Source organism: Sphingobium sp. (assembly GCA_023266575.1).
Taxonomy (GTDB): domain Bacteria; phylum Pseudomonadota; class Alphaproteobacteria; order Sphingomonadales; family Sphingomonadaceae; genus Sphingobium.
The window spans coordinates 281,255-472,490 of sequence record JAHFPV010000002.1; the positions used below are offsets into that span (position 1 = coordinate 281,255).

General features: G+C 63.6%; 193 protein-coding genes and 2 tRNA genes (1 of these 195 only partly in view). 92 read left to right on the forward strand and 103 right to left on the reverse strand.

Translation table 11 applies throughout. The annotated features are described in order from the left end of the window. The 5 genes from rplM to Q0D44_RS03825 form a co-directional block, all read right to left on the reverse strand. Positions 1 to 315, reverse strand: the 5' portion of a protein-coding gene (rplM, locus tag Q0D44_RS03805; RefSeq protein ID WP_217671740.1) for a 50S ribosomal protein L13. The gene continues 165 nt to the left of window position 1, outside the view; 315 of the gene's 480 nt are visible here — the first part of the coding sequence; the start codon lies at positions 313 to 315; its stop codon lies beyond the left edge, outside the window. Positions 316 to 450: 135 nt separating this feature from the next. Further along, positions 451 to 1,212, reverse strand: a complete 762-nt coding sequence (locus tag Q0D44_RS03810) for a hypothetical protein (protein ID WP_294133204.1) — start codon at positions 1,210 to 1,212, stop codon at positions 451 to 453. A 32-nt stretch (positions 1,213 to 1,244) separates the two neighbouring features. Further along, positions 1,245 to 2,267, reverse strand: coding sequence for a COX15/CtaA family protein (locus Q0D44_RS03815; RefSeq protein ID WP_294132614.1), 1,023 nt, complete (start codon positions 2,265 to 2,267; stop codon positions 1,245 to 1,247). A 66-nt stretch (positions 2,268 to 2,333) separates the two neighbouring features. Continuing rightward, complete coding sequence (locus Q0D44_RS03820) at positions 2,334 to 2,963, reverse strand: 2-dehydro-3-deoxy-6-phosphogalactonate aldolase (protein ID WP_294132617.1); 630 nt, start codon at positions 2,961 to 2,963, stop codon at positions 2,334 to 2,336. Then, positions 2,960 to 3,865 (reverse strand): 2-dehydro-3-deoxygalactonokinase, encoded by a 906-nt coding sequence (locus Q0D44_RS03825; RefSeq protein ID WP_294132620.1) that lies wholly within the window; start codon positions 3,863 to 3,865, stop codon positions 2,960 to 2,962. Before Q0D44_RS03825 ends, Q0D44_RS03820 begins: the two co-directional genes overlap by 4 nt. A gap of 137 nt (positions 3,866 to 4,002) precedes the next feature. Between Q0D44_RS03825 and Q0D44_RS03830 the strand changes: the two genes are divergently transcribed. The 9 genes from Q0D44_RS03830 (at position 4,003) to Q0D44_RS03870 (ending at position 12,749) form a co-directional block, all read left to right on the forward strand. After that, the gene (locus Q0D44_RS03830) at positions 4,003 to 5,805 is read left to right on the forward strand and encodes an IlvD/Edd family dehydratase (RefSeq protein ID WP_294132623.1); all 1,803 of its coding nucleotides are present in this window, start codon (positions 4,003 to 4,005) and stop codon (positions 5,803 to 5,805) included. 145 nt (positions 5,806 to 5,950) lie between these two features. After that, on the forward strand, positions 5,951 to 7,543 hold the full coding sequence (locus Q0D44_RS03835; protein WP_294132626.1) for an aldehyde dehydrogenase (NADP(+)): 1,593 nt from the start codon (positions 5,951 to 5,953) through the stop codon (positions 7,541 to 7,543). After that, positions 7,540 to 8,463 carry a Gfo/Idh/MocA family oxidoreductase gene (locus Q0D44_RS03840; protein WP_294132628.1) on the forward strand — a complete coding sequence of 308 codons (924 nt, stop codon included), beginning with the start codon at positions 7,540 to 7,542 and terminating at the stop codon, positions 8,461 to 8,463. Before Q0D44_RS03835 ends, Q0D44_RS03840 begins: the two co-directional genes overlap by 4 nt. A gap of 16 nt (positions 8,464 to 8,479) precedes the next feature. Beyond that, positions 8,480 to 9,220: an FCD domain-containing protein gene (locus tag Q0D44_RS03845; protein WP_294132631.1), complete on the forward strand. Its 741-nt coding sequence runs from the start codon at positions 8,480 to 8,482 to the stop codon at positions 9,218 to 9,220. Between the two features lie 119 nt (positions 9,221 to 9,339). After that, a complete protein-coding gene (locus tag Q0D44_RS03850) occupies positions 9,340 to 9,984 on the forward strand; it encodes a PepSY-associated TM helix domain-containing protein (RefSeq protein ID WP_294132634.1) in 645 nt (214 codons plus the stop codon). A gap of 12 nt (positions 9,985 to 9,996) precedes the next feature. Next, a complete protein-coding gene (locus Q0D44_RS03855) occupies positions 9,997 to 10,521 on the forward strand; it encodes a DUF2271 domain-containing protein (RefSeq protein ID WP_294132637.1) in 525 nt (174 codons plus the stop codon). Positions 10,522 to 10,533: 12 nt separating this feature from the next. Then, positions 10,534 to 11,430 carry a DUF4198 domain-containing protein gene (locus tag Q0D44_RS03860; protein WP_294133206.1) on the forward strand — a complete coding sequence of 299 codons (897 nt, stop codon included), beginning with the start codon at positions 10,534 to 10,536 and terminating at the stop codon, positions 11,428 to 11,430. Positions 11,431 to 11,528: 98 nt separating this feature from the next. Next, the gene (locus Q0D44_RS03865) at positions 11,529 to 12,398 is read left to right on the forward strand and encodes an FAD:protein FMN transferase (protein WP_294133208.1); all 870 of its coding nucleotides are present in this window, start codon (positions 11,529 to 11,531) and stop codon (positions 12,396 to 12,398) included. A gap of 39 nt (positions 12,399 to 12,437) precedes the next feature. Further along, positions 12,438 to 12,749 (forward strand): hypothetical protein, encoded by a 312-nt coding sequence (locus Q0D44_RS03870; protein ID WP_294132639.1) that lies wholly within the window; start codon positions 12,438 to 12,440, stop codon positions 12,747 to 12,749. Positions 12,750 to 12,811: 62 nt separating this feature from the next. Here the strand turns inward: Q0D44_RS03870 and Q0D44_RS03875 are convergent, their stop codons facing one another. The 8 genes from Q0D44_RS03875 to Q0D44_RS03910 all read right to left on the reverse strand — a co-directional run bounded on the left by Q0D44_RS03875 (position 12,812) and on the right by Q0D44_RS03910 (position 21,604). Continuing rightward, a complete protein-coding gene (locus Q0D44_RS03875; protein ID WP_294132642.1) occupies positions 12,812 to 13,495 on the reverse strand; it encodes a Fe2+-dependent dioxygenase in 684 nt (227 codons plus the stop codon). A gap of 15 nt (positions 13,496 to 13,510) precedes the next feature. After that, positions 13,511 to 14,278 carry an energy transducer TonB gene (locus Q0D44_RS03880; protein WP_294132644.1) on the reverse strand — a complete coding sequence of 256 codons (768 nt, stop codon included), beginning with the start codon at positions 14,276 to 14,278 and terminating at the stop codon, positions 13,511 to 13,513. 177 nt (positions 14,279 to 14,455) lie between these two features. Beyond that, positions 14,456 to 16,756 (reverse strand): TonB-dependent siderophore receptor, encoded by a 2,301-nt coding sequence (locus Q0D44_RS03885; RefSeq protein WP_294132647.1) that lies wholly within the window; start codon positions 16,754 to 16,756, stop codon positions 14,456 to 14,458. A gap of 62 nt (positions 16,757 to 16,818) precedes the next feature. Beyond that, entirely contained in the window at positions 16,819 to 17,115 is a 297-nt protein-coding gene (locus Q0D44_RS03890) for a ribbon-helix-helix domain-containing protein (RefSeq protein ID WP_294132650.1), read from the reverse strand. After that, a complete protein-coding gene (gene phbB, locus Q0D44_RS03895; protein WP_217671721.1) occupies positions 17,115 to 17,837 on the reverse strand; it encodes an acetoacetyl-CoA reductase in 723 nt (240 codons plus the stop codon). The genes Q0D44_RS03890 and phbB overlap by 1 nt, the downstream gene beginning before the upstream one ends. A gap of 19 nt (positions 17,838 to 17,856) precedes the next feature. Further along, complete coding sequence (gene hemH / locus Q0D44_RS03900) at positions 17,857 to 18,867, reverse strand: ferrochelatase (protein WP_294132653.1); 1,011 nt, start codon at positions 18,865 to 18,867, stop codon at positions 17,857 to 17,859. Further along, entirely contained in the window at positions 18,864 to 21,131 is a 2,268-nt protein-coding gene (locus Q0D44_RS03905; RefSeq protein ID WP_294132660.1) for a molybdopterin cofactor-binding domain-containing protein, read from the reverse strand. Before Q0D44_RS03905 ends, hemH begins: the two co-directional genes overlap by 4 nt. A gap of 38 nt (positions 21,132 to 21,169) precedes the next feature. Further along, a complete protein-coding gene (locus tag Q0D44_RS03910) occupies positions 21,170 to 21,604 on the reverse strand; it encodes a CoA-binding protein (RefSeq protein WP_294132663.1) in 435 nt (144 codons plus the stop codon). A 74-nt stretch (positions 21,605 to 21,678) separates the two neighbouring features. Between Q0D44_RS03910 and Q0D44_RS03915 the strand changes: the two genes are divergently transcribed. Continuing rightward, entirely contained in the window at positions 21,679 to 22,137 is a 459-nt protein-coding gene (locus Q0D44_RS03915; protein ID WP_294132666.1) for a GNAT family N-acetyltransferase, read from the forward strand. Here the strand turns inward: Q0D44_RS03915 and Q0D44_RS03920 are convergent, their stop codons facing one another. Continuing rightward, entirely contained in the window at positions 22,138 to 23,106 is a 969-nt protein-coding gene (locus Q0D44_RS03920) for an Mrp/NBP35 family ATP-binding protein (protein ID WP_294132669.1), read from the reverse strand. Positions 23,107 to 23,179: 73 nt separating this feature from the next. On the opposite strand from Q0D44_RS03920, the gene hflK reads away from it, so the two are divergent. The 7 genes from hflK to Q0D44_RS03955 all read left to right on the forward strand — a co-directional run bounded on the left by hflK (position 23,180) and on the right by Q0D44_RS03955 (position 32,266). Next, positions 23,180 to 24,301 (forward strand): FtsH protease activity modulator HflK, encoded by a 1,122-nt coding sequence (hflK, locus tag Q0D44_RS03925; protein WP_294132673.1) that lies wholly within the window; start codon positions 23,180 to 23,182, stop codon positions 24,299 to 24,301. Then, complete coding sequence (locus Q0D44_RS03930; RefSeq protein WP_294132680.1) at positions 24,301 to 25,149, forward strand: protease modulator HflC; 849 nt, start codon at positions 24,301 to 24,303, stop codon at positions 25,147 to 25,149. The genes hflK and Q0D44_RS03930 overlap by 1 nt, the downstream gene beginning before the upstream one ends. A 133-nt stretch (positions 25,150 to 25,282) precedes the next feature. Beyond that, entirely contained in the window at positions 25,283 to 26,791 is a 1,509-nt protein-coding gene (locus tag Q0D44_RS03935) for a Do family serine endopeptidase (protein ID WP_217671709.1), read from the forward strand. A gap of 163 nt (positions 26,792 to 26,954) precedes the next feature. Continuing rightward, the gene (locus tag Q0D44_RS03940) at positions 26,955 to 28,586 is read left to right on the forward strand and encodes a helicase HerA-like domain-containing protein (RefSeq protein WP_294132683.1); all 1,632 of its coding nucleotides are present in this window, start codon (positions 26,955 to 26,957) and stop codon (positions 28,584 to 28,586) included. A gap of 90 nt (positions 28,587 to 28,676) precedes the next feature. Beyond that, entirely contained in the window at positions 28,677 to 29,981 is a 1,305-nt protein-coding gene (locus Q0D44_RS03945) for an MFS transporter (RefSeq protein ID WP_294132685.1), read from the forward strand. Then, a complete protein-coding gene (gene cysK, locus Q0D44_RS03950) occupies positions 29,978 to 30,907 on the forward strand; it encodes a cysteine synthase A (protein ID WP_294132687.1) in 930 nt (309 codons plus the stop codon). The genes Q0D44_RS03945 and cysK overlap by 4 nt, the downstream gene beginning before the upstream one ends. Positions 30,908 to 30,928: 21 nt before the next feature. Beyond that, on the forward strand, positions 30,929 to 32,266 hold the full coding sequence (locus tag Q0D44_RS03955) for a cell wall hydrolase (RefSeq protein ID WP_294132689.1): 1,338 nt from the start codon (positions 30,929 to 30,931) through the stop codon (positions 32,264 to 32,266). An 8-nt stretch (positions 32,267 to 32,274) separates the two neighbouring features. Here the strand turns inward: Q0D44_RS03955 and Q0D44_RS03960 are convergent, their stop codons facing one another. From Q0D44_RS03960 to Q0D44_RS03970, 3 genes are all read right to left on the reverse strand, one after another. Next, positions 32,275 to 32,484: a hypothetical protein gene (locus tag Q0D44_RS03960; protein ID WP_006950609.1), complete on the reverse strand. Its 210-nt coding sequence runs from the start codon at positions 32,482 to 32,484 to the stop codon at positions 32,275 to 32,277. 68 nt (positions 32,485 to 32,552) lie between these two features. Beyond that, positions 32,553 to 32,693 (reverse strand): hypothetical protein, encoded by a 141-nt coding sequence (locus Q0D44_RS03965; protein ID WP_294132692.1) that lies wholly within the window; start codon positions 32,691 to 32,693, stop codon positions 32,553 to 32,555. 115 nt (positions 32,694 to 32,808) lie between these two features. Continuing rightward, entirely contained in the window at positions 32,809 to 33,147 is a 339-nt protein-coding gene (locus Q0D44_RS03970) for a DUF6481 family protein (protein ID WP_294132694.1), read from the reverse strand. A 526-nt stretch (positions 33,148 to 33,673) separates the two neighbouring features. Here Q0D44_RS03970 and rpoB point away from each other — a divergent pair. From rpoB to Q0D44_RS03985, 3 genes are all read left to right on the forward strand, one after another. Then, the gene (gene rpoB / locus Q0D44_RS03975; protein WP_294132700.1) at positions 33,674 to 37,837 is read left to right on the forward strand and encodes a DNA-directed RNA polymerase subunit beta; all 4,164 of its coding nucleotides are present in this window, start codon (positions 33,674 to 33,676) and stop codon (positions 37,835 to 37,837) included. A gap of 82 nt (positions 37,838 to 37,919) precedes the next feature. Further along, complete coding sequence (rpoC, locus tag Q0D44_RS03980; protein WP_119745667.1) at positions 37,920 to 42,176, forward strand: DNA-directed RNA polymerase subunit beta'; 4,257 nt, start codon at positions 37,920 to 37,922, stop codon at positions 42,174 to 42,176. A gap of 207 nt (positions 42,177 to 42,383) precedes the next feature. Beyond that, positions 42,384 to 42,457, forward strand: a tRNA-Gln gene (locus Q0D44_RS03985). Between the two features lie 1,044 nt (positions 42,458 to 43,501). On the opposite strand, the gene Q0D44_RS03990 is transcribed toward Q0D44_RS03985, so the two are convergent. Then, positions 43,502 to 45,847: a caspase family protein gene (locus Q0D44_RS03990; protein ID WP_294132711.1), complete on the reverse strand. Its 2,346-nt coding sequence runs from the start codon at positions 45,845 to 45,847 to the stop codon at positions 43,502 to 43,504. 452 nt (positions 45,848 to 46,299) lie between these two features. On the opposite strand from Q0D44_RS03990, the gene Q0D44_RS03995 reads away from it, so the two are divergent. Beyond that, positions 46,300 to 47,364, forward strand: a complete 1,065-nt coding sequence (locus Q0D44_RS03995) for an autotransporter outer membrane beta-barrel domain-containing protein (RefSeq protein WP_294132714.1) — start codon at positions 46,300 to 46,302, stop codon at positions 47,362 to 47,364. A 179-nt stretch (positions 47,365 to 47,543) separates the two neighbouring features. Here the strand turns inward: Q0D44_RS03995 and Q0D44_RS04000 are convergent, their stop codons facing one another. The 5 genes from Q0D44_RS04000 to Q0D44_RS04020 all read right to left on the reverse strand — a co-directional run bounded on the left by Q0D44_RS04000 (position 47,544) and on the right by Q0D44_RS04020 (position 53,701). Beyond that, on the reverse strand, positions 47,544 to 47,831 hold the full coding sequence (locus Q0D44_RS04000; protein ID WP_294132721.1) for a HigA family addiction module antitoxin: 288 nt from the start codon (positions 47,829 to 47,831) through the stop codon (positions 47,544 to 47,546). Between the two features lie 295 nt (positions 47,832 to 48,126). Then, a complete protein-coding gene (locus Q0D44_RS04005) occupies positions 48,127 to 49,746 on the reverse strand; it encodes an NAD(P)/FAD-dependent oxidoreductase (RefSeq protein WP_294132724.1) in 1,620 nt (539 codons plus the stop codon). Between the two features lie 157 nt (positions 49,747 to 49,903). Continuing rightward, complete coding sequence (locus Q0D44_RS04010) at positions 49,904 to 51,172, reverse strand: PepSY domain-containing protein (RefSeq protein ID WP_294132726.1); 1,269 nt, start codon at positions 51,170 to 51,172, stop codon at positions 49,904 to 49,906. Positions 51,173 to 51,188: 16 nt separating this feature from the next. Beyond that, positions 51,189 to 53,228 carry a TonB-dependent receptor gene (locus tag Q0D44_RS04015; RefSeq protein ID WP_294132728.1) on the reverse strand — a complete coding sequence of 680 codons (2,040 nt, stop codon included), beginning with the start codon at positions 53,226 to 53,228 and terminating at the stop codon, positions 51,189 to 51,191. Positions 53,229 to 53,290: 62 nt separating this feature from the next. After that, positions 53,291 to 53,701, reverse strand: coding sequence for a DUF2946 family protein (locus tag Q0D44_RS04020; protein ID WP_294132731.1), 411 nt, complete (start codon positions 53,699 to 53,701; stop codon positions 53,291 to 53,293). A 112-nt stretch (positions 53,702 to 53,813) separates the two neighbouring features. On the opposite strand from Q0D44_RS04020, the gene Q0D44_RS04025 reads away from it, so the two are divergent. Together Q0D44_RS04025 and Q0D44_RS04030 are read left to right on the forward strand one after the other, a co-directional pair. Continuing rightward, on the forward strand, positions 53,814 to 54,224 hold the full coding sequence (locus Q0D44_RS04025; RefSeq protein ID WP_294132734.1) for a MerR family DNA-binding transcriptional regulator: 411 nt from the start codon (positions 53,814 to 53,816) through the stop codon (positions 54,222 to 54,224). A gap of 38 nt (positions 54,225 to 54,262) precedes the next feature. Beyond that, entirely contained in the window at positions 54,263 to 56,065 is a 1,803-nt protein-coding gene (locus tag Q0D44_RS04030) for an acyl-CoA dehydrogenase C-terminal domain-containing protein (RefSeq protein WP_294132736.1), read from the forward strand. 75 nt (positions 56,066 to 56,140) lie between these two features. On the opposite strand, the gene Q0D44_RS04035 is transcribed toward Q0D44_RS04030, so the two are convergent. Then, entirely contained in the window at positions 56,141 to 56,431 is a 291-nt protein-coding gene (locus tag Q0D44_RS04035; protein ID WP_119745676.1) for a hypothetical protein, read from the reverse strand. Between the two features lie 146 nt (positions 56,432 to 56,577). Here Q0D44_RS04035 and Q0D44_RS04040 point away from each other — a divergent pair, with 146 nt between their 5' ends. Continuing rightward, the gene (locus tag Q0D44_RS04040) at positions 56,578 to 57,876 is read left to right on the forward strand and encodes an amino acid permease (RefSeq protein WP_294132742.1); all 1,299 of its coding nucleotides are present in this window, start codon (positions 56,578 to 56,580) and stop codon (positions 57,874 to 57,876) included. 92 nt (positions 57,877 to 57,968) lie between these two features. Here Q0D44_RS04040 and dnaJ read toward each other — a convergent pair whose 3' ends face one another. Continuing rightward, on the reverse strand, positions 57,969 to 59,105 hold the full coding sequence (dnaJ, locus tag Q0D44_RS04045; RefSeq protein WP_294132744.1) for a molecular chaperone DnaJ: 1,137 nt from the start codon (positions 59,103 to 59,105) through the stop codon (positions 57,969 to 57,971). A 67-nt stretch (positions 59,106 to 59,172) separates the two neighbouring features. Next, on the reverse strand, positions 59,173 to 61,071 hold the full coding sequence (gene dnaK, locus Q0D44_RS04050; RefSeq protein WP_294132746.1) for a molecular chaperone DnaK: 1,899 nt from the start codon (positions 61,069 to 61,071) through the stop codon (positions 59,173 to 59,175). 175 nt (positions 61,072 to 61,246) lie between these two features. Between dnaK and Q0D44_RS04055 the strand changes: the two genes are divergently transcribed. From Q0D44_RS04055 to Q0D44_RS04070, 4 genes are read left to right on the forward strand one after another with little or no spacing between them, the layout of a single operon-like run. Further along, complete coding sequence (locus Q0D44_RS04055; protein ID WP_294132748.1) at positions 61,247 to 61,723, forward strand: copper chaperone PCu(A)C; 477 nt, start codon at positions 61,247 to 61,249, stop codon at positions 61,721 to 61,723. Further along, positions 61,720 to 62,178: a vgr related protein gene (locus Q0D44_RS04060; protein WP_294132750.1), complete on the forward strand. Its 459-nt coding sequence runs from the start codon at positions 61,720 to 61,722 to the stop codon at positions 62,176 to 62,178. The genes Q0D44_RS04055 and Q0D44_RS04060 overlap by 4 nt, the downstream gene beginning before the upstream one ends. A gap of 31 nt (positions 62,179 to 62,209) precedes the next feature. Continuing rightward, a complete protein-coding gene (locus Q0D44_RS04065) occupies positions 62,210 to 62,449 on the forward strand; it encodes a type II toxin-antitoxin system ParD family antitoxin (RefSeq protein ID WP_294132753.1) in 240 nt (79 codons plus the stop codon). Continuing rightward, positions 62,446 to 62,742 carry a type II toxin-antitoxin system RelE/ParE family toxin gene (locus tag Q0D44_RS04070; protein WP_294132756.1) on the forward strand — a complete coding sequence of 99 codons (297 nt, stop codon included), beginning with the start codon at positions 62,446 to 62,448 and terminating at the stop codon, positions 62,740 to 62,742. Before Q0D44_RS04065 ends, Q0D44_RS04070 begins: the two co-directional genes overlap by 4 nt. Positions 62,743 to 62,796: 54 nt before the next feature. Here the strand turns inward: Q0D44_RS04070 and sdhA are convergent, their stop codons facing one another. From sdhA to sdhC, 3 genes are read right to left on the reverse strand one after another with little or no spacing between them, the layout of a single operon-like run. Continuing rightward, positions 62,797 to 64,599 (reverse strand): succinate dehydrogenase flavoprotein subunit, encoded by a 1,803-nt coding sequence (sdhA, locus tag Q0D44_RS04075; RefSeq protein ID WP_217671638.1) that lies wholly within the window; start codon positions 64,597 to 64,599, stop codon positions 62,797 to 62,799. Beyond that, complete coding sequence (sdhD, locus tag Q0D44_RS04080) at positions 64,599 to 64,988, reverse strand: succinate dehydrogenase, hydrophobic membrane anchor protein (protein ID WP_006956239.1); 390 nt, start codon at positions 64,986 to 64,988, stop codon at positions 64,599 to 64,601. Before sdhD ends, sdhA begins: the two co-directional genes overlap by 1 nt. Further along, the gene (sdhC, locus tag Q0D44_RS04085; protein WP_294132774.1) at positions 64,988 to 65,383 is read right to left on the reverse strand and encodes a succinate dehydrogenase, cytochrome b556 subunit; all 396 of its coding nucleotides are present in this window, start codon (positions 65,381 to 65,383) and stop codon (positions 64,988 to 64,990) included. Before sdhC ends, sdhD begins: the two co-directional genes overlap by 1 nt. A gap of 183 nt (positions 65,384 to 65,566) precedes the next feature. Here sdhC and Q0D44_RS04090 point away from each other — a divergent pair, with 183 nt between their 5' ends. The 3 genes from Q0D44_RS04090 (at position 65,567) to Q0D44_RS04100 (ending at position 68,839) form a co-directional block, all read left to right on the forward strand. Next, positions 65,567 to 66,919: a methyl-accepting chemotaxis protein gene (locus tag Q0D44_RS04090; protein WP_294132777.1), complete on the forward strand. Its 1,353-nt coding sequence runs from the start codon at positions 65,567 to 65,569 to the stop codon at positions 66,917 to 66,919. A gap of 194 nt (positions 66,920 to 67,113) precedes the next feature. Beyond that, a complete protein-coding gene (locus Q0D44_RS04095; RefSeq protein ID WP_294132780.1) occupies positions 67,114 to 68,109 on the forward strand; it encodes a 50S ribosomal protein L11 methyltransferase in 996 nt (331 codons plus the stop codon). 10 nt (positions 68,110 to 68,119) lie between these two features. Continuing rightward, the gene (locus Q0D44_RS04100) at positions 68,120 to 68,839 is read left to right on the forward strand and encodes a dienelactone hydrolase family protein (RefSeq protein ID WP_294132783.1); all 720 of its coding nucleotides are present in this window, start codon (positions 68,120 to 68,122) and stop codon (positions 68,837 to 68,839) included. A 100-nt stretch (positions 68,840 to 68,939) separates the two neighbouring features. Here Q0D44_RS04100 and ruvC read toward each other — a convergent pair whose 3' ends face one another. The 5 genes from ruvC to Q0D44_RS04125 form a co-directional block, all read right to left on the reverse strand. Then, complete coding sequence (gene ruvC, locus Q0D44_RS04105) at positions 68,940 to 69,431, reverse strand: crossover junction endodeoxyribonuclease RuvC (RefSeq protein ID WP_006956228.1); 492 nt, start codon at positions 69,429 to 69,431, stop codon at positions 68,940 to 68,942. 178 nt (positions 69,432 to 69,609) lie between these two features. After that, positions 69,610 to 70,353, reverse strand: coding sequence for a YebC/PmpR family DNA-binding transcriptional regulator (locus Q0D44_RS04110; RefSeq protein WP_294132790.1), 744 nt, complete (start codon positions 70,351 to 70,353; stop codon positions 69,610 to 69,612). A gap of 70 nt (positions 70,354 to 70,423) precedes the next feature. Then, entirely contained in the window at positions 70,424 to 70,750 is a 327-nt protein-coding gene (locus tag Q0D44_RS04115) for a heavy metal-binding domain-containing protein (RefSeq protein WP_006956225.1), read from the reverse strand. A gap of 27 nt (positions 70,751 to 70,777) precedes the next feature. After that, a complete protein-coding gene (locus Q0D44_RS04120; RefSeq protein WP_006956223.1) occupies positions 70,778 to 71,020 on the reverse strand; it encodes a DUF2312 domain-containing protein in 243 nt (80 codons plus the stop codon). 42 nt (positions 71,021 to 71,062) lie between these two features. Continuing rightward, entirely contained in the window at positions 71,063 to 71,362 is a 300-nt protein-coding gene (locus tag Q0D44_RS04125) for a DUF1244 domain-containing protein (protein ID WP_294132796.1), read from the reverse strand. 104 nt (positions 71,363 to 71,466) lie between these two features. On the opposite strand from Q0D44_RS04125, the gene pyk reads away from it, so the two are divergent. After that, positions 71,467 to 72,918, forward strand: coding sequence for a pyruvate kinase (pyk, locus tag Q0D44_RS04130; protein WP_119744687.1), 1,452 nt, complete (start codon positions 71,467 to 71,469; stop codon positions 72,916 to 72,918). Here pyk and hemW read toward each other — a convergent pair. After that, a complete protein-coding gene (gene hemW, locus Q0D44_RS04135) occupies positions 72,915 to 74,102 on the reverse strand; it encodes a radical SAM family heme chaperone HemW (RefSeq protein ID WP_294132801.1) in 1,188 nt (395 codons plus the stop codon). The two genes, pyk and hemW, sit on opposite strands and share 4 nt — an antisense overlap. On the opposite strand from hemW, the gene Q0D44_RS04140 reads away from it, so the two are divergent. Continuing rightward, positions 74,101 to 74,778 (forward strand): CAP domain-containing protein, encoded by a 678-nt coding sequence (locus Q0D44_RS04140; protein ID WP_294132803.1) that lies wholly within the window; start codon positions 74,101 to 74,103, stop codon positions 74,776 to 74,778. The genes hemW and Q0D44_RS04140 overlap by 2 nt on opposite strands. 129 nt (positions 74,779 to 74,907) lie before the next feature. On the opposite strand, the gene rdgB is transcribed toward Q0D44_RS04140, so the two are convergent. Continuing rightward, positions 74,908 to 75,537: an RdgB/HAM1 family non-canonical purine NTP pyrophosphatase gene (rdgB, locus tag Q0D44_RS04145; RefSeq protein WP_294132806.1), complete on the reverse strand. Its 630-nt coding sequence runs from the start codon at positions 75,535 to 75,537 to the stop codon at positions 74,908 to 74,910. Between the two features lie 98 nt (positions 75,538 to 75,635). After that, entirely contained in the window at positions 75,636 to 76,352 is a 717-nt protein-coding gene (gene rph, locus Q0D44_RS04150) for a ribonuclease PH (RefSeq protein WP_088183292.1), read from the reverse strand. Positions 76,353 to 76,444: 92 nt separating this feature from the next. Between rph and Q0D44_RS04155 the strand changes: the two genes are divergently transcribed. The 6 genes from Q0D44_RS04155 (at position 76,445) to Q0D44_RS04180 (ending at position 80,937) form a co-directional block, all read left to right on the forward strand. After that, positions 76,445 to 76,951, forward strand: coding sequence for a DUF6438 domain-containing protein (locus tag Q0D44_RS04155; RefSeq protein WP_294132818.1), 507 nt, complete (start codon positions 76,445 to 76,447; stop codon positions 76,949 to 76,951). A 55-nt stretch (positions 76,952 to 77,006) separates the two neighbouring features. Next, on the forward strand, positions 77,007 to 78,053 hold the full coding sequence (gene hrcA / locus Q0D44_RS04160) for a heat-inducible transcriptional repressor HrcA (RefSeq protein ID WP_294132821.1): 1,047 nt from the start codon (positions 77,007 to 77,009) through the stop codon (positions 78,051 to 78,053). Next, a complete protein-coding gene (gene grpE, locus Q0D44_RS04165) occupies positions 78,050 to 78,601 on the forward strand; it encodes a nucleotide exchange factor GrpE (RefSeq protein ID WP_294132824.1) in 552 nt (183 codons plus the stop codon). The genes hrcA and grpE overlap by 4 nt, the downstream gene beginning before the upstream one ends. A 75-nt stretch (positions 78,602 to 78,676) precedes the next feature. Continuing rightward, positions 78,677 to 79,918: a threonine synthase gene (locus Q0D44_RS04170; protein WP_294132826.1), complete on the forward strand. Its 1,242-nt coding sequence runs from the start codon at positions 78,677 to 78,679 to the stop codon at positions 79,916 to 79,918. A 92-nt stretch (positions 79,919 to 80,010) separates the two neighbouring features. Continuing rightward, positions 80,011 to 80,655, forward strand: a complete 645-nt coding sequence (locus Q0D44_RS04175; protein WP_294132828.1) for a PadR family transcriptional regulator — start codon at positions 80,011 to 80,013, stop codon at positions 80,653 to 80,655. A 3-nt stretch (positions 80,656 to 80,658) separates the two neighbouring features. Continuing rightward, positions 80,659 to 80,937, forward strand: a complete 279-nt coding sequence (locus Q0D44_RS04180) for a DUF2218 domain-containing protein (RefSeq protein WP_294132831.1) — start codon at positions 80,659 to 80,661, stop codon at positions 80,935 to 80,937. Positions 80,938 to 81,015: 78 nt separating this feature from the next. Here Q0D44_RS04180 and Q0D44_RS04185 read toward each other — a convergent pair whose 3' ends face one another. Next, a complete protein-coding gene (locus Q0D44_RS04185) occupies positions 81,016 to 82,146 on the reverse strand; it encodes a M14-type cytosolic carboxypeptidase (RefSeq protein ID WP_294132834.1) in 1,131 nt (376 codons plus the stop codon). After that, positions 82,143 to 82,742 carry a hypothetical protein gene (locus Q0D44_RS04190; protein WP_294132836.1) on the reverse strand — a complete coding sequence of 200 codons (600 nt, stop codon included), beginning with the start codon at positions 82,740 to 82,742 and terminating at the stop codon, positions 82,143 to 82,145. Before Q0D44_RS04190 ends, Q0D44_RS04185 begins: the two co-directional genes overlap by 4 nt. A gap of 199 nt (positions 82,743 to 82,941) precedes the next feature. On the opposite strand from Q0D44_RS04190, the gene ykgO reads away from it, so the two are divergent. Beyond that, complete coding sequence (gene ykgO, locus Q0D44_RS04195; protein WP_003046794.1) at positions 82,942 to 83,067, forward strand: type B 50S ribosomal protein L36; 126 nt, start codon at positions 82,942 to 82,944, stop codon at positions 83,065 to 83,067. A 49-nt stretch (positions 83,068 to 83,116) separates the two neighbouring features. On the opposite strand, the gene Q0D44_RS04200 is transcribed toward ykgO, so the two are convergent. The 9 genes from Q0D44_RS04200 to Q0D44_RS04240 all read right to left on the reverse strand — a co-directional run bounded on the left by Q0D44_RS04200 (position 83,117) and on the right by Q0D44_RS04240 (position 89,531). Then, positions 83,117 to 83,281 carry a hypothetical protein gene (locus tag Q0D44_RS04200; RefSeq protein WP_294132838.1) on the reverse strand — a complete coding sequence of 55 codons (165 nt, stop codon included), beginning with the start codon at positions 83,279 to 83,281 and terminating at the stop codon, positions 83,117 to 83,119. Between the two features lie 46 nt (positions 83,282 to 83,327). Further along, a complete protein-coding gene (locus Q0D44_RS04205; protein WP_294132841.1) occupies positions 83,328 to 84,857 on the reverse strand; it encodes a M56 family metallopeptidase in 1,530 nt (509 codons plus the stop codon). Next, positions 84,854 to 85,231, reverse strand: coding sequence for a BlaI/MecI/CopY family transcriptional regulator (locus tag Q0D44_RS04210; protein WP_119744706.1), 378 nt, complete (start codon positions 85,229 to 85,231; stop codon positions 84,854 to 84,856). Before Q0D44_RS04210 ends, Q0D44_RS04205 begins: the two co-directional genes overlap by 4 nt. A 354-nt stretch (positions 85,232 to 85,585) precedes the next feature. Then, complete coding sequence (grxD, locus tag Q0D44_RS04215) at positions 85,586 to 85,918, reverse strand: Grx4 family monothiol glutaredoxin (protein ID WP_294132846.1); 333 nt, start codon at positions 85,916 to 85,918, stop codon at positions 85,586 to 85,588. 56 nt (positions 85,919 to 85,974) lie between these two features. After that, entirely contained in the window at positions 85,975 to 86,208 is a 234-nt protein-coding gene (locus tag Q0D44_RS04220) for a BolA family transcriptional regulator (protein WP_294132848.1), read from the reverse strand. Between the two features lie 11 nt (positions 86,209 to 86,219). Further along, positions 86,220 to 86,543, reverse strand: a complete 324-nt coding sequence (locus tag Q0D44_RS04225) for a DUF1476 domain-containing protein (RefSeq protein ID WP_294132850.1) — start codon at positions 86,541 to 86,543, stop codon at positions 86,220 to 86,222. A 57-nt stretch (positions 86,544 to 86,600) separates the two neighbouring features. Continuing rightward, positions 86,601 to 87,194: a 3-isopropylmalate dehydratase small subunit gene (leuD, locus tag Q0D44_RS04230; protein WP_294132853.1), complete on the reverse strand. Its 594-nt coding sequence runs from the start codon at positions 87,192 to 87,194 to the stop codon at positions 86,601 to 86,603. Positions 87,195 to 87,306: 112 nt separating this feature from the next. Next, the gene (gene leuC / locus Q0D44_RS04235) at positions 87,307 to 88,755 is read right to left on the reverse strand and encodes a 3-isopropylmalate dehydratase large subunit (RefSeq protein WP_294132856.1); all 1,449 of its coding nucleotides are present in this window, start codon (positions 88,753 to 88,755) and stop codon (positions 87,307 to 87,309) included. Between the two features lie 89 nt (positions 88,756 to 88,844). Further along, on the reverse strand, positions 88,845 to 89,531 hold the full coding sequence (locus Q0D44_RS04240; protein WP_294132858.1) for a glutathione S-transferase family protein: 687 nt from the start codon (positions 89,529 to 89,531) through the stop codon (positions 88,845 to 88,847). A gap of 198 nt (positions 89,532 to 89,729) precedes the next feature. Here Q0D44_RS04240 and Q0D44_RS04245 point away from each other — a divergent pair, with 198 nt between their 5' ends. After that, positions 89,730 to 91,535, forward strand: a complete 1,806-nt coding sequence (locus Q0D44_RS04245; protein ID WP_294132862.1) for a DUF885 family protein — start codon at positions 89,730 to 89,732, stop codon at positions 91,533 to 91,535. A 219-nt stretch (positions 91,536 to 91,754) separates the two neighbouring features. On the opposite strand, the gene Q0D44_RS04250 is transcribed toward Q0D44_RS04245, so the two are convergent. Further along, positions 91,755 to 93,350 carry an isocitrate lyase gene (locus tag Q0D44_RS04250; protein ID WP_294132865.1) on the reverse strand — a complete coding sequence of 532 codons (1,596 nt, stop codon included), beginning with the start codon at positions 93,348 to 93,350 and terminating at the stop codon, positions 91,755 to 91,757. Between the two features lie 141 nt (positions 93,351 to 93,491). On the opposite strand from Q0D44_RS04250, the gene Q0D44_RS04255 reads away from it, so the two are divergent. Beyond that, positions 93,492 to 94,880 (forward strand): helix-turn-helix transcriptional regulator, encoded by a 1,389-nt coding sequence (locus Q0D44_RS04255; protein WP_294132870.1) that lies wholly within the window; start codon positions 93,492 to 93,494, stop codon positions 94,878 to 94,880. Here the strand turns inward: Q0D44_RS04255 and Q0D44_RS04260 are convergent. The 9 genes from Q0D44_RS04260 to Q0D44_RS04300 form a co-directional block, all read right to left on the reverse strand. Beyond that, entirely contained in the window at positions 94,877 to 95,071 is a 195-nt protein-coding gene (locus Q0D44_RS04260) for a hypothetical protein (RefSeq protein ID WP_294132873.1), read from the reverse strand. The genes Q0D44_RS04255 and Q0D44_RS04260 overlap by 4 nt on opposite strands. 133 nt (positions 95,072 to 95,204) lie before the next feature. Further along, complete coding sequence (locus tag Q0D44_RS04265) at positions 95,205 to 96,143, reverse strand: right-handed parallel beta-helix repeat-containing protein (RefSeq protein WP_294132876.1); 939 nt, start codon at positions 96,141 to 96,143, stop codon at positions 95,205 to 95,207. 132 nt (positions 96,144 to 96,275) lie between these two features. Continuing rightward, positions 96,276 to 96,737, reverse strand: a complete 462-nt coding sequence (locus Q0D44_RS04270) for an SRPBCC domain-containing protein (protein WP_294132879.1) — start codon at positions 96,735 to 96,737, stop codon at positions 96,276 to 96,278. Then, positions 96,734 to 97,225, reverse strand: a complete 492-nt coding sequence (locus tag Q0D44_RS04275; RefSeq protein ID WP_294132882.1) for a VOC family protein — start codon at positions 97,223 to 97,225, stop codon at positions 96,734 to 96,736. Before Q0D44_RS04275 ends, Q0D44_RS04270 begins: the two co-directional genes overlap by 4 nt. Continuing rightward, positions 97,222 to 98,025: a VOC family protein gene (locus Q0D44_RS04280; protein WP_294132890.1), complete on the reverse strand. Its 804-nt coding sequence runs from the start codon at positions 98,023 to 98,025 to the stop codon at positions 97,222 to 97,224. Before Q0D44_RS04280 ends, Q0D44_RS04275 begins: the two co-directional genes overlap by 4 nt. 23 nt (positions 98,026 to 98,048) lie before the next feature. Next, entirely contained in the window at positions 98,049 to 98,411 is a 363-nt protein-coding gene (locus Q0D44_RS04285) for a DUF1428 domain-containing protein (RefSeq protein ID WP_294132892.1), read from the reverse strand. 109 nt (positions 98,412 to 98,520) lie between these two features. After that, on the reverse strand, positions 98,521 to 99,432 hold the full coding sequence (locus Q0D44_RS04290; protein ID WP_294132893.1) for a hypothetical protein: 912 nt from the start codon (positions 99,430 to 99,432) through the stop codon (positions 98,521 to 98,523). 210 nt (positions 99,433 to 99,642) lie between these two features. Further along, complete coding sequence (locus tag Q0D44_RS04295; RefSeq protein WP_294132895.1) at positions 99,643 to 100,653, reverse strand: nitronate monooxygenase; 1,011 nt, start codon at positions 100,651 to 100,653, stop codon at positions 99,643 to 99,645. 111 nt (positions 100,654 to 100,764) lie between these two features. Then, on the reverse strand, positions 100,765 to 102,030 hold the full coding sequence (locus Q0D44_RS04300; RefSeq protein WP_294132896.1) for an aspartate kinase: 1,266 nt from the start codon (positions 102,028 to 102,030) through the stop codon (positions 100,765 to 100,767). A gap of 82 nt (positions 102,031 to 102,112) precedes the next feature. On the opposite strand from Q0D44_RS04300, the gene ubiG reads away from it, so the two are divergent. Both ubiG and Q0D44_RS04310 read left to right on the forward strand, forming a co-directional pair. Next, complete coding sequence (ubiG, locus tag Q0D44_RS04305; RefSeq protein WP_294132898.1) at positions 102,113 to 102,850, forward strand: bifunctional 2-polyprenyl-6-hydroxyphenol methylase/3-demethylubiquinol 3-O-methyltransferase UbiG; 738 nt, start codon at positions 102,113 to 102,115, stop codon at positions 102,848 to 102,850. Positions 102,851 to 102,854: 4 nt separating this feature from the next. After that, positions 102,855 to 103,445: a YdeI/OmpD-associated family protein gene (locus Q0D44_RS04310; protein ID WP_294132899.1), complete on the forward strand. Its 591-nt coding sequence runs from the start codon at positions 102,855 to 102,857 to the stop codon at positions 103,443 to 103,445. A gap of 38 nt (positions 103,446 to 103,483) precedes the next feature. Here the strand turns inward: Q0D44_RS04310 and Q0D44_RS04315 are convergent. Then, a tRNA-Tyr gene (locus Q0D44_RS04315) sits at positions 103,484 to 103,570 on the reverse strand. 103 nt (positions 103,571 to 103,673) lie between these two features. Between Q0D44_RS04315 and Q0D44_RS04320 the strand changes: the two genes are divergently transcribed. Both Q0D44_RS04320 and Q0D44_RS04325 read left to right on the forward strand, forming a co-directional pair. After that, on the forward strand, positions 103,674 to 104,414 hold the full coding sequence (locus tag Q0D44_RS04320) for an RNA methyltransferase (RefSeq protein ID WP_037490038.1): 741 nt from the start codon (positions 103,674 to 103,676) through the stop codon (positions 104,412 to 104,414). 35 nt (positions 104,415 to 104,449) lie between these two features. Continuing rightward, positions 104,450 to 105,169: a hypothetical protein gene (locus Q0D44_RS04325; RefSeq protein WP_294132905.1), complete on the forward strand. Its 720-nt coding sequence runs from the start codon at positions 104,450 to 104,452 to the stop codon at positions 105,167 to 105,169. Positions 105,170 to 105,293: 124 nt separating this feature from the next. On the opposite strand, the gene Q0D44_RS04330 is transcribed toward Q0D44_RS04325, so the two are convergent. Continuing rightward, complete coding sequence (locus Q0D44_RS04330; RefSeq protein ID WP_294132907.1) at positions 105,294 to 105,611, reverse strand: 2Fe-2S iron-sulfur cluster-binding protein; 318 nt, start codon at positions 105,609 to 105,611, stop codon at positions 105,294 to 105,296. Between the two features lie 77 nt (positions 105,612 to 105,688). On the opposite strand from Q0D44_RS04330, the gene Q0D44_RS04335 reads away from it, so the two are divergent. The 3 genes from Q0D44_RS04335 to Q0D44_RS04345 all read left to right on the forward strand — a co-directional run bounded on the left by Q0D44_RS04335 (position 105,689) and on the right by Q0D44_RS04345 (position 107,069). Beyond that, positions 105,689 to 106,306, forward strand: a complete 618-nt coding sequence (locus Q0D44_RS04335; RefSeq protein WP_294132910.1) for a DNA-3-methyladenine glycosylase 2 family protein — start codon at positions 105,689 to 105,691, stop codon at positions 106,304 to 106,306. A 2-nt stretch (positions 106,307 to 106,308) separates the two neighbouring features. Continuing rightward, a complete protein-coding gene (locus tag Q0D44_RS04340; protein WP_294132912.1) occupies positions 106,309 to 106,536 on the forward strand; it encodes a DUF2188 domain-containing protein in 228 nt (75 codons plus the stop codon). Between the two features lie 98 nt (positions 106,537 to 106,634). Continuing rightward, complete coding sequence (locus tag Q0D44_RS04345; protein WP_294132915.1) at positions 106,635 to 107,069, forward strand: response regulator; 435 nt, start codon at positions 106,635 to 106,637, stop codon at positions 107,067 to 107,069. Here the strand turns inward: Q0D44_RS04345 and Q0D44_RS04350 are convergent. Both Q0D44_RS04350 and murA read right to left on the reverse strand, forming a co-directional pair. Continuing rightward, positions 107,017 to 108,543: a PAS domain-containing protein gene (locus tag Q0D44_RS04350; protein ID WP_294132918.1), complete on the reverse strand. Its 1,527-nt coding sequence runs from the start codon at positions 108,541 to 108,543 to the stop codon at positions 107,017 to 107,019. The genes Q0D44_RS04345 and Q0D44_RS04350 overlap by 53 nt on opposite strands. Beyond that, positions 108,536 to 109,819, reverse strand: coding sequence for a UDP-N-acetylglucosamine 1-carboxyvinyltransferase (murA, locus tag Q0D44_RS04355; protein ID WP_294132922.1), 1,284 nt, complete (start codon positions 109,817 to 109,819; stop codon positions 108,536 to 108,538). Before murA ends, Q0D44_RS04350 begins: the two co-directional genes overlap by 8 nt. Positions 109,820 to 110,003: 184 nt before the next feature. On the opposite strand from murA, the gene Q0D44_RS04360 reads away from it, so the two are divergent. After that, on the forward strand, positions 110,004 to 110,738 hold the full coding sequence (locus Q0D44_RS04360) for a Crp/Fnr family transcriptional regulator (protein WP_294132924.1): 735 nt from the start codon (positions 110,004 to 110,006) through the stop codon (positions 110,736 to 110,738). 3 nt (positions 110,739 to 110,741) lie between these two features. Here Q0D44_RS04360 and Q0D44_RS04365 read toward each other — a convergent pair whose 3' ends face one another. Together Q0D44_RS04365 and Q0D44_RS04370 are read right to left on the reverse strand one after the other, a co-directional pair. Beyond that, complete coding sequence (locus tag Q0D44_RS04365; protein WP_294132925.1) at positions 110,742 to 111,005, reverse strand: hypothetical protein; 264 nt, start codon at positions 111,003 to 111,005, stop codon at positions 110,742 to 110,744. Further along, on the reverse strand, positions 111,002 to 111,568 hold the full coding sequence (locus Q0D44_RS04370; protein WP_119744765.1) for an HNH endonuclease: 567 nt from the start codon (positions 111,566 to 111,568) through the stop codon (positions 111,002 to 111,004). The genes Q0D44_RS04365 and Q0D44_RS04370 overlap by 4 nt, the downstream gene beginning before the upstream one ends. Before the next feature lie 94 nt (positions 111,569 to 111,662). Between Q0D44_RS04370 and gluQRS the strand changes: the two genes are divergently transcribed. From gluQRS to Q0D44_RS04390, 4 genes are all read left to right on the forward strand, one after another. Then, positions 111,663 to 112,658, forward strand: a complete 996-nt coding sequence (gene gluQRS / locus Q0D44_RS04375; protein ID WP_294132936.1) for a tRNA glutamyl-Q(34) synthetase GluQRS — start codon at positions 111,663 to 111,665, stop codon at positions 112,656 to 112,658. Positions 112,659 to 112,667: 9 nt separating this feature from the next. Then, positions 112,668 to 112,904, forward strand: a complete 237-nt coding sequence (locus tag Q0D44_RS04380) for a twin transmembrane helix small protein (RefSeq protein WP_294132939.1) — start codon at positions 112,668 to 112,670, stop codon at positions 112,902 to 112,904. A gap of 4 nt (positions 112,905 to 112,908) precedes the next feature. Next, positions 112,909 to 113,478: a cob(I)yrinic acid a,c-diamide adenosyltransferase gene (locus Q0D44_RS04385; RefSeq protein ID WP_294132942.1), complete on the forward strand. Its 570-nt coding sequence runs from the start codon at positions 112,909 to 112,911 to the stop codon at positions 113,476 to 113,478. 125 nt (positions 113,479 to 113,603) lie between these two features. Continuing rightward, entirely contained in the window at positions 113,604 to 114,452 is an 849-nt protein-coding gene (locus Q0D44_RS04390) for a GGDEF domain-containing protein (RefSeq protein ID WP_294132943.1), read from the forward strand. Between the two features lie 7 nt (positions 114,453 to 114,459). On the opposite strand, the gene Q0D44_RS04395 is transcribed toward Q0D44_RS04390, so the two are convergent. Beyond that, entirely contained in the window at positions 114,460 to 115,506 is a 1,047-nt protein-coding gene (locus Q0D44_RS04395; RefSeq protein WP_294132945.1) for a DUF1176 domain-containing protein, read from the reverse strand. Between the two features lie 105 nt (positions 115,507 to 115,611). After that, positions 115,612 to 116,937 carry a NupC/NupG family nucleoside CNT transporter gene (locus Q0D44_RS04400; protein WP_294132948.1) on the reverse strand — a complete coding sequence of 442 codons (1,326 nt, stop codon included), beginning with the start codon at positions 116,935 to 116,937 and terminating at the stop codon, positions 115,612 to 115,614. Between the two features lie 181 nt (positions 116,938 to 117,118). Between Q0D44_RS04400 and Q0D44_RS04405 the strand changes: the two genes are divergently transcribed. After that, positions 117,119 to 118,348, forward strand: coding sequence for an MFS transporter (locus tag Q0D44_RS04405; protein ID WP_294132951.1), 1,230 nt, complete (start codon positions 117,119 to 117,121; stop codon positions 118,346 to 118,348). Between the two features lie 9 nt (positions 118,349 to 118,357). On the opposite strand, the gene Q0D44_RS04410 is transcribed toward Q0D44_RS04405, so the two are convergent. The 8 genes from Q0D44_RS04410 to Q0D44_RS04445 form a co-directional block, all read right to left on the reverse strand. Further along, positions 118,358 to 118,831, reverse strand: a complete 474-nt coding sequence (locus Q0D44_RS04410; protein ID WP_294132954.1) for an ArsR family transcriptional regulator — start codon at positions 118,829 to 118,831, stop codon at positions 118,358 to 118,360. Further along, positions 118,809 to 119,201, reverse strand: a complete 393-nt coding sequence (locus Q0D44_RS04415) for a hypothetical protein (RefSeq protein WP_294132959.1) — start codon at positions 119,199 to 119,201, stop codon at positions 118,809 to 118,811. Before Q0D44_RS04415 ends, Q0D44_RS04410 begins: the two co-directional genes overlap by 23 nt. 90 nt (positions 119,202 to 119,291) lie before the next feature. Then, entirely contained in the window at positions 119,292 to 119,639 is a 348-nt protein-coding gene (locus tag Q0D44_RS04420; RefSeq protein ID WP_119744786.1) for a hypothetical protein, read from the reverse strand. A 64-nt stretch (positions 119,640 to 119,703) separates the two neighbouring features. After that, positions 119,704 to 120,195, reverse strand: a complete 492-nt coding sequence (locus Q0D44_RS04425; protein ID WP_294132963.1) for a helix-turn-helix transcriptional regulator — start codon at positions 120,193 to 120,195, stop codon at positions 119,704 to 119,706. Positions 120,196 to 120,367: 172 nt separating this feature from the next. Beyond that, entirely contained in the window at positions 120,368 to 120,535 is a 168-nt protein-coding gene (locus Q0D44_RS04430; protein ID WP_294132965.1) for a hypothetical protein, read from the reverse strand. A gap of 111 nt (positions 120,536 to 120,646) precedes the next feature. Beyond that, entirely contained in the window at positions 120,647 to 122,467 is a 1,821-nt protein-coding gene (gene typA, locus Q0D44_RS04435) for a translational GTPase TypA (protein ID WP_294132968.1), read from the reverse strand. Between the two features lie 159 nt (positions 122,468 to 122,626). Further along, positions 122,627 to 122,854, reverse strand: coding sequence for a hypothetical protein (locus tag Q0D44_RS04440; protein WP_294132970.1), 228 nt, complete (start codon positions 122,852 to 122,854; stop codon positions 122,627 to 122,629). A 12-nt stretch (positions 122,855 to 122,866) separates the two neighbouring features. Beyond that, positions 122,867 to 123,871, reverse strand: coding sequence for a radical SAM/SPASM domain-containing protein (locus Q0D44_RS04445; RefSeq protein ID WP_294132971.1), 1,005 nt, complete (start codon positions 123,869 to 123,871; stop codon positions 122,867 to 122,869). A 498-nt stretch (positions 123,872 to 124,369) separates the two neighbouring features. Between Q0D44_RS04445 and Q0D44_RS04450 the strand changes: the two genes are divergently transcribed. From Q0D44_RS04450 to Q0D44_RS04460, 3 genes are all read left to right on the forward strand, one after another. Beyond that, positions 124,370 to 125,593: a toxic anion resistance protein gene (locus tag Q0D44_RS04450; RefSeq protein WP_294132972.1), complete on the forward strand. Its 1,224-nt coding sequence runs from the start codon at positions 124,370 to 124,372 to the stop codon at positions 125,591 to 125,593. A 130-nt stretch (positions 125,594 to 125,723) separates the two neighbouring features. After that, on the forward strand, positions 125,724 to 126,434 hold the full coding sequence (locus Q0D44_RS04455; protein ID WP_294132975.1) for a hypothetical protein: 711 nt from the start codon (positions 125,724 to 125,726) through the stop codon (positions 126,432 to 126,434). A gap of 15 nt (positions 126,435 to 126,449) precedes the next feature. After that, positions 126,450 to 126,605: a hypothetical protein gene (locus tag Q0D44_RS04460; RefSeq protein ID WP_006951571.1), complete on the forward strand. Its 156-nt coding sequence runs from the start codon at positions 126,450 to 126,452 to the stop codon at positions 126,603 to 126,605. A 121-nt stretch (positions 126,606 to 126,726) separates the two neighbouring features. On the opposite strand, the gene Q0D44_RS04465 is transcribed toward Q0D44_RS04460, so the two are convergent. From Q0D44_RS04465 to Q0D44_RS04485, 5 genes are all read right to left on the reverse strand, one after another. Then, positions 126,727 to 127,035 carry a PilZ domain-containing protein gene (locus Q0D44_RS04465; protein ID WP_294132981.1) on the reverse strand — a complete coding sequence of 103 codons (309 nt, stop codon included), beginning with the start codon at positions 127,033 to 127,035 and terminating at the stop codon, positions 126,727 to 126,729. Positions 127,036 to 127,109: 74 nt separating this feature from the next. Further along, entirely contained in the window at positions 127,110 to 127,844 is a 735-nt protein-coding gene (locus Q0D44_RS04470; protein ID WP_294132984.1) for a methyltransferase domain-containing protein, read from the reverse strand. Next, positions 127,844 to 128,971, reverse strand: a complete 1,128-nt coding sequence (prfB, locus tag Q0D44_RS04475; RefSeq protein WP_119744800.1) for a peptide chain release factor 2 — start codon at positions 128,969 to 128,971, stop codon at positions 127,844 to 127,846. The genes Q0D44_RS04470 and prfB overlap by 1 nt, the downstream gene beginning before the upstream one ends. 174 nt (positions 128,972 to 129,145) lie before the next feature. Then, positions 129,146 to 131,680 carry a transglycosylase domain-containing protein gene (locus Q0D44_RS04480; protein ID WP_294132988.1) on the reverse strand — a complete coding sequence of 845 codons (2,535 nt, stop codon included), beginning with the start codon at positions 131,678 to 131,680 and terminating at the stop codon, positions 129,146 to 129,148. 261 nt (positions 131,681 to 131,941) lie between these two features. Next, positions 131,942 to 133,222, reverse strand: a complete 1,281-nt coding sequence (locus Q0D44_RS04485) for an N-acetylmuramoyl-L-alanine amidase (protein ID WP_294132990.1) — start codon at positions 133,220 to 133,222, stop codon at positions 131,942 to 131,944. 519 nt (positions 133,223 to 133,741) lie between these two features. On the opposite strand from Q0D44_RS04485, the gene Q0D44_RS04490 reads away from it, so the two are divergent. The 12 genes from Q0D44_RS04490 to Q0D44_RS04545 all read left to right on the forward strand — a co-directional run bounded on the left by Q0D44_RS04490 (position 133,742) and on the right by Q0D44_RS04545 (position 145,245). Further along, on the forward strand, positions 133,742 to 136,462 hold the full coding sequence (locus Q0D44_RS04490; RefSeq protein WP_294132993.1) for a ribonuclease E/G: 2,721 nt from the start codon (positions 133,742 to 133,744) through the stop codon (positions 136,460 to 136,462). Between the two features lie 128 nt (positions 136,463 to 136,590). Beyond that, positions 136,591 to 137,940 carry a M48 family metalloprotease gene (locus tag Q0D44_RS04495; protein ID WP_294132996.1) on the forward strand — a complete coding sequence of 450 codons (1,350 nt, stop codon included), beginning with the start codon at positions 136,591 to 136,593 and terminating at the stop codon, positions 137,938 to 137,940. A 1-nt stretch (position 137,941) separates the two neighbouring features. Continuing rightward, on the forward strand, positions 137,942 to 138,709 hold the full coding sequence (locus Q0D44_RS04500; RefSeq protein WP_294133000.1) for a DsbA family protein: 768 nt from the start codon (positions 137,942 to 137,944) through the stop codon (positions 138,707 to 138,709). Positions 138,710 to 138,943: 234 nt separating this feature from the next. After that, positions 138,944 to 139,078: a 50S ribosomal protein L34 gene (rpmH, locus tag Q0D44_RS04505; protein ID WP_006959075.1), complete on the forward strand. Its 135-nt coding sequence runs from the start codon at positions 138,944 to 138,946 to the stop codon at positions 139,076 to 139,078. Positions 139,079 to 139,110: 32 nt separating this feature from the next. Continuing rightward, positions 139,111 to 139,494: a ribonuclease P protein component gene (gene rnpA, locus Q0D44_RS04510; protein ID WP_294133003.1), complete on the forward strand. Its 384-nt coding sequence runs from the start codon at positions 139,111 to 139,113 to the stop codon at positions 139,492 to 139,494. After that, on the forward strand, positions 139,491 to 139,703 hold the full coding sequence (yidD, locus tag Q0D44_RS04515) for a membrane protein insertion efficiency factor YidD (protein WP_006959078.1): 213 nt from the start codon (positions 139,491 to 139,493) through the stop codon (positions 139,701 to 139,703). Before rnpA ends, yidD begins: the two co-directional genes overlap by 4 nt. Positions 139,704 to 139,733: 30 nt before the next feature. After that, entirely contained in the window at positions 139,734 to 141,437 is a 1,704-nt protein-coding gene (gene yidC, locus Q0D44_RS04520) for a membrane protein insertase YidC (protein WP_294133008.1), read from the forward strand. 95 nt (positions 141,438 to 141,532) lie between these two features. Next, positions 141,533 to 142,180, forward strand: coding sequence for a ribosome biogenesis GTP-binding protein YihA/YsxC (yihA, locus tag Q0D44_RS04525; RefSeq protein WP_294133011.1), 648 nt, complete (start codon positions 141,533 to 141,535; stop codon positions 142,178 to 142,180). Positions 142,181 to 142,240: 60 nt separating this feature from the next. Continuing rightward, a complete protein-coding gene (locus Q0D44_RS04530; RefSeq protein ID WP_294133210.1) occupies positions 142,241 to 142,543 on the forward strand; it encodes an alkylphosphonate utilization protein in 303 nt (100 codons plus the stop codon). After that, positions 142,540 to 142,944 carry a DoxX family protein gene (locus Q0D44_RS04535; protein WP_294133014.1) on the forward strand — a complete coding sequence of 135 codons (405 nt, stop codon included), beginning with the start codon at positions 142,540 to 142,542 and terminating at the stop codon, positions 142,942 to 142,944. Before Q0D44_RS04530 ends, Q0D44_RS04535 begins: the two co-directional genes overlap by 4 nt. 70 nt (positions 142,945 to 143,014) lie before the next feature. After that, positions 143,015 to 145,063: a carbon starvation CstA family protein gene (locus Q0D44_RS04540; protein ID WP_294133218.1), complete on the forward strand. Its 2,049-nt coding sequence runs from the start codon at positions 143,015 to 143,017 to the stop codon at positions 145,061 to 145,063. Beyond that, positions 145,060 to 145,245, forward strand: a complete 186-nt coding sequence (locus tag Q0D44_RS04545; RefSeq protein WP_294133017.1) for a YbdD/YjiX family protein — start codon at positions 145,060 to 145,062, stop codon at positions 145,243 to 145,245. The genes Q0D44_RS04540 and Q0D44_RS04545 overlap by 4 nt, the downstream gene beginning before the upstream one ends. Before the next feature lie 171 nt (positions 145,246 to 145,416). On the opposite strand, the gene Q0D44_RS04550 is transcribed toward Q0D44_RS04545, so the two are convergent. Both Q0D44_RS04550 and Q0D44_RS04555 read right to left on the reverse strand, forming a co-directional pair. Continuing rightward, positions 145,417 to 146,334, reverse strand: a complete 918-nt coding sequence (locus tag Q0D44_RS04550; protein ID WP_294133020.1) for an XdhC family protein — start codon at positions 146,332 to 146,334, stop codon at positions 145,417 to 145,419. 41 nt (positions 146,335 to 146,375) lie between these two features. After that, positions 146,376 to 147,044: a S24 family peptidase gene (locus tag Q0D44_RS04555; protein WP_294133023.1), complete on the reverse strand. Its 669-nt coding sequence runs from the start codon at positions 147,042 to 147,044 to the stop codon at positions 146,376 to 146,378. Between the two features lie 115 nt (positions 147,045 to 147,159). Between Q0D44_RS04555 and Q0D44_RS04560 the strand changes: the two genes are divergently transcribed. Continuing rightward, positions 147,160 to 147,345 (forward strand): hypothetical protein, encoded by a 186-nt coding sequence (locus Q0D44_RS04560; protein WP_119744832.1) that lies wholly within the window; start codon positions 147,160 to 147,162, stop codon positions 147,343 to 147,345. Beyond that, entirely contained in the window at positions 147,342 to 147,713 is a 372-nt protein-coding gene (locus Q0D44_RS04565) for a hypothetical protein (RefSeq protein WP_294133028.1), read from the forward strand. Before Q0D44_RS04560 ends, Q0D44_RS04565 begins: the two co-directional genes overlap by 4 nt. A 4-nt stretch (positions 147,714 to 147,717) precedes the next feature. Here the strand turns inward: Q0D44_RS04565 and Q0D44_RS04570 are convergent, their stop codons facing one another. Next, positions 147,718 to 148,572: a hypothetical protein gene (locus Q0D44_RS04570; RefSeq protein WP_294133221.1), complete on the reverse strand. Its 855-nt coding sequence runs from the start codon at positions 148,570 to 148,572 to the stop codon at positions 147,718 to 147,720. Positions 148,573 to 148,631: 59 nt separating this feature from the next. Beyond that, complete coding sequence (locus tag Q0D44_RS04575) at positions 148,632 to 149,858, reverse strand: TIGR04063 family PEP-CTERM/XrtA system glycosyltransferase (protein ID WP_294133031.1); 1,227 nt, start codon at positions 149,856 to 149,858, stop codon at positions 148,632 to 148,634. A 91-nt stretch (positions 149,859 to 149,949) separates the two neighbouring features. Between Q0D44_RS04575 and Q0D44_RS04580 the strand changes: the two genes are divergently transcribed. Genes Q0D44_RS04580 through Q0D44_RS04590 form a run of 3 tightly spaced genes read left to right on the forward strand, consistent with a single transcriptional unit; the run spans position 149,950 to position 152,109 of the window. Beyond that, a complete protein-coding gene (locus Q0D44_RS04580) occupies positions 149,950 to 150,072 on the forward strand; it encodes a hypothetical protein (protein WP_275402208.1) in 123 nt (40 codons plus the stop codon). Next, positions 150,065 to 151,432, forward strand: coding sequence for a putative O-glycosylation ligase, exosortase A system-associated (locus tag Q0D44_RS04585; RefSeq protein WP_294133047.1), 1,368 nt, complete (start codon positions 150,065 to 150,067; stop codon positions 151,430 to 151,432). Before Q0D44_RS04580 ends, Q0D44_RS04585 begins: the two co-directional genes overlap by 8 nt. Continuing rightward, a complete protein-coding gene (locus Q0D44_RS04590; RefSeq protein WP_294133050.1) occupies positions 151,429 to 152,109 on the forward strand; it encodes a hypothetical protein in 681 nt (226 codons plus the stop codon). Before Q0D44_RS04585 ends, Q0D44_RS04590 begins: the two co-directional genes overlap by 4 nt. On the opposite strand, the gene Q0D44_RS04595 is transcribed toward Q0D44_RS04590, so the two are convergent. Further along, a complete protein-coding gene (locus Q0D44_RS04595) occupies positions 152,099 to 152,653 on the reverse strand; it encodes a type 1 glutamine amidotransferase domain-containing protein (protein ID WP_294133052.1) in 555 nt (184 codons plus the stop codon). The two genes, Q0D44_RS04590 and Q0D44_RS04595, sit on opposite strands and share 11 nt — an antisense overlap. A 105-nt stretch (positions 152,654 to 152,758) precedes the next feature. Here Q0D44_RS04595 and Q0D44_RS04600 point away from each other — a divergent pair, with 105 nt between their 5' ends. Both Q0D44_RS04600 and Q0D44_RS04605 read left to right on the forward strand, forming a co-directional pair. Further along, entirely contained in the window at positions 152,759 to 153,739 is a 981-nt protein-coding gene (locus tag Q0D44_RS04600; protein WP_294133055.1) for a DNA topoisomerase IB, read from the forward strand. A 20-nt stretch (positions 153,740 to 153,759) separates the two neighbouring features. Next, on the forward strand, positions 153,760 to 154,911 hold the full coding sequence (locus Q0D44_RS04605; RefSeq protein WP_294133057.1) for a mechanosensitive ion channel domain-containing protein: 1,152 nt from the start codon (positions 153,760 to 153,762) through the stop codon (positions 154,909 to 154,911). Positions 154,912 to 154,917: 6 nt separating this feature from the next. On the opposite strand, the gene dgcA is transcribed toward Q0D44_RS04605, so the two are convergent. Beyond that, positions 154,918 to 155,895 carry an N-acetyl-D-Glu racemase DgcA gene (dgcA, locus tag Q0D44_RS04610; protein ID WP_294133060.1) on the reverse strand — a complete coding sequence of 326 codons (978 nt, stop codon included), beginning with the start codon at positions 155,893 to 155,895 and terminating at the stop codon, positions 154,918 to 154,920. Positions 155,896 to 156,002: 107 nt separating this feature from the next. On the opposite strand from dgcA, the gene Q0D44_RS04615 reads away from it, so the two are divergent. Next, positions 156,003 to 157,790, forward strand: coding sequence for an ABC transporter transmembrane domain-containing protein (locus Q0D44_RS04615; RefSeq protein WP_294133063.1), 1,788 nt, complete (start codon positions 156,003 to 156,005; stop codon positions 157,788 to 157,790). Between the two features lie 18 nt (positions 157,791 to 157,808). Here Q0D44_RS04615 and Q0D44_RS04620 read toward each other — a convergent pair whose 3' ends face one another. From Q0D44_RS04620 to Q0D44_RS04640, 5 genes are all read right to left on the reverse strand, one after another. Continuing rightward, on the reverse strand, positions 157,809 to 158,138 hold the full coding sequence (locus Q0D44_RS04620; RefSeq protein WP_294133066.1) for a PilZ domain-containing protein: 330 nt from the start codon (positions 158,136 to 158,138) through the stop codon (positions 157,809 to 157,811). A 218-nt stretch (positions 158,139 to 158,356) separates the two neighbouring features. Beyond that, the gene (locus tag Q0D44_RS04625) at positions 158,357 to 158,779 is read right to left on the reverse strand and encodes a biopolymer transporter ExbD (RefSeq protein WP_006959125.1); all 423 of its coding nucleotides are present in this window, start codon (positions 158,777 to 158,779) and stop codon (positions 158,357 to 158,359) included. 24 nt (positions 158,780 to 158,803) lie between these two features. After that, a complete protein-coding gene (locus Q0D44_RS04630; RefSeq protein ID WP_217675411.1) occupies positions 158,804 to 159,292 on the reverse strand; it encodes a biopolymer transporter ExbD in 489 nt (162 codons plus the stop codon). A 118-nt stretch (positions 159,293 to 159,410) separates the two neighbouring features. After that, positions 159,411 to 160,166 carry a MotA/TolQ/ExbB proton channel family protein gene (locus Q0D44_RS04635; protein ID WP_182913875.1) on the reverse strand — a complete coding sequence of 252 codons (756 nt, stop codon included), beginning with the start codon at positions 160,164 to 160,166 and terminating at the stop codon, positions 159,411 to 159,413. 72 nt (positions 160,167 to 160,238) lie between these two features. Next, positions 160,239 to 160,898, reverse strand: a complete 660-nt coding sequence (locus Q0D44_RS04640) for an energy transducer TonB (RefSeq protein ID WP_217675412.1) — start codon at positions 160,896 to 160,898, stop codon at positions 160,239 to 160,241. 349 nt (positions 160,899 to 161,247) lie between these two features. Here Q0D44_RS04640 and Q0D44_RS04645 point away from each other — a divergent pair, with 349 nt between their 5' ends. Further along, a complete protein-coding gene (locus tag Q0D44_RS04645) occupies positions 161,248 to 162,024 on the forward strand; it encodes a hypothetical protein (protein WP_294133088.1) in 777 nt (258 codons plus the stop codon). An 85-nt stretch (positions 162,025 to 162,109) separates the two neighbouring features. Further along, positions 162,110 to 163,414: a homoserine dehydrogenase gene (locus Q0D44_RS04650; protein WP_217675414.1), complete on the forward strand. Its 1,305-nt coding sequence runs from the start codon at positions 162,110 to 162,112 to the stop codon at positions 163,412 to 163,414. A 6-nt stretch (positions 163,415 to 163,420) separates the two neighbouring features. On the opposite strand, the gene Q0D44_RS04655 is transcribed toward Q0D44_RS04650, so the two are convergent. After that, positions 163,421 to 163,846 carry a hypothetical protein gene (locus Q0D44_RS04655; RefSeq protein ID WP_294133093.1) on the reverse strand — a complete coding sequence of 142 codons (426 nt, stop codon included), beginning with the start codon at positions 163,844 to 163,846 and terminating at the stop codon, positions 163,421 to 163,423. Between the two features lie 116 nt (positions 163,847 to 163,962). Here Q0D44_RS04655 and glpX point away from each other — a divergent pair, with 116 nt between their 5' ends. Then, positions 163,963 to 164,946, forward strand: coding sequence for a class II fructose-bisphosphatase (gene glpX, locus Q0D44_RS04660; protein WP_294133224.1), 984 nt, complete (start codon positions 163,963 to 163,965; stop codon positions 164,944 to 164,946). 56 nt (positions 164,947 to 165,002) lie between these two features. Here glpX and Q0D44_RS04665 read toward each other — a convergent pair whose 3' ends face one another. The 6 genes from Q0D44_RS04665 to phaC form a co-directional block, all read right to left on the reverse strand. Beyond that, the gene (locus tag Q0D44_RS04665) at positions 165,003 to 165,380 is read right to left on the reverse strand and encodes a MerC domain-containing protein (RefSeq protein WP_006959143.1); all 378 of its coding nucleotides are present in this window, start codon (positions 165,378 to 165,380) and stop codon (positions 165,003 to 165,005) included. A gap of 89 nt (positions 165,381 to 165,469) precedes the next feature. After that, positions 165,470 to 167,257: a sensor domain-containing diguanylate cyclase gene (locus tag Q0D44_RS04670; protein ID WP_294133098.1), complete on the reverse strand. Its 1,788-nt coding sequence runs from the start codon at positions 167,255 to 167,257 to the stop codon at positions 165,470 to 165,472. 140 nt (positions 167,258 to 167,397) lie between these two features. Further along, positions 167,398 to 168,897 (reverse strand): catalase, encoded by a 1,500-nt coding sequence (locus Q0D44_RS04675; RefSeq protein WP_294133101.1) that lies wholly within the window; start codon positions 168,895 to 168,897, stop codon positions 167,398 to 167,400. Positions 168,898 to 169,013: 116 nt separating this feature from the next. After that, a complete protein-coding gene (gene clpS, locus Q0D44_RS04680) occupies positions 169,014 to 169,421 on the reverse strand; it encodes an ATP-dependent Clp protease adapter ClpS (RefSeq protein WP_294133104.1) in 408 nt (135 codons plus the stop codon). Between the two features lie 112 nt (positions 169,422 to 169,533). Beyond that, entirely contained in the window at positions 169,534 to 170,382 is an 849-nt protein-coding gene (locus tag Q0D44_RS04685) for a phasin family protein (RefSeq protein ID WP_294133106.1), read from the reverse strand. 129 nt (positions 170,383 to 170,511) lie between these two features. Further along, complete coding sequence (phaC, locus tag Q0D44_RS04690) at positions 170,512 to 172,251, reverse strand: class I poly(R)-hydroxyalkanoic acid synthase (RefSeq protein ID WP_294133108.1); 1,740 nt, start codon at positions 172,249 to 172,251, stop codon at positions 170,512 to 170,514. A 142-nt stretch (positions 172,252 to 172,393) separates the two neighbouring features. Here phaC and Q0D44_RS04695 point away from each other — a divergent pair, with 142 nt between their 5' ends. From Q0D44_RS04695 to Q0D44_RS04705, 3 genes are read left to right on the forward strand one after another with little or no spacing between them, the layout of a single operon-like run. After that, a complete protein-coding gene (locus tag Q0D44_RS04695; protein ID WP_294133110.1) occupies positions 172,394 to 173,602 on the forward strand; it encodes an LL-diaminopimelate aminotransferase in 1,209 nt (402 codons plus the stop codon). Between the two features lie 16 nt (positions 173,603 to 173,618). Beyond that, on the forward strand, positions 173,619 to 174,101 hold the full coding sequence (locus Q0D44_RS04700; RefSeq protein ID WP_294133114.1) for a DUF2721 domain-containing protein: 483 nt from the start codon (positions 173,619 to 173,621) through the stop codon (positions 174,099 to 174,101). Next, positions 174,098 to 174,667, forward strand: a complete 570-nt coding sequence (locus Q0D44_RS04705; RefSeq protein WP_294133119.1) for a (2Fe-2S)-binding protein — start codon at positions 174,098 to 174,100, stop codon at positions 174,665 to 174,667. Before Q0D44_RS04700 ends, Q0D44_RS04705 begins: the two co-directional genes overlap by 4 nt. Here Q0D44_RS04705 and Q0D44_RS04710 read toward each other — a convergent pair. Genes Q0D44_RS04710 through Q0D44_RS04720 form a run of 3 tightly spaced genes read right to left on the reverse strand, consistent with a single transcriptional unit; the run spans position 174,652 to position 178,615 of the window. After that, on the reverse strand, positions 174,652 to 175,461 hold the full coding sequence (locus Q0D44_RS04710; RefSeq protein WP_294133122.1) for a class III extradiol ring-cleavage dioxygenase: 810 nt from the start codon (positions 175,459 to 175,461) through the stop codon (positions 174,652 to 174,654). The two genes, Q0D44_RS04705 and Q0D44_RS04710, sit on opposite strands and share 16 nt — an antisense overlap. 60 nt (positions 175,462 to 175,521) lie before the next feature. Beyond that, entirely contained in the window at positions 175,522 to 178,083 is a 2,562-nt protein-coding gene (locus tag Q0D44_RS04715; protein WP_294133125.1) for an HWE histidine kinase domain-containing protein, read from the reverse strand. After that, positions 178,076 to 178,615 (reverse strand): biliverdin-producing heme oxygenase, encoded by a 540-nt coding sequence (locus tag Q0D44_RS04720; RefSeq protein WP_294133127.1) that lies wholly within the window; start codon positions 178,613 to 178,615, stop codon positions 178,076 to 178,078. The genes Q0D44_RS04715 and Q0D44_RS04720 overlap by 8 nt, the downstream gene beginning before the upstream one ends. Before the next feature lie 243 nt (positions 178,616 to 178,858). On the opposite strand from Q0D44_RS04720, the gene Q0D44_RS04725 reads away from it, so the two are divergent. From Q0D44_RS04725 to Q0D44_RS04735, 3 genes are all read left to right on the forward strand, one after another. Further along, positions 178,859 to 179,755: an RcnB family protein gene (locus Q0D44_RS04725; RefSeq protein WP_294133129.1), complete on the forward strand. Its 897-nt coding sequence runs from the start codon at positions 178,859 to 178,861 to the stop codon at positions 179,753 to 179,755. 96 nt (positions 179,756 to 179,851) lie between these two features. Then, complete coding sequence (locus Q0D44_RS04730; protein WP_294133131.1) at positions 179,852 to 180,535, forward strand: 2OG-Fe(II) oxygenase; 684 nt, start codon at positions 179,852 to 179,854, stop codon at positions 180,533 to 180,535. A 278-nt stretch (positions 180,536 to 180,813) separates the two neighbouring features. Beyond that, positions 180,814 to 181,284 (forward strand): RcnB family protein, encoded by a 471-nt coding sequence (locus tag Q0D44_RS04735; RefSeq protein WP_294133132.1) that lies wholly within the window; start codon positions 180,814 to 180,816, stop codon positions 181,282 to 181,284. 207 nt (positions 181,285 to 181,491) lie between these two features. On the opposite strand, the gene Q0D44_RS04740 is transcribed toward Q0D44_RS04735, so the two are convergent. Then, a complete protein-coding gene (locus tag Q0D44_RS04740; RefSeq protein WP_294133136.1) occupies positions 181,492 to 183,072 on the reverse strand; it encodes a lysine--tRNA ligase in 1,581 nt (526 codons plus the stop codon). Between the two features lie 128 nt (positions 183,073 to 183,200). On the opposite strand from Q0D44_RS04740, the gene Q0D44_RS04745 reads away from it, so the two are divergent. Genes Q0D44_RS04745 through Q0D44_RS04755 form a run of 3 tightly spaced genes read left to right on the forward strand, consistent with a single transcriptional unit; the run spans position 183,201 to position 186,903 of the window. Further along, complete coding sequence (locus Q0D44_RS04745) at positions 183,201 to 183,569, forward strand: PilZ domain-containing protein (RefSeq protein ID WP_294133138.1); 369 nt, start codon at positions 183,201 to 183,203, stop codon at positions 183,567 to 183,569. A gap of 41 nt (positions 183,570 to 183,610) precedes the next feature. Further along, positions 183,611 to 186,364, forward strand: a complete 2,754-nt coding sequence (locus tag Q0D44_RS04750) for an ATP-dependent DNA helicase (protein WP_294133140.1) — start codon at positions 183,611 to 183,613, stop codon at positions 186,362 to 186,364. Beyond that, positions 186,361 to 186,903: a histidine phosphatase family protein gene (locus Q0D44_RS04755; RefSeq protein WP_294133143.1), complete on the forward strand. Its 543-nt coding sequence runs from the start codon at positions 186,361 to 186,363 to the stop codon at positions 186,901 to 186,903. The genes Q0D44_RS04750 and Q0D44_RS04755 overlap by 4 nt, the downstream gene beginning before the upstream one ends. Before the next feature lie 6 nt (positions 186,904 to 186,909). Here Q0D44_RS04755 and Q0D44_RS04760 read toward each other — a convergent pair whose 3' ends face one another. Beyond that, positions 186,910 to 187,248: a MerR family transcriptional regulator gene (locus Q0D44_RS04760; protein ID WP_294133144.1), complete on the reverse strand. Its 339-nt coding sequence runs from the start codon at positions 187,246 to 187,248 to the stop codon at positions 186,910 to 186,912. Between the two features lie 456 nt (positions 187,249 to 187,704). Here Q0D44_RS04760 and Q0D44_RS04765 point away from each other — a divergent pair, with 456 nt between their 5' ends. Continuing rightward, positions 187,705 to 188,109, forward strand: coding sequence for a hypothetical protein (locus Q0D44_RS04765; RefSeq protein ID WP_294133145.1), 405 nt, complete (start codon positions 187,705 to 187,707; stop codon positions 188,107 to 188,109). Between the two features lies 1 nt (position 188,110). Beyond that, positions 188,111 to 189,139, forward strand: coding sequence for a hypothetical protein (locus Q0D44_RS04770; RefSeq protein WP_294133147.1), 1,029 nt, complete (start codon positions 188,111 to 188,113; stop codon positions 189,137 to 189,139). A gap of 35 nt (positions 189,140 to 189,174) precedes the next feature. On the opposite strand, the gene Q0D44_RS04775 is transcribed toward Q0D44_RS04770, so the two are convergent. After that, positions 189,175 to 191,236, reverse strand: a 2,062-nt coding sequence (locus Q0D44_RS04775; protein ID WP_294133150.1) for a restriction endonuclease, incomplete at its 5' end; no start/stop codon positions are given.

Here is a 191,236-nt window from a genome sequence, read left to right on the forward strand (position 1 = left end):
GCGCTCAGGGAAACGGCCTTCCAAAATCTTGGCAGGCGTGGTTTCCTTGATGCCGCCGGCATAGCCGGTGTGCTTGTAATAGACCTTGTCGGTCAGCTTCTTGCCGGTGAACTTCACCTTGCCCGCGTTGATGATGATGACATTGTCACCACAATCGACATGGGGCGTGAAGCTGGTCTTGTGCTTGCCGCGCAGGATATTCGCCACGGTCGAAGCGAGACGGCCAACAACAAGGCCTTCCGCGTCGATCAGGACCCACTTTTTTTCGACCGTCGCCGGCGAAGCCGACTTGGTGGTCTTCATCAGCGCCTTCATGGTGCCAATTCTCCAGAATGAAAAAGGAAACCGGACGCCGTTGCCGACGCCCGGAAGTGGGGCGCTAATGACCGGTGGCAGGTCACAAGTCAAGAGATTCGGCGGCTTTGCTGACGGGTAAAATAATACCCGTCGCTATTGAGCCGGGGTCAACTCGCGCTTTTCCGCCACCGCGCGTGTCCCCAGCATGAGATTGCGCTGCTGTTTCTCGATCAGGCCGGTCCGCCGCGAAAGGCGGTAGGTGATACCGACAGCAATGCCCTGCCCGGCCAGTTGCTCGTCCAGATCGAGCGCCTTGTCCGACTGCGCCGTCACCCGCAGCACGCCTTCGACCGGGACCGGACGGCCCAGCGGCGCGCCCGCCACCGTCCGCACACCCCGCCCCGCGCCATCCTCCACCTTGCCGCCTGCAAACAGAAAGATCGGTCGCAATTCCCCGGCCAGCAGCGCCAGCCGACCGTCGGGCGACAGTCCCGACAGCAAAGCCTGGACCGACAGGAGCGACCGGTGGCGCGGCGTGTCCGGCGCGAAGGCCGCCAGCATCTTGGCGAGGCCAGCCTGCACTGCGCTCCAGACCGCATCCATATTGTCGAGCGCAACGATCTGCCCCGCGGCATCGACATGGAAATGATGCTTCACCCCGATCAGCGGTGTCAGCGCGGCGGCATAGGGTTCAGCGCCAGATGCAGGTGCATCGCTGTCGATGGCGCGCAATGTCGCGTGGAGAATATAGCCGTCCCCCGCCTTCTCGAACCGCAGGTCGCGGGTTGCGCTGAACCGGCTGACCTTGCCTTCGACGGGGCGGTGCTGCTCGATCTGATAGGTGAGACGCTGATCGACCGGCGGTGCGAAGGGGATGGCGATGGTTTCGGCCTGGGCGATCCCCGGCACCAGCATCGCCAGGCAGAGCGCCGCCGCGCGAATCCCCCTCACAGGCGACGCACGCCGATGGCATGGGCGCCCCAGGCCGCCGACGCCACCACCAGCGCACCGACCGCCTGATGCAGCACGGCCAGCGGCAGGGCGATGCCGCTGATGACGGTGGCGATCCCCAGCACGATCTGCGTCCCCACCGTCGCATTGATCGCGATCGAAGGGGCGCGCTGCCCGGCCCGCTTGGCCTGCCGCGCCAGCAGGATCAGCGCCAGCGCAGCGCCCCAGGCCCACCAGCGATGCAGAAAATGGACGAGATAAGGGTCGCTCGACACGGTGGCCCAGAGCGAACCCAGCCAGCTAATCCCTTCAGGCACCAGATGGTCGTTCATCAGCGGCCAGGTGTTGGACACATAGCCCGCGTCCAGCCCGGCGGTGAAGGCTCCCAGCATCAACTGCACGAACAGCGCCAGCAATGCGATCAGCGCCAGCGGCCGCAATCGTGCGGGGCGCGCGCGACTGTTGCGGGACAGCGCCAGCAGATCGAGCGCGGTCCAGACCAGCCCGCCGATGATGAAAAGCGCCGTCAGCAGATGCACCGCCAGCCGGTAATGGCTGACATCGGTGCGCAGCGACAGGCCGGACTTGACCATCCACCAGCCGATCGCGCCCTGCAACCCGCCCAGCGCCAGCAGCGCGACCAGCCGGGGGCCGTAACCTGCCGGGATCGCGCGCTTCCACGCGAACCACAGCAAAGGTAACGCGAAGGCGACACCGATCAGCCGTCCCAATAGCCGGTGCAGCCATTCCCAGAAGAAGATGAACTGGAAATCGGCAAGGCTCATGCCCCGGTTGATCTGCTGATATTCGGGGATTTGCTGATAGAGGCGAAAGGCATCCATCCACTGGTCGTGGGTCAGCGGCGGAATGGCACCCGTGATCGGCTTCCACTGGGTGATCGACAGGCCAGATTCGGTCAGGCGGGTGATGCCGCCAACCACGACCATGACGAACACCAAAGCGGCAACGAACAGCAACCAGCGGGCGATCGCCACCGGGCGGGGAAAGGGATTGGCCATGACCGGTCCATGCCCCCAAGCCCGCATCGTTTCAAGCAGGACAATCGGGACAAATCGTCCAAGCCCTTAAAGCGTCGCTTTCCAGGCCGCGACCAGTTCGCGCCCGCGTGTCCCCACCAGCGCCGCATCGTCACCGGGACGGTAGAGCGCGCCGCCCACGCCAATGCCTTCGCAACCGCCCGCCAGCCATTCACCGATCGTGTCCGCGCCGGTGCCGCCCACGGCCCAGACGCCGACATGCCTGGGCAGCACATCCTTGACCGCCTTCACATAGGCCGGGCCAAGCCGGGCGGCGGGGAAGAGCTTGATCCGGCGCGCCCCGGCGGCGATGGCGGCAAAGGCTTCGCTGGGGGTCATGAAACCGGGCAGCAACTCAAGGCCCAGTTCCGCGCCGCGCGCGATGACGGCGGGGTTGGTGTTGGGCGTCACCATGATGCGCCCGCCAACACTGTGCAGTTGCTCGACCGCCTCGACGCTCAGCACCGTGCCACCGCCGATGATCGCGCGGTCGCCAAAGGCCTGTTGCATCGCGCCGATGCTGGCCAGCGGGTCGGGCGAGTTGAACGGGACTTCGAGGATGCGGATACCCGCCTCGACCAGCGCGGTGGCGACGTCCAGCGCCTCTTCCGGGCGGATGCCGCGCAGGATGGCAGCGATCGGCGGCGCGCCATCGGCCAGCAGTTCGTCCATCGTCATAGTGTCATCTCTCCACCATAGCCCAGCCCGGCCAGCGCGCAGACGTCGCCGTCCAGACGCTGCGACTCAAGCCCTTGTGCCGCCAGCGCGCGGGCATAGCGATCCGCCAGCCGTTCGTCGCCGATCAGGGTCACGCCATCGTCCGCCTGCAACAGCGCACGGGCATCGGCAATTTCTCCGCCGATCAACAGCCCGGACAGATAGCCCAGCGCCCAGTCGGCCGATCGCCCGGCGCGCAGCCGCATCGCGCGTGCAGCGAACAAGCGGGTCAGCACAGCGCCCTCGCCCGCCCGCGCCAGCCCTTCGGCAAAGCCAGCCGCTTCCTGCGCGGCATCGCCCACCGCATCCTTTGGCCCCAGCGTCGATCGATCCCGCAGCAGGGCGAACATTTCGCCGGTCGGCACGGTGCGGAACGCCAGAACCCGGCCATCCTGCACCAGCGCCCATTTGCTGTGGGTGCCGGGCAGCACGATCAGGCGGCGGCCCTGCGCCAGCGCCGGGTCGCGCGCGCAGGCGCCGAAAATCTGCGTTTCCTCGCCGCGCATCACGTCGGGGATGCCGTCCGCGCCGGTGCAGGCCAGCCCAGCCATGATCGCGATCGGCACGCCGCGCCAGTCAAAGCCTATGGCAGCGCCGCGCCAGCTTGCTGCGTCCGCCGGGCAATCGGCATAGGGTGCCTCGACCCAGCCATCGCGCGCGCCGACCATGCCGCACAGGGTTATGGACAACGGTGTCCCGTCGGCCAGCCAGGGCGCTACCGTATCGGCAAAAGCGGCTTCGGCCGCCCGTCCGACAGCGCCGATGCCCGGCCCGTCGCGGCGTGCGACGATCCGCCCGTCCTTGACCCGGAACAGACGCAAATTGCTGGTCCCCCAGTCGCCGATGACCGTGTAGCCGCTCATCGCCGATCGGCTTTCGCAAAAATCTCGATACGCTTCACAAGTCCTCGATACGGCTTCTTGAATTTCTATTTGTATGAGTATATCAGCAGGCCAAGCGCGTCAACGTGCCACGGATTTTCAAGCGTCAGGATGCCCCAATGAGCGATTCGTCCAAGCCCGCCCCCAAGTTGCGCAGCCGCGCTTGGTTCGACAACCCAGACAATATCGATATGACCGCGCTCTATCTGGAACGCTATCTGAATTTCGGCCTCAGCCTGGACGAACTGCGCAGCGGCAAGCCGATCATCGGCATCGCCCAGACCGGCAGCGACCTTTCGCCCTGCAATCGCCATCATATGGTGCTGGCCGAGCGGATGCGTGACGGCATCCGCGAAATGGGCGGCATCGCGCTGGAATTTCCGGTCCACCCGATTCAGGAAACCGGCAAGCGACCGACTGCGGGGCTTGACCGCAACCTTGCCTATCTGGGTCTGGTCGAAGCAATCTATGGCTATCCGCTCGACGGCGTGATCCTGACCACCGGCTGCGACAAGACCACGCCTGCGCTGCTGATGGCGGCGGCGACCGTCAACATCCCCGCCATCGCCCTGTCGGTCGGCCCGATGCTGAACGGCTGGCACAAGGGTGAGCGCACCGGGTCCGGCACTATCGTGTGGAAGGCGCGCCAGTTGCTGGCCGCGGGCAAGATTGACGATGAAGGCTTCATCAAGCTGGTGGCGTCGTCCGCGCCATCGACCGGCTATTGCAACACGATGGGCACGGCATCGACCATGAACAGTCTGGCCGAAGCGCTGGGCATGATGCTGCCCGGATCGGCGGCGATCCCTGCCCCTTATCGCGATCGGCAGGAGGTCGCCTATCTGACCGGCAAGCGCATCGTCGAGATGGTGCATGAGGATCTCAAGCCCTCCGACATTCTGACCAAGGATGCTTTCCACAACGCCATCATGGTCAACAGCGCCATCGGCGGATCGACCAATGCGCCGATCCATCTGGCCGCGATCGCCCGCCATATCGGCGTCGACCTGCCGCTCAAGGATTGGGAGACGGTGGGTCACAAGATCCCGCTGCTGGTCAACCTTCAGCCTGCGGGCGAATATCTGGGCGAGGATTATTATCGCGCCGGTGGCGTCCCCGCCGTCGTGGCGCAACTGATCGCGCAGGGGCTGATCCATGAAGCCGCGATGACCGTCAATGGCAGGACCATGGGCGACAATTGCCGGGGCGTGGAGATTGAGGATGAGAAGGTCATCCGTCCGTTCGACCAGCCGCTGGTCGAGGATGCAGGCTTCCTGGTGCTGTCGGGCAATCTGTTCGACGCCGCAGTCATGAAAACCAGCGTCATCAGCGCCGAATTTCGCGATCGTTATCTGTCCAACCCCGACGATCCCAATGCCTTTGAAGGCCCGGCGGTCGTGTTCGACGGGCCGGAGGATTATCACCACCGCATCGATGATCCATCGGTCGGCATCACCGACCAGACCCTGCTGTTCATGCGCGGCGCGGGACCGATCGGCTATCCCGGTGCCGCCGAAGTCGTCAACATGCGCCCGCCCGCTTATCTGATTACCGAAGGCGTGTCCGCCCTGCCCTGCATCGGCGATGGTCGCCAGTCCGGCACATCGGGCAGCCCCTCGATCCTGAACGCCTCGCCCGAAGCGGCGGCGATGGGTGGCCTCGCGCTGCTGGAAACCGGGGACCGGGTGCGGATGGACCTCAACACCGGGACAGTGAATGTGCTGATTTCCGACGAGGAACTGGAAGCACGGCGCGCCGCGCTGGTGGCGGCGGGCGGGTTCCAATATCCCGCCTCGCAGACCCCCTGGCAGGAAATCCAGCGCTCGGTCGTGGGTCAGATGGACACGGGCGCGATCCTGGAAGGGGCGGAGAAATATCAGCGCATTGCCCAGACCATGGGCCTGCCGCGCGACAATCATTAACGACCCGCATTGAACGACGGGGGACAGCGAACCATCTTCGCGGCTCCCCGTCATTGCCGATTTTGCATCACTTGTGCCGGAAAACGATCAGCGCGTCCGCGCCCGATCGGCTAGCCAGCAGTCCGGTCATTTTCAGGAGACGTCCATGTCCAGCGAAGCCACATTCAACGGAGCCATTCTCATCGGCGCAAGCGAGCGCCAAGGCGGCGATCCTTTTTACGCCATCCATCCGGCGACCGGCGAAAAGGGCAACGTCGCCTTTTCCAGCGCCATGCCAGCCGAGGTCGCGGAAGCCGCAGCGCTGGCCGACGCAGCGTTTGACAGTTTTTCGACGCTGACGCCCGACGCTCGCGCAACCTTCCTGGAAACGGTTGCCGACAATATCATCGCCATCGGCGACCTGCTGATCGAAACCGCCATGGCCGAATCCGGCCTGCCCCGCGCCCGGCTGGAGGGCGAGCGTGGCCGCACCGTCGGCCAGTTGCGCCTGTTCGCCAGCTATGTCCGGCTCGGTGACTGGCTTGATGCCACGATCGACCCGGCCCTGCCCGACCGTGCGCCGCTGCCGCGCGCGGACCTGCGCCGCGTCAACCATTCGGTCGGGCCGGTTGCCGTGTTCGGCGCGTCCAACTTCCCGCTCGCCTTCTCGGTCGCGGGCGGTGACACCGCGTCGGCCTTCGCGGCGGGATCGCCCGTCATCGTCAAGGGCCATAGCGCCCATCCCGGCACGGGCGAGCTGGTCGCGCGCGCCATCCAGGCGGCGGTCAAGGCGTGTGGCCTGCATGAAGGCGTGTTTTCCTACCTGCCCGGCGCCAACCGCGCATTGGGCGGCGCGCTGGTTGCCGACCCCCGCGTCAAGGCGGTGGGCTTCACCGGATCGCGCGGCGGTGGCGTCGCGCTGATGAAGATCGCAGCCGATCGCGCAGAACCGATCCCGGTCTATGCCGAAATGTCGTCGATCAACCCTGTCATCCTGCTGCCCGGCGCGCTCGCCGACCGCGCCGCTGCGATGGGCGCAGCGTTCGTCGGATCGCTGACCATGGGGTCTGGGCAGTTCTGCACCAATCCCGGTCTGGTCATCGCGCTCGACGGGCCAGACCTCGACACGTTCGTGGCCGCAGCGGCGGAAGCCTTGTCCGGCGCAGCGCCGCAGGTCATGCTGACGCCCGGCATCCACGAAGCCTATGAAAAGGGTGTTGCCGCTCTGGAGGGCGCAGATGGCGTCACCACCATCGCGCGCGGCACGGAGGCAGAGGGCTGCAACCGGGGCAAGGCCGCTTTCTTCGCGACTGATTCGGCGACCTTCGGTGCCAACCCGCTGCTGGCCGAGGAAGTGTTCGGATCATCGTCCGTCCTGATCCGGTGCAGCAGCATCGAGGAAGTGATCGCCACCATCGCCGGACTGGAGGGCCAGTTGACCGCGACACTCCAGCTGACCGACGCGGACAGCGCAGACGCTGCCAAGCTGCTGCCCGTATTGTCGCGCAAGGTTGGGCGTATCCTGACCAATGGCTGGCCCACCGGCGTCGAAGTGACCCATGCCATGGTCCATGGCGGCCCCTTCCCCTCGACCGCCGATGGCCGCTCCACCTCGGTCGGGACGCTGGCGATGATGCGCTTCCTGCGGCCCGTCTGCTATCAGGACGTGCCTGACGCGCTGTTGCCCGCCGCGTTGCAGGCGTCCAACCCGCTTGGCCTCAATCGCAGGATCGACGGCAAGCTGGTGGTCGCGGCATGAGCATCAGGGCAGGTCTGGTAGGGCTGGGTAAAATCGCGCGCGACCAGCACCTGCCCGCGATCCTCAAGACCGACGGCATCGATCTGGTCGCTATCGCCAGCCGCAACGCGCAGGGGGAAGGGGTGAATAATTACTCCGACCTCGGCGCGATGCTGGCGGGTGAGCCGGACTTGGACGCCGTCATCCTGTGCCAGCCGCCCCAGGCCCGCTATCATGCAGCGCGGCAGGCGTTGCTGGCGGGCAAGCATGTTTTCCTCGAAAAGCCGCCGGGCGCGACCGTGTCCGAAGTGGAGGCGCTGATAGCGCTGGCGAAAGCGCAGAATGTCACCCTCTATGCCAGCTGGCACAGCCGCTATGCCGCCGCCGTGGCGCAGGCCAAGGCGTGGATCGCGCAGCGCAGGATCGAGCGCATCTCGATCCAGTGGCGCGAGGACGTCCGCCACTGGCACCCCGGCCAGCCCTGGATATGGGAAGCGGGCGGCTTCGGCGTGTTCGATCCGGGCATCAATGCGCTCTCGATCCTGACCGAAATCGTGCCGGAACCCGTCACCCTGCTGTCGGCCAATCTGGAAGTGCCGTCCAACAAGGACGCCCCGATCGGCGCGACACTGGCGATGGCGACCGCGTCGGGCGCGCCGATCGACACCGTGTTCGACTGGCGGCAGACCGGGCCGCAGACATGGGACATTGCGGTCGATACCGACAATGGCGCGCTGCTCCTGTCCGAGGGCGGCAACACATTGCGCCTCGACGGCGAAGTGCAGCTAAAAGCGCCGGACGAAGAATATCCGGCCATGTATCGCCGCTTCGTCGATCTGGTCGCGGCCCGCGCGATCGACGCCGACACTGCGCCGCTCCGGCTGGTAGCGGATGCCTTCCTTTGCGGGCGGCATTGCCCTACGGCTATATTCGAGGACTGAAACGGGAGCGGGAATAGTGGCTAGCGGGCGCAAGGTCGGATCGGAAGAGAGCGGGCTGCGCATCCACCAGACGATCGCGCGCGATCTGGGCACCGCTATCCTGACCGGCCGTCACCAGCCCGGCGAATTGTTCGAGGGCGAGATTGAGGCGTCCGACCGCCTGGGCGTGTCGCGCACCGCCTATCGCGAAGCGGTGCGTATCCTGATCGCCAAGGGGATGCTGGAAAGCCGCCCCAAGGCCGGCACCCGCGTCCTGCCGCGCAATCGCTGGAACGTGTTGGACCCCGAAATGCTCGCCTGGATGTTTGCGGGCGAGCCGGACGCCAATTTCATCCGCGACCTGTTCGAGCTGCGCGGCGTGATCGAGCCTGCCGCCGCAGAGTTTGCCGCGCGCCGCCGCACCGACGAGCAACTGGCGGTGATGGAGGCGGCGCTTGCCGAAATGGGCCGTTATGGGCTTTCCACCCCCGAAGGCCGCGCCGCCGACCAGCGTTTCCACAATATGATCCTGGCCGCGACGCGGAACGACGCGCTGGAAGCGCTGGCCAGTTCGGTCGGCGCGGCGGTCAGCTGGACCACCACCTTCAAGCATCGCAAGAAGCTGATGCCGCGCGATCCCCTGCCCGACCATCGCGCGGTGTTTCAGGCGATAGCAGCGCGGGATACGGCAGCGGCGCGGGCAACCATGGCGGAGCTGCTGCGGCTGGCGCTGGCGGACATGGACATTGCGCTGGCGGAGCCGAACAGCGACGACTGACCGGGCCTTTGCTGACCCATACATTTTGATACAAATTTCTTCCTGCGACTCGTTTGCAATTGCGAATCGTTCGCGGTATGCGGTCGGCACCCATTCTCGCAGGACCAGTCCCCCTTCCGATGCACGGAACCGCCCGCATTCAGCAGCAAAAGAAAAAAAGCGCCAAATCCTTCTGGCTCAAGCAGCTGCATAGCTGGCACTGGATCAGCTCGGCCGTCAGCCTGATCGGCCTGCTGCTGTTCGCCTTCACCGGCATCACGCTCAACCACGCCGCCGATGTCGAAGGGTCGCCCAAGACGATCGAGAAGAGCGCGACCCTGCCCGCCTACCTGCGCAGCCTGGTCGCGCCCGACGATGCGCCCGACGCCAAAAAGCCGCTGCCTGCGCCGGTCGCGGCCTGGGTTGAAAAGGCGGTCGGCCAGCGCGGGACGGGCGAGGCGGAATGGACTGCTGACGAAATCTATCTGGCCCTGCCCCGCCCCGGCGGCGATGGCTGGGTCTCGATCGACCGTACTGACGGCGCGGTGACCAGCGAGGCGACCAGCCGGGGCTGGGTCAGCTACCTCAACGATCTGCACAAGGGCCGCAACACCGGCACAGTGTGGAAATGGTTTATCGACATTTTCTCGGTCGCCTGTTTCCTGTTCGCGCTGACCGGGCTGCTGCTGCTCCAGCTGCACGCCAAGAAGCGCCCCAGCACCTGGCCACTGGTCGCCATCGGCCTGGCCCTGCCAGCGGTGCTGGCCATCATCTTCATCCATTAAGGGGAATTTTCCATGCAGATCAGCTATCGCCTGCTGCTGACCGGCACCGCCGCGCTGGGGACGATGGCGGTGCCAGCCGCCGCGCAGACGCTCAACCTGACGGTCGGCATCCCGCGCCTGTCGGTGGCCGAATATCACCGCCCTTATGTGGCGATCTGGGTCGAGAAGGAGGGGGCGACACCCCGCACCCTGTCGGTCTGGTATGATTATGACATGAAGAAGGGCGAAGGCACCAAATGGCTGCGCGACGTGCGGCAATGGTGGCGCGCATCGGGCCGGACGATGAGCTTTCCCGCCGATGGCGTGACGGGCGCGACCCGCGCACCGGGTGACAACAAGATTTCGTTCGTGGCTGGCAAAGGGCCGCTCGGCGCGCTCAGCCCCGGCAACTACACGCTGATCGTGGAGGCTGCGCGCGAAGTCGGTGGCCGTGAGGTCGTCCGCCTGCCCTTCGCCTGGCCGCCTAAGCCCGGCGCGAGCGTCAAGGCGCAGGGCAGTGCAGAATTGGGCGCCGTCGCCCTGAATTTCAGCAAATAAGGGGATAGGATGATGAAAGCCAGACTGATGATAGCGGGCGCCTTGGCCGCCCTGATGCTGCCCGCCACCGCGCAGGCGCACCGCCAGTGGATGATGCCATCCTCCACCACCCTGTCCGGCACCGAAAGCTGGATCACGGTCGATGCTGCCGTGTCCAACGACCTTTTCTATTTCGAGCATGTCCCGATGCGGACGGACGGCATCGTCGTGACCCAGCCGGACGGCAGCACAGGCAAGATCGAAAATGCCGCGACCGGCAAATATCGCTCCACCTTCGACGTGCATCTGACCCAGCCCGGCACCTACCGCATCGGCAGCGCCACGACCAATGTGATGGGCAGCTATATGCTGAACGGCAAGCAGGAACGGCTGCCGCGCGGCACGACCAAGGACAAGTTGGCCAGCGTCATCCCGGCGGGCGCGACCGATGTGCAGGTGGCCGAAGCGTCCAACCGCAACGAGATTTTCGTGACGCTCGGCGCGCCCAGCACCGGCATATTCAAGCCGACCGGATCGGGCATCGAGCTGGTGCCGGTGACCCATCCCAATGATCTGGTCTCAGGCGAAGCCGCGACCTTCCAGTTCCTGCTGGACGGCAAGCCTGCGGCGGGCCTGAAGGTCACCGTCATCCCCGGCGGCATCCGTTATCGCGATGCGCTGGGCCAGATGGATCTGGTCGCCGATCAGGATGGCAAGGTCGCCATCACCTGGCCGCAGCCGGGCATGTATTGGCTCAACGCCAGTGTCGGCGGCGGTCGTGAGGGCGGCGAAGGCGGCGGTCCTGGTGGCCCCGGTGCTCCGGGTGCAGGCGCGCCGGGTGCAGCCCCCGCGCCACGTCCAGCCCGCCCGGCTGGCCCGCCGCAGCGGCGCGCGGCCTATGTCAGCACATTGGAAGTGCTGGCACCCTGACCGCCGCCATCCGCATCGCGATCCCGCCCGACCTGTCGCCCGACCAGTTTGCCGGGCGGGCGCGCGCGGGTCGCGTCGTGACGCTGGGCGGACCGACCATGGGGACCAGCTGGTCCGCGCATCTGGTCGATCCGCCCGCCCATTGCCTGGCCGTGATCGAGGATGTGCTGGCCCGCATCATCGACCAGATGAGCAATTGGGAGGCACAGTCCGCCATCAGCCGTTTCAATCGCGCGCCGGTGGGGGAATGGATGACCCTGCCGCTGGATATGCTGACGGTGCTGCGCGCCGGGCTGGAGATGGCGCAGCTGTCGAACGGGGCGTTCGATCCGGCGATTGGCCATCTGGTCGATCAATGGGGCTTTGGGCCTGCCACCCTGCCCCACCCTGCCCCGCAGCTTGGCCGTTCGCCATGGCAGGCGATTGCGCTGGAGGGTGACAAGGCCCGCCGTCTCGCCGATGTCGCGCTTGATTTTTCGGGCATTGCCAAGGGGTTTGCGGTCGATGCCGTTGCGGCGGCGCTACGCGCGCTGGGGGTCGCCAACTTCCTGATCGAAATCGGCGGGGAATTGCGCGGCGAAGGGGTGAAGCCCGACATGCAGCCATGGTGGGTCGATGTCGAGCCGCCGCCACGCCTTGCCATTCCCGTGCTGCGGATCGCGCTATGTGGCCTGTCAGTCGCGACATCGGGCGACTATCGCCGCTTCCGCATGGATGGCGAGGCTAGGCTGTCGCATAGCATAGACCCGGCGCGTGGCACGCCGATCGCGCCGGGGGTCGCGTCGGTGACGGTGCTGCATGAGCGCGCCATGTGGGCCGACGCATGGGCGACCGCGATCACCGTGCTGGGGGCGGACCAAGGCATGGCGCTGGCCACTCGCCACGCCTTGCCAGCCCGGCTGGTGCTGCGGACAAGGGATGGCGCGCAGGAATATATGACACCGGCGCTGGCCGCGATGCTGGAATGAAGGGGTGGTGTGCAGGCGCAAGGCTGCTATGCGACCCTCATGCAAAATCTGGCCGGGACCGTCTCCGTCGATGGGGAAATGTATGAATGGGAACTCCGGCGCGAGCCGCAATGGAGTGATGCCGAAGGCTGGAAGGGCATGACCGTCGCCCTGTCGCAGCAGGATTGCCAACGCGGCGCGGTGCTGGAATTTCCGCCGCCCAAGCGCCTGCTCAAGGGCTTGCAGCGGGGCCGCCTCCAGATCAACGATGCCATTATCGCCAGAGGCATCCGCGCGGCCTTACTGGCGGGATGGGAACCGGCGTCGCGCGGCAAGCCGATGGTGTTCATGGTCGACGCGGACGGCAATTAGGACCTGACGACTTCGGGTTGAAACCCCACCACGGATCAAGGAAAAGGCATTTCGCCTTCGCGTCAGCCCTCGGCCCAGCGGCGCAGCAGATTATGGTAGATGCCGGTCAGGCGGATGACCTCGCCATGGCCCTGCCCCAGCGTGCTCCCGAGTTCCTGCACGCTGCGATCCAGGTCGAACAGGATTTGCCGGGCGGCATCGTCGCGGATCATCGACTGGAGCCAGAAGAAGCTCGCCACCCGCCGCCCGCGCGTGACCGGTTCGACCCGGTGGAGGGAGGATGACGGGTAGAGGACCGCATGGCCCGCGGGCAGCTTGACGCTTTGCACCCCAAAATTGGTTTCGATCGTCAGTTCGCCGCCATCATAAGCGTCTGGTTCCTCCAGAAAGACGGTGATCGACAGGTCGGACCGGACGCGAAAGCCTGTCCCCGCCTGAATCCGCACCGCATTATCGACATGGACGCCAAAGGCCTGCCCGCCCGCATAGCTGTTGAACAAAGGCGGGAATATCTTGAGCGGCAATGCGGCGGCGATGAAGAGGGGCGATCGGCCCAGCGCGTCCAGCACCATCTGCCCGGCCTGTTTGGCGGCTTGTGCCTCCTCCGGCAATTGCAGGTTGCGTTTGGCGAGCGCGGATTGCGGGCCGGATGTAACATTGCCGTCCACCCATTCCGCGCCGTCGATCAGGGCGCGGATCGCGGCGACACCGGCAGCGTCGATCAGGTCGGGAATGGCAATGAGCATGATTGGTGCCGCGTTTCAGGCCGCGTCGCTGCGCAGGACGAAGGGGATTTCGACCACGCCCTTGACCCGCATGGGCTGACCATTGCGGACGACCGGCGACCAGCGCCATTTGCGCACAGCATCGCGCGCCGCCTCGTCCAGCCGGGCAAAGCCGCTGCTCTGCGACACGGCGATGCTATCGACCGCGCCATCGATGCCCAGTGTCAGCGTCAGCACGACCGTCCCCTGCTCCCGCTTGCGGCGGCTTTCGATGGGATAGCGTGGCGGTTTGCCAGCGATCATCTGTGCGCTGAGGTCGCCGCCCTGGATCAGGCTGGGGGGTGCTGGCGACACAGCAGCGGGTGACGGGGTGGGCGTTGCCGCGACAGCGCGTTGCGGCGTGGGAACAGGCACCGGATCGGGCGTCGTCTGCACGGTCTGGACCGGCGGCACCGGCGTCTGGACGATCGGCGGTGGGGCGACGATTTCGGGTGTCGAGGGCGGCGGTGGCGGCGTTTGCGCCGAGGGCGGTGGCGGGGGTGGGGAAAGGTTCACCACCGTCAGCTTTGCCTCCTGCACGCGCTGGGCATGGCTGCGCATCTGGATCAGCGCGCCGATCAGCAGGATATGCAGGATCAGGATGGCGGCGATGACGGGAATGTTGGGGCGTGAGCGCGCGCCGTAGCGGCCGGGTGCGGGCTGTTGCGGCTGCGATCTGGCAATGTCGATGACGGAGGGACGAACATGGTCAAGCGTCAGGTCGGGCAGGAAATCGTCGGCTGGCCGACTTGCAGCATGGAGCATGGCAGCGCCTTCCTTCCCTTAATCCGATCACCGCCTCGATAACGCGAACCATAATGCGAATCAATTGCGTTATTTACCTAAGGTGGGACGGGCGGCGACCCGAGGAGGATGGAGTGTATCGCCGCCCGTCCGCTACCCCCGGCAAGGGACAAATGCCGGGGGAAAGGGATTTGCAGGTTACAGCTTGTAGCCCAGGGTCAGCACCCAGGAGCGACCTTCGCCGGGATTGGCCCAGCCATTGTTGCGGACGCTGGTATAATATTTTTCGTTGGTGAAGTTCTGGACGTTCAGTTGGGCGCTGAACTTTTCCGTGATCGGGTAGGACAGCATGGCACGGTGGACCAGATAATCGTCCGCCTTGTACATCGGCGCGCCGGTGACGTTCGCGAGATACCAGCTGCCCTGATAGGTCAGGCCATAACCCAGCTCCAGACCGAAGGGGAGCTTGTAGGTGGTGAACAGGCTGCCGGAATGTTCAGGCGTGTTCAGCATCGGGTTGCCGGCCTGGGTATCGACCACGCCCTGCGATTTCTGATAGTCCGATATGCTCTGGATGACCTTGGTATCCAGAAAGGTGTAGTTGGCGAAAATCGTCCAGGCGTCGGTGATGTTGCCGGATGCACCCAAGGTGACGCCATCCACCCGGTTGCGGCCATCATTGACCGGCAGCGTGCCGATCAGCGGATCATTGCTGGCGACGCGGTAATTGGTCCGTTCGTTGCGGAACAGAGCAGCTGTCAGTTGGAGTTTCGCGTCGAACAGGTCGATCTTGCCGCCAATTTCGTAATTGACGGCCTGTTCGGGCTTTGCCTCGCACGGGTCGTTGAACAGATTGGCCGCAGCGGCCAGCCCGCAGCCCGCACGGACAGTCGTGGCGGTCGGGTTCTTGCTGTTGGCATAGGCGATGTAGAGGCTGGCATTCTCCGCCGGCTTGTAGACTAGGCCGATGCGGTAGGAGAAGAGATTGTCGGTCGCGTTCTGCGATACGCCGGTGGTGTAGGCGCCGCCGGTTGCCGGGGTTGCGATCGTGTCGGAGCGGAAGCGGGCGCGATTATGTTCGTAGCGAACGCCGCCGTTGATTTCGAGCTGATCGACGATCTTGACCGCGGCGAAGGCATAGGCCGCGATGTTGAACAGGTCGCCATCCTGATGGCCGGAGCGGATCGCGTTGACCGGGCCGGCGTAGATGGCGTTGGGGTTGCTGATGCTGATCGGGTCCAGCACAGGGTTGGGCAGCGCGCCGCCTGCATTGCGCAGGACGTTGCCGTTATCCAGCGCATAATCTTCCTGCAACATCGACGTGCCGAGGACCAGCGAGTGGCCGCCGGGAATCGTGAAGGTCAGGTCAAGCTGGTTGTAGAGCGTGTCATTGACCGAGTCGCGATAGCCGCCGCGCGGACCGCTGGGATAATAGGTGCCGGGGACCTGCCCGGCCGCGCAGGCGACGCCCGTGGGGGTCTGGCCGTTGGCAAGGCAGAAGGCACCCTGCGGCGGATTGACGATCAGCTTCTGTTCGACCCGCTGCCAGCGCGACAGGTTGCGAACGGCCAGCAGGTCGCTGAAACGATGGTCGAAGATGGCGGTGGCCTGGTCGATCGTCTGATCCTGCCGATCCAGATTTTTATAGCCATAATAGCCGCTGTAGATCGCGCCGGGCAGCGGGCCGTCATAGAGCGCATTCTTGTAATAGGGGACGCCATAGAGCGGCGTATTCTTGTCCTCCTGATGCGTGTAGAGCAATGTCAGCGAGGTCGGGCCGTCCACGCCGAACTTGACCGATGGCGCGACGCCCCAGCGCTCATAGCGATCGACGTCGCGGGCCGGCACGTCATTTTCATGATACATGGCGTTGAGGCGAACGGCGATGAAGTCGGAGACGCGAACATTGCTGTCGATGGTCGCGCGATAATAGTCGGACGTGCCGACGCCTGCCTGGACCAATGTTTCGTCATAGCCCTTGGGCCGCTTGGTCACGATGTTGATGTTGCCGCCGATCGAACCGGAGCCGCCGAACACGGAGTTGGAGCCGTTCGTGACTTCGATCTGTTCGACATTGAAAGGATCGGTGCGGCTATATTGGGCGCTATCGCGGACACCGTCGATGCTGATGTCGGTATTGGCGCTCTGGCCGCGCAGATTGATGCTGTCGCCATAGCCGCCGCCGCCTTCGCCCGCGCCGAAGGTGATGCCCGGAATGGTGGACAGCACATCGCGCAACGTCAGCAGATTCTGCTTGCTGATCGTCTGGTTGCCGATGACCGTGATCGTCTGGGGCGTGTTCAGCAGGTCGCGGACATATTTGGGTGATTCCGCCTTCTCGACCTTGACCGTCGGCTCGTCGATCGCGGTGTCGGTGACGGTCATGCCGCCCAGCTTGGGCGCAGGGGCTTCCTGCTGGGCATGGGCGCCGGTCGCAAAGGCCATGGCGCCGACGCAGCCGAGAGCGAGGAAAGACGAACGCGACAGTGAGTTGGACATATGCAGCAAATCCCCTTTGATGTTGGAGAAGCTGCTATTGCGAACCCTTCTCAGAGTCAACGCTATTGCGAATAATTATTATCTTTGTCGCAACCTGCTCGCGTGAAGAGCCAGCAGCGGATGGCGCTCGCCAGATTGGGCGGATCGGGGGCGCCCATGCGGGCAAGGTCGATGCGGGCAATGAGGGCGTTGATGGGCAGGCCGTCACGCTGGGCGTGGTCGCGCAGCGCGTCCCAGAAAATGGGCTCCAGGCTGATCGCGGTCTGATGGCCCGCAATGGTCACACTGCGCTTGACCGGCGGGGCGAAGGGCGACGCCAAGGGGCCATCCGGCCCGTCCATGGCGTCGCCCGTCGACATCAATACATGTGCTGGCCGCCATTGATCGACAGCGTGCTGCCGGTCACGAAGCCGCCATCCTCGCTGCAGAAAAAGGCGACGCCGCGCGCGATTTCATGCGCCTGACCCAGACGGCCGACCGGGATTTTGGCGACGATCTTTTCCAGCACCGGCGCGGGGACGGCGGCCACCATGTCGGTGTCGATGTAGCCGGGCGCGATGGCGTTGACGGTGACGCCGACCTTGGCGCCTTCCTGTGCCAGCGCCTTGGTAAAGCCGTGGATGCCGGATTTCGCGGCGGCGTAATTGACCTGACCATATTGACCGGCCTGGCCGTTGATCGACCCGATATTGACGATCCGGCCCCAGCCGCGTTCGCGCATCCCGCCAAAAGTCGCCTTGGCCATGTTGAAGCAACCGCCCAGGTTGATGCGCATGACTTCGTTCCAGTCGTCAAAGCTCATCTTGGCCAGCACGCCGTCGCGGGTAATGCCCGCATTGTTGACGACGATATCGACCGGGCCGAGCGCTTCCGCGACCGCCGCGCAGCCATCAAGGCAGGCCTGATGATCGCCCACATCCCATTTGAAGGCTGCGATGCCGGTGGCTTCGGTAAAGGCCTGCGCCTTGGCGTCATTGCCGCCATAATTGGCCGCCACGGTATAGCCCATGTCGCGCAATGCCAGGCTGATCGCCTCGCCAATGCCGCGTGTCCCGCCCGTCACGATCGCTACTCTCGACATATGCGCATCCTCTTCCTGACTAACCGGGCTGGTTGATCCAGCCCGAAAGCTCGCGACCCAACAGCCTCTGATAGAGAGTGATAGCCGTCGGAGAGGCGTTTAGACAGGGCAAATAGGCAAAATTTTCACCCCCTTCGGACAAAAAAACATCTTTCGCACGCAGGGCGATTTCCTCTAGGGTCTCAAGGCAATCCGCCGAGAATCCGGGCGTTGCCACGGCAATGTTTCGGACACCTTGTTGTACCAGTTTGGCGAGGGTCGCTTCGGTTTCCGGCTCCAGCCATTTGGCCCGGCCGAAGCGTGACTGGAAGCTCATATGCACGGGCAGCGAGAGGGCTTCGCGCAGCAGACGGGCCGTCTTGACCGACTGGCAATGATAGGGATCGCCCAGGTGCAAGGTGCGTTCGGGCATACCGTGGAAGCTGGCAAGCAGGGCATCGGGGGTGAAGTCGAGCGCGGCGATGCTGCCTTCGATCGAGACTTTGAGCGCCGCGATATAGGCCGGATCGTCATGATAGGGCGGCAGGGTGCGGATGGCCGGTTGCCAGCGCATCGCCCTGAGCGCGGCGAAGGCCGCGTCATTGGCGGTCGCGGTCGTGGCCCCGCTATATTGCGGATAGAGCGGCGCGAGCAGGATGCGGTCGCAGCCCGATGCTTTCATCGCGGCGAGGCGCGAGGCGATCGACGGATTGCCGTAGCGCATCGCCCAGTCGACCACCACGCCATCGCCCATCGCCGCCTGCATCGCATGGGCGGTATCGCGGGTGTGGAAGGCGAGTGGCGACCCCTGGTCGGTCCACACCTGTTGATAGGCATGGGCGGATTTTTTGGGCCGGGTGGTCAGGATGACGCCGCGCAGGATCGGCTGCCACAGCAAAGGCGGGATTTCCACCACGCGGCGGTCGGACAGAAATTCCGCGAGATAGCGCCGCACCGATTTGGCGTCGGGCGCATCGGGCGTGCCAAGGTTGATGAGGAGGACGCCCACTTTGGGCGCGGGGATGGCGGGATGGTCTGGTGGCAGGGTCATGAGCTTCCCAGTAGCGGCAGGCTGCGCAAACGCTGACCTGTCCATGTGTACAGGGCGTTGGCGATGGCCGGGGCGACCAGCGGCGCGGCAAGATCGGTCACGCCAGCGGGCGGCGCGGTGCTGCGGATCAGTTCCACCGTCACTTCGCCGATGTCGGCGAGGCGCGGCAGGTTCATGCGGCCCAGGATCGCGCGGGTCGGCAGGCCGCGCTCATAGGGAACGGACGCGCCCATGGCATAGGCGAGGCCATAGATCAGACCGCCCTCAATCTGTTGCTGCGCAATGTCGGGATTGACCTGATCGCCGACATCGACGGCGGCGATGATACGGCCAACGCTCAGCCGATTGCCGCGCATGGCGGCTTCGACCATGACCGCGGCATAGGCGCCGTTCATCATATGGGTGGCGATCCCCTGCCCGCTGCCCGCTATCCCGCCCTGCCAGCCGCCCATGGCCGCAGCGGTGGAGAGGCAATGGGCGAGGCGAGGATTGCCGCCGAGCATCTGGATGCGGAAGGACATCGCCTCGATCCCCGCCAGATGGGCGAGTTCGTCGACGAAGCTTTCGGTGAAGAAAGCGCCGTGGAGATGGGCGTTGCCGCGAGTGAAGCCCACGGCCAAGCCAACGTCGCAGGGATAATGATCCACCGCCCAGTGGGGAATGGCATAGGGCGGGACCATGCCCGCCACGGCAAGCCGGGTCGCCTTGTCCGCTGAGGTGGCCGCCGCTTCATGGGGGAGCGCACCGTCGGCGATGCGCGCCCAGGTCTGGGTCATGGCGCAGGGGGCCGCGACCTTGGCCAGCCAGCCTTCGATCGCGCCGTTGCGTCCGAGCTTTGCCGCCATCCGGGCATGGGCTGGGGCGGACGGGCGGTCCTGAATCACATCTTCCAGCCGCGACCAGAGCAGTTGCACCGGACGGCCCATGTCGCGCGCGATCAAGGCCGCCTGCACGCCAGCGTCCCAATCCATCTTGCGGCCAAAGGAGCCGCCGGCGTGGAGCGGATAGAGGGTGACGGCGCTTTCCGGCAGGTCCAGCGCATCGGCGATGGCAGCGCGGGCGAGGCCGGGAGCTTGCGTCGCCAGCCAGACTTCCGCGCCCTCATCGGTCACGCGGGCGGTGGCGCAGAGCGGTTCGAGGGCGAGGTGCAGCCCGGCATCGACCTGATATTCGCTGGCCAGGATCGTCGCACCCTCGAACACCGGGAGCAGATCGCCCTGGGCATAGAGGCGGCGGCCCGATGAACTGGAGAAGGCTGCCTCCAGCGTATCGTCTATGGTCGCGCTGCTGACCGGGATGCCGCGCAGGGTAAAGATCGGGTCGGCAAGATCGAGCGCCTTGTTCGCCGCCCACCAGTTGGTCGCGACGGCGGCGAGCCAGCGGTCCTGCCGGATCAGCTTGAGGAATCCGGTGACGCTGCTGGCGGACCGCTCGTCCAGTCCGGCGAGGGTGGCGTCGCCGATCGGCCCCTGCCGGATCGAGGCATAGACCATGTCGGGCAGGCGGATGTCGGCGGCGAAATTATGGCTGCCGTCAATCTTGGACGGGGTGTCGAGCCGGGGCAGGTCCTGCCCCGACAGTCGCCCATCCTGCCCCTGTCGCAACGGCAGGATGGCGGGCAGGTCGAAGCCGACGGCCTGCTCCACGACATCGCCAATCTTCATCCTCCGGTCGCCACCGTCGGTGATCAGGCCGTTCTGGATGTCGCAGCTTTCCCAGGGGATGTCCCAGTTCGCCGCCGCCGCCTTGCACAGCAGTATGCGGGCAGCTGCCCCGGCGTCGCGGCACGCGTCATGGAACATCGGGACCGATGTGCCGTCGCCGGTTAGCATCAGCGCGTTGCGGGTGGCATATTGGCCGAGCGCCCAGTCGCCAGCGTCACCCAGCAGCCGGGTCCAGTCGCTCGACAGCCAGTCGCGGGCCAGCAATGTGTTGGCATAGAGCGGGCTGATCGGCGCGCTTTGTACCGCGACGGTGCGCCAGTCAGCACCCAGTTCGTCCGCGACGATCTGCGGCAGGATGGTGGTGACCCCCTGCCCGGTTTCGGTCTGCGGCACGATGACGATGATCTGGCCGGAACGGTCAATCTTGAGGAAGGCGTTGACGATCGTTTCGCCGGGCGCGGCATTGAGATTGGGCGCGTAGCGGCGCGGCCATGTGCCCCAGGCGATGAGCAGCCCGGCTACAGCGCCACCGCCCACCAGCAGCGTGCGCCGGTCGATGCCCTTGATCCGGTCAGTTTTCTTTCGCGGGAAGCGGGCCATAGCCGCCTGATAGAGGGGCAGGCGCGGGCTGGAAAGCGTTATTCCGCCGCGATCGGCGCGATGCCGAGGCGGGGGATTTCGATCGCGGGGCAATGGTCCATCACGACCTTCAGCCCAGCGGCTTCGGCGCGGGCAGCGGCGGCGTCGTTGATGACGCCCAGCTGCATCCAGACCGCCTTGGCCCCGGCGGCGATGGCGTCGTCCACGACCTCGCCAGCAGCCGCGCTGTTGCGGAAGATGTCGACCATGTCGATCGGCACGCCAATGTCGGACAGGCGGCCCCAGACAAATTCGCCATGGACATGTTCACCCGCAATCTGCGGGTTAACCGGCAGGACGCGATAGCCATGGTCCTGAAGGACTTTCATGACATGGTTGCTGGCGCGGTCGGGCCGATCGGATATGCCGACCAGCGCAATGGTGCGGGTTTCGTTGAGCAGGGTGGCGATGTCCTGCGGGGCATTGAGGGGCATGGGGAATTTCCTTTATATCCATGACGCGGCAGATGCCGGGATGTTCCCGGTCCGGGGGAAATGAGGATGATAGCATGTTCGATATTCGCGTCGATGATCTCAGCGGTGCGCCTACGCGCGACCTGCTGAGATTGCATCTGGCGGGGATGCAGGCCCATTCTCCGGCCTGTGGCGTGTTCGCGCTGGACGTGTCAGGGTTACAGGCGCCGGATGTTATCATGTGGTCGGTCTGGATTGGGGCGGATATTGCCGGAATCGGTGCGCTGCGGATGATCGCGCCGGGCCATGGCGAGATCAAGTCGATGCGAACCCATCCCGACCATTTGCGCAAGGGCGTGAGCGCCGCGTTGCTGCGCCACATCATCGCGGTGGCGCGCGACCAAGGAGCGGCGCGCCTCAGCCTGGAAACGGGGAGCGGCCCAGCGTTCGATCCGGCGATTGCGCTGTATCGCGCCCATGGCTTTGTCGAGGGCGCGGCGTTCGGCGATTATGCAAATAGCGACTTCAACTGCTTTTATCACCGCGACCTGTAATCAGGCGGCCTGCGCCCCCAGCCAGTCGGCGACCTTTTGCGCGATCGCGCGGAAGGCGTCGGCATGGATGCCCTCGCCTGCCGCCGGGGGATCGCCCGCGTCGGACTGGCGGCGAATGTCGATGGCGAGCGGGACGCGGCCCAGGAACGGCATCGCCATCTCGCCCGCTGCGGTTTCCGCCCCGCCAGTCCCGAACGGGTCGGAAATTTCGCCGCAATGGGGGCAGGCATAGCCCGCCATATTTTCAACCAGCCCAATCATCGGCACGCCGACCTGCGTAAACAGGCTGACGGCGCGGGTCGCGTCGATCAGGGCCAGATCCTGCGGGGTGGAGACGATCACCGCGCCCGCCGGCTTATGTTTCTGCACCATGGTCAGCTGAATGTCGCCGGTGCCGGGCGGCATGTCCACGACCAGCAATTCCGTCTCGCCCCAGTCGGCGTCGATCAGTTGCGACAGGGCATTGCCGACCATCGGCCCGCGCCACGCCAGCGCTTTGCCGGGTTCGACCAGATGCGCCATCGACAGCATCGGGATGCCGAGTGTGCCGGTGACGGGGATCAGTTTCTTCTCGCGCGCTTGCGGCTTCTGATCCTCGCTGCCCATCAGCCGGGCTTGCGAGGGACCGTAAATATCAGCGTCGACTAGGCCGACCTTGTGGCCAAGGCGGTGGAGCGCGACTGCCAGATTGGCGGACAAAGTGGATTTGCCCACACCGCCCTTGCCCGACGCCACCGCGATGATGCGCAGCGGGCGGCGTTCAGCGGTCTGGGCGATGCGGACGTCGGTGACGCCCGGCACGGTCAGCCCGCCGTCGCGGATCGCGGCGAGGATCGCGTCGCGCTGGTCGGGGCCAAGCCCGCCCACGTCGAGCGCGAGGGTCATGATGCCGTCCTTGACGCGCGGCGCGCTGGCGCGGCCATTGGTCAGGGCGGTCAGGCGGGCGGTAAAATCGGCGATATCGGTCATGGCGACGCCCTGTAGGAAATAATCGCAGCCATTGGCACTGTTTTTCGTGGATAAGCCTTCCTATAGAAGAGCGATGAAAAGAATTTTCGGGTGGATGCCCGGCATCATGAGCATGGCTCAAGGGCCTTGGGGCGGAAAAAGCGACGGGCCGGATGGCAATGACGGGAAAGGGCCGGGCGGCGATGGCGGCCCGCGCAACCCATGGACCCAGCCCAGTCGGCCCACCGGCCAGAAAGGCCCGTCGGCGATCGACGAACTGCTGCGGCGAGGGCGCGAAAGCTTTGGCCAGGGCGGCGGCGGCTTTGGCGGCCTGCCCCCGCGCGCCAATGGCAAGGCGCTGTGGCCCATCGCTATCGCCCTGCTGGTGATATTGTGGCTGGTGCTGACCAGTTTCCACCGCGTCGGCCCGCAGGAGCGCGGCGTCGTGACCTTCCTTGGCAAATATAGCCGCACCCTGTCACCGGGCATCAGCCTGACCATGCCCGCCCCGTTCGAGACGGTATCGACGGTGGACGTGGAAGAAATCCGCACCATCGACGTCGGATCGACCAATGCGGAGAGCGAAAATCTGGTGCTGACCGGCGACCAGAATATCATTGATCTCGCCTATTCGGTGCGCTGGAATATCCGCAACCCGGAACTCTATCTGTTCCAGCTGTCGGACCCGGACGCAGCCGTGCGCGAAGTCGCCGAAAGCGCGATGCGGTCCGTGCTGGCCAGCGTCAGCCTGGACGATGCGCTGGGCGCGGGGCGCACCGCGATCGAGCAGCAGGTCGAACAGCGGATGCAGGAGATATTGAATGGCTATCGGTCGGGCATCCTGATTCAGGGTGTCGCGATCAAGCAGGCCGATCCGCCAAGCGCGGTCAATGATGCGTTCAAGGCGGTGTCGGCGGCGCAGCAGACGGCGCAAACCTATCTGAACGAAGCGCGTGCCGCCGCCCAGCAGGTGACCGCCAAGGCGCAGGGCGAGGCCGCGTCGTTCGACAAGGTTTACGAACAATATCGCCTGTCGCCCGACGTGACCCGCCGCCGCATGTATTATGAAACCATGGAGGGCGTGTTGTCGAACGTCGACAAGACCATCGTCGAAGGCGGCAATGTGACGCCCTATCTGCCCCTGCCCGAAATCAAGCGTCGCGCGCAGGCGACCGCCGCCGCCCCCGGCGGGACCACCGTTACGGGAGGCCAGTGATGCCAGTCCTATTGCGCCAACCCATCGCGCTTGCGCTGATCGCGCTGTTCCTGCTGATCGTGGTCGGTAGCACGGTGACGATCGTGCCGGAAACCCGGCAGGGCGTGATCGTGCGCTTTGGCGATCCCAAGGCGATCATCAACCGCTATCGCCAGAATGAGACGTTCGGCAATACCGGTGCGGGCATCATCCTGCGCTGGCCGTTCATCGACCAGATCGTGTGGATCGACAAGCGGGTGCTGTCGGTCGAGATGGAGCGGCAGCAAGTGCTGTCCACCGACCAGCTGCGTTTGCAGGTCGATGCCTTCGCCCGCTATCGCATCGTCGATCCGCTGCGCATGTATATTGCCGCTGGCAATGAGGAGCGGGTGTCGGACGCGCTGCGCCCGATCCTGGGGTCGGCGCTGCGCAACGAATTGGGCAAGCGGCCCTTTGCCGCGCTGCTCAGCCCCGAACGCGGCCAGGTGATGCAGAATATCGAGGCCGGGCTGGACCGGGTCGCGCGCCAATATGGGGCGGAGATTGTCGATGTGCGGATCAAGCGCGCCGACCTGCCCGACGGCACGCCGCTGGAAAGCGCCTTCACCCGGATGCGGACGGCGCGCGAGCAGGAAGCGCTGACGATCCGCGCGCAGGGGGCCAAGCAGGCGCAGATCATCCGCGCCGAAGCGGACGCCAATGCCGCGCGCATCTATGCCGAAAGCTTCGGGAAAGACCCGTCCTTCTATGATTTCTATCGGGCGATGCAGAGCTATCGCTACACCTTCTCGCCCGATCGCACCGGGCAGACCAACATCATCCTGTCGCCGAACAACGAGTTTCTGCAACAGTTTCAGGGACGCAAATAAGGGTTCACCGATGCTGCGGATCATTTCGGAACCAGCATCATTCAATGAGGGTTAAGGCAAGGCGGCGCATGTCCGGCTCTCCATCGAGAGTCCCGCCTTCCATTTCCTGAAGATCATGAGAGGACCGTCACGAGTGCGTTACGCTTATGCCATTACCGGCGCCCTGTTGCTGGGCGGCACCGCCATAGCCATCACGTCCCCCAATGTCGGCGCGCAGACCGCGCAGAATGAAGGATTGCAGGCCGCCGCCCCGGCGGGCGCGCCCGCAAGCCTGGCCGACATGGTCGAAAAGCTGCAACCGGCGGTCGTCAACATTTCCACCAAGCAACGGGTGGCGGTTCCACAGAACCCCTTTGCCGGCACCCCCTTTGGCGACCTGTTCGGCCAGGGCCAGGCGCCGGGCGGACGGCCGCAGACGCGGCAGGCCCAGTCGCTGGGGTCAGGCTTCCTCATTTCGGCTGACGGCTATATCGTCACCAACAACCATGTCGTGTCAGCAGGCGCGGAAGGCGCCAGCGTCGATTCGATCACGGTGACGCTGACCAACAAGGAAGAATATAGCGCCAAGCTGGTCGGCCGCGATCCCGCGACCGATCTGGCGGTGCTGAAGATCGACGCGAAAAAGCCCCTGCCCTTCGTCAAGTTCGGCGACAGCAGCAAGGCGCGCGTGGGTGACTGGGTCGTCGCGATCGGCAATCCCTTCGCCCTGTCCGGCACCGTGACGGCGGGCATCATCTCCGCCCTGCATCGCGGCACTGGCGGCACCTATGACAAGTTCATCCAGACCGATGCGTCGATCAACCAGGGCAACAGCGGTGGCCCGATGTTCGACATGCGCGGCAATGTGATCGGCATCAACAGCCAGATTTTGTCGCCGTCGGGCGGCAATGTCGGCATCGGCTTTGCCATTCCATCCGAACAGGCCGCGCCGATCGTCGCGACCCTGCGTCAGGGGCAGAGCGTCAAGCGCGGCTATCTGGGCGTGCAGATCAGCCCGCTGGGTGAAGATCTGGCCGATTCGCTGGGTCTGGCCAAGAATCGCGGCGAATTCGTCCAGGGCGTCGAGCCGGGCAAGGGCGCGGACAAGGCCGGGATCAAGGCGGGCGACGTGATCGTCGCCGTCAATGGTCAGGAAGTGAACCCGGACCAGAATCTGTCGTCGATCGTCGCCAGCCAGCCGATCGGCAGCAAGGTGCCGATCGTCCTGCTGCGCAACGGGCAGCGCCAGACGGTCACCGCGATCGTGGGCGAGCGTCCGTCCGAGGATGAGCTGACCAACTTCGCCCCGCAACAGGATGAGGACTTCAGCCAGCAGGACCAGAATCCGGGTCAGGCGGCGCAGCAGTCGCTGGGCATTTCGGCGATCCCGCTGACGCCGAGCATCATCCGCCAGCTGGGCGTGGCTGCCGATACGCGCGGCGTGGTGATCACCGCTGTTGACGGTTCGACCGATGCCGGGGCCAAGGGGCTGCGGCGTGGCGACGTCATCATCAGCGCCAACAACCGCCCGGTCACCAGCCAGGCGGAGCTGGACGCGCAGGTCAAGGCAGTGGCGGCGCAGAACCGCAACGCCATCCTGCTCCAGGTGCTGCGTCGCGGCCAGCAGCCGATTTTCCTGCCGGTGCGTTTGCGCGATAAATAAGCGCGGCGCTTGCCGGACCATGCTTCCGCTCTGTAGGGTGGATGCAGCCATATCAGACCCGTTCGGGCTGAGCCTGTCGAAGCCGCTTCCTTGAAAAGGGAAGAAGAACGGCCCTTCGACAGGCTCAGGGCGAACGGGTATTTTTTGTCAGGGGATTGGACGGATGAGCGACGGCATTTTCATTGGTCTGGGCGCGCCGGACAAGGATGGCGGGATCCGTCAATTGCTCAACCTGCGCCGGGCCAACCGCCATGGGCTGATCGCGGGGGCGACGGGCACGGGCAAGACGGTGACGTTGCAGGGGATTGCCGAGAGTTTTTCCGCGCTGGGCGTGCCGGTGTTCCTGTCCGACGTGAAGGGCGACCTGTCCGGCATCGCCATGGCCGGTTCCCCGACCTTCAAAAATGCCGACAAGCTGGTCGCGCGGGCGGCAGAGATTGGCCTCTCCGATTATAGCTATGCTGATAATCCGGCGATCTTCTGGGATCTCTATGGGGAACAGGGTCACCCCATTCGCACCACCGTCAGCGAGATGGGGCCGTTGCTGCTGGCGCGACTGATGGGCCTCAACGAAACGCAGGAAGGCGTGCTGACCATTGCGTTCAAATATGCCGATGAGGAAGGGCTGCTGCTGCTCGACCTTGGCGATTTGCAGGCGATGCTGGCCTATTGCGCGGAGAATGCCGATACGTTGTCGGCGCGCTACGGCAATGTCACAAAGGCTAGCGTCGGCGCGATCCAGCGGCAATTGCTCCAGCTCGAAGCCCAAGGCGGCGCGCATTTCTTTGGCGAACCGGCGCTGGACATTCATGATTTTCTGAAAGTCGACGAGCAGGGTCGCGGCTATATCAATGTGCTGGCCGCCGATAAGTTGATGCAGAGTCCCAAGCTCTATGCGACCTTCCTGTTGTGGCTTTTGTCCGAACTGTTCGAGACGCTGCCCGAAGTGGGCGATCCCGACAAGCCGGTGCTGATCTTCTTCTTTGATGAAGCGCATCTGCTGTTCGACGAGGCGCCCAAAGCGCTGACCGACAAGATCGAGCAGGTGGTCCGACTGATCCGGTCGAAGGGGGTGGGCGTCTATTTCGTGACCCAGAACCCGATAGACATACCAGAGGAAGTCGCCGGGCAATTGGGCAATCGGGTGCAGCACGCGCTGCGCGCCTTCACCCCGCGCGACCAGCGCGCGATCAAGGCGGCGGCGGAGACGTTCCGCATCAATCCCGACCTTGATGTCGAGACGGCGATCACGCAATTGAAGGTCGGCGAGGCGTTGGTGTCGCTGTTGCAGGAGGATGGATCGCCCGGCATCGTCCAGCGCACGCTGATCGCGCCGCCGCGATCAAGACTGGGGCCGGTCTCTCCCAAGGAGCGGGCGATCATCCAGTCGATTTCGCCGGTGGCGGGCAAATATGACGAGGCGATCGACCGGGAATCGGCGGAGGAAATTCTTGCCGCGCGCGGCAATGCCGCAGCGGCGGCCGCAGAGGCGAAGAAGGCGCAGGACGAAGCGGAGCGGACTGCCGCCGTGCAGGCCAAGGCCGAAGCCAAGCAGCGCGAACAGCAGATCAAGGAACAGGCGCGCGCGGACGCTGCCGCTGCGCGCGAGGCCGCCAAGCCATCGGCGATCGACAAGGCGATCCAGTCCGCCACCCGCGCCGCCGGTTCATCGGTCGGGCGGCAGGTCGCCAACGAACTGGGCCGCGCGGTGTTCGGCGGATCGAGCCGCAAATCGTCGGGCGGCGGGATTGCAGGGAAGCTGGTGCGCGGGATTTTGGGCAGTTTGTTCAAGTAAAGCCATCGCATCGCGGGGCCAAGAAAAGCTGCGTCCTTTGCCTGGCACCATGGTTGCCTGTTTGCGGGGACAGCGGCTAAAGCCTTTGGCATGACAGCCCCCTCCCCGCATCGCCATCCGCTGCATTTCGGCGATTTTCGGGCCTATCTGATCGGGCGGATGACCGCGGTGCTGGCGCAGTACAGCATGATGATCGTGCTGGGCTGGCAGGCCTATAATATCGCGCGGGAAACAATGACGACGGCGGGCGCGTCGGCGCAGCTGGGGCTGATCGGCCTGGCGCAATTTTTGCCGCTGTTTTTCCTGACGCCGCTGACCGGCTGGGTCGCGGACCATTATGACCGGCGGATCATCACCCGGCTGACGCTGACGATGCTGACAGCGGCGGCGGGGTTGCTGGCCTTTGCAACGTTTCAGGGCTGGGTCGGGCTGCCGCTGATCTTCGGCATTGCCGTCATCGTCGGCATTGCCCGCGCCTTCAACGGCCCCGCTTATGGCGCGCTGGCCCCCAATCTGGTACCGCGCGAGGTGTTGCCCAATGCTATCGCCATATCCGGCGTGGTGTGGCAGGCCGGGTCGATCGTCGGCCCGGCGCTGGGCGGCTATGCCTATGCGGCGACGCCTTGGGGCGCCTATGCGCTGGCGGCGATCCTTTATGGCGTGGCGCTGGGCGCGATGATGCTGATCGGCCCGGTGCCGCAGCCCGAACGCGACATCAGCCGCCATCCGATCCGCCAGATGATCGACGGGCTGACCTATGTGCGGACCAACCGGCTGGTGCTGGCGACGATCACGCTGGACCTGTTTGCGGTGCTGCTGGCGGGGGCGACCGCGCTGCTGCCGGTCTATGCCCGCGACATATTACATGTGGGGTCGGCGGGGTTGGGGCATCTGGCCGCCGCACCGGGGATCGGCGCGGGGCTGATGGCATTGTGGTTTTCGTTTCGGCCGTTGAAGAATGACGTCGGCGTCAAGATGCTGGGGGCGGTTGTCCTGTTCGGCATTGCCACCATAGCGTTCGGCTGCACCGCCTTCCTGCCGCGCAGCATCGCGATGGAATTTGGCATCGGCGCGCTGGTGGTGCTGGGCGCGGCGGACATGATTTCGGTGTTCGTGCGCCAGTCGCTGGTCCAGCTCCATACCCCCGACGCGATGCGCGGGCGGGTGTCGAGCCTGTCGCAACTGACCATTTCCGCCTCCAACGAACTGGGCGAAGCGGAAAGCGGCTTTCTTGCCGCGCTGGTCGGGCCGGTTGCCGCTGTCATTGGCGGTGGCATCGGTGCTATCGTCATCACCCTGTTCTGGGCGCGGCTCTTTCCCGAATTGCGCCTTGCACGCACCTTCGACCCACCCGACATAAGGGCGGCGGACCTCAGCCAGGAGAAAGCCCCATGAAAGCTGCCACGATACTCGAAACCATCGGCAACACCCCCCATGTCCGGGTGAACCGGCTGTTTGGTGATGCGCCTGACGGCACAGAGGTGTGGATCAAGTCGGAACGCTCCAATCCGGGCGGGTCGATCAAGGACCGGATCGCGCTGGCCATGATCGAGGCCGCCGAAGCGTCTGGCGACCTGCAACCGGGCGGCACCATCATCGAGCCGACTTCGGGCAATACCGGCGTGGGGCTGGCCATGGTCGCGGCGGTGAAGGGTTACAGACTGGTGCTGGTCATGCCCGAAAGCATGTCGATCGAGCGGCGGCGGCTGATGCTGGCCTATGGCGCCAGTTTCGACCTGACCCCCCGCGAAAAGGGGATGAAGGGCGCGATCGAGCGCGCGCTGGAGCTGGTGGCGCAGACCCCCAATAGCTGGATGCCGCAGCAGTTCGAGAATCCCGCGAACATCGCGGTCCATGCCCGCACCACCGCGCAGGAGATATTGGCCGATTTCGCCGACGCACCGATCGACGTGCTGATCACCGGCGTCGGCACCGGCGGGCATATTACCGGCACGGCGGAGGTGCTGAAACAGGCCTGGCCGGGGATCAAGGTCTATGCGGTCGAGCCGACCCTGTCGCATGTCATCAGCGGCGGCCAGCCCGGCCCGCACCCGATCCAGGGGATTGGCGCGGGATTCATTCCGGCAAACCTGCATACCCAGTTGCTCGACGGAGTGATCCAGGTCGATCCGGCTGACGCGAAGGAGTATGCGCGACGGTCGGCCAGCGAGGAGGGAATCCTTGTGGGCATTTCTTCGGGCGCGACGCTGGCGGCGATTGCGCAGAAGCTGAAGGAGCTGCCCGCAGGCAGCCGGGTGCTGGGCTTCAACTATGATACGGGCGAGCGCTATCTGTCGGTGCCCGATTTCCTGCCGGAATAAGGGATTAGCAGCGCCAGCAGCATGACCGACGCTTCATCCTCCAATCAGCCGCGTCCGTGGGTGTGGCTGGTCTGGCTGGCGCTGTTTGTCGGCCTGCCTGCGGTCGTGGCGGGGTGGGAAAGTCGGCTGCAGGTTGTTCACGGCCGGGCCCGCTTCGCCACCGCCGCGCGCAGCGTGCGGCCACCCAGTCCTCCGCCGAAGGTCGAGCCGGTGGCCGTCTATGCGCTGGATGCGGATCGGGCGCGGGCGGTCAATGCCGCCATCCCCTTTTCGCGGCTGCGCAATCCGGCGGCGCGCCCTTTCCTGTTCAACGGCAGCGAGACGGATTTGGCGCGAGCGGTCGATTGTCTGGCGGCGGCGCAGATTTACGAAGCAGGCGACGATGCGGTGGGGCAACAGGCCGTCGCGCAGGTGGTGCTGAACCGGGTGCGCCATCCCGCTTTCCCCAATACAGTGTGCGGGGTCGTGTTTCAGGGGCAGAAACGGACGACGGGCTGCCAGTTTACCTTTAGCTGCGACGGCGCGCTGGCACGTACCCCCTCCCCCGCTGCCTGGGAGCGGGCGCGGAAAATTGCCAAGGCTGCGCTGACAGGCAAGGTGTTTGCGGCGGTTGGCTATGCGACCCATTATCATACCGACTGGGTCGTGCCCTATTGGAGCGGGAGCCTGGACAAGCTGACCGCCGTGGGGACGCATCTCTTCTTTCGCTGGCGTGGCTGGTGGGGGACGCCGCCTGCGTTTCGCGCCGGGAGTGCGGCGGGGGAGCCGCTGATCGGCCAGATCGCGCGGCTGTCAGCGGCGCATCAGGGTGCCACAGACTTGTTGACGGCTGGATCGCCTGCCCTGTCTGCCACGGGCGCAGCCGCCGATCTCGCGGCAAGGCCTCTACAGGCGATTGGCGCGGAGTCGCTGGGCAAGGAGATGGCCGGGGTGCGGCTGGTCGCGGTTGCGCCCGGAGCCAAGGCTTTTCTGGTGGAACTGGGCCGGGACACCGACGCGGATAGCTGGCCTGCCATCGCGCAGACATTTTGCGCCGGGCGGGGCGAGTGCCGGATCATGGCGTGGCGCGCTGGCAGCGCACCTGCCGGACTGCCGCTCAATGACAAGCAGATGGAGGCGATGAGCTTCGCCTATATCCACAATGTCGGGAGCGGATTGCAGCGCGCCCTGTGGAATTGCGCCCAGACGCCGCGCGCCGTGAAGGGCGAATGCATGCGCCAGCGCGTGCCGACGACTGTTACGACCGAAACAGGGCTGGCCGGTGTACGACGCAAGCAACGGTTCGAGACGGTGACGATCTCGCCGGTGCCCAAATCTCCCGTTTCTGGGGCCGGGACAGTCCCGGCCGCCAGCCCGTAGGCAAAGACTTATTTCGTCGCGAACTGGCCGGCTTCGGCCTTGAACATGTCGCGCGCGAAGGCGCGGACGGCGGTCGCGGTCTTGAATTTCTCGTCCTGAAGCAGCGACGAGGTCAGCGGATAACCCTGCGAATTATAGCGGGTTTCCCGCACGGTCAGGCGGAAATGGCCTTCTTCATCTTTGCTGATCAGGAAGGGACGGATTGCTGCGCGGCTCATAGGGCCTCCTTTTGAATGACAGAAAAAAGGGGAGCGCCAACCGGCGCTCCCCCCGACATGATCAATATTTAGCCCACCATATCCGCAACGATCTGCTTGAGCTGGTTAGCGGACAGGGTGCCGCCCGGCGTCAGGCCGGGATGATAAGGGCGCTTCCTGTCGAACAGCGAGAGCGTGGGGCGTGGGCTTCTGGGTGAATGGTTATGCAAAATTATTCCTCGCGGCCAATGCCGCGTAACAAGTGATTTAGGCCCATAGCGGCACCATGCCGGCCATGCGACCATGAGTGTGTGAGCCGCGCCATCGGGCGCGACCGGGACGCTGTCAGCGCCCGCCTTTACGGGCCTTGCGGGCCTGATAGCGCGCGTCGCGCGCAGCCTTGCGTTCTTCGTCGGTCAGTTCCGGCTTGATCGCAGCAGCGGCGGCTTCCGCCTCCAGACGCGCGCGTTCCATCTTGGCGGCGCGTTCTTCTTCGCGGGCGAGCTTGGCCAGCCGACGCTTTTCCTGTTCGGCTGCTGCCTTGGCTTCAGCTGCGGCGGCCCGTTCGGCCGCCAGCACCGGATCAACCGGGGGCTTGGCCCGCAGCTTGGCAAGCGCCTTGTCACGCGCCTGTGTGGCGAGCGCCCTGCGTTCCTGAAAATCGGGTTCCTTATATTTCAGCATTCGTTCTAATCTGTCCTGCATTGCGCATGATATGAAAGGGATGCGCGACTATTCGCACATCCCGGCTTTGTGAGGCGCGATGGGGGACAAGAGGAGAAGCCTTCAGGCAGTCCGATATCCGTCAAAAGGCGACGTAAGCAAAATCCAGATAGCAGCTGTTGCAGCAAAAGGGAAGGTGCGGGCAAAAACGGGGCTGTGACTCTGGCGCAGCGGCGGCGCTTACCCCCTTCACAAAGGGCTATGCCTGTCCTATATGCGCCCTTCGAAATCCGGTTCAGGCAGCTTTACGGCATGGCAGGAACCGTCTCCCGAATCGTCCGGGGTACAGGGTCGCATTGCGCACGATCACTGGCAGTATGGGGCGAATTTGGCGGGTTACAAGACGCTGACAGTGCGGTTCGGACAGTCCCGACCCGCACTTTTTTGCGTGGATGCAGGGGTACGAATCACCCCCTCCCATTCGCGTTCAGGCTGAGTTTTCGCTGCGATGCGAAAAATACGCGACGAACGAAGGCAAGGACAACGCATGGCGACCAAGGCTCCCTCCATCAGCAACACCGGCGCGAAGAAGCGCATCAGAAAGGTGTTCGGCGACATCCACGAAGTGGTGCAGATGCCGAACCTGATTGAGGTTCAGCGCGAAAGCTATGAACAGTTCCTGCGGTCGGACCCGTCGATCGGCTATGTGTCGGGTCTGGAAAAGACGCTGCGCAGCGTGTTTCCGATCCGCGATTTCGCCGGCACCGCCGAAATGGATTTCGTCCATTACGAGCTGGAAGACCCCAAATACGACACCGAGGAATGCCGTCAGCGCGGCATCACCTATGCAGCGCCGATGCGCGTTACCCTGCGCCTGATCGTGTTCGAAGTGGACCAGGACACCGAAACCCGTTCGGTTCTGGATATCAAGGAGCAGGACGTTTACATGGGCGACATGCCCCTGATGACGGGCAACGGCACCTTCATCGTCAACGGCACCGAGCGCGTGATCGTCAGCCAGATGCACCGTTCGCCGGGCGTGCTGTTCGACCATGACCGTGGCAAGACCCATTCGTCGGGCAAATATCTGTTCGCCGCGCGCGTCATTCCCTATCGCGGTTCGTGGCTGGACTTCGAGTTCGACGCCAAGGACATCGTGAACGTCCGTATCGACCGCAAGCGCAAGCTGCCGGTCACGGCTTTGCTCTATGCGCTGGGCCTGACCGCCGAAGAGATTCTGGGTCACTTCTATAACAAGGTGACCTTCGTGCGCAGCGAAGGCGGCTGGCAGATTCCCTATCTGGCGGAAGCCTGGCGCGGCCTGAAGCCTGCCTTTGACATTGTCGATGGCAATTCGGGCGAAGTCGTGTTCGCCGCCGGTCACAAGATCAGCCCCCGCGCCGCCAACAAGGCGGAAAAGGATGGCCTGACCACGCTGCTGATCCCGACCGAGGAAGTCTATGGCCGCTACAGCGCCTATGACCTGATCAACGAAACCACCGGCGAGATTTACATCGAAGCCGGTGACGAAGTGACGCCCGAAAATCTGGAGAAGCTGGACAAGGCGGGCATCGACCGTCTCGAACTGCTCGACATCGATCATGTCGGCACCGGTCCGTGGATCCGTAATACGCTCAAGGCCGACAAGGCCGAAGAGCGCGACCAGGCTTTGAGCGATATCTATCGCGTCATGCGCCCCGGCGAACCGCCGACGAAGGAAACCGCCGAATCGCTGTTCGCGGGCCTGTTCTTCGATCCTGAGCGCTACGACCTGTCGGCGGTTGGCCGTGTGAAGCTGAACATGCGTCTCGACCTGGACGCAGAGGACACCGTCACTACGCTGCGGACCGAGGATATTCTGGCCGTCGTCAAGGAACTGGTGAACCTGAAGGACGGCAAGGGCGAAATCGACGATATCGATAACCTCGGCAACCGTCGCGTCCGTTCGGTCGGCGAGTTGCTGGAAAACCAGTATCGCGTCGGGCTGCTGCGCATGGAGCGCGCCGTCAAGGAGCGTATGTCGAGCGTCGACGTGTCGACCGTGATGCCCAACGACCTGATCAACGCCAAGCCCGCCGTGGCCGCGGTGCGTGAATTCTTCGGCTCCTCGCAGCTGTCGCAGTTCATGGATCAGACCAATCCCTTGTCGGAAGTCACCCACAAGCGCCGCGTGTCGGCGCTTGGGCCGGGTGGTCTGACGCGCGAACGTGCAGGCTTTGAAGTCCGCGACGTTCACCCGACCCATTATGGCCGTATCTGCCCGATCGAAACGCCCGAAGGCCCTAACATCGGTCTGATCAACTCGCTGGCCACGTTCAGCCGGGTCAACAAGTACGGCTTTATCGAAACGCCCTACCGCAAGGTCATCGACCATAAGGTGACGGACGAGGTCGTGTATCTGTCCGCCATGGAAGAGGCCAAGCACACGATCGCGCAGGCCAACGCCGAAGTCGATGCCGACGGCCATTTCGTCGAGGATCTCATCTCCAGCCGCGAAGCTGGCGAGTTCCTGATGGCGCCGCGCGACCATATCACACTGATGGACGTCAGCCCCAAGCAGTTGGTGTCGGTTGCCGCATCGCTCATTCCGTTCCTGGAAAACGATGACGCAAACCGCGCGCTGATGGGTTCGAACATGCAGCGTCAGGCGGTGCCTCTGGTACGCGCCGAAGCGCCGTTCGTTGGCACCGGCATGGAAGGCACGGTTGCCCGTGACTCCGGCGCGGCGGTCGCATCCAAGCGGGCGGGTATCGTCGATCAGGTCGATGCGACCCGTATCGTCATCCGCGCCACCGGCGACATCGCGCCGGGCCAGTCGGGCGTGGACATCTACACGCTTCAGAAGTTCCAGCGTTCCAACCAGGACACCTGCATCAACCAGCGTCCGCTGGTGAAGGTCGGCGACCTGATCGAGGCGGGCGACGTCATTGCCGACGGTCCCTCGACCGAGTTCGGTGAGCTGGCGCTGGGCCGCAACACGCTGGTCGCGTTCATGCCCTGGAACGGCTACAACTACGAAGACTCCATCCTGATCTCCGAACGGATCGTGAAGGATGACGTGTTCACCTCGATCCATATCGAGGAGTTTGAGGTCATGGCCCGCGACACCAAGCTGGGGCCAGAGGATATCACCCGCGATATCCCGAACGTCGGCGAGGAAGCGCTGCGCAACCTCGACGAGGCGGGCATCGTCTATATCGGCGCCGAAGTGGAGCCGGGCGATATCCTGGTCGGCAAGATCACCCCTAAGGGTGAATCGCCGATGACCCCGGAAGAAAAGCTGCTCCGCGCAATCTTCGGTGAAAAGGCGTCCGACGTGCGTGACACGTCGCTGCGTCTGCCGCCGGGCGTTGCTGGAACGGTCGTTGAAGTGCGCGTGTTCAACCGCCACGGCATCGACAAGGACGAGCGCGCCATGGCGATCGAGCGGGAGGAAATCGACCGCCTGGCCAAGGACCGCGAGGACGAACGCGCCATCCTGAACCGTGCGACCTTCAATCGCCTCCAGGAAATGCTGTTGGGCCAGACCGCCACGGCCGCGCCCAAGGGCGTGCGCAAGGGCGTCGAGATCGACGAAGCGCTGCTGGGCGAAGTCGAGCGTCATGAATGGTGGAAATTCGCGGTGGCGGACGATGTCCGTCAGGCGGGCATCGAGGCCGTCAAGGCGCAGTATGACGAAGCCGTGAAGATCATCGTCGACAAGTTCGAGGATCGCGTCGACAAGCTGCAGCGTGGCGACGAGCTGCCGCCGGGCGTGCTCAAGATGGTCAAGGTGTTCGTGGCGGTGAAGCGCAAGCTGCAGCCGGGCGACAAGATGGCTGGCCGTCACGGGAACAAGGGCGTCATTTCGCGCATCCTGCCGGTCGAGGACATGCCGTTCCTGGAAGATGGCACGCATGTCGACATCGTGCTCAATCCGCTGGGCGTGCCGTCGCGCATGAATGTCGGGCAGATCTTCGAAACGCATCTGGGCTGGGCTGCCCGTGGCCTTGGCCAGCAGCTCAAGCACGCGCTGGAAGAATGGCGCGAGGCCAATCCCAACCCGTCGGCGGGCGACATGCCCGACGCGGTCAAGGACCGGTTGCTGGCCGCTTATGGTCCGCAATATGCCGCCGAGATCGAAGCGCGGACGCCCGAACAGATCATCGATCTGGCCGAGCATCTGGAACGCGGTGTGCCGATGGCAACGCCGGTGTTCGACGGCGCGCGCGAAGCGGACGTGTCGACCATGCTGGAGCTGGCAGGGCTGCATTCATCGGGTCAGAGCGACCTGTTCGATGGCCGCACCGGCGACAAGTTCGACCGCAAGGTCACGGTCGGCATCATTTACATGTTGAAGCTGCATCACCTTGTCGACGACAAGATCCATGCCCGTTCGATCGGTCCCTATTCGCTCGTCACCCAGCAGCCGCTGGGTGGTAAGGCGCAGTTCGGTGGCCAGCGCTTCGGGGAAATGGAGGTCTGGGCGCTCCAGGCCTATGGTGCCGCCTATACGTTGCAGGAAATGCTGACGGTGAAGTCCGATGACGTGGTCGGCCGCACCAAGGTCTATGAAGCGATCGTCAAGGGCGACGATACGTTCGAAGCGGGCATCCCCGAAAGCTTCAACGTTCTCGTCAAGGAAATGCGCTCGCTGGGTCTGAACGTGGAGCTGAACACGCTCGACGAGATCCCAGAGGACGAAGGCGGCTTCGCGGCAGCGGCGGAATAAGGGTTTCAGGCCCAAGCCTAGCGCAAGACATCCCCTCCCCTAACCCCTCCCGCAAGCGGGAGGGGAACTGAGGAAAAAGAATATGAACGAACTGACCAACTTCGCCAATCCGGTCGCCAAGACCGAGACTTTCGACCAGATCCAGATCGGCCTTGCCTCGCCTGAGCGCATCCGCAGCTGGTCCTTCGGCGAGATCAAGAAGCCCGAAACCATCAACTATCGCACGTTCAAGCCTGAGCGTGACGGCCTGTTCTGCGCGCGTATCTTTGGCCCGATCAAGGATTATGAATGCCTGTGCGGCAAGTATAAGCGCATGAAATATAAGGGCATCGTCTGCGAAAAGTGCGGTGTCGAAGTCACGGTGAGCAAGGTGCGCCGCGAGCGCATGGGGCATATCGAACTAGCCGCGCCGGTTGCGCATATCTGGTTCCTGAAGTCGCTGCCTTCACGCATCGGCCTGCTGCTCGACATGCAGTTGAAGCAGCTGGAGCGCGTCCTCTATTTCGAGAGCTATATCGTTATCGAGCCGGGCCTGACCCCGCTGGAGAAGTATCAGCTTCTGAACGAGGACGAACTGCTCGACGCGCAGGACGAATATGGCGAGGACGCTTTCTCCGCCGGGATCGGTGCCGAAGCGGTCAAGCAGATGCTGATGGACCTCGACCTTGAGGGCGAGAAGCAGGTATTGCTGGAAGAGCTGGCGACGACCAAGTCGGAGCTGAAGCCCAAGAAGATCATCAAGCGTCTGAAGGTCGTCGAAAGCTTCATCGATTCGGGCAACCGCCCCGAATGGATGATCCTGGACGTCGTTCCCGTGATCCCGCCAGAACTGCGCCCGCTGGTGCCGCTGGACGGTGGTCGCTTTGCGACGTCGGATCTCAACGATCTCTATCGCCGCGTCATCAACCGTAACAACCGCTTGAAGCGGCTGATGGAACTGCGCGCGCCGGACATCATCGTCCGCAACGAAAAGCGCATGTTGCAGGAAGCGGTCGACGCCCTGTTCGACAATGGTCGTCGTGGCCGCGTCATCACCGGCGCAAACAAGCGTCCGCTCAAGTCGCTGTCCGACATGCTCAAGGGCAAGCAGGGCCGCTTCCGTCAGAACCTGCTCGGCAAGCGCGTCGACTATTCGGGTCGTTCGGTCATCGTGACTGGTCCTGAGCTGAAACTGCACCAGTGCGGGCTCCCTAAGAAGATGGCGCTCGAACTGTTCAAGCCGTTCATCTATGCCCGTCTGGATGCCAAGGGTCTGTCCATGACCCTGAAGCAGGCCAAGAAGTGGGTCGAGAAGGAGCGCAAGGAAGTCTGGGATATCCTGGACGAGGTGATCCGCGAGCATCCCGTGATGCTGAACCGCGCACCGACGCTTCACCGTCTGGGCATCCAGGCGTTCGAACCCGTGCTGATCGAGGGCAAGGCGATCCAGCTTCACCCGCTGGTCTGCTCGGCCTTCAACGCCGACTTTGACGGTGACCAGATGGCCGTCCACGTTCCGCTGTCGCTCGAAGCGCAGCTGGAAGCGCGCGTGCTGATGATGTCCACCAACAACATCCTTAGCCCTGCGAACGGCAAGCCGATCATCGTGCCGTCGCAGGACATGGTGCTGGGCATCTATTATCTGTCGATGGAGCGCGAAGGCGAGCCGGGCGAAGGCATGTTGCTGAGCGACATGCAGGAAGTGCATCAGGCGCTGTTCACCAAGTCGGTGACTCTGCACAGCAAGATCATCAGCCGCGTGCCGCAGACCGACGAGGCGGGCAACAGCTACCTCAAGCGTTATGAGACCACACCGGGCCGCATGTTGCTGGGCGAATGTCTGCCGCAGAACCACAAGGTGCCGTTCGACGTCGTCAACCGCCTGCTGACCAAGAAGGACGTCGGCGACGTGATCGACGAGGTCTATCGTCACACCGGCCAGAAGGACACGGTACTGTTTGCCGACGCCATCATGGCGCTGGGCTTCAAGCACGCATTCCAGGCGGGCATTTCGTTCGGCAAGGACGACATGGTCATCCCCGACAGCAAGGTGACCCTGGTTGACGAGACCAAGGCGCTGGTGGCCGACTATGAGCAGCAATATCAGGACGGCCTGATCACCCAGCAGGAAAAATACAACAAGGTGATCGACGCCTGGTCGGGTTGCGGCGATCGCGTCGCCAACGCGATGATGGACGAGATCCGCGCCCAGCCCAAGGACCCGCAGACCGGCCGCCTGGCGCAGATCAATTCGATCTACATGATGGCGCACTCCGGTGCGCGTGGTAGCCAGGCGCAGATGAAGCAGCTGGCGGGTATGCGCGGCCTGATGGCCAAGCCTTCGGGCGAGATCATCGAAACGCCGATCATCTCCAACTTCAAGGAAGGCCTGACCGTCCTTGAATATTTCAACTCCACCCACGGCGCCCGCAAGGGTCTGGCCGACACCGCGCTCAAAACGGCAAATTCGGGTTACCTGACCCGCCGTCTGGTCGACGTCAGCCAGGATTGCACGATCGTCGAGGAAGATTGCGGCACCGACCGCGCGCTGGAGATGAAGGCGATCGTCCAGGGCGGTTCGACCATCGCGTCGCTTGGCGAACGTATCCTGGGCCGCACCACGGCACAGGACATTGTCGACAGCAAGGACGGCACCGTCATCATCCCGATCGGCACGTTGCTCGACGAACCGATGATCGCCAAGATCGAGGCGATCGGCACCCAGGCGGTGAAGATCCGCTCACCCCTGATCTGCGAAAGCAAGATGGGCGTGTGCGGCAAATGCTACGGCCGTGATCTGGCCCGTGGTACGCCGGTCAATATCGGTGAAGCGGTCGGCGTCATTGCGGCGCAGTCGATCGGTGAGCCTGGCACCCAGCTGACGATGCGGACCTTCCACATCGGCGGCGCGGCGCAGCTCAACGAAACGTCGAACCTGGAAGCGATTGCCGACGGGACACTGGAACTGCGCGACATGCCGACGATCACGGACAGCCGTGGCCGCCGCCTGTCGCTCGCCCGCAACGGCGAACTGGCGATCATCGACAATGAAGGCCGCGAGCGCGCGGTGCATCGCCTGCCTTATGGCGCGACCATTCTCTTCGAGAATAACGCACCGGTTAAGCAGGGCGACCGGATCGCCGAATGGGATCCGTTCACCATGCCGGTGATCACCGAACGTCCGGGCATCGTCAAATATGTCGACCTGATCGACAGCAAGACGCTGACCGAGCAGACCGACGAGGCGACCGGCATTTCCCAGAAGGTCGTCACCGAGCATCGTGGCTCCAGCCGCACCAAGGAGGATCTACGTCCGCGCCTGACCCTGCTGGACGATGGTTCGGGCGAAGCGGCCCGCTACATGCTGGCCGTGGGCGCAATGCTGTCGGTCGAGGATGGTCAGACGGTGCAGGCCGGTGACGTGCTGGCGCGTGTCAGCCGCGAAGCCGCCAAGACCCGCGACATTACGGGCGGTCTGCCGCGCGTGGCCGAGCTGTTCGAGGCGCGCAAGCCCAAGGACAACGCCATCATCGCCAAGGTGTCCGGCCGCGTCCAGTTCCTCAAGGACTATAAGGCGAAGCGCAAGATCGCCATCAACCCTGAGGATGGCGGCGAACCGGTCGAATATCTGATCCCCAAGAGCAAGGTGATCGACGTTCAGGAAGGCGACTATGTCAAGCGCGGCGACAATCTGATCGGCGGTTCGCCCGATCCGCACGACATTTTGGAAGTTCTCGGCATCGAGCCGCTGGCCGAATATCTGGTCGCGGAAATCCAGGAAGTCTATCGCTTGCAGGGCGTGAAGATCAACGACAAGCATATCGAGACGATCGTTCGTCAGATGTTGCAGAAGGTCGAGATCATCGAGTCCGGCGACACCACCTTGCTGGTGGGCGAGCAGGTCGATCGCGAGGAAATGGACGAGATCAACGCCAAGCTGGCGCCGGGCTTCCTGCCTGCTGCCGGCAAGCCGGTGTTGCTGGGCATCACCAAGGCCTCGCTCCAGACGCGCTCCTTCATCTCGGCGGCGTCCTTCCAGGAAACCACCCGCGTCCTCACGGAAGCGGCGGTTCAGGGCAAGAAGGACACGCTGGTTGGCCTGAAGGAAAACGTCATCGTCGGCCGTCTGATCCCGGCAGGCACCGGTGCGGGCATGAACCGCCTGCGCGTCGCCGCCTCCTCGCGGGACGCAGCGATGCGCGCTGCGCTGCGGGCGTCGAGCCAGGTCGACCTGATCGCGCCCGCCAGCGCGGCGGCCGAACATGCCGCCGAACTGCGCCAGGGACCGGAAGCCGCGATTGGCGACGATCCGCTGGGTGCCGTGCAGGGTGAAGATTTCACCACGCAGGACATGGACTGACATTTTGAAAGCGCGGGGGCCGTTTCCTACATGGGGAATGGCTCCCAAGCGCGTTGCCCCTAACCGGGCAACGCAAATGCCCGCCGGATGCGTTTGACGCGCCGGCGGGCTTTTCTTTTGGTGGCATCTTTTGGGCTAAAATGCTCTTGACCTGCCCCCTGCCCCCGCCTATTTGCGGCCTCCCAAGCGCATGGCGCTAAGGATTGATGCCCGATCCTCTAATGGTAAGAGAGCGGACTCTGACTCCGTCAATCAAGGTTCGAGTCCTTGTCGGGCATCCATTATTTCCTGTTTAAAATCAGTTAGTTGGCTAGCAAGCACTGCTGCTGCAACGTCGCTTTTTTGTCGCACGCCAATCCCGCGCATTTCCGCCATTTTCTGAGGTTTTCCGCGCGTTCCCGGTCACTCCATGCAACAGGAATGCGACATGGCATGGCTGCCATTCCCATGCGATGCGGCTGATTCTGCTAGTGGGGGCGTTTCTACGCCACGCGGGGGCACTTCTACTCTCTATCCCATTCATTGGGCTCAGAAGCCGGGACTGCCGAGTGGCGGTCTCCGATAATGATCTCGATGGTTCGGACATCCAGGTCCATCACGATCCTAGCCTGGTCGAAACCGGCTGCCTTCACGGCTTTGCAAGCGCGATCCATGTCTGCTTGAGTTATCCTGGCTGGATTTGTCATATGCTGCCCTCTGCGAATTAAAGACGGGATGGCAGACAAATGATGGATGACGAGCATTCATCGCGGATCCCGCACTATCATTCAGTCCGAGTGCCTGCTCTCAAAGTCCGCAAGTACATGCTCATCCTCCAATAACGCCAATCCTGACGCGGCAGACCCGAAGTTCTAACAATCGAAGCGGCTCGGATAGGGAATTCGTGCCTTAAATGGGGTTCTTCACCGCTTAGTCCCCACCAATGGCTCAGGTAGGACCCGCGATTTTCGCTCGTGCAGCCCGGCCGCAGAGACCACCAATGACCTTTCCAGCTATTGCCTATGCCCCATTGGGCCGGCGGACACGATCGCGTCCAGAAGCCCTGCTGTGGCCTTCCAAACCGGCTCGCCTATCTCGCTAAGGCACTTTGGGAGCCTCCCCGGCCATGCCGCTCAACAGCCAATTTGCCGTCTGAGACTCGAAACTAATATCGTAATAACGGTGCAACGGGTCGTTCTTTGGGATCTTCCGGTGAGGGACCGGGCCAGCAAATTCGAAGATCCCACATAATTGGAAAGCTATCAGCACGGTGAACAGCTTACGCTTTGAGTCGTGCAGCGAAGTGGACTGTATCTGTGCGTGCTAGCGCGGCTCGGACATTCTGATTACGAAAGGGGATTAATCGGTAGCAGGATATAATCTCCGCCCTCATGGCCTGCGAGTTGTAGCGGGCCGTATTGAGGACGTTGGTCGAAATTCATCGACTGTGCGGCGAGCGTCACGGATTGTTGCAGCGCCTGCGCTAGATCCTGTCCCTGTAGTGGCCCCTTTGCGTCGAGCAGGATGCGGGCAAGTGCCTTGGCGAAGATCGAATGGGTGCCACCCCCACCGTCCAGCACTGGCAAGTCGGAGCCGGAGGTCAAAACATTGCGCGACTTCTGTTCGAGGATGGTCTTGAGATATGTGGCTCGGGCATCGTCCGACGCAGTGCTGGACAGGCGCACCAGGCCGCGCGTCAAAAGGCCCGAATAGCAGCTGTCGGAGATCAGCAGAACCTTGTGCACTTCCATGCTGGCAAGCATGTCGGTGACGTCCAGAGTGGAAATCCAGTTGGCGGGGTTGCTCTGCTCCGCGTCGACCGGCAGCCAGTAGCCGCGCTCGCGCCCGTCGATCACCTCCTTGTGGCCATGGCCGGCATAATAGACGAGCAAGTCGTCCTTCGCCGTCAAGATCTTGCGCAAGGCGTTGAGGGCGGAAAGCATCTGGTAACGGCTGGCGTCGTGCAGGATAGTGACCTGGAAACCATAGCGGTCGCGCAGAATGCGGCCAATCTCCTCCACATCGGCGGCGGGCGTCTTGAGACCGGGAAGCCCGGTGTAGCGTGCATTGCCAATCAGCAGCGCATGTTGCGGGCGCATGGCGAGCCGCAAAGCCGGGGGTGCCACGGGGGGAGGCGCGGTGAGTACCGGAGAGGGCTGTTCCCGGTGCATCTGGAAATCAAGCTGGCCGCGCCGGCCGCGCCGGTCGATCGCGACGATCTGGACGATCTGGACGATGGTCGTAGCCGCGCCCAGCGGCACATCAAGCTGGAACAGGCCGGTCGTGTCGACGCTCTGGCGCTGACCGTTGACGGTGAGCAGGCTGATCGGATCGCGGGTGCGGACGCGACCGAAGATGGCGCGCTTTGCCAGCGCAGCGTTTACCTGCACCAAAGCGACGCCGCGCGTCGCCATTAGCGTGGGTTCGATAAGCTCGATCACCGGGGCGTCGCCAGGCGGGAGCATTTCGGCGCGCAGGGCGGCGAGTTGCTTTTCGGATTCGGCAAGGCGGGCTTGCTGTGCCCTGAGAGCCGCCTGCTGCATTTCGATCTGTTGGCGGCTCGACAGAGCCTCTGCATTCAGTCGGTCGCGAGCGAGCGCGGCGGCGGCGAGCGCGGTTTCCAGTTGCTGCGCCTTTTGCGCCGAGACAATACGGTCCTGCCGAGCGGCATCGCGCGCGGCGGTGAGCGTTGCTACTGCCGCGCTGAGTTGCGCGGTCTGGCTGGCCAGAGCGGCCTGCGCGGCGGCGCGATCGGCATTGTCGGCCGATTGTAATCCAGCCTGTTTCGCCAATGCATGATCGACCTGCCCCTGCAACAGAGCGACACGCTGTTCGGCCGCCTGCGCACGGGCGGCGGACTGGCTCTCCTTCGCGCGCGCGTCCGCAAGGGCGGCGTCACGCTCCGCCGTGCGGACGGCGAGCGCCCGATCAGCGGCAGCGAGCCGCGCGGTCAGCTGTGCATGTGCGGTCGCCTGCCCCTTGTCGGAAGAGGCTGCCTGCGCGCGCGCATCGACGAGAGCCTGCTGGTCGGTCGCGCGGTCGCGGGTCAGCCGGTCGATCTCCGCCTGACGGTCACGCAGTTGCGCGGCCAGCGCATCGCGATCGGCGGTTATGGCGGCAATGCGGACGGCGCTGTCCGGCGCGATGCTGACCGGCAGCACGGCTGGCGAGAGATTGGCAGCTTGCAGCAACAGGCTGTCTGCCCGCGCCCTGTCCGCCGCGACGCCCAGCCCATCGGCCAGAAGATGCGCCAGATTGACCTTGGCCGGCGCGTAATTCTGCGCGACGGCGCGTTCATACCAGAACGCCGCCTGGCTATAGTCGGCGGCGCGGCCAAGGCCCTTTTCCAGGATTTCGCCGATATAGGTCTGCGCCTTCGGGTCTCCAGCCTGCGCCTGCGGCATCCAGACCTGGAAGGCGGTGCGATAGTCTGCACGATCGCTGGCGACATATTCGCCGCCCCTGATCTCGCAATCGGAAGCGGAAGTGCGCACCGGTCGGCGCTGGCCCAAATAGGTCATCATCCGCCCCATCTTGCGGACCTGCGCGGGGAGCAGACAATCGACGGTCAGAAAGACAGCGGGATCTGACGGCGGTTGCGCAACGAGACGCGCTGTTGGCAGGACTGGAGCGGCCAGCATCGCGATGGCCGGTGCCAGTGTCCCCATCCATCGCGTAAACAATGTCGCCACGAAGAAATTCCTCCAATCCCCTGTTGCGTGAATATCGCGAATGATGACAAAAAAGAATGATAAATGAAACTAAACCTAGCGTTATGTTGCGATATTCGACGTGTTCACTTAGTTTTCGGTGCGTTGTTGGAGACTTTCTTTTTGTCTTCAACGGATTAAGGGGAATCTCTATGGCTATGATGGATCGGCACATTGCGTCGTTGGCTTTGATCTGCGCGAGTTCGATCGGGTGGGTCGCGCCTGCCACGGCGCAATCGGGTGGCAATGAGCAGGCGACTCTCGCTTATGTCCAAGCCATCTGTCCTGAGATGCGGAAGATCCGACCTACCCTGACCGCTGGGCAAGAAGCGCTATTTCGACGTTGCAATTCCGTTCTCAACTCGACCCCTGCGGACAGGAAGTCCGCCCTGACCCAGATCACATCGGATGAAATTCTGTCGCAAGACGCTGCCGTGCGGGGCGCGTCGCAGATGCAGACCAGTGCCATTTCCGCGCGGTTGAGCGCGATGAGCCATTTTTCAACGCAATCGATGGGCACCGCTATGCTATGGTCGCCAACCCAGTTTGCTGCCAGCGACGCCATCCAGTCTGACGGGTCGGTCGATTATGGCATCGGTGGCACGCCACGCCTGCAGTTTTTTGGCAATGTCAGCTATAGCGGCGGCAACCGCGACGCCACCACGCTGGAAACCGGGTTCGACATGAATTTCACCTCGGCGGTGGCGGGGGCGGATTATCGGTTCAGCGACAAGTTCGTCGCCGGACTGGCGCTCGGCTATGGCCATACCAAACTGGATTTCGACAGCGACGGCGGGTCGATGCGTTCGCGCGCCTATACGGCGGCGGTTTATGCGATGATCCAGCCGGTAGAACGGTTTGAGGCGTCGCTGCTCGCCGCCTATAGCCGGGTGCGCTATCGCGGCGCGCGGACGATCGACTATGCGCTGCCGACCAGCGGCGTGCAGGCACCAGTCGATAGGGTTGAGGATTCGACGGCGACTTCACGCACCCATGCCAACCAGTCGGAAGTGTCGGTCAGCGTTTTCTACAATCTGGGCGAGGGCGCCTGGACGGTAGGACCAGTGGCGCAGCTGTCCTGGGCTAATCTGACAATCGACGGCTTTGCCGAGCAGGAGGCCAATGGTCTGGGCTATCGCTTCGCCGAGCAGAAATCCGACAGCCTGCAAATGGCCTTCGGGGTGGACGCATCAAAGGCGATCAGCACGAGTTGGGGAATATTGTCCCCATATGCCCGCGCCCGTGCCATTTTCGAGACGGCGGACAGGCAACGCACAACGCGGGTCTTTTACGTCAACGATCCCTTCGCCGGCAGCAGCGTCAGTCCGGGCGCGACGCTGACGACATCGCCCACCGACCGAACGCGCGTTTCGCTGGCGGGCGGCATTGCCGCGCAACTTCCTGGCGGTTTGGCGATGACATTGGAAGGTCAGACGCTGGTGGGTATGCGCGACGTGACGCAATATGGGATGATGGCTGGCATCCGTTTCGCTCTGTAAAGGGCCTGGTGTTAATCCGATACACGGTTAGCAGCCCATCATGCCGCCAACCGTCGCCTGCCCGCCGACCTAGCGGCAATTGTCAGGTTCGTGACAGAAAATAGCCAATCAAAGATTTCAGTCGATGAAGCTTTGCGTCAAAGCCCTCCACGCATATCCCGACGGATTATTGCATTGGATCAGGCTCGGCACTGCCAGATCGGCTTCATGCTCGCGCGCCTGCCCAATTCATAGCGGACCTGCATCCGCATGAGTGTCTCAGCCTTCACGCCGAAGGCATGTTCAAAGCGAATGGCCATGTCAGCGGACAGCGCCACCCGCCCGTTCAGAAGCGAGCTGATGGACTGCCGGCTGACGCCGAAGGCCTGGGCCAGATCGTTGATCGAAACACCGTGCGCCTCAACGATTTCGGTCTTAAGCCACTCCCCAGCGTGGATCGCGAACGAGGGATGAACCTTGATAGTCATCAGTGATAATCCTCCAAGTCCAGATCTTGGACGGCACCCTGTTCATTGATCGAGAAAGTCAGCCGCCAGCCCCTTGGGCTTGCCTGTTTCGACAAACCGCCGGAGCGCCTCGTGCCTAATGCTCTCGATCTCCATGTATGGAATGCGTCGCTTTACGTGCGGATGGTCGCTAGACGGGCCGAAGGAACGCGGACGCTGGGCCAGACAAGCGCTGCGCGCTGTTGCAACGCCCTCTGACTCCGTCAATCAAGGTTCGAACCCTTGTCAGGCATCCAAAATCTCCATCAGTCCCCGGTCAGATTTTCGTGGAGAGCGCCACTGCCTCCGCCACCTTGATACCGTCGATCGCGGCGGAGAGGATGCCGCCGGCATAGCCCGCCCCCTCGCCTGCCGGATAGAGACCGGCGACGTTGAGGCTCTGGAAATCCTTGCCGCGAGTGATGCGGATGGGGGAGGATGTGCGGGTTTCCACGCCGGTCATGACCGCGTCCGGGTGATCGTAATGGCTTATCTGGCGGCCGAAAGCGGGCAGTGCCTCGCGGATCGCGTCCACCACATAATCGGGCAGGCAAAGCGACAGGTCGGTGGGGGTGACGCCCGGCTTGTAGGAGGGGACGACCTCTCCCAATGCGGTGGAGGGGCGACCGGCCATGAAGTCGCCCACGGTCTGGCCCGGCGCGAAATAGGAGGCGCCGCCCGCGACAAAGGCCGCCGATTCCCAGCGGCGTTGCAATTCGATCCCCGCCAGCGGTCCGTCGGGATAGTCGCGGGCGGGGTCGATGCCGACGACCAACCCTGAATTGGCGTTGAATTCGGCGCGGCTATACTGGCTCATGCCGTTGGTGACGACGCGCCCTTCCTCCGACGTGGCGGCGACGACGCGGCCGCCGGGACACATGCAGAAGCTGTAGACGGTGCGGCCATTGGCGCAGTGATGGGCCAGGCTGTAGGAGGCGGCACCCAGATCCGGGTGGCCCGCGCATTGGCCATAGCGGGCGCGATCGACCCAGCTTTGGGGATGTTCGATCCGCACGCCGATGGAGAAAGGCTTGGCTTCGATATGGACACCGCGGGCGTGGAGCATCTCGAAGGTCGGGCGGGCGCTGTGGCCGACAGCGAGGACGACATGGTCGGCTTCGAGGAAGCTGCCGTCCTGCATATGGAGGCCGCGCAGCTTCTGGGTGCCATCGCCTGCTGGTTCCAGCGCGAGATCGTCAACGCGGGTCTGCCAGCGATATTCGCCGCCCAGTGCCTCGATCTGGCGGCGCATGGATTCGACCATAGTGACAAGGCGGAAAGTGCCGATATGGGGGTGGGCTTCCCATAATATGTCGTCGGGCGCGCCCGCCGCGACAAACTCCTCCAGCACCTTGCGGCCCAGAAAGCGGGGGTCCTTGACCCGGCAGTAGAGTTTGCCGTCGGAGAAGGTGCCTGCGCCGCCCTCGCCGAACTGGACGTTGGAGTCGGGGTTCAGCTCGGCGCGACGCCACAGGCCCCATGTGTCCTTGGTGCGTTCGCGCACTTGCCTGCCGCGATCGAGGATGATCGGGCGGAATCCCATTTGCGCCAGGATGAGGCCTGCGAACAGACCGCATGGTCCTGCGCCGATGACGACCGGACGCAGCGCCGGGCCGCCTTCAGGGGCATGGGTGACGAACTTATAGCTGGTGTCGGGCGTGGGGCGCACATCCTTGTCACCGGCGAAGCGGGCGAGGATGGCGGGTTCGTCGGTGGCCGCGACGTCGAACGTATAGACCAGCTGGATCGCGCTGCGCCGACGCGCATCATTGCCGCGCCGGACGAGGCTGTGGGACAGAAGATCGGACGCCGCGATGCCCAGCCGGGCGCAGATGGCGGCGGGGATCGCCTCGACAGGGTGGTCGAGCGGGAGTTGCAGGCCGGAGAGACGGATCATGGTCGGCCTGTAGAGGATGTCGCGGGATAAGAAAACCGTCCGCCTTGGACAGACGCCTGCTCCCTCATTTAATCCGTTCGCCCTGAGCTTGTCGAAGGGCAGTCCTTTTCTTCCGAGAAGAAGGACGGGGCTTCGACAAGCTCAGCCCGAACGGGATTTAGGCCGTCCGGCGCTGGCCCATGATCCACTCGCCCAGCGACGCGGCGACCATGCTGAGGCCGGTCAGCGGGAAGAGCAGGCCGATCAGCAGCATCAGGCCTGCCACCATATGCCGTGCGGCGGGGGTGGCGGCGGGTGGCGCGGTGAGGCGTCCCTGTTGCCGTCGCTTCCACCACAAGACCGGCGCGGTCAGGCAGAGGAGCAGGAGGCAGAGGCAGCCCGCGAGCATGAGCAGCCGGTTGGCCTCTCCATATTGCTGGCCCTGATGGGTGGCGATGCCCCATTCGACCGCCTGCGCGCCGGGACCGAACATGCGCCAGTCCATATCCTGCACCACTGCGCCGGATGCGGCGTCGATGGTGATGGCGCGGGCGTCCTGCGCCTGTGTGACGATGGACGCAGCCAGATAGGGCGCGCCGGGGGTGGCGGGGCGGATCAGCTGGACGCCGCCCATGCCGCGCGTAGTGGCGATGCGCAGCGCTTCGTCGACGCCGATGTCGCCTGCCCTGCCAGCCGCCGCGCCGCCTTCGCGCAGCGTCCAGGGCAGCGCGTCCCTGGCGGGCGCGCTCCAGGGGATCACCGCCATTTTGGGTCGCCCCCAATCATTGGCGGCAACGACGGCGCGCAGACCGCCGCCCCAGACCTGCGTCCAGGGCATCCCGGTGACGGCCAGGAACAGGATGACGCCAGCGGACAGGAAACCCAGCGTGCCATGCAGGTCGCGCCAGAAGAGGCGGCCCGATGCCCGGCCGCGAATCGCCAGCGCAGGCTGGCCGCGCCGGGGCCAGCGCAGATAGAGGCCGGTTATGCAGAGCAGAATCGCCCAGCCCGCGACCACCTCCACCAAGCGGTTGCCGACCGGGCCGGTGAGCGCGAGGCTGTGCAGATCCTTGATGACCTTCATGACGCCGCCGCCGCGCATCTGACCCAATATCCGGCCATTGCGGGGATCGACGAAATGCACGGTAGGCGGGCCAGCGTCCGCCTTCGTCATCACCCGCCAGCTTTCGGTGGTGGTCAGGGGACGGGCGATCTGGGTCACCTGCGCGCCCGTTGCCTGCTCCACCGTCGCGATCAGGCGTGATGGCGGGAGAGACGAGGCCGATGGCGCGCCCGACATATGCACCGGATAGAGAATCGCTTCTATCTCCGGCTTGTAGAGATAGAGCGCGCCCGTCACCGCCATGAGTGCCAAGACCGGCAGGACGATGAGGCCGGCATAGAAATGCCAGCGCCACATCGCCCGGTAGAAGCCCGTTTCATTCATCGTCCTGCCCCCCGGTTCAGAAGCGCGCGCGCACGCCGCCATAGATGGCGCGGCGTTCGAGCGGATAGAAGGCGACGCTGCCTTCGTCTGCCGCTGTTGCCGCAACGTCAGGCGTGTAGCGGACCAGAGCGCTAATGTCGCCAATGGCACGCTTCTGCGTCAGGTTGCGCGCATCGAGGAACAGGGTGATGCCATCGCGCACCTGCGCCTGTGCGCCCAGATTGAGCAGGGCATAGTTGCCGACCCGCTTGCTGTTGACATAGTCGACCCACGCACCCTGCGGCAGCCATTCGACCGAGGGCGAGATGCTGAGCCTGTCAGTCCCCAGTTTGAGTTCGGCGCGGTAGAAATGGCGCGGCACCACCGGCAGGCGATTGTCGCCATAAATGGCGTCGTTGCGGAAGCGAAAATCGCTATATTGATAGACTTGCCGCAAGGACGCCCAAGGGGTGAAAGCGAGTTCCAGACCGGCTTCGACGCCCTGATGGCGGGTCTTGTCCGCGTTGAAGGTCGCGGCGGGGATGACACCTGCGATCACGCTATATTGCAGCATCTCGCCCTTGATATCGGCGCGGTACAGGCTGACGTCCCATGATGCGATGCCGATGCGGCCACGGGTACCGATTTCGGCGGTCCATGCTTTTTGCGGGCGGACCGGGGTGAAGCCCGGCGCACCGCCAGCGGGCGTCTGGCTGAGTTCGCTATAGCCGGGCAATTCGACCGAACGGTTATAATTGGCGTAGAATTGCAGCGCGTCATCGGGTTGGTAGAGCAGGCCGATCTTGGGCGAGAAGGCGTCGAAGCTGGCGTCGCCGCTCCGCTGCGGAGCAAAGCGGTTGTCGATCCGCCGTTCGCCATGGGTGTAGAGGCCACCCGCAATCAGCCACAGGCCCGGCGTGGGTGCGACACGTACTTCGCCATAGCTGTTGATCGTCTGGGCGCGCTGCTGGACATTGGCGGTGGGCGCGCCGCGCTTGCCCGACAGGTTGACGAACTGCCGCGCTGTGACCTTGCCGAAACGCGCCTGCGAGCCAAGCGTCAGCTCAACCGGCAGGCCGCCCAGGTCGCCCGCCAGATCGAGGCTGGCGAAAGCGCCGCGATCTTCCGATTTCTGGTCGATCACCTGAAAGATGGGATGGTAGAGATCCTTGGCATTCAGGAACAGGCCGAACGCCAGTTGGCCGCCGCCAAGCTGGATGGTTGTGCGGTTTTGCAGGCGGATCGAATCGATGTCGCGCGCCTGATCGCCAACGAAATTGCCCTTGGTCGGATCAGTCAGCACCGATTTTTCGCTGAGCGAACCGGACAATTTCTGACGAATGGTCTGGGCGCTGGCATAGAAGCGGGTTTCGATTGTCTCGCTGATCTTCACGCCGACATTGCCGTTGAAGCGATAGGATTTCCGCTTGCCATGGTCGCGGTCGCCATCCGAGCGGTCGCTGGTGATCGCGGCAAAGGCATCGCCGGTTTCGTCAGCATAGCCATAGGCGGCCTTGGTGCGGATGGTGTCGAAGCTGCCCCCATCGACGCGCAGTTCGACGCCGGGCGCACTGCGTCCGGTCGGGGTGACGGCATTGATCGCGCCGCCCAGCGTCGATCCGCCAAAGCGCAGCGCATTGCCGCCGCGATAGACTTCGAGATGCTGAAAGACTTGCGGGTCAAATTCCTGAAAGTCGCCATTATCGTCGGCCAGATTGAGCGGGATGCCGTCCTGCAACAGCGTCAGGCCACGCATGTGGAAGCCGCGCGACAGGCCGGACCCACGGATCGAGATGCGGACCTCCTGCCCGAAGCGCGGCTGGGTATAGACGCCGGGGGAGAAGGTGAGCGCGTCGCGCAGGGAGACGGCGAGTTTGTCCTCGAAATCCTGCGCGCCAACGACGTCGACCGCGCCGGGCGTGCGCTGAACGCGGGCGGCGGCTTCCTCGGCAATCACGCTGGCGGTGACGATGATGCGGCTCTGGTCGGCGGCTTCGTCTGCCATGGCAGGGGCGGTGGACAGGGCGCAAGCGAGAACGCACAGCGAAATGCTGCGCGCGGCATGGATGGAACGCATGAGATGTAACCTTACTGAAAATACGGGCAGAAACGCGCATGTCCGCGTCAGACAGACAGATTTCAGTAAGCGGAGGGCGGCCCTGAAGAGGGCGGCGGGGGCGCGGCGAGGCGAGCGATGACGCCTGTCTTGAGTGCGAAGGCGATTGGACCATAGGCCAGTTGCCAGGCGGGCAGCGGCAGGTCGGCCAATATCAACGGCGGCACGGCGGGCTGGAGCGAGGCAGCGAAGGCGCAGGGCATAGAGCCGGTCGTGCCATCGTCGCGGGCATGGTCGCCCTTGCCTGGTGCGGCGTCGCGATCGACCAGGATGTTGATGGCGCCCTGCCCGGTGCAGAGGGTCACGATGACGCCCCGATCCGTGCGGATCGGCATGAAGCCCGACGGCACCAGCAATTGCACGGCAAACACAAGCAGAGCTAATGCGGCAAGCAGGCCGCGCGCGGTGCTGGAATGTCTGATGGCCCCCGTCATAACCCGGTCGCCCTAGCGGCAAGCGTCCGGCCTGTCACCAGGACATTTGGTCCATGTCGAGCTGCCCTCACTCACCTTGACGTAAACGTAAAGCTGCATTACATCACCTGCCATGGATACGCGCAGCAGCATCGCCGGCATCGAGCTACCCGATCATCGGGACCAGCAGAGCTATAGTATTTCCGACCTTTCCGAGGAGTTCGGCGTCACTGCCCGCGCCCTGCGATTCTATGAGGATGAAGGGTTGATCGCGCCGGAACGGCAGGGTCTGGCCCGCATCTATTCGCGGCGCGACCGCGCGCGGCTGGCGTGGATTTTGCGCGGCAAGCGGGTCGGTTTCAGCCTGACCGAGATTCGCGAGATGATCGACCTCTATGATGCCGACGAGGAACATGAGGAGCAGCGCCGCGTCACCATCGCCAAATGTCAGGCGCGGATCGAGCTGCTGACCCGGCAGAAGGACGATATCGACGCAGCCATTGCCGAACTGGCGAGTTTCGTCGCTGCCATCGCCAAAGACTGACCCCCTCCCCCCGATAACAAAAACGCCCGGAGACGATCATGCCCAGTTATACGCCCCCCGTCCGCGACACCCGTTTCGTGCTTGAGCATGTTGTTGGGCTGGACCGCTATGCCAACCTGCCCGGCTTTGAAAATGCGACCCCCGATCTGGTCGAGGCGATCCTGACCGAAGGCGGCAAGATCGCGTCGGAAGTGCTGTTTCCCCTGAACGCCGTAGGCGACAAGGAAGGCTGCACCCGCCATCCCGATGGCCGCGTGACCACGCCGACGGGGTTCAAGGATGCGTTCGACCAGTTTGTCGCGGGCGGCTGGACCACGCTGCATTCGCCGACCGAATTTGGCGGTCAGGGACTGCCGACCGTGGTGGCGACGGCGGTCGACGAATATATATTGTCGGCCAATCAGGCGTTTGAAATGTATCATGGGCTGACCGCAGGCGCGGTCGCGGCGCTGATCGCCAAGGGCAGCGACGCGCTGCAACAGCGCTATATTCCCAAGATGGTATCGGGCGAATGGACCGGCACGATGAACCTGACCGAGCCGCATTGCGGCACCGATCTGGGCCTCATCAAGACCAAGGCCGTACCCAATGCCGATGGCAGCTTTGCGATCACCGGCACCAAGATCTTCATTTCGGCGGGCGAACATGACCTGTCGGAGAATATCATCCATCTGGTGCTGGCCAAGACGCCGGGCGCGCCCGACAGCAGCAAGGGGATTTCGCTGTTCGTCGTCCCCAAGATCATGGTGCATGATGACGGGTCGCTGGGTGAGCGCAATGCGGTGTCCTGCGGCTCGATCGAGCATAAGATGGGTATCCATGGCAACGCCACCTGCGTCATGAATTATGACGGGGCGACCGGATGGATGGTCGGCGAGGAGAATAAGGGGCTGGCCGCGATGTTCATCATGATGAACGCGGCGCGGCTGGGCGTGGGCCTGCAAGGTCTAGGGCAAGCCGAGATCGCGTTGCAGAATGCCGTCCATTATGCCCGCGACCGGCGGCAGGGCCGCGCTTTGACCGGGCCGAAGGAGCCGGAGGAGAAGGCCGATACGCTGTTCGTTCATCCCGACGTGCGCCGGATGCTGATGGAGGGCAAGGCGATCACCGAAGGGCTGCGCGCGCTGATCCTGTGGGGGGCGTTGCAGGTCGACCTGTCGCATTATGCCGCCACGGAAGAAGAGCGCAGACAAGCCGACGACCTCATTGGCCTGCTGATCCCGGTGATCAAGGGCTATGGCACCGACAAGGGTTTCGACGTTGCCGTGTCCAGCCAGCAGGTGTTTGGCGGCCATGGCTATATCTGGGAAAATGGCGTGGAACAGTATGTCCGCGACGCGCGCATCGCCCAGATTTACGAAGGCACCAACGGGGTGCAGGCGATGGATCTGGTCGGCCGCAAGCTGGCGATGAACGGTGGCCGGGCGTTGCAGGCGTTCCTGAAGATCATCGCGACCGAAGTGGCTGATGCCAAGGCCGAGCCGAAGCTGGCGGCGCTGGCCGAAGCGCTGGAGAAGGCGACCGGCCAATTGCAGGCAGCGACCATGTGGCTGATGCAGAATGCGATGAAAAACCCCGATAATGCGGGGGCTGGCGCGCATCATTATATGCACATTCTTGGTATCGTTGCGACCGGGCTGATGTGGCTGCGCATGGCCAAGGCCGCGACCGGGCTGCTGGCGGCGGGCGAAGGGGACGCGAAGTTTCTGGAAGCCAAGCTGGTGACGGCGCGCTTCTTTGCCGAACGGATCATGCCCGACGCGGGATCGCTGCGCCGCAAGATAGAGGGCGGTGCCGACGCGCTGATGGCGCTGGACCCGGACATGTTCCTGGCGGCATAATCCGCCTGCACGCCCAATAAAAAAGGCTCCCCTGCCGGTGCGGGGGAGCCTTTTTCCTTTCTGCGAGAGAGGGGCTTATTCCTCGCCATTATCCTTGACGCCCACGGTGGGGACTTCAACGGTCGTCTTCTTGGTGCCGACAACGACTTCCTTGGAATCGACGTCAACCTTGGGCAGATCACCGCCCTTGACGCTGACTTCGGGCATGTCGCCGCCGGAGACGTCCGCTTTCCAGAAGCCGGTCGCGAACAGCAGGCCGACAATGGCCAGGATAGCGATCAGCACGATGCCGATCGTGCGCCCCGACCCTCTTTTTTCGACAATCACGCGGCGATCATCATATCCGTCGTTGCGAACGTCAACCATCAGTCCCTCCTAAGCTTCATTGTGGTCCAGAAACGGCCCGGCAATGTTTTTGGTTCCTGTTCGGCCCGACCATTTCCATTCTGGCTATCCCGTTCCGGCGGCGATAGCGTGGCGCGACGGCTGTGGAGGATGATGTGCAGGACGATGTGACCCTTCCCCCCGCAGCCACCAGCCCCACGCGCACACTGGGGTTAGCCGCCTGTATCGCGCTGGTGATGGGCAACATGATCGGGTCCGGCGTGTTCCTGCTACCCGCCGCGCTGGCGCCCTTTGGGTGGGATGCGGTGGCGGGGTGGGGGTTTACGATTGCGGGGTCGCTGGTGCTAGCTTTCGTCATTGCGCGGCTGACGGTGGCACTGCCGGGGACGAGTGCATCGCAGATGATTGCGCGGGCCTATGGGCCGCTTGCCGGGTTTGCGATTGGGTGGATTTACTGGCTGTCGATCATCATCACCAATGTCACGATTGCGGTGGCGGCGACCGCGAACCTGTCGAGCGTCCTGCCGCTGCTGACGCAGCCGGGCGTGGGGTCGCTCTGTTCGATCGGCTTTCTTTGGGCGATGACGGGGATCAATTTGATCGGCGCGCGGGCGGCGGGGATGACGCAGATCGTCACGACGCTGATCAAGCTGATCCCGATTGCGGTGGTGCTGGTGCTGCTGGTGGTGACGGTGGGGAGCGGCACGGCGCAGGTCGCACCTTTCCCGGCGGAGGGGCTGACGGGCGCGGGGATCACTGCGTCGGCGGCGCTGACTTTGTGGGCGCTGCTGGGGTTTGAATCGGCCAGCGTGGCGGCGGACAAGGTGCGTGATCCGGCGCGGACGATCCCGCGCGCGACGCTGATCGGCACGGCCGCGACGGGGCTGATCTATCTGCTGGTCTGTTCAGGCATCGCGCTGACCCTGCCAGCGGCGGAGACGCAGACCGGGTCGCCCTTTGGCGCTTTCGTCAGCCATTATTGGTCGCCCGGCCCGGCGCGCTTCATCGCTCTGTTCGTGGCGATCAGTTGCCTTGGGGCGCTGAATGGCTGGACATTGCTGATGGGCGAGGTGCCGCTGGCGATGGCGCGGGCGGGCGAATTGCCGCGCTGGCTGGCGGGGACCGATGCCAAGGGGACGCCGGTGCGCGGGCTGATATTGTCCACGGCGCTGGCCAGCCTGTTGCTGGTCGCCAATAGTTTGCAGGGGCTGGTGGCGCTGTTCACCGCGATGGCGCTGCTGGCGACGTCGGCGACCCTGTGGCTCTATGTCGGCTGCGCGCTGGCGAGTATGCGGTTTCGGGTGGTCGTGCCAGCTGCGATTGTCGGGCTGGGCTACGCGCTGTTGACGCTGTGGGGCGCGGGGATCGTGGCGAGCGGGTCCAGTGTGCTGCTGATGGCGGCTGGGTTGCCGTTTTATTGGTGGGCGCGGAATGGCGCGCCGCGTTCCAACAACCGTTCGGGCTGAGCGAAGTCGAAGCCTTCTACTGAGCGAAGCGAAGTGCCTTCACTGCGTTCAGGCGTGCCCTTCGACTTCGCTCAGGGCGAACGGATTCTAGATCAATCCCCCCACAAATCCTTGATCTTGCCAAAGAAGCCGGTCGAGGCCGGGCATTCTTCGCCGGTTTCGGTTTCGCGGAAGGCTTCGAGCAGTTCTTTCTGTTTCGCGGTCAGCCTGGTCGGGGTTTCGACGTCGATCTGGACAACAAGGTCGCCCTGCCCGCGTCCGTTGAGGACCGGCATACCCGCGCCGCGCTGACGGATCTGCTTGCCCGACTGGATGCCGACCGGGATCTTGATGGCGTGGCGCACACCGTCGAGACCGGGAACTTCGATCGTGCCGCCGAGCGCCGCCGTCGTGAAGCTGACCGGGCAGCGACAGAACAACGTCGTGCCGTCCCGCTCGAACAGCGAATGGCGTTTGACGTGCAGGAAAATGTAGAGGTCGCCTGCTGGAGCGCCGCGCGCGCCAGCCTCGCCCTCGCCCGACAGGCGGATGCGGGTGCCGTCGTCGACGCCCGCGGGGATGTTGACCGACAGCGTCTTTGGCTTGTCCACCCGCCCTTCGCCCCGGCACGAGCGGCAGGGGCTTTCGATCACCTTGCCCGCGCCGTGGCAGGACGGGCAGGTGCGTTCGACCACGAAAAAGCCCTGCTGCGCGCGGACCTGGCCATGGCCCTTGCAGGTATGGCAGGTCTTGGCGCCGGTGCCGGGCTGCGCGCCGGACCCTTCGCAACTGTCGCAGGCGGCAGATACCTCGATCTCAATCTCGGTCTGCTTGCCATGATAGGCTTCGTCGAGGGTGATTTCGAGGTCGTAGCGCAGGTCCGCGCCGCGCCGCTGCTGCTGGCGACCGCCGCCGCCAAAGCCGCCCCCCTGACCGAAAATCGTCTCGAATATATCGCCAAGGTCGGAAAAACCACCAGCGCCGCCGCCGTGGAAACCACCGCCGCCGCCCTGTTGCTGCTGCTTGAAGGCCGCATGACCAAAACGGTCATAGGCTGCGCGCTTCTGCGGGTCTTTCAGAACCTCATAGGCTTCAGACACAGCCTTGAACTTGGCTTCGCTGTCGGTGCATCCCCCGGTCTTGTCCGGGTGATATTTCATCGCCAGCTTGCGATAGGCGCTCTTGAGAACTGCGGCGTCGGCGGTGCGCTCGACTTCGAGCAGCTCATAATAGTCAATTTCGGTCGTCATTCGGACCCCCGCCCGCCTGTTCCGTCACCCCGGCCTGTGCCGGGATGACGGATATGGGGCTTCAGCTTCAAGCCTTGTTGTCGTCCACTTCGGAGAATTCGGCGTCGACGACATCGTCGTCGGCCTTGGGCGCGTCGGCACCCGGAGCAGCGGCCGCAGCCTGCTCCTTCTCGTAAATGGCCTGGCCCAGCTTCATCGCGACCGTGGCAAGTTCCTGCGCCTTGGTCTTCATCGCTTCAGCGTCGCCGCTTTCGATCGCAGCCTTGGTGTCGGCAATGGCGGTTTCGATCTCGCCCTTCAGGCTCGCATCGACCTTGTCGCCATGCTCGGACAGCTGCTGCTCGGTCGTGTGGACCAGGCTTTCGGCGTTATTCTTGGCCTCGGCGGCTTCGCGACGCTTCTTATCCTCTTCGGCGAAGCGTTCGGCGTCCTTGACCATCTGGTCGATGTCAGCGTCAGACAGACCGCCCGATGCCTGGATGCGGATCTGCTGTTCCTTGCCGGTGCCCTTGTCCTTGGCGCTGACATTCACAAGCCCGTTGGCGTCGATGTCGAACGTGACTTCGATCTGCGGCACGCCGCGCGGGGCTGGCGGGATGCCGACCAGGTCGAACTGGCCGAGGATCTTGTTGTCGGCCGCCATTTCACGCTCGCCCTGGAACACGCGGATGGTCACCGCCTGCTGATTGTCGTCGGCGGTCGAATAGACCTGAGACTTTTTGGCAGGGATGGTGGTGTTGCGGTCGATCATGCGGGTGAACACGCCACCCAGCGTTTCGATGCCGAGCGACAGCGGCGTCACGTCGAGCAGCAGCACGTCCTTGACGTCGCCCTGCAACACGCCCGCCTGGATCGCCGCGCCCATGGCAACGACTTCGTCGGGGTTCACGCCGGTGTGCGGTTCCTTGCCGAAAAATTCCTTCACGGCTTCGCGCACCTTGGGCATCCGCGTCATGCCGCCGACAAGGACGACTTCGCTGATCTCGCTGGCAGACACGCCTGCGTCGGCCATCGCCTTCTTGCAGGGCTCCATGGTGCGCTTGATGAGGTCGGCGACCAGACGCTCCAGATCGGCGCGGGTGATCGACTTCACCAGATGCTTGGGACCGTTCTGGTCGGCAGTGATGAAGGGCAGGTTGACTTCGGTCGTCTGGGCCGAGGACAGCTCGATCTTCGCCTTTTCAGCGGCTTCCTTCAAACGCTGGAGCGCCAGCTTGTCCTTGGTAAGGTCAATGCCTTCGGACTTCTGGAAATCGGCAGCCAGGAATTCGACCAGCTTGGCGTCGAAATCTTCGCCACCCAGGAAGGTGTCGCCGTTGGTCGACTTCACTTCGAACACGCCATCGCCGATTTCCAGGATGGAAATGTCGAAGGTGCCGCCGCCAAGGTCATAGACCGCGATCGTCTTGCCATCCTGCTTGTCGAGACCATAGGCGAGCGCGGCTGCGGTCGGCTCGTTGATGATGCGCAGCACTTCAAGGCCGGCAATCTGGCCGGCGTCCTTGGTCGCCTGACGCTGGGCATCGTTGAAATAGGCTGGGACGGTGATGACCGCCTGGGTAACGGTTTCGCCCAGATAGCTCTCGGCGGTTTCCTTCATCTTTTGCAGGATGAAGGCGCTGATCTGCGAGGGGCTGTAATCCTGGCCACCGGCCTTGACCCATGCGTCGCCATTCGGACCCTTGCTGATGTCATAGGGGACGAGTTCCATGTCCTTCTTGGTCATGGGATCGTCGAAGCGGCGGCCGATCAGGCGCTTGACCGCGAAAATCGTGCTGTCCGGGTTGGTCACCGCCTGGCGCTTGGCCGGCTGACCGATCAGGCGCTCGCCATCCTTGGCGAAGGCAACGATCGAAGGCGTGGTGCGCGCGCCTTCCGCATTTTCGATTACCTTGGGCTTGCCACCGTCCATGACGGCGACGCAGCTGTTGGTGGTGCCAAGGTCGATACCGATAACTTTTGCCATTGTGTCCTCTTTGAACCCCAAATTCTATTCAGCGGTTGATGGCCCCATACCTCACGAAAGCGCCAAGGCAAGGCCGGTTTGCATGGGCGATATAGGGGCGCTTTTGCTTGGCACAAGAAGCTGGGGCGATTAGCTATGCTTACCGACCGGAAACGAGACAGTCAGGAACCAGTTGATGCGCGCGCCCTTTGCCCTTTTCGCCCTTTTGTCTCCGCTGGCGCTGGCCGCGTGCGGCGACCCGGCACCCACCTATATCGACCAGGCCTATGTGCGGCTCAGCCCCAATAAGGAGACGCCGTCGGCGGGCTATTTTGTCGCCCATGGCGGAGACGCGGGCGGTCAGATTCGCGGGGTGCTGACCGACTATGCGCTCAAGGTCGAGATGCATGAAAGCATCGACAAGGACGGCATGATGACGATGGCGCGAATCGACAGCGTCGATGTGCCGCCCAAGGGTGAGGTTGCTTTTGCGCCGGGGGGTAAGCATCTGATGCTGTGGGGGGTCAACGATACCGCGATCGGCCGGGGCAAGATGCAGCTGACCTTCCTGATGGGCAATGGCGACCGGTTGCTGGTGGACGCGGTGATCCGCAAGCCCGAACCAGCGGGCGCGGGTGCGGCCAAGCCTGCTGGCGAGCATGAGGGCCATTGAGCAGCCGTTACCTGACGCGCGATGAGGTTACGCTGGCGCGGGGCATGTTCGGCGCTGCGATCGATTATGGGCGGGTGCGGGTGCATGAGCGCAAATGGTGGCCGTTCCAGCCCAGGGGCGTGACGATGGCGCCCGATGGCGACCTGTGGTTCCATCCTGACGGCGGGCTGTTCTGCGCGGATTTTTGCGAAAGCCCGCTGCATATACAGGGGCATTTCATTCACGAGATGACCCATGTGTGGCAGGCGCAGCGATCGGGGCGGTGGTGGCTGCCGCTGATGCGTCACCCCTTCTGCCGCTATGCCTATGATGTCGTGCCGGGCAAGCCGTTCGCGCGCTATGGCATCGAGCAACAGGCAGAGATTGTGCGGCACGCTTTTCTGTTGCGGCGGGGCGTGATGGTCGATGGGAAGCCGGGGCTGGAGGCGTATGAGGGGCTGTTGCCCTTTGGTTGAAGCGGTTACCCGAATCGGGTAATATGCCAGCATGAGCAAATCCACATCCGTCGCATTGAGCGACCATTTCCGCGCCTTTGCCGAGCGCAAGGTGGCGGAGGGACGGTTCGGATCAACCAGCGAGGTCGTCCGCGCGGGCTTGCGGCTGCTGGAAATGGAGGAAGAGAAACTGGAAGCCTTGCGGGCGGCGCTGATCGAGGGTGAAGAAAGTGGCGTCCTGCATGACTTCGACATGCGCGCATGGATTGATCGTCGGTTTCCTGAGGCGTGACCGCTGCCGTCAGTTTTGCAGTTGCTGCCGAATGTGATCTGGCGGAAATATCGACATATACCGAAACGGAATGGGGCGCGGCGCAAGCCAAGGCCTATCTGGTTGCGATTGCCGATGCGATCGACCGGATCGCTGCCTATTCGGGCACAGGTAGCCCGATCGACGATGTTCGCGACGGATACCGCAAGTTTCGCGTGGAAAGGCACAATGTATATTATCGCCATCGCGGGACGGGCATCGAAATAGTCCGCATCCTGCATCAGCGCGCAGATCATACTGCCAAGCTGCAATAAAAAGGGCGGACCTTCCGGCCCGCCCCTTCTGATTTCACAACAGTTGATGGCAGATCAGTAAACCCGCGCCTTGGGCTTCACATATTCTGCTTCGTCGGTCATCGTATAGTCGTGGACCGGGCGATAATCGAGCGTCACCTTGCCGCCCGAACCGCCCCAGCCTTCAAACCAGCTGATGGTGTGCTTCATCCAGTTTTCGTCGTCGCGATTGGGGAAATCCTCATGCGCGTGGGCGCCGCGCGATTCCTTGCGGGCTTCGGCGCCTTCCATCGTGCAGATGGCCTGGCTCATGAGGTTGTCGAGTTCGAGCGTTTCGACCAGGTCGGTGTTCCAGATCAGCGAGCGATCGCTGACCTTGACGTCCTGAAGCCGCTTGTTGACCGCCTGCATCCGGGTAACGCCTTCAGACAGCAGCGCGCTGTCGCGGAACACGGCGGCGTGCTTCTGCATCGTACGCTGCATGTCGAGGCGGATGTCCGCTGTCGGCGTCGCGCCCTTGGCATTGCGATAATGGTCGAGGCGGCCCAGCGCCAGATCGGCAGCATCCGACGGCAGCGGCTTGTGTGGCGCGTTGGGCTTCAGATTGTCCTTGAGGAACAAGCCCGTAGCGCGACCGAATACGACAAGGTCGATCAGCGAGTTGGAGCCGAGGCGATTGGCGCCATGGACCGACACGCAGGCCGCTTCGCCCACGGCGAACAGGCCGGGCACGATCACTTCGGGGTCATCGCCCTTCTTGGTCACGACCTGGCCATGATAATTGCACGGGATGCCGCCCATATTATAATGGACCGTCGGGGTGACGGGCAGCGGCTGACGGGTCAGGTCGACGCCCGCGAAAATCTTGCCGCTTTCGGTGATGCCCGGCAGCCGTTCGGCCAGCACCTTGGGATCGATATGGTCGAGGTGCAGGAAGATATGATCCTTATGCTCGCCGACACCGCGTCCTTCGCGCATTTCCATCGCCATCGAGCGGGACACGACGTCGCGCGACGCCAGATCCTTGGCCGAGGGGGCATAGCGTTCCATGAAACGCTCGCCTTCGGAGTTGGTCAGGTAACCGCCCTCCCCTCGTGCGCCCTCGGTAATCAGCACGCCCGCGCCGTAGATGCCGGTCGGGTGGAACTGCACGAATTCCAGATCCTGGAGCGGCAGGCCCGCGCGCAGCACCATGCCGCCGCCGTCGCCGGTGCAGCTATGCGCCGAGGTGGCGGAGAAATAGGCGCGGCCATAGCCTCCGGTCGCCAGCACGACCGCGTGGCTGCGGAAGCGGTGGATCGAGCCATCTTCCATGCACAGGGCGATAACACCCCGGCATTCGCCATTTTCCATAATCAGGTCGATGGCGAAATATTCGATGTAGAAGTCCGCGTCATATTTCAGCGACTGCTGATAGAGCGCGTGGAGCATGGCGTGGCCGGTACGGTCGGCGGCGGCACAGGTGCGCTGCACCGGCGGGCCAGCGCCCATATTCTGCATGTGACCGCCAAAGGGACGCTGGTAGATCGTGCCGTCCTCGTTGCGGCTGAACGGCACGCCGGCATGTTCCAGCTCGATGACGGCGGCGGGGGCTTCGCGCACCATATATTCGATCGCGTCCTGATCGCCCAGCCAGTCGGACCCCTTGACGGTGTCGTACATGTGCCAGGTCCAGTGATCGGGCGAGTTGTTGCCAAGGCTGGCCGCGATGCCGCCCTGCGCCGCCACGGTGTGGCTGCGCGTGGGGAACAGCTTGGTGATGCAGGCGGTCTTGAGGCCCGCTTCGGCGCTGCCCATGGTCGCGCGCAGGCCCGAACCGCCAGCGCCGACAACCACGGTGTCATACACATGGTCGATGATCTTATAGGCTTGCGTCATTATTCGACGACCCCCGTGAAGGCGATCTTGGCGATCGCAAAGACGCCCGCGGCCGCGCCGCCAAAGGCATAGAAGTTGAGCAGCAGCATCGAGAAGAAGGCCAGTCCCTTGTCGTGGACATAATCTTCCAGCATCACCTGCATCCCCAGGCGCAGGTGCCAGAAAATGCTGACGATCATCAGCATCATCGGCACCGCGACCAGCGGGTTGGCGATCCACAGCACGACGCTGTCATAGTCGAGACCCGGCAGGCTCAAGAGGCTGAAGATCAGCCACAGCACCAGCAGCAGGTTGCCGACGGCAGTATAGCGCTGCGCCAGCCAGTGATGCGCGCCATGCCGCGCCGATCCAAGGCCACGGACGCGGCCGATACCAGTACCGTTGCCCATCAGAAGGCCTTTCCGAAAATGTAGAGCCAGATGAAGCCAGTCACCAGCACCGATGCGACCATTGCTGCGATCGACCAGCTCTTGTTGGTCTGCAACTCGTAGCCAGCACCCATATCGAGGACGAAATGGCGCAGACCCGAAAAGAGATGCTGGAAAAAGGCCCAGGTGATACCGATCATCACCAGATAACCAAGGGGCGACGTCGCGCACTTGATGAAGGTTGCATAGGCTTCCGGCCCGGTCGCGGCGGCCATCAGCCACCAGACCAGACCCAGCGCGCCTACGGTCGCAAGGCCGTTGCCGGTCACGCGGTGCAAAATGGAGATGGCCATCGCCGGGCCCCATTTCCAGATCGTCAAATGCGGCGAGAGCGGCCGGCTGTTGGATCGCGCCATGTCTACCCTTGTCCCTATAAGTCCCTTAAGTGCGATCCCCTTAAGAGCGAACGCGGATGAGGGCAAGCCGCGCAAAGCATAGCTGCCCCAACGACCGTGTCCCGCGATCATAAGAAGTGATTAACCAAAGCGCGCTAAGGTCATCTTGCTAAATACCATTGCACCAACAGGGGCTGTCCCATCATGTCGTCCTTCGCCGCATCGCCTGCCAACACCCTGAACGAGAGCGTCAGCCCGGATTTGATCCTGAAAATCGATCCGACCGACAGATTTTCCCAGGGCGCGCGGGAAATCGGCCTGCTGATCCAGGACAGCATGGCCAGCGTGGGAGACGTTTTTTTCACGACATATATGCGTGAAACCGGACTGCGCGACAAACTCAGCCCCGCCGCCGTGAGCGCGATCGAGGCGGCGACGCATCATTATGTCGAACAGAAATTGCTGCATTTCAAAGATGCCCTATGGGCGCAGTCTTCCGCCGATTGCGTGCGCAGTGCGCGCAAACATGGGGTTTCTGTGCGATCTGTGCTGGCGTCCGTAGCCGCAGCGAACGAAAAAATCATCGAACTCATCTGGCAATATAGTCGCGACGACGAAGCCCGCAAACAGCGACTGACCATCATCATGCTCCACATCTCGATGATGGACTCAGGCTTTATGAGCAACGTCCTGTCGAGCGATCAGGCCGAAGCGCAGCGCGCCGAGCTCCAGCGCTTCGGTTCCCTGTTCGAACAGCGAATCGTCGGCGAAATCGACGGCGCGACGCGCCTGGGCGAATCGCTGCGCGAACAGGCCAAGGATGCGTCTGCTGCCACGCGCGGGATGCTGGGCAAGGCGTCGGAAGTCGCAGCGGCGGCTGAACAATCCGCCCTCGCGATGCGCGAAGCCGCGCGCACATCGGCTGGCCTCATCCGCGCGATCGAGGATGCGCGCACCGAAGTGGAAGGCGCGGCCGGCGTTGCCCTGCGCGCCGCCAAACAATCGGGCGATGCCGTCACCATGTCCTCCACCCTGTCCGATCATGCCAAGTCGATCGAATCGATCCTGGGCCTGATCCGCGACATTGCCGGGCAGACCAATTTGCTGGCGCTCAACGCCACGATCGAGGCAGCCCGTGCAGGCGATGCCGGACGCGGCTTTGCCGTGGTCGCGCAGGAAGTCAAAAGCCTGGCCAACCAGACCGCCCGCGCGACCGACGAGATTGCGGGCAAGATTGCCGACATTCAGGCATCGACCCGCCAGTCAGTGGAAACCAACGAACGCATCCGCGACACGGTGGGCGAAGTGCAGGCCAGTGCCGAGCGTATCCGCCACGCGATGGACGCGCAGGCGCAGACCGTCACCATGATCACCGCCGCCGTCGATGAAACCGCGCTCGCCGCCGATTCGATGTCGACCACCATTTCAGCTATCCGGCAGGACACCGAAGTCGTCGCGTCGGAAATCGACCAGTTGGAACGCGGCTTTGTTAGCGTCGAAGGCAAGCTTGCCAGCTTGCGGCACGCCTCGTCCGATTTCGGGCGGCAGGTCGCGTAAGATTGGGCTGATGCCGGGCTGCAAATAGCGCCTTTCTGCGCTTCCAGTGCTCACGTGCTTTAAGCACGCTGCGCGCTGGTTCTCGAAAGTCACTATTTTACCTGACGGTGGCCTTCGACTCGCTCCGGCCTGAGCCCAATCTGGCAATTGTGAGGTTCTTCCCCTCCCCTCCATGGTCGGCTAAAGGCGGCGGCATGACCGTTGCCCAAAGTCCCGCACAAAGCTGGAAAGTCACCCTGCCCTGCACTCGCGCCGAGGCCGAGGCGCTGGACGGGGATATTGCCGCCTTTGCGCTGATGGACCGCCCGCCTGTGCTGATGACCAGCGAAGCGGCACCCGACGACGAAAATGCCTGGCAGCTCGACGCCTATTTCGAGGGCAAGCCCAGCGCGGCTGCGATCAAGCTGTTGCGCTCTATGGTGCCGAGCGCCGCCGGAGCCAAGCCGCTGGTCGAGGCGCTGCCGGACGAAGATTGGGTGACGTTGAGCCAGCAAGGGCTTGAGGCCGTCACCGCCGGGCGCTTCCACGTCCGCAACCTTGCCAGCGACCCGGAGCAGCCGGGTCAGGTCAATATATTGATCGCCGCCAGCCGCGCCTTTGGCACTGGCCAGCATGAAACCACGGCAGGGTGCCTGGCCATGCTGGACCGGGTGCGCCGGGTGGGGATGCGGTTCAACAATATCGCCGACATCGGCACCGGCACCGGGCTGCTCGCCTTTGCCGCGATGAACCTGTGGCCGCGTGCCTATGCGATTGCATCGGACATTGATCCGGTCGCGGTCGAGATCAGCGCGGAAAATGCCGTGACCAATGGCGTGCCGACAGGTGCCGGGCCGGGACAGTTGGCGCTGGTCACCGCCGCCGGGGTCAATCATGCCGCGATCATCGGTCGCGCGCCCTATGATTTGCTGATCGCCAATATTTTGGCCGGGCCGCTGATCGAACTTGCCCCTTCGCTCTGCGCACTGGTCGAGGATGGCGGGACGATCCTGCTGGCGGGCCTGCTTGATACCCAAGCCGATGCCGTTCTGGCCGCCTATCGCGCGCAGGGGATGCGGCTGGCCGAACGCGCCGATCGGGGCGACTGGCCGACGCTGCGCCTGCGCAAGCGCCCGCGGATCGGCTGGAAACGGCCGAACCGCCTCAACCCCGCCGCGCGGGGCGAAGCGCCGGGCTTTGGCAGCATTTAGGACCGACACTATGACCATCACGCGCCAGACCATCGTCCATGAAGGGCCCGGTGGCCTGTTCGAGAGTATGGTCGTGGTCGATAGCGCGGCCAGCGTGCTGCTGCCCGGCATCCTGCTCTTGCCCAATGTGCTGGGGACCAAGGAGGCCGATTTCGCCTATGCGGAAAAGGTGGCGGCGTTGGGTTATGCAGTGCTGGTCGTGGATGTCTATGGCCAGGGCAAGCGCACTACCCGTGCCGATCCAGACCCTGCGCGCTACATGGCCGAGATGAATGGCGACCGCGGCCTGTTGCGGGACCGGCTGCTGTCTGCCCATGCGCTGCTCAAGGGGCTGGACGCGGTGGACGCGGCGCGCACGGCGGCGATCGGTTTCTGCTTTGGCGGCAAATGCGTGCTGGATCTGGCACGGGCTGGCGTGGACATGGCGGGCGGCGTCAGCTTTCACGGCGTCTATGACGCGCCGCCCTTTCCCAATGTCGATATCAGCGCGAAATTGCTGGTCTGCCATGGCTGGGACGATCCTATCGCACCGCCCGCTGCGACCGTGGCGCTGGCGCAGGAATTGACGGCGGCGGGGTGCGACTGGCAACTCCACGCTTATGGCCACACTGGTCATGCCTTCACCGACGAAAGCGTCAACATGCCCGAAAAGGGGCTGGCCTATAGCGCGGATGCGGACCGGCGGAGTTTTCGCGCGATGGTAGGGTTTTTGGAAGAGCTGTTTGGATAGGGTATTGAACAACATCCGTTCGTTTCGAGCGAAGTCGAGAAAGGCTGCGTGCGGTTTCTTGACTTCGCTCGAAACGAACGGAGCTAGCGATTAGCCGCTTTCACCGCGTCGGGATACGTCGCGCGCTGGCGAGGTGATGGGCGTGGGTGATGGCGACGGCGAGCGCGTCCGCCGCGTCCGGCCCGGCGATCTTCACGCCGGGCAGCAAGCGCGATACCATGGCGTGGACCTGATCCTTGGACGCATTGCCCACGCCGACGACGGATTTCTTGACCAGCCGCGCGGCATATTCGCCGACTTCCATGCCCGATCGCGCGGCGTTGAGCAGGATCACGCCACGCGCTTGGCCCAATTTCAACGTCGATTGCGGATTGACGTTGACGAACACCTCCTCGACCGCCGCGCCATCGGGCCGATGTTCGAGGATCAGGTCCGTAAGCGCCAGATCAAGCGCCAGAAGCCGCGTTGCCAGCGGCATCGCGCTGTCGGTCTTGATCTGGCCATTGCCCAGATGCGTGAGCCGGTTGCCATCGGCGGCGATCAGCCCCCAGCCGGTGGTGCCGAGGCCGGGATCGAGACCAAGGAGGATCATCGGAATTTCCTCGCCCCATCAGGGGAGAGGATAGCAAGGCTTGCCGACGTGTCGGCTAGCCGCGCTTGGAGAGGGGGGCGATAGTCGCGGAGGGCAGCGCCCCCTCTCCCAGCTTCGCCTAGGCGGCAAAGCCGCCAAGGCTGCGCAACCCTCTCCCCAGGGGGAGAGGGACAGGGGATCAACCCAGTTTCTCCATCACCGCGTCGGACACTTCATAATTGCCCCAGACGGTCTGGACGTCGTCATCATCTTCCAGCGTGTCGACCAGCTTCATCAGCGTGGCGGCATTGGCTTCGTCGACATCGACAAGGGTTTGCGGCTTCCAGGCGAGCTTGGCGCTGTCGGCCGCGCCGATCTTGGCTTCCAGCGCCTTGGCGACTTCGTGGAGCGCGTCCATCGCGGTCCAGATTTCATGTTCGTCCTCATTGGACGACACGTCCTCTGCGCCCGCTTCGAGCGCGGCCTCGAAGATCGCGTCGGCGTCGCCTGCGCTGGCGGGATAGGTGATCAGGCCGACCCGGTCGAAGCCATGGCTCACCGCCCCGGACGCGCCGAGATTGCCGCCATTTTTGGAAAAAGCGGTGCGTATGTTGGTCGCGGTGCGGTTGCGGTTGTCGGTCAACGCCTCGACGATGATGGCAATGCCTGCGGGGCCATAGCCCTCATAGCGCACTTCCTCATAATTTTCGCCGCCCGCAGCGTTCGCCTTGTCGACGGCGCGCTGGATATTGTCCTTGGGCATGGACTGCGCCTTGGCGGCGTTGATCGCCAGCCGCAGGCGCGGGTTCATGTCCGGGTCGGGCATCCCCATCTTGGCCGCGACGGTGATTTCGCGGCTCAGCTTGGAAAACATCGAGGAGCGCTTCTTGTCCTGCGCGCCCTTGCGATGCATGATATTCTTGAATTTGGAATGGCCGGCCACGGCCTTCTCCTGACATTATCTGGTGAAACACGAGCGCGCTCTCTAGCGACCGAGGCGCGCTCGCGCAATGTTACACGAGGATGGCGGTGCCAGAGGCCGATACCATCAGCATTGAGCCGTTCGAGCCGATCACTTCATAGTCGAGATCAACACCCACGACCGCATTGGCGCCCAGCGTCGCGGCGCGCATCCGCATTTCGCCGATCGCCTGTTCGCGCGCGCGTTGCAGCACATCCTCATACGCGCCCGACCGACCGCCGACGATGTCACGCACGCTGGCGAACAGATCGCGGAACAGATTGGCACCCACGATCACCTCGCCCGTGACGATGCCCAGATATTCCTTGGCAGGCCGCCCTTCCAGACGGCTGGTGGTGCTGACAATGATCTCGGACATGGGCGCTTCTCCTGACAGTTATGCCTCTTATTCCATGCCCAGCGCGGACAGGTAGGTCTGGAGGATGGCTTCCATTTCCTGCCGGTCGTGGGGCTGCATTTTCCGCAGGCGGACGATCTGGCGCATGATCTTGGGGTCATAGCCGGTGGCCTTGGCTTCCAGATAGACGTCCTTGATGTCGTCGCCGATGCCCTTTTTCTCTTCTTCCAGGCGCTCGATACGCTCGATCAGCAGGCGGAGCTGGTCGGCGGCGACATTGGGTTCGGTCATGGGGGCGTATCTCCGGTAGATGTGAATCGGTTGGAGGGCGTCCTAGTGATTGTCGGCGTTCTTCGCCACACTCTCTTTCATCCGCTCGATCTGTTGCGGCGTCGCTTCGCCCTGATAACGGGATTTCCATTCGGCAAAGGGCATCCCGTGGATCAGTTCGCGCGCCTGATCCTTTGTCAGGCCGCCGTCCGCCTCTGCCACCCAATCGGCCAGGCAGTTGCGGCAAAAGCCCGCCAGCCCCATCAGGTCGATATTTTCGACGTCCGTGCGATGCTGCAAATGCATCACCAGACGGCGGAAGGCGGTTGCGGCGGCGGCGTCTGTGAGTATGGTGTCGCTCATCGGCGGACCCTTTCGCTGATCTACATCATCCTGTCGTGCAGCACGGATAACCCATAACGACGCGCTGGCAAGGCCAGCAGCGATCATGACGGCCAGGAGAATATATGTCACGACTACCGCCCCGCTCACGCAAGGTCCGCATTCTTGCGACGCTTGGTCCTGCGAGCGATACGCCCGAAATGATCCGGGCGCTGTTCGTTGCCGGGGCCGATGCCTTCCGCATCAATATGAGCCATGGCGCGCATGAGGATCATGCCGCGCGCATCGCCACCATCCGCGCGCTGGAGAAGGAATTTCAGCGGCCCACGACGATTTTGGGCGATTTGCAGGGGCCAAAGCTGCGCGTCGGCACGTTCGAAAAGGGGCTGGCGCTGCTGGAAACGGGCGCGCCCTTCATCCTGGACCGGGACGAGACGCCGGGCGATTCGCGCCGGGTAAATCTGCCTCACCCGGAAATCTATGCCGCGCTGGTGCCCGAAACCCGGCTGCTGCTGGACGATGGCAAGATGGTTCTGCGCGTGAAGGCGATCAGCGAGGACCGGATCGACACGATTGTCGAGGTTGGCGGGACGCTGTCCAACCGCAAAGGCGTGAACGTGCCAGATGTAGTGGTGCCGGTCCCGGCGCTGACCGACAAGGACCGGCGCGACCTGAGCTTTGCCATGCAACAGGGGTGCGACTGGATTGCCTTGAGCTTCGTGCAGCGGCCGGAGGATCTGGCCGAAGCGCGCAAGCTGATGGGTGGCTATGGGTCGCTGATGGCCAAGATCGAAAAGCCGTCGGCCGTGCAGCGGCTGGAGGAGATTATCGAGATGGCCGATGGCGTGATGGTCGCGCGCGGCGATCTGGGCGTCGAACTGCCGCCCTATGACGTGCCGCCGCTGCAAAAGCAGATCGTCGCTACCGCGCGCCGCATGGGTCGCCCGGTGGTGGTGGCGACCCAGATGCTCGAATCGATGATCAAGTCCCCCTCCCCCACCCGCGCCGAAGTGTCGGACGTGGCGACGGCGGTCTATGACGGGGCGGACGCGGTGATGCTGTCGGCGGAAACCGCGGCGGGCGACTGGCCGGTGGAGGCGGTGGCGATGATGGACGCGATCGCCCATAGCGTGGAGCGTGATCCGGGCTATCTCGCCCGGCTGCATTTTACCGAGACGCTGCCCGACCCGACCACCGCCGACGCGCTGGCCGAGGCGACAGGGAATATCGTCAATGTCGTGGGCGCAAGTGCGATCACCTGCTTCACCTCATCGGGCAGCACGGTGCGGCGCGTGGCGCGCGAACGGCCGTCCGCGCCAATCCTGGCGCTGACCCCACGCACCGACACGGCGCGCAAGCTGGGGCTGACCTGGGGCGTCCACGCGATCCGCACCAAGGATATCGGCAATTTCGAGGAAATGATCGGCAAGGCCCGCCGCATGGCCCTCCGCCACGGCATGGCCGAAAAGGGCGGCAAGATCGTCGTGCTGGCCGGGGTTCCGTTCGGCACGCCAGGATCGACCAATGTGCTGCATGTCGCGGCGGTGCGGGGGGATGAACTGAAGGATCGGGATTAAATTGCCACCACCTCCGGCAGGATCGCGTCGAGCAGGAGCATTCCGGCGGGCGCGACTTGCAGACGGGTGTCGGTCAGGTGGATGAGGCCCAGGTCGGTGAGCTGGTCGATGGCGCGGTCATCGACCAGCTTTGCCACAGCAACGCCTGACAGCGCCGCGATGCGGGCGAGATCGACCCCCTCGCCCAGCCGTAACCCCATCAGCAAAGCCTCACGCGCGCGCTCCTCGCCTGCCAGGGGCTGTTCGGTTTGCAGGCCGTGGCCGTTGCGGCTGACCGCGCCGATCCAGTTTTCCGGCTTTTTGTGGCGCTGCGTTGCCATGCCCCCGCGCCGCCCGTGCGCGCCGGGACCGACGCCGACATAATCGCCATAGCGCCAGTAGGTGAGGTTATGGCGGCTCTCCTGCCCCGCGCGGGCGTGGTTGCTGATTTCATAGGCGGGGACGCCCGCCGCGCCGGTCATCGCGGCGGTCAGTTCATAGAGGGTTGCGCCATGATCAGGGTCGGCGGGCGTCATCCTGCCCTGCGCCACCAAGGTGGCGAAGCGGGTGCCAGGTTCGATCGTGAGTTGGTAGAGGGAGAGATGGCCGGTGCCGAAGGAGAGCGCCTGGGTCAGTTCGGCTTCCCATTGGGCCTCGCTCTGGTCCGGACGGGCGTAGATTAGGTCGAAGCTCACCCGGTCGAACACGGATTGGGCGGTGTCGAGCGCGGCCAGCCCTTCGCTTACATCATGGGCGCGGCCGAGGAAGTGGAGTGCGTCATTGTCGAGCGCCTGCAAGCCCAGCGATACGCGGTTGACCCCGGCGGCGGCGAGATCGGCAAAGCGGGCGGCCTCGACCGAGTTGGGATTGGCCTCCAGCGTGATCTCGATATTGGGGGTGAAGCCCCAATGCTGCTGCGCCGCTGCGATCAGGTCCGCGACCAGCGCGGGCGGCATCAGCGAGGGCGTGCCGCCCCCAAAGAAGATCGACGAGAGCGGGCGTCCGCCGGTCAGCGCGGCCTCATGGGCCATGTCGGCCAGGAGCGCGCTGCGCCAGGCTTCAACATCTATGCCCTCGCGGACATGACTGTTAAAATCGCAATAGGGACATTTGGATACGCAAAAGGGCCAATGCATATATAAGGCCAGAGCGTCGGCGGGGGCCGACGCCGATGCGGATAGAGATTCGGGGGGAATGACGGCCATGGCTGGGGGCAGCCCTAATCTGTTTTTGCGTGGCGGGCTATGGGCGGCGTTGCTGGTCGCGACAGGCGCACAGGCAGCGTCCGATAGCGCGCCGGGGAGCAAGGCGGCGGTTGCTCCGCCGGTCGGGGTGCCGACCGGTGTGGTCATGCCAGCCGCCTATTATGGCATGGAGGAAGCCGCGCGCGGTGAGCCGTTGCTACACGCCGTGATGATGGACGCGCATAATGGCGAGCGGGCGCTGGTCGGTGTCCCAGCGCTGGAATGGGATGACGCACTGGCGGCGGACGCGGCGCGCTATGCCGCCGACATGGCGCAGACTGGTGCGTTCCGCCACAGCCCGCGCGGCAGCCGGGCGATCCCCAGCGGCGAAAATCTGTGGATGGGGCCGCGCCGCCTCTATGGCTATAATGTCATGGTCGGCGCGTTTGCGGACGAGAAAAAGCTGTTCCGGGCGGAGGGCAAATTGCCTGACTTCAGCACCAGCGGGCGCTGGCAGGATGTCGGCCATTATACCCAGATGATCTGGCGCGGCACCCGCAAGGTCGGCTGCGCGCTGGGTGAAGGCGCGAATTATGAGTATCTGGTGTGCCGCTATTTTCCTGCTGGCAATGCCTTTGGGCAAGGGCCGCTGGATGGGGAAGCAGCGCCGATCGAGTTGGCGAGCGGGGAGCGGTAGTTCCTTCCCTGCACGGGGGCGAAGCCGGTGGAGAGGGCTGGCCGCCTTACGTGACCGTAGTGGCCAGATGAACGCCCCCTCCGTCGCGCTTCGCGCGCCACCTCCCCGTGCCGGGGAGGAATGGGAAACTCAAAAAACCGCCGCCACCAGTTTCTTGAACGCATCGGCGCGGTGGCTCATCGCATGTTTGGCGTCCGGGTCCATTTCGCCGAAGCTGATGTCGAACCCCAGCGGCTGGAACATGGCGTCATAGCCAAAGCCATTGCCCCCGCGCGGGGGCCAGACGAGCGTGCCGTCGATCCGCCCCTCGAACGCCTCGACATGGCCGTCGGGCCAAGCCAGCGCCAAAGCGCAGATGAAATGGGCGTCATGGCCAGCGTCCGGGCCTTTGGCGGTGACCCCGTCCCAGACTTTCTGCATGGCAAGGGTGAAGTCCTTGTCCGGCCCGGCCCAGCGCGCCGAAAACAGCCCCGGATCGCCGCCCAGAGCCTCGACACACAGGCCGCTATCGTCGGCCAGTGCGGGCAGGCCGGACAGGTCGGCTGCCTGCAACGCCTTGAGTTCCGCATTGGCGATGAAGGTGGTGCCGGTTTCCTCCGGTTCGGGCAGGTCGAGCGACGCGGCAGAGATCGGCTCGATCCCGTAAGGACCAAGCAACGCGGCGATTTCGCGCACCTTGCCCGCATTGTGGCTGGCGATCACCAGCTTGCCGGGGGCGAGCTTGCGGATCGCCTGTTCCTGTCCGAATTGGTCGGTCATTATTCCACCTCTTCCCGTTCGTTTCGAGCGCATTCGAGAAACGCAAAAGTCACGCTATCGGCTTCTCGACTTCGCTCGAAGCGAACGGATATTTGTGATTACCGCCCCGTCGCGGCGTCCTGCGCGGCGAAGATTTTGGCGCAGCCGATGCGTGCCAGGCGCAGCAGGCGGAGCAATTCTTCCTCGTCATAGGCCGCGCCTTCGGCCGTGGCCTGGACTTCGGCGAATTTGCCGTCGCCGGTCAGGATCAGGTTGGCGTCGGTTTCGGCATTGCTGTCCTCGGCATAGTCGAGGTCGAGAACCGGGGTGCCTTCATAGATGCCGCAGCTGATCGCCGCGACCTTCTGGATGATCGGGTCTTCCTTGAGCGCGCCGGACGCCAGCAGCTTGTCCACCGCGATACGCAGCGCGACCCACGAGCCGGAGATGGCCGCGGTGCGGGTGCCGCCATCGGCCTGGATCACGTCGCAATCGATCACGATCTGGCGTTCGCCCAGCTTCTTCATGTCCACGACGGTGCGCAGCGAGCGACCGATCAGGCGCTGGATTTCCTGCGTGCGGCCCGACTGCTTGCCCTTGGCCGCTTCGCGGCTGCCGCGGGTGTGGGTGGCGCGGGGCAACATGCCATATTCGGCGGTAACCCAGCCCGACCCCTTGCCACGCAGGAAGGGCGGCACTTTTTCTTCCACCGACGCGGTGCACAGCACGCGGGTGTCGCCGAAACTGATCAGGCAGCTTCCTTCGGCATGGATGGTGAAGCCTGGCTCCATGGTGATGTCGCGCATCTGGTCGGGCGCGCGGCCGGAAGGACGCATGTTCTATTCTCCAAAACGGTAGGGGACGGCGCTTAGCGCCCGGCGGCGTTTCTTGCCAGTGCCAAGCGCGCAATTAGGCGATAAGAAGGGCCATGATGATCAGAATGATGATAGCCGCCACCGCGATGCTGCTGGCGGGATGTGCCACCGCCGACACTGAGCTGGACATACCGCGCGCGGCAGGCGACACGATCCGCTTTACCGCCGGGCGCTGCTTTGGCGCCTGCCCGGCCTATAGCGTGCGGGTGACGCCGGACGGATCGGGCCTGCTGGAGCCGGAGAAATTCACCGCCGTGCCGGGGCCGACGCGCTTTACCGTGACCCCGGCGCAATATCGGCAATTGCGCGCGGCGCTGGCCCCCTACAAGCCGCCGGTCGGCACGGAAAAGCGGATCGCCCATAGCGAGAATTGCACCCGCTTTGCGACCGACATGCCCGGCTATCGCATCGAATGGACGCGGGGCAAGGCCAAGCCGACGCGGCTGGACTATCAGTCGGGCTGCATGGACGCGCGTTATGGGAAGCTGCGCACGACGATCGGCGGCATCCCCAAATTGCTGGGGATCGAGCCGATGCTGAAACCCAAGGCTGCCCAATAGGCCGGTCGGCCACGCAGACGTTGAGCATCGGCGCAATCCATCCTACATCGTGCCGATGACGCCAACGACACCCATGACCGAATTGAACGAGCGCGCGCGCGACGTCTTTCGCCTGGTGGTGGAAAGCTATCTGGGTACGGGCCTGCCCGTCGCATCGCGCACGTTGAGCAAAATATCCTCGCTCAGCCTGTCGCCTGCCTCGATCCGCAATGTGATGCAGGATCTGGAGGAGCTGGGCCTGCTGGCCGCGCCGCATACGTCGGCGGGGCGGATGCCGACCGAAACCGGGCTGCGGCTGTTCGTCGACGGGATGATGCAGGCAGCGCTGCCATCGGCGGAAGAACGGCGCGCGATCGAGGCGGGGCTGGCCGAGGCCGGGCCGATCGAGGAAGCCCTGTCCGCCGCCACTGCTGCGCTGTCGGGCCTGTCGGCCTGCGCGGGGATCGTCATGGTGCCAAGGCGCGAGCCGGTGTTGCGCCAGTTCGGTTTCGTGCCGCTGAATGACCGGCAGGCGCTGGCCGTGCTGGTCGGGCAGGACGGGTCGGTCGAAAATCGCGTGCTGGACCTGCCGCCCGGCGTGTCCCCCTCCATGCTCAACGAAGCGGCCAATTTCATGTCGGCGCGCTTTGCGGGCATGACGTTGCGGCAGGCGGGCGACCGGCTGGCGCAGGAGATGGAGAGCGAACGTAGCGCGCTGGATGGCGCGGCGCGGGAGCTGGTGGAGCGCGGCATCGCCATCTGGTCGCATGACGCCGATGACAGGCCGGTGCTGATCGTCCGCGGCCAGGCCCATCTGATCGACGATGGCACGGCGGCGGACCTGGAACGGGTGCGGCAATTGCTGGAGCAGTTGGAGGGCAAGCAGGAAATATCCCGCCTGCTGGAAAGCGCATTGGCGGGCAGCGCGACCAAAATCTTCATCGGATCGGAAAACAAGCTCTTTTCCCTGTCGGGTTCTTCGGTCATAGCCGCCCCCTATCGTGGCGCGGACGGCCGGGTGGTCGGCGTGGTCGGCGTGATCGGCCCCACGCGCTTGAACTATGCACGGGTGATCCCCATGGTGGATTTCACCGCACAAACGCTGTCGAGATTGATGAGATGAGCGAAGAAAATTTGAACGTCGAAAATACCGAAGTCGTGGACCAGTTGCCGGAGGATGCGCCCGTGGCCGATGCCAGTGCAGAGCGCATCGCCGCGCTGGAAGCGGAACTGGCGACCGCCAAGCAGGACATTCTCTATGCCCATGCCGATACGCAGAATGTGCGCCGCCGGCTGGAAAAGGAGCTGGCCGACACGCGCGCCTATGCCGCGACCAATTTTGCCCGCGACATATTGTCGGTGGCCGACAATCTGAGCCGCGCGCTCGCCACCATCCCCGCCGACCTGCGCGAGGATGAGAAGTTCAAGGGTCTGGTCGTCGGGCTGGAAGCCACCGGCCGCGAGTTGGAGGCGGTGTTTGGTCGCAACGGCATCAGCAAGATCGAATCGGTCGGCCAGCCGCTCGACCCCAACAAGCATCAGGCGATGATGGAAGTCCCCTCCGCCGATGCCGCGCCCGGCACGATCCTGATCGAGATGCAGGCAGGCTATATGATCAAGGACCGGCTGCTGCGCCCGGCCATGGTTAGCGTGGCGAAAGCGCCGGAATAAGACATATCCACCCCTCCCGTTCGCGGGAGGGGTTTTCAAGGGTGGGCCGGGGGGCACAGACCAAAGGATACCCCGTTGCGCCACGACCTGAACCTCACCACCGATCGTCCCACCTTCGTCACCCATCTGGAATGTTCGCTGACCGGCGAGCGTTATGCGGCGGACCAGTTGCATGGTCTGTCGACGGCGGGGAAGCCGTTGCTGGTGCGTTATGATCTGGACGGGGTGCGGGCTACGCTGACCAAGGACGCATTGGCGCAGCGGCCCATGGATTTGTGGCGCTGGCGCGAATTGCTACCGGTTCGGAACACCGCCAACATCATCAGCCTGGGCGAAAATGCGACGCCCCTAATCCCGCTACCGCGAACCGCCGCGCGGCTGGGTGGCGGCCATCTGATCGCCAAGGATGAGGGCCGCCTGCCCACTGCCTCCTTCAAGGCGCGCGGGCTGGTGATGGCGGTGTCGATGGCCAAGGAACTGGGCGTGACCCGGATCGCCATGCCCACCAACGGCAATGCGGGCGCGGCGCTGGCCGCCTATGCCGCGGTCGCCGGGATGGAGGCGATCATCTTCTGTCCCGACGATACGCCCGAAATCAACGTGCGCGAGATCGCGGCGCAGGGCGCGCGGGTCTATCGCGTCAATGGGCTGATCGACGATTGCGGCGCGATCGTCGGGCAAGGGGCGAAGGAACGCGGCTGGTTCGATTTCTCGACGCTGAAGGAACCCTATCGGATCGAGGGCAAGAAAACGATGGGGCTGGAACTGGCCGAGCAGCTGGACTGGGAATTGCCCGACGCGATTTTCTACCCCACCGGCGGCGGCACCGGCCTGATCGGCATGTGGAAGGCGTTTGATGAACTGGAGCAGATCGGCTTCATCGGATCGAAACGCCCAAAAATGTTCGCGGTGCAGGCCGAGGGATGCGCGCCGATGGTCCGCGCTTTCGATCAGGGCGAGGAATTTGCCGAACGCTGGGAGGATGCCCACACCATCGCCATGGGCATCCGCGTGCCGCGCGCGGTGGGCGACTTCCTGATCCTGCGCGCGGTGCGGGAAAGCGGCGGCGCGGCGCTGGCCGTGTCGGATGCCGCGATCAGCGCGGCGGTGCGCGATGTGGCGCGCGACGATGGCCTGCTGCTCTGCCCGGAAGGCGGCGCGACCCTGGCTGCCTATAGCCGGGCGCTGGACGAAGGGCTGATCGGACGCGATGAGCGTGCGCTGCTGTTCAACTGCGCCAGCGGTCTCAAATATCCGCTGGAGGATCATTCGCGGGTTCTCGACCGGCACGCGGCGATCGATTTCGCCGCGCTCTGATGCACTTAAGATGTAAAAGATATATCTTAACTCTTGACGATCCTAATTTTTACGATATATCTCAATGCATCATGAAACATACTGAAAGACAAATGATGCATTTCCCTCACACACAAGGCGGCCATGGCGGCCGTCACCATGGGCATGGCCTGCGCGGTTATGGCCGCTTTGCTAGCCCCGACGGATTTGGCCGGGGCGGCTTTGGGCGCGGCGGTGGCGCTCCCTTTGGGGATGGACCAATGGATGGTGGCGGCCGGGGTGGACGCGGCGGTGGGCGGCGGCGGTTGTTCGACAATGACGCGCTCAAGCTGATCCTGCTCAAGCTGATCGCCGACACGCCGCGCCATGGCTATGATTTGATCCGCGAGATCCAGACCCTATCGGGCGAGGTCTATGCGCCAAGCCCCGGCGTGGTCTATCCCACGCTCACGCTGCTGGCCGATATGGGCCTGATCGCTGAACAGCCCGGCGAAGGCAGCCGCAAGCTGTTTGCCATTACCAACGAAGGCACGGCCCATCTGGTAGAGCATCAGGCCGGGCTGGCGCTCGTGATGGAGCGGATCGCTTCGCTGGCGCAAAAGGCCGAGCGCACCGACGGCGCACCGCTGCGCCGGGCAATGCATAATCTGCGCATGGCGATCCAAGGGCGGCTTGAAAAGGAAGGGGCCGACGCCCAGACCATGTTCGACGTCGCGTCCCTGATCGACGAGGCCGCCACCAAGATCGAAAGGCTCTAAGTCATGACGCTGACCGCCCATGTCCCCACGCCCAATGCCAGCCGCTATCTCCAGCAGCTATGCAAACATTGGAGCCACAAGTTCGAGACGGAGTTTGATCCGCAATCGGGCGTCATCGCCTTTCCGATGGGCCCGATCCGCATGGCCGCGCAGGAGGAGGCGCTGGTGGTGACGATCGATCCGACCGCCGACGCCGATGTCGCGGTGTTCAAGAAGGTGGTCGCGGAGCATCTCGACCGCTTTGCGTTTCGGGAAGCGCCGCTGGCATTTGATTGGAAATAGGTTGGGTGTTCCCGCGCAGGCGGGTACCCAGGCCCACGGTCTGAACTGGGTTCCCGCCTGCGCGGGAACACGTCATTGTTAGATATCCCCGATAATCTCCGCCAGCACGGCCAGGCAATCCTTGCCCAGTTGGGCGGAGCGGGCGGGGGACCAGCCGAAATCGGCGTCGGGCAGGTCGTCATTATCTTTGAACGGCATTTCCAGCGTCATCGCCACCGCGCCAAAGCGTTCGGCGACCTGATTGGTGGACATGGAGAGGTTTGCCCGCCCTTCCCCCGCCACCGGATAGCCCAGCCGCGTCTGGAAATCGGGCGTGCGGGCGGCCAGCGTGTCGCGATAGCGGTGGTAGAGGGTCAGTTGGTGTTCGGTGATCGACGGGATGCCTTCAAAACCGGCGATGAACACGGCGGGGATGGCTTCGTCGCCATGCACGTCGATGGCAAGATCGACGCCGGTTTTGTCCATCGCAGCGCGGACCAGAAACACCTCCGGGCTGCGCTCCATCGACGGTTCATGCCATTCGCGGTTGAGGTTCACGCCCACCGCATTGGTGCGCAAATGGCCCCGGCGGCTGCCGTCCGGGTTCATATTGGGCACCAGATGGATCGTCGCCTGCTGCCGTAGCAGGCGCGCGACCGAATCCTCTTCGTCACACAGCCGTTCCAGCGCGCCTTCCATCCACCATTGCGCCATGGTTTCGCCGGGATGCTGGCGGGCATAGAGCCACACCTGTTTCGGCCCTTCGCCTACGCTCAGCAGGTCGATCGGCTGGCCGTCCAGCGTCAGCCCCAGTTCGCGATGGGTGACGCCCGGCTGGCAGGCGGCAAAAGCGATCAGGTCGTGGTGGCGCTCCATCGAATAGGGCGCAAAATAGGCGACCCAGAGCGCATTGCTGTCCGGCTCCAGCCGGATCGTCAGCGTGCCATTGGCATAGCTGGTATCGGCCTGGCTCCAGGTTTCGCGATCCTCGCTCACCCGCGCCTTATAATTGGCCCAGCCGTCAGGATAGGCCGACCCGCCGCAATTGACGATCGCCAGTTCCACGGAGCGTCCGGCAGCATTGGCCACGCGGAAATGGAACCATTGATAGAAATCGCTCTGATGGTCGGTCACGATTTCCAGTTCGGCGCGGACACCCTCTGGCGTGTCGATGATGGAAAGGACGCGGATATTGCCGCTGTCGAATGCACTGGTGATGGAAATGGTCATTTGACGGTTATAGTGCGCCCGGATTCGCCGGGATAGCCCCCGATCAGCGCAGCGCTCAGCTTTTGTGCCGCAAGGCCTGGTTGCGCGGCGGGCGTGCCTTCGCGGGCCTGCGTCAGGGCGCGGCCTTCCCAGATCATCGTCGAATCGGCGCGACGGCGCAGCTGCACCTGCAATTCGGTCGTGACAATATCCTTGGGCTTGCCCGACAGGTTGATGCCGATGCCCACGCCCAGCCCGGAATAGCCGCCGCTACCGATGCCGCCGCCCACGCCGACGCTGACCGGCTTGTCGCTGCTGCGGTCGATGCCAGCGGGGCGGAAGCTGCGGCGGAAGGCGACGCTGGCGACATAGTCGCTGGTTGCGCCTGCGGTAACAGGGGTGAAACCGACACGCTGCCATTCCTGCGCCACGGCGGCGGCATAGGTGCGGAATTCCAGGCTGATATCGGGATTGCCACGCATTTCCTCCACCGCGATCGTGCCGCTGCGCGCGGGATCACCGATATGGAAGCGGGTGACCTCCACCGGGGGAATCGCCGTTGCGCACGCGCTCAAGGACAGGGCAAGGCTGGCGGCAAGGATCAGGCGCTTCGACATGGCATCTACTCCAACGGGACATATTCCGCTAAACGGCACGGACAGCATAATTCCTTCACCGCTCCAAGCCATCAACTTGCTGCACGGGGGATGAACGGAGGCAAAAGTCGCGCCGCCGGACTTGACTTAAGGCCGTCCCGCCCATAGGGGCAGCGCTTCGATTTTCCGCTAAAGCCAGATTCTAAGAAGGCAGACTTCCATGAAGATCCGCAACTCGCTCAAGTCGCTCAAGGACCGTCATCGCGATAACCGCGTGATCCGCCGTCGCGGCCGCACCTATGTGATCAACAAGACCAACCGCCGCTTCAAGGCCCGCCAGGGCTAAGCCATGCGGTGAGGCCAGCCGCCGTCCTTTGCGACGGTCGGCAAGCCTTTCATGATATTGGGACCGTAGAGTCCTGTCCGAGCGCCTGATCGATGCCGATCAGGCGCTCGACGCATTTGTGCGGCATCAGGTGATTCGGGCTGCGAGTGAAGGCGATCGCACCGATGGCCTGATCTTCACGGCACGTAAAAAAACCATCCATAGGCAGACCCATGGATGGCTTTCGCCTTCGCAATCCGGTTGAGCCGGCCGAGCGCGGGTCAGTCCCCTTGCCCGTCCATCTTGGCAATTTCATCGTCCAGATCGCGCAGCACGTCGGCGCGAATGCGATCGGTCATATGGGCCGTGCGGGCGACCTGGGCGCGGGCCGTCACCAGCCCGGCGCGGGCGGCGCGATGGGCCTGCGCCTCGATCTGCGCCTCGCAGATGCGGACGCGGATGGTGCGGCGACCATCGCTGTCCACGCTTTCGCGCTTGCTGACGGTCTGGTCGCCCTCACAGCCGTTACGGACATCGACACGCGGCACCATGCGGCGGATTTCGGCCTCGGTCGGGATGTGGTGGCGCTCGACCCGGCCATCGGCATGAGTGATGGTGATCGCGTTCTTCTCTTCGCGCACAGTGACAGGCGGCACCGCTGGCATGGGCGGCACTGGCGCGACCGGCGCGATCATGTCGGCGGCAGGGACGATCGGCGCAGTTGGCGCGGGCGGCGGTGCGGCTGCCATTTCCGCGTCGATCCTGGCCGCGGTGGGGGCGGTGGGCGTTTCCGGCCATGCATCGACGGTCTGTGGCACTGTGGCGGCGGCGGGTTGGGCCACCAGATTGGAAAGCCGTGCAAAGTCTGCGGTTTCGACTGTGTCGCTGATCGCCGCCATCTGCTGCGCGGCGCGGCTGCCCGATGCGGTGAGGGCAAGGCCCGTGGCGGTGACAATGGCGACGGCGGCCATGCCCCAGCTGATCCGCTGGAGCGAAATTTCGTGGCGCGAAAGCATGAGGAGCCTCCCCTTCAAGGTTGTGATTCGGGTCAGATGACAGGCGGCGGCGAACTGGCGGCCACCGGCGGCTTTCAGGATGGCGCGGCCATAGATATGGGCCTGATCCTGGCCATAGAGCGCCAGCACGCGCGCGTCGCAGGCGGTTTCCTGATCGGCGCGATAGGCGCGATAGGCGATCCAGGCGATGGGGTTGCACCAGTGGATGGCGAGCAGCGCCAGCGCGACCATATTCGCGGCGAGATCACCATGGGCATGGTGGGCGCGTTCGTGCGCGATCGCCATCTCCTGTTCCAGCGCGTCATAGCGCAGCGCGAAATCGGCGGGCAGGACGATGAACGGCTGAAACACGCCAAAGGCTAGCGGCCCGCTGGCGTGCGGGCTGGTGATCAGGCGGATGCGGCCTTCCTCCCCGATCGGCGTCGCGCCGGTCAGCATGTGCCGCCGGAACCGCGCATAGCCGACCGCCTGGATGATCAGGAAGGCCAGCATCCCGGCAAACCAGAGGCCGATGCCGACCTCCAGCCAGGGAAAGGCGGTGTCGGTCGCCACCTGTGCCATCGGCGCGACGGTCAGCAGGTCGGGCAGGCCCGCCTGATCGACCGCGACATGCAAGGGTGAAGGGCTGGCGACATCGCCGGGCAGCGCTGGCAGCAGCATCCGGGCGAAAGGCACGGCCCAAAGGCAATAGGCCGCCCCTGCCCCCAGCCAGCGCGCCACGGGTCGGCGCAGCAGCATGACCAGCGCCATCAGCAGCGTCGTGGCAATCAGCGTTTCGACCATCCAGACGCTCATGATTTCAGCCCTTTCAGGATTGCCTCAAGCTCGGCAATATCATCCTCGGTCAATTGGTCCTGGCTGGCCAGTTGCGCGACCAGCGGGGACACCCGCCCGCCGAACAGCCGGTTGACCAGCCGCCCCGATTCGCTGGCGACATAATCCTCCCGCGCGACCAGTGGGCGGTAGAGGAAACGACGGCCATCCTGATCGGCGGCGATCACATCCTTGGCCATCAGCCGCGACAGCAATGTCTTGACCGTCTGCGCGCTCCAGTCGCGGGCGTCGGTGACGCGATCGGCCACGTCATTGGCGGTCAGCGGCGACTGCTCCCACAGCGCCTCCATCACCACCAGTTCGGCTTCGCTGATCTTTTCACCCGTCTGCGCCACGCGACTCTTGCCTCTTTTTCAACTACAGATGTAATCGCATTGATTACGATTGTAGTCAATGGGGGCAAAGTCGCCGTCGGCTATGCCACCAGAGCAGCCGCAAAATGTCGGAATATTTGACAGATGCCACCGCGTCGCGCGCGCCATTAACCCTTGCAGCTGCGGATTTGCGCGCCCTGATGTTTCTGGCACGGCGGTTGCGTCTCTTACTCCCGTAACCCACCGTGTAACTACCCTGGGGGTGCTGGCCGATCTCCGCCGGCACCCCCAACCCGGTGGCTTCCCTCAATCCAGCAATAAAAAAGGCGGCCCGATGATCGGACCGCCCCTTATGACGTCATATCTGAACGTTGGTCAGTTCGCCGCCGCGACGCCCTGATCGGTCATCAGCTGGTGCAGTTCGCCCGCTTCATACATTTCCATCATGATGTCGCTGCCGCCGACAAATTCGCCCTTTACATAGAGTTGCGGGATGGTCGGCCAGTCGGAAAAGGCCTTGATGCCCTGACGGACGGCCTGGTCCTGCAACACATCGACCGTCTCATAGGCGACGCCCAGATGCTCAAGGATGGCGATGGCGCGGCTGGAAAAGCCGCACTGGGGGAAGAGCGGCGTGCCCTTCATGAACAGCACCACGTCGTTGGCGCCCACGATTTGCGCAATCCGCTGATGCACGGCGTCGGTCATGATCGAAAGTCCATTCCTGTCTGGCGCCGCTTGTGGACGCAAATCTGTGATGCGGGTTAGTTGGGAACCGCAGTGGTCAGTTGCAAGGCGTGCAGCACGCCGCCCATCCGGCCGCCGAGCGCGGCATAGACGGCGCGTTGCTGCGCCACCCGGCTCATGCCGCGGAAACTTTCCGCCACCACCCGCGCGGCATAATGATCGCCGTCACCCGCCAGATCGGTTATTTCGACATCCGCGTCGGGGATTGCGGCGCGAATCATATTGGCAATGTCGTCGGCGGCCATGGGCATCGCAGGCGGCCTTACTGCGCTTCGATGAACATGCGGCGGGCGATCACCGCCTGCTCTTCAAGCGCGGCGCGGACGCCCGGCTCGTCAATGTCGATCCCGGCGGAGGTCATGTCGCCCACCAGCTTGCGGATGACATCCTCGTCACCGGCTTCCTCGAAATCGGCCTGCACCACTGCCTTGGCATAGGAATCGGTTTCTTCCGGCGTCAGGCCCATCTTGGCCGCAGCCCATTCGCCCAGCAGTCGGTTGCGACGCGCCTGGATGCGGAACTGCATTTCCTGGTCATGGGCGAACATATTTTCAAAGGCCCGTTCGCGATCGTCGAAAGTCGTCATGCCAAATGCCCTGTCCAAAGCCCGATAGTGCGATAAGAGATAGGAAGAAGCGCGCGTTTACGCAACGGCGGGGATCATCCAGGGGCGATCCTGCGCCACTTTTGCTTCATAGACGCCGATGCCGTCGGCATCGCCCAGCGTCAGGCCGATTTCGTCCAGACCGCCCAGCAGGCAATGTTTGCGAAACGGGTCGATTTCGAAGCTGAAACGATCCTGAAACTGGGTCGTGACGGTCTGCTGCTCCAGATCGACATGGATTTGGTCGGTCTGCGCCACCTCCATCAGCCGGTCGATCGCCTGCTGCGGCAATACGACGGTCAAAATGCCGTTCTTGAATGCATTGCTGGAAAAGATATCGGAGAAACTCGGCGCGATCACCACCCGGATGCCCAGATCGCCCAGCGCCCAGGCGGCATGTTCGCGACTGGAGCCGCAGCCAAAATTGTCGCCCGCGATCAGGATCGGGCTGCCCGCATAGGCCGGATCGTCAAAGACGTTGCCCGGCTCCTTGCGCAGCACTTCAAACGCGCCCCTGCCCATGCCGTTGCGCGAAATCGTCTTGAGCCAGTGCGACGGGATGATGATGTCTGTGTCGACATTCTTCATCCCGAACGGATAGGCCTTGCCCTCGACCGTGGTCAGCTTGTCCATCAGCGCGCCTGCTTTACTTCCGTGGCGGAAATATCCTCGGCCCGGCCCAGCGTCGCGGCCATGGCCGCGCTGGCCAGTGCGCCCAGCGTCAGCAGCCAGAAAATCTTTTTCACTATGCCATCCCCTCTTCTTTTTTCAACAGTTCGCGCACGTCGGTCAGCCGGCCGGTGATCGCCGCTGCCGCCGCCATCGCGGGCGACACCAGATGGGTGCGCGCGCCCGGTCCCTGACGGCCCATGAAATTGCGGTTGCTGGTCGAAGCACAACGTTCGCCCGCAGGCACTTTGTCCGGGTTCATGCCAAGGCAGGCGGAACAGCCCGGCTCGCGCCATTCAAAACCAGCGTCGGTGAAGATGCGGTCCAGCCCTTCGGCTTCGGCCTGCCGCTTGACGAGGCCAGAGCCGGGAACGACCATCGCGTGCTTGATCCCGCTGGCGATGTGCCGCCCATCGAGCAACGCGGCGGCGGCGCGCAGATCCTCGATCCGGCTGTTGGTGCAGCTGCCGATGAAAACATGTTCGATCGGCACGTCGGCCAGTTTCTGCCCGGCGGTCAGCCCCATATAGTCGAGCGACTTTTGCGCCGCCGCCCGCTTGGACGCATCCTCGAAACTTGCAGGGTCCGGCACCACGCCGGTCACCGCGATGACATCTTCGGGACTGGTCCCCCAGGTCACGGTCGGCACGATGTCGGCGGCGTCGATCACCACCGTCTTGTCGAACTGCGCGCCTTCGTCGGTCACCAGCGTGCGCCACCAGGCGACGGCTGCGTCCCAGTCGGCACCCTTGGGCGCCATCGGGCGGCCCTTGAGATAGGCGAAGGTCGTGTCGTCGGGCGCGAACAGGCCCGACCGCGCGCCCGCCTCGATCGACATGTTGGCGACGGTCAAGCGCCCCTCGATCGACATGTCGCGGAACACGGAGCCGCGATATTCCATGACATAGCCGGTGCCGCCCGCCGTGCCGATATGCCCGCAAATCGCCAGCGCGACATCCTTGGGCGTCACGCCGAAACCCAGCTTGCCCTCGACCACGACTTCCATCGTTTTGGATTGTTTGAGCAGCAGAGTCTGGGTCGCCAGCACATGCTCGACCTCCGACGTGCCGATACCGAACGCCAGTGCGCCCAGCGCGCCATGCGAACTGGTATGGCTGTCGCCGCACACCAGGGTCGTACCCGGCAGGGTGAAGCCTTGCTCCGGTCCCACAACATGGACGATGCCCTGCTCCACATCGGCGTCACCGATCAGGCGCACGCCAAATTCCGGGGCGTTGCGCTCCAGCGCGGCGAGTTGCTGCGCGCTTTCCGGGTCGGCGATCGGGATGCGATGGCCGTCGGCGTCGCGGCGCGGCGTCGTGGGCAGATTATGGTCCGGCACCGCCAGCGTCAGGTCCGGCCGACGCACTTTGCGTCCCGCAAGACGAAGCCCCTCAAACGCCTGTGGCGACGTCACTTCATGGACGAGGTGGCGATCAATATAGATCAGGCAGGTGCCATCCGGGCGGCGCTCGACGACATGCGCGTCCCAGATCTTCTCATAGAGGGTGCGGAGCTTAACCATAGTGGTTTCCCCCTAGACCCGGAATGACTGGGGGAAAAGGGGGAAGCGGGCAGAAAACTGCTCTTTTGTCCATATGGCGGGCAACAATGTTACACCGCCCGATAATCTGCGATGATCCGTCCTGCTGCACCGATTTCGGCCTCATGGCTGTCCTCGCGCCATGTCTCGGCCAGGGCGGCCTCTTCCCATGCCTGCATCGCGGGGTGTGCCAGCATATGATCGAGCCATGCCTGACCCACCGGTCCGACATCCAGCCCGTAGGTCCGCGCCCGGAACGCGACCGGCGCATAGAAGGCATCGACTGCGGTGAAGGCCGATCCCGCAAGGAACGGCCCGCCGAAACGCGCCAGCCCTTCGGCCCAAAGCTCGGCGAGGCGCGCAATGTCCCTGTTCAGCGCGGGCGAGTGCAGGTGCGGCTCGACCCGCACCCCGACATTCATGGTGCAATCGTTGCGCAGTGTCGCAAAGCCGCTGTGCATCTCCGCTGCCGCGCATTGCGCCCAGGCCCGCGCGGCTTCGTCGGTCGGCCAGACGGCGGGATGGCGATCGCCCAGATAGAGGGTGATCCCCAGCGAATCCCAAATGGTCCGTTCGCCGTCTATCAACGCAGGCACCTGCCCTGTCGGCGAAAAGCTGCGGAAGGCGGCATAGTTGGTCGCCTGCGTGAAGGGTTCGATCCGGTCGACGAACGGGATGCCCAATGCGGTCATCAGCACCCAGGGGCGCAGCGACCAGCTGCTATAATTGCGATTCGCGGTGATGAGGGTGTAGGTCATGGCCGTGTCTCCCTAATGCAGGCTGGTCGCGGCATTATCGTATCGGTAAATGCCGGTATAGCCGCAACCGGCAATGCGAAACATAAGGCTGGCTTATCTGGCGCAAGGCCTAGCCAAGCCTTTGGAAGGGCGGCACAAGGGGGCATCATGGGCGTTGTCCCCCTCAGCGCCCTTTCCCTGACAGACGGAGACCCCTTCGTGAACCGACGTCAATTTCTCGCCACCAGTGGCGCGACCGCGCTGACCGCTGCCACCCCCGTCTTTGCCCAGCCCGCCGCTGCCGATACCCGGCTGCGCGCCATGCTCGACGGCTTTTTCTACGAACGACTGGCGGATTCGCCCGAACAGGCCACCAGGCTTGGCCTCGACACGGGCGAGCGCTCGGCGTTGCGCGGCAAGCTGAGCGACACATCCGCCGCCGGGGTTGCCCGTGATCTGGCGCGCAGCAAGGCGCAGGCAAAGCAACTGGCGAGCATCGACCGCAAGGCGCTGAGCGATGCATCAAAACTCGATTATGACGTGGTGACCTATCAGCTTGATCGGTCGATCGGCGGCGAACGCTTTGGCTATGGCGAAACGGCGGGCCGTTACGCGCCCTATGTGCTGAGCCAGCTGACCGGCAGCTATCGCGAGACGCCCGATTTCCTCGATTCGCAGCATCGGGTGAAGGATGCGGCTGACGCCGACGCCTATCTCGCCCGGCTCGAAGCCTTCCCCGCGTCGATGGACGGCGAACTGGCGCGGCAGAAGGCGGACGCGGCCAAGGGCGTGTTTGCGCCCGACTATATTCTCGACACGACGCTCAAGATGCAGGCGTCGCTGCGCGACCAACCCGCCGCGCAGACGGTGCTTGTCGCTTCGTTCGCCAAGAAGCTTGCTGCCGCTGGCCTGCCGCCCGAACGCGCCGCGCAGGCCGAAAAGATTGTCACGGACACAATCTTCCCCGCACTCGATCGCCAACGCGCGCTAGTTCAGCAACTGCGGGCCAAGGCCAGCCATGACGCGGGCGTGTGGCGTCTGCCGGACGGCGAAGCCTTTTACGCGGCCGCTGCCGAAGCGGCGACCACCACGCAGCTGACCGGGGATGAAATCCATCAGATCGGGCTGGATCAGGTGGCAGAGATCAGTGCGCGGATCGACACGATCCTGAAGGGCGAAGGGATGAGCCAGGGGAGCGTGGGCGACCGCCTCGTCGCGCTCAACCAGCGCCCGGACCAGCTTTTCCCCAACACTGATCCGGGTCGCGAGGCATTGCTGGCGCAACTCAATGTCCAGATCGTCGCGATGCAGAAGCGACTGGGCGAAGCGTTCAATACCGTGCCCAAGGCCCCCGTCGAGGTCCGCCGCGTGCCCGTCACCATCCAGGCGGGCGCGCCGGGCGGCTATTATCAGAATGCCTCGCTCGATGGATCACGCCCGGCCATCTATTATATCAACCTGCGCGACACGTTCGACCGGCCCAAATTTGGCCTCGCAACACTGACCCATCATGAGGCGGTGCCGGGTCATCATCTGCAAGTGTCGGTCGCGCTGGAATCGGATGCCATTCCGATGATCCGTCGGCGCGGCGGCTATAGTGGCTATAGCGAAGGCTGGGCGCTCTATTCCGAGCAGCTGGCCGATGAAATGGGCATGTTCGATGGCGATCCGCTGGGGCAGGTCGGCTATCTCCAATCGCTGCTGTTCCGCGCCACCCGCCTGGTCGTGGACTCCGGGATGCACGTCAAACGCTGGAGCCGGGAGAAAGCGACCGACTATCTGATCGCGACCACCGGCATCGCGCGCGGGCGCAGCCAGGGCGAGATCGACCGCTATACGGTGTGGCCGGGTCAGGCGTGCAGCTACAAGATCGGTCATACCGTCTGGAACGACCTGCGCGCCGAGGTGAAGAAGAAGCAGGGCGCGGCGTTCGACATCAAGGCGTTTCATGACGTGCTGACATTGGGAGCTATGCCGCTCGACATATTGAAGCAGACGGTGCGGCAGCGGGCGGGGATTGTGTAAAGCACAGCCGTCACCCCGGCGAACGCCGGGGTCCAGAGCGATCAGGTGCAGCGCGAACCTCCCTGGATTCCGGCTTTCGCCGGAATGACGGGTGATGGAGGCACACTGCTTCAATCTAAAACGAAAAAACGACCCGGCGGTGCGCCGCCGGGTCGTCAAGTCCTTCCACCCAAATCGCGGGACATCTGCACGTCCCGCGAACTGGCTCTTGAGCAGCCTTTAGGCTGCAAACTGATTCATCGTATTGTGGGCGCCGCCCGCCTTGAGCGCGGCTTCACCGGCGAAATAATCCTTGTGATCGTCGCCAATGTCGCTGCCCGACATATTCTGATGCTTCACGCAGGCGATGCCCTGGCGGATTTCCTTGCGCTGGACGCCCTCGACATAACCCAGCATCCCTTCCTCGCCGAAATAGGTCTTGGCGAGATTGTCGGTGCTGAGCGCCGCGGTGTGATAGGTCGGCAGGGTGATGAGGTGGTGGAAAATCCCCGCCCGCGCCGCTGCATCCTTCTGGAAGGTGCGGATCTTGTCGTCGGCTTCCCGGCCCAGATCACTGTCGTCATAATCGACGCTCATCAGGCGCGCCCGGTCATAGCCGCTGACGTCCTTGCCGGCTTCGACCCAGGCATCATAAACCTGCTGGCGGAAATTCAGCGTCCAGTTGAAGCTGGGCGAGTTGTTATAGACCAGCTTGGCGTTGGGGATGACTTCGCGGATGCGGTCGACCATCGAGGCGATCTGCTCGATATGCGGCTTTTCCGTTTCGATCCACAGCAGGTCCGCGCCATTTTGCAGCGAGGTGATGCAATCGAGGACGCAGCGGTCCGCGCCCGTGCCTTCGCGGAACTGGAACAGGTTGCTGGGCAGGCGCTTGGGGCGCAGCAGCTTGCCATCGCGGTTCAGGATGACGTCGCCATTGCGTGCCGTCGCCGGGTCGATCTCCTCGCAATCGAGGAAGCTGTTATACTGGTCGCCAATGTCGCCCGGTTCCTTGCTGACCGCGATCTGCTTGGTGAGGCCAGCGCCCAGCGAGTCGGTGCGGGTGACGATGATGCCGTCATCGACGCCCAGTTCGAGGAAGGCGTAGCGGCAGGCGCGGACCTTCGCGAGGAAATCCTCATGCGGCACGGTGACCTTGCCGTCCTGATGACCGCACTGCTTTTCGTCGCTGACCTGATTTTCGATCTGGAGCGCGCAAGCGCCCGCCTCGATCATCTTCTTCGCGAGCAGATAGGTGGCCTCCGCATTGCCGAAGCCCGCGTCAATGTCCGCGATGATCGGGACGACATGGGTTTCATAATTGTCGATCGCGTGGGTCAGGCGCTGCGCCTCGACCGCGTTGCCGCTCTCGCGGGCCTTGTCGAGATCGCGGAACAGCAGGCCGAGTTCACGGGCGTCGGCCTGCTTGAGGAAAGTGTACAGCTCCTCGATCAGCGCGGGAACGCTGGTCTTTTCGTGCATCGACTGGTCGGGCAGCGGCCCGAAGTCGGAGCGGAGCGCGGCGACCATCCAGCCGGACAGGTACAGATATTTCTGCTTGGTCGTGCCGAAATGCTTTTTGATCGCGATCATCTTCTGCTGACCGATGAAGCCGTGCCAGCACCCCAGCGACTGGGTGTAATTGGCCGGGTCAAGATCATAGGCGGCCATGTCGCGGCGCATGATGCCAGCGGTGTATTTGGCGATGTCGAGACCGGTGTTGAAGCGGTTTTGCAGCTTCATGCGGGCGACGGATTCGGCATTGATGCCGTCCCAGGTGCCGGGATGGCTGCCGATGAGTTGCTGCGCCTTCGCGATATTGTCCTGATAGGTCATGGCCTGTCCTTGCGTGGGAAGTGAGCTGTTGCGGCCCGCCTATTCCCTCCTGTTGCAGTGCGGCAGTCCTCCTGAAGTTCAGTTGTCGATCTTTACAAATTTATGCTGTAAAGTTGTAAAGCCTGCACAGGAGTCGGCCCGATGCGTAAGGATAGTCCGGTCTATATGGGGCCACGGTTGCGGCGGTTGCGCCGTGACCTGGGCCTGACGCAGGCTGATATGGCGGCTGATCTCGACATTTCCGCTTCCTATGTCGCGCTGCTGGAGCGCAACCAGCGGCCGCTGACCGCCGACATGCTGCTGCGGCTGGCGCGCACCTATAAGCTGGATATGGCGGAGGTGGCGGGGGATGGCGGGACTGAACAGACCGCGCGGCTCCATGCGGTGCTGAAAGACCCGATGTTCGCCGATCTGGACCTGCCCTCCCTCGCCACCGGGGACGTTGCGGTCAATTATCCGGGGATTACCGAAGCGCTGTTGCGGCTCTATACCAGCTATCGGGAGGAGCATCTGGCGCTCGCCGATCAGGGCGTTACCCCGGATGATGCGCCCGATCCGGTCGCGGAATCGAGACGCTTCCTTGCCGCCCGGCGCAACAGTTTTCCGCTGCTGGACGATGCGGCGGAGAAGCTGGCAGCGGAGGCGGAGACCGAGGGCGGTCTGACCGGCTGGCTGCGCGCGCGCCATAACCTGCGCGTCCGCCGCCTGCCGTCCGACGTCATGGCCGGGTCGCTGCGGCGCTATGACCGGCATCGCGACGCGGTGCTGCTCGACGATACGCTTGATACGGCCAGTTCGCAGTTCCAGCTGGCGCTCCAGATCGCCTATCTGGAGATGCGCAAGAGTTTCGACGCGATCCTGAAGGACGGGCAGTTTGCCGGGGAAAGCGGTCGCCGCCTCGCCCGGCGCGCGCTGGCGAGCTATGGGGCGGCGGCGATATTGATGCCCTATACCGCTTTCGCCAAGGCGGTGGAGGCGCGGCGCTATGATGTCGAAGCGCTGGCGCGGCAGTTCGGCACCAGTTTCGAGCAGACCGCCCACCGGCTGACGACATTGCAGAAACCGGGGCAGGAGCGGGTGCCGTTCTTCTTCCTGCGCGTCGATCCGGCGGGCAATGCGTCCAAGCGGCTCGACGGGGCGGGCTTTCCCTTTGCCCGCCATGGCGGCTCCTGCCCGCTCTGGTCGGTGCATCGGGTGTTCGAGACGCCGCGGGAGGTCGTCACCCAATGGCTGGAGCTACCCGATGGCCAGCGTTTCTTCTCGATCGCCCGCACTGTTACCGCAGGCGGTGGCGGTTGGGGCGCGCCCAAGGTTGAGCGGGCGATTGCGCTCTGTTGTGCCGCCGACCATGCCCATCGGCTGATCTACACGCAAAATGTCGCGGCCCCGGAGCCGACCCCCATTGGGGTCACCTGCCGCCTGTGCCACCGGCCCCAGTGCCTCGCCCGGTCCGCGCCGCCGATCGGGCGGGAGATGCTGCCAGACGATTTTCGCCGGACACGCGCGCCGTTTGGTTTCGCGGACGGTTAGGTGTCGATCAGGTCGAGATAGGCCACGACGTCATTGTCGGTCGCCAGATAGAGGCCGTCCTGCATCTCCTGCGTCTGCTGATCGGCCACGCGCAGCGCCTCGCTCAGGGGACCGTACATCAGGGTCGTCGCGCCGCCATCGTCCCCCAGATGATAGAGTCGGACGGTGGCGCTGTCATAGGTGGTTCGCATGATGGCTGTATCCGATAGTCCGCCACTCGATACAAATAAAACCGTTCGGGCTGAGCCTGTCGAAGCCTTGTTCTTTACTTCAAGAAGGACGACCCTTCGACAGGCTCAGGGCGAACGGAGGTTGGCGAAGTCCTTACCGCCGGTCCTTCACCTTCATGCTTGGTGCGAGGTCGTTCGCGCCGATCCGTACCGCGTCGTCGGTGAAGTTGGCGACGAAGGTGCTGTTGCGCTCTACCCCCGGCACGAAGCCGGCCTTATTGCCCTCGATCACAAGGCCTGCGCTCGAATGTTCGCGGCCTTCGGGGGCGATGGTGATGAAGGCGGACCAGTTGTCCTTGTCCTTGCCCTGCACCATGTCATTGCCGCTGATGGTGCCGCTCGCGCCGTTGGACAGGTCGATCATATAATTGGTGAGCTTGCCGCCGCTATCGTCAAAACTGTTGCCGGTGATCGTCACGCGGGCCGCGCGGCTTTTGAGATAATGGCCGCCATCGCCCTGGTCAAAGCGGCTGTTGGTGACGGTCAGCGCCGCCAGTCGGCCGATATAGATGCCATGGGCGCAATCGAGATCGCGGTCGCACCGGCCCAGATGGCGGAAGGTCGATTTGTCGATGCTGACCTGCCCGCCATCATAGTCGCCGGTCAATATGCCTTCCTCACTGTTGCGGAACAGGCTGTTGCGGACGGTGAGGTTGCCGCTTTCCAGGCGGATGCCCGCGCCATTGCCGTCGGGGACGCGGATATTCTGGAAGATGATGCCGTCCACCGCGCTCGCCCGCCCGCGTAGCACGAACGCGCCCTTGCCCTCGCAGGGCACGCCGTCGAAGATGACGGTGCCGGGCGTTGCGGCGCGAATGGTGACGTCGCCGCCCTGCTGCACGGCGCATTGATGATAGGTGCCGGGCGCAACCACCACCGTCCCGCGCCCGTCGCCGATCGCGCCGAGCGCGTCGGCCAGCGAGCCGAACGCGCGGCCCGATTCGGCGATGGTGAACGGGGCGGGATTGCCCTGTGCCAGCGCGGTCGAGGCGATGGCGATGGAGACGAGGAGGCTGGTGGACAGGATACGCATGGCGGCAAGGATAGGCGCGCGCGGCGTAGCGACCAAGGCGGGAACGGGGTTAACGCTGTGCTGCCCCGCTATGGGACAGAGTGGTGGGGGAAGGTTGATGGGAAGTGTGAGGGTCGCCCCCTCATCCAACCCTCACCCCGCCTCCGCCTCGCACAGCGCCTTGAACTGCGCCATCATCTGGTCCCAGCCGGGGTGGAAGCCCATCTCCAGATGCCGGGCCTTGGCCTCTGCGTCCCAATGGCGGGCGGTGGCGGTGAAGCGAGTGGCGTCGCCCTCCTCGGCGAAGGTCCAGATCGCGGTCATGAAGGGAGTTTGTGGCACCCAGCCTACGGCGTAGGCGTCGGTGGTGACGATCCGTTCGTGCGGCACGACCTCCAGAAAGACGCCCTCCATCGGCCCGGTTTCCTCGCCGTCCGGGCCGAACATCTGGACCGCGCTGCGGCCACCGGGGCGCAGATCTTCCTCGATCACTTCGGCGCGCCAGGGTTTGGGGCAGAACCATTCGTTCTTGCGATCGGTCCACACGCGCCAGCATGTCTCGCGCGGGGCGGCGATGGTGCAGGTGACGGACAGGTCATGTGCGCCCTCGCTCATGCCGCATCGCCATCGAAGGCCGCCTGCATGGCGGCGGTGTCGAGTTTCTGCATGGTCATCATCACCTCGATCATGCGGTCGATCCCGGCCTGGTCGCCGCTATGATAATTGGCGAGTATCCCTTGCGTCACCAATTGCCAGGACAGGCCATATTTGTCCTTGAGCCAGCCGCAGGGCGCGGGTGATCCGCCATTGGCGGTCAGCGCGTCATAATAGCGGTCCAGCTCCGCCTGATCCTTGCACGCGACTGACAGCGAGACCGCTTCGGTAAAGGGGAATTGCGGGCCGCCGTTCAGCCCCTGATAGGGCTGCCCGAACAGCGTAAATTCGACCAGCAGGACGCTGCCCCCCGCCGCTGGCGAGGGGGAGAGATTTTCCTGCGGATAGTAACTGATATGATCCACCGACCCGCCAAAGACGGAGACGTAGAAATGCGCCGCCTCCTCCGCCTGCCCGTCGAACCAGAGGCAAGGGGCGATGCTGGTCATGCGCTCTCTCCGGCGTCCGCGCGGGTACCGACCAGCGCGAACATTGCGCCCTGCGGGTCGAGCAGCTGGACGATCCAGCTGCCGCCGGGCACTTCGGACGGGCCGTGGAGGATCGTGCCGCCGCCTGCGGTCACCCGCGCCGCTGCCGCGTCAATGTCCCCAACGACGAAGTAGAAGAGCCAGAGCGGCGCGGGCATTTCCTTGGGGACCGGCATGATGCCGCCCGACATGCTGGGAAAATCGCTGCCGCCGGTCTGGGAGACGAGCTGGTAGATGCCCATGTCGCCCATATCCATGGCCTCTCCCTCGGTCCAGCCGAACTGGCCGGTGTAGAAGGCCATGTCGGCATCGAAATTACCGCTATACAGCTCGTGCCAGCCGACATGGCCCATCGCCATGGGCGGCGGGGCTTCCATGCCGTCGGGGCTGGAGCCTTTGAGCAGCATGAAGGTGGCGCCGCCCGGATCGCCCATCACTGCGAAGCGCCCGACGCCGTCTATATCCTCCGCCGGGCGCTTGATGCTGCCCCCGGCCGCGACCAGCCGCGCAGCGTCCGCATCAACATCGGCCGAGGCGATATAGCCGCCCCACCAGGGGGTCATGCCGCATTCCTTCGCTTCGGCCGGGATCGCCATCACCCCGCCCAGCGGCCCGGCGCTACCGACGACCAGCGTATAACCGCCATCTTCGCCAAACGGCATCTTGGTCCAGCCCACGACATCGGTGTAGAAGGCGAGCGCGGCCTGAGGGTCGCTGGTCATCAGCTCGACCCAGAAAAATTGCCCGTTGCGGTCGGTCATCGCCTCTCTCCTGCCTTAATGGTTCAAGCCTTTTCGTCGACCAGCACGGTAAAGCCGCCATAGATGAGGCGTGCACCGCTGAACGGCATGTCCTGCCCCTCCTCCGGCTTCATCCGCTCGTCCGCCATCATCTTGGCGGAACCTGCGTCGCGGGTTTCCTTGTCGGGCCATTCGATCCAGGAAAAGACGACCTCTTCGGCCTCTTCGGCGATCACGGCGGTGCGGAAATCGTTGACCTTGCCCAGCTTGATATCGTCGCCCCAACATTCGACCACGCGGGTCGCGCCATATTCGATGAAGATCGGGGCCATTTTCGCCGCGATATCAATATAGGCCTGCTTGTTGCCCTTGGGCACCGGGATCACGAAACCGTCCATATAGGCCATCGTCTCTCTCCTCCTTGGCTCCGCCATGCGCTGGCATGACGGGCAGAGCCGCCAAGCGACTCGCCAGCGATGATGCCGCCGCGCCCGCCGATGCGCAACGGCGCGTCGCTTATTCGGTATTGGTCGGCAGTGGCTGGACCATCAGCCTTGGTCCCGGCGTGGCGGGCAGGGTCGGCGCGACGGCGGGCGGACGGGCGGCCTGTGATGGGGCCGCCGCATCGGGCGGGGGCGGCAGGTTCTGCTGGATCGCGCTGGTCACGCTGGGGGCAAAGCCGGCGCGCGGTGCTTCGCCGGGCGGCACGGGCGGGGGTGGCAGCGGCGTGGGGGCGGCCCAGACGGTCACCGTCCCGCCGAAGCGCGACTGCCATTCGGCCAGCCGGCGCAGATAATCGGCATAGGCGGCGTAGAAATCCTGGAATGGCTTTTCCAGCTCCGCCAGCGCGGTCGGGGCATAGTCCAGCAGGGCGCTGGACGGCATCGTCAGCAGCTTTGCCCCGACGGCTTCGGCCACGGGGCAGAAGCTTTTGGTGACCGGCGGCAGCGAGAAGAAATTATAGACGGTCGTATTGAGCCGTTCGCGCGCGCCGAAGCCGGCGGTTCCATAGGCGACCTTATAGTTGCGATCGACCGCTTCATTGGCCTGCGTCAGCACGGTCCCATGAAGATGGAGCAGCCGGTTATATTGCAGCCGCGCCAGATCCGCGGCGCTGCGGCAGGACAGCGCTGCAACGTTGAGCGCCATGCGGACATGCCACAGCGCGGTGTTGGAGGTAACCTTCCGATTGGGGGTCAGATATTTGCCATCCGCTATTTCCGGGATGCTCATATCCTCCACCGCGCCCATGGGCGGGCGCGGCCGGACCGTTTCGACCAGCGGCGGCGGCGGGGTTGGCTCCGGTTTCTTTACCGGGGTCGAACAGGCCGCCAGCACGGCCAGCGACACAAGCGAAAAACGGCCATAAAAACGGCGCAGGACGATCATCAATTTCTCCGATGGGCTGCGCACCGTCATGCCGGGCATTCTGGTCGGAGGAAATATGCCTGATTAACCGTTCATCGCAAGGATTCAGGCAGCCCGTCGCTCTAGTGTGGTGGATTTGAAATTCGCCACATTTTTCGGCAAGGTCGGGAGCGAATTTCAAATCCCTAAACCACACTAGAATCAGATATTTGCTAGTGACCCTTATGAATCTGAAGTTCGTTCAATGCCTGCCAAATAAGGTGACGAACTTCAGATTCGGGTCACTAGCGCTACCGCCGCCTCCACCATCAGCTGCGCGATGATCTCGGCGACCGGTTCTTCCCTGGTCACCATGCCGACCGACTGACCCGCCATCAGCGACCCGCCATCGACATCGCCGTCGATCACCGCGCGACGCAGCGCACCGGCCCAGAAATGTTCGATCTGCAACTGCGCCTCGCCCATGTCGACCGCGCCTGCGTCGAGCAGATTGGCGACTTCGCGCTGCTTGGCAGTGAAATTTTCCATGCCCGCATTTTTGAGCGCGCGCACGGGGATGACCGGCAGGCGCGGGTCGATCTGAACGCTGGCGATGGCGTCGCGGGCAGATGCGCGGAAAAAGGCCTTTTTGAAGGCGGGGTGGGCGATGCTTTCGGTGGCGCAGGCAAAGCGGGTGCCAAGCTGCACGCCCGCCGCGCCCATTTCCAGATAGGCGGCGATCGCTTCGCCCCGACCAATGCCGCCCGCGACGAACACCGGCAGTTGCTCGCTCATTTCGGGGAGGATTTCCTGCGCCAGCACGCTGGTCGCGACCGGGCCGATATGGCCGCCTGCTTCATGGCCCTCAACGATCAGCGCATCGACGCCGGAGCGGGCCAGCTTCTTGGCCAGCGCCAGGGCGGGCGCGAAGCAGATGAGCTTGGCGCCTTTCGCCTTGATCGCCTCGATACTGCCCTTGGGCGGCAGGCCGCCGGCCAGCACGATGTGGGTCACGTCATGGCTGGCGCAGACATCGATCAGGTCGAACAGTTGCGGGTGCATGGTGATGAGGTTGACGCCGAAGGGCTTGGCTGTCAGCGCCTTGGTCGCCGCGATTTCCGCGTCGAGCAGGGCCGGCGTCATCGCGCCGCAGGCTATGACGCCAAAGCCGCCCGCATTGGACATGGCCGACACGAGATGCCGTTCCGACACCCAGCTCATCGCCCCGCACAGGATCGCGCTGTCGCAGCCGAGAAAGTGCGTGCCGCGGGCCATGAGGGCAGTGAGTTTGGCGTTGGTCATATCATTCTTTCCCCCCTCCCGCTTGCGGGAGGGGTCGGGGGAGGGTCTGTAAAGGAGATGGCGACACACGCCCTCCCCTAGCCCCTCCCGCAAGCGGGAGGGGAACAAATTTTACGCCGCCGGGGCGTCGAGGCCATAGGCGGTGTGCAGCACACGCACAGCCAGTTCGGTTTCGTCCTCGTCGATCAGCACGCTGACCTTGATCTCGCTAGTGGAGATGGCTTCGATATTGATGCCGCGATCGGCCAGCGTCTTGAACATGGTCGCTGCGACACCGGCATGGCTGCGCATACCCACACCCACGACGCTGATCTTGGCGACTTCGGTGTCGGTGATGATGCGGCGGAAGCCGATCGCGTCCTTGTTCGCTTCCAATATGTCTACGCTGCGGGCGAGGTCCGCGCGTGGGACGGTGAAGGTGACGTCGGTCTCTTCATTATCCTTGGAATCATTCTGGATGATCATGTCGACGTTGATCGCCGCGTCCGCCAGTGGCGTGAAGATGCTGGCGACCGCGCCGGGCTTGTCGGGCACGCGGGTCACGATGATCTTCGCCTCATTCTTGTCATGGGCGATGCCGGTGATGAGCTGACGTTCCATCTTGCTTTCCTTGAGCTTGGCTTCCAGTTCCTCGTCGCTGACGATCAGCGTGCCGGGCAGGTCGGTCTGGGTGGGATCATCGAAGGAGGACAAGACCTGCACGACCACGCCTTCCTTCATGGCGAGGCCGACCGAGCGGGTTTGCAGCACCTTGGCCCCGACCGAGGCGAGTTCGAGCATTTCCTCATAGGTGACGAGGTCAAGCTTGCGCGCGCGCGCCACGATGCGCGGGTCGGTGGTATAGACGCCATCTACGTCGGTATAGATGTCGCAGCGATCCGCCTTGATTGCGGCGGCAACGGCCACGGCGGAGGTATCGGAGCCGCCCCGGCCCAGGGTCGAGACGCGGCCATCGGCCATCATCCCCTGAAAACCGGGGATGACCGCGACCTGACCCGCGCCCATCGCGGTGAGCAGCGCGTCGGTGTCGATGCTGCTGACCCGCGCCTTGGCATGGGCTTCGACGGTCTTGATCGGCAATTGCCAGCCAAGCCAGCTGCGCGCGTCCACATCCATGGCCTTGAGCGTCATCGCCAGCAGGCCGCTGGTGATCTGCTCACCGGCGGCGACGACGACATCATATTCAGCCGGATCATAGAGGGCGGAAGCTTCCTTGCAGAAGCCGACCAGCCGGTCCGTCTCGCCCGCCATGGCGGACACGACGACGGCGACTTCATGACCTTGGGCCACGACATGTTTGACCCGCGCGGCCACGTTGCGAATTCGCTCCATCCCCGCCATGGAGGTGCCGCCGAATTTCATCACGATGCGCGCCATTTGCTTGTCGAACCTGCCTGTTGGTGAGAAAGAAAATGTCCCAGAAGGGCGAAACGGCGCTTCTTTAGCAGCGGATACGGATATGGCAAGCAACCCGACAGCAACGATCGACCCTAGAGAGGCCGCCCATTTCGGCACGATGGCGGCCGAGTGGTGGGACCCGCAGGGCAGCAGCGCAATGCTGCACAAGCTGAACCCGGTGCGGCTGGCCTATATTCGGGCGGCGATCGATGCGCATTGGCCGGGCAAATCGCATGATTTCGAGCCGCTTGGCGGCAAGCGCGCGCTGGATGTGGGGTGCGGTGCCGGGTTGCTGGCCGAACCGCTGGCGCGGCTGGGCGCGCGCGTGACCGGGCTGGACGCGGCGCCGGAGAATATCGCGGCGGCGCGCGCCCATGCTGACCGCCAAGGGCTGGCGATCGACTATCGCGCGACGCCAGTGGAAGAAGTGGCGGACGGCGGGTTTGATCTGGTCACGTCGATGGAGGTGATCGAGCATGTTGCCGATCCTGCCGCTTTCGTCCGCGCGCTGGCGGAAAGACTCGCCCCCGATGGCCTCATGATCCTGTCCACGCCAAACCGCACCCCCCTCTCCCGCCTGGCGATGATCACCATCGGCGAAAGCATCGGCGGCATTCCCAAGGGGACGCATGACTGGGGCAAGTTCATCACGCCGGAAGAATTGACCGCGCTGCTGGGACAGGCCGGGCTGGAGGTGATCGACAGTAGTGGTATCGGCTTCGATCCGGGACGTGGCTTCACCCTGTCGGCGAACAAGGCGATCAATTATCTGCTGACCGTGCGGCACCGGCGGGACTGACGCGATGGTGGGCGATCCCCGCATCGACGCCTATGTTGCGCGGCAGGCGGATTTTGCCCGGCCGATCCTGACTCATATCCGCGCGCTGGTTCATGCTACGGTGCCGGAGGCGGGCGAGGCGATCAAATGGGGGATGCCCTTCTTCACCTATAAGGACCAGAATCTGTGCAGCATGGCGGCGTTCAAGGGTCATGCCGCTTTCGGCTTCTGGCATGACAAGGTTGGGCGCGATGATGCCCGGCAGGGGGCGATGGGGCAGTTCGGCAAGATCACCCGCCTGAGCGACCTACCGTCTGACGCGGAGATCGCCGCTTTGCTGCGCCAAGCGATGGCGTTGATCGATGCGGGGGATCGGCCGCGCACCAGCACGAAAGAGCCGCGCGCGCCGCTGCCAGTCCATCCGGCTTTTGCGGACGCTATTGCCGCTGACCCAGCTGCCGCGGCGGTGTGGGCCGCCTTCCCGCCCGGCAAGGTCCGCGACTATTGCGAATGGATCAATGACGCCAAGGGTGATTCGACCCGCAACAAGCGCATGGCCCAAGCGGTCGAATGGATCGCGCAAGGCAAGGGGCGGAACTGGAAATATCAGAGATAGCGGGGAGCGACTTGATCCGCCCGACCCTTTTAAGAGGGTGGTGGACAGGGTTGGGTTCGAACCAACGTAGGGCGTAGCCCGGCAGATTTACAGTCTGCTGCCTTTAACCACTCGGCCACCTGTCCATACCCTTCGCGGTCAAGAAAAAGCTTCTTTCCCGCGCTGGAGGCGGCTCAATGGCGAAAGGAGGCTTGCCTGTCAATGGTCGGATGTGAAAAGAGCGCTTCCATGAAAAGAGGTCATCGTCCCGCCAAGCCCAAGGGCGCGTTCCCGCGCTTCTATGGTCGCCACGCCGTCATTGCGGCGCTGGCCAATCCCAACCGCATCGTGCGCAAGATATGGGGCACCCGCGAAGCGCTGGGCGCGCTGGAGCTGCCGCCGGTGCTGCCGATCGTCTATGCCGATGTGGCCGATATGGGCCGGATGGTCCCGTCCGATGCCCCGCATCAGGGCATCGTCGCCGAAGTCGAGCCGCTGGACGATGTCTGGCTGGGCGATATTCTGGACGAAGGGCGCGATGACAAGCGGCCGATCCTGGTGCTGGATCAGGTGACCGACCCGCATAATGTCGGCGCTATCCTGCGGTCGGCCGCCGCGTTCGATGCGCTGTGCATCGTCACGCAGGACCGGCACGCCCCGCCCGAATCAGGCGTGTTGGCGCGCGCGGCATCGGGCGCGCTGGAAATCATGCCATGGGTGCGGGTGGTCAACCTGTCGCGGGCCTTGGACGAAATTGCTGAGGCGGGTTATTGGCGGATCGGGCTGGATGGCGAGGCCGATACCAATCTGGGAGACGCGATCGGCGAATCGCGGGTCGCGCTGGTGCTGGGGGCCGAAGGCGAAGGGCTGCGTCACAACAGCATGGCGCATTGCGACATTTTGGCTAAACTGCCGATCAGTCCGCGGATGGAGAGCCTGAATGTGTCCAACGCCGCGGCCATCGCCCTGTACGCCGCCGCCAGCCGGTAGGCAGCCGACCGGGCGGCTAGTCGGGGGACGTCGCCATGACATGTCTGTTGCGTTGGGTGCTGGCCCTGCCGGGGGTGATGGCGCTGTCGGCTTGCCTGGTGACGCCGGGCAAGTTTGAGTCCTCGCTCGACATTCGGGCCGACCGCAGTTTCAGCTTTGCCTATAAGGGCGAGATCATCGCATCGGACAGCGGCAAGGGGGCGATGGGCATCCCTGAACCGGCAAGCGAGGATGGCGAAGCGGCGCCGGCGCAGCTGTTGCAGATTGCGCAGGAGACGTTCGACGGCGAAGCCGACAATGGTAACGACGTGCAAATGCGCGCGATCGCTGACGCCTTAACGAAAGAAAAAGGTTTTAGATCAGCGCGTTATTTGGGAAAGCGCAAGTTCGATATCGACTATGCGATCAGCGGACGGCTGACCCATGCCTTCCTGTTTCCCTTCAACATCGACGCGCAGATCGTGTTGCCCTTCGTCGCGGTGGAATTGCGCGGGGACGAGCGGGTACGGGTGAAAGCGCCGGGCTTTGCCAATGGGTTCGACAAGAGTCAGGGGCCGACACTGGGCGCGGGCGGGCCGGGCGAGGACGCTGCCAAGGCGCTGAACGGCAGCTTCACGCTGACGACCGACGCGGAGATTGTCAGCCAGAATCAGGAGGAAGGCGCGCAGCCTGGCACCAATGGCAAGCGCATCGTCTGGCGGGTTACGCCGCTGACGAGTGAGGAGCCCGCCGCCACGCTGCGATTGCAGCGTTGAATTTTGGTTCAGATTCGCTGAACGGAGCCGCACCGGCCCGCACCTCCACCCGGCCTCCCACAGTATATCCTGAACGGGAGGCCGGGTGGAGGTGCGGGCCGGTGCGGCCTAGATCAATATAGCATCAATCTTCCGGCGCGATGGTGACGCGCAGGCCGTCCAGCGCGTCGTTCAGCACGACCTGGCAGGACAGGCGGCTGGTGTTGTTGCGATGGTCGGAGCTGTCGAGCAGGTCGTTTTCGTCCTCGGTCATCGCGGGAAGCGAATCGGCGAAGGCCGGGTCGACATAGATATGGCAGGTGGCGCAGGAGCAGCAGCCGCCGCACAGGGCGAGCAGCTCGTCAAAGCCGTTGTCGCGGATGACTTCCATCACCGACAGGCCATTGTCGCCATCGACAGCCTGTTCTTCGCCCGCACGGTTGACCACGATCAGTTTCGGCATCTATCCAGTCCCCTAGAATTTTCTTCGCCGCTCTGACGGACAGACGTCGGGAAATCAAGGGCGGATGGAAACAACTTATGGTCACCACCACAGATACATTGCGCAACAGCCTGGACGCCATCGCCGCAATCGAGCCGGGATTTGGCGCGGCGCTGGGCCGTGTCGGCTATCCTGAGCCGCGCCTGCGGGAGCCGGGTTATGAAACGCTGCTGCGCACGATCGTGGGCCAGCAGGTCAGCGTCGCGGCGGCGGCGGCGGTGTGGCGCAAGCTGGAGGCGGAACTGGGCGCGGGCTGCGCGCCCGACGCGCTGCTGAGCCGAGACTATGACGCGCTGCGCGCCTGCGGTCTGTCGCGCCAGAAACAGGGCTATGCCCGCAGCCTGGCCGAAATGGTGCTGAGCGGCGCGCTGGACCTGAACGCCCTGCCCGCCGATGATGAGGAAGCGATTGCGCAGCTCATCCAGATCAAGGGGATTGGCCGCTGGTCTGCGGAAATCTATCTGCTGTTCGCCGAAGGGCGGCCCGACATCTGGCCGGCGGGCGATCTGGCGGTGCAGATCGAGGTTGGCCGGATATTGGGCCTGCCCGAACGACCGAGCGAAAAAATGACCCGCCAACTCGCCGAAGCCTGGCGTCCGCATCGCGGGGCCGTGGCCATCATGGCGTGGCACCATTATAACACAGAGGTTCTATGACCATGACCGCTACACTCCCCCACGCCCGCTACATCGTCCTGGCCCACGAGGGCGTGTGGAAGATCAATTTGAACAACAGCTATTATGGCCCGTTTGACACGCAAGCGGCGGCAATCGAGAGCGCGACGGACACGGCGCGCAAGGCCAGCGAAGGCGGCTATCCTGCGTCCGTCCTGTTGATGAAGGACGCCACCAATTTCGAGACTGTGTGGAGCAGCGTGCAGGATTGACCCTGCATTTTGGTCTATCGACCAAGGATTCTTATGCGGTCACGGGAACCGTGCGGGCAGCGGGGCATTTCTTGTCCTGAATCATACAGGCCCCAAGGATGAGTAAGAAAGTATTGATAGTGGAGGACGAGATTTTCGTCGCTCTGGAAATTGAACAGATTGTCGAGGAGACGGGATTCGACGTCAGCGCGATTGCCGCTGACCGCGAGGCTGCGCTGGCGTGCGCCGAATCCTGCGACATTGCGCTGGTCGACCTGAACCTGCGCGATGGGCCGACCGGGCCGACAATCGGCATGGAACTCGCCAGACGCTATGGCATTCGCGTCATCTATGTCACTGCCAACCCTTCGCAGATTGGCGCGGCTTCGGTCGCGGCGCTGGGTGTCATCACCAAGCCATTTCGCGCGCAGAGCATTTCCGCCGCGCTACAATTGGCGGCGGAGGATGAACCTGAATTGCACGCCGCCGATATTGCGGGCTTTATTCCTTTCCTGCCGTCCGGCTCATCGAGCGGGCTGGAATCCAGAGGCTGAGTTTCAGTCCGTCGGCGGACCAGTCCCGCACGATACGCCCGCCCAGTTGCCGCTCTACGCTGAGCGTGATGAGACGGCTGCCAAAGCCATCGGAATGGGCGGTCTGCACCACAGGACCGCCCTGTTCACGCCAGTCGATACGGACGTCCGGGCCTTCGCGGGTGATATGAAGGGCAATCCTGCCCTCCGGCGTCGATAGCGCGCCATATTTGGCGGCATTGGTCGCAAGCTCGTGGAACAGCAAGGCCAGCGGAGTCGCCGAGCGATCGTCAATCGCAACATTGTCGCCCGACAGCGCAATGCGCGAGCCGTCCTGCGCTTTATAGGGCGCGAAAATCTGTTCCAATATGCCCCAGAGCAGTCCCTGCCCGTGGCCGACCTGCGGCGCGGATTCCGCGCTGTGGGGCCGCACGAAATCATGGGCGCGGCCCAGCGCCAGGATGCGATCGCGCAGATCGTCCGCGACGTCGCTGATTTCCGGGTGCTGGCGCGCCGACAGGCCGATGAGGCCTGCGATCACTGAAAAGATATTCTTGATCCGGTGGGATAGTTCGTGCGCGATCATCTCGCGCTCTTCCATCATCAATTTCTGTTCGTGAATTTCGGTGCAGGTGCCGATCCAGCGAAGGATATTGCCGGCGCCGTCGCGGATCGGCAGGGCGCGGCCCAGCGTCCAGCGATAATCCCCGCTATGGTGGCGCAGGCGATATTCAATCTCATAAGGCTCGCCTGTTTCCAGCGAGTTGCGCCAGCGGCCCCAGGCGCGCTCCTGATCGTCGGGATGAAACATATCGTTCCATCCTTCGCCATCAGTCGATCCTTCCGGGACACCGGTATATTCATACCAGCGCGCGTTATAATAATCATGATAGCCGTCGGGCAGGGTCGACCAGACCATTTGCGGCATAGTGTCGGCCAGCGTGCGGAACATGCGGTCGCTGTCGGCAATGGCAGCGGCGTCTTGACGTTGGCGGGCGATGACGTCGCGATCGCGGCGACGCCCCTCCAGTTCGACCATCACCTGCCGCGCCAGCAGGGTCAGCCCCTGCCGCTGTATCGGGGTCAGATCGGCGCGCGGCTGCGTATCGATGACACATAGCGCGCCCAGTGGCACGCCCGCGCCATCGACCAGCGGCGCGCCTGCATAGAATCGGATATGTGGCGGGCCGGTGACCAGGGGGTTGTCGGCAAAGCGCGGATCATTGACCGCATCGGGCACAACGAAAATATCGTCCCCCAGCATCGCCAGCGCACAGAAGGACACGTCGCGCGGGGTCTCTTCAGCGTCAAGGCCAGTGCGGGCGAGGAAGCGCTGGCGCGCCTCTTCCACAATGCTGACAAGCGCAATGGGTGCATCGCACAGGGTGGAGGCGAAAGCGGTAATCTCGTCCAGATGACGAAAACCGCCGGCATCCAGATCATAGAGCGCCAGGAGCGCCCTGCGATCCGTTTCCAGACCGATACCGTCAGCCATCGCTGGCCCGCTCGATATCGGCACCAACGGCGGAGAGTTTTTCCTCCAGCCGTTCATAACCGCGATCGAGATGATAGACGCGATTGACCTGGGTTTCGCCTTCGGCAGCCAGGCCGGCCAGGATGAGGCTCATCGAGGCGCGCAGGTCGGTCGCCATCACCGGCGCGCCGACCAGCTTGTCAACGCCGCGCACGACGGCGGTGCGGCCGTTGACGGCGATGTCCGCACCCATGCGCGCCAATTCAGGCACATGCATGTAGCGATTTTCGAAGATGGTTTCGGTCAGCACCGATGCGCCGTCCGCCATGGTCAGCATCGCCATGAATTGCGCCTGCATATCGGTCGGGAAGGCCGGGAAAGGCGCGGTCGAGAGGGTCAGCGGCTTCAATTTGCCGTCGGAGGAGACGCGGATGCCATCCTTGTGGACGTCGACCTGCACGCCAGCGTCGCGCAGCGCGGCGATGATCGCGTGCATATCTTCGCCATTGGCGCCGATCAGGTCGAGCGACCCGCCGGTGATGGCCGCAGCGCAGGCATAGCTGCCCGCTTCGATCCGGTCGGGCATGACGCGATAGGTCGCGCCGTGGAGCCGCTCACGACCGTGGATGATGAGCTTGTCGGTGCCGACGCCTTCAATGTCCGCGCCCATGGCCTGCAACAGGCGGCAGAGATCGACGATTTCGGGTTCGCGCGCGGCATTTTCCAGGATGCAGGTGCCCTTGGCCAGAACTGCGGCCATCAGCGCATTTTCGGTCGCGCCGACCGAGACCACCGGGAAGGTGTAGATGCCACCGGGCAGGCCGCCATCAGGCAGGCTGGCGCGGACATAGCCTGCGGCGATCTCGATAATCGCGCCAAAGGCTTCGAGCGCCTTCAAATGCAGGTCGATCGGGCGATTGCCGATGGCGCAGCCGCCCGGCAGCGACACCCGCGCTTCGCCCGCGCGGGCCAGCAAGGGGCCAAGCACCAGAATCGACGCGCGCATCTTGCGCACGATGTCATAGGGGGCTTCGGTCGAGGTGACGCGCCCGGCCCGCATCGTCATGACCCGGCCGAAATCCTCCGGCCTTGCCCCCTCGATCATGGTCGATACGCCCAGCTGGTTGAGCAGATGACCGAAACTGTCGACGTCGGCGAGGCGCGGCAGGTTGCGCAGCGTCACCGGCTCGTCAGTCAGCAAGGCGCAGGGCAGCAGCGTCAACGCTGCATTTTTCGCGCCGGAGATGGGAAGGCGGCCATTGAGCGCTTTGCCGCCGCGGATGATGATGCGGTCCATTGGTCAGGGTTAATAGCGGCAAACGCGCGCCGTGCAAGGCGGGCAGCGGGCGATTTGTCGCGCCGGATTGTAACAGCCGAAACAAATGCTGTGATCTTGATCGAGTTTAGTGCGGCCAACCAAAATGCAGCCAAAAGGCGCGTGGGGCGTTTTGCCATCGTAACGAGAATTTTTAAGAGGTTTATTGGTGGCAACAAGTTGTTTCGCAGAAAGGCTGGCCAAGCATGTGCCGCTGTCCGACGCGGAAAAGTCGGCCCTTGCTCGGCTGGAAGAAAATCCACGCAAGGTAAAGCGTGGCGCAATGATCCAGCGGGTCAATGATACCGTGACCGAATTGTTTGTGCTGCGCGAAGGCCGGGTGATGAGCTTTGTCATCCTGCCCGATGGCAGCCGCCAAATCCTGCGCGTCTATTTCCCCGGCGACTTTATCGGGTCGGCCAGCACCATTTACAGCAAGGCGCCCGAATCGCTGGTCGCGCTGACCGATGTGGTGGTGTGCCCGTTCGACAAGCACGCGCTGCGGCGATTGCTGGAGGAATATCCGCGCGTTGCGGCTTTGCTGTTCCTGCTGTCCAATGCGGAGCGGGTGGCGATGACCGACCGGCTGGCGTCGCTGGGTCGCACATCAGCCAAGGCGCGGGTGGCGTCCTTCCTGCTCGATATGTTCGACCGGCTGCGGGTGACCGACGACGGCGTCATCGACAGTTTCGACCTGAAGCTGACGCAGGAAGAGATTGGCGATTCGATCGGCCTGACATCGGTGCATGTGAACCGCATGATCCGCCAGATGGAGCAGGAAGGGTTGATCAGCCGCTCCAACGGGCGGATTACCCTGCACCAGATGGCGCGGCTGGAAGAAATCGGCCATTATACCAACCGGCACAAGGATATGGATCTGGACTGGTTGCCGGTTGGGTGAGGGCTATTTGCGCGCGTTCGCTGGTTCCGGCGCGAAGCAGCGGGTGCAGCGACGCCAGCAGGTGAGGCCGGGCATGGCGGCGGCGGGCTGAAGGCCGGGTTTGGGATAGAGGCCAGTCAGGATGGCGGGTGACACCCCCTCCGGCGCGGCGGCGCTATGGCACATCAGGCAGTTGCGGACATATTTGGCGCGGGTCAGGCCGGAATGATCCTCCTGCGCGGCGAGGGGTGCAGGCGTCAGAAGCAGCAGCGCCAGCGCCAGCCTCACGCCAGCAACTCGACGTCCCAATAAAGCCAGTCGTGCCAGCTTTCGTGCAGATAGCCGGGCGGGAAAGCGCGGCCATGTTCCTGCAAATGCCAGCTGGTCGGGCGGATCGGCTGGACGTGGAGCTGCATCCCCGCCTGCTTGGGGGTGCGCCCGCCCTTTTTGAGGTTGCAGGGGGAACAGGCCGTCGCGACATTTTCCCATGTGGTGCGGCCACCGGCGCGGCGCGGGACGACATGGTCGAAGGTCAGGTCGCTGGTGCTGCCGCAATATTGGCAGCTGAACTTGTCGCGCAGGAACAGGTTGAAGCGGGTGAAAGCGGGATGTTCGGACGGCTTCACATAATGTTTGAGCGCGATGACCGAGGGGATTTTCATGTCCAGGCTGGGGCTATGCACCTGCCGCGCATAGGAGGCGATGATATCGACCCGGTCGAGAAAGACCGCCTTGATCGCGGTCTGCCACGGCCACAGGCTCAGCGGATAATAGCTGAGCGGCGTGTAATCAGCGTTCAAAACCAGTGCCGGACAATTCTCCGGGTGCCGTATAAGGTCGGGATGGTACATAGAAAGCCTCTACCCCCTTGCCGACGCTGCTGATCCATCAGCAACATGACATCCGCATGACAGCATCAACCAATATCGCCCGTCAAGAGCCTGTATGACATCATCCGTCGCACCACAGCATATGGTGACCCGCTTTGCCCCCAGCCCCACCGGGCGGCTGCATGTCGGCCACGCCTGGTCGGCGCTGCTGGCGCATGACATGGCGCGGGCGGCGGGCGGCGCATTCCGGCTGCGGATCGAGGATATTGACGGCACCCGCAGCCGGGCGGAGCATGTTGCGGGTATCATGGAGGATTTGGCCTGGCTGGGGATGGGCTGGGACGGCGAGGTCGTGTTCCAGTCGCAGCGACTGGCGCAGTATGACGCGGCGCTGGCGCGGTTGCGCGGCATGGGGCTGCTTTATCCCTGTTTCTGCACGCGGGCCGATATTGCCGCCAGCGCCAGCGCGCCGCATGGGCCGGATGGGGCGGTGTATCCGGGTACGTGCCGGGGGTTGAGCGAGGCGGAACGGGTAAGGCGGATCAGCGCGGGGGCGGCTCATGCATGGCGGATCGATATGGGGCAGGCGGTGGCGCGGGTTGGGATGGTGGAATGGCGGGCATCACCCTTCCCCTTCAGGGGAGGGGACGGGGATGGGGGCTTACCCCAGGCGCTTTGCCAAGACGATAGCCCCCACCCCAACCCTTCAAACGAGTCGCGTGCCTCGTTTGAACCTGAAGGGGAGGGGCTAAATCACGCCCATCCTCTCCTCCATGGCGATGTGGTGCTGGCGCGCAAGGATGCGCCGGCGAGTTATCATCTGTCCTGCACGCTGGACGATGCGGCGATGGGGGTGAGCCATGTGTTGCGCGGCGACGATCTGCTGGGCGCAACCGATGTGCATCGGTTGTTGCAGGCGCTGCTGGGTCTCCCCTCCCCTGCCTATATCCATCACCCGTTGCTGGTGGACGCGGATGGCAAGCGGCTGGCCAAGCGGAGCGGGTCGATTGCGCTGGCGGATTTGCGGGCGCAGGGCATGGACCCGGCGGCGCTGGTCGCTGACCTAAGGGACAGGCGCTTTCCGGTTGGCATCAGGCTGGCAAGCGCCTAGAACCATATTATGAATACGGTCCTTGTCATCGCCCTCGTCCTTGCCATGGCCGCAACCCTGTTTGCGCTGATCCGTGGCATCATCAGCTTCCTTCAGGTCACGAAGGAAGAACTGAACGCACCTGAAGGCAGCGGTCCCGGCCCCTCGCGGCTGAAGCAAAACAAGATGATGCTGAACCGCGTGCTGTTTCAGGCCGGTGCGATCATCATCGTTGCCATCATGCTGCTCGCCAAGGGTAATAGCTGACCCGATGGTCAAGCTGAACAAGATCTACACCCGCACCGGGGACGCGGGGACGACCGGTCTTGTCGATGGATCGCGCCTGCCCAAGCACGCGCCGCGGATGCAGGCGGTGGGCGATGTCGATGAAGCGAACAGTGCCATCGGCCTGGCCATCATCGCGATGGGTAATAGGCCCGAAGCCGCGTGGCTGACGACGATCCAGAATGATCTGTTCGATCTGGGCGCGGATCTCGCGACGCCGATCCCCGATGGGGCGGACGAGCCATGGGCGCTGCGGATCATAGCAACCCAGGTGAAGCGGCTGGAGGATCAGATCGATGCGATGAATGCCGATCTCGCCCCGCTCGACAGCTTCATCCTGCCCGGTGGATCACCTGCCGCTGCTGCCATTCATCTGGCGCGGGCGATCACGCGGCGGGCGGAACGCAGCGCGACGGCAGCGGCGGTCGAGGTTGCGCTCAACCCGCAGGCATTGGCCTATCTCAACCGGCTGTCCGACCTGCTGTTCGTGCTGGCGCGGCGGGTGAATGATAATGGCGCGGGCGATGTCAAATGGGTGCCGGGTGCGTCGCGCTGATCGCGCCGCCATCTGACTCAGCTACGGCACGGCTCGTCCCGCTTGGCAAAATTAACCCTGTTTCTTTGGAATCCGTTTAGCCCGCCCACCGACTTTGCGGTCCATTCGCAATTACGGGGCTGTCCATGCATTTCTATCTCGCGACATCTTTCATCTTCCCGCGTTCGCTGCGCCTGCGTCTTTTTACGCTCTGCTTCATTGCCACCCATTTGCCGCTGCTGGGCTATAGCAGTTGGGGGCTGGCGACCGGGCGGATCGCGCTGACCGAATTTATCCTGCTGACGCTGATGACGCTCTTCGGCACGGCAATCGCCCTCATTGGCATCGGCGCGCTGCTCAATCCCATTCATGCGCTGGCGGAAACGCTGAACCGCAAGGCGGAGACCGCGCCGCCTGAAATGGGCGATGTGATCCAGACGCTCTATGCCGGGGTGCATCGCGCCGCCAGCACAGCGCGCGCGCAGATCGACGACCTGCAGGTCGCAGCGCATGAAGATCCGCTGACCGGCATTGCCAACCGGCGCGGCTTTCTGGCGCAGATCGATGCCCTGTCCAAGGACCAGCGCCGGGGGTGTGTCGCCATCATCGACATCGACCATTTCAAGCAGGTGAACGATCAGCTGGGCCATGATGAGGGCGACCGGGTGCTGGCCGCCTTCGCCGATCGCCTGTCCGCGCAGTTGCGCCGCGTCGACAAGGTCGCACGCTGGGGTGGCGAGGAGTTTGTGATCTTCTTCCATGGCGCGGCGGAGGATGAAGCCTGCTGGTCGCTGGCGCGGATCGCCAGCCAGATGCGGCAGGAACCGATCGGCCGGATTCATGGTCGCCCGATCAGCTTTTCCGCCGGGGTGTGCCGCTGGGCCGGGGACGCGGTGGATGGCGCGATCGCTGCGGCGGACACGGCGCTCTATGAGGCCAAGCAATCGGGACGCGACCGGATTTGTCGGGCTGCGGCGGCGGTGCAGATGGTGTGAGGAGAGGCTATTCGACGACGCGGGCGGTCCAGGTGGTGATCCAGTGCCAGGCGCCGCGACATTCGCCCATGCTGGTCGCTTCGATCAGGCGGAAGCGCTGGCCATCCCAGACATAGGCTTCGCTGCCGCCGCAATCGCCCAGCCCCCTCCCCTTGGCGAAACTGTCCAGCCGGGATTTTTCCGGGGTCCAGCCGACATTGACGAGCATCGGGTGGCCCGCTTCCTCGCTCCAGCCGGGCTTATAGTCGAAGGCGGCGAAGCGGAAGGCGCGGCGCCCCGGAACGCCTGTGGCGATGACCGGCACGGACGAGAAATTATAGGCGCCCGATCCACAGGGAACGAGGATGAGCGTTTCGGTCTTGGACAGGCGTTGCAGGTCCGGGGTCTGATCGCTGCGCATGTCGTCGGTGCAGCCGGTATATTTGCTGAGCGCGGTCAGTTCCTCGCGCCACAGGGCGGCGGGCGCGGGACCGGCAGGGATGAGGGCGCGGCGAATGGTGGGGACGACGGGCGCGGGCTTTACCGCTGTCGCGCCAAGCGCGCCGGTCGCGACCAAAGCAGTGGTGGTGCCGGCCCGGCCCTGCCGCGCGTCCATATAGCGCAGCGCCGCGCCTGCACCGGCGAGCGAGGGGCGGCCAAGCGGTTTCGCGCCCGCGCGCACGTCCATGGTGGAGCCGCGCGCCATGGCGATGGCGAGGGCCGAGGCCTGCGGTCCCCGGATCGTCGCTTCGCCGTCGCGGGCGATAGCGCTAGCGATCTTGCGGCCATCGACGGACAGGGTGATGTCGGCCTGGCCCTTGCCCTCGCGGCTGATCCAGACTTCGGCCTGGGCATCGGGTCCTGCGGCGCGGGCGATGCCAATCATCAGTGGAATGTCGGGCAGGTCGCCGCCTTCGGGGAGCAACGCGACCGCCTCGCACCGGTTGCGATTGTCGCAGCCGATGGTCCAGTCCTTATAGGTCTCTAGCCCTCCCGGCTTTGGCGCCTGCGCCATGGCCGTAGCCGATCCCAGCGTGACCGCCAGCGCAGCCGCGAAAAGTCTGTTTGCCCCCATGGGTTTAACCATAATGGATTTGCGGGGAGAGGGATAGAGTCTCGTTACGTGGCCGTATTGGACGGTGGAGAGGTGGTTGGGCGCTGTGTTTTTCCGCGCAATGCGTCAGCGCAGGCTGAGCATCAGGCCGGCCAGCGCGGCGCTCATGAGGTTGGCGAGGCTGCCGGCGACCAGTGCCTTGAGGCCGAGCTTGGCGATCATCGGGCGCTGGTTGGGGGCGAGGTTGCCGGTCACCGCCATCTGGATCGCGATCGAGCTGAAATTGGCGAAGCCACATAGCGCGAAGGTGACGATGGCGATGCTGGCGGGGGATAGCGTCCCCTGCACCTGCCCCAGATTGATATAGGCAACAAATTCATTCAGCACGACCTTGGTGCCGAACAGGCCGCCTGCGACCTGCGCTTCTTCCCATGGGATGTTGAGCAGATACATGACCGGCGAAAAGACATAGCCCAGCAGTTGCTGGAAGCTGAGCGTGGGATAACCGAACACGCCGCCGATGCCGCCCAATATGCCGTTCGCCAGCGCCACCAGCGCGACGAAGGCCAGCACCATCGCGCCGACCGCGACGGCGAGCTTCACGCCGGTCTGCGCGCCTTGCGCGGCGGCCATGATCAGGTTGGCAGGCTTTTCCTCGTCATGGCTGGCGACCGGCATGGGTTCGCCCGGCGTGCCTTCGGGCAACAGCGCGGCTGGCCCCGCCCCGCTGATCCGCGCTTCGGGCAGGTGAATGTCGGGATCGTCACCCAGCGGCAATTCGCCCTGCACCGGCAGGCGCGTGTCGGGCATCATGATCTTGGCCATCAGCAGCCCGCCGGGCGCAGCCATGAAGCTGGCGGCGAGGAGATAGTCGATCTTGATCCCCATCGAGGCATAGGCGGCAAGGATGGTGCCCGCGACCCCGGCCATGCCACTGGTCATCACGGTGAACAGCTGCGGCGGGGTGAGACCCGCCAGATAGGGGCGGATGACGAGCGGGCTTTCGCTTTGCCCCACGAAGATGTTGGCAGCGGCGCACAGGCTTTCGACCTTCGACACGCCCGTCACCGCCTCGATCGCGCCGCCGACCCAGCGGACGATGAACTGCATCACCCCCAGATAATAGAGGATCGACACCAGGCTGGCGAAGAAGATGATGACCGGCAGCGCGGCGATGGCAAAGCTGGCCCCGCCGATTTCAGGACTGGCGAGGGGTCCGAAGATGAAATTAGTGCCCGCCTGCGCATAGCCGAGCAGATTGGACACGCCTTTCGACATGCCCGCAATGACCGCGCGCCCGGCGGGGACATAGAGAACCAGCAGGGCAATGCCCGCCTGCAACAGGAAGGCCGCGCCCACGACCCGCAGCCGGATGGCGCGGCGATCGGACGACAGGGCAATGGCGATGGCAAGGATGAGCAAGATGCCCGCAAGACCGATGAGAAGATGCATGAAGGGCTTTCACGGGGAGGATGTTACGCGCGACTATATGAGCGGCGTGCGGGCATGGCGAGTCTGAGTTTAGGGATGCGTGATATGCCCGGTCACTGTCACAATATAAATGAGATACTCTCGCTTTTCTGATCGGACGCGCTAGGCTGGGCGCAAGACAGAATCGGGTGAGGAGAGCGGGATGACGCAGGCGGGGGCTTTGACGGCCGGGGCGGAGTGGCGGCGGTCGCCGGTGCTGCCGATCGCGGCGGGGCTGGGCTATGCCACCAGCGTCATCCATATTTACGGGCTTGGCCCCTATATCGAGCCGATCAGCCAGTCTTTCGGCTGGTCGCGGACGCAGACCACCATTGGCCTAACGCTGGCGACGTTGGTGCAGGCGCTGTTTTCCGTGCCGATCGGGCTGATGGTCGACCGGCAGGGGCCACGGCTGTTCGGGCTGGTGGGCGTACTGCTGACCTGTGGCGCCTTTGCAATGCTGGGGACGGCGAGTGGCGACAAGACGCAATGGCTGATGCTGTGGAGCCTGCTGGCGCTGGCGACGCTGCCTGTGCAGGCGACGGTGTGGACGAGTGCGGTGGCGACCCGCTTTGCCGCGTCGCGCGGGCTGGCCTTTGCCGTGACCCTGTGCGGCGCATCGCTGGCCGCCGCGCTGTTTCCATTGCTGGGTAGCTGGCTGATCGGGCGATATGGCTGGCAAACAGCCGCGCCGATCCAGGCGGCGATCTGGGTGGGAATCGCCTTCCCGATGATCTTCCTCTTCTTTCGCGGCGCGCATGACCGGCGCGGCAAGGCGGCGGTGGCAGAGCGTCCAGTGCTGACCGGGGTGACATTGGGCGAAGGGTTGCGATCGTCCATCTATCACCGGCTGCTGCTGGCCAGCCTGCTCTTCACCTTCACGATCATCGCGCTGGTGGTGCATTTCGTGCCGATCCTGACCGACCGGGGGGCGGACCGGATGGCGGCGGCGGGGGTGGCGGCGCTGGTTGGGCTGTTTTCCGTCATCGGGCGGCTGGCGACCGGGCTGCTGCTTGACCGGTTTCGCGCGTCATTGGTGGGGGCGACCGTGTTCCTGCTGCCCGCGATCGGATGCCTGTTGCTGCTGACGGGCGGCGACAGCTGGATGGCGCAGGCGGCAGCGGCGGCGATGGTCGGGCTAACCCTCGGCGCGGAAGTGGACGTGATCGTCTATCTGACCACCCAGCATTTCGGCCTCAAAACCTTTGGCGGGCTTTATGGCGGGCTGTTGATGGCGCTGTCGGTCGGCACTGCGACCGGGCCGCTGGGCGCATCGGCGCTCTTCGATGCGACGGGGGGCTATGGCCCGTTCTTGTGGCTGACCATCGCGCTGATGGCCGGGAGCAGTGTGACGCTGGCCAGCCTGCCCCGCCCGGCGTTCGCGCGGAGCTGACCAGCAAGCTCAGGCGTCTGCCACAAAAGCGAGCGAGAACCAGGAGGACATGGCATCGACCGCCAGCGGCGAGAGGCAGATCGCGCGACGGCGGCGGCTGTTGGGGGATGTTTGATGCTCGTCCAGCAGGCCGCGCCGTTCCAGCACACCGACCTGGCCGACGATGACACTCATCGACAGGCGCGATTTTTCGCTCAGTTGCTCCAGCGTCAGCGCCCGCCCCTCCAGCCCCGCCTGATAAAGGAGGAGCAGCATGTCCCAGGCAGGATCGCTGAACAGATTTTGGCCGAGCAGGGTGGCACGCGCCCGCCGCGCTTCGATATAACGCGCGAGCGTGGCGAGCTGACCCCCGCCATCGCCATCCAGAACCGCCGCATCCTCCTGCCGCGCATGAACATTGCTGAGGCAGCGTTGCAGCGCGACGATGAGGTCGGCCGCTTCCTGGCTGGGGACAATGCTCTCAGGCGGGATATGCGCGGTCATGGAGCGACTTTCGATCAAGTTCGATGCCAATGATGGTGAAGAGCATCAGGGGAATGATCCAGACCGTGTTCAGCCCTTCGTAGATGCGGTCGGAAAAACTCTGGAGCAGCAGCGTCGCCACATGGGACAGCACCGTCATCAGCTGGCAGGCGGAGACCCAGACCGGCCAGTAACGGTGGCTTTGCAGCATCAACCACAGCATCGCGGCAAAAGTGCACAAATCGACCGTCATCAGCCAATATTGCGTCGCCTGCCACGATCCGGCGAGTTGGGCGGGAATGGTGAACAGCACCGCTGCCACCGAGATGACGACGAAGCGTCGCCCGTCCCGCCCGCCAAACGCCAGCGCAAAAGCGCAGGTTAAAAGCATCAGAAGCCAAAAAGAAGCCGCCAGCATTTGATCACCGGTTGAGAGGGGGGAGAAATCAAACGTGTACCCAATGCCGACGGCTCCACCTGGTCAGGCGACCAGGGTCAGGTGGCGCTGCACATCGTCCTGCACGGGCGCGTCCATCCCCAACGGGCATCCAAAGGCCGTGACGGCATGTTGGCTCTGTTCGATACAGCGGGTCAGCAGCGCTGTCGCGCGGATCATGTCGCTGCGCCCTTCGATAATCTTGGTCGCGCTTTCATGGATGCGCAGGATGATGCGCTGGCTTTCAGCGGCGGTGAGGCCGGAATCCTGGGCAGCGGTGAGAAAGGCGGTGGTCAGCTGCGCGGTGTCGACAAGCGCGACGTCCAGCGCGGCAAAAGCCTGCTTGGTCTGATCGGCGACGGCCTGGGTCTTTGCGGGATCAAGATTAAGCACAAGTCATCTCCTTCGCACGACGCCATGCAGGCGGTGCGTTGTCAGCGTGGCAATGTAGGAAGGATCAGGCCAGCGCCTTGAAAGCCCCGGCAATAAGCAGCAACAGAGTGACGACACCAACGCCGGTCAGAACGGCGGCGCGGATCATCGCCAATATGCGGCCATCGAAACTCAGTTCATTGATCGATCCCCCTAGCGGCGGGCCGAAGGCGAGGATGCGGCGCAGGAGCGTTTTGCGTTCCATCTGCTCATCCGGCCTATCCGGCTGAGCGATGGATGACGCAGGAGAGGCATCGGACGCAAGCCGCTGCGTTTGATGTATCAAAGGCTGATATGTGCCACTTTGGGCCTGTGGTTGATCGAACGAAACGAACAGGCGCGCGGCTTCCTTGCGGGACGGCACGCCGAACTTGCGCAAACTGGTGCGGACGCGCTGATCCACCGTATGCTCCGAGACGTGGAGCTGCCGCGCGATTTCCTTGGAATTGAAGCCCTGCGACACCAGCCGCAGGCACTGCTTTTCCCCCTCGCTCAAGGCTGGCAGGGTATCCGCCACTCCATCGCTCCTCCTGCATGGACTCTTTGCCTAAGAACGAACCAAAGGCGTAAAAAGGCCCAGCCAACGCATATCACACCGTCAAGGTTGCGATTCGGTTTGCGTTGCGTCCTAAAGTGACACGACAGGGTGTTGATATGCAACGTAGTTACGTAGGTAGCGGCCACGACGGTCAGGCAGTGGGCTTGCCGTCCTGTTTTGCCTTGTGCGCGGCCAGCAGGGCGTCGATCTCGACGATGCGCTGGCGCTGGACCGTGTCCTTGGCCAGCCCCTTGAGGCGACATTCGGCCCACAGGGCGCGACGCTCGGAGGTCAGGGCTTTGAGATAGAGGTCGGCCATGGGTCTGTCCTTGGAATGGGAAAAGGGCGGGAGCGTTGTGACGCCCCTGCCCCTCCACCACCGACTACGTCGGCGGTCCCCCTCCCCAGGCAAGCCTGGGGAGGAATTATTTTAGGCCGCTTTCGAGCGGCTCATGCGCTTGCGCTCGTTCGGGTCGAGGTAACGCTTGCGCAGACGAATCGTCTTGGGCGTGACTTCGACCAGTTCATCGTCATCGATATAGGCGATGGCCTGTTCCAGCGTCAGCTTCCATGGCGGGGTCAGGCGAACGGCGTCGTCCTTGCCGCTGGCGCGGAAGTTGGTCAGCGCCTTGGACTTCATGGGGTTGACTTCCAGATCGTCGGGCTTGGCATTTTCGCCGATGATCATGCCTTCATAGAGCGCTTCGCCCACGCCCACCATCAGGATGCCGCGTTCTTCGAGCGGACCCAGCGCATAGGCATTGGCTTCGCCCGCGCCGTTGGAGATCAGGACGCCATTCTTGCGGCCTTCGATCTTGCCCTTGTGGGGGCCATATTTCTCGAACAGGCGGTTCATGATGCCGGTGCCGCGCGTGTCGGACAGGAATTCGCCATGATAGCCGATCAGGCCGCGCGAGGGGGCGGAGAAGGTGATGCGGGTCTTGCCGCCGCCCGACGGGCGCATGTCGGTCATTTCCGCCTTGCGCAGGTTCATCTTTTCGACAACCGTGCCGGAAAATTCATCATCGACGTCGATCATGACGGTTTCATAAGGCTCGGTCTTGTTGCCGTCCTCATCCTCACCGAACAGCACGCGCGGGCGGCTGATCGACAGCTCGAAACCTTCGCGGCGCATGGTTTCGATGAGGACACCCAGCTGAAGCTCACCGCGACCGGCGACTTCGAAGCTGTCCTTGTCGGCGCTTTCAGTGACCTTAACGGCCACGTTCGATTCGGCTTCGCGGGCCAGACGATCGCGGATCATGCGGCTCGTCACCTTGGTGCCTTCGCGGCCAGCCATCGGCGAATCATTCACGGCAAAGCGCATCGAGAGGGTTGGCGGATCGATCGGCTGGGCCTGGATCGGCACGGTGACCGACGTGTCGCAGATGGTGTTGGCGACGGTCGCGACCGCCAGACCGGCGAGTGAGATGATGTCGCCAGCCTTGGCTTCATCGACAGGCACGCGATCGAGGCCATGGAACGCCATGATCTTGGACGCGCGGCCGGTTTCGATGACCTTGCCATCCATGTCGAGCGCGTGGATCGCCTGGTTGACCTTCACCGAACCGCTGGTCACGCGACCGGTGAGGATGCGACCCAGGAAATTGTCACGATCAAGCAGCGTTACCAGGAAGGTGAAAGGCACGCCATCGACTTCCACGGCGGGCGCAGGCACATGATCGACGATCTTCTGGAACAGCGGCTTCAACGTACCCGAACGCAGCGTGGGATCTTCATTGGCATAGCCGTTGCGGCCCGACGCGTAGAGGACGGGGAAGTCGAGCTGCTCGTCGGTCGCGTCGAGCGACACGAACAGGTCGAACACTTCGTCCAGCACTTCCTGAATACGCTCGTCGGGACGGTCGACCTTGTTGACGACGACGATGGGACGCAGGCCCAGCGCCAGCGCCTTGCCGGTCACGAACTTGGTCTGCGGCATCGCGCCTTCCGACGAATCGACCAGCAGGACGACGCCATCGACCATCGAGAGAATGCGCTCGACTTCGCCACCAAAGTCGGCGTGACCGGGCGTGTCGACGATGTTGATGCGGGTGCCTTCCCACTCGACCGAGGTCGGCTTGGCCAGGATGGTGATGCCGCGCTCTTTTTCAAGGTCGTTGCTGTCCATCGCGCGCTCTTCGACGCGCTGATTGTCGCGGAAGGTGCCGGACTGGCGGAAAAGCTGATCGACGAGGGTGGTTTTGCCGTGATCGACGTGCGCGATGATCGCGATATTACGCAGGGACATGTCTTGCCTTTGGGATATGGGCTCCCCTGGCCGACACGAGGTCACACAGAGGCTTCGGGCGCGCCCCTACAGGAATTGATGCGCCGCGGCAAGGCTTGGGGGTTTGGCGTTGGGGGAAGTGATGCGGGGAGCGGGCGGCCGTCCCGCTCCCGCGCCGGATCAATGATTGATGGTGATGATGTTCGTCGACGCAACACTGCCGTCGAACCACGCCTTGCCGTCCGTCAGATCAAGATGCAGGCCCAGATCCTTGATCGCGGTGGCATCGTCAATATCGACGCCCTGTTCCTTGAGCAGACCCAGAAAGCTGTTCATGAAGCGCACGCGCGCCGCAGGACTGGCTTGCAACTTGGTCGTCAGAGTAGCTCTTGCCGTACCCATATCCATATTCCTCTCTGTTCAGCTGCAGTGTTCGAGCATGTTTCCGAAGAAGGCTGCAGCGCGTTCCTTCCCCAAAACCCCTTCGACCCGGTCCATTGTTTTGATGATTTCCTGCGTGCGGTAGGTTTCAAACACGGCCTGCACGCGGGCGGCGATCTGCGGTTTGCGAAGCACCGCATGGCATGTGCTGCACGCACCGGGATAATCCTCGAACTTCGGCATGTCGGCATGGAGCGCCGGATCGAGCCGTTCGATGATGTCGTAAAATTGCGGAAATCCCTCCCGCTTGATCACGCGCAGCAAAAGCGACGCCTCGATTCGCGCGCGGATCAGCGCCAATGGCTCGGTAAATGCATTGCCCATGACCAGGCCCGGCGTCGCCCGGTTGAAGGTCGAACAGCAGGGATAGGTCTTGCCATCCCAGAATATGACAATGTCATGATGGACGCGCCGGTAGCAGGTTTTGACCTTCGGCCCCGTCAGCGCGGCATAATCGACATCCCATTTGGTTGCCCGGCCGGTCTTGGCCACGATCTTGTCGATCAGATGGACGTTGGGGACATCGACCAATTCCGGTACGAATTCGCGCAACGTGCCGCCGGGCGTGTCAAAGGTGCCGACGATGTAAACCGGAATGTCGTGTGCCGCGCAGGCATGGGCGGCCCGCGTCACCGCGTCCGGCGTGACGAATTCGGCGTGGGACGGGTCGCAACTGATGTTCATCCGGCGCAGGCCGCACGCCGCCATGCGCGCCGCCAAATCCCGTGCTTCCTCCCCGCTTTCGCCCCAGTAGCCCGAACTCGCCACCGTGAAGGGCAAGCCGTGCAGCGCGCAACGGTCGATCATCGCCAGGAAATCGTCGCGATGCACCATGGGTTCGCCGCCGGTGAAGCCGACCGATGAAAAATGCTCGATGGCCGCGGCCTGGTCGATCAGGCTTAACGCCTGGTCGATCGGCATCCGTTCGCTACGACCGGGATGACAGCCATAACAACAGAAATCGCATGACAAAGGACATGTCATCGTCGTGTTGAGGACAAGAACATCCTTCTCAAGAATGGCGGACCATTCTCTCAAATCTTCATATTCTGACAAAACCCTATCCTCCCCGACGAATATACGCGAAGATCAATCTGTTATGACGATTTTGGATTTTTTATGGAGCGACCACCGCCAGTATGTCGGCGACTCGAATATTAGCAGTATGGTCCTATGCCATCAATTTTAATGATAACTGTATTTGTATTAACCATAATTAACTGAACGAATATTGTCAGTCATGTTGACGTTTTGATCGTCAAGATGGTGCCAAATCAGCGCGTTAACCGATGATAGCCGCGCAGGATTTTTTCGTCCGGCCATCGCCGTGAGCGACAAAGCACCAAAGGAGCGCTGACCTGGCTTTTTGGTTCCGATGTCCCGATCCATTTGCATCGGGCGCGGGGCCGCGCCATATTTCGGGCCTGTTCCGCATTGAAGATGCAGTGTTATAGTCGCATATAACAGCCGCAAGGAGATAGCATGGCCAGCACCGCGCCCACCACGACCGCAACATCCTCCGGCGATCCGTTCAGCCTGACCCCGCCCGACCCGGTGCCGGTCGTCAGCGCCGAGAGGGCCGCCGGGCTGGTGCCGATCGACGAAGGCAAAAAGTCCAAGCTGGACGAGAAGGTCGATGCCTTCATCGACGATCTGGTGGCGCAGGACGCCAATTCGCCGGCATTTGGCGCGCGGGTCGATCAGCTGACCAATATGGGGCGCAAGGAAATTGCCGAGGCAGCGGGCCACTCCAACCGCTTCCTCGACCGGCCCGTGCGGGCGATGGACAGCGACAGCAAGGTCGGCGCGGACCTGGCCGAACTGCGCCGCATGGTCGAGGATCTGGACCCCGGCAAGCGCGGCAGCCTGACCAGCCGCAAAAAGCTGTTCGGGATCATCCCCTTCGGCAACAAGATGCGCGACTATTTCGACGGCTATAAGAGCGCGCAGAGCCATATCAATTCCATCCTGGGATCGCTGGCAAGCGGCAAGGACACGCTGATCAAGGATAATGCCGCGATCGATGTCGAGCGGCAGAATATGTGGGCGACGATGGGTCGTCTGGAACAGATGATCCATATCAGCAAGACGATGGACGCGCGGCTGGAGGCCAAGGCGCTGGAGCTGGATTCGACCGACCCGACCAAGGCGAAGGCGATCCGCGAGAGCGCGCTGTTCTACATTCGCCAGCGCACGCAGGATTTGCTGACCCAGATGGCAGTAACGGTGCAAGGTTATCTGGCGCTCGATCTGGTGAAGAAGAACAATGTCGAGCTGGTCAAGGGCGTGGACCGCGCCTCCACCACCACGGTCGCGGCGCTGCGCACGGCGGTGACGGTGGCGCAGGCGCTGGTCGGGCAAAGGCTGGTGCTGGAGCAGATCACCGCGCTCAACACCACGACCGCGAACATGATCGATTCGACCGGCGAATTGCTGAAAAGCCAGACCGCGCAGATTCACGAGCAGGCCGCGTCGAGCACGATCCCGATCGAGACGTTGCAGCGCGCGTTCCAGAACATCTACGACACGATGGACAATATCGACAGCTTCAAGCTGAAAGCGCTGGAGAATATGAAAACCACGGTGACCACGCTGTCGAACGAGGTCGAAAAGTCCAAGGGCTATATCGCGCGGGCCGAAGGACAGGCGCAGGCGTCGAAGGAAGCGCGGGCGGACAATCCCCTGCTGAGCGCGATCGAGGGGTGATTAGCACTTTATCATCCGTTCGCCCTGAGCGAAGTCGAAGGGGTCGGCCGAGCGCAGCGAGGTGCCTTCGCCTCCGCTCAGGCAAAGGCTTCGACTTCGCTCAGCCCGAACGGTTTAGGGGCATTAAGCAATGAGCCGTTCCGATCGTGTCCTGGCCGATGCCGAGGCGGTGCTGCGGCGTCATAGCGAGCGCGGGCAGAGCCTGACCGCGCGGGCGCGGCAGCGGCGTAATGCAGGGCTGATCCGCAAGGTCAAATATGCCCTCTGGGCTGTGCTGGCGGTGATATTGGGCAGCGCGGTCGCGGGCTTTGTCGTGCCGCTGGGGACGACCGGCATCATGATCGCGCTGGGGGTGATGATCGCGGCTTTGCTGCTGATCGGCCTGCTGCCGACGGAAACCCGCGTGCGGACCGACGCGCTGGCGGAAACGCCGCTTACCGCCCTGCCGCTCCAGACAGAAATCTGGCTGGAAAATCAGCGCAAGGCACTGCCAGCCCCGGCGGTGACGCTGGTGGACAGTATCGGCGTGAAGCTGGAGATATTGGCGCCGCAGCTGGAGCGGCTGGGACCACAGGACCCTGCCGCGCTGGAGGTGCGCAAGCTGCTGGCCGACCATCTGCCCGAACTGGTGACCGGCTATCAGTCGATCCCGCAGCCGTTGCGGCGGGAAGAACGCAATGGCCGGGTGCCGGAAAAGCAGCTGGTCGAGGGGCTGGCCGTGATCGACGCGGAAATCGGGCGGATGAGCGAGAATCTGGCCAGTGGCGATCTGGACAAGCTGGCGACGCAGAACCGCTTTCTGGAGTTGAAATATCAGGAGGCGAAGGAATTGGGGCAATAGCCCCGTCCTTCCTGAATGATCCACCTCACCCTCATCATCGTCGATTTTCTGACCGGGCTACTGGCGGCGGGCGCATGGGCACTGGCGTCTGCGGGCGGGGCGATCGCGGCGGTGGTCGGCGGCGGGGTGCTGGGCGTATCGCTGTTCCGGCGCTGGCGGCGCAAGGGTTAGAGCCTGATGACTTCAGGTTGAAACCCCAACCTCCGTTCGTTTCGAGCGAAGTCGAGAAACGGTCGCGCGCGGTTTCTCGACTTCGCTCGAAACGAACGGGTCAAGGTAAAGTGATCACGCTCTAGCCCCCGCGCACGACCTGCTGCACTATGGCGTCGGACAGGGCTATGTCGAAATGCAGCCCAAAGCGTTTGGCCCGGACCCACACGACATGGGCCATGGCGGCAATCCCTTCCGCCTCTATCCTGACGCGATCACCCGCTTGCGGGGGATGATCGCAATGGGCGAGCGCCCCCGTTGTCGACAGGTCCAATATATGCGCGCGCAGCGGCATACCGCGCAGGCGCAACACCACCGGCTCGAACATCTTGTGCCGCGCGGCGATGCGCGGTTTAGGCCCGGACGGGGCGAGCGAACCATGATCGGTCATGAAGGGAACCTCCCCGACATCTGTATATTGCAACGGCAAACAACAGCCAATCACCAGACAGGATCAGGGCCGTGTTAACCCTGATTTTCACTGCGGAAGGTGCAAGGGACGATGCTAGCCGGGTCTGGTCGCGCGGCGATGCGGCGGAAGCGGGCGAGATAGCCGCCTGCGGTCGGCTTGGGGATGACCTCTTCCAGACGGAAGCCCATCGCCGCCAGTTCGCAGGCGAGCAGGCGCGGCGGCGTGCCATGCTGCTCGGTCGGCCTGTTGGCATCGACCACGATCAGCTCGCCATCCTTTTTCAACGCGGGGCTGAGGTGCCAGAGGAAAGCGTATGGCTCGGCAATCTCATGATACATATGGACCATCAATATGCGGTCGAAACTGTTGACCGGCAGGCGCGGATCTTCCGGCGCACCCAGCTTGACGCTGACATTGTCCAGTTTTTCGCGGGTGATGCGGCGGGACAACGCCTCGATCACTTCGGGCATGATATCCTCGGCCAATACTCGCCCGCTTTTGCCGACGCGGGTGGCGAGGCGGACGGTATAATAGCCCTCGCCCGCGCCAATGTCCGCCACGGTCATGCCGGGAAGGATACCGGCGCGGTCCATGATATCCTCCGCCTCATTCACCCGGTCGCGCGCCTCCTCGCTCGACCAGCGGGTCGATACGATCGGGGCGACAGGGCGATCGGCCAGCGGGAATGGCGAGGCGGCGGGCGCGCGCTCCGCTTCGTTACCGGGCGACAGGCGATCGCAGGCGGCCAGCAAGGCAAGCACGCCCGCCAGAGCCACCCGCCATGGCATCAGTCGACATCCTCGACATCGACGCTTTCGCCGGTGACCTTCTGGCTCAAGGCGGCGGCCATGAACGGATCGAGCGCGCCGTCCAGCACATCGTCGGGCGCAGTCGAGGTGACGCCGGTGCGCAGATCCTTCACCAGCTGATAGGGTTGCAGCACATAGGAACGGATCTGGTGGCCCCAGCCAATCTCGGTCTTGGCCGCATATTCGCCTGCGGTCACGGCTTCGCGCTTGGCCAGTTCCGCTTCGTAGAGCCGCGCCTTGAGCATGTTCATCGCGGTGGCGCGGTTCTTGTGCTGCGACCGGTCATTCTGCGACGCGACGATGATGCCCGACGGAACGTGAGTGATGCGGACGGCCGAATCGGTCGTATTGACGTGCTGTCCACCTGCGCCGGACGCGCGATAGGTGTCGATCTTGAGGTCGCTTTCCTTGACCTCGATATCGATATCATCGTCGATCACCGGATAGACCCAGACCGACGAGAAGCTGGTATGGCGACGCGCGGCGCTGTCATAGGGGCTGATGCGGACCAAGCGATGGACGCCGCTTTCGGTCTTGGCATAGCCATAGGCATTTTCGCCCTTGATCAGGAAGGTGGCGGACTTGATGCCTGCCTGATCGCCCGCCTGATAATCGACCAGTTCGACCTTATAGCCGCGCCGTTCGGCCCAGCGGCGATACATGCGGCTGAGGATTTCGGCCCAGTCCTGGCTCTCCGTGCCGCCAGCCCCGGCGTGAATTTCCAGATAGGTGTCGCTGCCATCGGCCTCGCCTGACAGCAGCGCCTTGATCTTGTCCTCGTCCGCGCGGTCGGCCAGCGCCTTCAGGGCGGCAATGGCTTCGGACACCATCTCCTCGTCACCCTCGGCCTCTGCCATTTCGATGAGTTCGGCGGTGTCGGACTTTTCCGAGGCGATCGCGCGGGTCGCGCCGATGGCGCTGTCCAGCCGGGTCCGCTCCCGCATGACCTCCTGCGCCAGCTTCGCATTGTCCCATAGCGTGGGGTCCTCGACGCGCGCGTTCAGCTCGTCAAGGCGGCGCAGCGCGCGGTCCCAGTCGAGCGACTGGCGCAGCAGGGCCAGCGCGGCGTCGATGCGATCAATATATTGCAGCGCTTCGGCGCGCATGGGAGGTCTCCAAAAACTCGGCCCGAAAGAGAAGGCTCTCTAGCCGTTCGCCCTGTTTCCACGAGCCACTTGTCTCGCTTCAATGTCGAAGGGCCGTCCTTTCTTGCGTAAATCGCTTTTCGTCAAGAAGAACAGGGCTTCGACAGGCTCAGCCCGAACGGTGTTGGGGTGATTTCAATAAATCCCGCCCTGATCGGACAGGAAGTCGCTGTCGGTGCGCGCTCTGGTACGGGCGGCGGCGCGGGTGGCGGCGACCTTGGCCAGCTCCTCCGCCTCTTCCTTGCGTATGGTGCGGCGGGGTTCGGATTCGGGTTTGAAGGCTTCCCAGATGACCGCGGCCTTGGGTTCGCTGGTCGGCCAGGCGCCATAGACCCGCTTGCCCGAACGCCGGTCGATCGCAACCATCCGGATGCCCGCAGGGGCGACGAAGGGCGTCTTTGGCATGGTTTCCAATATGGGGGCCATCGCCGCTTTCCAGATCGGCGCGGCGATGCGGCCGCCCTGCGCCCAGCCGCCAAGGCTGCGCGGCTGGTCGTAACCGATATAGACGCCCGCGACGAGATCGGGCGATCCGCCGACGAACCAGACATTGGTCGGGCCGTTGGTGGTGCCGGTCTTGCCGAACAGCGGGCGGTTAAGGTCGGCCAGTACCGTGGCGGTGCCGCGCTGGACCACGCCTTCGGTGATGTGGACGACCTGATAGGCGGTCATCGGGTTCATCACCTGCTTGCCTTCAAAACCGAAGCGCGGCATCGGCTTGCCGTCCCAATTGGCCGCGTTGCAGCCTTCGCAGGCGCGCCAGCGTTCGGGCCAGATCACCTTGCCGCGCCGGTCCTGCACATAATCCATCACCCGTGAGGGAAATTGCCGCCCCTGATTGGCGAGCGTCGCATAGGCGTTGACCATGCGTTCGACCGTAGTTTCACCCGCACCCAGCGCGAAGGAGAGATAGGGCTGATAATCGCCGATACCCATGCCCTTTATGGTGCGGACGACCCGTTCCATGCCGGTCTGGCTGGCGGCGCGCACGGTCATCAGGTTACGCGATTGTTCGACGCCCCAGCGCATCGTCTGCGGCCCGGCGCTGCCGCCGGAAAAGTTGCGAAAGCATTTCTGGCCAAGGCCCGCGCCCTGATAGACGCACAAGGGACCATCGACGATGATCGAGGCCGGGGTCATGCCGCCATCGAGCGCGGCAGCATAGACGAACGGCTTGATGGTAGAGCCGGGCTGGCGCAGCGCCTGGGTTGCGCGGTTGTAGCTGGAGAGGCGCGAATCAAAGCCGCCCTGCATCGCGCGGATGCGGCCCGAATGGACTTCCTCCACCACCATGCCGCCCGATACTTCGGGGATGGAGCGCAGCGCCCAGCTTCCCCCGTTGCGCGCGACGACGATCAGGTCGCCGGGCTTCATCGCGGAGAAGGCAGGACCGCCGGTCTTGCGATAGGGGGTCTGCGCGGCGCTGGCGGGGAGCGTGCCGGTGCTGCCGTCGGAAAAGCCAAGTTGGGCGTCAGTCGATGTGCGGCTGACGACCACAGCGACGCGCCATTGTGCATAATCGACGTCGATATAGCTGGCAGCCAGTTCCCGCTCCCAACCATTGTCGATATTGAGATGGCCGACCGGGCCGGACCAGCCGCGCCCGGCGTCAAAGCGCAGCAGACCGCCGCGCAGGGCGTTCTGGGTACTTTCCTGCACCACCGGATCATAGGGGCTGCGCACCCACAGGCCACCGGCATAGATGCTGTTGGGACCATCGCTCGCCTTTTCCCCGAACAGGGCGATCAGGCGGCGGCGCACCTCTTCCATATAATAGCCGCCCGCGCGCGCATCGAAGCCGGAGCCGTGCATCGCGACGGTGCCAAGCGGCTGCGCCATCGCCGCGTCGCGCTGGGCGGGCGTGATCCAGTTGCTCTTGACCATTTCGCCGAGCGCCCAGTTACGCCGGTCGATCGCGCGGGCATGGCCGGTCGGGCTTTCGGGGCGGTAATTGGCCGGACCCTTGGGCAGGATCGAGAGATAGGCCATTTCGTGGAGCTTGAGGTCGGCGACATCTTTGTCGAAATAGGCGCGCGCGGCGGCCTGCACGCCATAGGCGTTACGACCCAGAAATATCTGGTTGAGATAGAGTTCGAGGATCTGCTGCTTGGTCAGCACATTTTCCATGCGCCAGGCCAGGATCATCTCCTTCACCTTGCGCGTGGGCGAATATTCATCGCCGATCAGCAGATTCTTGGCCACTTGCTGGGTGATGGTGGAGCCGCCACGCGCGCGCTGGCCGGAGCCGAGCTTGCTGGCATAGTCGACCACGGCGCCGGCAAAACCGGGGAAATCGACGCCATGATGGTCAAAGAACGTCTTGTCCTCCGCCGCCAGATAGGCGTGGATCAACAGCGTCGGATAATCGCTATATTGCAGCTGGACACGCCGTTCGCGAGCATAGCTGTGGACGGGCTGGCCATTGATATCGCGCACGATGGTGGGCAGCGGCGGCTCATATTCCAGCAAGGTCGCCGCGTCGGGCAGGCCGCGCGCGAAGATCAGCCAGAAGAGCGCGCAAAAGAGCAGGAAGCCGCCCAGCAGGATTGCCGCCCAGCGGAACAGGCGGCGCTGCCAGAGCGGGCGCAGACGATCCAGCACGCCCCCTGCGTCGCGGCGCAGGCGATAGGCGAAGGACGATGCGGGCGGATTGGAACGAGCCTCTTCCATGACGGATCAGGCTCTAAGGTCAAATTGCGACTAAGGCCAGTGCCGTGATCAACGAACGGTCGATCGTGGCGTCATGGCTGGGTCGCGCCTCACCTCCCACCGTTCGCCCTGAGCCTGTCGAAGCCTGTCCAGAGCGCCTGCCGCAGGCGGGCAGTCGAAGGGGGCTGTACTTCCTGCGAAGAGAGAAGAAGGACAAGGCTTCGACAGGCTCAGCCCGAACGGGGTCGAGGGTGAATGAATATCTCCTAGTGGCGGTAGCAATCAGCCCCCTGCCGCACCCCCATGCATCGCCAGCTTGCGGGCGAAGTGGACTTCTACCGCGCGGGCGACGCCGCGGGCGATTTTCTGCTGGCCTTCGCGCGAGGCGAGGAAGGCGGCGTCGTCGGCATTGCTGATATAGCCGGTCTCGAACAGGACCGAGGGCGTGTCGGGTGCCTTCAACACCATCAGCGATGCGAAGCGGTGATAGGCGCTGCGGAACGGGACATAGGGCGATGCTTCGCGCTGGAGCAGGCGGGCGAAACTGGCCGAGATGTTCATCGATTCGCGCTGGGTCAGGTCGATGAGGATCGAGGAGACGTCGCCCGACTGGCCACCAAGGTTCACGCCATTGATGATGTCGGCCTTGTTTTCGCGCGCGGCTAGCCGGGCCGCTTCGCGGTCGGACGCGGTTTCGGACAAGGTGTAGACGGTCGCGCCATGGGCTTCGGCATTTTCCGCCGCGTCGGCATGGACCGAGATGAACAGGTCCGCGCCCAGCTTGCGGGCGATGCCATAGCGTTCCTGCAACACGAGATATTTGTCATCGTCGCGGGTCAGCGCCACGCGGACGCGGCCGGACTTGACCAGTTGATCGCGGATCGCCTGGGCAATGGCCAGCGTCACATCCTTTTCGCGCTTGCCATTTTCCTTGTTGATCGCGCCCGGATCATGGCCGCCATGGCCAGCATCGATCACGATCAGCGGGCGGGCGCCGTCGCGCGCGCCTTCGACGGGCGGCAGCGCGACGCCGCGCGCCATGGACGGGATCGGCACGGTGATGGAATGGAGCCGCTTTTGCGGCCGGGCGCTCATATTGGCGGGCGCGTCGAAATTGGTGCGGCCCCGGCCCACCGCGGTGCGAAACGCGCTGTCGGTTGCGCCCTTGAGCAGGAAACTCAGCGATTTGCCGTCGGGCGCAATCTGCGCGTCGCCCAGCGTCGCGGGGCTGGAAAGGTCGAGGACGACGCGGGCCGTGCCTTCGCGCAACTGACCCTGACGCACGGCGGCGATCGCGCCATTGCCGGGGGCAAACTGGCCGCGCCCCACCTGCGCGCCGCTAATGTCGAGCGCGATCCGGCGTGGCGTGTCAAGCAGGAAGGCGGACGCGCCATCGACCCGATCATCGAAGCGGACGATGACGCGATCATCGCGCACGTCGACGGCATAGATGCCACCGGCGCTGCCGGGCGCTGCCATCGTCAGGGTGCTTGCAAGGGCAAGGCTCTGCAACATGCGCCGTTTGTGCATCGCATCGATGCGGGCCGTCCAGCCAAATGTCATGCGCTTATCCGTTCAGCGTCCCCACGCTAAACTCCGGATTAAGCACAGCCTGTTGTGGCTCCGTAAAATGAGAGGGTTAATATGATTTTCAGCAAGACGGGGGATAAGAGCGATGCTGGAAATACTGGCGGCATAATATTTCAGGCAGCCGTTGCCCCGTGGGTCTTTGACTGCTACCCATTCACATTCCCGCAAGACTTGCCTGTTTCATGGCGGCGATGCGGGGCATCAAGAGAGGCATCGGCGCGCACTCTGCGCGCCAAAGGATGCCAGTAACAGGTTGACGCTGCATGAGGCATGAATTCCATTCCACGCTTGCCCCGGTAACGGGCGATGCGGCGTGGATGGTCCGGCCCGGCGATTTGTCCGGCCCTGCCAACGCAGCAGACACGCAACATTTCCTTCAAACCTGGACGACGCCGCAACCTGCGCCCCTTTCGGCGCGCGCGTGGTCGTCCCTTCACTATCGCGTGGCGGCGCGGCCTTGTGCCGCAGCCCGTCCACGCCGGAGACTATTACATGACAATGCGTATGCTGATCGATGCGCGCCACCGGGAAGAAACCCGTGTCGCGGTCGTCAAGGGTAACCGGATCGAGGAATTTGACTTCGAGTCCGCTGAGCACAAGCAGCTCAAGGGCAATATCTATCTGGCCAAGGTAACGCGGGTCGAACCCTCGTTGCAGGCCGCCTTCGTTGACTATGGCGGCAACCGCCACGGCTTCCTCGCTTTCAGCGAAATCCATCCCGACTATTATCAGATCCCGCGTGAGGACCGTGAAGCGCTGTTGCGCGAAGAACGCGCCCATGCCGAGGAAGAGGCCGCGCTGCGCGCCGATTTCGACGATGAGGATGACGAGGACGGCGAAGGCAGCGTCGAGACCGTCGAGGCGACCCATCATCATGATGATGAGGACGGCCATGACGAGCAGGATGGCGGCGAACCGGCAGAAGGCGGCGAGACCGAAGGCAATGGCGGACGCGGCAATGGCCGCGGGCGTGGCCGTGGCCGGGGTGGCGATGATGCCGCCGACGAACTGCGCCGCAAGCGGATGGCGCTGCGCCGTCGTTACAAGATCCAGGATGTCATCAAGCGCCGCCAGGTGCTGCTGGTCCAGGTCGTCAAGGAAGAACGCGGCAACAAGGGCGCGGCGCTGACCAGCTACTTGTCGCTGGCCGGTCGTTACTGCGTATTGATGCCCAACACGTCGCACGGCGGCGGCATTTCGCGCAAGATCAGCAATGCGGCGGACCGCAAGCGGTTGAAGTCGATCATCGCCGACATGGCGCTGCCTTCATCGATGGGCTGCATCGTACGCACCGCTGGGCTTCAGCGCACCAAGGTCGAGATCAAGCGCGACTTCGACTATCTCGCCCGGCTGTGGGACGAGATTCGCGAAAATACGATGAAGTCTGCCGCGCCTGCGCTGATCCACAATGACAGCGACCTCATCAAGCGGGCGATCCGCGATATCTACAATAAGGATATCGAGGAAGTCATCGTCGAGGGCGAGCATGGCTATAAGGCCGCCAAGGACTTTATGCGCCTGCTGATGCCCAGCCATGCGCGCAAGGTGAAGGGCTATGCCGACGCGGTGTCGCTGTTCCAGCGCGCGGGGGTCGAGGATCAGCTGGCCGCCATGTACAACCCGGTGGTGCAGCTCAAATCAGGTGGCTATCTGGTCATCAACCCAACCGAAGCCTTGGTGTCGATCGACATCAACTCCGGCCGCTCGACCCGCGAACATGGCATCGAGCAGACCGCGGTTGCGACCAATCTGGAAGCCGCGCGCGAGATTGCACGCCAGTTGCGCCTGCGCGACATGGCGGGCCTTGTCGTCATCGACTTTATCGACATGGAGGTGAACTCCAACATCCGCAAGGTCGAGAAGGCGATGAAGGACGCGCTGAAGGACGATCGCGCGCGCATCCAGGTCGGCCGGATTTCGGGCTTTGGCCTGATGGAAATGAGCCGCCAGCGCCTGCGCACGGGCGTGCTGGAAGCATCGACCCGCCAATGCCCGCATTGCGAAGGCACGGGTCTGGTCCGCACCGCGTCGTCGGCCGGCCTGTCCGCACTGCGGATGCTGGAAGAGGAAGCGGCGCGGGGTCGCGGCAACGTCATCACGCTGCGCGCCAGCCAGGAAGCGGCCTTCTATGTCCTCAACAACAAGCGTCGCGAACTGGACGAAATTGAGCAGCGCTACGGCGTCAGCATCGTCGTCCTGCCCGATGGCGAGGTTGAAGGCGCGCGCATGTCGGTCGAACCGAGCGGCCCGCGCCCCGAACGGGTCGTGACCTACGCCCCGATGGATCAGGATGACGACGATCTCGACCTGATCGAGGAGGAAGAGGAAGAAGAAGAGGCGCTGGCCGAGGACGAGGAAGAGGTCGTTGCCGAGCGTGAGCCGCGCGGCGACCGCGCCGAACAGGGCGACCGGGGCGAAGATCGCGATGGCAATCGCCGTCGCCGTCGCCGTCGTCGCCGTCGTGGCGGCCAGCGCGACGACAATCGCGTCGAGGGTGAAGCCGGGGAAGAAGGCGAAGCTGGTGCCGAAGCGACGGATGCCGAAGAAGGCACGGCGGAGGACAGCGAAGGCGAGGCCGAAGTCACTGCAACCACCGCCGAAACCGAGGAAGAGGGCGCTGCCCGTCGTCGTGGCCGTCGGGGTCGCCGTGGCGGTCGTCGTCGTCGCGAAGGTGGTGAAAATGCTGCCGAAGCGGGTGCAGAAACCGTGGATGCCGAATCGGTTACCGAGGATGCGCCCGTGGTCGAGGACGCCACTGTTGAGGAGGCTCCCGCCGAGGAAGCCCCCAAGACCCGCCGTCGTCCCCGCGCCCGCAAGCCCAAGGCCGACAGCGCGCCGGTGACCGAAGCGATCGCCGAGGAAGCGCCGGTTGAGGTCGCAGTCGAAGCCCCTGCCGAGATCGTGACCGAGGCCGCACCCGCCAAGCCCCGCCGTGGTCGTCGCACCAAGGCGCAGATCGAGGCTGATGCTGCTGCGCCGGAAGCCGTGGTCGAAGCGCCGGTAGCAGAAGAAGCGCCTGCCAAGCCGAAGCGCACCCGGCGCAAGAAGGCTGACATCGCGGTGGAAGCAGAAGCGGCACCTGCCGTCGAAGCCCCTGCTGTGGCTGAGGAAGCGCCTGCTGCCGAGACAGTGGCAGCGGAAAACGAAGCCGAAGGCGTGAATGAAGATGGCTCGCCGCGTCGCGGCTGGTGGCAGCGTACCTTCGGTCAATAAAGACCGGCTCGCTCGCTGATGAAAAAACGCCGCTGCTCGTCCGGTCCTATCCGGTGCGCAGCGGCGTTTTTCGTTCGGGCCGACGCTTCACCGGCTGTTCATGGCCTGCATGGCAGTGGCGGCGCGTGATGGTTCGACTGTTCCGATGGCTTGCCCTGCTGCTGGGTGCGTTCATGCTGATGGCGCGCCCGGCGCTGGCGCAGAGCATCTTGCGCGATGCGGAGACCGAAGCCTTCATGGCCGACATGTCCGCGCCTTTGGTCAAGGCGGCGGGTATGGACCCGCGCAATGTTGAAGTGCTGGTCATCAACGATCCCGAAATCAACGCCTTCGTCGCGGGCGGCCAATATGTGTGGGTGCATAGCGGGCTGATCGCGCAGGCCGACAATGTGAACCAGCTGCAGGGCGTGGTGGCGCATGAACTGGGGCATATCGAGGGTGGCCATATCGTCCGCTTTGGCGAGGGGATTCGTGAGGCGACCGGCGTCACGCTGCTGAGTCTGGTACTGGGTGCCGCCGCCATCGCGGCGGGCGGCGCAGAAGCGGGCATGGGCATTATGGGGCTGGGCCAGCAGGCCGCGATGACCAAATTCCTGGCCTTTTCGCGCGGGCAGGAAAGCTCCGCCGATCTGGCGGGGGCGCGCTATCTGAGCGCAGCGGGCGTCAGTGGCCGGGGCAGCCTGGAGTTTTTCAAGAAGCTGCAAAATCAGGAATATCGCCTCGCGATCCCGCAGGACAATAGTTATGGCCGCACCCATCCGCTGTCGGGCGAACGCATCAATGTGCTGCGCGAGGTCTATACGGTCGACCCGGCGTGGGAAAAGCCGGTCGATCGGGGGCTGGAGCAGCGGTTCGAGCGGATCAAGGCCAAGCTGGTCGGCTTCGTGTCCGAACCGACGCAAACTTTGCAGAAACATCCCGAAAGCGACCAGTCGATCCCGGCCCATTATGCCAGAGCCTATGCCTGGCACAAAAGCGCCTATCCGCAACGCGCGCTCTATGAAGCGGACGCGCTGCTGACGGCGGCGCCGGACGACCCCTATTTTCTGGAGCTGAAAGGCCAGATATTGCTGGAAAGCGGCCGTCCCAAGGACGCGGTTGCGCCGCTGCGCGAGGCGGTGCGGCTGACCAACCAGCCGCTGATTTCGGTGCTGCTGGCCCATGCGCTGATCGCGACCGAAGATGAGGCGAATTTTGCCGAGGCCGAGCAGGTGTTGCGGCTGGCGGTGGCGCGCGATCGGGAAAATCCCTTCGCCTGGTATCAGCTGGGCGTCGTCTATGAACGGCGCGGCGACACAACCCGCGCGGCGCTGGCGACGGCCGAACGCTATGCCATGATCGGCGAACATCCGATGGCGCTGCGCAGCGCCGACGCGGCGATGCAGGGGCTGAAACCGGGTACGATTGACTATCTGCGGGCGCAGGATATCGCCATGGTATCGCGCGCGGCGATCGAGCAGCAGCGGAAGAAACGATAAGATGACGCAGCAAAACCGGCCGACATTCCGCGCGGCCCTTTCCAACAGGATGATCCAGATGACCCTTGGCGCTTTCGCCTTTATCGCGGCGGCCGCCGGGACCGCATTGGCCGTGCAGGCTCCCGCTGGCGTGACTGCCACGGACAAAAGCGCGATCGAGAAAATCGTCCACGACTATATCCTTGAGCATCCCGAGATCATCCCGCAGGCAATCGAGAAATTGCAGGCGAAGCGGATGTCGGGGACGATTTCCGACAATCGCGCGGCGCTGGAAAGACCCTATGCCGGGGCGTGGGAAGGCACGGCCAATGCCGACGTCACCGTGGTTGAATTTTTCGACTATGCCTGCGGCTATTGCCGCGCATCGCTGCCCGATCTTGCGAAGCTGGTAGGGTCGGATACCAAGGTGAAGGTCGTGTATCGCGAACTGCCGATCCTGTCGGAAGAAAGCAGCGACGCGGCCAAAGTATCGCTGCTGGCGGCCGAGCGGGGCCAATATATGGCCTATCACAAGGCGCTCTATGGCGCGGGCAAGGTGACGCGCGACACCATCGTCGCAGCAGCGGCGAAGGCGGGCATCAGCAAGCCTGACGCGGAAGCCGCGATCACATCGAGCAAATATGACGCAGAAATCCAGTCCAACATCGCGCTTGCCCAGAAATTGCAGGCAAGCGGCACGCCGACCTTCGTGATTGGCGACCAGGTGCTGAACGGCGCGGTCGGCTTCGACGCGCTAAAGAGCGGCGTCGCGGCGGCGCGGGGGAAGTAGGAAAGCCTGGTGTTTCTGCGCGGGCAGGAACCCAGTTCCGCCCGCGCGGTCATGCGGCAAGGCCGGACTGGGCTCCTGCCTTCGCAGGAGCACGAACTGCATGATGCAGGCGCATCCTGCCATTGACTTCCCCCCCCCATTTGCCTATCGGACGCCCCCTGAACATGCGGCCGCTGCTTTGGCGGCCCTTTTTTGTCACGCCCGATTCTCTAGTTGTTTTTTGAGGAATGAACGATGAAGCGCACTTTTCAGCCGAGCAATCTGGTTCGGAAGCGCCGTCACGGTTATCGCGCCCGCATGGCGACCCCCGGCGGCCGCAACATCATCCGCGCCCGTCGTGCGCGCGGCCGCAAGAGCCTGAGCGCCTGATCGAAGGGCCGCCTTCGGCTGCGCCTGCCATCATGGGCAAGCGGGCCGATTTCCTGGCGGCCAATCGCGGCAAGCGCGCACCCATGCCGGGATTCGTCCTGCTGGTGCGCGAACGCGACGATGGCGATCCGGCGATGCGCTTTGGCATCACGGTCACGAAAAAGATTGGCGGCGCCGTCATCCGTAACCGGATGAAGCGCCGCTTTCGCGTTCTCGCACGCGAATTGCTGCCGCTGCATGGCTATGCCGGTGCCGATCATGTGCTGATTGGCCGCGACGGTGGCAAGGAACGCGATTTCGCCCTGCTGCGCACCGAACTGGAAAAGGCGCTGCGCAAGATTGCGCGCGCCCAGCCTGGCGACGCGCCGCCGCGCAACGGGCTGCGTGCCGGTCATGGCCGGGGCAAGGGCAAATGATTGCCCGCATCCTGATCCTGATCGCGCGCTTCTGGCAGATCGGCCCTTCGCGCATCCTGCCCCCTTCCTGCCGTTATGCCCCATCCTGTTCGGAATATGCGATCCAGGCCGTGCGCAAATATGGCGCGATCAAGGGTAGCTGGCTGGCGGGTAAGCGGCTAATGCGATGCCACCCATGGGGCGGTTCGGGCTATGACCCGGTCCCCTGACACAGATATAAGACGGCGGAGCCGAACAACGTGGACGACAAGAAGAATATTATTCTGGCGGTGCTGCTGACCGCGGCGATCCTGTTCGGCTGGCCCTATGTTTCGACCTATTTCTTCCCGGCGGCCAATCCGCCCGCAACGAAGATAGAGGGTGGCAAGACGACAGCGGTCGCCAACCCCGCAGCGGACCCCGCCGCCGACAGTGTAACCGCGATTCGCGACCGCGCGCTGGTGCTGAAGGAAAGCCCGCGCATCCCCATTCGCACGCCCAAGCTGGACGGGTCGATCAACCTGAAGGGCGCGCGCATCGATGACATCGTGCTGCCGACCTATAGCGAGACGATCGCCAAGGATTCGCCTGCGGTGCGCCTCTATTCGCCTGCCGGTACGCAGGACGCCTATTTCGCCGGTTTCGGCTGGCAGGGCGAAGGGCTGAAAACGCCGGGCAAGGACACAGTCTGGACCGCGCAGGGCCGCGAACTGACCCCGACGAGTCCCGTCACGCTCAGCTGGAATAATGGCGCTGGCCAGACGTTCGAGATTCGCCTGAGCGTCGATGAAAATTACATGATCTCCGCCGCGCAAAAAGTGTCCAACAGCGGCACCGGCGCGGTAGGCGTGAAGCCCTATGGCTATATCAGCCGCAGCAGCATCCCCAAGGACCCCGATACCTGGACCATCCATATCGGCCCGATGGGCGTGTTCAACAATGCGGCCAATTATGATGTGAACTACAAGGATCTGGACGAAGGTCCGTCCACCCGCGATTTCCAGTCCAAGGGCGGCTGGATCGGCTTTACCGACAAATATTGGTTGTCGGCGCTGGTGCCGGGCAAGGACGCCGATGTCGCGGCGCAGTTCCGTAAAGGTGCTGGCACCCAATATCAGGCCGATGTCGCCCTCGATTCGACGATGCTGGCGCCGGGCAAAGCGGTGACGCAATCGTTGCGGCTGTTCGTCGGCGCCAAGGAGGTCAAGACGCTCCAGGCCTATGAACGCGACGGCGTCAAGCTGTTCGACCGCGCGATCGACTGGGGCTGGTTCTACTGGTTCGAGCAGCCGATCTTCGCACTGCTGCACTGGCTGTTCGAGACGCTGGGCAATTTCGGCGTGGCGATCATCTGCCTGACCTTCGTGGTGCGTGGCCTGATGTTCCCGGTCGCCCAGCGCCAGTTCGCCAGCATGGCGGCGATGCGCGCGGTGCAGCCCAAGATGAAGGCGCTGCAGGAGAAGTATAAGGACGACAAGCCCAAGCTCCAGCAGGAGATGATGGCGCTGTACAAGACGGAGAAGGTCAATCCGCTGGCCGGGTGCCTGCCCATCTTCATCCAGATCCCGATCTTCTTCGCGCTCTACAAGGTGCTGATGCTGACGATCGAAATGCGGCACCAGCCCTTCATCCTGTGGATCAAGGATCTGTCCGCGCCGGACCCGCTGCATATCCTGAACCTGTTTGGCCTGCTGCCCTTCACCCCGCCATCCTTCCTGGCGATCGGCGTGCTGGCGGTGCTGCTGGGCATTTCGATGTGGTTGCAGTTCAAGCTGAACCCCGCGCAGATGGACCCGATGCAGCAGCAGATTTTCTCGATCATGCCGTGGATGATGATGTTCATCATGGCGCCGTTCGCGGCGGGCCTGCTGGTCTACTGGATCACCAACAACTGCCTGTCGATGGCGCAGCAATGGTGGCTGTATCGCAAGCATCCCGTGCTGAACGCGGCGGTCGCGAAGTAGGCACTTTAATGCCGTTCGGGCTGAGCTTGTCGAAGCCCTGCTCTTCTTGAAGAGAAGAACGGCCCTTCGACAGGCTCAGGGCGAACGGATTTTATATGATCGACCAAGACAATACCGACCTGACCGAAGAAGCGCGCAAGGTTTTTTCCGGGCCGATCACCTTCCTCAAATCCGCGCCGACGCTGGAATTTCTGCCCGACATGGCAGTGAACGAGGTCGCCTTTGCGGGCCGGTCCAATGTCGGCAAATCATCGCTGCTCAACGCGCTGACCAATCGCAACAATCTGGCCCGCACGTCGAACACGCCGGGGCGGACGCAGGAGCTGAACTTCTTTGAGGTGGGTGAGCCGCTGCGCTTCCGCCTGGTCGACATGCCCGGCTATGGCTATGCGAAGGCACCCAAGGATGTGGTGCGCAAATGGAAGTTCCTGGTGAACGATTATCTGCGCGGCCGCGCGGCATTGAAGCGGGCGCTGGTGCTGATCGACAGCCGCCACGGCATCAAGGAGGTCGATACCGACATGCTGGACATGCTGGACGGCGCGGCGGTGAGCTATCGCATCATCCTGACCAAGGCGGACAAGATCAAGGCGAGCGAACTGGCGGCAGTGACGCAAGCGACCGCCGACGCGATTCGCAAGCGCCCCGCCGCCCATCCCGACATCATCGCTACGTCCGCCGAAAAGGGCATGGGCCTGCCCGAACTGCGCGCGGCGGTGCTGGAAGCGGTGACGATCGGCTGATCGCTGGCGCTTGGCGGCCCCAGCGCCTATGGACTGCGCAACGAACAGGAGCGCATGACCATGGCCGACGACGATTATGTCTATGACGAAGCGACCGGCGAATGGATCAGCGCCGCCGATGCGATGCAGGCCGACAGTGAGCCGAACAGTGTCGAAGTGCGCGATTCGGTGGGCAATGTGCTGGCCGATGGCGATCAGGTGACGTTGATCAAGGATCTGACGGTCAAGGGCGCGGGCCAGACGCTGAAGCGGGGCACGCTGATCAAGTCGATCCGGCTGACCGGGGATGCGCAGGAAATCGACTGCAAGTTTGACGGGATCAAGGGGCTGGTGCTGCGCGCCGAATTTGTGCGCAAGCGGTGAACGAAAGCCGCGCCCGCAGGATCGCGCGGTGGGTGCTGGCGCTGGCCTATCTGGTCGCGGGGGTCGCGCATTTACGGTCGCCCGGCGGCTTCATCGCCATCACGCCGGGCTGGGTGCCCTACCCTGCGACGGTGATTTTCCTGACCGGTCTGGCCGAGATTGCGGGTGCGGTCGGGTTGATGGTGCCGCGTCTGCGCCAGGCGGCAGGCATTGGTCTGGCACTCTATGCGCTGTGCGTGTGGCCCGCCAATATCAACCATGCTGTCCATAATATAGCGATTGGCGGCGTGCATCTGGGCTGGGCCTATCATGGCCCGCGCCTGGCGTTGCAGCCGGTCATCATCTGGTGGGCGCTGTGGGCGGCCCATGTCATCGACTGGCCCTTTGCCCGGCGCGATTAGCCAGCGATTGTCTTTCCGGTTCAGCGCCCTACTGTGCGCCCTTTCCTACTGACGAGCGTGAGAGAGCATGATGACCCGCCATCTTCCCTGGATAGCAGTCGCTATCATCGGCGCGGTCGCGCTGGGCGTTGTTGCGGTGTCTCGCGGCGAGGCGGTCAATGCGCTGTGGATCGTCGTCGCGGCAGTCAGCTGCTTTCTGGTCGCTTATCGCTATTATGCGCTGTTCATCGCGCGCCATGTGATGCGGCTCGACCCGTCGCGGCCCACCCCGGCGCTGCGCCGTGCCGATGGGCTGGACTATGTCGCGACCGATCGCACCGTCCTGTTCGGCCATCATTTCGCGGCGATTGCGGGCGCGGGTCCGCTGGTCGGGCCGGTGCTGGCGGCGCAGATGGGCTATCTGCCCGGCACGCTCTGGATCATCGTCGGGGTCGTGCTGGCGGGCGCGGTGCAGGATTTCATGATCCTGTTCATTTCCATGCGCCGCGACGGCAAGTCGCTGGGCGAGCTGATCCGCATGGAAATGGGACAATGGGCCGGGACGATCGCCCTGTTCGGTGCGTTCATGATCATGGTCATCATCCTGGCGGTGCTGGCGCTGATCGTGGTCAAGGCGCTGGCGGAGAGCCCGTGGGGCATGTTCACCGTAGCGGCGACCGTGCCGCTGGCGATGATCATGGGGGCCTATACACGCTGGATCAGGCCGGGGCGGATCGGCGAAGTGTCGCTGTTGGGGCTGGTCGGGCTGCTGGCGGCGATCGTCTATGGGCAGGCGGTGGCGGCTTCGCCCTTCTGGGGGCCGGTGTTTACCTTCACGCCGCTGACGCTGTGCTGGATATTGATCGGCTATGGCGCGGTGGCTTCCGTGCTGCCGGTATGGCTGCTGCTCGCGCCGCGCGATTATCTGTCCACCTTCCTCAAGATCGGGGCGATCGCGGCGCTGGCGGTCGGCATCGTCATCATGGCGCCTCCGCTCAAAATGCCGGCGCTGACGCAGTTTGTGGATGGCGGCGGGCCGGTATGGGCGGGCGGCCTGTTCCCCTTCCTGTTCATCACCATCGCCTGCGGCGCGGTGTCGGGCTTCCATGCGCTGATTTCCAGCGGCACCACGCCCAAGCTGATCGCCAGCGAGGGTCATGCGCCGGTGATCGGCTATGGGGCGATGCTGATGGAGGCGTTCGTGGCGATCATGGCGCTTGTCGGTGCGTCGATCCTGGACCCCGGCATCTATTTTACGATGAACAGCCCCGCCGCACTGATCGGCACCGATGCGGCGACCGCGTCAGCCGCAGTTACCGCCATGGGCTTTCCGATCTCGCCGGACCTCATCACCCAGACGGCGAAAGATGTCGGCGAACATAGCATCATCAGCCGCGCGGGCGGCGCGCCGACGCTTGCCGTGGCGATGGCGGAGATATTCAGCCATGTCGTCGGCGGCGAGGGCATGAAGGCCTTTTGGTATCATTTCGCGATCCTGTTCGAGGCGCTGTTCATCCTGACCGCCGTGGACGCAGGGACGCGCGCCGGGCGCTTCATGTTGCAGGATCTGATCGGGCTGGCGGTGCCAAGCTTCAAGGAGAGCAAGGGCCATATGCCGGGCATCGTCGCCACCGCGCTGACGGTCGCGGCCTGGGGCTTTTTCCTGCATCAGGGGGTCACCGATCCGCTGGGCGGGGTGAACACGCTGTGGCCGGTGTTCGGCATTTCGAACCAGATGCTCGCCGCGATCGCGCTGATGCTGGGGACGGTGGTGCTGTTCCGCATGAAGCGCGACCGCTATGCCTGGGTGACGATGATCCCGACCGCCTGGCTGCTGGTCTGCACTTTGTCGGCAGGATGGCTGAAGCTGTTTTCGGCTGATGCCAAGGTCGGTTTTCTGGCTCATGCCGCGAAATTCAGCGCAGCGGCAGACGCGGGCGAGGTGCTGGCCCCGGCCAAATCGATGGCACAGATGGAGCGCATCATTTTCAACGACCGGGTCGATGCGGCGCTGGTCGCGCTGTTCCTGTCGGTCGTGCTGGCGCTGCTGGTCTTCACCATCCGCACCTGCATTGCCGCGCGGCGAATCGCAGCGCCGACAGCGCGCGAAATTCCGGCGCAACTGGTGCCGGCGGAATGAGCGGATTTCTGCGCCTGTTGCGGCAGACCGCGCGGCTGATGGTCGGGATGCCTGACTATGACGCCTATCTGCGCCATATGCTGACCCATCATCCCGACCAGCCCGCGATGGACCGGACGCAGTTTTTTCGCGATCGGCAGGAAGCGCGCTATGGCGGCAAAAATGGCGGAAAATGCTGCTGATCCGCGTAATATTACTACTGTAAAATATCAATCTGGGACAGAAAGTTACAGACCAAGCGCAAAACAGGATTGATCTGTGCGATCATCCTGCTAGGCGGCAGCGTCCTTTTTGCCCGACAGCTTCTGGGATGTGTCCCCTGCCCCATCCCTTGCGGCAGGGGGCAGTTTGTTTCAGCGCCGGGCGTTGAAGCCTGCCACCATCCCTGCCGTGATCGACAGCGCAATTTCCGCCGCGCCGATCGCGCCGATATCCAGTCCCGCCGGGCCGTCGATTCGCGCGAGATCATCCGCGCCGAAGCCCTGCCAAGCCAGCCGCTCCAGCCGTGCGGCGTGGCTCTTGCGCGATCCAAGCGCGGCGACATAGCCGGTGGGCGCGCGCAGCGCGGCCTCCAGCGCCGGATCGTCAATCTTGATATCATGGCTGAGCGTCACCACGGCGGTCGATTCGCCGGGAAAGCGCGCCGCGATCGCTTCGTCGGGCCAGCGATCGTCCAGTTCAACGCCGGGGAAGCGTTCCGCGGTCAGGAACCGACCGCGCGGGTCGATCACCACCGGGGTCACGCCGATCGCCTGCGCCAGCGGGACCAGCGACTGGGCGATCTGCACTGCTCCGACGATCAGCAGGCGGCGTGGCGGATCATAGCGGTTGAGGAAATCGCCCTCGCCCGCCTGTTCGCGCGTGACCCCGCTGGCAAGATCGGTCGCCAGCGTCAGCGCCCGGCCCCGCGCGCTGGCTGTCTCGATCCGGTCGAACAGGTCGGGGGCAAAGCCACCCTCCCCCACCGGCTGGACGAGGACGGCTATTTCCCCGCCGCAGGGCAGGCCGACTTCCCAGGCATCGCCATCGGCCACGCCATAGGTCGCGACATGGGCGGCGCGCCCGGCGATCACCTCGGCGGCGCGATGCAGCACGTCGTTTTCGACGCAGCCGCCCGAAATGCTGCCTTCAAAGCGCCCGTCCTGATGCACGATCATATGGCTGCCGCGCGGGCGTGGGGCGGAACCCCAGGTCGACACCACCGTCGCCAGCGCCAGCCTGGGGCCGCGCCATTCCACAGCCTTGCGGATCACCGCGCCATTATCGTTCAAATCAGGACTCCTTTGGCGCAGAGATAGGAAGGCCTCGCCCGCTAAACCAGACGCCTGCCGGTCCAGACGACTCGCCCGACAATATCCACCAGCGCCGGGTCAATATCGGTCCAGTCGGGATAATGGAGATTGTCGCTGACGACGCTGAAGCGCCCGCGCAATGGTCCCATCGCGATCCGCTTGACCATCAGCACCCCGTCGAGCCGCAATACATAGACGCCGTCGCGCAGCCGGGTGGCGTCATCGTCATGATCGACCATGATGTCGTCGCCATCGCTGAGCGTCGGCGCCATCGATTCGCCATCGACGCGGATGATCGACACGCGCTGCGGCCGTACCCCCAAATGGCGGAGCCAGTGGGCGTCGAACGCCATCACGCCGGCGGCGCGCTCATCATCGTCCAGCGTGCCGACGCCCGCCGACGCGCCCAGCGCCAGGCGCGGCACCGCCACCACGGCGGGCATCCCCCGCGTGCGGGCGGGGATGGCCACCGGCGCGACGCTGCCCCCCAGCATCTGTTCGGCAACGCCAAAATAGCGGGCCAGCACATGCCGGTCCGCCTCGTCCAGTTTGCGCGGGGTGCCGCGTTTGATGAACTGCTGGATATAGGCGGGGTTGCGACCGATCAGCCGGGACAGATCGGCATAATTCTCCCCTCGTTCGGCAATCAGCCGATCCAGCGCAATCCGGGCGTTCTGCGATTCATCCATATCCAGTCCATAATGATAGGAATTTTCCTAGACAAGTAGGAAATTGGCTTAGAGATAGGAATATACCTATCGGCTTGCAGCGGGCGAGTCGGACCAACAGGGGAGAAAGAAGCCGATGCTGCTGCATGCGATCGAACGATTCCTTCGCCAATATGACATGCCGCCAACCACCTTCGGTCGCGCCAGCACGCGCGATCCACGGCTGGTTTTCGACCTGCGCCAAGGGCGCGAGCCGGGGGACCGCGTGAGGAGACGAATAGAACATTTCATGAACACATATCGCAGGAGCATCAGTCAATGACAAGCGTGCATCATGGATTTCGGCCTGAAAATCTGGTCCGAAACAAACCGATAGGAAAAACCCAGCGCGACCCGTTGCCGCGCCTGCTTGAGCAGTTGCTCAAGCGCGCTGGCGCGCCGACGACGATCGAGCGCGCGGTGAGCCGCCCCTGGGCCAGCGCCCTGTTCGAGGGGCGTCGCCATGTCATCGCGCTACGCCTGTCCGGCGCGCAGGTTGCAACGCGACTCTGCGATTTTGTCGAAGGCATAGAAAGCGCGGAATGGCAGCTGCCTCGCCATTTCGTCGCCGACATCAGTATTGATGAGGTGCGGGAGGGCGAGGATGAAATCTGGCTGGAGCTGTCCGCGCTGACGATCGAGGACTGGTAGGGGGTTAGCGCCCCCGGCCAGCCATGCTGCGCAATGCACCGAGCGCAGCGCGCAGGGCATCGTCGGCGTCCTGCGCCACCATGTCGCGCACCGGCACGGCGGGTGTGACCGGCATGTCGGCGATGACCCGCACGGCGCCTGTTTCCGCCGACGGGGCGCGGCTGCGCAGGGCGAGGCCGCGTTCCAGCCGCTGGGTCAGTTCAGTGATCGACAGACCCTGGGTCGGGATGGGATCAAGCGGCGGGGGCGTGACGGGCGCTGCGTCTTGCGGCGCTTCGTCCGGCTCGACCAGCGGCGCGGCGGGCCGCTGGAAGGTCGGCAAGGGCAATTCTTCCTCGGCAATCGGCAAGGGCGCGCTGGGCATGACCAGACCGGCGGACGGGACAATAGCGTCCTGCTCCGGTTCGGGATGCATCACCAACGGCCTGCGGATCGCGTCGGGACGGGCAAAAATGTCGAGACCGTTAAAGTCGCGGCTGGCGAAGATCGGCGCGCGGGCGGGCGCATCGGGGTGCGCATCGGCGCGGCGCAGCGATGGAATGGCGTCATCGACAGGGGCAGCACGTCCCCGCGCCAGCGCGGTCAGTTTGGAAAAGGCGAAACCCATTTTTCTTGCTCCCTGGACGCGCAACCTGCGCCCTTCTTGTTCAGCTGGCCGGTCCTGCCGGCGCATCATCCCCATCAGTCCCACCGCCATCAGAGCGGCGAAACCCGCCAGCAGCAGCCGGGCTTTGAACCCCAGCGGCGGTGCGGCGGCGGGCAAACTTTCCGACAGGCCGCTCGACGCCACGACCATTTCGATCAACCCGACCGGAATCCACAGCACCAACAGCGCCGCGGCCAGGCCGCCCAGCGCCATGATGGCGATCCCTCTTGTCGGTGCTGCCTTCATGGCCACTTTGCTTCTTCAAACCTCGCTCAGGCCGCCGCGCGCGTGCCGGCAGGACGCGCCAGCAGCCGCTGGTAAACAGGTTCGTAACGCAATATGTTTGACGACCAGTTACGCTCACGCTCGACAAAGGCGCGGGCGCGCGCGCGCCGTTCGTCCCAGATCGTGCGATCGGCAAACAGGCCCGCCAGCGCGGCTGCCATGCCTGCCGGATCGTCTGGCGGGAACAAGGTCCCGGTGACGCCATCCTCGATCAGTTCGCGATGGCCGCCCACGCTGGACGCGGCGACCAGCTGCCCCTGCGCCATGGCTTCGAGCGGCTTTAGGGGCGTGACCAGATCGGTCAGACGCATCGCCTTGCGCGGATAGGCCAATATGTCGATCTGGGCATAATAATGTTCGACCTGATCGTGCGGAACGCGCCCGACAAAGACGATATGGTCGGCAAAGGGGGAGGCCAGCGCCTGATCGCGCAAAGCCTGTTCGCGCGGGCCGCCACCGACCAGCAGCAACTTGGCTTTTGGTCGGGCGCGGACGAGTCGCGGCATCGCGGCGATCAGATCGTCCAGCCCTTCATAATCATAGAAGCTGCCGATGAAGCCGACGACGTCCGCCCCTTCCAGGCCCAGTTGTGCCGTCAGCGCCGGATCGCGCGGCACGGGCGTTCCGAACTGGTCCATATCGACACCATTGGGCGACACGATGATCTTGGCCGGGTCGATGCCGCGCGTGGCGAGATCGCTGCGCAGCCCTTCGCAGATGACCGCGACCGCATCGGCATTGCGCACGGCATGGGTTTCGAGCTGGCGGGTCAGCCAGTAGCGCGGGCTGCCCTCCGTCCCCGTGCCGTTGCCGACCGCCGCATCTTCCCAGAAGGCGCGGATTTCATAGACCAAGGGGATGCCATGGCGCTTGGCGACGCGCTGCGCGGCGATGGCGTTCAGCACGGGCGAATGGGCGTGGATGATGTCGGGCCGCCATTGCTGCACCAGTGCCTCGATCGCGTCGGCATGGGCGGCAATGTCGCGCCATTCGCGCAGCACCGGATTGCCGGTCGCCGGCGCGCCGGGGGTGCGGTGGAAATGGAGGCCATCGACCATCTCCTCCAGCGGCCCCGTCGCACTGTGGCGATGCCCGGTTATGCCGCGCACCTCCCAGCCCCTGGCCAGCTGCGCCCGCAGGATGGCTCGGGTGCGGAAGGTGTAGCCGCTGTGCAGTGGCAGGCTGTGGTCCAGCACATGAAGAATATGGGTCATAGCCCATGGACTTAACCACAAAAGGTTTAACGGCCCGTCAACTGTGTCGCGTTAGGGAGGGTCGGGTAGCCAGTGGAACCACCAAGACGCAATGATCGACACCCTGTCCCTGCTGATCAGCCATGGCGTGATCCTGCTCGCCGCGTGGCGGCTGTTGCCGCGCGCCGATCTGGATCGTGATCCACCGGTAGAGGAGAGCGCGCGCGATGCGTGACCTGTTCTTCCTTGCCTTCCTGGCCGTGTTTTTCCTGATGGGGCTTAGGCGGCCGTTCCTGCTGGTCGCGGTCTATGCCTATATCGACATCGTGTCGCCCCAGCGCCTGTCCTATTTCCTGCTCAATTCGATCCCGATTTCCGCCATCGCCTTTGCCGCGATGGTGGGGGCTTGGCTGGTGATCGACGACAAGAAGGATTGCCGCTTTTCCGCGCGACAGGTGCTGCTGCTGATCCTGCTGGTCTGGTGCGGCTATACCACCGCGACCGCCGATTTCCCCGCCGAGGCGCTGACCAAATGGAACTGGGTGTGGAAGGCGATCATCGCGGGCATCTTCCTGCCGCTCACCCTGCGCACCCGGTTGCGAATCGAGGCGATGACGGTTGTCATGATCCTGTGCGCCAGCACGATCATCATCAATGGCGGCATGAAAACCGCTTTGTCGGGCGGCGGCTATGGTGTGCTGAACCTGATGGTCGACAATAATAGCGGCCTGTATGAAGGGTCGATCATCAGCTGCGTCGCCATATCGCTGATCCCGCTGATCCTGTGGCTGGCGAAACATGGCACCATCTTTTCGCCGGACGACTGGCGGGTGAAGGCATTTTGCTACTGCCTGTGCCTGGCCTGCCTGCTGATGCCGATCGGCACCGAAGCGCGGACGGGCCTTGTTTGCATCGTCATTCTGGCGGGGTTGATGCTCGTGCGATCGCCGCGCCGTTTCGTCTATGGGCCGCTGATGCTGCTCGCGGCGCTTGTTTCCATCCCCTTCCTGCCCGCCAGCTTCACCCAGCGGATGCAGACGATCGAAAATCATCAGGGCGACGAAAGCGCATCCACCCGCGTGGCGGTATGGATGTGGACGCTCGACTATGTGAAAACCCATCCGGGCGGCGGCGGCTTCGACAATTATCTCCAGAACAGCTTTACCTATTTCGCGCAGAGCGAAGTGGGCGAAGGAGACGCGAAGCGGGTCGAGCGACGGCTGGTGACGGACAAGGGCCGCGCCTATCACAGCGCCTATTTCGAGATGCTGGGCGAACAGGGCTATTTCGGCTTCCTGATCTGGGCGCTGATCCACGGCATCTGCTTCATCCGCACCGAAATGATCCGCCGTATGTATCGCAAAAGGGCGGGACCGGACGAGGCGTGGATCGCGCCCTTCGCGCTGGCGCTGCAACAGGGGCATATCATCTATATGATCGGATCGCTGTTCGTGGGCATCGCCTATCAGCCCTTCATCTTCATGATGCTGGCGCTCCAGATCGGTCTGGACACTTATCTGAGCCGACGGCGGAAGGCCGCGGCACGGATCGACCTCAACGCGGCGATGAACCGGCCGCGCGGGGCGCTGGCATGAGCGGCGAGCTGCGCGCGCTGGGGCTGGTTCATGGCCTGTTGCTGGGGCTGCTGCTGGCGTCGCCGCTGATCGCGCCGGGGCTGCTGCCCTGGGGGGTCGAGGCGTTGTTCATCATCGGCGCGTTCCAGTTGCGGCTGGCCGACCGGCGTTGGGACATGCGCGATGGCTGGCGCAGCTGGATCAGCCATATCCGCATGGCGCCGTTGCGACTGATCCCCTGGGGCGCGGCGGCGACCGTCGCGCTGATCGCTGGCAATGGCGCGCGCGCGCAGGCGATCCTGATCGCCGCGTCGCTGTGCGAATTACTGGTCTATCCCGTCTGCACCCATGTGCTGGCCCGACTGTCGCGGCGCGTGGTCGGCGCGGTGCTGGTGTTGCTGATCCTGATCGGGTTGAGCGCTGTCGGCGAGACGATCCGCTACATGATCGGCTTCATGACCGGGATGAGCGCCTGCCTGTTCTGGCTGCGCGGTCCCGACGGGGAGGCTCATGCGCTGGGACTGGCGCTGGGCGGGCTGGTCGCTGCGGCGATAGCGCCGGTGCTTTGGCCTGCCTCTCTGCCCGTCGCCTTCCCCGCCGCCATCGTCTGCGCGACGCTGGCGCTGGCGCATGTCTCGACGCTGCGCCGCCGCCCGGTCCCATGGCGGGCGGGCGGCGGCACACAGGTCAGGCCGTAACGGTTCCGGCTTCTGCCACGGCCTTGCTGAATGCTTCGATGAAGGCGGGGATATCGTCGGGCTTGCGGCTGGTGATGATGTTGCCGTCCACCACGACGGCGTGATCGACCACATTCCCGCCTGCATTGCGAAGGTCGGTGCGGACCGATGGCCAGCCAGTGACGGTCCGGCCATTCACCACGTCAGCCTCCACCAACAGCCATGGACCATGGCAGATCGCGGCGACTGGCTTGCCCGTGGTCACGAAGGCGCGCACCAGCGACACGGCGGCGGCATTGGTGCGCAGCGTATCGGGATTGGCGACGCCGCCGGGCAGGATCAGCCCGTCATATCCCTCTATCCTGACGGCATCGAGCCGAATGTCGGGGGTGATCGTGTCGCCTTTCTCATCATGCTTCATGCCCTGAATAGGGTCCAGGTCCGGCGAGGCGAGCGTCACACTGGCCCCCGCCGCGATCAGGGCGTCGCGGGGATCGAACAATTCGGACTGCTCGAATCCGTCGGTCGCGATGATGAGGATGCGGCTGTTGGTAATGGCGGGCATGGGGCTTCTCCTTGCGCCTGATGGGAGACAGGCTAACGGACCACTGCCCGACCCGTTGCGGAACGAAGCGATGAAAGGTGGGTTTTTGGCCATGAGAAGGAAAATATGGCCAGCCAACCCCTTATCCATGTCGATGACAGCATCCCCGGCATTTCACGACGCGCGCTCAAGAGCGGCTGGGGCTATTACCAGCCCGATGGCGGGCGCATCGCCGACCGGGACGAGATTGGCCGGCTGAACGCCATCGCCCTGCCGCCTGCGTATCGCGATTGCTGGTTCTGCCCGATGCCCCATGGCCATATATTGGCGACGGGGCATGACGAGCGGGGCCGCAAGCAATATCGCTATCATCCCGATTTTCGCGCGACGCGGGAGGCGCAGAAATATGAGGGCTGCGCCGGCTTCGGTCGCGCCCTGCCCAAATTGCGCGCGCAACTGGAAGCGGACCTGTCGCAGCGCGGGTTGCGCAAGGAACGGACTATCGCGGCTGTCGTGCGGCTGCTGGATCTGGGCCGGTTGCGCGTGGGCAATGAATATTATGCAACCACGAACAAGAGTTTCGGCGCGACGACGCTGCGCCGCCGCCATATCGACCTGACCGGCAAGGCGCTGACGCTGCGCTATCGCGCCAAGTCGGGCAAGCAGCATCAGGTGACGCTGACCGACAAAAGGCTGCTTCGCTTCGTGCGGCAGGTGCAGGATTTGCCGGGCCAGCATCTGTTCCAATATCTGGACGAGGATGGCGAGGCGCGGCCGATCACGTCGAGCGACGTCAACGCCTATATCGCGCGGGCCATGGGCGGCCCCTTTACCGCCAAGCATTTCCGCACCTGGGGCGCATCGACCGTCGCCTTTGCCACATTGGCCGCCGGTCCGGTGTCGATGAAGGCCTTGCTGGAGCCGGTGGCGGCCGCGCTGGGCAATACGCCCGCGATCAGCCGCAAAAGCTATATCCACCCTGCCCTGCTCGACCTGTGCAAGGATGGGCAAGACGCATGGCGCGCGGGGCTTCGCCTGCCGCGTTCAACACGCTATCTGTCTCGCGAGGAACGCGGACTCATCGCATTTCTCGACACTTTAGCCTGATACAGACTAACGGGACCAGCATGGCCAATAAAACTGAACCTGCCGCCGCCGCATCGGTGCGCGCGCCCGATTTCGTCGAAATGTGGCGATCGACCAGCGATTGGTTCGCTGTTCACTATGTCCAGATCATCGTCGCCATTGGCGCGGGCGTTCTGATCTACCTCCTGCTGGCGGCGCTGCGTTCGTTCGGCAAAAGGTGGCGCGGTGCCTATGGCGACCCGCTGGGCTATGCCAATGTGCTGGGCCGGGCGGTGGCGCGGACATCCCATTTCTTCATGGTCATGGTCGCGGCCAAGCTGGTCGCGGGTTATGCCGATCCGCCTGCGATACTGTTCAAGACGATCGCCTTCCTCTTCACCATTGCCGCCGTGTTGCAGGGGGCAATCTGGGCGCGGGAAATCATCCTGGGGCTGATCGAGCGCAAGACGCTGGCCGAAGATGGCCAGGGCGAGACGCTGGCCAACGCGATGGGCCTGATTCGCGTGCTGGTGACCTTTGCCCTGTTTGCGATCGCCACCATCGTCGTGCTGGACAATCTGGGCGTCAACGTCACCGGGCTGGTTGCGGGTCTGGGTATTGGCGGTATCGCCATTGGCCTGGCCGCTCAGGGAATTTTCTCGGACCTGTTCGCCGCACTGTCTATCATTTTCGACAAGCCGTTCCGGCGGGGCGAGATCATCACCTATGACCAGACCACCGCGCGGGTCGAGAAGATTGGCCTCAAAAGCACGAGGCTGCGCGCGATGAGCGGGGAGAAGAAGGTCATCTCCAACGCCAATCTGTTGCAGAAGGAAATCACCAGCCTGCAAACGCTGATCCAGCGCAGGGTGACCTTCGCCATCGGCATCATCTACCAGACGCCGGAGGAGAAGGCCGAAGCAATACCGGAGATGTTGCGCGAGATTGTCGAGGCGGAGGGGTTCATCTTCGTCAATGCTGGCCTTGTCCGCTTTGGCGCGAGTGCGCTGGACTATGAGGTGAATTTCGACGTGCCGGACCCCGACACGCATGATTATTTCCTATCGCGTCACCGCATGGGGCTGGCGATCTGGAAGCGGTTTAATGCGGAGGAAATCGAGTTCGCCTACCCCACCCAGACCAGCTTCACCGCTGCGCCGGATGGGCGGCCCATCATGCCCTATCCAGAGGTGCAGCCGGTGCGATCCGCCTGACGCCGCTCATTCACCTATGCCCCACAGGCTGCCGGGCTGGAGCAGGCCGTCCTCCAGCGCCAGTCCGCCGTCGCGATCCCGCGCCAGCAACAGCGCACCGTCAAGGTCGATCCAGTCCGCCCCCTGCGCCACCAGCGCGGCGGGCGCGATGCCAAGCGAGGTGCCGAGCATACAGCCGACCATAACGCGGAAGCCCCGGTCCCGCGCGGCCTGACGCAGAGCGAGCGCCTCGGTGAGGCCGCCAGCCTTGTCGAGCTTGATGTTCACCGCGTCGAAATCGCCCAGCCGGTCAAGGTCCGCGCTGGTGTGGCAGCTTTCGTCGGCGCAGAGCGGCAGCGGTGCGCGGACCCCGGCCAGCGCCGCTTCCCGGCCATGGATCACCGGCTGTTCGACCATTTCGACGCCAAGGTCGGCCAGCGCCTGCGCCTCTGCGGCTATATCCAGATCATGCCAACTTTCATTGGCGTCGACGATCAGCCGCGCATCCGGCGCGCCCGCGCGCACCGCGGCGATGCGCGCCCGGTCGCCCTCGCCAGTCAGCTTGCATTTGAGCAGGGCAAAGCCGCGCGCCGCTGCCGTGCGCGCCGCCGCCTCCATCGTTGCGGGATCGCCCAGGCTGATGGTGAAGGCGGTGGGTAGAGGGGTGGGCGCGGCCAGCCCGGCAAGTTGCCAGACTGGCACGCCTGCGCGCTTCGCCTCCAAATCCCAAAGAGCGCAATCGAGCGCATTGCGCGCCGCGCCGCGCGACATCTGCGTCAGCAACGCCTGCCGGTCGAGCGGCCCGGCATAGGCGCGGATCGCGGCTGCGCAGCCCTCTGCCGTCTCGCCCTCATAATAGATGGCCGTCCCCTCGCCGCGACCGACATGGGTGCCGTCACCCACGGTGCAGACGACCACATCCACATCCGTCTTGGCCCCGCGAGCGATGATGAACGCGCCTGCGACCGGCCAGCGTTCGACGGTCGCGGACAATAGGTGGATCATTGCTGGCTCCAATGGCGTGAAAAGGCTGATCGCCTATGCGCGAAAGTCGCGCGCGCCACCAGCCCCGCCCCATTGAGGCGCGGCGGGCAGCCTGCTAAGCGCCGCACATGGAGGAACAACCCACCCCGTCGCCGCGCGCCAGCGCCCGTCCCGCGCTTGGCAGCCTGGCGATGCTGTGGATGTTCGCCAAACGCTATCCGGGACGGATCGCGGGCGCTTTGGCTGCGCTGATCGTGTCGTCCGCCGCGACGCTGGGCATCCCCAGCGGCTTCCGACTGGTGATCGACCGGGGCTTCATGGGCGGGGGCGACATCAGCCGCTGGTTTGAATATCTGCTGCTGATCGTCATCATCCTGGCCGTCGCCAGCGCGCTGCGCTTTTACTTCGTATCCTGGCTGGGCGAGCGGGTGGTTGCCGATATTCGCAGCGCGACCCAGGCCAATTTGCTGCGGCAGGCACCCCGCTTCTTCGAGGAAAACCGCCCGTCCGAAATCGCGTCGCGGATGACCGCCGATACGGCCGTGGTTGAACAGGTGGTCGGATCAACCGTGTCGATCGCGCTGCGCAATCTGGTGACCGGGATTGGTGGCCTCATCTATCTGTTCGCGCTGGCGCCCAAGCTGGCGGCGATGCTGCTGCTGGGCATCCCTGTCATCCTGCTGGTGCTGGTCAGTCTGGGCCGCAAGGTGCGCAGCCTGTCGCGCGCCAGTCAGGACCGGCTGGCCGATGTCGGCAGCGTGACCAATGAAGTGCTGGCGGCGATGAAGATCGTCCAGGCCTTTGGGCAGGAAGCGCGGGAAGCCGCACGCTTCGACGCAACGGTCGAAAGCGGGTTCGGCACCGCGCGGCGGCGCATCCGGCTGCGCGCGATCATGACGGCGGTGGTGATATCGCTAGTGTTCGGATCGATCACGGCGGTGATGTGGCAGGGCGCGCTGGATGTCGCGGCGGGGAAGCTGTCGGGGGGCAGCATTGCCGCGTTCGTGCTGACCGGCGGACTGGTTGCCGGGGCGTTCGGATCGCTGTCCGAAAGCTGGGGCGATCTGTTGCGCGGCGCGGGGGCGGCCAGTCGCTTGCATGAGTTGATGACCGCCACGCCGGACATATTGCCGCCGGCCAGCCCGACCATCATTCCACCCGCGGCGCATGGCGCGCGGCTGACGTTCGAGGATGTGCATTTCCATTATCCCACCCGGCCCGATCAGGCGGCGCTCAATGGCGTGTCGATCGACGTGGCGCCGGGCGAGACAGTGGCCGTCGTCGGGCCTTCGGGCGCGGGGAAATCGACGCTGATCCAGTTGGCGTTGCGATTCTACGATCCTGCGTCTGGTGTGGTCCGGTTGAACGGCGTGCCCCTCCCGCAGGCTGATCCTGCCGCGTTGCGCGCCATGATGGCGATGGTGCCGCAGGATAGCGTGATCTTCGCCGCGTCGGCACGCGACAATCTGCGCTATGGACGGTGGGACGCGACCGACGAACAGATTTGGGATGCCGCCCGCGCCGCCAATGCGGAGGGCTTCCTGCGCGCGCTACCGCAGGGGCTGGACAGTCCGATGGGGGAAGCGGGCACGCGCCTATCTGGCGGGCAGCGGCAAAGGCTGTCGATCGCGCGCGCGCTGCTGCGTGATGCGCCGATCCTGCTGCTCGACGAAGCCACATCGGCGCTCGATGCTGAATCGGAACGGCTGGTGCAGGATGCGCTTGGCCGGTTGATGGAGGGGCGCACGACCATCGTCATCGCCCATAGGCTGGCGACGGTGCGCGCCGCTGACCGGATCATCGTGCTGGATGAAGGGCGGATCGTCGAACAGGGCGATCATGCATCGTTGGTCGCGCAGGGCGGTCTTTATGCACGCCTTGCCAGTTTGCAGTTTCAGGATGCGCCGCTGGTCTGACCTTTTGGGCGTTGGCGCTCAGACGAACGCGGGGCCGCTGCTCAGCTTGATGATATGATCGAGAATTGCGGGATGGAGCGGGCGTTCGAAAGCGCAGCCTGCCTCATGCGCGCGCGACCACAGGACGCGGGCGCGACGCCCCTCGAAGCCCGGCAGCATGACCCATAACTCGCTGCCGCTGGTCAGTTTCATGAAGCTCTGGAGACGAAAGCCGGTGACGGACACGTCGGCGATGCGACTGTTGAACCAGGTTTCACCGGGACGGCGCACACGGACGCTGATCTGCACATAGGCGCGCTCGGCGAGCCGTGCTTTTCGATCCAAGTCTGTCTGTCGTTCGGCGCTCATGGCTCGCTATCGCCCGTCCTTCGCCGCCATTATCGGCGATTGGCGTAAGCAAAGGGTTAAGGCGTTAATTCACCCGGCCCAAAAATCAGGGCGAGAAAAAAAGGGCCGCCCGAAGGCGACCCCTGAAAGATTGGCATTATCACCATCCCGATGCCGCCCTGCCCGCCTGGAAAAACGGGAAGTCCTGACACAAACTGGCAGGCGCGGGCAATCAGCGTTTAGAAATTGCCATATTGTTCGTTGCCGACGAAGCCCAGTTTCGTCACGCCCGCACGCTTGATCTCCGCCAGCACCTCATCAACGGTGACATAGCGGGTCTGCGCGTTCGGCTGGAACTGAAGTTCCGGCTCGACCGGCAGGCGCAGCGACTGCTGCAGATATTGACGCAGGGTCAGCAGGTCGATCGCCGAACCGTTCCAGGTGATGATCCCGGCCTGGTCGATGGCAACCTTGTTCTTCACCGGATCGATCGGGCTATCCGTCGGCGGTGCGCTCTGCGGCAGGTCGATCTTGACCGCGTGGGTCTGGATCGGAATCGTGATGATGAACATGATGAGGAGAACGAGCATGACGTCGATCAACGGCGTCGTGTTCATTTCCATCATCGGTTCGCCTTCATCGGAACCCATGCTCATGGCCATAGCGAAATCTCCTTAATCAGCCGGTCAGAGGCGCTGCGTCGTCGAGCCGGGTTCCGGCTCGGAGATGAAGCCCACTTTGGGGAAACCGGCGCGCTGCATCGTGTAGATCGTACCACCGATGCACCGGTAGGGTGTGTTGATGTCGCCGCGGATATGCACTTCGGGCATGTCTTCAGGCGTCATATTTTCGACGCCGCCTGCCTTCTTGATATCCGATTCCAGCTTCGCAACGGCCCGGTTGAGCAGATCGCTGGAATCGACCTTGGTCATGTTCCAGAAAACAGCGCAGCTGCCGTCCGACCCGGTCGTGACCGAGAGAGAGACATTTTCGGGCTTCGTCGTGGTCGGCTCGAACGCCACCTTGGGAAGTTGCAGTTCGACCGTCTGGACGACGACCGGGACCGCGATGAGAAAGATGATGAGCAACACCAGCATGACGTCGACGAGCGGCGTCGTGTTGATGTCGGACAACGGTTTGTCGTCACCGCCGCCGGGGCCAACACTCATTGCCATTGATAATATCCTAACATTGGTGTCGATGGCGCCTCACCATCGCGACGAGGCCCATGGTCGGCGGGGAACGGGATGGTCGCAGCGGCCATCCCGTTCCCGCGCCGGCATCTCAAGACAATCAGGCCTTGGTCGGCGCAGCAACCGGCTTGGCAGCAGGTGCGGCGGGAGCCGGAGCAACGCTGGGCTTAACCGCGCCGTTCGACACCAGATAGGCCAGCAGATCGACCGTGAAGCCGTTAAGCTGTTCGGCGATCGACTTGTTGCGGCGCTGCAGGAAGTTGTAGGCCAGCACCGCGGGAACGGCCACGGCCAGACCCAGGGCGGTCATGATGAGCGCTTCACCGACGGGACCGGCGACCGCGTCGATCGACGCCTGACCGGCTGCACCGATCTTGATCAGCGCGCGATAGATGCCGATAACCGTACCGAACAGACCGATGAACGGCGAGGTCGAACCCACGGTTGCGAGGAAGGCGAGACCGCCGCCCAGCGACGAGTTGATCGCAGCTTCCGAACGGCCGAGCGAACCGTGCAGCCAGTCATGCGCTTCGACCGGATCGGTCAGCTTGGTATGTTCTTCCTGCGCCTTGATGCCGTCATCGACGATCTGCTTGTAGGCGGAGTTCTTTTCCAGCTTGGCCGAGCCTTCCTTGATGTTGGCGGCGCGCCAGAAGGTCGCACGGACCTTCTTACCCTGGTTGATCACCTTCTGCTGTTCGATCAGCTTGGTGAAGAGAATGTAGAAAGTGCCGACCGACATGCCGCACAGGATGAGGAACACGGTCCAGGCGATCGTGCCGCCCTGTTCCAGAGCTTCCATCAGGCCATAGGGGTTTTCCGGCTTCGGCGCCGCAGCTGCGAGATACATCAACATGTTCAAGACTTCCCTCTCAATGAGATCAAGCTAGAGCAAGACGGCGCCGGGCGCGCACCTTGCCCGTTTGGATTATTCCGGCAGACGCCAGGTGATACGGCCATTGTACGTATCGGGCATTTCCGCACCATCGGAACCCTTGGCCGGCTTGAAACGCGCACGGCGCGGCAGCAGGCGGCAGGTCGCCTCGTCGAGATCCGGGTGGCCGGTCGAGGAGGTGATGGTGCAGTCGGTTACCCGACCGTCAGCGCCGATTTGCAGGCGGAACCCCGCCGTACCGGAGCGTTCTTCACGCTGGGCGCGGCTCGGATAATCCGCGTCGCTGAGCCAGCTGCCAGGCGAGCTGCGCGGGGTAGCGCGGCTTGCGGCGACAGCGGGCGGCGGCGGGGCCGGCGGTGGCGGCGGGGCGGCGACCGGAACCGGGTTGAACACCGGAGGGGGCGTCCGAACAACGGTCATGGTCGGCGCAGGCGCCGGGGTCTGCACGATCGGCGGCGGGGCCACAACCGGCGGCGGCTCGACCGGCTGGTCTGGCGGCGGCGGTGGCGGCTCCTCGTCCGGTGGCGGCGGCTCTTCCTTCACGTCGATCACGTTCAGCTGTTCTGCCGCCTTTTTGACATATTTCATGCCAAGACCGGTGACGAAGGCATAGCCAAGAACAGCGTGAATCAGGGCGACGATGATGATCGAGACAGTCCGACTCGATCCTTGCGAGTGGTCAGCATAGGCCATTCGGCAACGACACTCCTTAACTCATCTTACCAGTGGTTTATACAAATCAGCCAAAAACGACCCAAGCCGACCGGGCTACCCCGGCCACCTTCGGCCCCTGTCCGTCCAATTGCTACCGTGCAAACTCCTATCGCGGCACATCGTGGCACGCAAACGCTTTATCGATATGTTCATTTGCGGTTACCATTTCATAGCGGAATGACTTGCCTGTGACATCCTTGCCACGAGCCAAAAACATAGGACGAAGCTGATCATGAAATCCACCACCCTGTTGTGCCGGCTCGCGCTGCCATGCCTCATTTCAGCCGCAAATCTCCCGGTTTTTCCGGCTTTAGCGCAACAATCCCCGATGACAGCGCGATCGAGGGTTGCGGCCACCGCCCTGTCCTATGCCGACATTGTAGACCTGGCGGACAATGCCCCGCTGGTGGCCCATGTGCGAATCCGCAACATCATCACATTGAAGCCCGAACAGGCCGGAGACGTCCCGGCGGGCTATAAACGGCTGTTTATCGAGGGCGATGTGACGGGTTTGATTCGCGGTGAGGCGGGAATCACCCCTCTTGTCAGCTGGCTCTATGATGCCCCGATCGATGCGCGCGGCAAATTGCCCAAGCTAAAGAAAGCACAGGTCATCCTGTTCGCGCGGCCCGGCAGTCGGCCCGGCCAGATTCAACTGGTTGCCCGTGACGCGCAGATTCCGGCTACCCCCGCCGAAATCGACCGGGTCAAAGGCATATTGTCGGCACTGGTCGCGCGCGATGCCCCACCGCGCATCCTGGGGCTGGGCGATGCCTTCCATGTCGCGGGCACGGTGGCGGGCGAGGGCGAGACGCAGATTTTCCTGCGCACCGAAAATGGCGATCCGGTATCGCTCTCGATTCTCCGGCGGCCAGGTGAACCGCCCCGCTGGGCAGTCGCGCTGGGCGAGATTGTGGACGAAGCCGCGCGCCCACCGGTTCCCGGCAGCCTGCTCTGGTATCGCCTTGCTTGCGCGTTGCCCCCTGCCCTGCCCGCCCGCGCAGTGCGCACCCTGTCCGTGCAGGATGCCGAAGCGGCGCGCGCCGACTATAGGGTGGTGATTGAGGCGCTGGGGCGGTGCGGGCGGACGCGGACGCCCGCCTGATACAGCTTTTGCTTGGACGGGCGCGCACCTGTCGCTATCAGCGCGGGCTTCATCACCTGCGCCGATTATAGAGAGAGACGTCCCCATGACCAATCTGCACCGCCATGCCCCGCTGCGCGTCGCGCTCGTCGGCCTCGGCACGGTGGGCGGGGGCGTCATCCGGCTGCTCAACACCAATGGCGACCTGATCGCCCGGCGCGCGGGTTGCCCGATCCAGGTCGTCGCCATTTCCGCGCGCGACCGGAACAAGGATCGCGGTGTCGATCTGTCCCCCTATGAATGGGTGGACGATATGAACAGCCTGGCGACGCGCGACGATATCGACGTCGTCGTCGAACTGATCGGCGGGTCGGACGGCCCGGCGCTGACGCTGGCGCGCCACTGCCTGACCGCGGGCAAGCCGTTTGTCACCGCGAACAAGGCGATGCTGGCCCATCACGGGCTGGACCTGGCGCGGTTGGCCGAAAAGGGCGGCATTGCGCTGAAATATGAAGCCGCTGTCGCAGGCGGCATTCCGGTGATCAAGGGGATGCGCGAAGGCGCCGCCGCGAACGAGATTTCGCGCGTCTATGGCATCCTCAACGGCACCTGCAACTACATCCTGACGACGATGGAGAAGGAAGGCCGGGGCTTTGGCGAGGTGCTAAAGGAAGCGCAGGAACTAGGCTATGCCGAGGCCGACCCCAGTTTCGACATTGATGGAGTGGATGCCGCGCATAAGCTTACCATCCTGGCCAGCCTTGCCTTCGGCACCGAACTGGATTTCGCCGCGGTCGCGACCACCGGCATCCGCCACGTCATCGCCGCCGACATTGCCGAAGCCGCCGCGCTGGGCTTCCGCATCCGCTTGGTCGGCATGGCGCAGAATGGCGCGGATGGACTGTTCCAGCGAGTCCACCCGATGCTGGTGCCGCTCGACCATCCGCTGGCCCATGTCGATGGATCGTTGAATGCGGTGGTGGCAGAGGGCAATTTCGTCGGGCGTCTCTTCTTCCAGGGCCGCGGCGCAGGCGATGGCCCGACGGCGTCGGCTGTCGTTGCCGACCTGATCGACGTCGCGCGCGACGAATATGGCGACGCCTTCGCCATGCCGGTCGCTGCGCTGACTCCGCAGAATACCGCTGACGCGGGCGCGCGGGTGGGCCGCACCTATTTGCGCTTCATGGTGCAGGACCGCCCCGGTGTGCTGGCCGAAATCGCCGCCGCCACCCGCGACGCGGGCGTATCGATCGAAAGCATGATCCAGCGCGGCGCACATCAGGAGGATGGCGTGCTGGTCGCCATCGTCACCCATGCGGGCGAGGAGCGCTGCATCCGCGACACGCTGGAGCGGCTTGCCGGATCGGAAAGCCTGCTCGGCACGCCGATGGTGATGCATATCCTGGATTGAGCAGTCCTAATGCTGCCCGGCGGCCTTGAAACGGTCCGGGAGCGGTGGCGGTGGAGCGAGGTCGGCATCGGGATCGATGATCGCGGTCACGCTTTTGCGCACAACGTTCGCCACCTTGAACACCGACAGACCGCCGACACATCCCATCCCCTGCCCACCGGTCACGCCGCAACTTCCCTGCCGTACCGCCGCTGCCGATGCACGCGGGGCATCCCCCCTCACGACACCGCCCTGTGTAGATTCGCGCGGCAGAGGCAGGCGTTCGCGGGCGTTGCGTTCGGCACGATTCCCACATACGACAATCGCATTGCCGCTGCGGTCGCACGGTTTCACTACCTGAGTCCTGGCGCGATAGGCGGCCATCAACGCTTCGTCCGCCGCGTGCGCATCTAACGGCAAGAAGAGAATAAAGAGGCTGGCCAGGGCTTTCATTGCACCCAATCCACCATGGAAACATGGCTGCATAATGGCCACTCCCCTTCCCCGCTCGACAAGGACGGGGCAACGGCCTATCCGCTCTGCCCATAAGAAAAGGCAGAGGAATGAAGATGGTGCAGGCAAGTTCGACGCTGGATCGCGTGTTGGTGCTGGAAATGGTCCGCGTTACCGAAGCGGCGGCCATTGCCGCGTCGAAGCTGATCGGCCGGGGCGATGAAAAGGCCGCTGACGCTGCCGCCGTCGAGGCCATGCGCCTGGCGTTCAACGACCTCTATATGGACGGCACCGTCGTCATCGGCGAAGGCGAGCGCGACGAGGCGCCGATGCTTTATATTGGCGAGAAGGTCGGCAATGCGATCGGCACCGGGCCGAAGATCGACATCGCGCTCGACCCGCTGGAAGGCACGACCATCACCGCCAAGGCCGGACCGAACGCGCTGGCCGTGCTGGCCATTTCCGAAGAAGGCGGGCTGCTCAACGCGCCCGACGTCTATATGGACAAGCTGGCGGTGGGACCGGGCTATCCCGATGGGATCATCGATCTGGCCCGGTCGGCGAAAGAAAATGTCGAGGCGGTTGCGGCGGCCAAAGACGTGGAACCGTCCGACATCATCGTATGCGTGCTGGACCGGCCGCGCCACGAGAAGCTGATCGCGGAATTGCGGGCCATTGGCTGCGGCATCATGCTGATCCCAGACGGCGATGTCGCCGGCGTGATCGCCACCACTGACCCGGAAACCACGATCGACATCTATATGGGGTCGGGCGGCGCGCCCGAAGGCGTGCTGGCCTGCGCGGCGCTGCGCTGTGTCGGCGGGCAGTTCAAGGGGCGGCTGCTGTTTCGCAACGAGGATGAAAAGCAGCGCGCCCGCAAATGGGGCATCACGGATCTCGACAAGATTTATGACCTGAAGGAACTGGCGAAGGGCGACTGCATCTTTGCTGCCACCGGGGTTACGGACGGGTCATTGCTTGACGGGGTCAAGCGGCTGCCCGGAGGCAAGCTGACGACCGAAAGCGTTGTGATGCGCGCCAGCACCGGCACGGTGCGCTGGGTCAAGGGCGAGCATCGGTTGAACCACAAACCGCTTTAGGTGACACTGAGCCGGACATAGTGAAAGGGAGCCAGCCGGCTCCCTTTTTTGTAGGCCTAGCGCCCGGCGCGGTGGTTGAGGTCATGGCCCAGCGCCAGGATGCCGACGCCGATCAGCGTATAGACGCTTTCCTGCCAGCCATGGTCCATGGTCAGCGCGCCTGCCATCACCCCAAGTCCCAGCGATCCGATCGCGGCGGGCATCATGAAGCGGTGGACCATCGCGCCATGGCCAAGCGCGATCGCGCCGAGCAATATGGCCAGCACCAGTCCTGCCTCATGGAAGATCGGGCTTTCAAAAATGCCGCCCGCCGTCGCCAGCAGGCCCAGCACCACGGCGGTCACGAAGCAATGCGCCAGGCACAGGCCTGACAGCGCGATCGCGAAACGATCGAGGCGGCCGGACAAGAGGAAATGGCGAAGGGATTGCGACATGCTGGCCGTTACATAGGCCAGTCGATCGTAAGTTACAACATATCATTGGATGTTTTTATGGGCGGGCGCGAACCTGCCGTCCACTGCGCCTAAGCTGCCAGACGCAGGCAGTTGCGGCCGCTATGCTTGGCGCGGTAGAGCGCCTTGTCCGCTGCTTCGAGCATCGCCGATCGCGTCGATTCACCGTCCAGTTTGACTAGACCCGCACTGAAGGTGACGGAGATAGCCTCGCCGTCCGCCTCCCCGACCGGGATCGGATCGACCATGCGGGCGCGCAGCCGTTCACAGATCATGCTGGCACGATCAATGTCGCTGTCAGTCAGCAGGATCGCAAATTCCTCGCCACCCAGGCGACCGATACTGTCAATGGTCCGCAGCCCAGGCCGCAGCCGTTCGACAAATGCGCTCAGCACCCGGTCCCCTGCGCCATGGCCGTAACGGTCGTTCACCGCCTTGAAATGGTCAATGTCGATCAGCAGCAGACAGGACCGCGCGCCCTGACGCGCGCGCAATATTTCCGCTTCCAGCTTGTCGAGGAAGGCGCGGCGACTGTCTGCGCCGGTCAGCGAATCGCGCGCGGCGACCTGTTGCAGCGCCTGCTGGCGCGCCTTGTGCCGGGACATGTCACGAATCATGCTGACGACGCCGACGGGAACGCCGCGTTCGTCCACCACGGCGCGGCTGACCATTTCGCACCATTGCAGTTCTCCGTCGGATACGAGGGAGCGAAATTCCACGGTTTGACTTACGCCAGGATAGGCCAGAACGCGGCGGTGGGTCGCGATGACTATAGCGCGGTCCTGCGGATCGACCAGATTGGCGGCGGACTGGCCAATCAGCAGTTCTGGCGCGCAGCCAATCTGTTCGGCAGCCGAGGGGGAGGCATAATGGATGATACCGTCCACACCGATGTTGAGGACCACGTCGCCGCTATGTTCGGCAATAGCGCGATAGCGCGCCTCGCTATCTTGCAACATCAGGAACAGGCGGCGGCGGCTGTTGAGTTCCGCCGCGACCAACATGCTCATCAGGAAGCTGAGGGCGAGGTAGAATTGAAAATATTGAACCCGCATACCCGTCGACCCAGGCAGCATGGTCATCGGGCCAACACCGTGCATGGTCGCCACGCCGCCGATCACCGCCAGGATGATGATGGACGCTGCCGCCCCCATCTGCCCCGTGCGGAAAGCGATCAGGACCAGCGGCAGGAGTGACGCGAACAGCAGCGGATAGCGCGCCCAGAAGAAGATATGCACGATGGCCAGTGCGAACAGCGCCAGCAGCACGACCATCTCGACCTTCGCCCGCACCGGCGTATCACGCCACCAGCGGCCACATTCGCCCTGCAAGAACAGGATCAGGATCGGCGCGAAGGTCAGTCCACCCAGCACATGGCCGCTATACCATTGCAGCCAGGATGCGCCGAACGGCACCGGCGTCAGGAAGGCCGCGACGCTCGCCGCCATGGCACCAGCGATCACATTGGCAACGCCGCACAGGGCGATGATGAATATGATCAGCGGGCGGATCGCGCCGATAATCCGGCGATCCGGCACGAAGCGACGGCAGATGATCGCAACGATCAGCGATTCGACGATGTTGATCGCCGCCATCGGGATGGCAGCGAGCGGTCCCATGCCGAACAGGGCTGTGGCCATGGCGCTGGCGATGGCGCAGGCGATGATGGCGCGCGGCCAGTAGCGGGTGCGCGAGGTCAGCAGTTCGGCCATCAGGAAAGCGTTGGCGCCCCAGATGAAGGCTAACCCGCCTTCAAAGCGCGAGAGCAGCAGCGCCAGCGTCGCCACGACGAAGTAAACGCTGCCGGTGATGACCGGCGCGAGTATCGATGAGGAGTGACGAAGGGCGACCCGTTGCATGTTGGCCGGGAGGCTAGCGCGGCATCCTTAATATTTGCTCACTATTTGCCCGCTATGGAGGGAAAGGCCGCTGCGATGGCGACGCAAAAACCCCGGCGCTTTCGCGCCGGGGTCGAGTATTTCAAAGCTGGGCCGAGGCGTCAGGCCGAGGCATCCGAAAGCAGCTGGTCGGTCGGCGCGGAAATGGACGGATTGCGATCCTTGATCGTCGCCCGCGCCGCGCGCACGCCCGCGCCATAATCAGGGTGAACCTGATCAAACAGCTTGCACTGACGTTCCTCGATAAAGTCGGGGATGTCACCCATGGCCGCGGCGATATTGGCGAACAACCGGTCCCTCTCGCCCGCGTCGAACAGTTCGAACAGGGCGCGGGGCTGGCTGAAATCGTCATTCCCCTCCCTGTGGTTCCACCGGTCTGCATCGCCCGAAATCCGCAGCGGCGGCTCCAGGAATTGATTGTCCTCGACCGGCCCGCCAAAGCTGTTCGGCTCATAATAGGCCGCCGGATTGGGATTGTTGGGGGTGAAGCGCATCGCCCCGTCCTTGTGATAGTGATGGACCGGGCATTTGGGGGCGTTGACCGGCAGCGCCTCATAATGGGTGCCGATGCGGTGGCGGTGCGCGTCGGCATAAGCGAAGATGCGCGCCTGGAGCATCTTGTCAGGCGAGAAACCGATGCCCGGCACGATGTTGGAGGGCGACATGGCCAGCTGCTCGATTTCCGCGAAATAATTGTCGGCGTTACGGTTCAACTCCATCACGCCGATGTCGATCGGCGGATAGTCGGCATGGGGCCACACTTTGGTCAGGTCGAACGGATTATAGGGCGTCTTGTCCGCGTCCAGTTCGGGCATGATCTGGACCTGCACTTTCCATTTGGGGAAGTCGCCCTGCTCTATCGCCTCGAACAGATCCTCCTGCGTCGATTCGCGGGTGCGGCCCACGACCTGCGCCGCTTCCTCATTGGTCCAGTGCCTGTGGCCCTGCATCGTCTTGAAGTGGAACTTGACCCAGAAACGCTCATTGGCGTTGTTGATCAGGCTGAAGGTGTGGCTGCCATAGCCGTTGATGTGGCGCACATCGGTGGGAAGGCCCCGGTCAGACATCAGGATCGTAACCTGATGCAGCGATTCCGGGCTGAGCGACCAGAAGTCCCACATGGCCGTGGGCGAGCGCAAATTGGTGCGCGGGTGGCGCTTTTGCGTGTGGATGAAATCGGGGAATTTGAGCGGGTCGCGGACGAAAAACACCGGCGTGTTGTTGCCGACCAGATCCCAATTGCCTTCGGGCGTATAGAATTTCATCGCAAAGCCGCGCACGTCGCGTTCGGCATCCGCCGCGCCCGCTTCACCGGCCACGGTCGAAAATCGCAGGATCATCGGTGTCTGCGCGCCCGGTTGCAGCACCTTTGCCTTGGTATAGGCGCTGATGTCGCCAGTGATGGTCAGCGTGCCATGCGCGCCCCAGCCCTTGGCATGGACGACGCGTTCGGGGATGCGTTCGCGATTCTGGTGGGCCAGCTTTTCGAGCAGCTGATAATCCTGGAGCAGCAGCGGGCCGCGCGGGCCAGCGCTCAGGCTGTTCTGATTGTCGGCGATCGGCGCACCGCCGCTGGTCGTCATGATGGGCTTGTCGGCCATGATCTTGCTCCTCGTCTAGCGAATGGAGAAAGGATAAGCTGCCTTCAAGTTCCGGTGAAATTAATTAAAACGTGCTGACTGATCGAATTTTACGGTAAATCCGATAATGGCCGCGATCAGGCCTTTTCCAGCGTGCATTGCAGCGGATGCTGGTTTTGCCGGGCGAAATCCATCACCTGATTGACCTTGGTCTCCGCCACTTCATAGCTGAAAATACCGCACACGCCGACGCCGCGCTGATGGACATGCAGCATCACGCGAGTCGCCTGCTCCATATCCATGCGGAAAAATTGCTGGAGGACATGCACGACGAATTCCATCGGCGTGTAATCGTCATTGAGCATCAGCACCTTGTAGAGCGACGGCTTTTTCGTGCGGGTGCGGGTGCGCGTGGCAATGCCCACGCTGGGACCGGTGCCATCACCCGGATCGTCGCGATCCTCCCCCGTCATCGTCACGGAGATCATCGATGCTGTCAAAATGCTGGTCATGATGGGCGAGAATATGGCGATTTGTCGCTGCATGGCAAGGGGTCCGCGGGGACATGCGCCTGTGGTAACCATCTATTTTGCAGACAGCAAAAGGGCGCGCCCTCCGATATGGAGGGCGCGCCCCTGATGCGGCTAGTCCGATCGCTTAGGCGGCGAGCGACTTCACCTTGTCGGTGACCAGGGTCACGCGCGCGGTCAGCGGGCTGGCGACGTCACCGGCCAGCTTCATCATCGCTTCGCTGCTCTTGGCGGCTTCCTTGGTGAAATCGTCGAAGCTGCTCGAAAACAGCTGGCTCTGCAGCTGGAAGAATTCGGTCGGCGTCTTGATGGTCGAGAAGGTCTTGAACGAGGCAGTCGCCTTCTCAAAGCTCTTGCGGCTGTAATCGACCGCTTCCTGGCCCAGCGTTTCCATGCCCTTGGCCGCGATCTTGCCGGATTCGACCAGCGCTTCGACATTGCCCTTGGCCAGGTCGCTCAGCTCTTCGATCGCCTTGGTCGACTTTTCGACGCCGGCCTTCGCCTTTTCGTTGAGGTCGGCATAGACGGTTTCCATCTTGGCCTTGGCGTCTTCAGCGAACTTCTTGCCGGTTTCGATTACGTCGTTCATCGTCTTTGTTCCTTCTATGGCGGACAGCGTCTTGATTGCGAACGGTTCGGCCTGCTTGGGCAGGCTCTTGGTCATTTCGGGTTCGACCGGGGCTTGCGGCGGCGCGGGGGCTACAGGCGCCGCGAGAACGGGTTCAGCTTCCACGACTGGCTCAGCAACCGGCTCCGGGAGCGGCGATGCATCGACGGCGGTGGTCGCTGCCACGATCGCGGACGGATTGGCGTCGATTGCCTTCACGCTCGATGCCGTCGCCTTGCGTGCGGCCGGCTTCTTGGGAGCAGGCGCGATCGCCGCTTCGGCAGCCTTGAGCGCTTCGCTGGCCGACAAGGTCGTCGATGCGCTTTTAGCGCGCGGGGCGCTGCGTCCGGTCTTGGGTGTTACGGCCATGGACTTTTCTCCATTTGTTGCAGTGCACAATAATCATTTCGCAAGGTGATTGCAAGACTTATTGTGCACTGCAACAAAACCGTCATCCTGTCTGACGGTGGAGGCTCGCAAAGGCTGGAAAAAGCGGGATTAACGCCCCTTTACGTAGCGCCCCGGTGCGTCCTCTATCGCCTTGAGCAGGCCTTTGCCTGGCTGGCGCGCGCCCTTGGCCGGGACGGTCTGCGGATCGAGTCGCTCGATCCAGGCGCGCCAGTCGGGCCACCAGCTGCCCTTGGTTTCCTGCGCTGCGGCAAGGAAGGCATCGAGCGTCGGCTGGCTGTCGTCGCAGGCCCAATATTGATATTTCTGCGCCGCCGGAGGATTGATGACACCGGCGATATGCCCGGACCCGGCGAGCAGAAAGCGGATCGGGCCCGACAGATTCTCGGTCAGTTTCCACACGCTTTCCAGCGGGGCGATATGGTCCTCCTTGCCCGCCTGCACATAGGCGGGGGTCATGATTTTTTTAAGGTCAATCGGCGTGCCGTCGATCGTGATGGCGCCGGGGACAACCAGCAGATTGTCGCGATAGAGCTGGGTCAGATAATCTTTGTGCCAGCGCGCGGGCAGGTTGGTGGTGTCGCCATTCCAGTAGAGCAAGTCGAACGGGGGATAATCCTGTCCCAGCAGGTAATTATTGACGACATAGCTCCAGATCAGGTCGCGGCCGCGCAGCAGGTTGAAGGTCAGCGCCATATAGCGCCCGTCCAGAAATCCGCCCGACGACAGCTGATCAACCAGCTTCATCTGCTCATCGTCGATGAACAGGGTCAGATCGCCCGCCTGGCTGAAATCGACCTGTGCGGTGAAGAAGGTCGCGCTCGCCACCTTGTCCCCCTCCCCGCGCGCCGCCAGCAGCGCCAGCGTCGCCGCCAATGTGGTGCCCGCGACGCAATAGCCGATCGTATGGACGCTCGGCACCTTGAGCAGATCGCGCACCGTGTCGATCGCGTCGATCTGGCCGCGCAGGATATAATCGTCCCAGATCAAATCCTTCATCGACGCATCGGCGGACTTCCAGGAAACGAGGAACACGCTGATCCCCTGATCCACCGCCCATTTGACGAAGCTTTTTTGTGGGGACAGGTCGAGAATATAGAAGCGGTTGATCCAGGGCGGGAAGATGATGAGCGGGGTCGCCAGCACGTCCGGCGTGGACGGCGCATAATGGATGAGCTGGTAGAGCGGGGTTTCGTGGATCACCTTGCCCGGCGTCGCGGCGATATTGCGGCCCAGCTCAAACTGGGTGCCGTCGGTATGGGTCAGCTGGCCCTTTTCCAGATCGGCCAGCATATGCTGCAAGCCCTTGACCAGATTTTCGCCCCCGCTCTGGATCGTCTTTTCCACGACCGTCGGATTGGTCAGCGGGAAATTGGAGGGCGAGAGCGCATCGAGCATCCCGCTCGTCGCAAAGCGCAGCTTCGCCTTCTGCTTGGGGTCCACGCCATCGACCGCATCGGCCAGTTGCAGCATATAGTCCGAGACGAGCAGATAGCTTTGCCGGATCAGGTCGTAAAAGGGGTGCTGGGTCCAGGCCGGATCGGCGAAGCGGCGGTCCTTGCGCGCGGCGGGGCTGTCGGCCGGAGCCGGTTCAGGCTTGTCGCGGAACATGCCGCCCGAATCGAGGAAACGCTGCCACATCGCCAGCCCTTCGTCGGCAAAACTCGTCTGGATGCGCGCCACCGCTTCGGGCGAGAAAGGCAGGGTCTGGCCCGCCGCCCCCGCCGCCTGCTCCAGCATCAGTTGCTGGGCCTGGCCTATCGCATGGGTCCATTGCTGCATCTGTTCCAGCGTGGGCAGATGCGGCTCCATGATGTCGGCTTTATCCATGGCCACCCTGCTCCTCCTGGCATCGTTTCTATGCGCCGCTTTCTCTGGCGCGTCGCCATCGGGCCGGTTATAGCCAGATTGTGACGCGGCAACGGCGCGACACGCACTATTCCTTACCTAGAGCTTTCAGGAAAGCCTTATAATGTCCGAAGAATTCTATCGCATGAAGCGCCTGCCCCCCTATGTCATCGCGGAAGTCAACGCGATGCGGGCCGCCGCGCGTGCGGCGGGAGAGGATATTATCGATCTGGGCATGGGCAATCCCGACCTGCCGCCACCGCCCCATGTCATCGACAAGCTGATCGAGGTGGCGCGCAAGCCCGACGCCCATGGCTATTCGCAATCGAAGGGGATTCCGGGCCTTCGCAAGGCGCAGGCGAACTATTATGGCCGCCGCTTCGGCGTTGATGTCGATCCGGAAACCGAGGTCGTCGTGACCATGGGGTCGAAGGAAGGCCTCGCCAGCCTCGCCACCGCGATCACCGCGCCGGGCGATGTCGTGCTGGCCCCCAACCCCAGCTACCCGATCCATATGTTCGGCTTCATATTGGCAGGCGCGACCATCCGGTCGGTGCCGACCACGCCGGACGATAATTATTTCCGTTCGCTCGACCGCGCCATGGCCTTCACCGTGCCGCGTCCGTCGATCCTGGTGGTCAATTATCCGTCCAACCCGACCGCCGAGACGGTGGACTTGGCCTTTTACGAGCGGCTGGTCGCCTGGGCGAAGGCGAACAAGGTCTGGGTGATTTCCGACCTTGCCTATTCCGAGCTTTATTATGACGGCAACCCGACGCCTTCGATCCTGCAAGTGCCGGGCGCGAAGGATATTGCGATCGAGTTCACCTCGCTCAGCAAGACCTACTCGATGGCAGGCTGGCGGATCGGCTTCGCCGTCGGCAACAAACAGCTGATCGCGGCAATGAGCCGGGTGAAATCCTATCTGGATTATGGCGCATTCACGCCGATTCAGGCAGCCGCCTGCGCCGCGCTCAACGGGCCGCAGGATATCGTGCAGAAGAACCGCGAATTGTATCACAAGCGCCGCGACGTGCTGGTCGAAAGCTTCGGCCGCGCCGGATGGGACATTCCCGCCCCGCCCGCATCGATGTTCGCCTGGGCACCGTTGCCGCCTGCGCTCAAGGACATGGGCAGCCTGGAATTTTCCAAGCAGTTGCTGACCCATGCCAAGGTCGCGGTCGCGCCGGGCGTGGGCTATGGCGAGGATGGCGAAGGCTATGTCCGCATCGCCATGGTGGAGAATGAGCAGCGGCTGCGGCAGGCTGCGCGCAACATCAAATCCTATCTCAAGTCGATGGGCGTCAATACGCCGGCCAAGGGCGCGGCCTGACGGTCGCGCCAGCGCCATGATCCCGCTGCCACAAGTCTCTCAGGTCGCGCAGACCATCCAGCTGGCGCTCGCCCCGGTGTTCCTGCTGGCGGGGATCGGCGCATTCCTGAATGTCTGCGTCAGTCGTCTGGCGCGGATCATCGACCGGGCGCGGACGGTGGAGGCGGCGATCCTGACCACGCGGGGGCGCGAGCATGACCGGCTGGTCAATGAAATCCGCGTCCTCGACAAACGTATGAGCGTGGTCAATATCGCGATCTTCCTGTCGGTCGCGTCGGCCTGCGCCGTCTGTCTGGTCGTCATCCTGCTGTTTGCGGGCAATTTGTTCGACGCGCATCTGGGGACGGCGATCGCGGTGCTGTTCAGTCTGGCGATGCTGTTGCAGGCGGGCGGCTTTGCGACCTTCATTCAGGAAATCCGGCTGGGATCGAAGATCATCCACGTCCGCAACGAAGTCTTGTATCACAAGGTCGAAACGGAAGAGCCGGACGCCGAATGACCCGCTTCACCGTCAACGACCGGCCGGTGCAATATCGCATGGACCCGGATACGCCCTTGCTCTGGGCGCTGCGTGATGCGTCGAACCTGACCGGCACCAAATATGGTTGTGGCACCGGCGACTGCGGTGCCTGTACGGTGGACATAGACGGAGAAGCGGTGCGGTCCTGCCAGGTGACGATCGGCAAGACCGAGGGCCGTTTCGTCACCACGATCGAGGCGCTGTCGCCCGATCGCGGCCATCCGGTGCAACAGGCGTTCGCCGCCGACAATGTGTCGCAATGCGGCTATTGCATCCCCGGCATGATCATGGCCGCGTCCGTGCTGCTGCGCCGGACCAATGATCCCAGCGATGCGGAGATTGACGCGGCGATCACCAATATCTGCCGCTGCGGCATCTATCCCCGGCTGCGCGGTGCGATCCGCCGGGCGGGGCGGATCATGCGGGGGGAGGATACGGGTATCGGCGAACAGGGTGCCGCCGCCCCGCCGCCGGGCATTACGCCGGAGGAGGCTGCCCGCACCGTCCCGGCGCTGGGCAGGCCTGCGCCTCAGCCGAAGCGATAGCCCGACACCGCCCAGCCTATCACCATGCTGTGATGGTCGCGCACCGCAGGGTCATCGCCGCCCGCCCCCAGTGCGACCATCAGCGGCAGCAGATGCTCCTCGCGCGGATGGGCGAAATGGGCGTTGGGCAGGCTGTCCCACGCGATGACGCGCGCGGCCCGGTTGGCCGGATCGGGATCGGTCACCGCCGCCGTCAGCGCATTATCCCACACCTGTGATGGCGCGGTCGCCTGCGCTCCGCGCACGCGCAGATTGTGAAAGCTCATGCCCGATCCGACGATCAGCACGCCTTCGTCGCGCAACACGGACAGCGCGCGCCCGGCGGCGACATGGGCGGCGGGGTCGAGATCGTGGCGCAGCGACAGCTGGACCAGCGGAATGTCGGCATCGGGCAGCGCGACCTTCAGCGGAATGAACACGCCATGGTCCCAGCCGCGCGCCGCCTCCTGCGCGGTCGCAAAACCTGCATCGGCGAGCAGTGCCGCAACGCGCGCGGCCAAATCCGGCGCGCCTGGCGCGTCCCAGCGCAGCGTGTAGGTGTGCGGGGGGAAGCCATAATAGTCGAACAGCAAGGCGGGCCTTTCGCCGACATGGACGGTGAAAGCCGCCTCCTCCCAATGGCCCGACACCAGCAGAATGGCGCGGGGGCGTTCGGGCAGGCTGGCGATCAGCCCGGCCAGATAGTCCTGCATCGGCTGCCACATCGGATCGCTATGTGGATGGTCGGGGTCGGCGGGGTCCATGAAGAAGCAGGGACCACCGCCATGGGGGATGAAGAGGCTGGGCTGTGTCATGCCCAGCACATTGGCGCGCGGGAGAACAACCACAACGGGCAAGCGCGAAACATTCCGTTTCTAGCGGGTCCGATCGACCAGCGGCGTCATCGCCTGCGCCAGGGTCGCGCCCGAATAGGGCTTTTTGACCAAGGTGACCCCGGCGAAGCGATCCGGCAGTTCCAGCCCGTCGCCATAGCCGGTCGCAAACAGGAAGGGGATGCCGCGTTCGACCAGCAGGTCCGCCACCGGCATACTGGTTTCAGCGCCCAGGTTGAAATCCAGCACGGCCAGATCAATGGGCTGCTGCTCGACCGCTTCCCGCGCCCGCGCGACGCTGGCGGCGGTGGTTACGTCCGCGCCCAGATCGCGCAACGCATCCTCTCCATCCATGGCGATGATCATATTATCCTCGACCAGCAGGACGTGCCGACCTTTCAGCAATTCAGGCGTCGCGGCGATCACGGGCAGCGGGCGATCCGTGCCGACGACATCGGGCAGCACAGACACGACATGGACCGAAGGGATGCAGAAATGCGCCTCTATCCCGGCCAGACGGTAGTGGATTTCGGCATGGCCATCCAGATCATATGGGATGGAGCGCTCGATCACGGTCGATCCAAAGCCGCGCCGCGTCGGTGCTACGACCGCCGGGCCGCCGCTTTCGGTCCAGTCGATCAGCAGGCTGCCATCCTGATCGACATGCCAGTCGATCGCCACTGTGCCATTGTCCGACAGCGCGCCATATTTGGCGGCATTGGTCAGCATTTCGTGGATCACCAGCGCCATGACGGTGAAGCAGCCCGGCGTCAGCAGCACATTGGGACCGGACAGGCGCACCCGATCGCGCCGCTCGCCCAGATAAGCGCCCGCCTCCACCTCGATCAGGTCATAGAGGCGCGCGGGACTCCAGCGGTCGGCGGTGATCTGGTCATGGGCGCGGGCCAGCGCATGGACGCGGCTTTCGAGCGTGCCGATAAACTCCTCGACCGTCACGGTGCTGCTGCGCGTCTGGGACAAGAGGCCACGAATGAGCGCCAATATGTTGCGTACCCGGTGGTTGAGTTCGGCGATCAGCAATTCCTGCTTCTCATGCGCGCGCTGCCGCTCCGCATCCGCTGAATCAGACAGGCGCAGCACCACTTCCAGCAAGGCGGTGCGCAGCGCTTCGGCGACGCGCAATTCCGCCGGGGCAAACGGCAGCGCAGTCCCCTTCACCAGTTCAGACCATTCCTCAAAACTTTTGCGCGGGGTCAGGCGCGGGCCGTTGGGGCCATATTCGATATGCTTTTCCTGATTGCCCGCCCAGCGCACGGCGCGCAGCTGTTCGGCGCGGAACAGCACGACATAGTCGCGGGGTCGGCGCGACAGGGGAATGGCAAGCAGCCCGGCGGCGCGATCGGCATAGGCCGCCGCTTCGGGCAGGACGCGGCTGAGCGTATCAGTGGTATAGACCTGGCTGGCGGCGACGCGGTTGAGCATCGAGACGATCCCGGCAAAGGTCGCCTTGTCCGGGGTCAGCCCTGAAAAGCTGATCTGTCCGTCAATATAGACGCCCACGCCATCGGCGGGGATCGTGTCGAAGATGATGTCGCCCAGCCAGCGCGCATTGGACAGCAGGTCATGATCCTGCGCCACGGCCGACATCAACCGGTCGGCCACTTGCCGCGCCTTGCCCTCATAGGCGGCGGTTTCGGCGCGCTCGCGGCTTTCCAGCATCATCGAGAAGATCTGGCCGAACAGTTCCGCCGCGCTGCGCTGGGCAAAGGTCGGCAGGCGCGGGGCATAATGGTGGCAGGCGAACAGCCCCCACAGCCGCCCTTCGACAATGATCGAGATGGAGAGCGACGCCCCCACCCCCATATTGCGGAGATATTCGATGTGGATCGGCGAGACGGCGCGGGTCAGGCACAGCGACATGTCCAGCGCCGCGCCGGTCGGATCCAGCGTGGGGACGACCGGCACGGGCACCGCCTGCACATCGGCGATGACGCGAAAGATGTTGCGCAGATAGAGGGCGCGCGCCTGCACCGGAATGTCGGATGCGGGGTAGTGCAGACCAAAGAAGCTGTCGATGCCGGGCCGCAGCGCTTCGGCCACCACCTCGCCATCGCCGCCATCAGCGAAGCGATAGACCATCACCCGGTCGAACCCGGTCAACGCCCGCACCTGCCGCGCCCCATCGCGCAGGAAGGCGGTCATGCCATCGGCCTGCCCCAGCCGCGCGACCATCGCGCGGACAGTGCTGCTGGCCTCCATCTCGTCCGCGCTGGCGGGTTCCGCCTCTATCACCACAAGCTGACCGGAAAAATGGACGGCGACATCGAACGGCGTGCCGCCCGTCATCAGCGGCAGGGAGAAGATGCGCTCGACCGAATCGGGGCCACGCAGCAGGGTGATGCGGTTGCGCAGCGTGTGGATGGCTTCGCCATCAAACAGCGCGCTGACCGGCTTGCCCAGCATGTCGTCGGGGGACAGGCCGATGAACGCGGCGCTGTTGGCCGACACGCGCGATACCAGCCAGTCGGCGGTCAGCGCGATCAGGAAACCGAATGGCTGGACCGTACCCAGCACATGGATCGGTTCCCGATCGCAATTGGTGAGGTTGACGGCGAAATCCGCGCCGCTGCCGCCGTCAGCCATGGGCGGCAACCGGTTCGGGCCGGGCGGCTGCGGCAAAAAGGGCGAAGGCCGCCTGCGCGCCCTGCACGGCGTCGTCCAGCCAGCCTTCGCCCCCTTCAGCGGCGGCCTGATCAAGCGCCTGCTGAAACGCGACCCAGCCGCCCTTTCCATGGACGGCCGACAGATAGGCGCGGGGCAGGCCCGGCGCGACCTGACGCGCCAGCATTGCGCCGCCCAGGCGCGAACCTTCCAGCGCATAGAGCAGCCCCCAGCGATAACCGTCCCGGTCGGGATCAGCGAGCGACAGGGGCGCAGGCATGGCCATATCCATCGCCGCCAGATCCGCCGTGATCAGCGGCAGGCGTGGCGATGCGGGGCGCGCAACCGATTCGAGTGCGCCCAGCGCACGGGCATGAGCTGTCAGGAAGGCAGCATAATGGCTTTGCGAATCAAGTTGATAGCCCGAAAACAGCGTGTCGACACGGTGATGGCTGTCGCTCGTCGCTTCGCGCAGAGCCTGGCGGACGCCGCTGACATTGGGAGATTTCTTCACTCGGCAGTCCTATAGAGAGGGCAGGCACCCTGCACTGATCTGGATCAGCTTTTGACCCGGTTCTGGCCATTTTTAACGGACAGAACGATACGAACACGGAACAACGCGCAAAGCCGAAATTGGGTTCATTACGCCCGGCGATTCTTTCAGCAAGCTGACGGACAGGTTCAGAATTGCGACATCGCGCGCCATCTAGAAGGGCGGCATGAGGGGGCAGAAGGTTCCCGCAAACAGAAAGTCACGATGATGTTCAGGAAGATGATGCTGACGGGACTGATGGCCGCAACGCTGCTGAGCGGTGTCGCGCCAGCCTATGCCCAGAGCAATGAGAATGGCCGTGGCAATCGCGGCGACCGTGCAGAACGCGGTGGGGCAGACCGTGGCGGAGCGGACCGTCAATCCTATCAGTGGCGCGGTAACGGGCAGCGGCCGATGGGCGGCGACGGGCAGCAGGTGCAACGCTGGCAGCAGCGGCAGGACCGCGCGGTAGCGCAGGCACCGGTGCAGCAGGCTCCCGTCCAGCAACCGCGTGCGGATCGTCCGTGGCGCAACCCCGGCAATCCTGCGGTCGTGCCAGCACCGGCGCGGCAGGACGCACGACAGGACAGACGGGATGATCGCCGCAATGACCGGCAGGACTATCGCCAGGACCAGCGTGCCGATCGGCAGGACTGGCGCAACGATCGCCGCGACGGTCGGCAGGATTATCGTCAGGACAGGCGCGACGACCGGCGCGATGATCGTGGCTGGAGCGACAATCGCGGCTCGGCAGGCAATTGGAATAATGGCCGCCGCTATGACGACCGCACCCGCTGGAGCAACCAGCAGCGTTGGAACAATGGCTGGCGACAGGACCGGCGCTATGACTGGAACAGCTATCGCAACCGCTATGGCAACCAGTATCGCATGGGCCGCTACAACGCGCCGCGCGGCTGGGACTATGGCTATCGCCGCTTCTCCGTCGGCATCGTGCTGAGCAGCCTGCTCTATTCCAACAGCTATTGGCTGAACGACCCCTATGCCTATCGCCTGCCGCCCGCGTACGGCACGCTGCGCTGGGTCCGCTATTATGACGACGCCATGCTGGTGGACATTCGCGACGGCTATGTCGTCGACGTGATCCATGATTTTTTCTGGTAGCACGCCTCCCTGAAGTGGCCTTCAGGAATACTGGCCCCGGTGCGGCGACGCGCCGGGGTCTTTTCATGGCACTGGCCGCTGTGGCAGGAGGGCCGCATGACAGACGGTAACGATGATGGCGGCATCGCTTCGCCCACCCGCGCGGCCATAGGCGCGCAGGTGCAGGCGCGGCTGGAGCGCAACCCGATGGTCAGCCGGATCGACGCGCCTGACCTTGCCATCTATGGGCGGCAGGATTTCCTCAGCCCAGAAGAATGCGCCGATCTGCGCGCGATCATCGATGCGGGCGCGCAGCCTTCGACGCTCTTTTCCGGCAGCGCAAACGCCGATTATCGCACCAGCCATAGCTGCAATCTCGATCCGTTCGATCCATTGATCAAGGCCATCAGCGACCGCATCTGCGCGCTGACTGGCCTGCCCGCAGACCATGGCGAAACATTGCAGGGCCAGCGCTATACCAGCGGCCAGGAATATCGGCTGCATTGCGATTATTTCCCGGTCACCGCCGACTATTGGCCCGCCATGCGCGCCACTGGCGGTCAGCGCAGCTGGACCACGATGATCTATCTCTCCCCGGTCGAGGCGGGGGGCGAAACTCATTTCCCCCAATGTCAATTCATGGTGCCGCCGGTCGAGGGAATGATCCTGATATGGAACAATATGAACGCCGACGGCGCGCCCAACCGGTTCAGCCTGCACGCCGCCCGGCCAGTCGAACAGGGCACCAAATATGTCGTCACCAAATGGTTTCGTGAACGGCCCTGGGAACCGAGGGCGTGATAGACTTGGATTAAATCCCCGCCGACCGTTCGTTTCGAGCGAAGTCGAGAAACTTAGCGCGCTGGTTTCTCGACTTCGCTCGAAACGAACGGATCGGGGCGCAGGTGTCGCGCTCTCCACCTCATCCCCTCGTTACACTTTGCGACATAAATGACTGAAAACTGACAGCTTCATTCGCCGGGCGTTCAGGCGCGCTGCCCCATATCTCCTTGTGTTGGCGACAGGAACCCGATCCAGCCGGACAGGGTTCAGCCGCCAGAGGAAATAGGAGATATGCTATGCGTAAACTGATCATCCTGGGCCTGCTGGCCGCTACGGTGGCGCCCAGTGTCGCGTCCGCCCAGTCCTATGGCGAAGCGCGCCGCAGCGAACGCAACCTGCGTGAGGAGCAGCGGGAGCTGCGTCAGGCCCAGCGCTATGGCGACCGCCGCGACGTGCGTGAAGAACGGCGCGATGTCCGCGATGCCCGCCAGGAAGCGCGCGAGGACTGGCGCGACTATCGCCGCAATCACCGCGATGTCTATCGCGGCGGCAACTGGCGCGCGCCCTTCCGCTACAATCAGTGGAATGTCGGCGTCCAGCTTCGCCCGGCCTATTATAATTCGCGCTATTATATCGCCGATCCCTATCGCTATCGCCTGCCCCGTCCGGGCGTGAACCAGCGCTGGGTACGTCATTATAACGATGTGCTGCTGGTCAATGTCCGCAACGGGCGCGTGATCCAGGTGCATCGCGGCTTCTTCTGGTAAGACGCCTGCATAAAAAAACAGCCCCGGACAGCAATGTCCGGGGCTGTTTTTATGGATGTTTCCCCCCAACTTGGCCGCGCCGCCCGTTGCCGGGCAAGCGCGGCCGATGGCACGCAGGACGCACCATCAGTCCGAAAGGGGGGTGGACCGTTGCGCAGAACGCGCGTCCGCCCGAAAAGTTCCGCTTTTCTGCGAAAAATCCGCGATTCAGGCGGCTAATGCCTGCGCAATGAGCTTGCGGCTGTTATCAATGCCATAGAGGGCGATGAAGCTGCCCATGCGCGGTCCCTGGTCCGCGCCCAGCAGCGTTTGGTAGAGCGCCTTGAACCAGTCGCGCAGCTCGGCAAAGCCGAACGCCTCATCCTTGCCGATGGCATAGACGATGTTCTGGATATCCTCCGCGCTGGCGTCCGCCGATAGCGCGGCCAGCTCTGCGTCGAGCCTGCGCAGCGCCGCCGCTTCACTGGCGTCGGGCGCACGGCGCTGGAGGGTGGGTGCCACAAAATCGCGATGATAGGCCAAGGCATGGCCGATCAGCGCGTCCAGTTCGGGATAGGTGTCCGGCGAGGCGTCCGCGACATAGTTGGTGAGATAGCCCCACACCTGATCCCGGCTGGCATCGCCCATCACACCCACCAGATTGAGCAGCAGCCCAAAGGTCACCGGCAACCGGCCTTCAGGCAGCTTGCCATCATGGACGTGATGGACCGGATTGCCGAGCTGCTGTTCGATCGCCTGATTGGGATAGTTGACCCGGAACTGCCAATATTCGTCCACCGCGCGCGGGATGACGCCCATGTGCAGCTGCTTGGCCTTTTTGGGTTCGCGATAGGCGTAGAAGGCCAGGCTTTCCTGCGGACCATAGGTCAGCCATTGTTCGAGGCTGAGGCCATTGCCCTTGGACTTGGAGATTTTCTCGCCCTTTTCGTCGAGGAACATCTCGTAATTAAAGCCTTCGGGCGGGCGGGCGCCCAGCGCGCGGCAGATTTTCGACGACTGGGTGACCGAATCGATCAGATCCTTGCCCGCCATCTCATAATCGACGCCCAGCGCGACCCAGCGCATCGCCCAGTCGACCTTCCATTGCAGCTTGGCGCCGCCGGACAGGATCGACTGCTCGATCATTTCACCCTCATCCTCGAAGCGGATCAGGCCTGCCTCGGCATCGATCACCTCGACCGGCACCTGCAAGACGATGCCGCTCTTGGGACTGATCGGCAGGACGGGCGAATAGGTCGCCTGCCGTTCCTTGCGCAAGGTCGGCAGCATGATGTCGAGGATCGCCTGATTGCACCGCAGCACCTGCCGCAGCGTATCGTCAAACGCGCCCGCCTGATAGCGTTCGGTCGCGGAGACGAATTCATAGTCGAAACCGAAGCGGTCGAGAAATTCGCGCAGCATCGCATTATTGTGATGGGCGAAGCTTTCAAACTTGCCGAACGGGTCCGGCACCTGCGTCAGCGGCTTGCCCAGATGCTCCGTCAGCATCGCCTGGTTGGGGACATTGTCGGGCACCTTGCGCAGCCCGTCCATATCGTCACTGAAGGCCACCAGCCGCGTGGGAATATCCGACAGCGCATGATAGGCGTTGCGCACCATCGTCGTGCGCAGCACTTCGTTGAACGTGCCGATATGCGGCAGGCCTGAGGGACCATAGCCGGTTTCAAACAGGATATGGCCTTTGTCCGGCGCGCCATTGGGATAGCGCTTGAGCAGCTTGCGCGCTTCTTCATAGGGCCAGGCCTTGGCCGCCAGTGCGGCGGTACGGAGAATATCTGTCGCGGTCATGATTACGCCCCCTAGCCCCGGACAGGCCGAAAAGAAACGTCCTTCGGTAGCAAATCTGCGTTAAGAATCGTTCGCACATTAGGGTTTCATTAACCCTGACCGTCGATAATCGGGTTTCTGGAGGCACCATGCACAGCTTGCGCACCCGCGAACGCATCGTGGTCGAGATTGCCATTGTCGTCACGACCGTATTGGACAGCCTAGAAGGCATGATCGTCGATTTGAGCGAGGGCGGCGCGCAGGTAGTCGGTTGCACCCTGCCAGCAGGCTCTTCGTGCCAGATCGACCTGGACGGGCATATCACTTTCGGCACGGTGCGCTGGTCCGAAGAGGATCGCATGGGCATCCGTTTCCCCTATGAGCTGAATGAAGGCCCGCTTTACGACCAGCTTGAACTGGCCCGCGCTGCGCTGCGCACGCCTGTAGCATTTCAGCCGCGCGTACGCGCGATGGCCGCAAGCAGTGGCGGTGGCGGTTTTGGCCGCCGGACGAGCTGAAACAGGTTTTCCTTTTGTTCCCGCTCGCTTAAACGGGGCGGGTGATTAATCCTGCATCCCTGCCCGCTCTCCACGCCAGCCATGGCGGCATCTGGTTGCGCGAAGGTGGCCGCACGCAAGGTCTGGCCAAGGGACAGGCGATCGGCCGGGCGGCGGAAACGCCGGTACTGCTGCTCAATGCGCCGCTGACTGGCCAGCGGCTGGGCTATCCCGATCTCAATGGCCTGGACCTGCTCGAGCTCTGGGCCTTTCTCCACCCGGCCCGCTTCCTGGTCCCCACGCCCAAGGGTTTGGCGCAGGCGCTTGGCCTGCCGGTGCCGAGCGCGGAGGCGGATATTCCCGCCCTGCTCCAGAGCGCGGCGCAGGCGTTGCTCGACCGGATCGAATCGCCGGACTGGCGCGAGCGGGAGGGGGGCTGGACGTCGGCGCAGACGCTGCACCGGCTGCGCTGGCCCTGGTCGCCACTCGTCGCCCCGCGGATCGCCAAGCCCAAGGAAGCCGAGCGCTGGCTCTTTTCCAAGCTTCCCGAATGGGAGGAAGCGCAGCCCCGCCCCGCCCCGCGCACCGTGGTGCTGGATGAAGCGCAGGTGCTGGCGCAGCTCGATGCGTTGACCGGCGCGGGGGCGGAGGCCCGGCCCGGCCAGCGTGCCTATGCCACCGCCGCGATCAGCGCCTTTCGCCCGCGCGCGCATCGCGACCAGCCCAATATGTTGCTGGCGGAAGCCGGCACCGGCATCGGCAAGACATTGGGCTATCTCGCCCCCGCCTCGCTCTGGGCAGCGCAGGCGCAAGGTACGGTGTGGGTGTCAACCTATACCAAGGCGTTGCAACGCCAGCTCGATCGCGAATCGCTGCGCCTGTTTCCCGATGCGATGGTGGCGGCCAAACGGGTGGTGGTGCGCAAGGGGCGGGAAAATTATCTCTGCCTGCTCAATCTGGAAGATGCGTTGCAGGGCGGCTTTACCGGGCGTGCGGCGATATTGGCGCAGTTGGTCGCGCGCTGGGCGGCGTTCAGCAAGGATGGCGATATGGTCGGCGGCGACTTGCCCGGCTGGCTGCCCACTTTGTTCCGCCGCAACGGCTCCACCGCGCTAACCGACCGGCGCGGGGAGTGCATCTATGCAGGCTGTCCGCATTACCGCAAATGCTTCATCGAGCGGTCGGCACGTGCGTCCGCCGATGCGGACATCGTCATCGCCAATCATGCGCTGGTGATGATCAACGCCGCGCGCGGTCGCGAAACCGGGCAGCGACCGCAGCGCATCGTGTTCGACGAAGGGCATCATCTGTTCGATGCGGCGGATTCGACCTTCTCCGTTGCCCTGTCGGGGCAGGAGGCGATCGAGCTGCGCCGCTGGATCATGGGACCGGAGGGCGGATCGCGCGGGCGACGACGCGGCCTGTCGGCGCGCCTGTCGGACTTGGCCAGCTATGATGTCGAAGGGGGAGAGGCGATCCGCGCCGCCGCCGACGCGGCGCTCGCTTTGCCCGCTGATGAATGGCTCAAGCGCGTGGTGGCGGGGGAGCCGTTCGGGCCGCTCGAAGCCTTGTTCGGTGCGGTGCGTGGCACTGTGTTTGCCCGCGCCGCCGACACGGGCGAGGCGGATGCGGGCTATGGGCTGGAGACCGAACTGGCCGCGCCTGATGGCCCGCTGGTCGAGGCGGCACAGGAGGCCGCGCTGGCGCTCGATGCGCTGCTGCGCCCGCTGACGCATTTGTCGCGGCGGCTGGAAGCGGTGATCGAGGACGCGCCCGATTGGCTGGATGGCGCGGCGCGGGCGCGGATCGAGGGGGCGGTCGCGTCGCTCGGCTGGCGGCGCGACCTGATCAGCGCCTGGCTGGCGCTGCTGGCGCGGATCGGCGGGCCTGCTGACCCCGACTATGTGGACTGGATGACGGTCGACCGGGTCGAGGGGCGCGAATATGATATTGGCATCCATCGCCACTGGCTCGACCCCAGCCGTCCGCTCGCCGAAACCGTGCTGAAACCCGCGCAGGGGGTGATCGTCACCTCCGCTACGCTCAAAGGCGGGGGCGACTGGGGCAATGCGGAAAGCCGCAGCGGCGCGACCCACCTGCCCCATGGCGCCGGGCGGTTCGAGGCAAACAGCCCGTTCGACTATGCCGCGCGCGCCGAAGTGCTGATCGTCACTGACATCAAGCGCGGTGATCTGGCCGCGCTGTCGGGTGCCTATGGGCGATTGATCGAGGCGGCGGGCGGCGGCACGCTGGGGCTGTTCACCGCGATCCGGCGGCTGCGCGCGGTCCATGCCCGCATCGCCGACCGGCTGGCGCGCGCAGGGCTGCCGCTCTACGCGCAGCATGTCGACCCGATCGACACCGGCACGTTGGTCGACATTTTCCGCGACGATCCGCGCGCGTCGCTGCTGGGGACGGACGCGCTGCGCGACGGGGTGGACGTGCCGGGCCATTCGCTGCGGCTGGTGGTGATGGAGGGGGTGCCATGGTCCAAGCCGACGGTGCTGCACGCGGCCCGACGGCTGGCGAACGGGGGCAATGCCTATGACGACCGGTTGATCCGCGCGCGGCTGGCGCAGGCATTCGGTCGCCTCATTCGCCGGGCGGAGGACAAGGGCAGTTTCGTCATCCTGTCCGCCGCGATGCCGAGCCGCTTGCTGAGCGCCTTTCCGCCAGGCACGCCGATCCGCCGGGTGACACTGGACGAGGCAATCATTGCCGTCAGTGTCGCTTCGCGGCGCGAATCCCTTGGCGAAACGACGCCCTTAGGGCATCAGGGACACGAATCCGGCCACAGCCATCTGGAGAGAGAATGAAGCGGCTGACCCTGTTGCGCCACGCCAAGTCCGACTGGGACGATCCGGTGGCCCGCGACTTCGACCGGCCCCTGAACCACCGGGGCGAGAAGGCGGCGCTGTTGATGGGGCAATTTGCCGCCCGGCGGCAGATGCAGTTTGACGCGCTGGTCGCATCCCCCGCCGTGCGGGTGGTGCAGACGCTGGAGACGTTTTTTGCAGGCTTTGGCGAGACGCTCGACGCGCGCTGGGACCGGCGCATCTATCTCGCCTCCTCCCCCACCTTGTTCGATGTCATCCGCGACCTGCCCGACAGCGCCGACAGTGCGCTGCTGACCGGACATAATCCGGGGCTGGAGGAATTGATCCTCGACCTGGTCCCCGATGACGGGGCCAATCCGCTGCGCGAGGATGTGGAGGTGAAATTCCCGACCGCCAGTATTGCGGTGCTGGACCTTGCCATCGACCGGTGGGATCAGGCGCAGGAGAATATCGCCACGCTGATCAGCTTCACGCGCCCGCGTGACCTGGACCCGGCGCTGGGTCCGGGGACGCGCTGACGCGGCCTATTCGCCGATCGCGCGGGCCAGCGTCGAACGGATCGCCTGCAACTGGCTCAGCACGTCGTCGGCCGGTTGGGCAGGCGTGTCAGGCACGCTCGTCCCATTGCCATCGACCAGCATCTTCTGCGCGCCCTTGACGGTAAAGCCCTCGACATTGAGCAGGTCGTGGATACGGCGGGCCAGCGCCACGTCGGCGGGGCGGTAATAGCGGCGATTGCCGGAGCGCTGGAGCGGGCGCAGCTGCGGGAAACGGGTTTCCCAATAGCGCAATATATGTTGGGGCAGACCCAGTTCACCCGCCAGTTCGCTGATGGTCAGCAATGCACCTTCTGCCTTTTTCATGACAGCAATGTTGCACCCTAAGACCCGCCAAGGTCAACCATGGTAAACTACGGATTAACGTGGAAAACGCCTATCTTCGCACCATCGCGGCTCGGCGACCGCGCGCCCGCCTGCTTGATGGTGACCCCTACGGGCACCCGGTAATCATAGCAAGGTACTGACTTTACATCTATATTTCTTGGATGCGCAATTTTGATACCATCACAAATGCCATCTGTCCATTAGGTTTAAATAGCTAATTGACATCGCACAGCACGAGAATTGCCTATCGGGTAGGCCGATTGATCGATCGATGGCTTTAGATTTGCGGAAGCATCTGTTGAAATTTAACGGGTATATCTACCACAACATGATCAGATCCGACTGTAAACCTCACAAGTCGGTCATTTAGAGGCTTAAGGCCGAGGAATGCACGCCTGCCAAAACCCGCCAACGCCAAGAACGCTTTGACAACACTTGGCCTTTGCATCAATGACGCATTTGATGGGGATTATTCTAACGTTTTCAGGTTTGCCAGCTAGCTGTCCACCGGCTCCGCGTGATACAAACGCGATCGGCCCAGTTTTTCGTGTGCTCCACAATGGCAACACGGTAACGGCATATGATTGGCTTTCTCACCAAGCGCGTGGGGAGGTATTGAAGCCGGGAATGGACCCTTGTCGCTTCGCCTCGCTATCGCTGTTCAAGGACCCGTCCGTGGTGAAGAAGTACAAAAATCTCAAAGACAAGACCCACGCCGCCGAACTTCATATCCCAGCGGATGTCGGCGCGCACACCACTAAGAAGAACGGCCATGTCGATTTTTGGTGTGCCGATGGGAACGTCGTTTCTGGCTATGTAGCTCAGATAGTGAGTATCTGATATGGCGTCAGTCCACACCAAGGCGCAATTTGAGCAGGTTTTGTTTTATTTAGATGGGCCACAACTTATTTCCTTGAGCATGGGGGACAAATCCAAGGTCGTTGCGGTCGCAACCGATAACATTGCACGCCGAGGGTTCTTTGGGGCCAAGGTCAGCATTCACCAGTTTAGTGAATATCTGAACGAGCGGTTCGACCTTCGTTTCCTAATGGCTTATCCAGATCGTCACACTTGGTTTGAGTTCGACCTACCGGCGGACAACGGCGATTTGGTCGATTTAACACCTGTCGAGTTAACCAAAGCTCGTATCAACTCATTATTGCCTGATCACGGGCTTTTTGCACGAGATCATAGCGAAGACTATCAATCTATTGTATTTCCCGAGCAATCAGTTCAGCGTTTTAACGTAGATGGCAAGTGGGATATGAAAGAGTTTGGAAAATTTCACTCATACGTATCTGATCTTTACTCATTAAGCCGTAGCATCGACTTGTTCATCGATGAACAAGTCGAGATTGACCGAAAACGCAAAGTTATGGAGTCTTTTGTAAAGCCTTGGGAGGGTGGAGGAAGCTACTATGGCTTCTTCCGTTCGCTAGGGGCGGCTGGCGGACGGGACTACCGACCAGACATTAAGGCTATACACTGGGCGTCACCTGGCCATATCGACATTGTCGGTGAGCATGAATCTTTCGAAAAGCTGAAGAATTTGCTTCGTCACTACGGTAAGAATCGTAAGGCTATCGTGGATAACTACGAACACCTCTGGTCATACCTCCATGAAATGAAGCTATTGAAATCAAATTCAAAACACTTGGATCGCAAGTCGGCTATCGCCATTGAAGTTGGAGTGCGAGCTAAGCTACTTTCACGGTCTTTAAATATCACTTCTTATCGAACGATGAAGAAGATGGCAGGGAATGATACAGTCGTTGCAGGTAAAGTTCTTCTTGCAGCTCAACGCCGTACTGACAAGTTGTATAAGTTTTTCATCGAAGGGCGCGCTGCTATTGTAGGTGAGGTGATATAGCTGCCCTCTGTCTACTGGTCGTTGTGATCGGGAGATTATGGATTAGGTTTTGCTACCACAGTGTCATAAAGACCGTATTGGGTCAGCCCTTGGTGGCTGTCGATGCCAGTATAGCGCAACGATGCTTCTTCATATCGGCGGAACGCGAACACAGCTGCGTTCATTCGCTCGGTGTTGAACACGTTAAGCCGGACAAGAAGGTGAAAGTCCTCAATGGTCAGACCAGTCACTGTCATAAACAGTTCTGGTTCAAGTTTGCGAATGATGTCCTGTAGATTGTTTTCACGGTAATCGGTGAGATACATAAAGGCTGGAATACGAGTCGCGAATTTTATCAATTTTTTTTGAACCTCTTTACGAAGCGATTTATATTCACGTTCCTCGTCGCTCAATTCCTTTTTTTCTTTTTCGGTTTGCTTACCATCCTTGGCTTTGTTTTTTAAGTCTTTGACCGTCTCGGCCTTGTTGATGATTGTCTCGATAACATTGTCGCCCAGCTCGCGCCAACCTTCGATCCGCCCCACTGCCGCCATCGCTTCTTCGTTTGAAAGCACTCGGCGCAGCGTGTCGTTGTCCACGTTCACAAGCATGGCTGATTCCCACTTGCGCGCGAGCAGCGTGCCGGTGGTGCCGGACATTGCGTAATCTAAGATTTCGCCTGCATCCAACTGCTTCAAGATCGCCCCGTCATGCGCCAGGACTGGAAGGAAGGACACCAGATCACGCACTGCATTCTCAGGGTTCGGCTCGCTGGGAGACAGGGCGATGCCATAGTCTGAAAGCTGACGCAGCGCTCGCGTTGGTGCGAAATCGAAGACGAAACAAACGGGTTTCAGCACATCCTCACGGTTCGGATCGTCGCCATCGGGATTCTTGATCGACCAAGGGGACTGAACTCGGAAGGCTGCCTGAAAATAGGTTTCAGGCGATTTCAGGTTCCGCAGCATGAGGATGGAAGACCATTGCGGGACGGTGACCCCGGTGGCGAGCTTGCCGCAAGAAATCGTAATCGACTTGCTCTCAAAGCCGCTGCCGATAGCGTCTTTAACCGGCTTCAATGCCGCCAAACCCATGCCCGCTCCGCCACCAGCGGCCATGATGACTTTGTATTCATGCCAAAAGACATTCTGCTTTTCTTCCAGTAGGTTTTTCATGGCCTGACATGAAGCGACATTAGGAAGAAACCAGAAGGCATGTTGGAGATAGGGCAACAGCCGCGCATTTTCGTATGGGAAGGGAGCTTTTGTGCCTGTTTTCAAATTCTCGATAGTCTGCGGATTATAAGACCCGCGAATGATGTTCAGCCATTTCTGCACATCATCCTTGTGCTTGAAGGTCGCGAGCACACCGGTCCCACTGGCAGAAAAAAATTCGTTCAGGTCAAATTCGTCAAACTCACCAGCGCTTGCGATGGCTGTCAGCTCTTCGGGCATCTGGTAGGTGAACAGGCTGAGCATGGGCAGCGCGCCATATGGATTCCGCTCTCCCGGATACGCGGTAGCGAAATCAGCCTTGGCGCGCTGTTCGTCGGTATAGGTCCAGTTGAAAATCTGCTCTTCGATAAACTCGCCTGTGGCCAGCGCCTTGAACGGTGTGCCGGAGAGATAGAGATAAGCGCGCGCCCTAATCGGCAAGAATTCGGATTCCGGTTCCAGAGGCTGTTGCAAATCAGCAGCTTTGGCATTGAGCCTCTCAATCTCCTTTTCAGTTCTGGGCGATAGTAGAGCCTCTTCGCGAGCAATAGAGTCTTCTTCGCCCTCGAAAAGCTCTTTGGCGCTGTCCCGCCATGCCCCAAAATGATACTCGTCGAAAACCACCAAATCCCAATTTACAGAGTGAATCCACTCGTTCTTGAGCTTGATGTTGCCCAAGACATCGCGTCCGAGAAGGTCTTGAAATGACCCGAAATATACAAGCGGCTTGCTGCTATCATATTCGACCGATCCGTTTCCGGCATTCTGCGAACGATACTGCCATCCATCGAAAGCAACATGGTTTTCCAGGTCGGATTGCCAAGCATCCTCGACGGCGGGCTTAAAGGTAACCACCAACATTCGCTTAGCGGCCATTTTTTTGGCGAGTTGGTAGCTCGTAAAG

What these genes read in the sequence shown, in the direction of transcription:
- Q0D44_RS03810 (WP_294133204.1), bottom strand. Translation starts at nt 1,212, where the DNA reads ATGCTGGTGCCGGGGATCGCCCAGGCCGAAACCATCGCCATCCCCTTC.
- Q0D44_RS03815 (WP_294132614.1), bottom strand. Translation starts at nt 2,267, where the DNA reads ATGGCCAATCCCTTTCCCCGCCCGGTGGCGATCGCCCGCTGGTTGCTG.
- Q0D44_RS03820 (WP_294132617.1), bottom strand. Translation starts at nt 2,963, where the DNA reads ATGACGATGGACGAACTGCTGGCCGATGGCGCGCCGCCGATCGCTGCC.
- Q0D44_RS03825 (WP_294132620.1), bottom strand. Translation starts at nt 3,865, where the DNA reads ATGAGCGGCTACACGGTCATCGGCGACTGGGGGACCAGCAATTTGCGT.
- Q0D44_RS03830 (WP_294132623.1), top strand. Translation starts at nt 4,003, where the DNA reads ATGAGCGATTCGTCCAAGCCCGCCCCCAAGTTGCGCAGCCGCGCTTGG.
- Q0D44_RS03835 (WP_294132626.1), top strand. Translation starts at nt 5,951, where the DNA reads ATGTCCAGCGAAGCCACATTCAACGGAGCCATTCTCATCGGCGCAAGC.
- Q0D44_RS03840 (WP_294132628.1), top strand. Translation starts at nt 7,540, where the DNA reads ATGAGCATCAGGGCAGGTCTGGTAGGGCTGGGTAAAATCGCGCGCGAC.
- Q0D44_RS03850 (WP_294132634.1), top strand. Translation starts at nt 9,340, where the DNA reads ATGCACGGAACCGCCCGCATTCAGCAGCAAAAGAAAAAAAGCGCCAAA.
- Q0D44_RS03855 (WP_294132637.1), top strand. Translation starts at nt 9,997, where the DNA reads ATGCAGATCAGCTATCGCCTGCTGCTGACCGGCACCGCCGCGCTGGGG.
- Q0D44_RS03860 (WP_294133206.1), top strand. Translation starts at nt 10,534, where the DNA reads ATGAAAGCCAGACTGATGATAGCGGGCGCCTTGGCCGCCCTGATGCTG.
- Q0D44_RS03865 (WP_294133208.1), top strand. Translation starts at nt 11,529, where the DNA reads ATGGGGACCAGCTGGTCCGCGCATCTGGTCGATCCGCCCGCCCATTGC.
- Q0D44_RS03870 (WP_294132639.1), top strand. Translation starts at nt 12,438, where the DNA reads ATGCAAAATCTGGCCGGGACCGTCTCCGTCGATGGGGAAATGTATGAA.
- Q0D44_RS03875 (WP_294132642.1), bottom strand. Translation starts at nt 13,495, where the DNA reads ATGCTCATTGCCATTCCCGACCTGATCGACGCTGCCGGTGTCGCCGCG.
- Q0D44_RS03880 (WP_294132644.1), bottom strand. Translation starts at nt 14,278, where the DNA reads ATGCTCCATGCTGCAAGTCGGCCAGCCGACGATTTCCTGCCCGACCTG.
- Q0D44_RS03885 (WP_294132647.1), bottom strand. Translation starts at nt 16,756, where the DNA reads ATGTCCAACTCACTGTCGCGTTCGTCTTTCCTCGCTCTCGGCTGCGTC.
- Q0D44_RS03890 (WP_294132650.1), bottom strand. Translation starts at nt 17,115, where the DNA reads ATGTCGACGGGCGACGCCATGGACGGGCCGGATGGCCCCTTGGCGTCG.
- phbB (WP_217671721.1), bottom strand. Translation starts at nt 17,837, where the DNA reads ATGTCGAGAGTAGCGATCGTGACGGGCGGGACACGCGGCATTGGCGAG.
- hemH (WP_294132653.1), bottom strand. Translation starts at nt 18,867, where the DNA reads ATGACCCTGCCACCAGACCATCCCGCCATCCCCGCGCCCAAAGTGGGC.
- Q0D44_RS03905 (WP_294132660.1), bottom strand. Translation starts at nt 21,131, where the DNA reads ATGGCCCGCTTCCCGCGAAAGAAAACTGACCGGATCAAGGGCATCGAC.
- Q0D44_RS03910 (WP_294132663.1), bottom strand. Translation starts at nt 21,604, where the DNA reads ATGCCCCTCAATGCCCCGCAGGACATCGCCACCCTGCTCAACGAAACC.
- Q0D44_RS03915 (WP_294132666.1), top strand. Translation starts at nt 21,679, where the DNA reads ATGTTCGATATTCGCGTCGATGATCTCAGCGGTGCGCCTACGCGCGAC.
- Q0D44_RS03920 (WP_294132669.1), bottom strand. Translation starts at nt 23,106, where the DNA reads ATGACCGATATCGCCGATTTTACCGCCCGCCTGACCGCCCTGACCAAT.
- hflK (WP_294132673.1), top strand. Translation starts at nt 23,180, where the DNA reads ATGAAAAGAATTTTCGGGTGGATGCCCGGCATCATGAGCATGGCTCAA.
- Q0D44_RS03930 (WP_294132680.1), top strand. Translation starts at nt 24,301, where the DNA reads ATGCCAGTCCTATTGCGCCAACCCATCGCGCTTGCGCTGATCGCGCTG.
- Q0D44_RS03940 (WP_294132683.1), top strand. Translation starts at nt 26,955, where the DNA reads ATGAGCGACGGCATTTTCATTGGTCTGGGCGCGCCGGACAAGGATGGC.
- Q0D44_RS03945 (WP_294132685.1), top strand. Translation starts at nt 28,677, where the DNA reads ATGACAGCCCCCTCCCCGCATCGCCATCCGCTGCATTTCGGCGATTTT.
- cysK (WP_294132687.1), top strand. Translation starts at nt 29,978, where the DNA reads ATGAAAGCTGCCACGATACTCGAAACCATCGGCAACACCCCCCATGTC.
- Q0D44_RS03955 (WP_294132689.1), top strand. Translation starts at nt 30,929, where the DNA reads ATGACCGACGCTTCATCCTCCAATCAGCCGCGTCCGTGGGTGTGGCTG.
- Q0D44_RS03960 (WP_006950609.1), bottom strand. Translation starts at nt 32,484, where the DNA reads ATGAGCCGCGCAGCAATCCGTCCCTTCCTGATCAGCAAAGATGAAGAA.
- Q0D44_RS03970 (WP_294132694.1), bottom strand. Translation starts at nt 33,147, where the DNA reads ATGCTGAAATATAAGGAACCCGATTTTCAGGAACGCAGGGCGCTCGCC.
- rpoB (WP_294132700.1), top strand. Translation starts at nt 33,674, where the DNA reads ATGGCGACCAAGGCTCCCTCCATCAGCAACACCGGCGCGAAGAAGCGC.
- rpoC (WP_119745667.1), top strand. Translation starts at nt 37,920, where the DNA reads ATGAACGAACTGACCAACTTCGCCAATCCGGTCGCCAAGACCGAGACT.
- Q0D44_RS04000 (WP_294132721.1), bottom strand. Translation starts at nt 47,831, where the DNA reads ATGACTATCAAGGTTCATCCCTCGTTCGCGATCCACGCTGGGGAGTGG.
- Q0D44_RS04005 (WP_294132724.1), bottom strand. Translation starts at nt 49,746, where the DNA reads ATGATCCGTCTCTCCGGCCTGCAACTCCCGCTCGACCACCCTGTCGAG.
- Q0D44_RS04010 (WP_294132726.1), bottom strand. Translation starts at nt 51,172, where the DNA reads ATGAATGAAACGGGCTTCTACCGGGCGATGTGGCGCTGGCATTTCTAT.
- Q0D44_RS04015 (WP_294132728.1), bottom strand. Translation starts at nt 53,228, where the DNA reads ATGCGTTCCATCCATGCCGCGCGCAGCATTTCGCTGTGCGTTCTCGCT.
- Q0D44_RS04020 (WP_294132731.1), bottom strand. Translation starts at nt 53,701, where the DNA reads ATGACGGGGGCCATCAGACATTCCAGCACCGCGCGCGGCCTGCTTGCC.
- Q0D44_RS04025 (WP_294132734.1), top strand. Translation starts at nt 53,814, where the DNA reads ATGGATACGCGCAGCAGCATCGCCGGCATCGAGCTACCCGATCATCGG.
- Q0D44_RS04030 (WP_294132736.1), top strand. Translation starts at nt 54,263, where the DNA reads ATGCCCAGTTATACGCCCCCCGTCCGCGACACCCGTTTCGTGCTTGAG.
- Q0D44_RS04035 (WP_119745676.1), bottom strand. Translation starts at nt 56,431, where the DNA reads ATGGTTGACGTTCGCAACGACGGATATGATGATCGCCGCGTGATTGTC.
- dnaJ (WP_294132744.1), bottom strand. Translation starts at nt 59,105, where the DNA reads ATGACGACCGAAATTGACTATTATGAGCTGCTCGAAGTCGAGCGCACC.
- dnaK (WP_294132746.1), bottom strand. Translation starts at nt 61,071, where the DNA reads ATGGCAAAAGTTATCGGTATCGACCTTGGCACCACCAACAGCTGCGTC.
- Q0D44_RS04055 (WP_294132748.1), top strand. Translation starts at nt 61,247, where the DNA reads ATGCGCGCGCCCTTTGCCCTTTTCGCCCTTTTGTCTCCGCTGGCGCTG.
- Q0D44_RS04065 (WP_294132753.1), top strand. Translation starts at nt 62,210, where the DNA reads ATGAGCAAATCCACATCCGTCGCATTGAGCGACCATTTCCGCGCCTTT.
- sdhA (WP_217671638.1), bottom strand. Translation starts at nt 64,599, where the DNA reads ATGACGCAAGCCTATAAGATCATCGACCATGTGTATGACACCGTGGTT.
- sdhD (WP_006956239.1), bottom strand. Translation starts at nt 64,988, where the DNA reads ATGGGCAACGGTACTGGTATCGGCCGCGTCCGTGGCCTTGGATCGGCG.
- sdhC (WP_294132774.1), bottom strand. Translation starts at nt 65,383, where the DNA reads ATGGCGCGATCCAACAGCCGGCCGCTCTCGCCGCATTTGACGATCTGG.
- Q0D44_RS04090 (WP_294132777.1), top strand. Translation starts at nt 65,567, where the DNA reads ATGTCGTCCTTCGCCGCATCGCCTGCCAACACCCTGAACGAGAGCGTC.
- Q0D44_RS04095 (WP_294132780.1), top strand. Translation starts at nt 67,114, where the DNA reads ATGACCGTTGCCCAAAGTCCCGCACAAAGCTGGAAAGTCACCCTGCCC.
- Q0D44_RS04100 (WP_294132783.1), top strand. Translation starts at nt 68,120, where the DNA reads ATGACCATCACGCGCCAGACCATCGTCCATGAAGGGCCCGGTGGCCTG.
- ruvC (WP_006956228.1), bottom strand. Translation starts at nt 69,431, where the DNA reads ATGATCCTCCTTGGTCTCGATCCCGGCCTCGGCACCACCGGCTGGGGG.
- Q0D44_RS04115 (WP_006956225.1), bottom strand. Translation starts at nt 70,750, where the DNA reads ATGTCCGAGATCATTGTCAGCACCACCAGCCGTCTGGAAGGGCGGCCT.
- Q0D44_RS04120 (WP_006956223.1), bottom strand. Translation starts at nt 71,020, where the DNA reads ATGACCGAACCCAATGTCGCCGCCGACCAGCTCCGCCTGCTGATCGAG.
- Q0D44_RS04125 (WP_294132796.1), bottom strand. Translation starts at nt 71,362, where the DNA reads ATGAGCGACACCATACTCACAGACGCCGCCGCCGCAACCGCCTTCCGC.
- pyk (WP_119744687.1), top strand. Translation starts at nt 71,467, where the DNA reads ATGTCACGACTACCGCCCCGCTCACGCAAGGTCCGCATTCTTGCGACG.
- Q0D44_RS04140 (WP_294132803.1), top strand. Translation starts at nt 74,101, where the DNA reads ATGGCTGGGGGCAGCCCTAATCTGTTTTTGCGTGGCGGGCTATGGGCG.
- hemW (WP_294132801.1), bottom strand. Translation starts at nt 74,102, where the DNA reads ATGGCCGTCATTCCCCCCGAATCTCTATCCGCATCGGCGTCGGCCCCC.
- rdgB (WP_294132806.1), bottom strand. Translation starts at nt 75,537, where the DNA reads ATGACCGACCAATTCGGACAGGAACAGGCGATCCGCAAGCTCGCCCCC.
- rph (WP_088183292.1), bottom strand. Translation starts at nt 76,352, where the DNA reads ATGCGTCCTTCCGGCCGCGCGCCCGACCAGATGCGCGACATCACCATG.
- Q0D44_RS04155 (WP_294132818.1), top strand. Translation starts at nt 76,445, where the DNA reads ATGATGATCAGAATGATGATAGCCGCCACCGCGATGCTGCTGGCGGGA.
- hrcA (WP_294132821.1), top strand. Translation starts at nt 77,007, where the DNA reads ATGACGCCAACGACACCCATGACCGAATTGAACGAGCGCGCGCGCGAC.
- grpE (WP_294132824.1), top strand. Translation starts at nt 78,050, where the DNA reads ATGAGCGAAGAAAATTTGAACGTCGAAAATACCGAAGTCGTGGACCAG.
- Q0D44_RS04175 (WP_294132828.1), top strand. Translation starts at nt 80,011, where the DNA reads ATGATGCATTTCCCTCACACACAAGGCGGCCATGGCGGCCGTCACCAT.
- Q0D44_RS04180 (WP_294132831.1), top strand. Translation starts at nt 80,659, where the DNA reads ATGACGCTGACCGCCCATGTCCCCACGCCCAATGCCAGCCGCTATCTC.
- Q0D44_RS04185 (WP_294132834.1), bottom strand. Translation starts at nt 82,146, where the DNA reads ATGACCATTTCCATCACCAGTGCATTCGACAGCGGCAATATCCGCGTC.
- Q0D44_RS04190 (WP_294132836.1), bottom strand. Translation starts at nt 82,742, where the DNA reads ATGTCGAAGCGCCTGATCCTTGCCGCCAGCCTTGCCCTGTCCTTGAGC.
- ykgO (WP_003046794.1), top strand. Translation starts at nt 82,942, where the DNA reads ATGAAGATCCGCAACTCGCTCAAGTCGCTCAAGGACCGTCATCGCGAT.
- Q0D44_RS04200 (WP_294132838.1), bottom strand. Translation starts at nt 83,281, where the DNA reads ATGGGTCTGCCTATGGATGGTTTTTTTACGTGCCGTGAAGATCAGGCC.
- Q0D44_RS04205 (WP_294132841.1), bottom strand. Translation starts at nt 84,857, where the DNA reads ATGAGCGTCTGGATGGTCGAAACGCTGATTGCCACGACGCTGCTGATG.
- grxD (WP_294132846.1), bottom strand. Translation starts at nt 85,918, where the DNA reads ATGACCGACGCCGTGCATCAGCGGATTGCGCAAATCGTGGGCGCCAAC.
- Q0D44_RS04220 (WP_294132848.1), bottom strand. Translation starts at nt 86,208, where the DNA reads ATGCCCATGGCCGCCGACGACATTGCCAATATGATTCGCGCCGCAATC.
- Q0D44_RS04225 (WP_294132850.1), bottom strand. Translation starts at nt 86,543, where the DNA reads ATGACGACTTTCGACGATCGCGAACGGGCCTTTGAAAATATGTTCGCC.
- leuD (WP_294132853.1), bottom strand. Translation starts at nt 87,194, where the DNA reads ATGGACAAGCTGACCACGGTCGAGGGCAAGGCCTATCCGTTCGGGATG.
- leuC (WP_294132856.1), bottom strand. Translation starts at nt 88,755, where the DNA reads ATGGTTAAGCTCCGCACCCTCTATGAGAAGATCTGGGACGCGCATGTC.
- Q0D44_RS04240 (WP_294132858.1), bottom strand. Translation starts at nt 89,531, where the DNA reads ATGACCTACACCCTCATCACCGCGAATCGCAATTATAGCAGCTGGTCG.
- Q0D44_RS04250 (WP_294132865.1), bottom strand. Translation starts at nt 93,350, where the DNA reads ATGACCTATCAGGACAATATCGCGAAGGCGCAGCAACTCATCGGCAGC.
- Q0D44_RS04255 (WP_294132870.1), top strand. Translation starts at nt 93,492, where the DNA reads ATGCGTAAGGATAGTCCGGTCTATATGGGGCCACGGTTGCGGCGGTTG.
- Q0D44_RS04260 (WP_294132873.1), bottom strand. Translation starts at nt 95,071, where the DNA reads ATGCGAACCACCTATGACAGCGCCACCGTCCGACTCTATCATCTGGGG.
- Q0D44_RS04265 (WP_294132876.1), bottom strand. Translation starts at nt 96,143, where the DNA reads ATGCGTATCCTGTCCACCAGCCTCCTCGTCTCCATCGCCATCGCCTCG.
- Q0D44_RS04270 (WP_294132879.1), bottom strand. Translation starts at nt 96,737, where the DNA reads ATGAGCGAGGGCGCACATGACCTGTCCGTCACCTGCACCATCGCCGCC.
- Q0D44_RS04275 (WP_294132882.1), bottom strand. Translation starts at nt 97,225, where the DNA reads ATGACCAGCATCGCCCCTTGCCTCTGGTTCGACGGGCAGGCGGAGGAG.
- Q0D44_RS04280 (WP_294132890.1), bottom strand. Translation starts at nt 98,025, where the DNA reads ATGACCGACCGCAACGGGCAATTTTTCTGGGTCGAGCTGATGACCAGC.
- Q0D44_RS04285 (WP_294132892.1), bottom strand. Translation starts at nt 98,411, where the DNA reads ATGGCCTATATGGACGGTTTCGTGATCCCGGTGCCCAAGGGCAACAAG.
- Q0D44_RS04290 (WP_294132893.1), bottom strand. Translation starts at nt 99,432, where the DNA reads ATGCCCGGCATGACGGTGCGCAGCCCATCGGAGAAATTGATGATCGTC.
- Q0D44_RS04295 (WP_294132895.1), bottom strand. Translation starts at nt 100,653, where the DNA reads ATGACCAACGCCAAACTCACTGCCCTCATGGCCCGCGGCACGCACTTT.
- Q0D44_RS04300 (WP_294132896.1), bottom strand. Translation starts at nt 102,030, where the DNA reads ATGGCGCGCATCGTGATGAAATTCGGCGGCACCTCCATGGCGGGGATG.
- ubiG (WP_294132898.1), top strand. Translation starts at nt 102,113, where the DNA reads ATGGCAAGCAACCCGACAGCAACGATCGACCCTAGAGAGGCCGCCCAT.
- Q0D44_RS04310 (WP_294132899.1), top strand. Translation starts at nt 102,855, where the DNA reads ATGGTGGGCGATCCCCGCATCGACGCCTATGTTGCGCGGCAGGCGGAT.
- Q0D44_RS04320 (WP_037490038.1), top strand. Translation starts at nt 103,674, where the DNA reads ATGAAAAGAGGTCATCGTCCCGCCAAGCCCAAGGGCGCGTTCCCGCGC.
- Q0D44_RS04325 (WP_294132905.1), top strand. Translation starts at nt 104,450, where the DNA reads ATGACATGTCTGTTGCGTTGGGTGCTGGCCCTGCCGGGGGTGATGGCG.
- Q0D44_RS04330 (WP_294132907.1), bottom strand. Translation starts at nt 105,611, where the DNA reads ATGCCGAAACTGATCGTGGTCAACCGTGCGGGCGAAGAACAGGCTGTC.
- Q0D44_RS04335 (WP_294132910.1), top strand. Translation starts at nt 105,689, where the DNA reads ATGGTCACCACCACAGATACATTGCGCAACAGCCTGGACGCCATCGCC.
- Q0D44_RS04340 (WP_294132912.1), top strand. Translation starts at nt 106,309, where the DNA reads ATGACCGCTACACTCCCCCACGCCCGCTACATCGTCCTGGCCCACGAG.
- Q0D44_RS04345 (WP_294132915.1), top strand. Translation starts at nt 106,635, where the DNA reads ATGAGTAAGAAAGTATTGATAGTGGAGGACGAGATTTTCGTCGCTCTG.
- Q0D44_RS04350 (WP_294132918.1), bottom strand. Translation starts at nt 108,543, where the DNA reads ATGGCTGACGGTATCGGTCTGGAAACGGATCGCAGGGCGCTCCTGGCG.
- murA (WP_294132922.1), bottom strand. Translation starts at nt 109,819, where the DNA reads ATGGACCGCATCATCATCCGCGGCGGCAAAGCGCTCAATGGCCGCCTT.
- Q0D44_RS04370 (WP_119744765.1), bottom strand. Translation starts at nt 111,568, where the DNA reads ATGTACCATCCCGACCTTATACGGCACCCGGAGAATTGTCCGGCACTG.
- gluQRS (WP_294132936.1), top strand. Translation starts at nt 111,663, where the DNA reads ATGACATCATCCGTCGCACCACAGCATATGGTGACCCGCTTTGCCCCC.
- Q0D44_RS04380 (WP_294132939.1), top strand. Translation starts at nt 112,668, where the DNA reads ATGAATACGGTCCTTGTCATCGCCCTCGTCCTTGCCATGGCCGCAACC.
- Q0D44_RS04385 (WP_294132942.1), top strand. Translation starts at nt 112,909, where the DNA reads ATGGTCAAGCTGAACAAGATCTACACCCGCACCGGGGACGCGGGGACG.
- Q0D44_RS04390 (WP_294132943.1), top strand. Translation starts at nt 113,604, where the DNA reads ATGCATTTCTATCTCGCGACATCTTTCATCTTCCCGCGTTCGCTGCGC.
- Q0D44_RS04395 (WP_294132945.1), bottom strand. Translation starts at nt 115,506, where the DNA reads ATGGGGGCAAACAGACTTTTCGCGGCTGCGCTGGCGGTCACGCTGGGA.
- Q0D44_RS04400 (WP_294132948.1), bottom strand. Translation starts at nt 116,937, where the DNA reads ATGCATCTTCTCATCGGTCTTGCGGGCATCTTGCTCATCCTTGCCATC.
- Q0D44_RS04405 (WP_294132951.1), top strand. Translation starts at nt 117,119, where the DNA reads ATGACGCAGGCGGGGGCTTTGACGGCCGGGGCGGAGTGGCGGCGGTCG.
- Q0D44_RS04410 (WP_294132954.1), bottom strand. Translation starts at nt 118,831, where the DNA reads ATGACCGCGCATATCCCGCCTGAGAGCATTGTCCCCAGCCAGGAAGCG.
- Q0D44_RS04415 (WP_294132959.1), bottom strand. Translation starts at nt 119,201, where the DNA reads ATGCTTTTAACCTGCGCTTTTGCGCTGGCGTTTGGCGGGCGGGACGGG.
- Q0D44_RS04430 (WP_294132965.1), bottom strand. Translation starts at nt 120,535, where the DNA reads ATGGCCGACCTCTATCTCAAAGCCCTGACCTCCGAGCGTCGCGCCCTG.
- typA (WP_294132968.1), bottom strand. Translation starts at nt 122,467, where the DNA reads ATGTCCCTGCGTAATATCGCGATCATCGCGCACGTCGATCACGGCAAA.
- Q0D44_RS04440 (WP_294132970.1), bottom strand. Translation starts at nt 122,854, where the DNA reads ATGGATATGGGTACGGCAAGAGCTACTCTGACGACCAAGTTGCAAGCC.
- Q0D44_RS04445 (WP_294132971.1), bottom strand. Translation starts at nt 123,871, where the DNA reads ATGACATGTCCTTTGTCATGCGATTTCTGTTGTTATGGCTGTCATCCC.
- Q0D44_RS04450 (WP_294132972.1), top strand. Translation starts at nt 124,370, where the DNA reads ATGGCCAGCACCGCGCCCACCACGACCGCAACATCCTCCGGCGATCCG.
- Q0D44_RS04455 (WP_294132975.1), top strand. Translation starts at nt 125,724, where the DNA reads ATGAGCCGTTCCGATCGTGTCCTGGCCGATGCCGAGGCGGTGCTGCGG.
- Q0D44_RS04460 (WP_006951571.1), top strand. Translation starts at nt 126,450, where the DNA reads ATGATCCACCTCACCCTCATCATCGTCGATTTTCTGACCGGGCTACTG.
- Q0D44_RS04465 (WP_294132981.1), bottom strand. Translation starts at nt 127,035, where the DNA reads ATGACCGATCATGGTTCGCTCGCCCCGTCCGGGCCTAAACCGCGCATC.
- Q0D44_RS04470 (WP_294132984.1), bottom strand. Translation starts at nt 127,844, where the DNA reads ATGCCATGGCGGGTGGCTCTGGCGGGCGTGCTTGCCTTGCTGGCCGCC.
- prfB (WP_119744800.1), bottom strand. Translation starts at nt 128,971, where the DNA reads ATGCGCGCCGAAGCGCTGCAATATATTGATCGCATCGACGCCGCGCTG.
- Q0D44_RS04480 (WP_294132988.1), bottom strand. Translation starts at nt 131,680, where the DNA reads ATGGAAGAGGCTCGTTCCAATCCGCCCGCATCGTCCTTCGCCTATCGC.
- Q0D44_RS04485 (WP_294132990.1), bottom strand. Translation starts at nt 133,222, where the DNA reads ATGACATTTGGCTGGACGGCCCGCATCGATGCGATGCACAAACGGCGC.
- Q0D44_RS04490 (WP_294132993.1), top strand. Translation starts at nt 133,742, where the DNA reads ATGACAATGCGTATGCTGATCGATGCGCGCCACCGGGAAGAAACCCGT.
- Q0D44_RS04495 (WP_294132996.1), top strand. Translation starts at nt 136,591, where the DNA reads ATGGTTCGACTGTTCCGATGGCTTGCCCTGCTGCTGGGTGCGTTCATG.
- Q0D44_RS04500 (WP_294133000.1), top strand. Translation starts at nt 137,942, where the DNA reads ATGACGCAGCAAAACCGGCCGACATTCCGCGCGGCCCTTTCCAACAGG.
- rpmH (WP_006959075.1), top strand. Translation starts at nt 138,944, where the DNA reads ATGAAGCGCACTTTTCAGCCGAGCAATCTGGTTCGGAAGCGCCGTCAC.
- rnpA (WP_294133003.1), top strand. Translation starts at nt 139,111, where the DNA reads ATGGGCAAGCGGGCCGATTTCCTGGCGGCCAATCGCGGCAAGCGCGCA.
- yidD (WP_006959078.1), top strand. Translation starts at nt 139,491, where the DNA reads ATGATTGCCCGCATCCTGATCCTGATCGCGCGCTTCTGGCAGATCGGC.
- yihA (WP_294133011.1), top strand. Translation starts at nt 141,533, where the DNA reads ATGATCGACCAAGACAATACCGACCTGACCGAAGAAGCGCGCAAGGTT.
- Q0D44_RS04530 (WP_294133210.1), top strand. Translation starts at nt 142,241, where the DNA reads ATGGCCGACGACGATTATGTCTATGACGAAGCGACCGGCGAATGGATC.
- Q0D44_RS04540 (WP_294133218.1), top strand. Translation starts at nt 143,015, where the DNA reads ATGACCCGCCATCTTCCCTGGATAGCAGTCGCTATCATCGGCGCGGTC.
- Q0D44_RS04545 (WP_294133017.1), top strand. Translation starts at nt 145,060, where the DNA reads ATGAGCGGATTTCTGCGCCTGTTGCGGCAGACCGCGCGGCTGATGGTC.
- Q0D44_RS04555 (WP_294133023.1), bottom strand. Translation starts at nt 147,044, where the DNA reads ATGGATGAATCGCAGAACGCCCGGATTGCGCTGGATCGGCTGATTGCC.
- Q0D44_RS04560 (WP_119744832.1), top strand. Translation starts at nt 147,160, where the DNA reads ATGCTGCTGCATGCGATCGAACGATTCCTTCGCCAATATGACATGCCG.
- Q0D44_RS04565 (WP_294133028.1), top strand. Translation starts at nt 147,342, where the DNA reads ATGACAAGCGTGCATCATGGATTTCGGCCTGAAAATCTGGTCCGAAAC.
- Q0D44_RS04570 (WP_294133221.1), bottom strand. Translation starts at nt 148,572, where the DNA reads ATGGCGCTGGGCGGCCTGGCCGCGGCGCTGTTGGTGCTGTGGATTCCG.
- Q0D44_RS04575 (WP_294133031.1), bottom strand. Translation starts at nt 149,858, where the DNA reads ATGACCCATATTCTTCATGTGCTGGACCACAGCCTGCCACTGCACAGC.
- Q0D44_RS04580 (WP_275402208.1), top strand. Translation starts at nt 149,950, where the DNA reads ATGATCGACACCCTGTCCCTGCTGATCAGCCATGGCGTGATCCTGCTC.
- Q0D44_RS04585 (WP_294133047.1), top strand. Translation starts at nt 150,065, where the DNA reads ATGCGTGACCTGTTCTTCCTTGCCTTCCTGGCCGTGTTTTTCCTGATG.
- Q0D44_RS04590 (WP_294133050.1), top strand. Translation starts at nt 151,429, where the DNA reads ATGAGCGGCGAGCTGCGCGCGCTGGGGCTGGTTCATGGCCTGTTGCTG.
- Q0D44_RS04595 (WP_294133052.1), bottom strand. Translation starts at nt 152,653, where the DNA reads ATGCCCGCCATTACCAACAGCCGCATCCTCATCATCGCGACCGACGGA.
- Q0D44_RS04600 (WP_294133055.1), top strand. Translation starts at nt 152,759, where the DNA reads ATGGCCAGCCAACCCCTTATCCATGTCGATGACAGCATCCCCGGCATT.
- Q0D44_RS04605 (WP_294133057.1), top strand. Translation starts at nt 153,760, where the DNA reads ATGGCCAATAAAACTGAACCTGCCGCCGCCGCATCGGTGCGCGCGCCC.
- dgcA (WP_294133060.1), bottom strand. Translation starts at nt 155,895, where the DNA reads ATGATCCACCTATTGTCCGCGACCGTCGAACGCTGGCCGGTCGCAGGC.
- Q0D44_RS04615 (WP_294133063.1), top strand. Translation starts at nt 156,003, where the DNA reads ATGGAGGAACAACCCACCCCGTCGCCGCGCGCCAGCGCCCGTCCCGCG.
- Q0D44_RS04620 (WP_294133066.1), bottom strand. Translation starts at nt 158,138, where the DNA reads ATGAGCGCCGAACGACAGACAGACTTGGATCGAAAAGCACGGCTCGCC.
- Q0D44_RS04625 (WP_006959125.1), bottom strand. Translation starts at nt 158,779, where the DNA reads ATGGCCATGAGCATGGGTTCCGATGAAGGCGAACCGATGATGGAAATG.
- Q0D44_RS04630 (WP_217675411.1), bottom strand. Translation starts at nt 159,292, where the DNA reads ATGGCAATGAGTGTTGGCCCCGGCGGCGGTGACGACAAACCGTTGTCC.
- Q0D44_RS04635 (WP_182913875.1), bottom strand. Translation starts at nt 160,166, where the DNA reads ATGTTGATGTATCTCGCAGCTGCGGCGCCGAAGCCGGAAAACCCCTAT.
- Q0D44_RS04640 (WP_217675412.1), bottom strand. Translation starts at nt 160,898, where the DNA reads ATGGCCTATGCTGACCACTCGCAAGGATCGAGTCGGACTGTCTCGATC.
- Q0D44_RS04645 (WP_294133088.1), top strand. Translation starts at nt 161,248, where the DNA reads ATGACAGCGCGATCGAGGGTTGCGGCCACCGCCCTGTCCTATGCCGAC.
- Q0D44_RS04650 (WP_217675414.1), top strand. Translation starts at nt 162,110, where the DNA reads ATGACCAATCTGCACCGCCATGCCCCGCTGCGCGTCGCGCTCGTCGGC.
- Q0D44_RS04655 (WP_294133093.1), bottom strand. Translation starts at nt 163,846, where the DNA reads ATGAAAGCCCTGGCCAGCCTCTTTATTCTCTTCTTGCCGTTAGATGCG.
- glpX (WP_294133224.1), top strand. Translation starts at nt 163,963, where the DNA reads ATGGTGCAGGCAAGTTCGACGCTGGATCGCGTGTTGGTGCTGGAAATG.
- Q0D44_RS04665 (WP_006959143.1), bottom strand. Translation starts at nt 165,380, where the DNA reads ATGTCGCAATCCCTTCGCCATTTCCTCTTGTCCGGCCGCCTCGATCGT.
- Q0D44_RS04670 (WP_294133098.1), bottom strand. Translation starts at nt 167,257, where the DNA reads ATGCAACGGGTCGCCCTTCGTCACTCCTCATCGATACTCGCGCCGGTC.
- Q0D44_RS04675 (WP_294133101.1), bottom strand. Translation starts at nt 168,897, where the DNA reads ATGGCCGACAAGCCCATCATGACGACCAGCGGCGGTGCGCCGATCGCC.
- clpS (WP_294133104.1), bottom strand. Translation starts at nt 169,421, where the DNA reads ATGCAGCGACAAATCGCCATATTCTCGCCCATCATGACCAGCATTTTG.
- Q0D44_RS04685 (WP_294133106.1), bottom strand. Translation starts at nt 170,382, where the DNA reads ATGGCCGTAACACCCAAGACCGGACGCAGCGCCCCGCGCGCTAAAAGC.
- phaC (WP_294133108.1), bottom strand. Translation starts at nt 172,251, where the DNA reads ATGGATAAAGCCGACATCATGGAGCCGCATCTGCCCACGCTGGAACAG.
- Q0D44_RS04695 (WP_294133110.1), top strand. Translation starts at nt 172,394, where the DNA reads ATGTCCGAAGAATTCTATCGCATGAAGCGCCTGCCCCCCTATGTCATC.
- Q0D44_RS04700 (WP_294133114.1), top strand. Translation starts at nt 173,619, where the DNA reads ATGATCCCGCTGCCACAAGTCTCTCAGGTCGCGCAGACCATCCAGCTG.
- Q0D44_RS04705 (WP_294133119.1), top strand. Translation starts at nt 174,098, where the DNA reads ATGACCCGCTTCACCGTCAACGACCGGCCGGTGCAATATCGCATGGAC.
- Q0D44_RS04710 (WP_294133122.1), bottom strand. Translation starts at nt 175,461, where the DNA reads ATGACACAGCCCAGCCTCTTCATCCCCCATGGCGGTGGTCCCTGCTTC.
- Q0D44_RS04715 (WP_294133125.1), bottom strand. Translation starts at nt 178,083, where the DNA reads ATGGCTGACGGCGGCAGCGGCGCGGATTTCGCCGTCAACCTCACCAAT.
- Q0D44_RS04725 (WP_294133129.1), top strand. Translation starts at nt 178,859, where the DNA reads ATGATGTTCAGGAAGATGATGCTGACGGGACTGATGGCCGCAACGCTG.
- Q0D44_RS04730 (WP_294133131.1), top strand. Translation starts at nt 179,852, where the DNA reads ATGACAGACGGTAACGATGATGGCGGCATCGCTTCGCCCACCCGCGCG.
- Q0D44_RS04735 (WP_294133132.1), top strand. Translation starts at nt 180,814, where the DNA reads ATGCGTAAACTGATCATCCTGGGCCTGCTGGCCGCTACGGTGGCGCCC.
- Q0D44_RS04740 (WP_294133136.1), bottom strand. Translation starts at nt 183,072, where the DNA reads ATGACCGCGACAGATATTCTCCGTACCGCCGCACTGGCGGCCAAGGCC.
- Q0D44_RS04745 (WP_294133138.1), top strand. Translation starts at nt 183,201, where the DNA reads ATGCACAGCTTGCGCACCCGCGAACGCATCGTGGTCGAGATTGCCATT.
- Q0D44_RS04755 (WP_294133143.1), top strand. Translation starts at nt 186,361, where the DNA reads ATGAAGCGGCTGACCCTGTTGCGCCACGCCAAGTCCGACTGGGACGAT.
- Q0D44_RS04760 (WP_294133144.1), bottom strand. Translation starts at nt 187,248, where the DNA reads ATGAAAAAGGCAGAAGGTGCATTGCTGACCATCAGCGAACTGGCGGGT.
- Q0D44_RS04770 (WP_294133147.1), top strand. Translation starts at nt 188,111, where the DNA reads ATGGCGTCAGTCCACACCAAGGCGCAATTTGAGCAGGTTTTGTTTTAT.